Below are 230686 nucleotides of genomic sequence, written 5' to 3'. Positions count from 1 at the left end.
GTAAAATTAAATCCAGTATTTTTTTGATGTTTTGATTCATGAAATAAAAGATTGAACTTGTTTTTAAGGAAGATTAATTATTGAAACTATTACATAGATTAAGCCTATTAGCATTGCAATGATTACAATTGCAACACCAATTATTAATTCCATACCAATACCTTTATTTGCTGTTTCTGGATTATTTGTTTTGGCATTGAACAACTGCTGTGGAACTTCTTTTGTTACTTCTGGTTCTAATTTAGAAATTGCTGATTCATCTTCCACTTGAACTTGCGTTGGCTGCTCAACTGATGCTGTATTTTTTAATGAAAATCGATATGCTTTTTCATCTAACTCAATTTCATAAAAGTGTGTTCCGATGACCTCTCCTATTTGATCAAAAATAGCCTCGGTCATATCATCCTCATTATCTATTTCGCATTGTAGTGGCGCTCCTTCTTCATCTAATATGTCATCGTTAACTTTCATAATGCTTCGAACTAATACATCATTTTCAGTATAGCCGATGTTAAAAGTCATTGATGTTTCGGATAGTGCAAATGTTAGTATGTTAGTTTCTTTATGAGAATAAGGTTCTAAACAATAATCTATGTTAGCGAAAATTAAAGTTCCGTTTTTGGAAAAATACACATCAAAATATCCTTCCTCTTTCCAATTTTCACTGGCTTCTTCAAAAATAATTTCATTTTCAATTTGAAGTTCTACACCTAAAAGCTTTGACAACTCTTCTACATTGTTTTCAAAATTTATATTTATTGCAATACCCGAAATATTATGTCCCATCTATTCTAAAATTAATTCTCTTCTTCTTTTTTTACACCCAATATATCATAAATACCTGCTAGGAACATCCATAACGATAAAAACAGTCCTAACCCGTATAAATCATTTCTACTTCCTTTTGACAAAGTAAGGAGAAAAATCATTAATCCCAGTCCGAAGAGCATTAAAATACCCCCTGAAAGTTTTCTTAAGCCAGATAAATCGGCATTTTTAACAAAAACTTCTTTTAGTGTGATTGCTAAAATTATACCTTCAAAAAACAAGAACAGAGTGTAAAACAACTCTTCTATTTTTAAACCCCCGAGTAATAAAACATATCCGGGAAAGAATATCAAAAAAAAGGTGAAAATGAATTTTGAAGCTAACCAAAACAAATTGGAATCTAAATATATCTTTTTCATTTGTTTATTGAATACATTAAAATTTGAATTGCGAACCTAACCTAACCTTCTTAGATTGTTATTAATATAATAATTTGCATAATATTCTTTTTGCCTTAATTCTTTATTATTTCTAAAATTAATAAAATCTGCAAAGCAATGAGGACATTTGAACGCATTGTAATATTCAAATTTACCATCAATTGTTGTTGGCAATTTACTTTCTATTTCAATTAATAGATTTTCATCAAAATCTTTTTGGGTTTGATGTGGAACTGGACTAAGTTTATTATCATAAGGTACAATTAAGGTTTCCTTTGAATTCGAAGAATAGAAATATTGTACCTCAGCGAAACCAGCGTGAATAAATTCTACGCCAAAACTTTTAGAACATTCATCACAAGTGCACACTAATCGAACGTTTGAAGGAGTAACCAATCCCACATAGTGCAAACCTCTATCAAACATTCCTAATCCTTTTAACTTTTGATTTTCTTCCTCTTTATCCGATAAGAAGAAAGGTTGGAATCGTATTCCTTCTCCATTTTTATCAAATTCACTACTAGAATTAGAAATTATACCGTCAATTTGAACTGAAGAATTAGCATTTATTCTTATGGAACTATGTAAGTATTGACCATTTAAATTAGAATTACTCTTTAATGGTTCAATACTAAATTTACGAATTAATTTGCTGCCTTCATAAATTGAAATTGATGGAATTTCTCCTTCTAATTCGATAATAGGTTCAATTTCAATTTGTCTGTTTCTTAATGAAAAACTGTTATCAATGAAAATAGAATTGCGTTGAACTTTGACCCTCTTATTAATGTAATTAATGTCATTTGTTTTTTGTTGTTGTGTAAAATGCATATTAATTGAAGTAATAGCCTCAATTTGTTCCTCACGTGAAGGATTTTCTGTTTTCAGAATTTTTATTAATGCCGAAGGAAATACATTTTCAGGAAAATCATCTTCTAAAGTAGCTGATGGATTTATTTTTTTTAATTCATTAAAATGATGAAGTGCAAACTCTTTTAATTTTTTACCTTCCTCCGATTGAGCTAAAGCTTTACGTTCGGCTCTTGGAACAGAAAAAAAGCGTTTCATAACTACTAAAATGAAAATAATTATGAAAACTGAAAAGATATAAAATGGATGTATTTCCATATCGTGAACTTATTACTCTTCTTTTGCTGAATTAATGAAGCTATCTAAAACATCTTTCACAGAGGGTAGATTACCAATATTTGCCTCAATACGGTTATGTAAATCAACGAATTTAGCTTCATAATTTAAAACCTTAGCTGCATATTCATAGGGATATATTGAAACAACTGCTCCGTTATTATCGTACTTTAATGTTAAAAAGCGTAAAGGAAATTCGGGTTCGTTATCGCTAAATAATTTAAAACCGTATTTTTTTATTATAAAATCGCTAAATGCATGACTTAAAAACAACGTAGCCTCTTTATCACTTAATTCAAAGGCTCTACAGTATAAACTGAATCCAAAACCTTCGTCAACAACTTGATCTAAATTCTCAGGGTGATTGCTAATCTCTTTATTTAATTTTTCTATTTTATTGTCTATAAAATATCCCTCAATCATCTTTAAACAACCATCTAGAATTCCGTTTTCATCATAAATATTTTCCTCTTGATATCTTTTATTAAAATATTCATCTGTATAAATAGCATCAAATTTTGGAGCATCGTGATTTTTTGCTTTTGTAGTTTCTTGTTTTTCCTGTTTTGAAGAAAAAAGTTTTTTAAAAAAATTCATATCGTTAATTTAATGTTTAATGAGAATATTTGGAAATGGATTTCCGTATGCTTTGTTGTAAAAATAAACCATTCTTTCTTTGTTCTTAAAATTAGGATTTATTCGATACTCATAAAGCAAGATAATAAAAATTAGAGCCAAATCATTCTTAGTGTATAATTCAGTATCTAAAATTTCATTGAAATATTTGATAGTATTACATTTTATTTGAAGTGTTTTAATAAATTGATTTTTTAAAGAAATTGAAGTTCTAATATCCATTTCTTTAGGTAAAAGATTAATTCCAACTATTTGACCAATTTTTAATCTTAAATCTTTTTCCTCCTCTGAATCAGCGTCATATTTTATGAAAAGACCAACTAGAAGCCCCATCATAATTGACAAAATCAAAAACTTAAAAATAGTTTCAATTTCAATAAATTGAGGTATAAATAATAGGACTGATAAAATAAAAACTAAAATACTAGAGTATATCTTAATAATGTGTCCGTTATGAATTCCTATTTCTATACTTTGCATTGAGTTATTATCAATAAAAAAATAGCTATTTAATGGAAACAACGGAATTCCTAAAACAAAAAATTGAGTTCCAATAAATTGATTATTCAACTTCTTGTATGGTTTAATTGTGACTAATCCTAAAATCATCTAATTAACTTTATAAATTCTGTAGAAAAATTGAATTTCAGTACCTTGTCTTAACGACATTTTTTCAACTCTAAAATTTGATTTTTCATAACAATCTATTACCCCTGGAATATCTTCGTTAACTTTTACATATTGATTTTTTCTTAAATAATTATCTAAAAACATTTCCATCCCTTTTCGAGGAAAAAACAAAATATCGGAATCTTTCTTCATTATTAAAGATTCTCTGCTTGAATTGATCCATGAGTTCTTGTTTGAATCGTAATTCCAACCATAAGAGATAGTATTAAGTTTCTCCGAAATTTGCTTTTGATTTTTTTCTAAAAAAGCAGTTAAATCATCAAAAACTATTGCTCTTTCTTCTGTTTTAAAAATAGCCCTTACTTCTTCATCAGAATTCAGAAGCATAAAATTATACGGGTTTACACTTGAGTAAATTAAATTGACTTTTTGCCCTTTGTAATAATTGTTAAACTCATTAGGCATAATTTCAATAGTCTTTTTTATTGTTCTTTTATCTTTATCTTTTGTTATAAACTTAACCGTAATCTCAGCATCATTAGAACGTCTCCCTTTTAAGCTTCTTGACTCATAAAAAGCTCCTGACGTTATTACCCCTACTGTTTCAACTTTAGTTTCTATAAGTGTTTTTTTAGCTCCATTTTCAATACGATTTTGAATTAAAAAGAAAAAAATAAAACTTGGAATAAAAGCTAATGGAACAAAAAAAGAGAAAAAGCCACCAAGATCAAAATCAAGAGTAGCGTTTTCGGAAATATTTTCAGGATACCATGAGTTATAAAAAACGTATGAAAAATAGATAGAAAAACTCAATAAAACTGCACCAAAAATTGATATTAAAGTTACGTTATCAACTATACTAGTTGTAGGTAAATAAAAAAAGAAAAGTATGGATACCAAAACGATTAAACCTACACCGATGTAAAAACAAATTTTATTTCGCTTTTTTAGGGTTTCAACAACATAGTACTTATATTTTCTTGTAGCTTCTTCTCTAATAATAGAAATTTCTGAAGTAGTGAGATTATAAGCTTTTAAAGAATTATCAATACGATAAGAAAGTTCATTTTTTTTGAGCATTTCAAATACTTTTTCAATCAATTTATCATTATCCATAACTAGTGAATTAAAGTAATTTTTATTTATTATAACTGGTAATTTATGTTGTAAAAAAAAAAGCAACTTTTACAGTTACTTTTTTTCAAGTGTTTATTGCTTAACAAACTTACTTAAAACTTCTCCAATTTTTATAAAATATAATCCATTTTGCATACTTGAAACATCAAGAGCTTTATTAATTTCATCTATTTTACCTTTTAAAACAACTCTTCCATTAGCATCAAAAATTTGAAATTCTTTTCCTAAATTTTCAGAATGATTTGATAAATCTAGATGTAATGTATTTTTAACTGGATTTGGATAAATTGTAATTGTATTTTTATCAAAATCATTAGCTGATAAAGTTGCATTATTATATCGAGCTATTGCAATATCATTACCTGTGTAACCTACAGCAATAATTTTATCATCCGATTGAATTGCCATATCAAAAGCCTCATTTGTTGTATTGGTACCAAAAGTAGTTGTTACTTTACCAGAAGTTCCAAATGAAGTATCTACAGTATAATCAGAATTCACTCTAGCCAAGCCAAAAGTTGAGCTACTAACTGAAGCAACACTTGAACCGACCATAACAATCTTGCCTGTGCTATCTACACCCGTGCCATAAATAATATCTTTATTTAGTGTAGCAAAATTAAATGATGCTTTACCTTGAGCAGTAGAACCAGAAGAATTATATAAACCTAAAAAATAATCATACTGCAAATCTGTTAAATAACCACCACCGGCAAATAAAAAACTATCATCTGAATTCAAAATTATTGAAAATGATTTATCATCTCCGTTAAAGCCTCCATTTGTTACAATTAATCCATCCGTTGAAAATGTTGTATCTAAGGAACCATTACTGTTTAATCTACATCCGTAATGATTAGCACTCCAAGATAAACCTTGTTGATTGATCCAACCTACTGCTGAAATTTTACCATTTGATTTTACTGCTAAATCTTCAATTGTATGAAAGTAAGTCCCACTACCAGAACCATTAGGCAAGGTAACAATTCCAGTGGTATTAAAATTAGTATCAAGAACACCATTGCTTGTATATCTTGCAATAACACCTTGAGAATTTGTAGAAGTTGCAGAAGATGTTCCGCCCACAATTAAATTGCCTGTTAAAGCGTGAATTTTAATTACTTTAATTTCATCAGCTCTACCCGAAATAAATTCAGTATAAACTTTTCCTGCAGTTCCAAAAGTTGTATCTAAAGTTCCATTAGATGTAATACGGATAATAGCGGCATTTTTATTACTACCATCATCAGAAAAACCAGCTAAAAGAATATTACCATCTGATAAAAGTGACATAGCATAAGCAACATCATCACTACCACCTTGTAAATCAAATGTAGCAATTCCGTTTGTACCAAATGAAGTATCTAATGTTCCATCCGTATTATATCTAATACAAAAGAAATCTTTTCCTGAAATACTACTATTGGTAGTTCCTGAAACAAGAATTTTTCCATCAGATTGTAAAACAGTAGCATAAGCAATATCAGCACCAGAATTTATTGATGTTGTTACTTTTCCTCCTGTACCAAAAGAAGTATCTAGACTTCCTCCTTGTGAAAATATATTGAGGGTTGAAAATAAAAGGGCAAATGGTAAAATTTTAATCATGATAAATAGTTATTTATTGTTTATAACAAAGTAACCAATATCAAAAATTACTTACAATACGTATAAACACGTAAATTTTAAAAGTAAAACAACGTCTTTTGGAATTCTATTGTAGTATAAAACATCAAGAGATGACCTTATTTTAGGGCGAGGCAATTAGGATCTACTCAATAGAAACCTTATGTTAAGAGGGTCGTTGTAGATTATAGGCCCATCACTATCCAGTTGTTATTAATGATTATTTTAAGCCGAAAGTTTTAGTTTGGTAAACCCCCAGAAATTATATAAATGGCTTTTGTGTACTGTATTTATTCTTTCTTTAAACCAACCGCATCTTTTCTGATTTCTGAAAGCCAAGATTTCTTGAATTTCTTTTTAAGGTGTTTAAAAGTTAGCTTGTTGTATTTTTTTAAATAATCGTTTTTGTAATTACCAATTGAAGAATATTTCACATTATATTTTTGTTCAAATTTTAAATCTTCATCGTTTAAATCATTCGAAGTCAATTCTGAAACAAAAATTACAAAAACATTATTTTTAGCATTCTTTTTAAATTTATATTTTGGATTATTTGCGTTTTCAATGTCTTCTTTAGTGACCATTGTTGTTGCTTCCAACTTTTTAATTCTACGAATATAATATGCTGGATCAAATGATTCATGTATCGGATCAATTTCAAATAATTTCACCTGAATTTCTTGCTTATCTACTTTTATTTTTTGGGATTTCATACCCGTGAAACTAAATACCAAAGTATCATTTAAAGAAACTTCTAAAACATAATTTCCATCTATATCAGTATTACAACCTTTGTTGGTTTTATAAATTCGAACTTCTGCTCCAGGAAGTGGTTCTCCTGTTTTTCCGTCGGTTACTTTTCCATTTACTGTAATTTGTTGACCAAAAGATATAATAGAAAAAAGAAAAAATGATAGTAAAAGAAGTTGTTTCATGTGAAATATGTGTTTACTCGGTTAAAGCTGCATTGTAGGCTTCTATATCATCTATCCAAATTTTTACTGCGTTATTGCTCTCTTTTGCTTGTTCAATTGCTTTTAATGTAACTTTTGAATTCACTGGAGCGCGTTCGGGGAAAAGTTCCTCAATTTTATGAAAACTATTTCTTAAAATTTTTATTCCTAAAATTACTTCTTCTGATGAAATGTATTGTTGTTCAGCTTTACTATATTTCCCAGCAATATAATATTGTGTAGCTCTGTATTGTATTTTTGTAATATACCAATCATAAAAAAAATGCTTCAGTTTTTTGGTTTTGGGATCAAATTTTAAAGCAAAAATTGCTTTTTGATTGACATCTGGAATTTGTCCTCTCAATGAATAATGAGTTTTACTACTTCGAGGTAATACTAATTCTGATTGTTTTAAAATTGCTTTATTCTTTAAGTCGTTCCAAATTGGCTTTATTATTTCGATGGTTACTTCTGTATTGTCGTATTTTATAACTTGTCCTTCAAAAATTATATCAGCAGTTAGTATTGCTCTACTCTGAGAAACAGCCAGAGGTGATTCGCTTTTAACAAAAGACATACTAAAGATAGCAAGTACAATTATTGTTACTTTTTTTATTTTAAATTTTGTATTTGATTTAGTCATCCAAATATTCCTTTCCTTCTTTACTCAACCAACCATTTTTACCATTAGGCAATTCAAAACGAGCAAAGTTTCCTTGAAAATCTTCGAGTTTTTTGTATCTAAATTCTTTATGTAATGGAAAAAGCTTGAATAAATTATTTTTCTTCATCTTATAAAATGGATACTTGAACTCAACAAACTGTAATTCTTGATATTCATTAAAATTATTGAATTCTGAAGATGCGATATTTTTTTTGAAATCTGCATTGTTTGCATAAAAGTTTCCTAAGTAACTCATTCCAAATGTTCCATTATCTCTTTGAAAATAAATTACATTATAACTGAAATCAACCATTTCTGTAATTCTAGTTTTAAAGTTATCAAAATGATAAAATTCTTGATTAGAAGAAATTGTATCTTTTGAATTGTTATTTTCAAAATAGAAATTCTTAATCCCAAATGCATTTGTTAAAGATAAAGTATCTATTTCGGTTGTGTTAGTTTCCAATCCGAAAACATCCATATTTCTTGCTTTCAAAATGAATTTTTCATTTGACTTGGAAATAGCCAATTCATACTTATACTCATGTTGCGGAGCTTCAGGAAGTAAAACTATTGGGTAAGAAAAACCTTTTTTTATTTCTTTACCTGTCCAATCTATCCATTTTAATTTATTCTTTTCAAGAATTTGGATACTTCCTAAATGTCCTTTAGAAGCTTGCACAGGAAACTTGTTTATTTTATTAAATGATAAATTATATAAATCCATTTTATTTTTGTTGAAACACTTAATTATCGAACTTAATACAATTGAATCATATGCTTCTGAAATTAAAATTTCATTATGAATGTTTTTCAACCTAACTTTTTTTGACGGCAATGTATCAACAACAAAAAATTCATCTTCTAAATCATGAAATGCATGTTGCGAAAATTTATAGATTTCTTCATTAGAGATTTTTAATTTTTCAGTTTTAAATTCCTTGCTTTCCGAATCGTATTGATGAATTATTTTATATAATTTATTGGTTGGAATAATAAATATTTCTTCATTATCATAAGTATAAATAATTTTTTTATTCTCAAATTCAATGATAATAAATGGCATGTATTCTTCAATATCAGTATACTTATTTTTGTCCTCATACTTATTTGTAAAATAGGCAAAGAAATTCTTATTTATCAAGTACAATTTATATTCATCGTATTTTTTATCATCATTACTTAAACGATATGTATAGTTGAAACTTATTTTCTGTAAATCATTGAAATGATGATTTTCTTTAATATCCGAATAAGAAACTAAAGATTTTCCTTTACAAAACAATTTCAATGATTCTTCTGAAATAGGTTGGAGTTTTGTTTCAATAGATTTCTTTGACTTATTAAAAAGAACATTCAATTTCATTTCAAAAAATTGATTGTCTTTTTTAATAATTATTCCTTTTCCTGGCACAATAAACTTCAATTCTCCTTCGGTAACTTTATAAGTTTGTTGTCCAAAAGATAAAATAGGAAAAAGAGATAATACTATGTAAAGGAGTTTTATCATTATTGAGGTGTCTCTAAATTTTCAAATAAAGGACTTAACTTCTTGTTCAGTGTTTTTCCTAAAAACCTAATTGTGATTTCATTTGATACTTTTACCCACCAAAATCCCTCAGCATTTCTAAATAAGTAAAAATCAGAACCTGGTGTTTCGTCTAATCCACAACCCAAACGATAACCAGGAAATGAAGCTAAAATTTCTAACTTATAGCTCTTGATGATTCGTGTTCCATTACTATATAAATAATTTTTGTCCATAATAAAACCGTTAAAGTATTTTGTGGTTTCAACATCAATGTAATTTATTACAAGTAATCCTTTTTCTCGGTTGTATTGGTAAACATTGTCTTTGTCTATGTAATAATTATTGTCGAGCTTTCTAAAAGTAACTGGATCTGCACTTGTTTTTTTACCATCATGATAAACAGCATTATTATCTTTGGATAGTTTGTAGTCGTAAAGTGTTCTTAAAATAACTTTGCTATTAAGTTTACCTAAACGCACCATATTATTTGGTATATGTGGTCTGTTTTTGCTAATTTCTATCTGTTCAGGTGTTAAGTTCTCATAAAGTGTTTTGGTACTTTCTTCATACGCCTGATTGTTATAATAAACATACAAGCTACTGCCTTCTGTAATTTGTAAATTTTTGCTACTTACATCATCAGTATATTTAAAGGGAAATTTATCATATACTACTTTATCTAATTCTTTGTCATAACGTCTTGTGTAAACGCCATTTTTGTCATAAACAAAATCTGTAAATCCAAAAGTACCAAAGGTCGCCACGTCAAACTCATTTTTTGATAAAATTTCATTGTAGCGAAATAAGTTTTTTCCGTCTGTGATGTAGGCAGAATTGGTATGGTCCCAAACTTTTAATTTGTTAAAGTCAGCTTTGTTTATGGGTAATGTTTTAATATCGTCACCAAATGAAGAACTATATACGTTGTTTTTATCTTTAGCATAATGTCGAGAAAGCCCTACTAATGTTTTGGTATCTATATTGGAAATTACTTTATTGTGATAAAGAACCTTTGTAGCTGTTTTTTTCAAGGAGTTATTCACATAAAGTAAAGGTTCGGCTTCCAAGAACACAATTTCTCCATCTTTGTACATATAATTTTTATCATAGAACATTCGATTGTCGTTGTATATTAAATCGGCTGTTGCAAGATCAGCACCTTCAATTTTTTTGTCGAAATAATAAATATTGGAGTTGTCTTTAAAATAAATTCCGCTGTAACTTTTTTTCTGTTGGTCAGATAATCTTGTAAATTCACTCGCATTAAGTTTAGGTAAAACAGTTGTGTTTTTGTAAACCGAAGTATTGGTTTTCCACAACAAATCTTTTTCATTTATGCCTAAAAAAGTAAATCCTGTAGTATCTGTAGCAACAAAATTTCCTTGTACATATACTCCATTTTTATCCAAAGCTATTCCATATTGACCATAATACTTTACTATTTCAAAAGAGGAAATATCTGCATAAAGTATTTTTCGGGTATTACAATCCTGATATATTATATAATTTTCGTTTACATAATAAACAGGTTGCTCTAAAAATTTGCATCCACCATTCATTCCACCTGTTGTGCCAATGGTTAAAGCATCATCTTGTGTTGCTTGTAGCGTGTTTTTTTCTTGCGAATGGCAAGATGTTGCAAATAAAAATGTAATTATGTAAATTAAGATTTTCATGAAATTTGGTATTTGTACGATTTTGGATAAAATAGCACACAATGTGTTTATTTGCGAAATTTTACAACTTTTATGCCATATTATTAGATAGATTAGCAAAAGTTACTAAATAAAAACAAAGTAACCTAATTCAATTCATATAACAATACGTATAAACACCTAATATAAAATTATTTACAAGTCATCAAGTGTGATAATACGTTCTTTTAAACCGTAAACTACTACTTCAATAAAATTCAAACAACTGGTTTTATCCATAATGGTTTTTCTATGGGTTTCCACTGTTCTTTTGCTGATGAAAAGATGGTCTGCAATTTGCTGACATGTTAGACCTTTAGCTGACCAAAAAATGATTTCTTTTTCTCTAGGTGAAAGTAAGTCTTTGTTTATTTGTTGGTCATCATTATTTTGTGTCGCTTTCCAAAGCATTGCTTCTTTTACTACATCTGACAAAGAGATATCAAAATAATAATCTTTCTCTATCATACTCAAAACAGCTTCTTTAAAAGAATCCGTTGAAGAATTTTTGGAGAAAAAACCGTTAGCACCCGATTCGAAGATTTGATGTATGGATTCTTTTGTTGTTAATTGAGAAACAGTTAATATTTTAATAACGGGTTTTAGTTGTTTTATTTTTTTACATAACGTAAACCCGTCCATAATTGGCATTTGAATGTCTAATAAAACCAAATCAACCGTATTGTTTTGTAAGTATTGTAAAAGTAAAGTACCATCATTAGTATCAAAAACAACTTCGATTGTTTCTATTTGTTCTAAAACAAAAATTAGACTTTTACGAAATAATTCGTGATCATCAACAAGGGCAATTTTAAACATTTTATTTTCTTTTTAATTGAATGATGTAAGTATTGGATTTATCATCAGATAATTGTTTCATAGTTGCACCAATACTTTTAATTCTCGACATTATATTTTGTAGACCACCACTATGATTGGCTTCAAAAGTAGAGAAGAAATCAAACGGTATACCGTTATCTGTTATTTTGATTTGTAGCTCTTTTGTTTGACTTTCTATCATTAATTGCACCATTGAAACTTGTCCGTGTTTAAACATGTTTTGAATCAATTCTTGAATTAAACGAAATAAGGCATATTTTTCGTGTGAGCTTAACTCAAAATTATCTAGATCGCCCTTTAAATCGAGCTTTGCATCTGAATGTGTTTGTAAAAATTCGAAATAGACTTCCAGTGCTGGTCTCAATCCTTTTTGGTCTAACAAAGGTGGCATTAACTTTTGACTAATTACTCTAACATTTTCTGTTGTTTGTTGTAACGTATTTTGTAGTAATTGTATATGCGCTTTAAACTTTTCATCTAATACCCCAGTTTCTAATCCTGCTAATGTAAATTTCAAAGCATTTAAATCGCCTTGAACGCCGTCATGCAAATCAATAGCAATGCGTTCTCGTTCATTTTTTTCACTTTCAAGAGCTGTTTTTAGCAATAGATTTGCTTCATTTCGCTTCATTTTCATAAAATGATTTTGGTAAAAAAGCACTAAAAACAATAAACCAAAAACTAAAAAAAGCATTATGGCAGTTCCTAAAATAAAGGCAATTTTAATGTCTTTTACTACATCCATTCGAAATTGAAATTAATTGGCTAAAATAGTTGTAAACTGAAGAGTAAAGGTAAGTAATTACACGTAATTATTTTGTCAGTTGTTTTTGAAGCTTCCAAATTCCAACCAATAAAAATGTTTTGTGAACAATGTTAAAAAAAATATTAAACATCCAATAATGGGATATGAACTCTCTCTGATTTACATATATTGTATTGGCCATTAAAAACAAAATAATAGTACCTGTATAGTAAAGTATGAAACCAGAAACAAAATAAAAGTTTGAACTTTGAGTCAATGAAGAATAAGCCTTCTCGGTGATCGTAATCTTAAACCATGTTATAGCATAATAAATGATGATAATTGTGGTTAAAACTCCTAAAAAAGATATAGAGTTTAAAAACCTTTCCCTAGTATGATGCAATACGATGTACAAAAACAAGAAGAGGTATAAAATTGAACTTCCCCATACTATTTTCTTAATTTTCTGTTCTAAAATGTAATAAAAGAAATATTGAATAGTAAAAAAAGCAAGAAAATCATATACATAAAACCAAATGGTTGAACTAATGTAAAGTGTAAAGGTAAAAATGAATTCATACAAACTAGCAATAAAACATAAAATAATAAAAGGTAAGATAGGTTTACTATCTTGAATTATTTTTTTCCTAATCCACCCATAATATAATAAAGGCAATAAGGATTGAAAAAGTGCTATGTAAATTACTATTTGCATTTAAAATTAAATTAATTTAAGGTTTAACTTATAATCTTTAAGAATTGAAATTACACAAGAAAAAAATTAATTTTTTCTTGCCTTCCATATTCCAATAATTAAAACCGTTTTATGAAAAATGTTGAAGAATAAGTTGATTAACCAATAATATTGTAAATGAGAATTATTATTATGATAAATTGAATGCGCCAATAAGAATAAAACAACTACACCTGAATAATAAAACAAGAATCCTGTAACAAAATAAAATGTAGGACTATCAGCTAAAGACACTAAAGTTGTTTCCATAAACACTTTTTTGAACCACTTGATGGAGTATATCAGTTGCAACAAAGTTGTGAATGAAGTTATATACGATAAGTAATTCAAATAGTTTTCTATGGTATGATGTATCACTGCATACGTAAATAATATCAAATACAAACAAGAACTAATCCAAACCAACTTCTTTACTTTTTTATCGAGAACATTATAAAAAAAATATTGAATGGAGAAAAAAGCTAATAAATCATAGGTGTAAAACCACGGAATCGTATTAAAACGTAAAATAGTTGTAAAAATAAATTCGTAAAGACCTGCTATAAAACACAAAACAATGAACGGAAAAATTGGTTTAATTTCTTTATTCAATCTACTTTTTGTAAACCAATACACAAAAAGAGGGATTAATGAATATAGAACTGTTATTGTTATAAGTAATCGCATAAAATCTTTAATTTATAGTTTTCAAATATATTTATAATTATTAGGAATTTTGAATTAAGCATTGTTGATTTGTAAAAAAATACTTCAAGATGTACATGTCTCCGCTATATGCCTTTCTGTTTTATACGGCCTTAATTTTAGGAACAATTCCATTCCTACTCATTTGGAAAAACAACACTAAATTTGATAAAAAAAATCCAATATTCCCTTATGTTGTGGTAGTATTTATTGCCAGTTTTTATGAATATTTTGGAACTTACTTACTGAAAATTAATGCAACCAACTGGTTTATGGTGTACAAAATCTTAGCTATAACCACCTTACAATATTACTTTTATCACATCCTTAATAAAAAATACAAAGCGCTTTTTATAGTTTTTAGTGCCCTTTTTATAGCTACTTTTGTCTACAATCTTCAACATCTTAATGATAAGACCTTTTTAGACATTAGCGCTTATTTAAATGCCATTACGACATGTTTAGTCATTACCTTTTCTATTCTTTGGTTCAAACAATTAGAGAGAAAAACAATACAAAAAGAAAGAAAACAAAATCCTAACGTCTACTTCATAGTAGGCTTACTTTTCATGTATGGTGGTACCATAATTTTATACTTGTACGCTAATAATCTGTATTTAACCAATAAAGAATTGTTTTTCACCTCCTGGATGCTAAACTTTTTGCTAAATATTGTTAACAGAACTTTATTAATCGTTGGTGTTTGGAAAATCATTAAGCACCATAAAAACCAATAATTACGTATTTACACGTATTGACTTCAAGTTGTTTTACAGCTACTTTTACCTTTCAAAATTCAAAAATTTTAAAAATGAAAAAATTATTTTTATTAGTAGCTACTATTTTAAGCATTAGTTTTACTGGATGTTCGAAAGATGACGACAACTCCTCTTCAGCTTCACAACATGAATTAATTTTAGGTAGTTGGAGATTCTCACAAGAAGGATCAATAATAAATGGACAAGAAGTTCTAGATAGTTATGATAATGCTGCACCACAATGTGGCTTTGATTATGTTGAATTTAGAAGCAGTTCAGAAATTAAAGAATATATTTATGATACCGATATTAATTCCAATTGTATGAATTTTTTAAACTCAGGTAATTGGTCTCTTTCAGGAACTAATCAACTAAGTATTACTTTTGATAGTTCCACTACTATTAATGAAATATTAGTCTTAAATCAAACTACATTAAAAGTAAAATATGCAAGTGGAGGTGTCGCTAGAATAATAGTATTTAATAAAATATAAAAATTAGATAATATACACTCATAAATAAAGCCCCAAAAGTAAGTTTACTATTTAGGGCTTTTTTTTATTACAATTTAACTTCAGATTTTTTAACAATCTTAGCTATTCGCTTTCTTAAATCGCCCATTAATTCTTCTAAAGCACTTTCACACATTGGAAGGATTTTTTCTGGTTTTACAACTGGAACTCCTCCAACCATTACACCCGTTTTCTTAGAACGCTCGTTTTCATAGAATGCAAAAACTTTTTCACCTGATTTATTATATAAAGCTACTCTAGTTGTAGCTCTCATTTTTATTGTCATTGTACTTCCAATACCAAAACCCTTTTCAAATGCAAAATTGACATATACAAACATTACTCCGTCTGCTTTATCTGCAAACATTTTTGCCATTGCAACCTCGTTTGCTTGCCCCATAAAACCTTCATATATGTATTTATAATTGCTATGCATTAAATAATTAGCGGCGTCATAATTTTTCACATCAAACTTTGGTGTAAAATTTTGATATTCAGTATTACTTAAAACCTCAGATTCAGGAAGTAACTCAAATGGAAACTCTTTTGAATAGTCATTAAAAAAATTGTCGTGATACGTGTTAAGAATAGGGGTTAGATTAAAATTTGGATCGTCACGCAATTGCAAAATGTCTTGTAATAGAAAGTCAAATCCGGCTCCTAATTCATTAAATTCAACCATTTTATTGGCATAAAATGTAACAACAGCTACTTTTTTCTTCTGTGCAATAGCTGTTGAAAAAGTAAGTACCAATAAACAAATCGTAGTTAGTTTTTTCATTTTTAAAATAGTTTAATATATTTTTCAAATTTACTTTAGATTTTTTGCACTAAACTCAGTATAAATACTTAATTATACAATAGTTCTAAATTAAAATCGAATTATAGTGTCTTTCTTAATTTTTAGAAAAATTAATACAAAATTCATTGAAGATTTGAAAATGATGAAAATGTAACTTCTAGTTTAGATTCTAATTTTAATAATCGATTGCAATAAAATAACCTATCCGTTTTTATTTTATAGGTTTATTAAATTTTAGATTAATCCATTAAAAACGAAACGCTTTTTCCATTAATTGTTGTTCACTTCTTGTGATTCCAATTCTATTCGCCACTTCTTTCCAATTCCTTACCACACTTGTAACTTCATCGATTATGGTGTTCATTTGTGTTTCATTTAATCTGAAATACGCTCCCACACTTTTGGCTAATTCGAAATCCAATTCATTATTATCCATATCGATATTTAATGATAAGCCGTCTTTATCAATGGAAGGGTTTAAATCATACGCTGGAGATAATATCCAACCCTCATCGGTTAATATAAAACCATGATTTCTAAGATGATCATCTGTGTTTGAAATGCTAATATTGAAAATGATTCTCCTCCATAGTTGATGTAGATTCGCTTCAATGTTCACACCATGATTACTTATAAATTCAGCTATTTCTAAGTAACTTGGATGATTGTCTTTTATTGTATCTTCGTTATTTCCTGTCATGGTCATGGCTGAGGCAAAATGGATTCGTTCTCCATTTTCCCTATCAAAACGTTTAGTAAAAAAAGTATGGTAATTTCCCTTAATTTTTTCTATTTTACACGGTGCCATTGTGATTCCTGCTTGAATGGCTAATTCATAAGCTAAATATTCCCAAGCTGCTTTATCTATTGTATCTGACTTTGATGGAAATTTTGCAATCCACAAGTTTTTATCTGTATCTAAGATATTGGCTTTAGGCCTGGCTCCTCCTAATGAAGAACCCGGAGCAATCAATATAGAAAGCCATTTTTTTACCTCATCATTGTCTTTATCGTCTTCTATGCTTTCAGCAGCTACTTGAAGCTCTCTAATTGATGACCAAGGTGGTGTTGGAGTTGTTTTATTGTTGTCTAAAAAATCTCCATTTGGATCCGTTTTAAAACGCAATGCTCCCATCCTACTTGCATCATAAACTCCTAAAAGGAAATCGATATCATAAAGCGTTGGCGTTTTTGTATTATTTTCTCGAGCCCATTGTGCTGCTCTTCGTTTCATAAGTGTTCTTCCCCAAGTATCAGGCATACTATCTAAAAAAATACCAAAATTATCTTTTTGATTTGGGTATTGCGCACCTGAAAACAAACTGATATCTGGATCTAGTAAAAACTTTTGTCCGGTTTTAAGCCATGCGGTATCATATTCAAAACTAAATGCTTTTTTTCCTTTAGCTTGTTGAGCAGACAATACGCCAATTAGTTTCGGTTCTTGCATACCCAACCAATGCGCATATACATAAATATCTGTTTTATTGAGTGCCATTTCTTATTACTTTAAAAGTTCTAGATCTTGCAATCTTCTACCTAGCTCGTCATCAGCTGCTAACTTTAAAAAATCATCTTGAAGCCCCAATACTCGTAATACATTAAAGTAAGCTCCCATTGCCACACTAGGATTTCCCGACTCTATTAAATACAACGTAGAACGAGAAATCGCAGCACGTTCTGCTACTTGCATTGTGGTTAACTTGCGTCGTTTTCGGGCAATTTTGATATTTTCTCCCATTTTTTCCAATACTAAATTGTACTTAGGAAAAATAGTTTGCTTTTTAGTATTCATACAAAATGATTGTTATTCTGTACAAAATTACTATTTTTGTTTGAAATAACAATCATTTTTCCAAGTTATTCGTTATTTATTAGCTTTTTGACTTGCAGAAAAGTAAGTACAAAATATAATTAGTAGTTTCCACTCTATGCTTTTTTATATTTATGACTTCTTTTTTGGAGGTTTTAAGGATGGTGTATGCTTGGCTTGGTGTGTTTTTGTTATCGCGTTGACGTTTGTCTAGTTTGCCTGTTGCCTTTGCGATTCTTTTTGTGTGATGGGTGATTGGTGATTGGGTTGTTGTTTTAAGCTACGCTTAAAATTTGATACCTACTTTGTAGGAGATTCCTATTTTGGCGGAATGACAAGTAAAAAAAAGATGCTGAAACGAGTTCAGCATGACATGGGACTTTTTAGAGTTATTCGAAGAAGATTTTTAGTTTTCTACTGTAGTTGATTTTTGCAAGGTAGTCAATGAATTCTGGGAGTTCGGATAGTGAGAGTAAGCCGTTAATGTTTTGAGGAATTACTTCGCAATTGAAGTCATAGATATGTTTTTTGTATTTGACTTCACCGAGTGTGAATAGTAATAAAAGATAGGCATGTCGCTCAACTTTTTTAATATTCAGCTGCATGATTTTTTCATGGCAATACAGCGTCAAAATTATTTTTTTAGTAGCTGTATTATAATCTTCTAATTTAATAAATGTGTTTTTGATTGTTTCTACCATATTGTAGGGAATTGTTGGCTCTTCCGTGTTAAATGGTGCTATATATACCTGAATTGAAAAGTATTCTAAAATGGGGATTTTCTCTTCCAAAGCTCTCATTTTAGGGAATAGTTTTCTGTAGCCGTGAGCTGTAATAAATACTTTGAGTTTGTTCTCGTTTTGTGGGTGATTTGTGATGAAATGTTCAATTCTTTTTGAGACGTAATTGAGGTTTCTTTCGAGGTGAAAGAGCACTTCTTCTTTGTTGATTTCCAGTTTGCAAGCGTTGTAGATGGCTTGTTCGTTGTCTTGGAACCAGTTCCAGAAGTTTTGGATGGTTTTTATTTGGCGAGGGTTTAATTGTTTGTTCATTTTGTTTCAAGTTTAAGGTTTCAGGTTTTGTTTTAAGCTGCGCTTAAAAGGGAATGCCTACTTCGTAGGAGATACTTCGACAAGCTCAGTATGACAATTCAATTCTTTAGAAATATTGAAAATTATCTTTTATCCCTAGATTCATTGCTGAAGGTGATGAGGTTGAACATTGATCTCATCCTTGAGCGGAGGCGGTTGCCGTAGAGGGCTTCGATTTCGCTTGCGGAAAGGTTTGTGGTGATGTGGGTGATGGATTGATTTTGAACGAAGTCTTCGTAGCGTGAAATAATGATTTCTGCCATTACATTGAGGTCGTTGCCGTAGTGTTTGATGTTTTGTTCGGCTCCTAAGTCGTCGAAACAGTAGCCGGTTAAACGTGATTGCGTGTGTTCTTTTTGGGTGTAATGATGGAGTGATTCGAAGCCGTTTTTTGCGAATTCGAAAGATATTTCTCTACATGTCTTGATTTTGTAGTCGTGTTTGTGGTAAAAAAATGGTCGAATTAACGCCATAATTGACGTTTTCCCGCATCCAATTGGCCCCGACAACAAAATGCCTTTGTTGAGGTCTAAATTGAGCTCTAAAGCCTTTTTTTCGTCTCGAATAGCATAAATTACCAATTTGAGAATGGTTTGATGGTCAACCACTTCAATTTTGAAAGAGCGACCGTAGATGAGTTTACCCTGGTACTCGATGTAGTTTAAGCACCAATTGAAGTTGTAAACTTTGAATCCGTTTTGAATAACGAAAGTGTCTTTGACGGTGTTAAAGTGCTTCTCCATAGTTTTTTTGATTTGTTACGTGGAGGTGGTTTGGATTAAGATTTATTGTTTTGGTTTCTGTTCTAACAGAATTATTCGGTTTGTTTCCAAACTTCTTTGTGTTAAGCATCCAATTTCTTGCTGCTGCTTTCCAATCTTTCATTTTGGTTCTACCACCGACTAACCAGCCGTTGCTTTCGAAATAGTTAAAGAACCGTTGTGCTTCGATTTCGGTGAAGTTTTTTTCGAGGAAGTAGATTTGTGCTTCTTCCAAAGTGGGTTTTGATTTCTCAATTTCAACTTTCTTCTTTTTTTCGCGCAACTTTTTTTCTTCTTTGAGTTCAACTTTTAAATCCTTTTCTTCAACCTCATCAAAAAATGAATTTGTAAAAATTAATTTTTTTTCATTTTTTGAAATTTCTTGCTTAGCTAAGTTTATAATGTTTGTATTGTTTATATTGTTTATATAAGGTACATGTTTAGAGCTTGTTTGATGCTTGTTTAGAGCTTGTTTAGTAACCTGTTCATTAACCTGTTCAATGACTTGGTCATTTTTTGACTTGGTTGTACGCTTTTTTAGCTCTTTTTTTGGAACAGGTTTGGTGTAAAAATCCAAGTTGCAGACTTCCAAAATAGAACCTTTAAATGGGTTGAAAGATGGTTTGTAAATAACGTATTCTCTTTCTGTTAAATCTTTCATGCATTTGTGGTAGGTTGCGGTCGATGCAATTTTGCTGATGCGCATGAGTTCGTCTCGTGAAATGCTGATTGGATTTTGAAAGCGGTTTTGGTTCCATAGTTGGAAAATAGCCATGTAGAGGCTTATGTGGGTTGGGTTGAGGTCGTAATCGGCGCTTACTTTTTCGAAGAAGCCGGTTAGGTGTTTTATGTAATTCATGGTTTTAAAGTTTCAAGTTTCAGGTTGTGGTTTTAAGCTGCGCTTAAAAGTTAAAACCTACTTCGTAGGAGATACTTTGGCAAGCGCAGTATGACAACTTTGTTTGTCCGATTTACAGGTGCAAACTTCACAGGTGCCGTTACAGGTGTTTGTGTTTCCTTCCATATTACTTTTCTAGCATTTTTACGATGTCTTCGTAGTTGTAGTAGATGATACCACCTATACGTTTGTATTTTAGTGTTCCGTTGATGCGGAGGTTTTGCAATGTTCCTGGAGAGATTCTTAGGATTTCACGGACTTCGGCTGATTTGAGCCAAGACTTGGGTAAATCGTCCGATGTGTTTGTTTTTGTGGTGGAGTTTTTGATTTCGTTTAGTAGTAGATTTCCAAAGTTTAGTAAATCTCGTTTCGTTACCATTTGGTGGTTAAGTAATTCAATGTTGTCCGTTTCTGGGAACAGGGTTTTGTGATTGAAGTTCATAATGCTATGTTTTGAAGTTATTTGGTACAAAACAATTGCATTTGAAAAAGAAAAGTTCCCAAGTTGGTACCAACTTGGGAACGATTTTTATACTTTTTGAGTGGAATTCGTTGTTTTTAATTTAAATCATTTTCGATTTTGGTTTCCAGTGCATCTTGCAACTGATTTAAAAATCGCGTTTGATCTGTTTTGCGGTTTTTGATATCGATAAAGCTTCTGGTAATGTTGTCTCCTAAATCGATTTGAAATGCTTTTTCAAAAACGTGGGTAATTTCTTTGATATCGGATTGACCATTATCGAACACTTTAGATTCGTGTAACGCATAAATGAGTTCGATTAAATCGATTTTTTTTGCTGTCCAGTGTAGATTGGAATGGAATTGATTGTTGGTGATTGCACACGATTGGTTTAAATTATCAATTCGGTTTTCGATGTGTAATGCTAATAATTCAAATGCAATTACTTCTGCTAACAAATAGTCATGTGATGTGCATAGTTTAGCATCATGAATTATAACTGAACAATCATTTAAGAACAGGTCTTTATACTTTTTCCTTGTAAAATATAATTCATCAAAATGAGTAGATTGACTTTTAATGTATTTGATGAATTCTCTGTTCCTTCTGTGGAATTGATTTATTGCATCAATTTTTTTTTCAAAGTGTTTTATTTTCTTGTTTTTGTCTAGGGGAAGAGTTGCAACGAGTAAAAGTATTTCTTTATAGAAAATCAGTTTGGCTACTATATTGGGTTTGATTTCTTTAAAGAATTTGATTTCTTCTTGAATGCTTTCGAAGACATGATTTTTTAGCCAGTCGGTTAACTGCTTGAGAACATCTTCAATGAAAATAATAATCTTTTTTGCTTTTTCTATTTCATTAGAATAGGTGTTAAGGATTAAACATAATTCGTTTTCAAAATCTAATAGGGAGTTGTTTTTTATAGCTGTTATCATAAAAAAAATAGATTTTAGTTTGCCAAAATAAACTAAAATCTATTAAATTAAATGTAAATAAAATCTTAAAAATATTACAATATTTATAATATTTTAGTAATTCATTGATTTACTTTGAGTTTGCAAATTAGTATTAAATTTAGCCTTTAAGACCTGCATATCCTCACTGATTTTCTTGTCTAAAATCTTAGCATAATGCTGCGTTGTTTTTAGATTGGTATGTCCTAACATTTTACTTACGGTTTCAATTGGAACTCCATTACTCAATGTTACAGTTGTTGCAAAAGTGTGTCGCGCTATATGGAATGTTAGTTCTTTGTTGATTCCGCAAACAGTTGCAATTTCTTTAAGATAGGCATTCATTTTTTGGTTTGACAATATTGGAAGTATGGTACCTTTATTTTTATTAACAGGATAATCAGAATATTTATCCATGATATATTGGGCGGTTGGTAATAAAGGAATTTTTGAATTTGTATCGGTTTTCTGGCGGTTTTTATTTATCCATTTATCACCATCAATTCCTAAAACAATATTATCCGGTGTTAGTTGTTTCACGTCTATATATGCTAATCCAGTAAAGCAGCTGAAAACAAATATGTCACGAACTAACTCCAATCGTTCTGAAACGAATTCTTTTTCCATCAAACTTTGAATTTCTTGTTCTGTAAGGAATTCACGAATTACTTCTTTGACTTTTGCTTTGTAATTTGCAAATGGGTCCTTTGTCAGCCATCCATTGGCCAAGCAAATGTTTATAATCTTGTGGAAGTTTTTAATATACTTTACAGCTGTATTGTTAGCACACTTTCTTTCTGTACGAAGATAAAATTCATACTCTGTAATAAAAGCATAATCTATTTTCTCAATATCAATATCAGAAACTCTGAATTTCCATTGAAGAAAGTCTTTTGTGTGTTTTAAAGATGTTTCGTAACGTTCTAGTGTTCCTGGAGCGTACTCGCTTCCAACCAACTCTTTAATTTTTCGGTTGTGTTCTGTGAAGATTGAGATTAGTAGACGTTCGCGTTCTTTGATACCGAGTAAACGATTTTTAAATTCATCGATGTTTAATGATACGCCATCTTTTAATAATTCAAATTGGATTTCGTTTATTCGATTTCTTGTAAAATCAAGTAAGTTATTTATTGAACGAGCTTCTTCTGAATTACCCTTCATTTTGCTTAATTCAGTTGACCATTTCGATGGCTCAATAAATTTTTTAGTACTGTACTCAAATCGCTTTCCATCGATTGTTAATCGCACATAAATTGGTAATAATCCATTACCATTGGCTTTGGTTGATTTTGCATAGAAATGCAATGTGACTTTTGAATTCATTTTTGGTAACCTTTAAGTTATTAATTAATTTACTTTAAAGTTTGCCACAAATCAAGATGTTTGAAAATTGAAAAGGTTATTGAACAGCTTACCAATAGTGGATTGGTTGAAATTTGCTGCTACTAATTTTTCAATTTAGCGAGACCCAAAAATCAGTTTTTAATTAGGGTCTCGATGGGGTCTCTTGATTTTTGAAAAAGAATGAATATTTTGAAAGGTAGTAAAAACAAAAAACCTCGAAATTCCTAAGATTTTCGAGGTTTTGATAACTTTTGATAAGCTATTCCGCGGAGAAAGAGGGATTCGAACCCCCGGACCTGTTACAGTCAACAGTTTTCAAGACTGCCGCATTCGACCACTCTGCCATTTCTCCAATAAGTCGTGCACTACTTCCGTATTGCGAGTGCAAATATAGAACGATTTTTTATTTCTGCAAACGTTTTCAAAAGAAAAAAGTAAAAAAAATAAACATTTTTTACATCAACTTTCACAACCATTTGAATGTCAGTAAATAAATATTTTTAATAATCGTAAAAAAAACAATTCGCTTTAATTAATTTTTATTGGAACACCCATAAATCAATCCCTAAACGAGAACAAACAACACTAAACAAAGCCCTTTACAAAGGCCAGTTGTATCTATTTCCATGAACCATTATCAAATAATTACTATGTTACTCTTATTTATTCAATCGATCTTCTACAAATTCAATTTTTGTTTTTCCATGTGGCTCAGGCTTACCATCAGCACCTAAATTTACCATCGTAATGTTATCAATAGAAATAATGGTTTCTCTTGTCATCATATTACGCACCTCACTTTTGAGTATCAAAGACGTGGTTCCAAATTTGACCACATCAATCCCTATTTCTACTATATCGCCCTGTTTAGCCGAATTCATGAAATTGATTTCGCTCATATACTTTGTTACAACTCTAGAATTTTCTAGCTGTACTATCGAATACAAAGCCGCTTCTTCATCTATCCAAGCCAACATCTTGCCTCCAAATAAAGTACCATTGGCATTTAAATCTTCTGGTTTTACCCACTTTCTTGTGTGAAATCGCATAGTTCCTTTTTTTCTTTTAAAGGTAAGAATTTTTGGAGAATTTTGGATATATTTGAATAAATTTAAAAGGAAAGCATCCGTCTAAAATAATAGATTATTTAATTAGTAAAGTTAAAATAGAATTAATAAATGAATTTAACAGGCAATTGGCAAGGCTTTTATGAATATGGAATAGGTTACGATCTACCTTATTTTGGACAACGAGTACAAATTAAAGCTTCAATAACTGATGTAGATGGTTCTTTTACTGGTGAAATGGAAGAAGATGGTTCTGATTTTTCTGTTAAATTAAAAGCTACTATAAAAGGATTTACAGAAGATAGTTTCATTTCTTTTGTAAAACATTATCCTAAATATCCAGTAATTTCTGATGATTATTCTTCAATAATAATTTATGAAAATAAGACATTAGAAATTGAATATGAGGGCATTTTAGATGAAAATTTCAATTCTATTTATGGAAACTGGTACATAATGTCAGAAAGTAATGAAGAAATTGCCTCTCAAGGCATTTGGTTATTAACAAAAATATAAAACAAAATGAAAACAGAAAAAACATTATCCCTTATATTCATTCTCTCACTTATTTTCAAACTGATGCATTGGCCGGGTGCAGGTCCATTGATGATAATATCGCTTTTAGGATTAGCCTTTTGCTACTTTCCTTTTGGTTTTTATTTCTTTAGTGATAAAAATTTTAAAACTCAAAATATTGGAATTTCTATTGTCTTTGGCTGGATGCTTTCCATATCCATAATTGGTATATTATTTAAATTAATGTTTTGGCCTGGGGCTGCTCCTATGCTAATTGTTGGGGCTACCACTTCTTTTATTCTGGCTGGGGTTGCAGTAATTTTATTTGCCAAATCAACAGATCTTCTAAAAAATTACTATAAAAACCTTCTTATTCGTACAGTGGTGTTTTTAGTGTTATCTGTAGGATGTTTAATTTTACCCAATAGTGTAATAATCAATCACTATTACTCTACCCAACCCGAATTAAAAGAGTTGTATTTAAGACAACAAGAAAACCCTCAAGACGAATCCATTCAAAAAGAAATCGAGGAATATCATGCAAAACAATACGAACGTGAAACCGGAAAGCGAAAGAACCAATAATTTATTTTTCTCTTTCCTTCAAAACGTTCACAACATCGTTTAACTGAAACCCTTTCGCTTGCAATAATATCAAATAGTGAAACAATAAATCGGCACTTTCAGACAAGAACAAATTGTTATCATTGTCTTTAGCTTCAATGACTACTTCAACGGCTTCTTCTCCTACTTTTTGTGCTATTTTATTAATTCCTTTTGCAAATAAAGAAGCTACATAACTCTTCTCCGCATCGACATTTTCTTTACGTTTTGCAATGGTGTTCTCTAATTTTGATAAAAACCCAAATTCCTGATTATTAGATTCTTGCCAACACGTATCTAAACCTGTATGACAAGTTGGACCTACTGGTTTTACTTTCACTAATAGTGTATCGTAATCACAATCTTCTTTGATAGAAATCAGTTCTAAGAAATTACCACTCTCCTCACCTTTTGTCCACAATCTATTTTTAGTGCGACTGAAGAAAGTTACTTTATTGGTTGTCAAGGTTTGGTCTAATGCTTCTTGATTCATGTAGCCCAACATTAAGACGTTTTTAGTTTCATTGTCTTGAATGATAGCTGGGATTAGGTTGTCTGGGGTTTTGTTGAAGTTTACTTTCATGATATTTTATTACACAATGTTCCACTAAGTTAAGCACGAAGTTTCACAGAGTTTTGTTATAAGTTTATAATTATTTTTCTATGCTCTATTCAATAGATTTACGGATTATCTAATATATGAATTCACTTTTTTAATCCGTGCAAATCAGTGTAATCTGTGGCAAAAAATTATAATCGAATACTAATTTCTTTTTCTTTTAAAAACTGTTTTAATTCCGGAATTTCGATTTCTTGATAATGAAAAACACTAGCCGCTAAAGCAGCATCCGCTTTCCCATTAATAAAAGTTTCCGCAAAATGCTCTATAGTTCCCGCACCACCAGAAGCGATAATGGGAATGTTTACGATTTCCGATAACTTGGCTAAGGCATCATTAGCAAAACCATATTTAGTGCCATCGTTATTCATGGAAGTGAATAAGATTTCTCCTGCACCACGTAACTCAACTTCTTTTGCCCAATCGAATAAATTCAATTCCGTAGGCACTTTTCCGCCAACCAAATGAACGATCCAATTACCATCAATTTGTTTGGCATCTATAGCAACAACCACGCACTGACTTCCATATTTTGCTGCAATTTCATCAATTAAATCAGGATTTTTAACGGCTGAAGAATTAATAGAAATTTTATCTGCACCATTGCGAAGCAACACATCTACATCAGCAACAGATGAAATACCACCACCAACCGTAAACGGAATATTGACTGCTGCCGCTACCTTTCGAACCAAGTCGATTAAAGTAGCCCTACGTTCTTCCGTAGCCGAAATATCTAAGAAAACAAGTTCGTCAGCACCGGTTTCAGCATATTTTTTTGCCAATTCTACGGGGTCACCTGCATCTTTTAAATCCACAAAATTGACACCTTTAACAGTTCGACCGTTTTTGATGTCTAAACAAGGAATAATTCTTTTTGTAAGCATATTTTTTTGTTTTAAACCTGACAGGTTTCAAAAACCTGTCAGGTTTATTATGTAATTTTCTAATTGTTTTAAGGTAATTCTTCCTTCATAGATGGCTTTTCCAATGATGGTGCCTTCGCAACCTAATTCGGCTAATTTTGGTAATTCATCGAATGTTGAAATGCCTCCAGAGGCAATTAGTTTTAATCTCGCTTCTCGACTTCGCTCGATTTGACCTGCTCGATTTGACAAATCGAAATCTAAAATTCTTTGATACAATTCAAAACTTGGTCCTTCTAGCATACCATCTTTAGAAATATCGGTGCAAATCACGTATTGAATGCCTTCTTGTTGGTAACTTTGAATAAAAGGAATGACTTCTTCTTTCGATTCTTCTAACCAACCTGAAATGGCCACTTTTTCATTCATGGCATCAGCTCCTAAAATGATTTTATCTGCTCCGTATTGTTGCAACCAATTCTTGAAAACTTCGGGTTGTTTGATAGCAATACTTCCACCCGTGATTTGATTCGCGCCACTTTCAAAAGCGATTTTCAAATCGGCATCAGATTTTAAACCGCCACCAAAATCGATTTTTAGACTCGTTTTAGAAGCAATTTGTTCCAATATTTTATAGTTCACAATTCGGTTTGATTTTGCTCCATCTAAATCCACTAAATGCAAATACTGAATTCCATGTGCTTCAAAGGATTTCGCCACTTCAAGCGGATTTTTGTTGTATATTTTCTTTGTTTCATAATCACCTTTGGAAAGTCGGACGCATTTTCCTTCGATGATGTCTATAGCTGGGATTATTCTCATTTTTTTAGGTTTTGGGTAATTGTTAATAGGTTATAGGTTGAGAAAGTTTTTCAAAATTTGTTCTCCGAAAATACCACTCTTTTCTGGGTGGAATTGTACTCCGAAGAAGTTATCACGTTGTAATGCTGTGCTGTATTCTTGTTCATAATTCGTAGTAGCAATGGTGTTTTCTGACAATGACGCATAATAACTGTGCACCAAATACATGAATTCGTTTTCTTTAATTCCATTGAATAATGGCGATTTCAAATTGTAAATCGTATTCCAACCCATTTGTGGGACTTTCACTTCGTTTGAAAACTTCACTACATTAACATCAAAAATTCCTAAACCATTGGTATTGCCTTCTTCCGAATGTTTACACATCAATTGCATGCCCAAACAAATCCCTAAAACCGGTTGTTTTAAAGTTGGAATCAATATATCTAAACCACTATCCACCAACATTTTTATAGCACTACTCGCCTCGCCTACACCTGGGAAAATGACTTTATCCGCAGATTTTATCGTGTTCCAATCATTTGAAACAATTCCCGCAAAACCAAGTCGTTCCAAAGCAAATAAAACGCTTTGTACATTTCCGGCTCCGTAATCTATTATTGCTATTTTCATATTTATATAGTCGCAGTTTTCAGTCGCAGTCGCAGTTCAAAACGAGTTATTTCTGCCAACTGAGACTGTGACTGATTACTTTTTTTATATCATTCCTTTAGTTGAGGGTAATATCATTTTTTCTGTATCTCTTTTCACAGCCACTTTTATGGCTTTTGCTAAGGCTTTAAAAATCGCTTCAATCTTATGGTGTTCGTTTGTGCCTTCTGCTTTGATATTTAAATTCGCTTTTGCTCCATCGGTGAACGATTTGAAGAAGTGAAAAAACATTTCAGTTGGCATTTGACCAATCATTTCGCGTTTGAATTCTGCCTCCCAAACTAGCCAATTTCTTCCACCAAAATCAATTGCTACTTGCGCCAAACAATCGTCCATTGGTAAACAAAAACCGTAACGTTCGATGCCTAATTTATTACCTAACGCTTTGGCAAACACTTCGCCTAAAGCAATTGCGGTGTCTTCGATTGTGTGGTGTTCATCAACTTCTAAATCACCTTTGACTTGAATATCTAAGTCCATTTGTCCATGACGCGCAATTTGGTCCAACATGTGGTCAAAAAAGGAAATTCCAGTGTTGATATTGCTTTTTCCTGTTCCGTCTAAATTTAATGTGATAACAATGTCTGTTTCATTCGTTTTTCTAGAAATAGAAGCTGTTCTTTCATTCAATTTTAGAAATTCATAAATACTTTGCCAATCAGTTGTTTGCAACGCAATTACATTTTGTAATTCTTCTAAAGAAGTTGCGATTTCATTTCCACCTAAGTTCGCTTCGTTTTTAATAAAAATTGCTTTAGAACCTAAGTTTTTTGCCAATTCCACATCGGTAATTCTATCGCCAATTACAAAAGAATTCTCTAAATCATAATCTGAATTATTCAAATACTTGGTTAGCATTCCAGTTCTTGGTTTTCTGGTTGACGCATTTTCTTCTGGAAAACTTTTATCGATAAAAATTTCATTGAATGTTACTCCCTCATTTTCAAATGATTTTAAGATAAAATTTTGGGTTGGCCAAAACGTTTCTTCAGGAAAACTTTCAGTTCCTAAACCATCTTGATTGGTCACCATTGCCAATTCGAAGTCCAATTCTTTGGCTATTTTACTCAAGAATTGAAACACTTTTGGATAGAATTCTAATTTGGTTAAACTGTCCAATTGATAATTTTCTGGCTCTAAAACCAAAGTCCCATCTCTATCTATAAATAATACTCTTTTCGGCATTGTTGAAGGTTTTTAATAATTCAATAATTTGTTCGGTTTCTTCTTTAGTTCCTATACTAATTCGTAAGCAATTTTCGCATAAAGGTTGATTGCTTCTGTTCCGAACCACTACTCCATTTTCTATAAATTGTTGGTATCTAAAATTGGCATCATCTACTTTGATCAAAATAAAATTGGCATCCGAAGGAAATATTTTCTCAACAAATTCACATTTTGAAAGTGATTCAATGAGTTTGTTTTTCTCCACCAATATTTTCTTTACTTGTGTTGGCATGGTACTTTGCAACAATTTTTTAACTGCTGTTTCTTGCGACAAACCATTGATGTTATAAGGTGGCTTGATTTTATTCAAAACTGCAATAATCTCTCTAGAAGCATATAAAATTCCAATTCGTAAACCCGCCATTGCATAGGCTTTTGACAACGTTTGGGTAATAATCAAATTAGGAAAATCTTTTAAAACCGTTAACCAACTCACTTCATTTGAAAAATCGATATAGGCTTCATCAATTACCACCAACCCTTTGAATTGATTCAGAATTTTAATTACCGATGCATCTGTGAAAGAATTTCCTGTTGGATTGTTAGGAGAACACAAAAAGATGATTTTCGTATTGTTATCGACAGCATTAAGAATGGCTTCTACATTTGGTTGAAATTCTTCATTTAACAAAACTTCACGATTTTCAATAGCGTTAATATTGGCTAAAACACCATACATTCCATATGTTGGCGGTAAAGAGATGATATTATCGCGATTCGGTTCACAGAAAGCTCTGAAAATCAAATCTAAAACTTCATCACTGCCATTTCCTAAAAGAATGTTTTCTTTTGAAACATTATTTTTATCTGCAATAATGGCTTTCAGTTCCTTTTGTTGTGGATCTGGATAACGATTCATTCCATTGGAAAACGGATTTTCATTCGCATCCAAATAAATCATGGGTTTTGTAAACTGTTCAAATTCGTCTCGTGCTGAGGAATAGGGACTCAATTTTTTAACGTTTTCTCGGATTAAGTTTTCTAATATCATAATTGTTATTTTAATCGTATTGTAACTGCATTTTTGTGAGCTTGTAAACCTTCAGCTTCCGCCATTGTTTCTATCGCTTTTCCGATGTTTTGAATTCCTTCATTTGATATTTTTTGGAAGGTCATCGCTTTTAAGAAACTATCTAGATTTACACCGCTATAACTCTTTGAATAACCATTTGTTGGCAACGTGTGATTGGTTCCTGAAGCATAATCTCCAGCGCTTTCAGGGGTATAATTTCCAATAAAAATCGAGCCCGCATTTAGAATGCCGTCAACGAAATAATCTTCATTCTTAGAACATACGATAAAATGCTCTGGACCGTATTCGTTAATTAATGATAAAGCCGTTTTTTCGGTTTCAACGAATATTAATTTTGAATTTTGAATGGCAACTTGGGCGATTTCTTGTCTTGGAAGTTCTTTTAATTGCTTGTAGATTTCTTCTTCTACATCATTTAAGATATTTTTATTGGTAGTAACCAAAATTACTTGGCTATCTTTTCCGTGTTCGGCTTGACTTAATAAATCAGAAGCTACAAAACTTGGAATGGCCTTTTCATCTGCATAAACTAATAATTCGCTTGGACCAGCTGGCATATCGATAGCTACGCCGTTTTGTGAAGCAAATTGTTTCGCTATGGTAACAAATTGATTTCCAGGTCCGAAAATTTTATAGACTTGTGGAATGGTTTCTGTTCCGAATGTCATTCCGGCAATCGCTTGAATTCCGCCCACTTTGTAGATTTTAGTTACGCCACACAAATCAGCAGCATATAAAATTGCAGCATTTATTTTCCCATTTTTATCCGATGGCGAACACAATACAATTTCTTGACAACCTGCTAATTTTGCTGGAATAGCTAACATCAAAACTGTGGAAAACAAAGGAGCTGTTCCTCCTGGAATGTATAATCCAACTTTTTGAATTGGACGTTTTTCTTGCCAACACGTAACTCCGACAGTCGTTTCAACTACAATCTTATCCGTTTTTTGAGCAGCGTGAAATTGTTCGATATTTGATTTGGCCAATTGAATGGCTTCTTTTAATTCGGAAGAAACTTCCTTTTTAGCAATTTCAATTTCTTCTGGTGATACTTGAATATTTTCTAAAGTTACACCATCAAAGAAAGAGGCATATTTTGCTATGGCTTTATCTCCTTTTTGTTGTACTTCTTTGAAAATTTGTTTTACCGTTTCTTCTACATCAGAGAATGTTTGGGTGGGTCTTTTGCAAATTTCTGACCAAGTTTCGGGTTGTGGGTTGTATATTTTTTTCATGATCCTATTTTTATTTTTTGAAACACATAGTCACATAGTTTTTATTTTTTTGTCTAAAACTTCAGGCGTTTCACTTTAGATAGTTAACATAGCTATGTGTAAAATGCAATGCTTTTTAAATTCTTAATTATCAAAATTTCTTTGTACCTATGTGTTTAATTCATTTACAATACCATTTTCTCAATTGGGCAAACTAAAATCCCTTCGGCTCCAGCTTCTTTTAATTGGTCGATGACTTCCCAAAATTTATCTTCATCAATTACAGAATGCACACTACTCCAACCTTCTTCTGCTAATGGCATAACCGTTGGACTTTTTAATACAGGAAGAATTTTACTGATTTCTGAGATTTTATCATTGGGAACATTCATCAAAATATATTTCGATTTTCTCGAACGCAAAACCGCTTGAATTCGGAATTGAAGTTTGGATAAAACTTGTTTGGCATCTTCCGAAATTTGAGGAGAAACCGCTAAAACGGCTTCGCTTTTCAGAATGACTTCTACTTCTTTTAAACCGTTTTTAAATAAAGTACTTCCGCTAGAAACGATATCTACAATCGCATCGGAAAGTCCGATGTTTGGGGCAATTTCAACCGAACCTGAGATTTGGTGAATGTCTACAGTAATTCCTTTCGAAGAAAAGTAATCCACCACAGTTTTTGGATAGGAAGTGGCAACGCGTAATCCATTTAAATCTTGAATCGAGTTGTAGTTAAAACTCTTTGGAACCGCTACTGATACTTTGCATTTGGAAAATCCTAGTTTCTCAGCAATTTGAATGTTTTGTCCTTTTTCTACCAATAAATTATCCCCTACGATGGCAATATCTACCACTCCATCAATCAAATATTGTGGAATATCTGAATTTCGTAAATAGTACACTTCTAGAGGAAAATTGGAAGCGGTAACTTTGAGTTGGTCATTACCATTATACACTGAAATTCCGCAATCTTTTAAGATTTGGATACTTTCATCGTGTAACCGACCTGATTTTTGAATCGCAATTTTTAACGTTTTCATTTTAAATTTAATTTGATTTAAAATGAGTACACCAAGAAGATTTTGAAAATGCTAAACAATAAAAAACCCGCCTGATGTACTCAAACGGGTTTCTGATTTATATGATTTAATTACATAGCATCATTACTTCGCTTGAGCGGAGGTATGATGATGATGATGTAATTGATTTAAAAACATAATTTCTGTTATTATTTAACGTTGCAAAGTTAACAACTAATTTTTCGAATAAACAAAATGTTATTGAAATTTTATTTTTTGTTTAGTGGTCATCGTCGTGAGATTCTTGTTCGCTATTTGTCTCCGAAGCATTACCCACATTAGCATTAGCACGAATTTCAGTATGACGAATTTCGCCACCAGAAGTTCCAACAGATTTAGACAAAACTGCAGCGCCAATTGCTAAAACTAAAACAACATAAGAAACAATCGCTGCTTTTGCATGTTTTTTTACATTAGCAACTAAGCCTAAAATTGAAAGAATTCCTAAGGCATAAAGTATTTTCATGAAGGTTTCAGCAATTTCTTCGTGCTCGTGAATGATGTCATGTGATATACCTAATTCTTCAACAATTTCCTCTGCTCCTTCTCCAGTCATCATAGTGGCTTTTGCCATAATCATACAAACTATGAAAATTACATATGCTGTATTTACTAAAATGGTTTGTTTTTTGATGATTCCGTATGCTAAAATTCCAATTCCGAAGAATAATCCGATGATTGGAAAATGGTTAAAAACCATGTGCAAATGTGCTTGATTCATAATTTATAAAGTTTTAATTAGTTAAATCGAAAACTCCTTTTGTTAATAATTTAGAGTTTTCATTAATATTTTTGTTAGGTAAAATCTCAACATATTGTTCTGACTTTTCTCCAATATTGACAAGTGTTTTCTTGAAAATATAGTCACCATTAGTTGCATTTTCTTGTAATAAAAGTACGAAATTTTTGTTCTCTTCTGTAATTAAAGCATCAATAGGAATACCAAAACCTTTTTTAGAGTCGATAATAATATTGGCTTCTACAAACATTCCTGATAATAATTTTGATTTATCAGTAGGATTCAAAACACCAAAAACCGAAATTGTTCTGTCTTTATTTTCAATTGATTTCCCAACCAATTGTACTTTTGATAAAAAGTTATCTTTACTTGCCTCTGGAATAGTAAAATTAATGTCTTGACCCGCTTTTACTTTCAAAATGTCTTTTTCAAAAATGCTCAAGTTTAAATGCAAATAATTAGTATCAACAATTTCCATAATAACATCGGATGGTGACATGAACATTCCCACATTAGCATTTAAAACCGTTACATCTCCTGAAATTGGGGCAACTAACGTAATTACAGATGTAAAATTTCCTTTCTCAACATTAGCTGGATTGATATTTAATAACAGTAATTTTTCGCGAAGCCCTTGATACATTCCTTTTGCTTGACGGTATTCGCTTTCTGCTTTTAAATAATTCTTTTGTGACGTAATTTTCTCGTTGTATAAGGTTTTCTGACGTTCAAATTCTGATTTTAAATAGTTAATTTGTTCCGCCACTTCAACGTAATCTTTTTGAATATCAAGATATTCCGTATTTTCTAATGTTAGTAATACCTGACCTTTAGTTACTTTATCTCCTACTAATAATTTTGTAGTTTTTACATAACCGCCAATAAAAGGAGTGATTTTAGCTTTATACTGAGGCGGTACATCAATTTTTCCAGAAGATTTGATAGTTACATTGAAATCTTGTGAAGCAAGCGTGCCCAACTCCATTTGAGTAGATTGAAACTGTTCCTTAGTTACTGTTATTAATCCATCTTCTTTTTGTGGCTCCTCTACTACTTCGTTTTTACAAGAAGTTATTAAAGCAAATAAGGCGATTAATTTGAATATATTTTTCATTTTTATGGATATTAAAAATTAATGTATTGTAAATCTAATTTTGTTTTATTGTATTGAATAACAGCATCTAAGTATTCTACTTGGATAGTGGTTGCATTCTCCAAACTTAAGATATATTGAAAAAAGTCAATTTCTCCGTGTTTGTAACTATTGTTAGCCACTTTAATGATTTCATCCGATACTTTTTTACCGTATTGGTTATAATAGTCAATTGCTTGTTGAAACTGAATTAACTCATTATTCTTTTGATTGATATACGCCTCAATTTTAGTTTCTTCGTTTTGCTTTTGTTGTTCCCAAGCTTGCGTTTCTAACTTAGCTACTTTCGATTTTGCTATATTTCCATTAAACAATATCGGAATCGATAATCCAACTTGGAAACCATATAAAGATTGAGATAAACCGGTGTTATTCCCTTGAAAATACTCTAAATTAATATCAGGTAACCAATTTTGCTTTTGCAAACTCTCATTAGCTTTATATTTTTTTGTAAATGTTTCTAAATAAGATGTATATAAATCTTTACTTGAATTATTATTCAAAGTGCTTAAAGGTTTAATTTCTGAAGATTTTACATCAACTTTAGTATCGAATTGTACTAATGCTTGTAGCAATTCCAACTGAGCCGCTTTTGCTTTATCAATTTGAGACAACTTGGTTCTAATCTGTCTAAACTTGGCTTCTGCCGTGATTTTTTCTAGATAATTAGTTTCTCCCAATTCAAATCTTCTATTACTAGCTTTAGAGAAATTTTGGTACAAACTATCTAAATATCGATATAATTTTTCTTGATGATTTAAATACACCACCTCATAATACACTTTAGAAATTTCAAGCGTTAGTTTGTTTTTTTGTATTTCAAAACCCGCTTGTTCCTTTTCATATTCCGCCATGTAAACTTTTCTTTGAGCTCCATATACAGTTGGGAAAGAAAAAGTTTGTTGGGCTCCAAAAACTTTTAATGGCAAATTGTTAACTGCTAAATTGTTTTCGTCATAGCTATAATATACATTCGTTTTGTTAAAATCGTAGGCCAATTTGGTAGCTTGTTTTGCTTTATCTACTTGTAGTTGACCTGATTTGATGCTTCTATTATTTTGTAAAGCTCCAGCCACCAAACTATCTAATTCGGTATTGTTTTCTTGACCATAAGATAAAGTAGTACCAAAGAATAGAATGATAATATGTGTTGTTAGTTTAATATTTTTGAATTTTAATTTTTTCTCCTCTTTTTCATCATAAATTTTAAACAAAATAGGAAGAACAATCAAGGTTAATAAAGTGGCTGTAATTAAACCACCAATTACAACTGTTGCTAAAGGTCTTTGTACTTCGGCACCTGCACCAGACGAAATTGCCATTGGTAGAAACCCTAAGGCTGCAGCTGCGGCTGTTAATAAAACAGGTCGAAGTCTATCGGTAGTTCCTTTTAAGATGAGTTCGTTCATATCGGTAAATTTTCCACTATGTTTTAATTCTTTAAAATGTTCGATTAATACAATTCCGTTTAAAACCGCGATACCAAAAAGAGCAATAAATCCTACTCCAGCTGAAATACTAAAAGGTAAATCGCGCAACCAAAGAAATAAAACACCTCCTACTGCAGATAATGGAATGGCTGTATACACCATCATAGCTTCTTTGATAGAACCAAATGCAAAATGCAACATGATGAAAATTAAGAACAAAGCAATAGGAACGGCTATCATTAAACGTGCTTTAGCACTTTCTAAATTTTCAAATTGTCCTCCATAAGTAACTCGATATCCTGGAGGCAAATCGATTTTAGAATTGATGATTTTTTTTACATCGTCAACTACACTTTGTAAATCTCTGTTTCTAACGTTAATTCCCACAACGATTCTTCTGTTGGTATTATCACGAGATATTTTTGCTGGTCCTTCGGTATAGCTGATATTGGCTAATTCACGTAATGGAATTTGTTCGCCATTAGGAGTTGGTACATATAAATTTCGTAAATCTTCAATATCTTTTCTATTCGTTTGATTTAAGCGAATGACCATATCGAAGCGTTTTTCACCTTCAAAAACATTTCCCGCAACTTTACCTGCAAAACCTAAAGCAATAATTTCGTTTAAATCAGCAATGTTTAAACCATAACGAGCAATTTTACTACGGTCGTATTGTACAAACATTTGAGGTAAACCTTCTGTTTTTTCGATGATAATATCAGAAGCGCCTTCAACATTTCGAATGGCTTTTTCAACTTCATGTGCTTTTTTAGCTAAAATATCCAAATCTTCACCAAAAATTTTAATTGCTACATCGGAACGTGAACCTGAAATTAATTCGTTAAAACGCATTTCAATAGGTTGCGTAAATTCAATTTCCATATTAGGAATTTGTTTTTCGATTGCCACTTTAATTTTATCTGCCAATTCGTCTTTAGTATGCGCCGAAACCCATTCCGATTTTGGTTTTAATTTCACAATAACATCACTTTCTTCCATACTCATTGGATCAGTAGGAACTTCAGCAGCACCAATTCTACTCACTACTTGTTCCACTTCTGGGAAATTTTTCAAAATGGTTTTCTCAATTTTTGTAGTGGTTTCAATGGTTTTACTTAATGAAGTACCTGTTTTTAAAACGGGTTGAATTACGAAATCTCCTTCGTCCAACTGCGGAATAAATTCGCCACCCATAGTTGAAAACAAAGCCAACGCGATTACCAAAATAGCTACAGCACCTGAAAGCACTTTTTTAGTGTTTTGCAACGCCCATTTGATAACCGGTAAGTACCATGAATTCAATTTATTGATTAAACGATTTGAGAATGAATTTGGATTTTCCTCTTGCGGTTTTAAAAATAAGGAAGCCGCCACCGGAACATAGGTAAAGCAAAACAACATAGCACCCAATAAAGCAAAACTGAATGTCATTGCCATAGGTTTGAACATTTTACCTTCTACTCCTGAAAGTGATAAAATTGGGATAAATACTATAAGAATAATCAACTGCCCAAAAACAGCAGAGTTCATCATTTTTGAAGCACTCTTATATGTAATTTGATCAATTTCTTCCTGACGATCTTTTTTGCTTAAACCTACCAAATGTGATGATTTGCTAACAATTTGAAAGGCAATAAATTCTACAATAATTACAGCCCCATCAATGATAATTCCAAAATCGATAGCTCCTAAACTCATTAAGTTGGCATCAATTTTAAAGATATTCATAAAAGTAATGGCAAAAAGCAAACATAACGGAATAACAGAGGCCACCACTAATCCTGAACGCCAGTTTCCAAGTAAAACTACCACCACAAAAATTACGATTAAACAACCTAAAATTAGGTTTTCTGCTACTGTAAAAGTTGTTTTTCCTACAAGTTCACTACGTTCAAGGAAACCATTTATGTAAACTCCATCGGGTAAGGATTTTTCAATTTCGGCAATTCTGTGTTTTACATCATCAATAACTTGTTTGGAATTGGCATCTTTTAGCATCATTACTTGCCCTAACACTTTTTCTCCTTCTCCATTTCCAGTGATAGCACCAAAACGATTAGCATGTCCAAATTGAACTTGCGCAACATCTTTGATGTAAATTGGAGTACCAAAATCATTTTTTACCACAATATTTTGGATATCTTCGATGGAATTTACTTTTCCTTCTCCACGAATGAAATAACTTTCATTGGTTTTTTCTATATACGAACCTCCAGCAATACTATTATTTTTCTCTAATGCATTGAAAACATCAGTAGTAGTAATATTCATTGCTTTCAAACTTGAAGGATGCAAAGCAATTTCATATTGTTTTAAATAGCCACCCCAAGTATTAATTTCAACCACACCTTTGATTCCTGACAACTGACGTTTAACAATCCAATCTTGAATAGTTCTTAAATCGGTTACGGTATATTGGTTTTTAAATTCGGGTTTAACTTCTAGAGTATATTGATAAATTTCTCCCAATCCTGTAGTGATGGGACCCATTTCTGGAGTTCCAAATCCTTGAGGAATTTTTTCAGAAGCCGTTTTGATTTTTTCGGCTATTAACTGACGTGGTAAATACGTACCTATCTCGTCTTCAAAAACAATGGTTACTACAGATAATCCAAACTTTGAAATGGAACGTATTTCTTTTACACTTGGCAAGTTGGCCATTTCAATTTCAACAGGATACGTAATATATTGTTCGATATCTTGAGTTGATAAATTTCGAGAAGTAGTAATTACTTGCACCTGATTATTTGTTACATCAGGAACAGCTCCAATTGAAATTTGAAATACGGAGAATAATCCAAATCCAAAAACCCCCAAGGTAAACAATAAAACAATTAGCTTGTTTCTTAAACTAAAAGCAATAATTTTTTCTAACATTTTAGTATTTTATAATAATTAATAAAAAGCATCTGAAACGATACAAACAATTGATTTCAATGGAAATCAATCACATCAAAATGTTAGGAAATCTTAGGAGGTAACCAAATAGCAGCTATACTATTGGATTGAAATGATTCATTATATAAAAACAATTTGGAGTTTGAAACCAACGTTTTTACAGGTGAAATTTGATAATTAAAATGAGAAAACACAAACAAAGAACTACTTGAGGTATCAAATGTTTTGAAAGGTAAATCTTGATGCTCTAAATTGTTCTCTGCATTTTTAGAATAATGTAAAACGAGATAATCAATAAAAGAAATGGATTTTGAAGTACAATCGTTTTTATGATCAATATAGTGTTCTATTAAATTAGGAACTTTTACTAATTGCCCAATCGATGTGTTAGCACACATAAAGATAGAAACTAATATTATGGCAATTATTTTATTCATAATTTATTAAAGTAGTTGATAAAGATAGTAAAAAACTACACTACAAAATTAAGGAATAAAAATAGAAATAATCTTAAGAACTACTTAATGTTGAATGTTGGAAATCTTAAAACAAAGGTTGTTCCTTTTTCGAGTTGGCTGGTTAAATTAATATCTACTTTTAATAAATCGCATAATCTTTTTACAATAGATAAACCTAATCCAGTTCCTTTGATTTGGGTATGATTGGCAACATTTGAACGATAAAAAGAAGTAAATATTTTTTCAATATCTTCAGATGCTATGCCAATACCATTATCTGAAATAGAAAACAGAACCGTTTCATTATCGTTCCAGATTGTAATATTGATTTCGGTTTCATTATTGGAATATTTTATAGCATTTGAAATTAGGTTACTTACAATTATTGAAACTAGATAATTATCTGATTCTATGTAATAATCTTCATTAAATGAAGTAATCACTTTTAATTTTTTACTGTCAATTTTATCAGAAAAACGGGTAAGATTGTCTAAGATTAAAGCATTTAAATAAATGGTTTCTTTTTTAATATTTTGCTTTTGGTTTTCAAATCGAGCTAACAATAATAATTGGTCAACCATATGATTCAAGCGATCAACTTCTGAAATACAAAATTGTATTTTCTCCTCGTATTCTTGCTGATTTCGAGGTTTTCGAATTAATACTTCCATTGTTCCTTTAATAACCGCTAATGGTGTACGTAATTCATGAGAGGCATCAGAAGTAAATTGTTTTTCTCTTTCAATTGCGTTTTCAACTCTATCTAGAAGATTATTTATCGTTTGAGATAATGCAAACAATTCGTCTTTATTATTGGGTAACGGAATTCGTGTTTTTAAATTGTCTTTTGTTATTTTTCCAGATGTTTCAATAATAGTACTTACCGGAATAATACTTCTACCAGCAAAAAAACGGGCAAATAAATAGAGTAAAATTAAGATTAAAGGATACGAAATAAGTAAAATATGCTTCAATATTTGCACAATTTCCAAATCTTCTAAAGACATAGCCACTACAAGATATCCCACAATTTTTTCTTTATTTATAATTGGAGTTTGAATTTGTCTAATTGGGATACCATTTAATTTAGTATCCGTAAAAGTGTTGTTCTTAACATTCTCTAATAAATTAATATTTGAATTTTTAAGATTTGGTGATTTATCAATTAGTAATTTATTCGTATCATAAAACTCAACAAAAACTGGATTTACGCTAAACGAATTGTGTTCTCTTGCACGCCATTGATCCACTTGAATTAAATACGTATCATTAGAATCAGTAGAAACATCATCTAAATGTTTATATAATTCTTCCTGAATTTCTTCATTAATATGCTGATTTACACGATAGTTTACAATTGAAAAAATAGAAATAAAAACAATAGCTATAAGTATTGAACTACTTACAATATAGTTAAACGCAATTCTATTTTTAAATGAAAATGAAAACATACTTAACGCGAAATAGATTCATAATTAGGCTCTATATGAATTAAAACATGACCTAATTCAATTAACTCTTTTCTTAAAGTATCTTTAAGTAAATGAGCAATATCATGGCCTTCTTTAACCGATTTATCACCATCAACCATTACATGTAAATCTACATGGTATTTCATGCCTGCTTTTCTAATAAAACATTTTTCGATGCAAATTACACCAGCAACGGTATTTGAAATCTTTTTAATTTCTTCTTCCAAATCATGATACAAATGTTCGTCCATTATTTCACCTAATGCAGGTCTGAAAATCTTATAACAATTGTATAATATAAAAACTGAGGCTAACAAAGCAGCCCAATCATCTGCTGCTTCATACCCTTTTCCAAAATACAAAGCAATAGAAATTCCAATGAAAGCTGCTACAGACGTAATAGCATCACTTCTATGATGCCAAGCATCGGCTTTTAAAGAACTGCTATTGGTTTCAATACTTTTTCTCATTACGATTTGGAATGAAATCTCTTTCCATAAAATAATTGCACCTAATACAAATAATGTAAAAGGCTTAGGTAAATCATGTGGTGTTTGAATGTTTTGAATACTTTCGTGCGCAATTATTATGGCAGAAGAAATTAAAAAACCTACTACTAAAAACGTAACAAGTGGTTCGGCTCTACCGTGACCATAAGGATGATTTTCATCAGCTGGTTTATTTGAATATTTGATTCCAAAAAGGACTAAAAACGAAGCAAAAATATCAGCTGTAGATTCAATAGCGTCTGCAATCAAAGCATAGGAATTACCTAAATATCCTGTAATACCTTTAATAAGTGCTAATAAAGTATTTCCTATGATACTAAAATAAGTCGCTTTGATGGCTTTTTCTGTATTCGGCATGCTAAATTTCGTTTGCGATGTACCCTACTCCTCTTATGGTTTTAATTAATTCTTGATCTTTAGAAAGGTTGAGTTTTTTTCGAATTGCATTCATAAAAACATCAATAACTCCGGTATCATATTCAAAGTGAATATCCCAAACGTCTTCAATAATATTAGTTCGGGTACAAACCTGACCTTTATTTTTAATTAAATATTCGAGTAGTTCAAATTCTCTTTGTGTCAAAGATACTTCTTTATTGTCAACAAACACTTGAAATTTTGACTTATCAATCGTAATATTTCCCAGCGTTAATATTTTAATTTCATCTTTAGTTCTAAAATGAATTTTAATACGCTCTAATAATTCTTCAAACGAAAAAGGTTTCTTAATGTAATCATTAGCACCTGCCTTCAAGCCTTCAATTGTTTCTTGAACGGTGTCTTTTGCCGTTAAAAAAATGATAGGCAAATTAATTTTTTCTAAACGAATATTTTTACAAACATCTATCCCTTGCATTTTTGGTAACATCCAATCCAAAAGTACTAAATCAACTGATAACTCAATTGCTTTTTTTAACCCTTCTTCACCATTAGCAGCAGTAGAAATGATATATCCTTCTTCCTCTAAACCTTGTTGAAGAAAGTCTACAATTCCTTTTTCATCTTCAATAATAAGTATGTGCATGAATCTTAAATTATTGTTCCACAAATTTGATTCCAAAGGTAATGATATTCGCATTTAACCCATCATTACGGTCATAGTGACTGAATCTGAAATCGATATTTTTTAACCCGAAGTTCCAAATTTTAGCACTCGTAAAAATATCGGTGTAACTAATTCCAAAACCATACTGATTAGCATTAAAAGTAGACAAATCATAATCTGATGTATAATATTGCTCTGTTGAAACGTGCGTTTCAAAAGGGGCAAAATATTTAGCCTTACCTTGTGTATAATATCGATACGAAGGGAAAACAGTAAATTTATCTGACAATTTAACCGGAATTTCTAAGCTAGCGGTATGAGAAGTTACTCCCCAATCATCCCAATAATATCTATAATACGTTCGGAAAGTCACTCTTTCATTTAAATAATAATTCAAACGAGTACCAAAAGGAATTTTAAAACGCGTTCCTGGCAATCTTTCAATATCATCTGCCAATTGATATACACCCGAATTAATAGACGAATTCAAATAATACGGTATATAAGCAGATTGACCAATATAATAATTGGCTTTATCAGCAAAATAGACTCTTTGATAAGGCGTTGACAACATTCCTGTTTGCGAAAGAATATCTAAAAACACAGAAAATTGCATTTTTTTAGTAGCTACTTGAGAAAAACCAAAAGACGCCGCATAAGAATTTCTATTGGTACCATTCCAGTTTGTAAAATCGGAAGGTAAATAAGAAGTTGATGCATTTCCATTTTGGTCATAAACGGTTACACCTGTAAAAAATCCGCTATTTAAAAAGTTAGAACCGTATTTTGCATATTCATGTAACTCTGTTGGGTAAATAGGGCGCCATTGATCTAAATAAGCATTGACTTTGAAAGAAACTTCTGAATTTTTATCATTAAAAAGTTTAGCAATTCCACCTCCAAAACCTATTGAAGTATAATCATATTCATTAGAAAAAGCTACATCAACATTCCAAACTAAATTTCGATCATCACTTGAATGACTATAATTAGCTACCACCGAAGCATAAACATCTGAAGCAGAAGCACCTGAAGAAGCTTGCCATGGTGTACCTGTAGGACCACCAATTACTCTGTCATCATCATCGTCTCCTCTGCCACCAGAAGCACCAGAAGCATTAAATGGATTGATATTACTAGAAGATGCCGAAGTATATGCTGATATTCCAGCATCAATTGTTAATACAGCATCATCATTTAATGGCATAGCCACTACAATGTTTGAAGCCAAATCTGTTAACTTTTCAGAACCAATACCACCCGAAACAGCAGAATGCAAACCATCTTGTTTGTAATAACTCAATAAAAAGTCAACTTCAGTTGATTCTAAAACACGTTTTTTATAGACAACTTCGGTTGAATCTTTCTGTTGCGAAAAACCCAATGTAGTTATTAAAACAAAAACTATTAGACTTATATTTTTCATAAAATTGTATTCAAAATTTAATTTGGTAAACCCATCACCCATCACCCATCACCTATCACCTATCACCCATCACCCATCACCCATCACCTATCACCCATCACCTATCACCCATCACCTATCACCTAATTACATCCACAACCACCACCGGTTTTTCCTCCATTAGCACCAGAAGCTGCTTCACGATACACTTGAAAAGTAGTTTCGTAGCGTTCCGAGCTTCTTGCAGATAGTTTCATATCGGGATCGTTGATATATTGTTTGTCATATTCTTTTACCGAGTTGCAAGATGCCATTCCTAAAATTACTAACCCTGCTAAAATTACTTTTCTCATTATTGATATTTTTTAATGTCTATATTTTTAGAAACATGAATATTTCCTTTGTCGTCTACTATGATGCAACCTATTCCATTTAATTGGTTGATTAAATCCAATCCCACATCAATTCCCAAAACAAAAATACCAGTGGCTAATGCATCTGCTAATTCCGTTTGTTTAGCAAAAACAGATACGCTAATAATACCACTTGCTGGATATCCTGTTCTCGGATCGATAATATGTGAATAACGCTTACCATTGAAGGTTACATATTTTTCATAACTTCCTGAAGTTTCTACCGCACTATCTTCTAAAGGAAAAGTAGCAAATACTTTATTTTTATTCATTGGATTTACAATACCTACTGTCCAAGATTTGCCATCTGGTTGTGTTCCCCAAGTATTTATATCTCCTGAAACATTAACTAAGCCTGATTTACATCCTTTTATTTGAAGTAATGCTTTAATCTTATCTGCGATATAACCTTGTCCTATTCCGCCTAAGCCCAACTTCATTCCCTTGTTCTTAAGAAAAATGGAAGTGTTTTGAGGATTTAAAATAATGTTTTGATATCCTACCTTCTCAACCGATTTTTTAATTGCTTCTGGTGTTGGCATTTCTTTCATGCTTCCATCAAATTTCCAAATTCTATCCATAGAAGCATACGATATATCAAAAGCTCCTGAAGTTAATTTAGAAATCGTAATTGCTCGCTCCACTAAATCATAAACTTCTTTATCTACTTGAACAGGCCCAATACCTGCATTTTGATTTACTTTAGAAATTTGAGAAGTAGGAATCCAATCTGAAATTAAGTTTTCAATACGTTTTACTTCTGCAATAGCCATATCTGTGTACTGATTGCCTAGAATGGAATCAGAAGCTACAACTGTAATTTCAAAAGGACTACCCAACAAACTTTGTTTTTTCTTAAAAACTTGTTGGCCTAAAGAAACAGAACAGCTTAATACGAATATTGAAATTAGTAATTGTCTCATTTTTTCTCTAATGCATGAATCATTTTAATATACTCTTCAGGAGAAACGTTTTTGAAACCCATTTTACCTAAAACTTTACCTGTTTTATCTAATACAACAACTAATGGAAAACTACCTTCTAAATTAAATTTTTCAGCCAGTTTTCTATTGTGTTCTGTTTGTTCTTTTGATAAGGTGTTTGCTTTTTTTCGAGGAAAATCTGCCTTAACTATAATCCAGTTATCTCCTGCTTCTTTTTTAAAAGCATCTGACTGCCAAATATTTTTATCTAACTTAATGCATGGCGCACACCAATCAGAACCTGAAAAAACAATGATAATATTTTTATCTTGTTCTGAGGCTAACTTTTTAGCTTCCTCAAAATTGTAATTCCAATCTTGAGCAAACGAAATTTGAGTAAGGGAAAAAGCAATTAAAAAAAGTAAATTTCTCATTTCATTTAAATTTATACCAAATGTAACGAGAAAATGAGTTGGATGGTATGTAAATAAACCTAAATTAAGCTAATATTAAGTTAGTTATACAATAACTTGGCTTCAGAAATCACATCGATAAGTATCTTATTATCAATTTCTTCAATAGCAAAATAACGCAACGATTTCACCGTATTCCTTTTTTCATCAACTAAAACATGCTGATTGCTTTTCAATTGAAAACCTTTAGCAAAACCAACATCCAAAAACCCTTTTTTGTGATTAGGAGCTAAATAACAAAACGGTTTTTTCTTGTAATAGAAATAAGGAATCCCCCATTTATAAAGGAGTTCACATGCGTCTAATTCATATTCAACAACCGAAATTACATGCAACATCATGGCTTGGAACTTTTCTGGTTGGCGAAGAATATAAGCTTCTGTAGGTTTCATACGACTACTTGTTTTCTCTAATCAATCGGTTACTATATTGAAACAATTTATAGGTCATCCAACCTAAAATTGCAACGACAAATACTATTCCAAACAAATAACCCATTATAAATGAGGTTCCCTCCTTTTTGTATTCGCCAATTTGAAGTAATGTGGAGGATACACTCAATATAATAACAACAAAAAAGAACAAGCTTAGACCTTTTAAAAAATAACCTACTATTTTCATTTGATTTTTTTTTCAAAAATAACTCAAAAAATGTTTGGTCAAGAAATTATTTATCTTTTACTTTGTATTTCAAAGTACTTTAAAATGGAAAACGAGAAATATCTAAATGACATTAGCGAGATAAAAAATTTGATGAACAAATCATCACGTTTTATTTCTTTGAGTGGATTGTCGGGAATTTTAGCTGGCGTTTATGCTTTGATTGGTGCCTATATGGCGTACAAAACCATATACTTTGATACTTCTACCATGGGCGCTTATCGTGATTTAATCATCTCGGAAGAAGCGGTAATTCGATTATTGGTAATTGCTGCTACTGTTTTAATTTTATCCATTTTAACGGGAATCGGATTAAGCATACGAAAAGCAAGAAAAAGTAATGAGAAGGTTTGGAATACGGCTTCAAGAAGATTAGCAATCAATTTCATGATACCATTAGCAACTGGTGGGTTTTTCATTATCTTTTTGATTGAAAAAAACATTTTAGGTCTTATTGCTCCCCTAACCTTAATATTTTATGGCCTAGCATGTGTAAATGCCAGCAAATATACTATTGGTGATGTTCGCTATTTAGGAATAACCATGATTGCTTTAGGTTTATTATCGACATGGTTCTTAGGTTATGGTCTATTATTCTGGGCATTAGGTTTTGGAGGTTGCCATATTTTATACGGAAGTTTAATGTATTTTAAATACGAGAGAAAGTAAATTCAATTTAGAATTCAGAAAACAGAAAATAGAGAAAAGATGTTAAATTAATTTTCAATTAAAAATCTTTATAATCCATAAACCTTAATTTTTAAACAAACTAATGCTCAACATTATCCAAAATATCAACAAAGCCTTTGATCACCGAATTCGTTTGGGTATTATGTCGATATTGATGGTGAATGAAAGTGCTGATTTTAATATGTTGAAAGAGTTATTAGGTGTAACTGATGGTAACTTAGCTTCGCATACTAAAGCTTTGGAAGCTGAAAATTACATTCAAATTGAAAAACAATTTATTGGTAAAAAACCCAATACAAAATACAGCGCTACAAAAGAAGGTCGTGATGCTTTTACGGCCCATATTGAAGCACTTGAAAAATTAATCAAGAAAAGTTAAACCTATTTTTTTATCTATTTACTTTGAAATTCAAAGTACTTTTAAAATTAGAAATGAGAGATTTATTTATAGAAAAAATGTACGAAATGAGTAAGAAACCTTATCAAAAATTATTTAAGAAAGGTAAAGCTTGGGATGTTGAAATCAACCATTTGATACAATTTCCTAACGATAGCTTAGGATTTCATTTGGGATGCTTTTTACTGAAATACAATTTTGAAATCCAACCCCAATTAGAAGATCATGATGTCATTCACGTGTTAACCAACACCGGAATTTCAGTTATTGACGAAATAGGCATGCAATATTATTTGTATGGTAATGGTAAACGAAGTTTGTATTTACTAATGGTGGTTATAACAGGAACACTCTTCTATCCTACTCGATTTTTGTATTTCAAACACCAATATCAAAGAGGAAAACAAGCACATGAATTCTATGGCTTGAATTTTTATAATATGCTTTCAATTCCACTAAATCACATTCAAGAAACTTTTAATATCAAATAACATGAACAAACTCATTAACATCAGTATGACCATTGGAATTTTATTCTTTATTGGAAAAGAAATTATTAAAAACATATTAGTAGCAGGCAAAGAAAAATTAATGTTTTATGGAAAAAGAAACAATTAAACTACCCTATTCAATTCAAATTGCTTTATTATCATTTTTAATTGGCACATTGTTATTTTTAAGCTATTTCATTTTTCCCAATTGGAATAGTCTACTATTTATTGGATTATTTTATGTACTAGTTGCATTTATATTCAACACAATTGTAATAATTAATCTGGTTATCCAATTTTTCTCAGTGTATTCAAATAAAAAGAGTATTACAACACAAGCGGTAATTGTATTTGCAAATATTCCAATTGCGCTTACTTATTATTCTATTATCATCTATTCAGTACTATCAAAATCACCTTTTTAATCTAAAAATTATGGAAACACATTTTCAACAAGAACCAAAAGTACCGTTTTTTCAAACCACAACCGCTAAAATGATCATGGTTGGAATTCTAACTCTAGTTTTAATCATTCCACTCGCTTTAGTACAAGATTTAATTGTGGAAAGAAGCCAACGCCAAAAAGAAGTCATTACCGAAACTACGTCCAAATGGGGAAATTCGGTTTATTTTTATGGCCCCATTTTAAAAGTGCCGTATAAAGATCCTATGTCGGGAGCCAACAATTACGCGTATTTCTTTCCAGAAACTTTGAATAATAAAACTGAAGTTACCATGGTAAAACCTTTGGAACGAAGCATTTACAAATCGAATGTCTTTACCACAAAAATGCAATTTGATGGTAATTATACCAATCCAAATTTTGCTTCAAAAGGTATTCCTGCTGAAAACATATATTGGAATCGTGCTAAAATATTAATTCGTACAACCAATTTAAAAAGTTTGAAAGACGAAGTAAAAATGAAAATTGGAAATCAGAATTTAGCTTTTGAATCGGTTGCGAATAGTGCAAATGATAGCATTGAGAGTTTAGAAACTCATTATTTTGATTACCAAAGTATACATAATGATGCAAAATTCAACTTTACCATTTCGTTCAACGGAAGCAAGCAAGTAAAAATGGTTCCAATTGGAAAAACTACGGATGCTAAAATGACATCAAATTGGAATTCGCCTAATTTTAATGGAAACTTCTCACCTATTTCAAGAGAAATTACCGATAACGGATTTGAAGCAAATTGGAAAATACTGCATTTTAACCGACCATTTGCTCAAAACTACTTTGAAGTATTACCACAATTAAGTAAATATGCTTTTGCAGTTGATTTTATTACACCAGTTGACGAATACCAACAAAGTGAACGCGCTTCTAAATATGGCTTTTTAGTTATTGGATTAACGTTTTTAATTTTCTTTTTGATTCAATCGATAAGTAAAATTAACATTCATATTTTTCAATATTCGATGATTGGAATTGCATTAATTATGTTCTACACATTATTGATTTCCATAACCGAACACAGTTCGTTTTCATTTGCTTATTTAGTAGCAGGAGCATCTGTAATTGCGATGATTTCCCTTTATTCCATATCGATATTGAAAGACAAAAAATTTCCAATGTTTATAGGAGTTTCATTGAGTGTATTGTATACTTTTATTTACGTAATCATTCAATTAGAAGATTATGCGTTATTAGTAGGAAGCATTGGATTATTCTTAATATTAGCTGCCGTAATGTATTTTTCAAGAAAGATTGAATGGAATAAATGATTTAGAATTTAAAAAAATAACTCCGACAACGTATTGAACACTGTCGGAGTTATTTTAATTATAGTTGTTCTATTAATGACTTCCATCAACTTCAATAGCATCAACATCAATATTTTGTTTCTTTAAAATTCCTTTAACTAAGATTGCAAATAAAGTTAAATAAGCAAAACAAACAACCGCTACAATATACGATTGATGAATACCTATAATATCAGATAATTTACCTTGTAATGGAGGTATAATTCCACCACCTAAAATCATCATAACTAAAAATGCTGAACCTTGTGAAGTATATTTACCTAAACCAATAATAGATAAACTAAAAATAGAAGGCCACATAATACTACAAGCCAAACCACCTGATAAAAATGCATAAATAGCAACTGTTCCGGTACTAAATAATCCAATTAACATTGCAGTTATACCAAATGTGCCAAAAATCATTAATGTTCTTGCAGGTTTATCTTTACTTAAAAAGAAAGCAATAATTTGAATAATAACACAAACGATATACCAATATAAAGGTTTCATATCTTTTCCAGTTATAATATTTACTCCTAAAATGATACCAAATGCAATAATAGGAATTAAAAGTAAAGCTAATGTTTTCTTCATACCTTGTAAATTGAAAGCACTAATAGCTCCTGCCCATCTTCCAATCATTAAACTTCCCCAATACATAGAAATATAAGGTGCAATTTCAGAAGATTGTAAACCACCAAATTCATCTAATTTTAACAATTCACCCAAATTACTACCAATAGCTACTTCAACACCAACATAGGTGAAAATAGCTAACATACCTAAAACTAATTGTGGATATTGCATTGCTCCCCAACCTTCTGATTTCTTTTTTGCAGATGTATAAGAAAACATCAAACCAGCAATAACTACTAATAAAGCCCCTGAAAGCCATAACATTCTGTATTTTTCCAAATCAGAAAAATCAGCTTCAGTATAATTTGTAGTATCTAATTGATACGTTTTAAAAATTGGCACAAAACAAACTGCTAAAAGAACAGTCATTACAACTAATGTTCTCAATGCTTTATTTGCTTTTTCCATAGGTTCATTTGCAATTCCACTAGGTACTTTTTTAGAAAACCAAAATAATGCAGCCGCAGCTACAAATAATAAACCCACACCAACATACAATAAAACAACTTTATTAAGTTCAAGAGCTTTTATTTGTTCATCAGAAACAGATGCAGCAGTTCCAAATAATGCCAATCCAACAATGATAGGTCCAATAGTAGTTCCAAAAGAGTTAATTCCTCCTCCAAGATTTACACGACTTGCCCCTGTTTTTGGATCACCTAGTAAAATAGCGAAAGGATTGGCTGCAGTTTGTTGTAATGAAAAACCTAATGCAACTATGAATAATCCAACTAACATTCCTGCATAAATACTTGCTTCTACAGCAATAATCATAGCTCCAGCACCTAAAGCAGAAAATAATAATCCATAAACAATACTTTTCTTATATCCCCATTTCCCAACAATGTCATTACCTGACAAATCACCTAAAGCAAACAATAATAAAGCACCTATATAATAAGCGGTATAAAAAGCAAAATCAACTAATTGAGATTGAAATTGATCTAAAGAAAAATAACTTTTACAAAAAGGAATAAAAATACTGTTTCCAGCTGCGATAAATCCCCAAAAGAAAAACACTGTAATTAGTGTATACAAAGCGGGATAATTCGTCTTCACTTGATTTACTTGCATAATTTAAGTTGGTTTAGTTTGTTGGTTAAAGTTTGAAAAAATCAAATAATAGGGTTAAATATACATTTATTCAACTTGAATTTAAAAACATCTGAATCTTTTTTTTCTACGAAAACGTTTTCGTGTTAACTAATAAAAAAACCCGATGTAAAATCGGGCTTAAATTTATTTGGCTAGAAGAACGTCTTGCTTTTCGTCTACATAATCTTGTAAATACTTAAATCGTTCTGTTAATTGTCCGTTTTCGGTAATTTTTGCTCTTTGTAAAATTCCGTCTTTATCACCATTAAAAAAAGCAGGAATAACGTGTTTCATAAACATTTCGCCAAAACCTTCACTAGCGTCTTTTGGCAATTCACAAGGTAAATTATCAACCGACATTACCATTATTGAAGCAGGATGTGTATAAGGCACTTCTTTATGTTCACTAGGCAAATAGCCAAAGAAAGGCTCTGCAATAGTGGATGCTTTTAGGGTACAAGCAACAGGACCATCTACATCACATGAAATATCGGCCACTACTTGAATTTTATTATCAGCGGCACGAAGCATATCACGAGTTAAAATATCAGGCGAACCATTTCCGTGGAAGTGACCTGCAATAAACATATCGGCAACTTTAGTAAAACGCTCAAAATCTGAAATATATTCTTGAGGATTCTTATAAAAATCTGTATTATTTAAAACCTGACCATCTTTGCGTCTGTTGTAATCTAAAACGTCTATTTGGGTATATACAGGTTCTGTGTATTTTTTATTCAAAAAGTCGTCAACGCTAACTTGTTTGATTTTAAAACCATCCAAAATCTCCTTGGCTCCCATTCCAACTTTTCCATGTCCAGTAAGAACAATTTTAATATTTGGAAGTGTTTGACGTCTTAATCTAGAAATCAATTCATCTTTACCATGCAAAGTTTCAGCTTTAGGCAATGTAAATAAATCGTATTTAATGCCAAAAGCTCTAAATCCATTGTAAGCTCCTACGATTCCAGCATATCTACCAAAACCAATCAATCTTCTGTTTTCAGCATCTACTATAGTTTCATGGTCATACAACTCAATATTCTTAGCCAATATAGCTTGAAGCAATTTGCGATTGTAAGGTTGTTTTTTTATGGTATGTGAAAAGAAAAAGTACTTTTTATTAGGAATTAATGCCTCAATTGGCACTTCTTTTACTCCAAAAAGAACATCACAATCAGACAAATCTGAAGTTACTTCAATTCCTAAATCTGAATATTGTTGGTCTGAAAACACCCTAATATCAGAAGTCTCAACTTTAACTATTGCTTCTGAATGTTCTGATTGTAAGCGTACTAATTCTTCAGGTGTAAAAACAACTCTTCGATCTGGGGGATTTTTTCGTTCTTTAATAATTCCGAATTTCATAGTATTTTTATTGTTGTAACCAAACGTTGTGTTAATGTTACAAATATAACATTTTAAAAGACTTTATACAAACTCTTTTTTAATTGAAAAAATGGTAGTAATTTTGAACCACTTTTTGATACGTAATAAAAGTCTGCACACTGAAAACTGCGACTGAAAACTCAAAAAAGGGGTCGACTGGTTTTGACAGCGAGTGGAATTGATTAGTAAGCACGTCGAGCGTTGTATGTTTAGCTCGTAAATCCAAATGTACGAACTTATAAACGGCGAAAATAATTACGCTTTAGCTGCTTAATCCGAATTATAGTACGATTTGCCTAGTTCCAACAAGGTTGGAAAGCTAGATTCTCCTCAAAAGCCTTGGTTTATGGCGTTTGGTTTAGGGGAACCGTAAAAGTAAACCTAGAGAAGGTAATGCTTTGAATCCTTCTTGACAACTGTAAAGCTAAGTTTAAAGTGGCGGTTTTCAGCCTTGCTTTAAATCGAAAATTCAACAGAAAACTAAGCGTGTAGAAAGCTATTTGATTGCTTGTTTGGACGAGAGTTCGATTCTCTCCGACTCCACTAAAACAAATTCAAAACAGACTAAAAGCCTGTAAATCGTATGATTTACAGGCTTTTTTGTTTTTGGTACTATTCAAATTATCTATTAAATCTCAAACCATTGGTGGTAAAATCGGTTACCCGAAAAAAAGTAAAATTAGGGTAACCGATTTTCTCGCAAAACCAATGATAGCAAGCAGTTCAAAAGATGAACATCTTGACAAATGAGGATTAAATAATTATTTTGAATAACATTAAAGTCACCACAAAATGAAACACAAAATGTCAATACTTTTCTACGTGAAAAGTTCTAAAGCATCAAAAAATGGTTTACTTCCCATTTATCAAAGAATAACAATTAACGGCACTCGTATTGAATTAAGTACCTCAAAGTTTGTAGAAAAAACAAAATGGAATACTGCAGCAGGTAAAATAAAAGGTAATTCTGAAGAAGCTAGACTAATTAATAGTTACCTTGATATTTTAAATGCAAAAGCATATGAAACTGAGAAATGGATGGTAAACAATAACCAGGAAATTAATGCTCAAACCTTCAAAAATAAATTCTTAGGAGTTGAGGAAAGACAACGTAAACTAATGGTTATTTTTGAAGACCATAACAAACGAATGAAAGAACTAGTTGGAAAAGAATTCTCTATTAACACTTATAAGAAGTATGAAACAGCGTTAAGCCACACCAAAGAGTTTTTAAAACATCAATATAACCTTAATGATATTTCAATAAAACAAGTAGATATTGCATTTATCAATGATTTTGATTTCTACTTGAGAAACACAAAAAACTGCAATAACAATTCTACAATAAAATATATTAGAAACTTTGGCAAAATAGTTAAGCAGTGTTATGTAAATGGTTGGATTGAAAAAGACCCTTTCTTAAATTATAAAGGTAAAGTAAAAGAAATTGAAAGAACTTATTTATCAGAAGATGAAATTGAATCTTTGCTTAATAAAGAATTTAAAATAAAACGATTAGAGTTAGTTCGCGATATGTTTATCTTCTCATGTTTCACTGGTCTTGCGTATATTGATGTCTTCAATTTAACAAAATCTAATGTTGTAATTGGTATAGATGGCGAAAAATGGATTTCAACTCACAGACAAAAGACAGAAACAGCTTCAAAAATTCCAATCCTTCCTGTTACACAAATGATTATTGATAAATACGAAAATCATCCACTATGTATTAACGAAAATCGACTTATACCTATTTTATCAAATCAAAAAATGAATGCATATCTCAAAGAACTGGCAGATATTTGTGAAATTGATAAAGAGCTAACTTTTCATATTGCCAGACATACATTCGCTACTACGGTAACACTTACTAATGGAGTTCCAATAGAAAGTGTGAGCAAAATGCTAGGTCACAAAAACTTAAGAACAACTCAACATTACGCTAAAGTTTTAGACAGAAAAGTAAGTGAAGACATGAAAATTTTAAAAGAGAAATTTTCGAACAAATTAAAATTAAAAAGCTCTTAATTCATTCAATAACATTCTAATAAGTTTAGTATTCAATTCTTGAATTGAATACTAAACTATTTGATTCCTTTTAAAAGCTTATATAGTTTTGTTACAGAAAAATAAATCATGTCAGAGCAAAATAAGCAAGAACGAATTAGAAAAATATACCAAATGCTATTTGAAATGGCTTCTGGAAATCTTCAATTTCAAATTGCTAATTTAGATGAAGAAGATGAAATTGATCAAATCGCTCTTAAGCTAAATGAAATTTCAAGTAATATAAAAAATACCTTCCTTAAACTCGGTCATGTAATTCCTCAATTTACATATCAAAACTTAGTACAACATACTTTTATTTTAGATAAAGAATTATACATTTTGAGCTTTTCATCGAGTGTACTAGACACTTTAAAGTTAAGTCAGCAAGAGCTTTCAAAACTTAAATTTTCAAAAATAATTGCAAAACAATCTATTAATGATTGGAAAACAATAGAAAATGAAATTGTTACTAACAACATATTTCATATTACACTTCAATTACACTTATTAGATAAAAACAATCAAATCTACCCCTCCTATTTTACAATTTCATCTTTATTAAACTCTAACAAAATTGTAATTTCTGGAATCACTACAAATATTGAAGATTATACAAATTATAATATTGCTAATAATAATTTAGCATCCTCAAAAAAAATTGATAGTAATACTATAGTTCAAAATGTTTATAATTATATAATGAATCATCTTGAAGAACCTCTACCTTCTGTAAATGAACTAGCAAAAATGTTTGGAACAAACGATTTTAGACTAAAAGCTGAATTTAGAAAGCATTTCAATATTAGTATTTATAAATGTTATACAAATGAACGATTAAAAAGAGCAACTTATCTCATTAAAAGAACGAACATTCCATTGAAAGAAATTGCTTTTATAAGCGGATTCAATGATTACAATAATTTTTCCAAAGCATTCAAAAAAAAGTACAATTATGTGCCTAGTGAATTGCAAAGAAGTCTACATGAAGAAGATTAGCATTTATTAAGCCATACTTTTTCAACTAAACTAAATCCCGATTTAACTACTTACAATTATTTGTTTTTCAAAACTTTACACAACAAAAAAAAGTATTATGGAGAACAAATTAAAAAATATCTTAGTTATCATCATCAGCTACTTGTATGTCTTTTTATTTGTGTATGCTGCAATTAGTAAAATACTAGATTTCGAAACATTTATTGTCCAATTGGGACAATCACCATTGTTAAGTGCCTATGCAAAATGGATTGGAATCCTAGTCCCAACAATTGAAATAGTAATTTCGATTCTACTATTAGTTCCTAGAATTAGATATATTGGACTATTTCTAGCCTTTGGATTAATGATGATGTTTTCCACCTACATAATCATAATTTTAAATTATAGTGATTTTATTCCATGTGCCTGCGGCGGTGTACTCTCGGAAATGGATTGGAACGAACATCTTATTTTTAATTTTACTTTCGTTGCTATTGGTGGAATAGGAATTATTCTCGATACGGATTTAAAATTTTCAATAAAAAAGCAATTCGTTCAATTAATGAGTGTAAGCCTTTTAAGTGCTTTTTCTGTTACGGGATTATATCTTTTATCAGAGAATGAAATGCATAGAAACAATAGCTTCGTAAGAAGATATCCTCATCATCCTGTTGACGATTTAAAAGGAATTCCTCTAAAATACAATTCCTACTATATTGCAGGATTTGACAGAGGAAAAATAATTCTTGGAAATAGTACTGCGCCTTTACATTTGCTAGAAATTGATACAACATTAAAAAGTATCAAGGAGGTAAAAATAACTATTTCTGACAATAAAGATTTTCAGTTCTCCTCTATTCAATTAAAAATAAAATCACCTAACTTTTATCTAGTAGATGGATCAGTCCCAATAATTTATAAAGGCGTTACTTCAAATTGGAATGCCAAAATATTAACTACCAAATCCAGCAATTTTTCTCTTTTAGAACCTATTACGCCTATCGACTTCATAATAAGAGGAAGTCATTCAAAATCGGGTGAACATATATTAGGACAACTTAGTACATCCAAAAATTACAAAATAATTGAAACAAATAATGTATTAGAAAAAAGAATAGACGGCATATTTGATACAGATGGTTTACTACTTTACAATGAACAGCTTAATAAAATTATTTACACTTATTACTATAGAAATCAATTCATCATCACAGATTATCATTTAAACAAAACTAAAACAATTAAAACAATCGATACTGTGAGTCAATCCAATCTTGAATTTGCCTACACAAAGGAAAACACAGAAAAAAAATTAGCAAAGCAACCAAATACAATTAACATATACGCTGCAACATCTGGGAAATACATATTTATCAAATCTGACAGACTTGGAAAGTATGAATCCGAAATCATTGCCAAACAAGCTAGTATTATAGATGTATATGATATTGAAAAAGGAACTTACGAATTCAGTTTTTACTTCTACCACTACAACAATGAAGAAATAAAAACATTTAAAATTTATAATAACCTCCTAATTGGTTTAACCAATAAGCATCTTATTGTTACAAAATTAAAACCAAAATACTTCAAAATAAAATAATAAAAACATACTTGGCCAGTTTCAGGGGAAGATCGAAAACCTGTTAACAGAGTAGATCACAACTATAATTTTATACATTATGAGAACTAAGTTTTTAAAATTCGGTTTGCCAATAGCTGTTTTTGCTTTGGCAATTGTGGGAGCTTTTGCATCGCAAAAAGCAGACAACAAAGTTTTAGCTCCTGAAACAGGTTGGATTAATTATCCAACACCTTGTAATGTTTCAGTTTCTTGTAGAACTGAAATAGGACCTGTGTGCACAATGTTCCACTTAGGACAAGAAAGACAAGCGTATGGAAAAGTAAATCCAAACGATCTTACTTGTTCTAAGGTACTTTACAAAATACCTTAATCATTAATAAAGGTGTCGCAAAAGCGACACCTTTACCTTAACTAACATCAAGTAAAACACCTACTCCATCCAGCTCGCTTTACTTTTACCTTTCAAATAATAATCCAGCCAATCCTTGACTTTATTTGACAAATCTTCTTGATTCTTTTTATCCGCTAATACATGACCTTCATCCGGATATAGTAGTAAAGTACTCTTTTTATCCAAACGCCATAATGCATTATGCAATTTCATTCCATTTTTCCAATCCAATTGTAAATCACCACTACCCGTCCATGTTAGAATGGGAGAAGAAATATGCTGCACATTTTTTAAAGGCGAATTCCTTTCAAATTCATTACTATAAAAAGGTATAGGCATTCGCATTTGATCATGCTCAAAACGCCACATATTAGATTTTCCATGACCATCAATTGTCAAATAATGATCGAGCAAATCAATAAGAGGAGCACCTATAATTGCTGTTTTAAAAAGTTTCGATTTTCCCATAATGTAAGCCGTTTCATATCCCCCAAAAGAATGACCTAGCAATGCTATAGCATCAGAAGCTATAGGATATTGTTGTACAACAGAATTAACAGCAGCACTAACACAATCCAATGCATCATCACCAGGTGAATTTAACCCATAAGCTATATCTGGTAATAATACAAAATAGCCCGAACTTACGTAATTAGAAATAGTAAAACCCCAATCACTTAAAACCGTCGGGTATGAATAATCAAAAACCTCTTTCGATTTTTTCTCATATATGACTACCAACAAAGGATATTTTTTTTCGGCATCATAATTTTCAGGATAAAACAAAGCTCCTTTCAATGGTTTTTCTTTTGAATTGGTATAGGTTACTAATCTTGATTTACCCCATTCAAATGTCTCTTGTTGTGTATTCGATTGATGTATTAATTGTTCACTTCCATCACTATTCACAACAAACAACCTTGGTGGTAAAATGAAATTTTGCTCTAAAAACAAAAAAGATGTAAAATCCTTTGTTGTTGATACTAAATGAAATTTACTCTCTCGTTTAAACAATGTTTTAATAACACCGTTCGGATACAATAAGACAAAACCTTGTGCAAAGGTTTCTTCGTCTACAGTTTGTAATAAAAGTGGACGCTTAAGGTCATGAACTATTGACAAAAACCCAAAAGAATAGTAATTAGGTGAAGCAGGTGAATACGGCTCATAAACGCGATAAATAGTTTTTGTAACTGCACCATTTGTCAAACGCTTCTTGGAAGTACCATTTGGCGCTATAAACCAAACATCATATTGGTCATGTATAATAACTTTAGAACCATCCATTGTCCACGATGTCCTATATGTTGGAGGAAACTGCCCAGCACGATCATAGGTAATTTGATGAACAGGGTAAGATAAATTACATGTTAAACACAAATGTGTTTTTTTATAAATATCATAAATCCACCAAGCTTTGTCTTTAAAATAAGTAATGTATTTTCCCGTAGGTGAAATAAGAACCTGATTTTCTAATGTGGTCTGACGGTCAGATAATAAATCTTTCTCTCCAGTAGCTATATTTTTTACATATAGTGCCACCAACTCATTACTACATTTATAAATGGGTGCCAACTCATCAGGATGGTATACCAAAGCATGTTTTGTATCACCAGTCAATATAGAATTGGGATGTGCAGAATCTTCAACTGAATATACCCTATTCGCTAAGATATCCCATTTGTACCACTTCAACGAACGATAATAAGCATCATTATTACTTTTTGGCGGAATTGTCAAATCTCCCGACTTCCATATTTGAACCTCCTGATTGGATACAGCTGCTAAATTTTCCAGTGGTTGCTGTAAAGTAAACAATACTGCATCACTTTGTTCTGGTAAATACAAATTTATAGTGGTCAAATCATAACCTTTAGGTAGTAAAGTCTCCGAAGCTTCTAAAGTAAATTTATTAACCTTTTTATCGAATCCTGTACTCCAACAAATCGCAACAGGTTTTTTCAAGTCATTAGATAGATTTCGTTCAAATTTAAAAAAAGCCAAGCGAGTTCCTGAAACATCCCAAGTGAGAAAACTATATAAGTAAGAAGAATCCTTTACAACTATTACCTCAGCAAGGGTTGATTTCAATGCAACAACTTTAACGCTTTGTGATGAGCCTTCTTTAGTAACTAGAGCAATGCGTTTGGCATCGGGACTTACTTTATAAGAAACTATATCATGAATGAAAACCGAACTTTGGTTTTTCAAGTTTAATATCCGCAAATTAATAGTCGCTTCTTCTTTTTTAAAAACTAACAAATAAGAACCATCACCCGAATACAAATAATCAACAATCATTTTATCTATAAATAGCTTTCGTTCCTGTTTTAAATCAAACAAGTACAAACTATCCTTTTTATAATAGGAAAACCAATCACTTTTTGATGAAAAAGTAGCCCAATTTGCCTTTGGAAAACAAAACGATTTTTTGAAAGTAGTATTTTTTAAAAAAAGAGTATCGGCTTTTTCATACTCCAACCCATAACTTACCCAACGACCATCTAAACTCATTAAAGTTTGATTAAACTTACTCCACAAACTATAATCCGTTTCTGTTAATTGTTTTTTATGCTGCGAAAATACGGTCGTTATCAACATAAAAAATAATAATATAAAATACCGCATAATAATTATTTTAAAATTCCCCTAACCCACCCCTTTTTACCTTTTACATACCAGCCCCCCTCAATTATCTAAGGTAGCAACTGCATTAATAACCTGGATTCTGTGGTAATAAATTAGAATTTAATAGTAGTTCTGAAGCGGGTAAAGGCCAAAGTAAATCTTTTGCATCCCAACCCGGTTTAACACTCAAAACACTAGATGCAAATCCAGTACGTTTCAAATCAAACCAACGATGTCCTAACTCGGTAAAAAATTCTCTATTTCGCTCTTCCAAAATTGCATTCAATAAAGTTGCTTGACTAACAGCTGTTGTGTTAGGTAGTCCTGCTCTATTTCGTATCACATTCAAATCATCCTGCGCTCCTACTAAATCACCCAATTGCGCTTTAGCTTCGGCACGAATTAAATAAAGCTCCTCTATTCGAAATAAAATTGAGTATTCAACAGAAGATCCTGTATTGCCTTGTTCTTTGTATTTATTAGCATAATACCAACTATTTGCACCATCGGTAACCGTTCCAATCCAATTCGCACGACGCAAATCTCCTGTTTCAAACGATGCAAGTAATGATGAGGTCAACGCAAAAGAAGGTGGCGGACCACTACTAAATATAAATGTTTGTGCTTCTAAAGTGTTGGAACCTGAAAATTGGGGCAATAACTGCCACAAAGTCCCTGCACAATTCTTTAAGAAAACAGAATTCAAATCGGTTTCAATTGTGTAAAGCGAAGTATTATTTAAAACCTCATCTGCATACAAAACTGCTTGTGACCAATTCTCACTGTAAAGTTTTATTCGCGATAACAAAGCGTAAGCTACACTTCTGTTAGGTCTAATTCGCTCAGGTACAAAATAGGATTCTGGTAACAAAGTCACAGCCTGTTGCAAATCAGTAGTCAAAGCAGCATAAACATCCATTACAGCTAATTTTTCTATATTACTATTTACTTGATAATCAGTTGTTATAACATAAGGTATCTCACCATATAAATTAACTAAATAAAAATGCAAATAAGCCCTAATAAAATAGGCCTCTCCTAATAAACGCTCCTTAGAATTCAAACTAATTCCTGTTGAATTAGAAACTCCTTCAATAATAGAATTAGTTGCATAAATCAAATTATAGGTAGCATTCCATGTGAGCGTTACTGTTGAATTAGAAGGAAGTAAATTATTCTGATAAAACTCAAATGCGGGCAAACCTCCTATTCCATAATAATCCAATTCATCAGCATAATTCCCTAGTAAACAACTTAATCCATTAGACGTTCCCGTAACTAACTGCTCACTTCGCAACTTGGTGTAAATGTGAATCAAGGCTGCATCAGCAGTAGCTTCATCTTCAAAAACTATAGGTCCCGTCAATTGATTTGAAGGCAAATCTACAGCTACAAATTCTTCACAACTTTGCGAAGCAAATCCTATAAAAAGGAAACAAATCCAAAAGGATAGTTTATTTTGAATAACTATTTTCATAATTGTTTTTTTTAAAATTAAAAAGTCAATTGCATCCCTAAAGTCAATACACGTAATGTAGGTAACTGACCTCTAGATTGATTTTCAGGGTCTGCTCCGTTAAATCGTGTGAAAGTCAATAAATTCTGTCCTTGAAAGTAAAGTTTACATTTAAAATTTTTCAAAATAGAATTTGGCAATGTATACGAAAAGGATAGATTTTTCAAACGTACATAAGAAGCATCACTATAAGCCGCATCACTTCGTGTATAATAAGAATAAAAAGCATTTACAGCCGCACCATTAAAACCAGCCGTGTAGAGTTGTGTGGGTCCTGTATCGCCTACTTGTTGCCAATGATTCAATACAGAGTTAGGCATATTACTTGAAGACCCTGGTAAAGCAGAAATTGCATTGCTGTTAACCCCAATCTGTTTTACAAACTGAAATAGAAAATCCAGTTCCCAATTTTTATAACGCACATTGTTTTGCAATCCTCCAAAATAATCGGGTGAGGTATCTACAATCTTTTGACGATCTTCTAAATCAGTCAATAATCCATCACCATTAAAATCTGTAAATTCATAAATTCCAGTAGTTGGGTTAACCCCAGCAAATTCATAGACCTTATAAATTCCTAGAGGCTGACCAATAACATATTGATTCGCATATACCGAACCCTCTAAATCGGGAAAAGCTATCAACTCATTCTTAGGTAATGTTAAATTGACAGATGTAGTCCAATTGAAATCTTTCTTTGAAAAATTTACACTTCGAAAAGTCAACTCTAAACCTCTATTTTCGACAGTGGCATCTAAATTAGCTTGCATGGAATTAAAACCTGTTGTACCGGGTAAAGGAATTCCAACTAACTGATTCGAAGAACGATTTTTAAAATAAGCTGCAGTTATAAAAATAGCGTCATTTAAAAATCCAGTTTCTAATGCTACTTCAAATTTTTTATTTACTTCCCAACTAAAATCAGGATTAAACAAACGGTCAGGTACCAAACCTATAACACCATTATAACCAATACCACTTGGTGTGTAGGTATTTAAAAACTGATAATCCCCTATTTGATCACTGCCCGTAGTACCGTAACTAGCTCGTAATTTTCCAAAACTTATAAACGGAAGTTGGTTTTCAAAAAAGTTGGTTTTACTAAACAACCAAGCAGCACCTACAGCTCCAAATGTAGCAAAACGGTTACCAGGTCCAAAACGGCTTGAACCATCTCTACGTCCAGTTAAATTCAAAAAATATTTGTCTTGTAAGCTATAATTCAAACGACCAAACAATGCCATATAACGGTAATTGATTTCGGAATCGTTCATGATTTGAGTAAATGAAGCAGCCGACAAATTGTCTAACAAAGCATTACTCGAAAATCCTGCACCATAAACCGCTAACTGAGTCGCACTTCGCTCTTGAAAAGTACTCCCAAGCAACATACTAACTTTCCCATTACCTAAGGTCTTTTGCCAATGTATTTGGGGTTCTATACTCCAAGAATTCTGTTGAGATTGATTAACCATGGTAGACGAAATAGCACTGGTTAATCCATAAGCGGGATTATAAATAGTCGACGGACTTGTACTAGACTCTGCTACTCGGGTATCACTATAACCAAAAGATGATTTCAATTCTAAATCGTGAAGTATAGCATAAGAAAGGGTACTTCCAACGGTTAAACCTTTAGTAGTTGTTAAATATCTTCCATTCAACAAACTCAAAGGATTATCCCAAGTGCCGTTTTCCCAATTCAAATTCCCATCAGCATCATATAAAGCAGGTGCGTTGGGGGCTAAAGTTGTTGCCAATCGAGTCAAATCGGTACTAAACAAGTTGTTTTTATCCGCAACATAATTACCCGACATATTCATTTGAAACTTTTGGTTATCAGACTGATGGGCAATATTGAAATGAACGGCACTTTTACCATAACTAAAATCACCTGGAAATACCGTGGTCTCATTAAAGTGTGTCCCTCTTACCATAAACTGAGTATTTCCTGTTCCTCCTGAAACACCTAACGAAATATTTCTCGTTAGAGCTGTTACTCCTATCAATTCTTTTTGCCAATCAGTATAACGGTTAGGATCCCAAGTACCATTAATATCATACGCCCAAAACGGATAACTACTTATGCCATCATTAGCAAAGGCTTCTTCACGCATGGCTAAATATTGCGGAGTATTCAATAAATCCAGTCTTCGGCTGATTGTACCAGCCCCAGTATAAGTGTCAATAGTAAATTGTGTCTTGCCTTTTTTTCCTTTCTTAGTGGTAATCAGTACTACTCCATTAGCTCCTCTAGAACCATAAATAGCAGTAGCATCAGCATCTTTTAATACTTCAACGCTTTCAATATCGGAAGGATTAATAGCATTCAAAGGATTTAAAACTCCTCCCATAATAGAACCTGATATAGCAGCATTTCCCAAACTCTCCGATGAAAATGGCATACCATCAACCAAATACAACGGCTGATTGCCTTCGGTTCGAATACTATTCACTCCACGAATTTGTATATTAAATCCACCTCCTGGAACACCCGTAGCCTGCGTAATATTTACCCCAGCCATTCGTCCTTGCAATGTAGCCAAAACATTGGTTACGGGTTGTTGTTCAATAGCTGCAGCTTTTACAGTTACAATACTACCTGTACGCTCCTTGTCTTTTACAGTATAATAACCTGCATTTACAATCACTTCTTTAAGTGTTGTTGTGTCTTCTTGTAGATTAATTTTAATTATAGTCCTGTTGTTAATTGGTACTTCTTGTGTTTGATATCCTAAATAGGAAAACACTAAGACATCACTGGGTTGAGCAGTAATTTGAAAGTTACCACCAATATCGGTTAACGTTCCAGTTGTGGTTCCTTTGATAACAACGGTAACACCCGAAAGCGTACCCACGTTATCGGAAACAGTTCCTTTGACAACCGTATTTTGTGCTTGTAGTATAGCTGTTGAAAAGACAGCTAGTGAGAGAATAAGTTTGGGCAATAGTTGTGATGCCCAATACCTAAAGAATGCATTTTTATTCATACTTTTGTGTTGGTTAAATGAAACATTGGTTTTGTTTGCTTTAGTCCTCTAGCTTGTTTGCCGACGGTTCAGGGGACTTTTTTGTTAGCCACGAAGGCATTGATTATCATGTTTGAATTCATGTAATCATTTGACATACTATTTTGTTTTACATCATAGGCATTTTTTTTAAGGTTTCTAAGTTGAAAAGTGAAACTGCCGTTGCTTAAAATAGTACAGCGCAGGCAGTGCCCTTCCAAACTAATTAAAATGTTAAATGAGTTATTTGCGAAACTTTGTAAAAAAAGCAGTGCTAAGAATGAATGTTGAGAAGTGACTTTTAGGTATAAAAAAAAGGCATGGAACTCAACAAATCCGCTATCAAGGTACTGGTATACCGAACACACGAATAAGTGAGCCCACGCCAGTATTGACGTGAGCATCTGACTTATCATCTCGTGTGTTTAAAAATTACCAGTTTTTGATAACGAGATTCTAAGCGAATGCTTCAATTTTTTTTTTGAAGAATCGCAAATTTATTAAAAATATTAAACAAATATAAGTAAAAAAACTGAATGTGGTTTTATAAACCTACAATATTTTTTCAAAATGTAATGAAATTGCCATTAAAAATGAGTAATGATTGATAAAGATGAATTTTTAATTCTTTTTGGAAAGATTATAGAAAAGCATAGAATTGAACAAAATCTAAGCTACAGACAATTAGCTCAAAGATGCGATATTGATCATAGTAACATTAGCAAGATTGAAAAGGGTGAAATCAATATCACCTTAAATACTATTCTTGAATTATCAAAAGGATTAAAATTACAACCAAACCAGCTATTTGATTTCAAAATTGATTTAGACAAGGAATAATTTTATTTATCTAAGATTCAAAGGTATTATTAAAATACAAAATGTATATAAAAGACTTTTGAAAGTCAAACTCAGCCAAGAACTTTTAATATATGAGATTAATTGATATATCACAATGGCCTTCTGGCGATCAAAGGTTCGTTCCTATTGGGAAGAGAATTAAAAAAGTGGTATTACATCCCGAAACTTATGATTTGTTTTATTTTAAAGAACCAAAAGAAAAATATCCATGGGAATTTTGGAATGAAATTATTGCATATGAAGTTGGAAATAAGTTAGGTTTTAATGTACTAAAATATGAAGTTGCTACTTTAGACGGTATCGGCGGATGTCTTTCAAAATCAATGACGGAGGATTTCACTCAAGAATTAATTCATGGACAACAAGTCCTTTTAAGAATTTATCCAGAGTTTGAAACAAAAAGAGGAACAGACCATACTTTTCAACTAGTTGAGAGTTTCTTTAAGTCATTAAAAAAAGAAGAGGAAAAATTAATTATAAACGATTTTATAAATATGCTTGTTTTTGATTCAGTTATAGGGAATAGGGACAGACATCAACAAAATTGGGCAATTATAAGAGAAATCAAAATACAAATTAGACCAAATAAATATTTCGGGTTAAAAAAAGATACAAACTCACCCATTATTACTAGAACTGTTCGATTTTCTCCACTTTTTGATAATGGCAATTGTTTAGCTTATAATATTATTGAAGAAAATTTAGATAGTTTTATAAATGATGATTATAAATTAGAAAAGTATTTATTTGGAGAGAAAGCTGTATCCCATCTAAAATGGTTTGGTGCTGCAATGCCACATATAGAATTACTAAAACATATAGCAAAAATCTATCCAGATGCAGTAATTAATTCTATAAAAAAAGTTGATGAAAATTTTAACGAAAATATAATTAACGATATTGTTTTAAACATAGATAATGGTATTATCTTTGCAAATGAAAAATACTTCCTTTCACCAAAAAGGAAGGAATTAATAAGTAAATTAATAACAATCAGAACAAAAAAACTTTTACAGGAATTCTTGTAATATGATATTAAAAAAAATCTATTTAAGTTGGAGACCAGGCAAAGGAGATGGTCGATTTTTAGTAGGTGTCTTTTCAAGAGAAAATTCATCAGGGGACGATATTGTATTTAAATATCAATCCGATGAAGTCAAGAAAGCTAGTAACAAAGGATTTTATAACTATCCCGAGTTTCCAGACTTTGACAAAGAATATCGTACCAATCTAAAAACAGCTTTATCTTTGAGATTGATGCCAAAAACTAGAGCGGATCGAAACAATTATTTATCTTTTTGGAACGCTAACATTGAAGGTCTAGATTGGTTTGATGAATTAGGGTTTACACAAGGAGAGTTAGCAACTGACACCTTTGAATTTCTTGCTGAATATCCAAAAAAACACAATGGTGTAGGAGTTAATTTTGTTTCAGACATAGCTGCCCTATCCCATTTAAAATTAGATTCAGATTGCGTAAACATAGGTGATAAATTAAGATTTGAACTTGAGCCAGAAAATCAAGTTGATAAATCAGCGGTAAAGATTTTCAAAAATTCTGAATGTATAGGTTACGTTAAAAGAGGTCATAACTTATTTTTTCATAAAGTCAAAAACGAAGAAATTGACATAAGGGTAACGAATCTTGAAAAAAATGGAAAAATGAAACAAATATATTTTTCAGTAAGAGTAATATAATTTTATTGCAATCAATATTAAAAGATGCCAATTGGCATCTTTTTTTTTATTATACAAAAACAAGAAATACTATATAATTTCGCTTTTGCATAGTAAAATTCCAAAAACGCATACCAAAAAAGAATTGATGTAACTAATTTAGCTTAGTTTTTAAATGAACATGTTATATTGATAATGGAAGTAATTAGTTTAGTTATTACAGGTTTACAGACATTTGTATGAGATTTAAAATATAAGAACGTAGGGATATTTTAAAGTCATGATACGCGGATAGAAAACTATTAAAACAAAGTTGATTTTTTTAACAATACCGATGTTTTAATCATTTAAAATAAAAAATAAAAGTTTTGAAAAATATGAAAAAATGGGATAGTTCAAGAACGTATGCTTTAATCATGTTCATTGGTTTAGTTATTCTTATTTTACAGCTGATTTATATCTATTTTGATATTAAGAGTTGAAATGGGAATCATTTTTTATTTTAATCAAATTAAAAAATGAGTATTTATACGTATTGACAATTTGATTTGAATAATTTAATTTAGTATCTACTTTAAATTTTAAAAAATCCTTAACCATTTAAATCTAAAATACTATGGCACTAAAACCTGGACCTAAAAGAATTGCTACTTCTACAGGACAACCTGATAAAAGACAACGAGATAATAAAAATACACCTGGTAACACTCCTTCTTTAAAACCACCTGTACCTAAAAAGAAATGATTAAATACATAGTAACGAATGTCATAGAATTAAAATAGATGCCATAAAAAAGTTATATATATTTGATGATGTTTAATAGTTAGGCAACATACTAAAAGAGCCTACACACTTTCAAGCACATTTGTTTTTTGCCGACACGCAAAGTCCAAACAAAAAACAAAGAGAGCTTGAATTTTGCCAACACTGACTAAAAATAAAATGTATGAGAACAACACAAAAAAATCAAATATGTGGCCAGTAATACTTGGATCGGGTATAGTTGCTCTTCTTCTCAAAGCACTATTTGAAGACGAAGAAGAATCAAATAGAGAGATAAAGAAACGAATCTTTATCAGTTTTGCTATCGAAGATGAGTAATATAGAGATTTTTTGGTGACACAAGCAAAAAACGAGCGTTCACCCTTCACTTTTGTAGATATGTCAGTTAAACAACCTTGGGACGAGAAAATATGGAAACAAAAGTGCCGCACCAAAATCAAAACTTGTGATGGTATGATAGTACTTTTGAGCAAAAACACTTGGCATTCTAGTGGTACAAGGTGGGAAATAAAATGTGCAAAGGAAGAAGGAATTCCAGTTATTGGTATGCATATAAAAAAGAATGACCAAGGCTCTATCCCACCCGAATTGAAAGGAAAAAAGTTAATTACATGGTCATGGGACAACTTAGCAAACGTGATAAAAAAAATATAAAATGGGAATTTATAGTAGTACATACTTGAAAAACTTGGCAGCTACAAAGCAGAAGTTATTTGAAACTAAAATGTTTAATGCTCGCAACGTACCAATAACAACAAAATTTGATATTTTCTTATCTCATAGTTTTTTAGATAGAGAAGAGGTTAAAGGGTTATATCAAGAATTAACAGATTTTGGATTTTCGGTTTATGTTGATTGGATAGTTGATCCACAACTTGATAGGGCTAATGTTACCAAGGAATCTGCGACTCTTGTTAGAAGCCGAATGAAAAACTCCAAAACACTTCTACTTGCTATTTCAACAAATGCTACATTGTCTAAATGGATACCATGGGAATTAGGTTATGTTGATGGAAATACAAATAAGTGTGCCATAATTCCAGTATCCAAAGATAGCATTCCGCCTAAATCTTTTAAAGGCAGTGAATATCTAGTACTCTACCCGTTTATAAAAAAATTACCACTGAAAGACACTAAGGAAGATAAGTTATGGGTAATCGAAAGTGAATTTTCTTATTCTCAATTCGAGTCTTGGTTAAGTACAGGTATAATTATGGAAAACCGTAACGTAAATATTTTCAATATATGAGAAAAGCACTTGTCGTAGGAATTAACAACTATCCCAATGCGGAATTATATGGTTGTATTAATGATGCAGCCGCTTTCGGGAATACATTAGAAACCAATGGTGATGGCTCACCAAATTTTGATGTCAGACTCCTTACAGATGTTCAGACAAAAGGTGAACTAAAAGGACACATTAAAGATTTATTTTCAGGAGATTGTGAAACAGCATTATTTTATTTTTCAGGTCATGGATTCTTTGATGAAACAGGAGGCGGAATTATTGTAACACCCGATTTCACTGCCAATGACGAAGGAATCTCTATGGATGATATTCTTCACATTGCAAATGAGTCAAAGGCTCAAAATAGAGTAATCATTTTAGACTGTTGTCATTCAGGTTCTTTTGGAAATCCAAAAATAACGGGTGGAAAAAATGCACAGATTGGAGAAGGTGTTTCAATATTAACCGCAAGTAAAGCAGATGAAGCTTCCGTTGAAATCAATGGTCATGGTGTATTCACAAATCTTCTTTTAGATGCAATGCAAGGCGGAGCAGCAGACTTGAGAGGGCACATTACGCCAGGAAGCATTTATTCATACATCGACCAGGCACTTGGGCCTTGGGACCAACGACCAGTTTTTAAAACCAATATCACAAGGTTTACATCATTAAGAACAGTATCGGCACAAGTATCCCCAGAAATTTTAAGGAAATTAAATCAATATTTTTCTTCCCCAGAAGAACGCTTTCCACTTGACCCTTCTTTTGAATTTACAAACGATCCTTCGATAGAACACGAATTTGTTGAGCCATATGCAGACGAGAAAAATGTATCTATTTTCAAAGATTTACAAAAGTTGGCTAGTGTTGGATTAGTTGTTCCAGTTGACGAGCAGCATATGTATTTTGCTGCTATGCATTCGAAAAGTTGCAGATTAACAGCTTTGGGCTACCATTATTGGAGACTTGTAAAAGACAAAAGAATTTAAACATTAAATAAAGGAATTATGGCAGAAAAAAAAGTAATATTCATTGCCTTTGCAATTGAAGACGAAAGACAAAGAGACTTTTTAAAAGGTCAATCATTAAACACCAAATCACCATTTGAGTACATCGACATGTCGGTTAAAGAACCATATGACAAAGACTGGAAGGATAGAGTGAGAACAAGAATAAAGCGCTCAGATGGAGTGATTGTATTGGTAAGTAAGAACTCTTTAAAATCTAGCGGTCAAAAATGGGAAATTCAATGTGCGAGAGAAGAAGGAAAGAAAATTAGAGGAATTTGGGCATACTCAGACGACCGTACGGACTTAGAAGGTGTTTACACGAGAGTTTGGACTTGGGACAATATTAAAGACTTTATTGATTCACTATAATGTCAACCCTTCACAATCATACACGTTACCAAGCCGCACGATCCAACGATCAAACAAAGCTTGGCGAAGAATGTGTCTGTCAAACCTCACGAAAAAAACGAACGAAAAAGAAGCACGATTGCCTAACAGGCATGGATGTTCCACAACTAATAAATATTAAAATTATATTAAAATCCAAAAAATGCGTTTTTCAAAATATTGATAATTAGTTAATTATCAAAAGTTGGTTTCAAGTAGAATAATTAAATTTATTGAAATTGTAGTTGTGCAACAAGCACAAACGTTTGGCTCAATTACGGGTGACGAGATTAATTAAACATTCTACCTCGAATCAACTTTTGCGATGTATTGAGGGTTTTGTACTAATATATCCGCTACAAAACGTTAGTAACAACCTCTAAAAAACTGAAATAAATGATAAATAAATGGACATCTGAATTGAAAAATGCAGTTGAAAAATTACAAATAAATTATTCTCTTGATAATAAAACAATAATTAACGAAGATGATTTAAAATTTGGCATCAGACAAAATCTTCATAATGTTTCAGAAGAAAATGATATGTTGATTAAACCAGAAGTTCCGTGGTATGACGAAAGTTCAGAAAATAAACAAGTTAAATTTTATTTTGATCTAGCAATATTAAAAAAATCAATTTTTAATTTAGAATTCAGAAATGCAACAATGAATAATAAAGGTTATTATTATAATGACATTTCACTAGCCATAATGTTGAAATTTGCAAAGCCTAATTTTAATCTTTCAGAAATAGGTGAAGATTTAGATAAACTTAAATTGTTTTCAATTCAAACTGCTAATGATGCTAAAAAACAGAAACCAGTTCTAGTAATAGGGTGTTCAGACGTTCTAATGTATGATAAAGCTAGCGAAGTTTTAGCAAAAGAATTGAAAAGATTTAGTGATGATTTTTTAAAAAGAGCAGAAATAATTATTTTTTCACCCAATAAAATAGAAATTTTATAAAAATGTTCAAAAATGATAAAAAACTCATTTAAAGAAATTTAAATGTTTTTTTAAGCACATTACAAGTAAACAATGATGTCAACAACAAATAACCTAGATTGGAAAACCTACGAATCAATTACAAAATATATCTATGAAACTTTAGGTAGGCAATCTGGAGTTACAATAAAAGGTTATGGTAGTACTTGCAAAGTCCAAGGGAAATCTGGTTTAAATCATCAAATCGATGTTATTACATCGCATGCAGATGGTAGCAATACTTATGAAACTGCTATAGAATGTAAATTTTGGAAGGAAAAAGTCAACAAGGATGTCGTGATGAAGCTAGCACAGATACTTGAAGATACCGGAATTAGTAAAGGAATTATTGTTTCAAAAAGCGGTTTCACACGTGATGGTATTCAATACGCAAAACATAAAAATATAGGGATAGTTCACCTTCGGGAATATGAAGAGAAAGATTTGCAGGGTAATAGTCATCAAATTGATATTGCAACTCTTGATTTGAACATCAAGATACATAGGACACGGCCAGAAATAACAAGTATTGCCATAGGTGCTAATAGGAAAATTGAAATTAAACACGAATTCGATTATTTCCCTTATATAGTAATGCTTGAGAGTGGAAATCTGATTCCTTTTTATGACTACGTAAATGATTTCAGAAAAGAAATTAATCGTATAAATGACAAAACTAAGCCGTTCATTAAAAAGTATAAAATTACAGGTAGCAAGTTAATTAATAATCAAACCGGAGAAAACCTAGATTTAGATGAAATACTGTTTTCGGGTCAAATTACTGAAAGTGATGATAATCGAAATTTAAAGTATACTATTGTTGATAAAGTGTGGTTATTAATAAAATCTATTTTTGAAGGGCGAACCTTTTCTTTTTCGGAAAATGGTTTGATTATAGAACATAAAAACGTATGAATCAAAAAAGAATCTTTGACACTTTAAAAGGCATATTAATAAAATCCCAAAATTATCAATCAGATGTTGATAGTTTAAGTAAATATTCTTTTTAACGACTCCCCTAACAACATTCCTATTGATAAACTTAAAAAAGAAGCATTTTTTACGAATAAAGTTGATATCAAAATCACTTTTAAATTTTAAAAAACTCAAAGAGATAAAGATGTGCTAAGTTAGTTCAAATAAATTAAAAATAGGTATTTATACGTAATTGTAATTTAAATTATTAAAGCTAAATTAGCTATTAAAATAGCTTTTCCTTAAATTCCTTCTTGCTATAGTAATTTGAAATTCTATTTTTAAAATAAACAAAAGAATAATCAAACTCTAATGAAAATAATTTAATAAACATGAAACTGTTTTAAATAAAAAAAGCGACAACTTATGGATGCCGCTTTGAATGTTTTCACAACGGAATAATCCTTATTGTGAATTGCTTCAAAATTATAATACAATATTACAAAATAATTTTTAATATCCCAATACGGTTTTCCGTAAAATAAATTATTTTATTTTAATTAAGTTTAAAACCAAAATAAATAGAATGAAAAAAATATTAGGTCTAGATTTAGGTACTACATCAATAGGATGGGCTTTTATTAATGAAGCCGAAACAGATAATGAAACATCAAAAATAATAAGTGCTGGAGTTAGAATTGTTCCTCTTACTACTGATGAAGAAGCGGATTTTAAAAAAGGAAATACAATTTCAATAAATGCGAACAGAACTTTAAAGCGTGGCGCTAGAAGAGGCCTACAACGTTTTAAACAAAGACGAAGTGCATTATTGCAAACATTTAGAGAAGTAAATTTTATTTCATCAAATTATGTTTATGCAGAAACAGGCAAGAAATCCACTTTTTCATCTTATCAGTTAAGAGCCAAAGCAGCTGTAGAAGAAGTAACCAAAGAAGAACTGGTTCAAGTCTTGTTAATGCTTAATAAAAAAAGAGGTTATAAAAGTAGTAGAAAAGCAAAAACAGCAGATGAAGGTGATGCTATCGACGGAATGAAAATTGCAAAAGAAATTTTCGAGAACAATCTCACTCCTGGCCAATGGATTTATAATTCTTTACTTAAGGGTAAAAAATTTGTTCCAGATTTTTATCGTTCTGATTTACAAAAAGAACTAGAAAGAATAATTAAATTTCAAAATAAATTTTATCCTGAAATTTGTAATGAAAAGTTATTAAATGAAATTAAAGACAAATCTAGAACAGTCACATCACAATATTTTTCAAAAATTTTAAATATACCTCTAGCTGAAAACAAAGGAACTAGAGATGAAACCAAATTACAACATTATAAATGGAGAAATGAAGCTTTAAACAATAAAGTAGACTTAAACGCTTTAGCCTTTATTATTACCGAAATCAACAATCAAATAAACCAATCTAGTGGATATCTAGGCGCTATTAGTGACCGAAGTAAAGAATTATACTTTAATCAAGAAACGGTTGGTCAGTTTTTATACAAACAACTACAAGATGATGCACATACCAAACTTAAAAACCAAGTGTTTTACCGTCAAGATTATTTAGATGAATTCGAAAAAATTTGGGAAATGCAATCAAAATTTCACCCTGAATTGAATGATAAACTTAAATCAGATATCAGAGATATTACGATTTTCTATCAAAGAAAATTAAAATCACAAAAACACTTAATAAGTAATTGTGAATTTGAAAAAGGTCATAAAGCTATTCCCAAATCTTCTCCTCTATTTCAGGAATTTAGAATTTGGCAAAATTTAAATAATATTGTTATTAAAAACGAGATAACAAAAGAAACTTTTTTATTAGGTGATGAACTAAAACAGCAAATTGCAGATGAGCTTCAGTTTAATGATAATTTAACTGATATTCAATTAATGAATTTTTGTGAACTGAAAAAAGGGAGCCATTCTGTGAATTTTAAAAAAATAGAAGGAAACAGAACGAATACAGCGCTCTATAAAGCTTTTGAAAAAATTATTGAAATAGAAGGTTATGACTTGAATTTTTCTAAAATGAATGCATCTGAAATTAAAAAGAGTACTTCTAAAATTTTTGAAGCTACGGGTATAAATCCTGATATTTTAGAATTTAATTCAACTATTCAAGGAAATAATTTTGACAAACAGCCCTATTATCAATTATGGCATTTACTTTATTCTGCAGAAGAAGATGAAAGCCTAAAAAAAAACTTGATTACCAAATTTGGTTTTAAAGAAAGTCACATACCTTTTCTTTTAAACCTTAGCTTACAAGCTGATTATGGAAGCCTAAGTGCAAAAGCTATCAAAAAAGTCTTACCTCATTTGATGGACGGTCATGTTTATGACAAGGCTTGTACTTTGGTAGGTTATAATCATTCATCATCATTAACAACCGAGAAAAATAACGATAGAATTCTAAAAGACACTCTTGAATTACTGAAGAAAAACAGCCTTAGAAATCCTGTAGTAGAAAAAATTCTAAATCAGATGATTAATGTCATTAATGCCATCATTAAAGACCCTATAATGGGTAAACCCGATGAAATTAGAGTAGAATTGGCTCGTGAGTTGAAAAACAACAACGAACAGCGTAGCGAAATGACAAAAGCTATCAATAAAAGTACAGCTGAACACGACCAGATTAGAAAATTATTACACACTGAATTTGGAATTAATCGCGTCACTAGAAATGACATAATTCGTTATAAACTTTGGAGAGAATGCGATGGTATTTCGATTTATACTGGTAAACCAATAGAACCCTCAAAACTATTTACAAAAGACTATGACATTGAACATATTATTCCAAAATCTCGTTTATTCGATGATAGCTTTTCGAATAAAACGATTTGTGAGCGTCAATTGAACATCGATAAAAGCAATAAAACTGCTTATTCTTTTCTTCAAGAAAAGTTGACTCCGGAAGAATTTGACCAATTCGAAAAAAGAGTAAAAAATTTATTTGGAAAGATTAGCCGAACCAAGCAAAACAAATTATTGATGGCTGATAATGAAATTCCAGAAGGATTTATTGACAGACAATTAAGGGAAACACAATATATTGCAAAGAAAGCCAAAGAAATCCTATTAGAAGTTTCCAGAAATGTAACCGCAACCATTGGTAGTGTTACTGATAGACTTCGTGAAGATTGGGAATTGGTAGATGTGATGAAAGAACTCAATTGGGAGAAATATGAAAAGTTAGGTTTGACCCATATTGAAGAAGGTAAAAACGGAGAACGCTTATATAAAATTAAAGATTGGACAAAACGAAACGACCATCGCCATCACGCTATGGATGCAATAACTGTTGCTTTTACTAAACCCGCTTATATTCAATATTTAAATAACTTGAATGCCCGAGCTAATAACGATAAAAAAGGAAATTCGATTATTGGAATTGAAAACAAATACTTAAAAAGAGATAAAAATAATAAGCTTCGATTCATCGAACCAATGCCAAATCTTAGAGAAGAAGCCAAAAAACAACTCGAAAGTATTTTGATTTCTTATAAAGCCAAGAACAAAGTAGTTACCAAAAACAAAAATGTGACTAAAAAAAGTGGCGGAACGAATCAGAAAATTCAATTGACACCAAGAGGACAATTGCACAAAGAAACAGTTTATGGGAAATTGCAACAATATGCCACCAAAGAAGAAAAGGTAAATGCCAATTTCACTGAAGAAATTATTCAAAAAGTAGCTAAAAAAGAATATCGAGAAGCCCTTTTGAAACGATTGGCAGAAAATGATAATAATCCTAAAAAAGCCTTTACAGGAAAGAATGCTTTAAATAAAACGCCTATTTATATTAGTTTAAAAGACAATATTATAGTTCCTGAAAAGGTAAAAATAGTTTGGTTAGAACCTGATTATACCATTCGAAAAGATATAACACCTGATTTAAAAATTGACAAAGTAATTGATATTGGTTTAAAAATGACACTTCAAAATCGCTTAAATGAATTTAATGGAGATCCCAAAAAAGCATTTGTCAATCTAGACGAAAATCCAATTTGGCAAAACAAAGAAAAAGGTATCGCTATAAAAAGAGTGACAATAAGTGGTGTGAGTAATGCGCAAGCTTTACACACTAAAAAAGACCATTTTGGTAATGAAATTTTAGACGAAAACGAAAATCCAATTCCTGTAGATTTTGTGAGTACAGGTAACAATCATCACGTAGCAATCTACAGAGATGTAAAAGGGAATTTACAAGAAGAGGTAGTTTCATTTTATGATGCTGTAGTTCGAAAGAATCTTGGTTTATCGATAATTAATAAATCTCACGAAAAAGGCTGGGAATTCTTATTTACTATGAAACAAAACGAATATTTTGTTTTCCCTTCGGATAGTTTTAATCCGCAAGAAATGGATTTATTTAATCCCGAAAATTATCATTTGATTAGTCCTAATATGTTTAGAGTTCAGAAGTTAGGCTCAAAAGATTACACCTTTAGACATCATTTGGAAACGCAATTATTAGATGATAATCAATTAAACAATATAGCTTATAAGAGAATAAGAAGTCCAAAAGAATTATCAATGTTATTAAAAATCCGCATCAATCATTTAGGTCAAATTGTTCAACTAGGCGAATATTAGCTATGATAAAAAGAACTCTTTTTTTTGGCAATCCCGCTTATTTGAGTACCAAAAATGAGCAAATTGTAATCTCTTATCCCGACAAGGAACAAGAAACAAAAACCGTCGCTATTGAAGATATTGGAGTAATTGTTTTAGAAAATCAACAAATCACTATTACGAATGGTTTGTTAGAAAAACTGACCAATAATAATGTAGCCTTAATCAATTGTGATCAATATCATTTGCCTATTGGTTTATTGATGCCTTTAAGCGGACATACCGAACAAACAGAGCGTTTTAAAAATCAAATTAATGCTTCTGTTCCGCTGAAAAAGAATTTGTGGCAACAAACTATTAGTTCTAAAATCAGTAACCAAGCTGGACTATTAAAAGAAAAAGGAATTCCCTGCCGTAAAATGGAAATTTGGGCAAAAGAAGTAACATCAGGAGATGCACTCAATCACGAATCGAGAGCAGCGGTTTTTTATTGGCAAAACCTCATCCAGATAGAAAATTTTACCCGAGGACAAAAAGGAATCCCTCCCAATAATTTATTGAATTATGGTTATGCCATTCTTAGGGCGATTACCGCAAGAGCAATTGTTAGTTCCGGAATGTTACCCACTTTAGGCATTTTTCATCGCAACAAATACAATGCGTATTGTTTGGCAGATGACATTATGGAGCCTTATCGTCCTTATGTGGATTTAATTGTTTGTCACATTATGCAAACCGAGGATAATTATGACGAATTAACAATCGAAATCAAAAAACAATTATTAAGCATTGCAACCATAGATGTGTATATAGACGGAAAGAATAGTCCTTTGATGGTTGCGATGAGCAGAACTACACATTCTTTACACGAATGTTTTGAAGGAAAAGCAAGGAAAATTTTATACCCTATTTATGTATGACGAACAATATACCCGTTTAAATCAATATAGGAGTTTGTGGATATTAGTATTTTTTGATTTACCAACCGAAACACGCAAAGAGCGTAAAATTGCCAGTACATTTCGCAAGAACTTATTGGACGATGGCTTTTCTATGTTCCAATTTTCAATTTATATGCGATTTTGTGCTAGTAAAGAAAATGCAGAAGTACATACCAAACGAATAAAAAATAAATTACCCGAACATGGCAAAATTGGCGTAATGCAAATCACCGACAAGCAATTTGGAATGATGGAGCTTTTCTATGGAAAAAAACAAATAGAAACAGATAAACCTTCTCAACAATTGGAATTATTTTAGTCATCAGGATTAAAAAAACTCATAACCACTTAATTACCAACATATAAAACCTACTCTTTTTTAATTTCAAAAAAACTCATAACTACCAACATATCAAACGATTATATCGCGGTATGTTGGGAATTATAAGTAAAAATACAATTTTGAAAGCAATTCACAACAAGATGCATTAGTTGCAAAAGGTGAAGCGGTTGGGAATTATAAGTAAAAATACAATTTTGAAAGCAATTCACAACGCAATTGGAAAAATATACCATGATGTTCAAGTTGGGAATTATAAGTAAAAATACAATTTTGAAAGCAATTCACAACTATCCAATGTCCTTTTTTCGTGTGGTTTCAGTTGGGAATTATAAGTAAAAATACAATTTTGAAAGCAATTCACAACTCAAAGCTTATCGAGTTTCCAAGTCCGCCAGTTGGGAATTATAAGTAAAAATACAATTTTGAAAGCAATTCACAACTATACCATGCAGCGTATCGTAGGTTTTCATGTTGGGAATTATAAGTAAAAATACAATTTTGAAAGCAATTCACAACAGTAAAAGACCATTGCTAAGTGATTTGCGGTTGGGAATTATAAGTAAAAATACAATTTTGAAAGCAATTCACAACACACCCCGCAACTGAATTAAAGCCACATTGTTGGGAATTATAAGTAAAAATACAATTTTGAAAGCAATTCACAACTTAACCGCTGTGTATTGTGATAATCTTTTCGTTGGGAATTATAAGTAAAAATACAATTTTGAAAGCAATTCACAACATACTGCATGTCCTTCGATATGGAAATGGAGTTGGGAATTATAAGTAAAAATACAATTTTGAAAGCAATTCACAACTAATTGATTCAGCTAAAGCAGGTAAAAAAGGTTGGGAATTATAAGTAAAAATACAATTTTGAAAGCAATTCACAACTAAGCGGTGGAACTACTCAAGGCGTAAGAGTTGGGAATTATAAGTAAAAATACAATTTTGAAAGCAATTCACAACTTTTGAGTGGTGTGTTGGTAGTGTTTTGAAGTTGGGAATTATAAGTAAAAATACAATTTTGAAAGCAATTCACAACGAGCGTTTAGCATCGCTGAAAGATAGCGAAGTTGGGAATTATAAGTAAAAATACAATTTTGAAAGCAATTCACAACTAATCAAAAACCAAATACAAATATGAACAGTTGGGAATTATAAGTAAAAATACAATTTTGAAAGCAATTCACAACTTGAAATGGAAGCAGAAGCACGCAAACGAGTTGGGAATTATAAGTAAAAATACAATTTTGAAAGCAATTCACAACTTCTGATATTACTTCCATTCGTAAGAATAAGTTGGGAATTATAAGTAAAAATACAATTTTGAAAGCAATTCACAACAAATACGCATTATACAAATACAATAAATCTGTTGGGAATTATAAGTAAAAATACAATTTTGAAAGCAATTCACAACTAAATAAACTGAATGATGTCGGCATCTTGCGTTGGGAATTATAAGTAAAAATACAATTTTGAAAGCAATTCACAACAAGTTTTAAAGCTTTGTTTTCGGCTTCGGCGTTGGGAATTATAAGTAAAAATACAATTTTGAAAGCAATTCACAACTCTTGTGCTGTTTTACCTTCAACATACAAGTTGGGAATTATAAGTAAAAATACAATTTTGAAAGCAATTCACAACCGTAAAGAAGATATGCCAAAACGTATTACGTTGGGAATTATAAGTAAAAATACAATTTTGAAAGCAATTCACAACTTGATTGGCATCGAGAACACGAACAAAAGTGTTGGGAATTATAAGTAAAAATACAATTTTGAAAGCAATTCACAACTGCATTAGCACCAGCATCTTCTAAAGCTTGTTGGGAATTATAAGTAAAAATACAATTTTGAAAGCAATTCACAACACCACTTAACATAGTTGAGTTATATAGCTGTTGGGAATTATAAGTAAAAATACAATTTTGAAAGCAATTCACAACATGTAAGTAGTTAAATCTAGAATCCCTGTTGTTGGGAATTATAAGTAAAAATACAATTTTGAAAGCAATTCACAACTTGCTGAGGGATTTATGTCGGCATTAGTAGGTTGGGAATTATAAGTAAAAATACAATTTTGAAAGCAATTCACAACTTGTTTAACAGCCATACCTACGAATGCAGCGTTGGGAATTATAAGTAAAAATACAATTTTGAAAGCAATTCACAACTAAACCTAACTTTAAAAAATAATAACAACAGTTGGGAATTATAAGTAAAAATACAATTTTGAAAGCAATTCACAACCAGAAGCCGGTGTTGGTGCAGAACCACCACGTTGGGAATTATAAGTAAAAATACAATTTTGAAAGCAATTCACAACTGACGTAAAATATATAAACGGCGTACCCGAGTTGGGAATTATAAGTAAAAATACAATTTTGAAAGCAATTCACAACTATGGACGTGCCTCTATTAATTTCTACCCTGTTGGGAATTATAAGTAAAAATACAATTTTGAAAGCAATTCACAACAGTATGTATAATAATCCTAATACAAAAGCAGTTGGGAATTATAAGTAAAAATACAATTTTGAAAGCAATTCACAACTAGGTTCTAAAACATTGGTAGTTGATATCAGTTGGGAATTATAAGTAAAAATACAATTTTGAAAGCAATTCACAACATCCGCGCCCTGGAGTCGTTAGGTTTTAAAGTTGGGAATTATAAGTAAAAATACAATTTTGAAAGCAATTCACAACGATATTATAGCAAAACAATATTGGGAAAAAGTTGGGAATTATAAGTAAAAATACAATTTTGAAAGCAATTCACAACAGAAACAAGTCCGAACCCCTCAAAACAAAAGTTGGGAATTATAAGTAAAAATACAATTTTGAAAGCAATTCACAACAAGGGAGTTGTTAGTATTCCTATTTGTGAGTTGGGAATTATAAGTAAAAATACAATTTTGAAAGCAATTCACAACAACTTACACAAGTGGTTCTCCTTTAACAAGTTGGGAATTATAAGTAAAAATACAATTTTGAAAGCAATTCACAACCGTCATTAACTTGTTTTTGAAATACTTTGGTTGGGAATTATAAGTAAAAATACAATTTTGAAAGCAATTCACAACTTTAAATTTGACAATCCTTTTGAAAAATTTGTTGGGAATTATAAGTAAAAATACAATTTTGAAAGCAATTCACAACTACTGATATCGCTTGGTTCTGCGTTTTCGTGTTGGGAATTATAAGTAAAAATACAATTTTGAAAGCAATTCACAACTTGCGTAAAAGTCGTTTTCTTCTCGCTCTTGTTGGGAATTATAAGTAAAAATACAATTTTGAAAGCAATTCACAACTTATTTTGTTTAGTCCTAAAGCGAAAGTAGGTTGGGAATTATAAGTAAAAATACAATTTTGAAAGCAATTCACAACTAAATATTTGCCATTCCTCCTTCTATTTGGGTTGGGAATTATAAGTAAAAATACAATTTTGAAAGCAATTCACAACTACTTACGAGCAGATGCTTGAAGTAATACAGTTGGGAATTATAAGTAAAAATACAATTTTGAAAGCAATTCACAACTGAGCTTACAGGCTTACAGGTAGAAATCCCGTTGGGAATTATAAGTAAAAATACAATTTTGAAAGCAATTCACAACGGAGGAACAGGAAAAGACGAGCTTATAGAGTTGGGAATTATAAGTAAAAATACAATTTTGAAAGCAATTCACAACTATCATTAGTTTTATTAAACTTCAGAGAAAGTTGGGAATTATAAGTAAAAATACAATTTTGAAAGCAATTCACAACGTAAGCGGTCAAACATTTGAGGAGCAATTCGTTGGGAATTATAAGTAAAAATACAATTTTGAAAGCAATTCACAACGGCAGCTTGGTTTATTATTGATGATTCTGAGTTGGGAATTATAAGTAAAAATACAATTTTGAAAGCAATTCACAACCCAATGGACGGAGTAACGCCAAAAACAAAGGTTGGGAATTATAAGTAAAAATACAATTTTGAAAGCAATTCACAACTGTAATTCCTAATTCATCAGCAATTTGTTTGTTGGGAATTATAAGTAAAAATACAATTTTGAAAGCAATTCACAACGATGCACAAGGAAATCCAAAAGCAGGAACAGTTGGGAATTATAAGTAAAAATACAATTTTGAAAGCAATTCACAACCTGGTGGGAAATTGATTACTTGTATCATTGGTTGGGAATTATAAGTAAAAATACAATTTTGAAAGCAATTCACAACGGTTCTTTTGATAATTATATCAAAAACAATGTTGGGAATTATAAGTAAAAATACAATTTTGAAAGCAATTCACAACTCAATTTGGAATAATGGTCGCCAATTAACAGTTGGGAATTATAAGTAAAAATACAATTTTGAAAGCAATTCACAACAAGGCTCGTATAAAACTATTTTTCCTATTGTTGGGAATTATAAGTAAAAATACAATTTTGAAAGCAATTCACAACGCTCGCTTTGTAGCTTCATTCCACTTCCAAGTTGGGAATTATAAGTAAAAATACAATTTTGAAAGCAATTCACAACGACATCCACATCAAAAGCTATCAGTTAACTGTTGGGAATTATAAGTAAAAATACAATTTTGAAAGCAATTCACAACCGTCTAAGAACGTAAAACCATTGTTCCCGAGTTGGGAATTATAAGTAAAAATACAATTTTGAAAGCAATTCACAACACCAATTTGATAATGCCTGAAAGTGGTAAAGTTGGGAATTATAAGTAAAAATACAATTTTGAAAGCAATTCACAACTGGTTTATACTTATGGCATCGTTATACAAAGTTGGGAATTATAAGTAAAAATACAATTTTGAAAGCAATTCACAACTAAACCAGCACTTGCGCTTACATCTGGATAGTTGGGAATTATAAGTAAAAATACAATTTTGAAAGCAATTCACAACGCAGTTGGCTCAACAATGGCACAAAACCAAGTTGGGAATTATAAGTAAAAATACAATTTTGAAAGCAATTCACAACAACATGTTAAACATAAACTTTAACGGCTTGTTGGGAATTATAAGTAAAAATACAATTTTGAAAGCAATTCACAACTCGATAGTCGCCATTCCTACATTTATAGTAGTTGGGAATTATAAGTAAAAATACAATTTTGAAAGCAATTCACAACTGATATTCTATAAATTTTTCCGCAATGGCTGTTGGGAATTATAAGTAAAAATACAATTTTGAAAGCAATTCACAACTTTCTTCTGGATTTGTATTTTGTTGAAGTGTTGGGAATTATAAGTAAAAATACAATTTTGAAAGCAATTCACAACTGTAGATTTACACAACCGATTGAAAAAGCGGTTGGGAATTATAAGTAAAAATACAATTTTGAAAGCAATTCACAACTCTTACTGCGAAATGATTTTTAAGAGTTGGGTTGGGAATTATAAGTAAAAATACAATTTTGAAAGCAATTCACAACCAGTAAGCTGCATTTTTTCTAATGGAGCCGGTTGGGAATTATAAGTAAAAATACAATTTTGAAAGCAATTCACAACTTTTATTTTCAAAGTAATAATCTTTTCCATGTTGGGAATTATAAGTAAAAATACAATTTTGAAAGCAATACATAAAATATTAAATTACGTAAAAACACGTATTGTAATTTATAAGATAACTAATTAAATTTATTTAAAAAAAATTATGGCAGCAGCAACATTTAATGTAAATATCAATGGGTACTACAGAGACTCTAAAAAAAATGGAATTCCAAATTTAGAGGGTGTGTATTTTGTATATACATCAACTTACAACCCGCAACAAAACACAGTAACACTTCACAATTTAATTTATATTGGAGAATCTGATCATGTGAATTTAAGAATTCAAAATCATGAAAAATATGATATTTGGAAAATGTATCTACAACCAGGTCAGGAATTATGTTATTCAGTTGGTCAAGTAGTTAATGATGATAGATTCAGAGTAGAAGCCGCTTATATCTTCAGACACAAACCACCAGTTAATACAGAATATGTAAATGCATTTCCATTTGATCAAACAACTGTAAACTCATTAGGTGAAACTACTTTTATTGATAGACTTTTCACTGTTTTTCGTACTTAAATAGTAGGAATTAAATTAATATTATCTCGTATAATAAGGCAAAACAAACTTAATAAACCAATTAGGTAATTTATCTGTTTTTAACTCCATACTGCCTTTATAAACCTCTGCAATCAATAATTGTTCTTTACCTGAATTATCAAAAAGATAAGCACGATAACAATGTGGAAGTGCTAAATGTAAGTTTTCAAGAGTTCTGTAGTAACGATCAATAATTTTATCTTCAGCAACTTCATGCCCTCCTTTTTCAACACGATTATTTACTCGGGATACATTTACCTCTGGACTATCTATACAAACAAAATACAAATAAGCATTGTAACCTAAAGAAACAACGTGCTTAATTTCGTCAATTTTTGAAGTATGACTCATTACTGTCTCAAAACTGAACGACTTATTCTGAGTTATTAAAAGATGTCTAATAAAAGAAGCTATAAACGCTCCTTCATAACTATGTGTTTCTTTGGAAGCATCTACTATAAAATTTTCTTTAACAAAAACATCGATAACATGACCTTCTTCAGCAGCTTTATTAAATAATGTTTGGGAAGAATCTAAAGTCATAAAAGCATCTAAATCATCTTGGGTAGCGTCTAAGCCAATCTCTTTCAAATCAATTAAACCTGATTCTGCTAATCTTTTTTCTAAAATATCAGCATTAATAAAGAAACCAGTATTGTAATTTTTAGAGAACTCATGAAAAAGTGTACTTTTTCCAGACCCGTTTGGCCCTGCAAAAATGCGTATTTTTTTATTACTTGGCATGTAATACTAAACCTTTCTCTATTTTAAACGGTGTGTCAACTGAAGACTCAATATGGTTTTTAATAGTAGTATTACCATCTGCATCTTCTTCATATACTATACCATCTTTAATATAGGAAACAGACAAACCCAATGCCTTTGAACCACTAAAGGCTCTTTTAGCTGAAACTCGTGCTGCTTTAACTAAAGCCTTGGTTTGAGATACATCTTTTCTAAAAACTATTTTTGACATAATATACAGTTTGAATTTAACTTCATTGACAATACAAATATACTGAAATAGTAACAATAAGTAATAACACCTAAACAATATATTCCTATTGCTAATTTAACGTATTTATTTAAACATTTGTTACAAATTAGATGTTAAATAGCAACAGTTTTGTGGATAATTTTTAAACTATATTTTTTTTAAAACAATTCCAGCTTCGTCACTTCGAGTATTTTGCATTTGTAAAGCCCAGGGCATTACAAATGCAAAATGTATCGAGAACTGTAGAAACGAAAATTAATATTGTATATAAATTTTATAGAATTACACCCAATTAATAACAAACAGCAAATAGTAGTAAAAATACCTATTTAATTACATAGAAAAACGTATTAATTTAGTAAACTAAATTAGTAAATCATGAAATGGTATGAAGTAGCTTTTATAATAATTTTTGTGATAGTTGGAGCTTATCTAAGAGGCAAAATCTATGAACATAAAAACGGATATTATCGTTATAAGAAAAAGAAGTAGTCCAAATTTTAAATTGGTAAAACAGAAAATAGACTCCTAAACGCTATCAAATGTAGAAATAAAAATATCTTTTAGAGAGTAGCTAATAATTAAAAAGGCAATTAAGCTAAATATTTAAATTTCAACCATAAAACACCAAATAAAGCGACAATATAATTCGGGAATTTTAGTATTCAATTCGGGAATTACACACAAAACAACTTCTTTTAATGAATTATCAAACATAGATTTGCGAAACAACCAAATCTAACTAAAATTGAAATGAAAAATTTTTCAAGTAAATTAATATCCGAATTAGAAGAACAAGTAGAAAACATTAAACAAGTAGAAAAAGATCCAGTCAAATATTCTGAGCAAGCTATAAATTGTACCATTATAGCATTAGAAAAATTAAAATCCTTCTTCAAAAATTATCAAATAACAGATAAAAAAGAAGAGATTGAATTCTTCAAAGAAATCAAACCAAAAATTACTAGTAAACTAATTTATTACAATGATATCTATACTATAGAAATCAACAAACCAACAGGAGAAGACAAAAAGCAAATAAAAAATTTCTACAAGAAAGAAATTAGAAAAAGATATAACTTCTTTTCTAAAAATGCAGAAATATATAAGTACTACAGAACAAATAACAATTATTTGGACAAAAAATATTTTACTATCAGAAAGTACGATATTAAACTCACTCTTGAAAGTTATTATTTTCAATCAGACAACAATTTTTCAACGTCTCATGATTACTTATGGGCAAAAATTATAGCCAATGAAAAAATCATTTCTTATTTAAAAGAGAATCTCAACAAAGCGTTGAAAAATAAAACAGATAACATTGTAAATCAAAACATTAAATGGACAGCTAGTAAAGTAGCTTTAGTAGAACTCATTTATGCCCTACACAATGAAAGAGTAATAAACAATGGAGATATTAGTCTAAATGAGCTGGTAAAGGTGGCAGAAACTTTTTTCAACACAGAAATTAAACAACACAATAGAATATTTTTAGAAATAAGAAATCGTAAAACGATTGAAAAAACAAATTTCTTAAAAACAATTCAAGAAAACCTAAACAAAAAAATAATACAATTGGATAAATAATAAGCGGCTCTTCTAAAACTAAATAAACGACTTCAATAGACTATTGCTATCTTTTATCTTAGAAGAACCGCTTACATCTAATTATTCATTAGTTTTAATACCACAAACTAATGAAGCTACTATTCTATCCCCTACACTATTTTCATCACCTAAAAAGGCTCCATAAAGACTTGTTATCAAAGAATCCCAATCAGGGTCAGTATTCTTCTTTGGTCTACGCTTACTTTCATATGTACTATATCGGGCAATTGATGTGGCACTCAAAATAATGGATTTGTCAGATACTGATAAAGTGGATGAAGTAATAATTTCATTTTCAAATTGGATGATATATTCCAATACAGGGGCACTCTCAAGATTCTTTTCAAAAAGCACATTAAAATTTGTAAAGAAATCCTTTGTTTTATCTTGAGCAATGAACGATAAAGAAGATTGTGCTAAAACAGTATCCAAACACAATGTTTTACAACCTAAAAGTTGCTCCAAAGCTATCACATTCGAAAAGGAATAATTTATCCCAGCAAGAGAAGTAAAATTTGAGTTTTTATTAGCTATACTCTCTACATCATATAAAACTTGCTCAAAAGAAAATAAGCTATCAGGTTGTGTAGCATAATAATCTTGATAAAGTTCATAATGCAATTGTCCAACATAATCATAGGGATTATTCTGATTTATTGGTAAATCAAAATACATAGCTTCACCAGTTGTTCTATGAGTTAATAATGAATTGGATGGTGTTTGAGACTTAGATTCTAAATCTGCAGTTTCATCACACGAGTATAAAAGAAATAAAGAAAGAATGCATAAATAAAATGGTTTCATGATTTTGTTTTTTAAGATTGTACTGATTACTTTTTTCATCAGTTCATCTTGCCCGGGTAAGCTGAACTAGGTTGGATTTACAGCTAATAAATCCTTTTGAATTCGAGGCAAAACTATCTCACAAAACCAGCCCCTACAAACCATCATAATTTCAATTCCCGAATTAAACAATGTCAATTCTTGAATTGAACAAACACACAAAATCAAATTTTTCATTCCAACTTTAACTATTGTTTAGTTTTTATATTTTTTTAAACTAAATTTGCTATTAACAGCCTACTAAATTTACTAATCTACAACACCAGCAGATTAAACAATACAACCTATTTAAAATGAAGAAATTAATCGCTATTATAAGTGTAATAACTAACTATGCCTTACTACAAGCAACACCTGTGTTAGATAGTACTCTTATTCATTTAAGTAAAAGCGATTATGAATTTCTCTTAAGAAAAGTGAATGAAAACGAAAAGAATCTTAAGTTTAAAAAGGCATGGCTTTTAAAAGCTAAAAATGAAGAAAATCATGCAGAACAAATAAAGGCTTACCGCCAATTGATGATCAATGAGCCTATTAAAATAAAGAAAATTTATGCCGATTCTATAATAACTGTTGCCCTTAAAACTAAAAATCTAAACACAATTGGAAATGCCTATTTAAATAAAGGTATTGTATTCTATGAAAATAAAGAATTAGTGCAAGCATTAAACTTCTATATTAAAGCAGAAAGCTATTTAGAAAAATCGCAAAATCAATATGATTCAAATAAGGCAAAATATGCTATTGCACAAACTAAGTTTTATTTAGGATTTTATGATGAAGCAATAATTATTTTCAGCGAATTGGAAGCATTTTTTATCGAAGAAAATGACAGAGCATACCTGAATACAATTCATGCACTTGGACTGTGTAACATGAAAATAAGCAATTTTAATAAAGTTACTTACTACAATTCATTGGGTTTAAAGTTATGTCATGATTGGGAAATTCCAGAAATGATAAAATATTTTGAACATTCGGAAGCTATAAATAAATATCATAAAAAAGAATACAATTCTTGCATAGAAAACCTAACAAAAATAATTCCTTTATTAACCAAAGAAAGTGATTTTGACAATATCACCCTAGCAAACTTTTATATAGCAAAATCGCATTGGATGCTTAACAAAAAGAATCAAGCGATTCCCTATTTGTTAGAAGTGGATAAAACTTTTCTTGAGAAAAAATACATGCGTCCAGATGTTAGAGAAAACTACGAACTTTTAATAAAATATTATACAGACAAAGGGGATACAAATAAACAATTGCTATACATAAATAGATTATTGGAAGTTGACAGTATTATCAACCACAATTACAAAAACCTTTCTCAAAAAATTTTTAAAGAATATGATGCTAAAAAGTTAATTAGAGCCAAGACAGAGATAGAAAATAAAATGATTTGGAGAAATAGCGTTGCATATGGTATGGCTACAATTCTCTTAGTTGTTAGTTTCATTGGCATTCGTAAACATAGACGAAAAAGTAAATACTATAAGCAAAAATTTGAAGAAGTCATGAATGCTAGTAATATTGAAAAAACATTTGTATCAAAAACTACAGATAATGACTTTGAAATTAATCCTGAAATTATTGAAACAGCGTTAAAAAATCTTGAAAAATTTGAAAAAACAAAAAAATATCTAGAAAAAGATATGAATTTAAGTAAGATTGCAGCCTATCTAAAAACCAATACCAAATACGCCTCAAAAATAATTTTAAAACACAGAGGTAAAAAGACAATAGATTATATTAATGATTTAAAAATTGATTATGTAATTGAGTTATTAAAAACGGAAAATAAATATCGAAATTATACGAATAAAGCACTAGCAGAAGAAGTTGGCTTTGGTTCAACACAAAATTTCACAAGAGCATTCAAAAACAGAACCGATATTTCTCCTACATACTTTGTCCAAAAAATAAATGAAATGTCCTAATTCTTTTTAGGTATATTTTTATATTTTTTCATCACAACTTGTGAAACAGTTGTGAAATAAAACCAACCATACATTCCACTTTTGCTCCATAACAAAATAAATCAATCGTTATGGTAGTAGAACTTATTACTCGTGAAGACTTAAACGAATTTAGAAGTCTTCTTCTAAATGATTTGAAAGAAATCATTCAATCCAATTCCCAAAAAACAAAACAGTGGCTCAAATCCAATGAGGTCCGCAAACTATTGAATATCTCCCCTGGTACACTTCAAAACCTCCGCATCAACGGTACACTTTCCTACACTAAAATAGGTGGCATCAACTACTATAAATACGATGATATTGTAAAAATGTTAGAAAAGTAACATGGAAGAAAACACAAACACCTGCAACGGCACCTGTGAGGTTTGCACCTGTAAATCTCACACTCAAAGTTGTCATACTGAGCTTGCCAAAGTATCTCCTGACCAACAGGTCAATCCTTGAACAAAGTTCAAGCAATACTAATCACTTTTCACTCTTCACTAATCACTAGTATAATGAACTACATTAAACACCTAACCGGCTTCTTCGAAAAAGTAGCCATAGATAGAACCCTCAATCCTACACACGTTAGCTTATACATAGCCTTATTCCAATTCTGGAATTGCAACCGATTCAAAAACCCCATCAGTATCAATCGCGATGAGGTAATGCGAATAAGCAAAATAAGCTCAAAAGCTACCTATCATAAATGCTTGAAGAATTTGCATAGTTTAGGTTACATAAACTACCAACCATCATATAATCCGTTCAAAGGTAGTCACGTTATTTTATTCAACTTTTCAGAAGATTTGAAACCACTTCCAAAAAGTGAGAGAAAACCAAAAAATGAACCGCTTATTGAACTTGTTTCTGAACAAGTTGTAAACAAGTCGTGTACTAGTAGTGAAACAGGTAGTGAACAAGCAGTAGTACCTTCTATAAACTATATAAACAATACAAACATTTTAAACGAAAAAAACGTTTTAAACTTAGAAGATCAAGCAAAAAATTTTGAAGAAATAAATAATTCATCTGATAAAATTGTCACATCGAGCGAAGTCGACATGTCAAAAGAAGAAAAAAATTCCGTTAAAAAAGAAGAAAAGTTTGAACCTACAATTCAAGAAGTCAAAACCTACTTCCAAGAAAACCACTTTCCAGAACTCGAAGCTCAAAAATTCTTCAACTACTTCAAAAGCGTTGGCTGGCTAGTCGGTGGTAAAACGCCCATGATAGATTGGCAAGCCGCAGCACAAAATTGGATATTAAACGCCCCAAAATTTATTCCAAACGCAGAACAACCAAACAGAACAAAACAACTCAATACAACAACCGATAAAAACTATTCAGAACCATTATAGCCTTTTTGTCATACTGAACTTTTTTCAGTATCTCTAATCCTCTACGAACCTTACTTTGTCACACTGAGCATTTGATATTAAGAGGAGAACTATCAGTGGCAGTCAGGTATTTATAAAACTTTGCGAACCTTGCGATAATCTTTGCGCTCTTTGCGGTTAAATCTATGAAATCTATCTAAAGTGAAGCGTCTTTTACTCAATCCAAAGAAACTATAAATCTATGCTTCTATGTGGTTAAAAAATAAAATATGGAAAACGAAATAAAATCACACTACAACTATTCAGAAGTTATAATATGGCTCGAATCAAAAGGAGTCGAATTATATGGCAATCATTTCAAAATCCTTGAAGCCGATTATCCAATTGTCTTCAAACTCATTGCTTATTTTCTAAAAGACGAGCCAACTTGTTTTCAACATGGAATAAACCTCAACAAAGGCTTATTACTTACTGGACCAATCGGCTGCGGTAAAACCTCATTAATGAATTTAATGAAATACCTCGCTCCTACCGAACAAAAATTCTTTTTAAAACCTTGTAGAGATATAAGTTTTGAATTCATCCAGGACGGTTACCAAATAATACATAAATATAGTAATGGTAATCTAGACCAATCTGGACCAAGAAGCTACTGTTTTGACGATTTAGGAACAGAAAACAATCTAAAATATTTCGGCAACGAATGTAACGTAATGGCTGAGATTCTATTGAGCAGATATGATCTATTCATTTCAAAAAAACTAAAAACACACATCACCACTAACCTATCAGCCTCTGAAATTGAAAAACATTACGGAAACAGAGTTAGAAGTCGACTAAGACAAATGGTAAATCTAATTGCATTCGAAAAATCAGCACAAGACAAACGCTAACGTCAGTTCGAGTGTTTCAATAAAATAGTGATCAGTTATTTTATTGAAATATATCGAGAACATTTAATAGTAAAATCCGTTTAAATCTGCGTTTCGCTTAGGCGAAACCGTTTCATCCGCGTTCTAATAACAAGTAACAAAATGAAAACAATAACCAACTTCTGGAACCACTTCCAAAAAAATAATTTCATATTCCTTTTCATACTTGAAATTACTCACAAAGAAGTACAAATTAATTTTAATAAAGTTACAAGTCTTTTACACGACTACGATAAAAACTTAGATATAATCATCAAAACCAAAGAGAACAAAGGCGAACTAATTATTACTGCAAATGGAAATCAAGAAGCCTATGAAAATGCTTTTGAAATAGTAAGACATGCACCAAAAATCGAACGATGGAAAATCACCGCTTTATTAAAACCTACATTAAATATTGAGAAATATGAATCTGGAAATGACAATCCATTTCGTTTTTTTGGAATGGAATTAAAAATTAGTGAAATGTACTTCACTCCGATTAAATGGAATCATAAAAAAAGAAAAATAACAATCATTATTTGGATAAAAAACTACTTAGCTTACAAAAACATTCCAGAGCTAAAACAATCAATTTACATAATTATAGAACATCTTTTGGGTGAAGATTTAGCAATCAATAATATCCAAAAGTTTAAAATCAAACAAATAGAAACAAATTCAAATCAACTAATCGAACTTTATCACCTGAAAGACTATATGACCTATATTCAAAATTAATATTGCTTAAACTTAGTACTCAAAAATTTTCTTGGATTAGTATTAGCTATTAACTCAAACAAAGATTCTCCAAGATAACCTCTCAAGTTTAAATGCAAATCCTTCTCGGTATCTTTCTGACTTACTACATAATAATCAGAACCAAATAAAACTTTGTGCTTTACTTTTTCATCCTCAAGTATAAACTTTAGCAACGGAAATAAACTTTCATCATGAAGTATAAAGCTGATATCAGCGTAAACATTATCATATTCAACCATTAAATCATAAATGACAGACAACCAACTAGCATTCCACCAAATAGTTCTAGGATTACCGTGATTCAATGTGTTTTTTCTCATATGATAATCTGCAACGCTATCATGAGTAATATTTTTATTGTAATTATTCCAACCATCATTCAAATACTTTTTCCATTCATCTTCCCCTCCAAAATGAGCCAAACAAATTTTTAATTTACTCAAATCTATAGCTTCAGATGGAGAATTACCTAAATAAGTGTTTAACATATCCTTATTTAATAAACAATGATAATTCAATGGATGTGTAAAATTGGTTGTATACTCATACCCTTCTCTTTGAGGTAAAGGAATAGGCTCATAAATACCACCTTTCTTATTGTATTTTAAAATAGGATGATGATTCCATTCCGACTTTTTCTTACCCCTATAAAATACAGTTCCTTCTATACAATGAGTGATGATTGGGATTTCATTTTCTTGAGCAAAGAGATACATTTCGATCAAATCTTTGTCAAATGGATAATAGCCTAATGCTGGATAAAGTTTTATTCCATCAAACTGTTGTGAGTGCAATAAATGCTTTGCATAATTTTCATAATTTTTATGCTTTACATCATTCCGAGTAGCAGCTATTCTTCTCGGGTCCAAAAATAAAAAAGGAAGCAAATTTTCTTGCTTTCGCAACTTCAAACATCGCAATTCTTCTAATTGCTCAAGATAAGGCTTAGCGGGCTTTCCTCCTTCCATAAAATCCATATCCATTGACAATACAACAAAACGAGTATCATAATCATAACTTTTGGAAAGCAAATCAAAAATTTTAGACTGATCTTGATATAATGAATAGCGGCCTAAAGTCAAAAATCTTTTAAATGTTTCTCTTGTCGATTTACTAAATACAACTTCTAACTTGAAAAAATTAACTATAATCTTGAAAAGCCATCCTAAAATAAAAAATAATATTCCGAATAAAAGATGAATAACTATAGTTTTTCTAAAAAACTCTTTAATACCATACTTTATAGACGTTAACCTGTTCCTAAAAACTTTATAATTATAATTGCCTCTAGAAGTAAAATTTTTATAATACCATTTTACTAATCGCATGGTAATAATATGATGCAAACCTAATGGCATCAAACGTTTACCAAATTTATTAGGCACATGGTCTATGGTGAAAATATGGGTATGAGTATTAAATATTTTATACTTTTCCATTTACTTCGCTTTTTTGTATTTGTTTTATTACTTGATTAAGTTCTAAAAAAGTCATATTTTGATTAATGAATTTTAAGACTTTTGCTTTTTTAGTTGGGTTTATCGATATACTAGACTTGTCAATAGAAATTAATATAGAATGATTAAATAAAATTGTATTTAAAGAGTCAAAATCTACAGAATGTAAAATATTCTTTGGCAAAAAATTAATACTTATGTTATCAACGATCCTACCTCCTTTTAAAAAAGTTCTAAAGTATTTTCTTAAAAACCCTACAATATCTTCTCCTCCTGATTGAGCAAGTTTTAAGGCAGCATATAAAGAATTGTCATTTAAAGTTATACAATCATCAAAATTATCTTTTGTAGCAGAACATTTTTTTAAATCAAAATCATTGTGTTGAATATTACTAATTTTACAAGTATTATCGAAAAATGTGGAATCATTAAATTTACAATTTAAAAAACTAGAGAAACTTTCTATAACTGAATTTGAAATATACATGTTGCGAAAGTCAATTTCAATTTTTAAACTAGATGGAATTTCTATTAAGTATAAATTATTTATCGGAATAATTGATTCGCGATTAAATTCTTTATCCGAAAATAGTATTAATATTATATCAGTAATTGTATAATCTTTGCTTTTTATCTCATTTAAGAAAATGATGATATTACTTATTGCTTTTTGCTTTATAAATTCATAGCCGTGATTTGATATTTTCTCATTGTAAACTTTAATTTCATCTATCAAATTTTTAAACTTTGAAAGTATAATATCAAAGCTATAATCTGAATCTTTAATTTTATTTTTAAGTCCTCCAAATAATAAGGAATTATATTTCAATTCTTTAGAAATAACAGTTATAAAGGTGTCTGTTAAATCAAAAGAATCGCTAGAAATTAATTTTGAATAAAGTACATTATTCTTGAAAAAGAGTTTATAAAAATCAAATCTAAAATGATAATTGTTATCTTTCAAATAGAAGAATGGATTATCCCTTAAACTATTTTTTACACGCTCCGAATTCAAATCAATATTTAATTTTTTTAATAAAAAACAAAAATCATCATCATTAAAAACGCCATTCTTTTCAACAGCTATCAATCCTAATAAACGAACATAATCATCTACATCAATAGTAAATCCATGATTTTCTTTTTTTGCAATTTCACGTTTACAAATCTTGTAAATTAAATAATCATTACTATTTTTTTTAACTAGAATATTTGAATCAAAGCATATTTCAATTTCATCATAATCAAAATTATTTTCAACTATGTTGGATATTATTTCTAATAAAAAAGGAGAATAGATAAATTCTTCACCATTTATATCTTCATAAAAATAATCTAACAATTTTATAGAATCATTTACCTTTTTTGCATCATTGTTAAAATACTCTTTAAAATATTTTGTTACTAAATCTCTATTAAATTTTAAAAGATTAAAAATTTTATGTCTCTTTTGAAACTCATTATCTGAAAACAAAAGTTCATTAATATAAATATCTCTGCAATTTATAATTAATTTACCTTTACCAATAGTTTCCTCAAGAATTGTAAAATCAGCTAAAAAATCAGCCAAACTAAAATTAGGCAATGTTGAAATAATTTCGTCAATACCATCAATAATTACTGTAATGTTGCCGAATGCAAAATTGGACTTGAAAGTATTAATATCTAAATCACCTACTTCTGTATTAGATATTTCAAATACAGTCTGTAAATCAAATCGCCAATTATCTACTCTATCCCTTTGCTTAATTTGTTCAATATAGGATTGAGCATCTAAAAAAATAACAATATTATTATCAAAATCATTAATAATAACATCATGAATTTTTTGACAAACTGTAGTTTTTCCATCCCCACCAGGTCCTATTATAAATGCTACTGATGTTTCATCATTTTTTAACCATTCGAATATGTCATCTAATTTTTCAAAATCGTTATCAATCTTAAAATATGGAGAAATAAAAACCTCATTAGTAAGAAATAGATCTTGACGAATATTTTTTAAACTTTCTTCATACAAAAACTCATCTAAAAAATGAACTTCATGTCGATTTTTATATTTATCCTTAATGTATTTTAGTCTCAAATTTGTTGGCTGATTATAATCTTTAGGAACTAAAATGGTTAAGTTTGATGAGTATCCTTTTAAATATTTCTCATCAAATTGCTTTAAAACTTCATTTCTCTTAAAATCATGACTAAAAATTAAAAAATTTATAACAGAATTCTTATACGATAAATTACATATACAAAAATGCTTTTCTTCATCATTGGTAATTGTTCTAAAACTATGTGCAGGAAATAATGATTGAAGAACCTGTTTAATATGTTCAAAATTATATTTAAGCACGGAGATTGGCTTTAAACAATCTTTTATTAAATGTTCAATTTTACCATGATTTAAAATATTTACAGACCTTGGTGTTTTATATTTTCTATTTGAAATTGGATAAATAAAATCACTAAAAAGTAAGGACAAGGGTCTTGCCCCTTTCTCATCAAAGTATTTAAAAATATCGGAATTTGGATTTGAATTATCAATAGTGTCTTTAATGTGTGAGTTGGAAACAATAAGAATAAACTTTTTAAAGTTATCACGAATAATTCTAGAATTAAAAACTAAAATTGAAGAACTATGGTTTGAATTTTCTTTTACAAGCTTATGATATAATTCTTTAGAATCTACAACAATTTTATAACCCAAATCAATTATGATTTGAGAAAGTTTACTTACATTAATAATTTCTTCTTCATGAAAAGAAATTCCAATTAAATCAGAATTATCACTGAAATTGACATCTAGAAAAACAGACTCTAATAACTTATTAATTTCATTTATTTTATATAGATCATTTTCATTTATCAGCAAACGAGAAATATCTTTTACACAAAGAATATCATTATCAAAATCAAGTGTAAATTTACCATCAATAAGTTTATTAATCCGTTCTTTAGATTCATTTCTAATTTTTCCACTATCCTTTAGAATAATAAAAATTAAACGATTATAAGAATCATAGTATTGATTATCATTTATTTTTTTTATTGTGCTCTCTATCTTTTCAAGACTGAATGTAGATGTTACTTGTACCATTATTTTATTCTCAACATCAACTCCATCTATACCAGCAAAATTAGACTTTCGTGAATTCGTATTTGAACAGTTAAAACCGTAAATCAAATTCAATATATCAAGAAAAGTTGATTCTAATAGTATATTTAAACTTAAATTATTGGAAGCATTTTCTAATTCAATTTTGTTTTTTAAAATACCCAAATTAGTACTTAATCTATGATGTAAACTCCTACTATCCATGCTTAATAATTTCTAATTCAACCATTTTATCAAAAAGTATACGAAGACAACTTTGACCATTAGTCTCAGTATCCCAATACAAACGATGCATACGAATACCATCCATTGTAATAAAATTAAAAAAGTGTTGAGATTTGTCTGGAGAGATTTCATAATTCAAATTAATTGGCTTTAATAAAGAATCTCGAATGCCATTCAAAGCCTCTCCTCGTGTAGAATCATTTCTAAAATTAGAAGATAAAGCATCTGAAATCGAATAAATATTTATCCACTTAATTTTCTGTTCCATTATTAAATTTCGATTCTTAAAATAGCTATTGTAATATGAATTAATAAACTCATATGGATTACCTATAGTAACTAAAACATCAGTTAATAATTTCGCGTTTTTAGAAGGCATTGTGCCTAAAGGAAATAAATAATCGGTTGCAATCAAACAACCAAAACTATAACAATGAAAATGAATTTTAGACTCAGGTTCATTTTCAGAAATATATTCAACAAGCAAATCCAAATTACCGGAAATCAACTGACTCTGTATTCCATCATTTAAATATTGGTCAGCACAAGCAAATTCAGTAGCAATTGAGGTGACAATTGTCTTCGATTCCGGAATTACAAGTAAAACAAAAGTAGTCAAAGGTACCGTCCATTTATAAGCTTCTTTAATATAATTTGGTAAGTTTCCTGTAGAACTTTCTATAAAAGCCAATGCTTTTTTAGCCACTTGAAAATCATTTACCATATCAATTGAAGCTGGTATTAAAAAAAGAACCGCTAACGATACTAAAACCAAAATCGAAAATGCATAAAATGTTAGGTAAGGACGGTTATAATGATCATGAACAAAAACACGTTTCAAAAGTTGTGGTAACATTTTGAACACTAACCAAAAAAGTAGTAAATTTTTCAATAAAATATTACGCTTATTGAATCGCTCAGTCAATAATTGATGATATTCAAATTCATAAAAGGTATAAATAACTTCATCACTTTCTTGTCCTTGTTTAACTACTCTAACAACCTTAGAAGTATTCTTACCTGAATAAGTAATAATTTCACTTTTTAAATCATAAGAAGTTCCTCGTTCATTAAATAATAGTTCATTTTTAAAGCGCTCAGCATATTTCAACACGTTTTCTTGATGAAAAGATTGACCTAATCCAGAGATATAAATTCCAATTTTGTTCATAGTTCAATTATCTAAAACTTTAAATATTTTCCACTAACCCATTTATCTTCTAAACCTATCTTAAACCAACCATTATTTTCCTCAAAAACAAAAACAATCTCACCTTTTTGAATACTATATTGCTTCATGAATTTTACATCTGGTCCAGTTCTAACATTCAAAGTAGAAGTACTTACCTCTGCTCTATTTACTTCTTTAGTGTATTTTCCATAAATCCAATGTGATTGAGAAGAAGAAATTTTATACCATCCATCTTGTATTTCATAAACTCTCAAAATGGCTCCCATAGACAAACTTGGACGTTCTTTAACAATTGAGCTAGTAGCATTTGGCATACTACGAACATTCAATTTTGAAGCAGTAACACAAACGAAACGCAAAACAAAACCTAAATCAGTTTTAGTCAGTGTTCCATTTAGTTTTGCAATTACCAGTGGCTTAAAATTTTGCTCAAAATCAACAACTTTATTACCTCCAAAAAAAGCAGTTCCAGGACATGACTTAGTATTTACGCCACCATTTGTTCTTAATCCATTATCCAATCGAAACCAATGATGATATACTATTGAATTAGAATCAACTGGTAAATTAAAACGCTTGCATAAAACTGCAGTAACAATTAAAATACTTTCCTTTTGGGCATCAGTCATTTTATCTCCATTACTATCAAAATTCCCGAAATTCTCAATACAGATGGAATGAGCATTTTGATTAGTGATACAAGCAGGTGATTTTTCTAAACTTCGTCCAGTTAAAATACTCCCATCAGGAAAAATAGTAAAATGTTGTCCAATGTCTTGCCAACCATTCTGAACTGTATGATATTGCTTCATAGCCAATTGACGCTCAAAATGATTAGAACCATTAAAATGAGAATAGTTAGGTATATAAGTATGATGTTGCTGAATTTTTAATATAGTTCTCCCAACTCGAATAGTTGATATCCAATTTTCAAACTCAATTGGAGTTAATTTCATAAAACCATACTTGTTTTCCATAAGTCAAAATTTAAAAAAATAAAAGTAATAGAGTAAATCCTGACTTTCAATACGTGAAAACACGTAATTATTATTCACGTAAAAAAGTTTTAAAAACTGATTGCACTAGGCCTTATAAAAGAGTAATAATACCTATCAAAAGAAGTATAAATACGAATTGAGTATAGACTTTCATACATATAAATTTGGAAAATTAATAACTTAAAAATTAACAATAAATGGACACCGAAATCAAAAGCACACTCTTTCGTTTTGTGAATATGAAAGCACCAGAATTAAATTCTGACCACGAAACAAAACCTAATTTTATAACTCAAAGTTTGGAGAACAAAGGAGTGTTTAACGAAGCCGTTGAAAACTTACCAGAAGGAACTACAAAAATGTCAGCACTACAAAATGAAGCGTTAGATTTTTCTGAAAGTGCATTAGATACTGATGGCTTAAAAAATTTAAACGCAGAATTATATAATTTTTCTGTTTGGTTGGCAAAAAATAAAAACCGTGCGAAAGAAACTGAAATCAGTATTCGTGTAGCAGATATTACTGATAAATCTCTAAATCTCATAATTATTTGGAATAATCTTTTTTATCAAATAATTACACAAAAAGATTTTTATGCAAAAGAAACTGTAATGCAGTTATTGGTTGCATACCACGTTTGTAACTCAGAAAAAGGCACATTCAAACAAAGAGCATTAGCTAAAGTAGTTTTACCTAAAGAGTTATTCATTGAGAATAATAAAAGTGGTGGATTAGAAATAAACGTATTGTCTAAAGGGATTAATTTATCATCAGAAGTAGACTTTTCTACTCCGATTTTAAACAATTTAGAAAAGCAAGCTACATCTCAAGAAAACATTAGGCTTTTAACAAAGCTAAAAATGGAACTTGAAGCATCAGAAAGAGTTTATAGAAAATCCTACGAAGCACAATTCAATAAAGATTATAAAACTTATAAAGCTGAAATAAAACCTATAGTAGACAAATACAATGAAGATGTTGAAGCAGCTAAGAAAGAATGGTGTAGTTTAAGCCCAACTTCAGGTACACTTCCTTATGATTCTTCAGATCCTTGTCAGCAACCTCCTTTAGTCCCTGAGCCTGTAATTCCTGAATTTGAATTTTCATACATTGACGAGCTAGATGATACTTTTATAAGTGAACAATTAAGTGCTGAAAGTTATGAGGTATATCAGAATTTAAATAAAAATCAAACAAATTCTAATAATATAGAATTTAATAATTTAAGTCGAACTGCTTATGTAAGTCCTATAACTTTTGAATCATTTGATTCAGTATACAGTGGTATTAATCAATTAATTGATGCTGAAAATGAAACAATTATAGATAATAGTATAGATAATGGAAACACCGCAGTTGTAATTGGCGGAACAACAATAAGCGTTCCAAATACTACAATTCCTCTTGAGCCTTTTCAATATGAAATAAAAACAAGACTTAGATCATTTTTTATTGATTCTTCTACAAGATACTTACAAATCATGGTAGGAATTCCTGATCCTTCTTGGAAAATTAATGCAGTTCAATACAAAATGACAAAGTTTGATGATACTTTCATTTTAAACTCATCAACTAGTGTCAATCATTTTACAGGTTATGATGCTTTACTTAATTTAAGCATGAATGGAATTACTTCAGATTTAAAAGAATTAGCTATCTCCTTTCAACTTGCTAATGGAAAAGTGGCAACTGTCTTAATTACTAATTTTTCATTAAACTCAGTTTATAAAAATTTCATAACTCTTCCAGAAGAAATTTTAGATCCGGAACTTACTGATGGAAATAACACACCTGGTGGTAATTCAACTGTTATTCCTGAAAACGTATTTGTTCCATCTGGTTTTGGAGTAAAACAAATTGGAATTGCTGACTACAATAAAGTAGAACAAAGTATTCACGGATATGTTGAAGGTGAAGTGGCTCATATTGAGAATGTAATGGCTCGTGAGTTCAAAGAAAAATCTACCCGTAGACTAAGAAGAAGTGAAATCACAGAAACGATATCCTCTGAAACAGAGAAAGAGCAACTTACTGATACTACTTCTGTAGACCGTTTTGAAATGCAAAGTGAAGTAGCCAAGGTAATTGCTAATAGTAAAGATCTTTCTGGAGGAGTCGGAGTTACATATAAACCAACTGAAAAATTAATAATCAATGCAAATGCCAATTTTGCAACACATAATTCAACAGAACAAAGTACACGTCAAGCAGTTACAAATGCTAAAGAAATCACAGAGCGCGCATTAGAAAGAATTGTAACTAAAGTAAAAGAAGAGCGTATTGAAAAAATCATTGAAGAGTTTGAAGAAAATAATTCTCACGGATTTGACAATAGAAAAGGAGATAAACATGTAGTTGGAGTATATCGTTGGGTAGACAAGGTAATGAAAAACCAAATCATTAATTATGGTAAAAGATTAATGTTTGAATTCATGATTCCTGAGCCAGCAAGATTACATAAACTTGCAATGGAAACTCTTGTTAATGAAAAAAAGGCTACTACTTTAACAAAACCAGAAGATCCGAGAACTGCAACATCTAATAAATTAGAAAATTATTCTCAGTTAAATGACATTAATCTAAAATTTTGGTCAGGAAAATATAATGTCGAAATACCTTTAAAGCTTCAAAACAATATTGTTGTTGGAGAAACGATAAATGCAGTTCATGATGGAACTTCTATAGGTAGACACGAAGGAAGTTCAGGTAAAGTTATGATTAAAATTCCTGAAGGCTATGAGTCTACGTCAGGAAAACTTATTTACAATGCATCAAGTGATAATGACAGTGCTGTTTATTCAGGTATGATGGTTTCATTAGGTTATTACAATGATGTTTTTACAGCTACAAGAAGCTTACAAAAAAACACGAATGTTTTTACTTTAGCGGGTTTTAAAAATGAAATTCCACTTTCATATACTATGGCAAATCATTTTCATGGAAATATAAATGCTACGGTATATTGTCAATTGTCTTCTGAAGCGCAAACGAAATGGCAACAAGAAACATTTAACGCAATCATTGAAGCATACGAAGATGCTTTACAAAAGTATAATGAAGCTCTGGCAACAGAACAAACGAATGGAGTTCAAATTTTAGGAACAAATCCTGGATTCTACAGAGAAATTGAAAATACAATTTTACGAAAAAATTGTATTTCATATTTAATCTCAAATAACCCTAACTCAAACCGAACTTTCGGGAATGATTTTTATATTAAAAACAATTCGGATTCAAAATTAAATTTCTCAAATGCAATTATAAAACAAAATGCAGATTTAGACGATTACGCTTCTTTTGTAAAGTTTATGGAACAAGCTTTTGAATGGGATATTATGAGTTATTCTTTTTATCCATTCTACTGGGGAAAAAGAAGTAATTGGGTAGAAATGTATCAATATGACCAAACTCATGACCATATATTTAAAGCATTTATGCAAAGTGGTATGGCAAGAACAATTGTAACGGTAAGACCAGGTTTTGAAGAAGCAGTTCGCTATTACATGCAAACAGGTCAAATTTGGAATGGTGGTGAAGTACCAGTTATTGGAGATGAATTATTCCTATCTATTGTAGATGAACTTCAAAAACCTGAAGGAGAAAAAGTAGGTAAAGCTTGGCCCACAAGAATTCCAACATCAATGACAATTTTACAAGCTCAAAGTATAGGATTAAATGTAACAAAAGCGCTTCCTTCAAATGATGATGATTTGGAGTCTTTTGAAAACCCTAATGAAGTTCCACAATCTTCTCAAATTGACTTTAATAATGCGCAAATTGGCGGCGGTAATTCAAGAACTGCAAGAATTGTTGGTAAAATTAATTGTGATACTATCATTATGTCAAAAATTCAATTGAATAGATTAGATGGTGCTATCCAAGACAGAACTTTTAATGATATGAATGGCGACTGGGAAATAAACAATTTACCTGCAGGGACTTATGAATTAATTATTGATAAGGATGATGAATACGCAAACAATAACTATATAGTTATGGTAGGTTCTAAACAACAAACAATAGAACTAGAAGATGATCAAACTCTTGAAATTGAAATAACATTTGCATTAAATGGATCATTCTAACTAATAAAACCTCCAGAGACATTTTATCTCTGGAGGTTTAATATTAAAAAAATCTCTATGAATAATATTTTAGATTTTTCAGATTATGAAAACAATTTAGATGTGATTAATAATCCACTTGAAAAAATTCAAATAAATAAAAATTCTTTTAATGAAACTGGAGTAAGTCCATTAACAGAAAATAAATGGCAGTATTTAAAAAGAAATTCCCTCGAAATTGAAAAATTATTTTTTAAAAACAATATTGTTACCCAAAAAAATTCTTTAACATTAGTTCAAGAACCAGGATGTAGTTGCAACATTAGCCCTAAAGAAATTACTGTTTACAATCCTAAAAATAATATTGAAGGTTATCAGGCAGGTCAAGATGAATATTTATATAAAATAAAAATTTATACTAGCACAAGAGGCGAAGTAATTAAACAAGCTTACTATGAATGTAAAGTAGCTGATGATGAAGCTCTTTTTTTTATTGAGGACAACACAGGTGATGTTAGTAAAGCGAAAATGTATGCTAAATTTGGTTCAAAAGTTTTAAAAAACAATTTAATAAACATCACTAGCGAAAGAAGCTCAGAGTCATTATTAAAAAAATACACTGGCTTAGATGACAATATTTTAAAAGAACTTATAAAAAATGGTATTTATGAAGAAGAATCTTCAATCATACGAATTTTTGTAACAGGCTTTTACAATTTCATGGCTTACATTGGATTACCAATGAAAGCATTGGGTTGGATTTGTGAAAAGTTAGGAGAAGGTATTATCGAATACTTGTCTTTGCCAGAAAGCGTTTGGAATACAAGTAGTCCAGATTATTTTTTAAAACGAGAAAACATATTAGAAACACTAACAGTTAATCCCAAACTAATATCACAAATAAGAGAATCATTGGTAAATGACCCTAATAAAATAGAAATTAATGATTTAATTCCTGATTTTTTAGTTAACAATATAAATCTTGGATTAACCTCCGTTGAAAATTTAATATACCAATACAATGAATATGTAATAACTACTATAAATAATTTATATGATGAGGTTGAAATAGGTGTCATTGTAGCCAATATACAAAATCAAATTTCTCAAAAAGTTGCATTATTATGTGGTGTTTGGAATGGCTTAATTGATTTCATAGGTGGTTTATTGGTTTTTATTGGACAAATTGCGCAATTACAAAATAACATTGGCTCTAATTTAGAGGATTATTTAGAGCGTTTTGATAGTTTCTGTAAAGTTGTAAGTGATTTAAAAATAGAGGATGTTACTGAAGCATTTAGTAAAGTGTATGATGAAGTCATAAATTATCTAAAAGATGATACTAAAAATGATTATAATCAGGATAAAATAGCTTATTTTACTGGTTTTGTAATAGCTTTTATTGCAACAATGTTTATTCCATTTACTGCTTTTGCCAAGCCTCTAAATGTGATAAACAAGCTTAAAAAAGCAGCTGTTCCTACAGAATTGTTAGAAAAAGTAAGTCAAGCTACAACAAAAACTTCTAACTTTGTTGTAAAAGCAGGCAAAGAAACCTCTGAAACCGCTCTTAAACTTATTGACGATATCATATCATTACTTAAAGAAGGAGCTAAAGCAATCGAAGAATTTCTTCAAAACATTTGGAAAAAAATTGCAGATTGGTTTATTGAAAATAAAAAACTTCTGATGAGTTCTTACGATAAAGCTCTATTAGACAGTTGGCAGGTTTTAGCAAAATATTTTAAAACAGAAAAAATTATTATAGCGGCTAATGGTGTAGAGATTCTTTGTGTAAATTTTAGAAAAGCATTAGTACCGGTAGATAAAATTTTGATGTATGCCCGAGGAAAAGTAAGAGGCGTAGAAGATTTAGCTAAATTGGAAAAAGAATTAGCAGAATTGAGAAATCTACGACAAACAGCAAGAAAAGTTTTTGATAAAAATCCAGCTAATGCTGAGAGATTGAAAGAATTAAATGATGTATTGATTAAGAATGCAAAAAAAGCCATTTCAAGAAAAGAACGTTTTGAAAAAATGAACTTTCCAGATACTGACGCCAATAATAAAAAGTTATTTGAATTGATTTTAGCAGATTTAAACAAAAGCGTTAATAAATTACAACCACACCCAAACAATTTTATTAGATCGGTTTTGAAAACTCAAAAAGGCAAGATTATTTTAGAAACATACTGGGTAAAATTGCCCAATGGTAAATATTACATGTCGACTATAATTGTTAAATAAAAAGTTATGATAAATAAAATTAAAGATTATACAAATGAGGAGTTAATAGATGTTTTTATTAATTTTTGGGATGAAAATGACGCAGTTCATGCATTAAGTGAATTAAGTACCCGAAAACACCCAAGAACAGAAGAATTTTGTAAAGTAGTATTTGAAAGAGGTGAATTTGATGAATTTGATAAAGGTGTTGGTATTTCTATTTACTATTCATATAATGAAAATCGTGCAATAGAATATGCTAAAAATAATTATAAAAATTGGCATATTATCACCCTAGGTAAATTAATTTCTGAATTATGGCAAGATTCGGAGCAAGAAAATTCAGAGAAGAAAAAAGAACTTATTAAACTTGTAAAAGCCCATCTCAAAACCTTGAAAAGATCCGAAATTAAAGAAATACAAGATGATTATGATGCGTTTATGAAAGCGTATAAATGGGTTTAAATTATAGCAGTCAGAAATGACTGCTTTTTATTTACACAAGAAATATCCTTAATCTTTTTCAAATCAAAAACGACGTTTGTTATAGAAAGTGTAAATATATGGAGCGAGACACCCTTTAGATATGAGTAAAAAATTGCAGAGATAATATTAAAAGAAAAATAAAATGGAAAATAAAAAACAATTGTTAGATCAACTAAAAAAAAGAAATGAAGAACTAAATCCTTTAGTTTTTAAATCTTTTAAGACCGAAAAAGAACTCAATAATTACACCAAAAAAAATCAAGAAAAAATTTATGAATATTATGATAATCAAGAAAAAATTGAGATTTTAGAGTGGGAATTAATGACCCCAGAAGAGAAAAAAACCAAACAAGAACTTCTAGAAAAAATGAAACTTAAAAGAGATGGAAAGTTATAAATAACCTTAATAAATAAAATAATTTTAGCGAGTTATAGAACCTTATGATAAAAACTTAGAAAATATTGATGTAAATATTGATAATAATTTAGTTACTATTGAGACCAGCTACCATCGAGTAGAGAATTCTTAAAAGAGGTATATATAAACTATTGTATTGTAAAACAACAATATGAAATTTTAAAACCTGTGAATAAAGAAATTGATACAAAGACTTTAAACAAAATATTTATGATAAAAGAGTTAAAAAATATTTACATAGATTTAGATAATAATTCTATTGTTTCAACTGAAGTTCATGATGTGCTGCAATTTGGTTACAATAGGTCTAAACATTTTGGACCAACTGACACATATTTATCAATAGAATGGAAGTACAACGATCGAAGTATTGCTATTTCGGATAAAAATATAATTCTTAGTTTACCAAACAAAAATTTCAGTTTAATAACGCTATTGATAATGGATAAATCTAAATATCTAGGTGAATACATTAAAATGTTTAATGATAAAGGTGAGCTTTTTAAAACTCTGGATTTTCCAAATTTAAAAATTTTAGAAAAATATCCTAAACTAAATTACAAGCCTTCAATCTCTTTTTCATGGTACAATAATGAAAAAATAGAAAAAATTAAAAATAATTCAAGTATTGAGATTGATATTAATTTAGATATTGAAGTGACTTTTTGGTTTCCTGATTACAGGGAAGAATGCTGCCTTCTTACAGAAAAAGGAAGATTTAGTAAAATCTATTTTACTGTTGATGAAGAAAGATATTTAGACAAAAATAAAAACAATCCAAAATGGTATTAAGAAAATAATTATTATATGAATTGAAATATAAAATTTATAAAACAAAAGACACTATCCTAAAAAATGTATGCATTAAAAATAACTGTACTTAAAATCCATTTATTTTTAACGCATACTTTTTATTTTGTAGTAACTAAATATCACTCAAACTTACAGCATTAGTTTTCAATGCATACAAAATAACACCAATAAAGTTTTTAGATGCTGTTTTTTCCATAATGCGTTTTCTGTGCTTTTCTACAGTTCGAGTACTAATGCATAACTTATCCCCTATTTCTTTACTACTCATTTCTATACAAGCCATTTTAATGATTTCTATCTCTCTAGCGGTTAAAGAAACATGTATAGTCAAGTCCAAGTTATAATGCACTTTTTTCTCCCATAAAATAGCCTCTCTAATTACGGCACCCAATTCAACATCAAAATAATAATCGCGTTCAACTACATTTCGTATGGCACTTTCCAATAGTTCAGGTGATGAATTTTTGGTAAAAAAACCATTAGCCCCACACTCCATTATTTGGTGTATTGCTTCTTTAGAAGTAAGCTGAGAAATAATCAAAATTTTAGCTTCCGGATTAATCAACTTCAAACGTTTACATACTTCATAACCATCCAATATGGGCATTTGAATATCAAGTAACACAACATCAATGACTTCTGTTTCAGCAAACTTTAAAAAAGCCAATCCATCATTAGTATCATGAATAATTTCAATTCCTTCAAATGAAGACAACAATAAGGACAAACTTTTTCTAAAAAGTTGATGATCATCAACTAAAGCTACTTTAATCATATTTCTTTAGGTAAATAAATAACAAAATGGTTACCACTTGCAACTTCACGTTGAACAAGTTTAGCACCTATACTACTCAAACGGGATTGTATGTTTTGCAAACCAGAACCTTTAGATTGAGCATAACTCGATTTAAAATCAAATGAAACCCCATCATCAACTAACTCCAAACTAATACCTTCAACAGTCTCATAAACAAACAACTTACATTCGTTTATGGTTCCGTACTTTAACATATTAGAAGTAAACTCTTGAACTACTCTAAACAATTCATATCCAATAGCAGTATTAACTACAAAATCTTCTAAGTGTTGTTGCAAAGTAAAAATTTTACCTGTTGATTTACTCAAGGTTTCAAAATAATCTTGAACAGCCATTATAAAGCCTCCATTCTCTAATAAAGGAGGCATAAGTTTATACGAAATCAATCGAGTATTTTCAATGGTTTGCTCTAACGCAATTTTGGTCTCTTCTAATAAAAATTGATTCTGACTATCATGAATCTTTCGCGATAACAACAAAAAATAATTACGTATCGCACTCAAATCTCCTTGCACGCTATCATGCAAATCTTTAGCGATACGCTGACGCTCTTGCTTTTCACTTTCTAATGCCGTTTTCAAAAGCAATTCCGTTTCTTTCTGCTTCATCTTAGCAAAATGTCGCTGATAAAACAACACCATTGCCAAAAGCCCAAAAGCTAAAAACAACATTACAAATGTCCCTATCCAAAAAACCGACTTTATTTCACTCGCGCCTTCCATATTCCAACAATTAATAATGTTCGTAGAACTAAGTTTAAAACAACATTTAGCATCCAATAATATTGAAACATTTTATTTTCTCTTTCATTAATTAAATTAGACAATAAAAAGAGAAAAAAATTACCAAAGTAATATAAAATTAATCCAGAAATAAAGTAAAATTGAGGTGAATACAATAAACTTTCATATTCTAAATCTTGAAAAATTTTTCTAAACCATAAAATTGAAAAAATAAAAATATAAATAGTTGTAAAACCATCAAGTAATGAACATGTTATTAATACATCTTTTATTTCAAAAAAAGATAATAAATTAATGAACAAAAAAACAAACAATAATAGACTTAACAAATTAACATTTAATATTGTTTTATATAATAGTGTATTAAAAAAATAGTATATAGTTAAGAACGAAATTACACAATAAACTAAAAACCAATAACTTACATCGAATTTCAATATTAATGTAAATATGAACTCATAAATTGATGATAAAAAAACTAATATAACAAAAGGTATAACATTTCTAATTTTATTATCATTTTTATTAATCAATAAGTATAAAGAAAAAGGAAATAATCCATATAATATGGTTATGGAGAAAATGTATATCATAGAATAAAATTTGAAATAAGCCTAAAGAAGTAGGCCTATTTCAAAAGTAATAATTTTATTTGATTTAAAGACTCTCAATAAAACCAAAAGGAGGACTAGTAAGAATTCTATCATAAATAATTCCATTTTCCAAGATCTCTTTTCCATCAGCATCTAACCCAAGTAATATCAAACTTATTCTTTCATTTTCAACATCATATCCATTATGAATTTTAAGACCAATACAATTTTCTTGATCTAAAATATTTTTCACATTATTAGCCCCAATAAAGGATGAAGTCACCTCTTGAGGAAACTTAGTTTTAAATGCTGTAATTAATACTTTTGCTTCTTCTTGTGTAATAATACTACCTGTGTTTACATCTAGTTTCATAAATAATTTGTTAATGTTATGAAACCAAAAGTATCGGCTGAAAATAGGTATTAAAATACGTGTTTTTACTACTTTTAATTAAGTATTTATACTTAATTATCAATTGAAAACCCATTGGTTAGATTACCTAAAAAAGAATCAGCCATACAAAATCAGTAAAAAATAAGTATTTACACGTACAAAAAATGCGGTAAAACGAACAAGACTGTTTTAATCTACATAGTAGCAAGGAAACAAGCATAGTAATCTAACTCACAAACACTTACGCAATAATACTAATTCTACAGTATTGTCAATTGAATTAAAACATAAACCATCACTAAACTTAATTTATTAAACAGTCGTAAACATAAAACTTTCTTTCTGTCATATCGAGCGATTGCCCATCACAACCTCTTGGAATCGGTATACTTAACACCCTCCCTTTTCCCTTTTCCCTTTTCCCTTTTCCCTTTTCCCTTTTCCCTTTTCCCTTTTCCCTTCCCCCCCTCTCCCTTCTCCCTTAAATTAAGTATTTCCACGTATTTCAAACACAAAGCCTATACCCTATTTTTACATACTAACAATAAACAAAACATTATGGCCACTAAAACCAACCTAAACACTCTTTATTTAGTAAACGATAGTACTAAAAAAGTAAGTCTCGAAATTACTGTGGGAGAAGAAGGGCAAACAGCATTACTAACTGTTCGATTAGGTAGAAAAATCATTCTGGAAAATCATTCTGGAAACTTATCTAATTTAGAAATAGGAAAAAGCAATGAACTCAATGGTAAAGTCCTAAAAATAACAGCCACAATTACAGATACTTCTAGAAAAACAAACGTGACATTTCTAAACATTAAAATGTCTGGAGGAGTTTTAGCTAGAAGCTATCCTTTGTACAAAACAGTTGAAAACGAGGGAGATTCAGCTAATTATTACGCTGTTATTGAATTTTATAAACCTTAAACTAATCAATCATGTACAAAATAATAATTCTACTTGCCATTTTACTTACAAAGACAATTGCTTTTGCTCAAAATAATAACCAAACACCGAATACTGCTCAAGAATATGATTTACTAAAAGCGCCTATTTCTCCTGCATCAAACTTATTAGGATTTGCTCAAAGCGAAATCGATAAACCAACAGACGTGTCTGAATTCATGGTATCTCTTCAATCGGCATCAAATAGCTATACACAACTTCCTTCAAACTATGCCATTGACATTGCACCCTATTGGTTATTAAAAAGTAAAAACTTAGGAGACATTACAACAAGCGGTCTCAGCTCTTCATCTGGTAAAAATGTAATTCCACAATCTTTAGTACTATCATTCGCTATAAAAAATGTGGACTCAACTTCACTTAACTTTAATAAAGACAACACTTATGCCGGTTTCGGATTCAAGTTTTCTATTTATAGAGGAGAATACGACACCGATACCAAAAAAAGTTTGGCAAAAATTAAAAACTTACAAGAAGTCAAACTAAAAGCAATGAATAAAAATCTAGACAACTCGCTAGAAAAATTGGCTGAGGAAATTGCTGACCTAGAAAAAGCGCGAAAAGATGTTTTTAACGGAATCGATTTTAATGACGAATCGGAAGACAACCTCAAACTAATAGAATTGCTGAATAAAAAAGCTGAAAAAATGAATCTAGAAATAGAACAAAAAATGGAAGCTTTATTAAGCACTAGTGAAATGAATAAAGAAATAACAACAATAGATGAGGAAATAAAAAAAGAAGCAAGTAAATTCCAACTTACCAGAACTGGATTCACTTGGGACATTGCCGGTGGAATTAGTGGCGAATTTTACAACAAAAGTTTCGACCAAGGCAAAATATACAATGCTGGAATTTGGACAACAATGGGTTACACTACTGAAAAATCCGGTGCCTTTTTAGGGATAGTAAGGTACTTATACAACCCAGAAAGAATATTTGCTTTAGATAATAGTATTAACGAATTTAATAGTGTTGCCACGTTCGATACTGGATTCCGATATATCCTAGGAGAATCACAAGCAAAACTAAATGCTAGTTTAGAAGCAATCTACAGAAGTTATTTCACAGAAAGTGAAGCTGACAATTCTTGGCGTCTAATGTTTAACATTGATTATGCTATTCTCAAAAATCAAAAATTAACTTTCTCTTTCGGTAAAAACTACGACGGCACAACCACTAAAGATGGTAATCTAGTTGCTGCACTGGGAATAGTTTTTGGTTTTGGAAATAAACGATAAAAGCAACTTTAAAAATAATTAGCTTTTAAACAGTGTAAAAACAAAACTTGGATCCAAAAAATTAAAAGAAGTCTTTTCTTTAATACGGAGTATAAACTACACTCCTAAAAAATTCTTCTTACTTAATGCCTATCAAACAATCATGCTTAAACCTATCTTAATTTTTATGATTATAAATGTGTAACCTTAAAAAACCAAATAAATAATCAAATATGAAAAAAGTAATCACACTATGTCTGTCAATTCTTTTTTTGACAAACTTAAATGCTCAGACTACTACTAGTTCAGAAATGGATGTGGCTCAAAGTTATTTTAGAAACTCAAGTGTTATAACCTACAACGAAGACTACGCAGCTAAAGACTATATAGGGTCTCTTATTTATTACAAACCAGGAGATCAAAAGAATATTCGAATTCTTAAAATAACTAAACCAAATGATAGCACAATAGTAAGGACTGTTATTGATGATATTCTTTACCAAAAGATGCATACTAGAGAAGAAGTTGCAAGCGCAAAGTTTTTGGGAATTTTCAACACAAAAGTTACAAATCAACACTTATTAGAAGTAATTCTGCTAAGAGATTATTCACTTGAAGCTCAATCTTTTCTAACAGATTTGGCTCTTTACGAACAAGTTTTAAAGTTTTCAAAACCGCTAAAAGATGCAGGTTACTTAGTTGAGTTTGTATGGAAGGTTAATGTTAACAAATTGACATCAAGGGTATTTAAAGAAGGTAATGTACAAGTTGGGTTTAATTATCAAGCCGAAGGAAGCGGTAAAATTTATAATAAAACAGAAGACTTCACTAAGAAAAATCTAATTACCATACAAACTATTGATGTGACAATATTTATGAATGAAGCAACAAAATCAATTGAAAGTGTAATGAAAGGAAATAAATCTAATTTAAAATCTGAAAAAGAACTCCTTACGTTAACAAGACCAAAAGACTACATATTAGCAGATAAGATTGTTTTTGAAGAAGTTAAAGATTAAAAAGCTATTGATAACGTGTAGTTATAGCACAACTAGTAAAAATAAAAATTAGATTAAAATTCAAAAACACATTTTGTATAGTGCTGATAATCAATAAATTTTCAAAAGTTGATTTCAAACAGAATAACTAAATTCATTGAAATTGTAGTTTTACAACTAAAACAAGGTTTGTCGTGCAAACTTGGAGATTTAAGCCTTTATTCAGGTTTAGTACAGGCGGACAGTTTTTACTTCGAAACCCACCCGAACGCAAAGCACAAACCGTAAACAATCACCATAAAATAACTGACAAAACAATATATGAGTAAACTAATTGTAAACAGAATTAAGAATTATCTTGACAAAACGTTCAAGGGTAAAATTGACATATCTGATTTAAACCCTAAAATATCAGAAGAAGACAAGGAAAAAAATTTTCTATCTAGAGCATTATCTGCATACTCTTTGACTATTGAAGCTATTGCTGATGTAGAAACCGCCGCCCTGTCAATTACTGACGGTTTTGACGACAATGGAATAGATGCAATTTATTTCGATAGATCTGCAAAAACTCTTTGGTTGGTTCAGTCAAAATTTATAGATAATGGTAAAGGAGGAATTGACAATGGCGATGTAGAAAAATTCACTAAAGGTGTAAAAAAATTAATTGATGCTGACTTTTCTAGATTTAATAAAAAAATAAACGACAGAAAAGATGAAATTCTTGAAGCATTAGACGATGCTACAGTAAAAATTCAAATACTATTCGCATATACTGGAAAACAACTTTCAACTCATAATTGGGATTCTGTAAATGATCTCTTAGAAGAACAAAATGATACTGAAGAAGTTTTGTTTTTTACAGACTTTAATATTGATAAAGTTTACAAAGGCTTAGAAATAGGTGCTGGTGTAGCACCAATAAATGAAGATATTACTATCTCAAATTGGGGTCATATTGAAGAACCTTTTAAATCTTATTATGGACAAATAACAGGAACTGATTTAGGAATCCTATGGGAAAAATACGGAAGAAGGCTTTTTACTGAAAATATTAGAAATTTTTTAGGATCATCAACAGTAAATGATGAAATTATTAAAACAATTAAAACAGAACCTGACAACTTTATTTACTTTAACAACGGGATAACTATTTTGTGTGAAAACATAAAAAAGAAACTTCTTGGTGGTTCTGACAAATCAATTGGTGCTTTTACTTGCAATGGTATTTCTGTTGTTAATGGTGCACAAACTCTTGGTTCTATTGGTTCGCTTCACACAACCAATCCTGACGAATTAGGCAAGGTTAAAGTTACAGTAAAATTTATTTCACTTGAAGATAGTCCGGTGGGCTTTGGTCAGAGAATAACAGTTGCAACAAATACTCAAAACAAAGTAGAGAAAAAAGATTTTGTTTCACTTGATACAGAGCAAGCAAGAATTAAAATTGAACTTAAACTTGAAAACATTGAGTATCACTATAAGCGAACTAATGAAAAAGTTGTTGCAGATGAAAATAATTTCTTATTAGAAGAAGTAGGATTTTGTCTTGCATCTTTATTTGATAATGTTGATTATTCAACTATGGTTAAAAAAGAATCAGGAAAATTGTGGGAGGATGTCACAAAACAACCATATACAGACTTATTTAACCAAAACACTTCTGCACAAAAAATAATTAAGGCATTAAAGATATACAGATATGTTTCAAAAAAAATGGACGAATTGGCTTGGCAAACTGACGGAAGAGAAAGAAGTATATTTCGTTATGGAAATTCATTTGTTACTCATATAATTTGTCAAAAAATTAATAAAAGTATCTGGGCGGACAGTTACCCTAATTTTGATGACTTTTTCAATAGTACCTTGCCTGCACTTACAGATAAATACACAGAACAACTAAAAAATACTATTGAAACTGAATATCCTGACTCAATGATTGTTTATGTTCTTAGAAACTACAATAAATGCAGACACTTAAAAACACTAATGATATAAAGAATATCAAACCGATAATAACGGATACTGAACAATTGTTCAGACATCCAAAATATTCGTCATTTATAACATACTTGTAATAACCTTTTTATAAAAACTTATGGAAATACTAAAAATTCAAATTTTCAAAATTGATATTGATGAAGAAGAAGTTAGCAATATTGATTCAAAAACTTACGGAGAAGAATTAGATAATTATCTTTTAGAGTTATTCGAAACAATAATTTCAGGTAGTAGTGGAAGACAATTTAAATTTGAAAGAAAAACAACTGAGGTTAGAAGTCAAATAACCAATATTAACAATGGTCAAGATTTTAACAATTGTTCTAAAGTAATATCTGAAAGGTTACTTAAAGTTGAAGTAGATGCTCAAAAGAAGATGGATAAACTAAAAGTAACAATTCAAAAAGGTATATTCGTTCAAGCACAAATATCTGAAGATAAAAATAATAAATTCATAATTTGTAAAGCTGATCATAATGAATTCTTAAACGAAGTGGATTTTACTCTTTCAAAAGGTCTGCCAACAAAAAAGAAAGCTTTCAAAGCTTTTGTTTGTGATTTAAATGATGACGATTCTGATTCAGGCATATTAGTTTATGATACGAATCCAAGCGATACTAAATATTGGTGGAAAGAACTTTTAGAATTAGAAATGATAATAACAGATGAAGACAATACTGAAAATGCTTTTGGAGCAATCGACAATGTAATCACAAAAAATATAAAAGAAAAATACCCACAAGATTATACACACATAAGAAATTCAGTAGTTCGATACTTTCGTGCAACTGAACGTTTTGAAATGCAACACTTTTTAGATAATGCAATTGGCAATTATCTACCCGAAAATCATGACTTAGATGTGGATGGCATTAAATCAAAGATTAAAGAATTACCAGCTAAAAAGAGAGCCCCCTTTGATAATCAATTCAATATTATTAAAGAAAAAGTAAAAGCAAAATTCCTTAACAAAATAAAACTAACGCCAGAAATAGATCTAAATATTAAAGGTGATTATGCCGATAACACTATTATTGCCGAAATAAAAGATGGTGAAAAATATATAAGTATAAAATCAGAAGAAGGTTACAAATATTTCAAAAAAAATTAAAAATAAACATCAATGAAATTTTATGACAGATTTCTAAATGCATTTTTCTCTGAAATTTCACCAATTCAAGAAAAGGAATCTTATAAAGTATTTGAAGCAAGTTTTGTTGCAAAAAAGTATAATGAAAAGCCTATCCCTGCAATTATAGAATTAATATCATTTCTACAAAGTAGAGATAACTTACATATTTCAATACAATTTGGTGATAGAGATACAAACGTATTCAAGAGCAGTAATACTTCATCAATCGAGGAATACAAACAATTACTCGATAATGAAGCAAAATTTCTTGAAGATGAAGAAATAAATATTGTTTTAACAATCAATAAAGTCTTTCAAGATTCAAAATGCACAATTTATGATTTAGAAACATTTACTTGTTCATTAAATAAGCTTAATACTTTCGAATTTATCAGTAGTTATTCAAAACTTTTTGAATTATCTAATAATATTAATTTTGAAGTTTTTAATCAAATAAATAGTTTTTATTCAAAAACTATTTCATTTTATTCTTTAAACTCCAATCATGAAAATGATGCTTTTGAAAACCGTAATGAAATAATTGAAAACTTTAAAAGTATTTGTCATTTCAGTCAAAGTGATAAATTAAGACTCATACCAAATGATTTTTATCTAAATAAAGTAGACGAATCATTAGTAAAACTTAATGAAATATTTAAAAAATACTCAACTATTCTTTCTATTATTTATTTATTTGATATTACAAATCTGAACGAAAACAAGTTCGAATATAAAATAAATGGTTATAAAAGTATTAAAGGGATAATAGAGTTAAATCAAATAGATTTTAATAAAATTGAAGAATACTTTGAAATCTATAAATGGGTATATAATGGAGGAAATTTAAATGATAAGATTGGGCTTGCACGAAATATTATATCACTTCATTTTTTAAAAAAAGGAGAATTAGAGATACAAGGAAATCCTTTTCAAGCGATTCAATCTAGTTATAAAGTTTACGAAAAGCAGAATATTAAACAATATATAGAGATTAGAAATAAAATTTCTGATCAATTAATTGATTTTAATAATAGAGCAAATAAAATTATCGAAACATTTGCAAGCGGATTTCAGAAAAGTTCTTTGGCTCTAATTAGTTTTTACATTTCTGCCATAGCAATTAAAGTTCTTGGGAAAGGAGAATTTACAAGTATATTTTCAGTTGACGCATCAATCCTTTCATTATCATTTTTATTAGGATCTTTAATTTATTTTTGGGTTTCTCGATGGGAATTAAAAGAACAACGAAAGAGATTTGTTAGTAGCTATAACAATCTAAAAATTAGATACACAGATTTATTAGATAAAGATGATATAAACCGAATTTTAAATAATGATAAAGAGTTCAATGAGGATGTAGAATTCATTGATAAAAAAAAGAGGATTTATAGCATAATGTGGATTGCAATTGTATCAATTCTTGGATTAACAACAATTTTCCTATTTATTTGTTATAATCTTAATCAAATATTTGAAACCTATTTATTTAGGTTACTATTTGGAAATTCATGTGATTGCAATTAGAAAGTTTATTCTAACAGCCGTGGCTTTTGCAAAATTCAAGTTCTCATTTTTTTAATTAAGCATTGTAAAAACACGTAGTGAATTACGTGTTTTTACCTATTAAATAAAAAAACATTGGTAATTACATTTGAAGTAATAATATAAGTCATTAATTAATACTCAAATTATGTCAACCAGTAACAGTCCACAAACTTTATTCAGATTTGTAAGCCTTAGAAATCCAAATCTTGTAGAAACAAACAGAGACAACTTCAAATTTATTCAACGTCCTGATAAAATGGAAGGGGTTTTCGACCAAGTAACCACTACCCAAAATCAAGCGCGCTACAATGCCCTATTAGAGGCGGCAATTACTTTTGAACCCAATGCAATAAAAAATATTGAGGAATTACAATCTGGTATTTTTAAAAACCTAGCCAAAATAGGAAAATCAATTTCTAAACAAGAAACACTTACAACCGAAGAATTAGAGATTTGTAAAAAAGACTATGATAGCATTAATGCAACTCCCGATAAAATTAAAAACATTTGGGATAACTTCATTTATCAATATATCACACAAAAGGATTTTTATATAAAGGAAGAATTAGCCTATATTTTAAAAGCTTTACATGTTGGTTATGTACAAACGTTGAATGCTACTGTTGAACGTAAAAAAATCAATGGTGGGACAGATTTTGTTACATCTGCATTAAATGCCATAATTATAATTCCTTCAGCAATTTTCAACAAAAATATAGCTAATTCAAATGCCAAATCTACAGCTAATTCTCAAACTATTTCTGAAAAAAATAGTGTTCTTTTAAATTTAAAATCTGACATAATTGAAAAGGAACAAAATAGCATCATAGAAAAAGAAGGTTTAACCCAACTCAAAATTGAATTACAAAATTTAAGAAATAATTACAGTAAAAATTATGAAAAGGCATTAAAAGAAGCGCAAGAAAAGTACAATACAGAATTTGGCGCAACAATACAGGCATATTTCAATCAATTGGAATATATTAATAAATTAGAAGAAGATAAAGCTCCTGAAGAAGAAATTATAAAGGCATATGAAGAATTGGAGAAATATGAAACGCCTAATTTTGAATTTAATTATAAAAAAGAATTAAATTGGGACGACATTATAAAAAATTTAAACAAAGAAAATTTAGCTTATTTTTTAGAATACTTTACCAATGAAAATTACAAAAATGAAATTGACCTTGAGAATGCCAAATTAAGCGTTATTAGTGAAGATGAATTAGATATTGATGGTTTTACATTTACTTTTAAAAATGATAGCTATGATGAAATTTTTAATGAAATAGAAAGTAAAAATTCCACAATTAGTCAAAGAGTATTAAGTGATGCAACGCTAACTCAAGACGAATTCACAAATGTTGGAGGGGTTCTAATCCCAGTTTCTAATAACACAAGTGTTATAAGTACCAATCTACCTCATCTTTCTTATGTTTTAAGAGCTGTTCTTCAAAGATCATGGTTTGTAACGAATCGATATGTTTCATTTCAAGTAAATGTTGAAAATACATCATGGTCTGTTAGTCATGCTGTTGTTACTGCTACAACAAATAGTGGCATTCAAACTCAAACGATAAATAGTATTCAGGTTCTTAATAATAGTATTTCTTTTCCTCAAATATTGCGAAACCTATTCAATACAATAAGTAATTTGAAGTTTCAAATATTTTTTACAAATGGTAGAGAAACAACACTTAATTTACCAACAGATAATAACCAATTTATTCCAGATAGTAAAACTTCATTCACAGCAACAGGAATGTTAATATTAAAACCAATTAGTGTTGGTGAACCTGTAGACACACTACCTAACGAAAATGAGTCTCCTATACTTGGCAAACATTATGGTTTAAAAAGACTCGGTGTTGCTGAATACATGAAAGTAGTACAAACTGTTCATGCTTATGTACCTGGTGAAGTTTCAAATATCGAAAATGTAATGGCGAGTGAGTTAAGACATAAATCAATAAGCGAACTTACTCGTACAGAAGATACTATCACTACGAACAAAACACAAGAAGTTGAGAAAATTTCGGATACTACAAAAGTGAACCGTTCAGAAATGCAAACGGAAGTAGCTAAAGAAATTGACAGACAAACAACTTTCAATGCTCATGCTAATTTTACTTATGACGCTAAAGCATATAGAATGGAAATTGGAACAGCCTTTGCTACAACAAACTCACAGCATATAAGCAACAGGCAAGCCGTTACTAAATCGCAAGAAATTACAGAGAGAGCGCTGGAGAGAGTCCAAACAAAAATTTCTGAGGAAAGAATTAGTAAAATTATTAATGAAGTAAGTTTAACCAATGTTCATGAGTATGATAATCGCGGTAAAGTAACTGAAACTGATAATCCAGACGCAGCAAGACCACAACATATTACAGGTGTTTATAGATGGGTAGATAAAAAAATGAAAAACCAAATCTATAATTATGGTAAACGTACTATGTTTGAGTTCATGATTCCTGAACCTGCAAGATTGCATAGAATTGCTACTGCCATAGCAGGAAATACTTTAGTTGCACCAACAGATCCAAGAAAAGCGGATGCTCTATACAAAATGCCTAATGCTACTTCTGCAACAAAGGAACTTTTAGAATATTGGGCAAATGTTTATGGTGTTAATTTAACAGAAGAGCCAAAAAATAAAGAACAAATATTAAATGCAAATGGTTCTCCAAAAAGTGAAGGCACAGGAGTGTTTTTTGATTCTAATCTAGAGATTTTAGAAAATTATGAGGCTAAATCTGCAATGTTAAATTGGCACTTTACAAAACAAAGAAATCGTTCAGGTTTTTGGGAGGGGAACTATGTATTAACCGCACATTTTAATTTATCTAATTTAAAAGGTCAATTTCTTTATTTTAATACAAAAGACTCTTCAAAAAATGGTAGTACTCCAATTAGTGGTTTAAGTCTGTCAGAGGTCTTTAATTATAAAGTTCATGGAAGAAATATTGGGAGTTTTAATATAGAAATAAAACTACAATGCCAGCCTAAAGCTTCATTTTATCACGCTTGGAAACAAGAAAATTTCAATTTAATTATTGAAGCTTATACAAATGCTTTAAATGCGTACAAAGAAGAGGTAGCAGCAATTGAAGCAGAACAAAAAGCCAAACAAGAAGAACAAAAAGATACAATGGGCAATTTTTACCGTATCATCGAAGGTGATGTTTTAAAACATAACTGTATTGCTTATTTACTTCAAAATTATCTTTCTGGAATTGGTGAAGACTTTGACTATGACAATGAAGGGGTTAAAATGGATGAATTTAAAGTTTATTTAGGTGAAAATCTTGATAAATATACTTCGACTGCTAAGTTTTTAGAGCAAGCCTTTGAGTGGAGTATTAAAGATTATACCTTCTACCCTTACTTTTGGGCAGAAAGAAGCCAATGGCAAGAACTTTATTTAACCGAAAATGTAGATCCTTTATTTAGAAGTTTCTTACAAGCGGGAATGGCACGTGTAATTGTTACTGTTCGACCTGGTTTTGAAGAAGCGGTACAATATTTCTTAGAAACAGGAAAAGTTTGGATGGGTGGAGAAAGTCCAGTAATTGGTGACCCATTATACATGAGTATAGCGGCAGAAATGATAGAGCCAACCGGAATAAAACAAGGTAAATATTGGATTAATAGAATACCTACTACCCTAACCATTTTACAGGCGCATTCTACAGGACTAAATGTTGACCCTAATCAACCTTTACCAATATTCCCAGAAACTGAACCTGAAAATTGTGAAAATCCTGATGAACTTGAAACCACAACATCTTTCACATTACAAGAAGATGCTCGCATTATTGGAACAGGCACAAGCGATACAACTTTGTATCCTAATTAAGTAATTAACAAAAGGTGGTGTAATTCACCACCTTTTTATTTTTTAATATAGATTAAAATGAATTCATGAAAAATCCAGAAATAAGTAAAGTTGATAGGTTAGGATTAAAAACTGAACAAAATAATATTAATTCTGATGATGATATTAATATTATTAACGGTTATTGGAGTTCAGATAAAAATGGTATGCAACCAATCACTAAAGCTAATTTAGATGAGTTAGTTTATTTTAACATCAAAACATCAAGGAAGTTTGAAGGTAAAGAAATTAAACTAAAGCTTTTTGAAGACGATGGTGATTTAAGAAAACCTGATGAAAAATTTCCAGCAATATCAAATGATAAAAAAAATCTAATTAAAAGGGAATATATCAAAACTGTAAAAATTAAAAATCAGAAAGCAACAATAGAAATATCACTATTAAATATATGGGATAGTATCTTAGATAAAGATTTTGGATTTGAAATAGAGTTATATTGGGTTGCTTATCAAAAAGATTTTTTATTTCTAGGTGAACGATTATATAGTACACTAAATGTTAGTAGGTCATTAAGATATATTTATTTAAATACACCAATTGATGGATATAGTCTACCTGAACTATTAACTTCAATGGGTGAAACAATAATTTTTGCAATAGGTGATGCATCAAAAGTAAATGATTTAGTTACTGAAAAACTTGATGATGCACGTTTTTTTATTGGTTGTCGAACACTAAAACAAGGTAATCTGGTTACCAATAGTTTAGATATAATTAAAAGAGAAAAATCTAGATTATATCAATATCATATTTACAATAATGAAGGTACAAATGTAAATATAATTAAAGCTTCAAATTTTGGATTTAAAAATAAATACGTAAATAATGGTAAAGTTGTAACTACAAAAGGAATTAGTCAAATTGATTATTTTACAAATAATGGTGTTCTTAACAATACCTTAAAATTAAGTAAGGAAATTATAAATATTTGGGATTTTACTTCTTTAACTGATATAATGTTTAAAGATGGATTTGGGACAATTCCTAACCCTACTCCAGTAGGTTGGGCTGTAGATATTCTAACTCAGTTTGTTATTATTCCGCATTTTAATGAAATTATATCTGAATTAAAAAAAGCGGCTTTTGTAGACTTTGAAAAAGCAAAACAAAAAGGGTTAAAAGCATGTATTGAATATATTGATAAATCTACACTTATTAGAAAAGATTTTTTAAAAATGAAACACATTGCCGTTTCAACCAAAACATTAAATAAATTATTAAAAGGAGATTTTCTAACTATTGATAATTTAATTAAATTTAGAGATCAAAATTCAATTTCAACTTCTGAATGGATTCATACAATATTTTATAGAGAAGAAAAAGATAATTATAGAGAAGACCCTAGAATAATAATTGAATGTATCTTTATTGCTGATAAATTAACCAAACTTTAAACTATGAAATTTTTCTTAAAAATAGTAATAATCTTATTATCATCAGTTTTGATTAGTTGTAACGGAAGAGTAAAAAATTTTAATACAATTTTAGATGAAGAGGCAGATGACTCGATAATAACTGTAAATGAATTACCAAATAAAGATGTACTGTTAACTTCGCATTTAGATACGGATGCTTTGTTATTATATATTCCTTATGAAATAGAAATTAAGCAACAAAAAAATGAAATAATTTCAGGTATAACATCACATATATACGCTAATGCAGAAGGAGGAACTCCGTCACAAATTCCTATTTTCAACATAAAAACTTTTGAACTTTTACAACCAGATTATTTTGAAGAAAATCCTAATCTAAACAAAGTTATTGAATATAGGCTTCTCAAATTTTATCCTAAAAGAGATACTATTGCAAAATCATTAATAAAAGAGTTGGAAATTATTAAGGCAAATTGCAAAGAAAGCAACAAATATTTTAATGATACAATACGCTATAAGAGTATTAAAGAATTTGAAGCTGAACATCAAAATATCTATAAAGAGACCTATGAACATAAAGAACTTAAAGTAAATTTACTGATAAAAAAAGATACAACTTACAGAGAATTTACAAAAATTTATACTTTTAAATATTAAGCAATTATTCCATTTCGTTAAAAAAGACCTTATAAGCTTAAAAAAAATATAACCTACTAAAGTCAGAACAATTAATTGACAAATTCGAATGATAACATTATCATGGGTAAATTATATCAATTAGAAAAAAGAAATGATGAATTGTATCCTAATTATTTTTGTAGGATTTGAGACCAAAGAAAAATTACATAAACATAGTAAGACCGTTGAAGCTGAGATAGAGTAATATTATGGAAATCTCCCATAAATTAAAATGGGAATTAATGACATCAGAAGAACAAGCACAAAAAATAGAGACGGTTCGGAAAGTAATGACAAAGACAATTAAGAAGAGTCAAAAAAGAGATATTTGATACCATTTAAAACACAATTAAGAAAGAAGGTGGGTTTATTATCTGGTACTAACCATTAAATCAAGAGAGGCTTCTTATATTATTTCTAATTTTTAATTACACCCCCCCCCTACAGAATTTATTTTACTAAACTGGAGAAAATTCATTCTCTCTTATTAATTTTCATTAAACCATGATAATTTTATCTATCTAAAATTACGTATTTATACTTAATTAGAAAAAAATAGAAAAATACTACTTTTGAAATAGTACTACTCTTAGTAGATTTTAGTAAATGCATTTAAAAAATTAACAATGGGATTTCACATCATAAACATAGATAATAATGAACTCGTTCACCAATATGCAAAAAATGACTATGAATTAGCAGTTTTAGATATTAGAGAGGATACTATCATTTACCAAGGTGAATCACATTGGATACCTGAAAAAGTTATAGACTCAAAAAAATATGCAATTTGGGCTAACGATTGGTATAGGGCTGGCATAAAAGCTCAAGAAATCTTCAAAAAACAAGCAAAAAAAAATAATCTAATCTTAGAAGAACTTTTCCAAGACCAAGAAAGTTTTAAATCCTATACAGAAACAGCAAAAAAAGTTCCAATAAAAAGAGGTGACTTCTTAATCCGAAATATTAGAAATTTAGAAATAGACGTAAAGTGCAGAAAATTTTATGAGGCAAATGGTCAATTAGTTTTTAATTTTAAAGTCCAACACTATTACATGCATAAAAATATGATGGATTTTACAAAAACACCAATCATAATTGCGGTATATGAAAACATCGATAACATACCAAATTCCAATAATTTAAGAATGTTTTCAATTGAATGGATTCAAGAAAATAAATTAAATATTCAAAATTTTAAAAATATTGGAAAGTGTTTTCAAATTCCAGTAAAAGAAACTTTTGAAGGTTTTGAATTATTAGAACGCTATAGGTAACCAATTAAAAATAAGTTTACTGTTAAAAGAATAAACATGTAAAATCTAAATTTAACCTTTGCTTTATGTTCTTTCTTCTTATTACAGATATTTATATTTGATAAAGAAATATAAATTCATTTTGTCCCTTTTTTTTACTAAATTTGGGACAACCATTTAACCACTAACACCATGTATTCTATTCATAACCAAATAGAAAAAAAAATTGAATCCTTAAAAAAGGGAAGTATTTTATTCATTTCAGATTTCATAGAATTTGGAACAACTGAAAACATAAAAAAAGTAATGCAAAGACTAGAAAAAAAAGAAGTCATAACTCGATTAGCACACGGTATTTATCTTTATCCAAAAAAAGATAAAGTACTTGGTACGCTATTTCCTTCAACAGAAGAAATAGCTTTAGCTATTGCCAAAAGAGATAAAGCAAGAATTATTTCTACAGGTGTACAAGCATTACAACAATTGGGTTTATCCACACAAGTACCTATGAACGTGGTCTATTTGACCGATGGAGCACCAAGAAAAATTAAAGTAGGTAAAAGAACCATCACATTCAAAAAAACCACTCCTAAAAATCTGACTATTAAAGATAAAAAACTGAACATCGTAATTCAAGCATTAAAAGAGTTAGGCAAAGAAAATGTAGATGAAAATGCGAAACAAAAAATTAAGAAAGTATTGCAACAAATGACGATTGAGAGTATAAAAGAAGATAGTGTTGCAGCACCAACATGGATTAGAAATACAATCCTTGAATTAATAAATAAAGACTAATATGAACGAGTGGCTAAAACTATCCGAAAAGAGACGACTTGAAATACTAAACCAAGTCAATAATCAAACAGGACTTCCTACAGATGCAATTGAAAAAGATTGGTGGGTAACCATTACGTTAAAAGCCATATTTTCATCAAAATTTGCACAACATTTAGTTTTCAAAGGTGGCACATCTCTAAGCAAAGCTTATAACTTAATAGAACGTTTCTCAGAGGATATTGACTTATCAATTGATAGAACAATCTTAGGATTTGAGGGTGAATTATCAAAAACACAAATAAAAAAACTTCGTAAAGCTTCAGGTAATTTTATAGTCGGAGAATTTAAAGAAGAATTGATTTCAGAACTAGAAAAGCTGGGAGTAAATAAAGAAAATTATAATTTAATCTTTGATGATGAAATAGATGATACTAGTGATCCGCATCGTATAGAATTAGAATACAAGTCAATCGTTGAACAAGGAGAATACATTCCGCAAAGAGTTATCATTGAATTAGGAGCAAGAGCTTTACTAGAACCAAACGAACAGAAAACAATTCAATCAATTATTGGTCAGATTTATCCAGAACAAGTTTTTACCATTCAACCATTTGAAGTAATTGTTGTAGTGCCAACTAAAACCTTTTTAGAAAAAATAATGTTGCTGCATGAAGAATTTCTTAAGCCAATTGAAAACATAAGACATTACAGAATGTCAAGACATCTTTACGATATAGAAAAACTAATGGACCACGATTATGGAAAAGAAGCAATAAAAAATAAAGAGCTATTCGAAACACTAGTCCAACACCGAAGTAAATACACACCTATAAGAGGAATTTCTTATGATTTACACACACCACAAACAATAAATTTTATTCCACCAGCAGAAGTAACTGAACTTTGGAAAAAAGACTACCAAGCCATGCAGGAATTTATGATTTATGGAGAAACATTGGAGTTTGAAGAATTGATTGGTAAATTAAAAAATCTAAATGAAATATTTAGAGCTAAATAATTTAAAATAAAAAATAATTTATGATTCAACTAATAAATCCTAATGATATTCATTCAGCAGCTGATACTTGGAATGGATTTATATATCAAGGTAAAGTTGCTTTATATCATGTATTAAAATTAATAAACGAAAAAGATAGTGTTGATGGATTGCATTTACAGCTTGATTCATTAGAAGATTTTGCGATAATACGATATGAAAATAACGAACCCAAACCAATAACGCTACATCAAGTAAAGGCTGTCAAAAGCCATTATTATTCAAGATATAAAGAAGCTTTTGAAAAATTAGAACAAAGGAAAGACAATTTCCCTTGTGATGATGAAGCCTATTTTCATTTAGCAATAGAGAATGAAGAAACTAAAGCAGATATTGAAGCTAAGCATGCAAAGCTTAAAATTTATGAGTATGATGGTAATCCTTATTGTAAAATTGAAGAGTTGCAAGACAAAATAAAAGTTAAAGCTAGCAATTGTTTGAATAAATTAGGATTAATACATTTATCAAATGATAATTACTTGGAAATTTTATGTAATGAACTAGAATCTTTAATAACCAATAATATTGTTTTAATTCATGCCCAAAATCATTCACCAAACGGAGATTCAATAAATAAATCTGCATATTATAGTACAATTTCATTGAATAGATTTAGAGATATTCTTATCGCTGACTTAACAAGTATTCAGCAAGATAAAAACTATTTTATTAAGAAACTTAAGATTGACTTAAACAGATATTACCAAGAATTTTGCCTTGAACACGAGGATGAAATTGATAATGATGCTCAAATTAAACTACATCAATATTTGGTATATTTTAATAGTTTGAATAATCTACAATTTGAGGGATTTCTGCAAAAAATAATGCCTCATAGACATGTAAAATTTTCAACACTTCAAGAATACAAAGATAATTCCCTGCTAATAAATGAAGTGAAAACTGCTTTTTTAAGTATCCTTCATGGGATTAGAAGTCCAGATGAAATAAATAAAATAGGTTGGACAGATAGTCAAAGTAAAAAATATTTTCCTTCAAGTATAATTGTTTCAAATTCATCTGCAAGTAAACAAAATATTTCAATAGATATACTAAACACTGCATTAGATACACTGATTGAAGTGCCTTTTAATTCAGATTATGTAATTACAGAAGGATGTAATGTGTCATCTATTATTGAAGAAGCAAATAAATCAACTAGAATAAACCAATCGGATATTGACATTTTAAATAATTCAACTTCTTCTGAATATGATAAAATTACAAAATGGAAAAAGATTTCATTAATTGATTTAGAACAAGCAAAACAAAAACTAAATGAAAACAATAATTAACAGCATATTTTCTCAATTAGGACTTATTAATACTGAATTGGAAATAGGTTCTTTTTATTCATTTGATGATATTAATAAAAAATCTTATTGGTTAATAATAGAAACAGATAACCTAATTAATGTTATTGAAAATCAGGTGAATTATTTTGAAGAAGCAAAAAAAATAATAAATAATGAATGGTTTGATAAGAATGTAAATTTATTAATCTTACACAGAGTTGAAAATTTTGAAAATTTTCAAAGTTTGGTTTTGGAGATTGAGGAAGACCCATATTTGTTCAAAAAGCAAATTGTTTTATATAATGATTCTGAAGTAGAAAAGTTAAATCAAGCACTAGTGCAGCAACAACAAAATATTAAAGGTTTTATTGAAAATAAAATTTTAGAGGAAGAAGTATTTAAAAAACATAAAGAGAATATCAATAATAACGATTATGAATCACTTCTTTATCGTCTAGTTCATAAAATCCCATTAATAAACCTCAATATTGTCCAAGAAAATGGATTAGATGCTTTAACTGATAATAATAGACAGAAAATTGAAAGTGGTTCATTTGGAAGCCTAAACAATTTAATTGATCAAAACTTTTTCAATAGAGATGTTGAAAATATTGATGAAATGAACGCAGATATTATATATGACATTTTATTACCAACATTGAATTCAGATGAAAATTAAAAAAATAGAAATCCATAATTTTAAAGTTTTTCAAAATATAATTATCGATTTTGAATCTTCAGATTTAATAGTTTTTGATGGTCCTAATGGATTTGGAAAAACATCAATTTATGATGCAATAGAATTATTATTTACGGGTAAAATAAGACGATTTGATGACTTAAAAGGTAGATTAATTGATGGCAGAGAAAGTTTTTCCGAACATCCATTTCTATGCGATTACGCTGTTGGTGATATATCGATAAAAATTGAATTTCTAAAAGATGATTCAACACATATCTTAGAGAGAGCTGCGAATAGAGACGAATTAACAAATTCAGTAGATTTTAGTTTCTATAAACTATACTTTAAAAACGAATTTACATCTGATGAAAAAAGTTTAATTCAAAATGAAGAGGAATATTTAAACCAAATTCTAGGTTCAAATTATAAACAGAATTTTCAGTTTTTAAATTATATTGAACAAGAGGACAGTTTGTTTTTATTAAAAAGCCAAGACAAAAATAGAAAGCAACATATATCTCACTTATTTAATGTTTATGAATTTGAAAATAAAATTAGTAAAATTGATAAGTTAAAAAATAAAATTAGTGGATTATGTAACGGTGACAAAAAAGATGAAATTGACAATTTAAAGGATTCAATAAAAAAAATTGAAGATTTTTTAGCATCAGAATTTAATAATACAGAGTACATAAAATTATTTTCTGATAGAGAAATTAATTGGGATTTAGAAGATTTTAATTATAAGAATATCAGCTATGAAAATCTTTTTAATGAAGACGGAACCATTACCAGATTAAAAAAATTAATTGAAAACAAGGGATTATTTAGAAGTTATATTCGAAATGAAAAGATTAGTAGTATAATTTTAGATACAGAAGGAATTGAAAGCTTCTTACTTTATTATAAATTTCTTCCACAAAGAGAAGCTTTAAGAATTCAAAAAAATGAATACTTAAGCATCAATAAAATTATTGATACTCTAACAGAATTTTCCATTGATAATATTAAAGATGATTCATTTGTATTTGAACTTGAAGACTTTGATTTTATTGAGGAGGTTTTAATTTCAAATTTAAATCAAGGGCATGAATCACTTAAAGTTAAATTCAAAGAGTTAGATGAATTAGAAAGTATTTATTCTAAAATAAAAGAATCTAGAGAAAAATTAGTTGATAATATTAAAAACCTAAAAGAAGCGGAGGATATAGAAACAACTGGTACTTGTTTTTTATGTGGCTATGATTGGGACAATATTGATGATTTATTAGAAAAGATAGAAATTCAATCAGTTAATTTGGAGGGAATTACTTCATCAAAAAGTAGAATTTTTAATGAGGAATTAATTAATTTTAAGGAAGATGTTATACTTCCAATTATAGAAATTTTAAATCAAAAAATCACTGAACTTAAAGTTGATATAATCTTTATAAATAAGTTTTTATCAATTGATGAAACTTTTTTTATTAAAGTAAAAAAGGAACTTGAAAATATTGATTTTGATTTTAAAGATTATTTGAACGAGACATTAAGCAGTGAAAGTGTAATTGATATAGAAAATATTACTCCAATATTAAATTCACTCAAATTAGAAATAGAATTAGATAGTGTTGAAACATATTTTAAAGAGTTTTTTACTCAGTATTTCGATAATAAGTTTGATTTATTGAATTCTATGGAAATAGAAAATTTAATCAAAAAAGAAAATTATTTAAAGTATAAATATTCATTATTACAAAACGAAACTCTAGATAAAAACAAACAAGAGTTACATAACAAAGAAAGTAAATTCAATAATGCGAAAACATTAGAAGATAATTTGAAAAATCTGAATAGCATCTATAAAAAATCTCTAAAAGAATATCAGAAAAAAGTAATAAAAGACATTGAAATTATTTTTCATATATACTCAGGAAGAATTATGCAGGATTTTCAAGGAGGTTTAGGATTATTTATTTATTCTGATAAAGATGGTATAAGATTTCAAACTAATCCATCCAAAACTTTTGATGCAGTTTTCTCTATGAGTTCCGGTCAACTATCAGCATTGATTATTTCTTTTACTCTAGCATTGCATAAAAAGTATTCTCAAAACAAGATTATTTTGATTGATGACCCAGTTCAAACTATGGATGAAATCAATATTGCAGGATTCATAGAATTACTAAGAAATGAATTTTATTCAAATCAATTAATAATTTCAACCCATGAGGATATGGCTTCAGCATATATGAGGTATAAATTCAAAAATTATGGTTTGGCACAAAAAAGGATTAATTTAAAATCTTATTCCGTAAATCACAATGGCTAATTACGATTTTTCAACTTTAAATGATAGAGACTTAGAGGAATTGACAAGAGATTTACTTTCAAAAGTACTGAATGTAAATTTTCAGTCATTCAAACCAGGAAAAGATAAAGGTATTGATTTAAGATATTCAACAGTAAATGATGAAAATGAAATAGTAGTTCAAGTTAAACATTACTTAGGTTCTGGTATCTCAAAATTAAAGTTAGATTTAAGTAATAACGAAACTCAAAAAGTAGTTACTTTAAAACCTAAAAGATATATATTCTGTACTTCATTACCATTATCTCCACAAGACAAGGAAGATATTAAAAACATTTTCAATCCTTATATACACTCTACATCAGATGTTATAGGCAAAGAAGACCTAAATAAATGGTTAGATGATTATCCTGAAATTCAAGAAAGACATTTTAAACTTTGGCTGTCGTCAATTGATATAATTAAAAAAATAGTCAAAAATGGTATCAAAGGAAGATCAGAATTTTATAAAGAAAAAATAATAAAAGAAATTACAGTATATGTCCCAAATAAGACACACAGTGAAGCAGTAAGTGCTCTAAACAAAAATCATTTCATATTAGTTACTGGTGCTCCAGGTATTGGAAAATCAACATTAGCCAATATGCTAACTTATCAATTTTTAGCTGAAGATTTTGAATTAGTATATGTTAGGGAAATTACTGAAGCAGAAGAAGCTTTTTCTCCTGAAAAGAAACAAATATTTTATTTTGATGACTTTTTAGGTGCAATTACTTTGGATTTATATAGTTCAAGGAATGCCGATTCTGCAATTGTGAATTTTATTGAGAGAGTAAGAGATGATAAACATAAAAGATTAATATTAACTTGTCGAACAACAATTTTAAATCAGGCAAAAAATATTTCTGATAAAATTGAAAATTCTAACATTGATATTTCAAATTATGAAGTTAGAATTGAAAACTACACAAATTGGGATAAAGCAAGAATTTTGTATAATCACATATATCTTTCTGATTTATCAGATGAACAAAAGTTAATTTATTTTCAGAATGATTTTCATTGGAAAGTAATTAAGCATCGATACTATAATCCTAGATTAATCCAAGGTATCACTAATAAAAGTAATCTAGTTGATACAGAGTATTCAGAAAAATTTGTTTTAGAAATACTAAATGATCCAAATAAAATATGGGAAAAGCCATTTAATATACAGATTTCAAATGTTTCCAGATTGTTGCTACTTACGATGTACTCATTAAGTGGTGGAATTTATTATGTCACAGATGAAAGACTAAAAGAAGCTTTTAATAGTAGAATAAACCACGAAGTTGTTTATAATAATTATCAAAAAAATGGAAATGAATATAATTTTGCTTTAAAAGAATTAGTAGGTGCTTTCATTATTAGAACTATTGACAAAAATGACACTAGATATAGTTTTTTTAATCCATCAATAGATGACTTTATTTTTACATACTTTCAAAATTCTAATGAAGAATATTTACAACTACTTAAATCATCTGTATACTTCGAGCAATTCAAATATCGAATAGCAACTACAGTAGTTAAAGGTGAAAAAAGAATAAGCTTTTCTAATAAAAATAGCAGAAAAAAATTATACGACACATTTAGCGAAAAGAAAGATTTTCTTAAGGGATTTCATAGTAATGCTAGCCTAAACATTATATCTATTCTTATTAGATTATTTAGCAAAAGTGAAATTGAAGTAGAATTATTAAAGAGAATAAATGATTTAGATATTAGTTATTTAAGTTGGGAAGATAGAGATAATTTAATAGAAATTTTAAAATATATAGCTGAAAACAACCTAATTAAAGAAATCAATAATTTACCAAATTTAATTAAAGCACTTTCTAAAGACATACCATCTCATTATCTTATTAAAACTTTTTCAAATCTAATCAAGTCAAATATATGCTATACTGATTTTATTAGTGAATCAAAAATAAAAAACAACGAATATTATAATGAAATACAGAAAAACATTGATATTTCCTGGGAAAAACTTTCAAATGATTATATGACAGATGCTTATGGGATTGATAACACTTTAGAGATTGATGAATTGGATGATATCTTAAATAAAAGAAAACAAGAAGCTATTCAAATTAATATTGATATTGGATTAGATGCATCTGAAGCAATTATTGAATATGAATTTGATACTTCATCTCAAATTGAATTTAACAAAGAAAAAAGTAAAGATAAAGATGTAAAAATTCAGTCATTTAAAGAAAATACTAGAGATGAAGTTTTAGAAATAAATCGACTATTTAACTCAATTAGTAAAGGTGGAAATTTATTTATGGCTCCTTTTTAATCTTGCAATTTAAAATAATATATTATGCTTGATTTTTATTTTAATGATATAGTGAGTTGGTTAAAGTCTGATAAAAGAATATCAAATTGGACTACTATATATAAACAATGGGAAGATAACAATTCTCGTGAATATTTATATTGTCTTTTATTTCCTGAAAAATTAATTAAAGAATTTATAAAGCATCCGACTTGGAGTTTAAACATTACAAATTTACAACCTAATTATGTTCATTATTCAGAAAATAAGTCTAAGTATTACAGATGGGGAATTGAGTCAAAATATGAACCTCTAGTTTATCAACAATTCTATAACAACATTTATCCCACAAAATATGAATTGATTGAAGAAATTCAGCAGTTTTTCAATTTATATTTTGATAATAAAACTAATACTTATGTTGGTATTGATATAGCTTCCGAGGAGAGTGAAGTAGTTAAAATTATAAAAAAAGGAGATAAAATTGAGTTTAAAATAAGAACACATTTTTTAAGGCAATTTCTTTATGCAAAAAAACTAGTTTTAGGTTTTCAATTGGATTATTTTAGAAAATTAGATAAAACATTAGCAGAACAAAACCTTAATGAAAATATGTTTTTTGATGAGTTTACTCAACATTACAATTTTAGTATCTGCTTTAAAGATTACTGTCTAAAAGATAAAGATTACAGTGATTCTAGATTGTTAGGAAAAGCTATTCTTCGCGGTTATGAAAGTCAAAATATTCAAACAGATTATGATAAATTTAATTCAGAAAAATGTGAGGATTTTATAGTAGATATAAACAAAGATAGTGGAAATTTTATTTATGAAAACTGTAATAAAAGTGAATTTAAAAAATCTGAATATCATTTTTACACACCAGTATTTTTTAAAAGAGAAGTTTTATTAAAATATTACAATAGCCCTAATTTATATGCAATTGATGATGGTTTTATAAACATGAAAGGCTCTTGGAGATTAAGCATAGACAATAACAATTATGACTTTATAGTTGTCTACTTAGGTGATTTGAGAATATTATCTCACTCCGAGCAATTATATTGGAAAAGTTTTAATATTGAACCTCAATCAGAAATAAATAAACGCAGATTTAGTATTGACTTTCTGTCTTCATATTATGATCCTGAAATAGAAGATTTAAAATTTAAAAATGAATTTACAAGTCTAAATAAATTGTGGCTAAAAAAGTTTGGCTTTTACCTTATTTCTGAATTTGATAAGGATGATATTCATTGTTTTAAGACTATTAGACTTCCTCTAAAAAATGAACCTTGTGAATTAGATATTCTAATTTTGAATTTATGTAAGGTTTTAATTGACTATTTAAACATAAAAGAAATAAATAAGCGCTTAAATTCCGAACAAAAAGACCTAAGATCAATAGATAAATTTGAAATATTTCTTAAATTGAACCAATTTGATAACCTCGAAAAAGTTATTTCATTTTATAAAACATTGCAAAAATTAAGATCAACAGGTTCTGCACATCGTAAAAATTCAGATTACAAAAAGGTACTAAACAATTTAGGCTATAAAGATTTCGATGAAAAGGAAATTTTTAAAGCAATATTGAATACAGCTTTAGTCTCATTAAAAATTTTGATTAACAATTTAAAGTAATTTCTACTTTGCTTTTAAATAATAAAAAATGAAAAGTGTATTGCCGTCTAAAGAAATGCCTCACTTGGTTATATTGGGAGCTGGGGCAAGTTTAGCTTCATTTCCAAATGGAGATAAACATGGTAGAAAGCTTCCTCTAATGAACTCGTTAGTAGAAAAACTGGATTTATATAATCACATACCAGATAAATTCGAAGGATTAATTACTGATTTTGAAAAATTATATAGCAATATTTCTAATGATGATTCATTATTATCTGTTAAAAAAATTATTGATAAAAAAGTCTATGAATATTTTTATGAAATGAATATTCCAAATAAGCCAACATTGTATGATTACTTAATTTTATCTCTAAGAAAAAAAGATTTGATTGCTACATTTAATTGGAATCCTTTATTACTTAAAACGATGAGAAGGCATTCTAAAATAGTAAACCTACCAAATGTTGCTTTTCTACATGGAAATGTTGCTGTCGGTGTATGTAAATACTGTAATTTAAAAGGTTATAAATATAATAATATCTGTCATCATTGTAATAGGCCTTATGATGATATGAGATTATTATTTCCAGTTGAAAATAAAAATTATAGTGCTGATAAAACAATTAATGATGAATGGGAAATGTTAAGACATTACTTCGAAATTTCATTATATGTTACAATTTTTGGATATAGTGCACCCAATTCAGATATCGATGCAAAAAAACTAATGCTTGATGCATCTATGAAAAATAGATCTCGTGAATTTTATGAATTAGAAATCATAGACATAAAACCTGAAGAAGAAGTTGAAGAAACGTGGCACGATTTCATACATAGTCACCATTATTCTGTAATAGATAATTTTAAAGAAAGTTATTTGTGGCATCATCCAAGAAGAAGTACAGATGCCTTTTTTGATGCCTATTTAATGAACAGTCCTTGGGATGATAACCCTTTTCCAGAATTTAACGATATATACGAAATGCATCAATGGATTGAACCTCTTATACGTGAAGAAAATAAAAAACTATAACCCACTCCTTCCCATCACTCCAAAAGTTTTTGTATGCCAGTAGTTTATCATTCCAATAGATAAATAGTACAAAGCAACAAAAACTTTTCCCAAAGCTTAGTTACATAATGTGGCATTATAGTGCATAAAGAACTATGTTGCAAATAAAAAAAAATCAGATGCACTATAATAACATTATGTAAAAAAGCCGCTCACCCAACGCGCTTGCCAGTGGCTCCAGGACAACATTTTTTGCAGCTCCCATCGCATCACCCTGCTACAAAAAACACCGTCCTTCGCCACTGTCTTTAACAACGTTCACCATTTCATAGGAATATAATCGGTTACCATCGCTTTTATAAACGTTCACGGTAACTGTTTTTATCAGCTTTGTGTTTAAATAGGTAGTATTTGCATTGCTTTTGTAAGTAATAAAATGGCTTTTAATTTCAGTTAATTTGCCAATGGTAAAAGCCATTTTATTACCCACAAAACCAAAATCCCAGCAAGCGTATCATTTTTTTTTGCTAAAACAATCCCAGTAAATTGCTTTCACGATGGATAGATGCCTCAAGTTTCCAAAAAACTGATTACTAAAAACTGTGCACTGAACACTAATAAAAGGCATCTATCCATCATAATAGCAATAGCAAAACCCTAGTAAGCAAATAAAAATAATACCCTTGCCCGCCCTACTGCCCCATCGCACTCGGTAGTATTTGCATTGTTTTTTGAAAATGCCTCCCATTTCCATTAGACTTTGACTGCAAACTGAAAACTGCGACTGTTAACTGACTAATCAGGCATCCTCAAAAATCAAATCCCACAAAGCATGTGGTTTTCTTTTTTTTAAATTTTCAAAAGTACTTATTGTGAAATCGAGCGTAGTCGAGGTCGCCTTATGTAAAAAAGAAAACCACACCCTTTGAAGACTTACCCATTTCAAAACATAAAAAAAACATTTTTACAAAAAAAAAAAAAAGAAACCAAAGGTTTGTTCCAGGCATTCAAAAAAGCAAGTTCAAGCCTTCGGTTCCGGATAAAATCTCCACCCTCACATTTCCAGCCCGACATTTCACTTTTTACTTATTACTAATGACTCATAAGGGTAGTATTTTACCCGAAAAACTTGCTTTTTTGAAACCCTCCACAAGGCAAAGTGGCTTTCTTTTTTTCCTTTTTCTTTTGCAAAAATGTGTGTGAGGCATCTTGGCTTATTGTTCACATTTCGTGGAACCGAAACTGGAATACGAAGGAAGTTAACGCTTTAAATCCTTGTATTATGCAAAATTACATCATCAAATCTCACAAAGTAGGCACAAGCTACAACAAACCTCATTTCTTTATTTTAAACAAAGGAATGAACAGCGGAAAACCTCAAAATGAAGCATTCACAAACAGCTTTGTAATCATATTTGACAATGAAAAAGATTGTGAAAATATCTTTTGGGTTGCTTATAGTTTATGGAAATCAAAATTTTGGCACCAACATTTAGTAGGTTCTGTAATTTCATTTTTACGACTACCTGATTTTAAAAAAGAATTCTTCTCAAAATCAGCACAATTAATGGAAGAATATGAGGTACATATAAAACATGTGGAAGCTTTAAAATTACTAGCTCAAAAAGAAAAACAATTTCACGAAAATTTAATTTTAATCAATGATTTAAGAAGAGTTATTTCACATAGATATGTCAATAAATAGTTTTTATTCACAACATTTAGTAGCTTTGTAAAAATATATAATTTAATGCAAAATAGTATATTCATAACATATAATCCGGATTCAATAAACGAAAAAAATATTGCTATCGATCTTTTTCGAAAAGGTAGACAAAATGGATACTTTATTTATTTACCGGAAAGAAATTATTTTAATAGACTTTCTCCACAAACTAAAGCAAACATTGATTCTTCAAATTGGTTTGTAATTTTTTCAACCACTAATTTATCTAAAACAGTAACAGAAGAAATAGAATATGCGTTAAAATCAAAAAAAGATAATCAAGTCATTGTAATATATTCTAACCATAATGGGAAAAATATTGATTTTCAAGGTAAAAATCCTATTGAAATGTATATTGATGATTATGATTTAAATAGTCTGGAAAAATTTAAAATTGATTTGTTTGAAAGAATTTCTTCAGATAAAAAGACTCAAAATAAAGAAGGAGTGAGTGGTTTAGAGATTTTACTTGGTGTGGGTGCTGCAATACTGTTGTTGGGTGCTTTAACAAGCAAAAAAGAAAAGTAAAATGGTAGAGGAAATAAATAGAAAAAATCCTGTATTTGAAGCTCTTAAATTAAGTTTAGAAAAAGAACTTAGTGATTTACTTGAGAATAATTCACTTCAAAAAACTTCAAGACGTAATAAAACACTTTACCATTATACAAATTTATCTGGTTTAAAAGCAATAGTTGAAAATCAATGTTTTTTTTCAAGTAATTCTGCATATTTAAATGACAAAAAGGAGTATTATTATGGTATAGAATTATTTAAAAAATGTATTGAAGAAAAGAAACATAAAATTAGTAACCAAGAAGGCTTAAATATAATAAACTCCATTCAAAAAGAATTGGATAATAAATTAATTTCAAATCACTATGTTACTTGTTTTTCATTAGATGGTGATCTATTAAGCCAGTGGAGAGCTTATGCTGATGATGGTAAAGGAATTGCAATCGGACTTGATTTAAAAAAATTAATTGAAGGTTTTCAACCTAAAGCTAATGGAATGTTTATTGAATATAGTCTTGAAAATCAAAAAGAAATAGTAGAAAAAATAATTGATAAGAGTTATGAATTTTATTTATCTAAATTAAGTGTTCTAAATATTCTTAATGAACTAGATTTATATAAAGTAATTGCTCAAGAAATTAATGAAATTATTGATAAATATGTCGGTCAATTTAAACATAGCTCGTTCAGTGAAGAGAAAGAATTTAGGTTTGATTTATCAATTGATAAAGATTACAATGAATCTGATGATATTATTTCATATAGAATTAGTAAAAACAATTTATTAGTTCCTTATCTTGAACTCAAAACAAATTATAAACTTGAAAAAGAATTTAGAGAAAAGAATAATATAGAACTTGATGATTTAGAAAAAAATAAATAATTCAAAATAAAACAGTTACCCATAACTGATATCATAATTGGTCCATCTCTTGATTTTGAACTAAATAAACATTCAATAAAAGATTTTTTAAAAAAGAATGAATATTTAGAGGTTAAAATTTCTCCATCTGATGTCCCATATAGAATATAAAAAAGCCAAGTCGCGAGACTTGGCTTTAATTTTGTTTAACCCACAGGTCACCACAACATAGGCTAAACTTACTTTTTGCGCTTCTTATTTAAGCTTTTAAGTAGTAACGAAATCGTAAAACTGACAACTGCTCCAACACTAGCTAAAATAATAGTTCGTGTAATATCTTCAGATTGAATATTCGGTACAATACTTAAAAACGTTCCTCCTGCAGTTCCTACCAAAGTAGGATTATTTGCTATCATCAATTGTAGTAAGCTGACTTGCAGCTGATAAAACTCCACCAGCAACAGCTGCATAACCACCAATAGTAGTTATAATTGCAGGTAAAGCAATTGGAGCTGCTAAAATAGTTCCTCCTACTGCTGCCAATGCTAACCCAACAGTTCGAAGCACTTTAAAAAACTTTGGTGTGGGAGCTGTAGCTCTATTTATAATTTTTTTCATAATCTATGTTTAAGATTGAATAAATATTTCAACACTTTCATTTTCGTCCAAAGCTTTATAAACAAAGTCTTTAAGTTTAGTAAAAGCCTTTCTCGACATTAAACCTAATCCAGGTCCAGAAAGTTGTGTAACAGGAGCAATACAGCCTTGTAATTCCTTTTTAGCATTATTGGCTGGATGTATTAAAATATACTTTCTTTTGGGAACATCCAACAATTCTAAATGCCACTTATATTTCGCACTGTATCGCTTTCTAATAAAATATTTCCCTTCTGGAACACAGGAAACTTTCGTCTCGTTCATCTTCCACGGCAATTCAATTGTATGACAAATCAATTTACCCTCGCTTTCGAGTTTACCATTCGTTCCATCAGGGAAATAAGTTCTAGTTAAAAATAAAACCATTCTTCTAAATTCTGATTTCAAATTTCTAACTTCAGATTAAACGCCACTATCAACTTTTGCAATCGATAATGGATTAAAAGCACCATTTTTCAATGGATACATTTGACCGTTAATCTCTTGATAGAACTCAACACCTAACGCCAAAAATAAGGGCTTAGTTGAGTTAGCAGTAACTGCATTTACCTGATTAATTGGAACAGTTGCAGTTGCATCCCATGGCAAGATTGCGGTTTCAGAAGTTGCTACCACATACGTTTCAGCCTCAAAATCAACTTCTGCCCCTCCAGAAATAATCTTAAAGTGCGTCGTACCACTTGGAGCTGCAATCATATTCGCAGGAATAAAAGAAGCCAAATCTACTTTTATCTCACCTGCAACACGATCAATTGATGCCACAAACGGAGCAAATAAAGTAGTTCCCAATTTACCACGAATATTGAATTCAAAACCAAATAATAACTCGGCTTCACCATCAATAACATTACGCAAACCACGAACGCTTACTGTATCCGCTTGAATTACTTTCATCATTGCCTGTGTCAATCGACTAACCATTCTACCATCTGCAGAGTTTAAAAGCAATGGTCTAAGAGCAGTTCTTAGCATTTTTCCTGCCTTACCTGCTCTACCAAATTCAGAGCCATTCTCACGCGTTCTCTGAAACGCAGGGTCACTTGCTATTCTACTAGCATCAATTCCTCCTTTCTCACGAGCTAAGTGACCATCCTGCGTCTTATAAAAGGTAATATCCCCGATAGTACCTTTCAATTTAATTATGCCTTTCTGTCTAGCCATAATTTCTAAAGTTTTTGATTAATACTCCTTTTCAAATTTCACTTTCATTTCGATAATCGTTGCAACTAAATCCGGAATGATTTATTCAAAGTTTCATTTATTAAATTCATATTTCAAACACTCTCTTATAGAAAACATACAAAAACATAAATAATCAACTATTTTAATTATACCAATCATTCAAATTTTACTTAAATTTGTCTAATGCTGAAAGTTAGGCAAAGCCTAGTCAAAGGCATAGATAAAGTATTAAAACTAAAAGAAGTGATACCAAGCAGCACCAGGGTATGTATATATCCAAAAGACGTGCAGCGCATCATGGGAAAAGAATACGCTCAAGCAAGATTATATCTATTGAAGATTAAGAAACACTTTAATAAAGAACAACACCAACTAATCTCTATAGAAGAATTTTGCGAGTATACTGGACTTAAATTAGAACACGTAGTGCGTTGCATAGTAGGATAAAATTTAAACAGCTATAAAGACTGCTAAATCACTGAAAAAACTTGTAACTAGTTCAAAAATTAGTGTTGATATTCAAAAAATTATGCTTAAATTTACAGTATACGATTTAAGATAATTTGATTAGTTTAAAAAGGTGGTAAAATCGGTTACCCTAATTTAGTAACCTCTCACACCTCCTTTAAAATATGAAGTTTTGAGAAATGTTGTATTCTCTCCGACTCCACAGAAAACCGATGGTACACTCACTACTATCGGTTTTTTTATTAAAAGAATATATAGTACCGAAAAAACTTGCTATTCTATTCTTTTACAAAGTAAAAACTTTCAAGTCGCAGACTGGCAAGATCAAAAGTGAAACGCTCTGTGCAGCTCTCTCAACTCAATCCATCCCGAAGCTTCGGGAAAAAGAAACTCTGTGCAGCTCGGTGTAAAAAACAATGTACCAATGTGTTTAAAAGAAAAAAGGCCCGCAAACATTACATCTGCAGGCCATCCTATTTGGGTAAATAAGGACTTATTTTTTTACATCAAAACGATCTAAGTTCATTACTTTAGTCCATGCTGCAACGAAGTCGTTCACAAATTTTTGTTGGTTATCGTTTTGCGCATACACTTCCGCAATTGCTCTTAACTCAGAATTAGAACCAAAAATCAAATCCGCACGAGTAGCTGTCCATTTTAATTCGTTGGTTTTCATATCGCGACCTTCAAAAAGTTCCTGATCGTTTGAAGTTGCTTTCCAAGTAGTTCCCATTGCTAATAAATTAACAAAGAATGCATTGTTTAATTTATCTTTTGAAGTGCTAAAAATACCGTGTTTAGAACCATCGTAGTTAGCATTCAAAGCTCTCATTCCTCCTACTAAAACCGTCATTTCTGGAGCAGTTAATGTTAATAACTGGGCTTTATCCACTAATAATTCTTCTGTAGAAACTGTGTATTTTGTTTTTAAATAGTTACGGAAACCATCAGCCTGTGGCTCTAATACTGCAAACGATTTAACATCAGTTTGTTCTTGAGAAGCATCCATTCTACCTGGTATAAAAGGAACATTAACGGTATAACCTGCATTTTTAGCTGCTTGTTCTACTCCTGTATTTCCAGCCAATACAATTAAATCTGCCAAAGACACTTTTTTATCTTTCGATTTTGCATTAAAATCTGACTGAATTTTCTCTAACGCTGATAATACACGATTTAATTGTACAGGATTGTTTACTTCCCAACTTCTTTGTGGCTCTAAACGAATTCTCGCTCCATTGGCACCTCCTCTTCTATCAGAACCTCTATAAGTAGAAGCTGAAGCCCAAGCCACCGCAACCATATCTTGAATACTTAATCCTGATGATAAGATTTGTGCTTGTAATCCTTTGATATCTTTTTCGTTTACCAATTTATGATTCACCGCTGGAATAGGATCTTGCCAAATTAAATCTTCTTTTGGAGCTTCTGGTCCTAAATAAGTAGTTTTAGGTCCCATATCGCGGTGTGTTAACTTAAACCATGCTTTAGCAAATGCTTCTTCAAATTCTTTAGGATTGTCATAGAAACGTTTTGATATTTTAGCATATTCAGGGTCAAAACGAAATGATAAATCGGTTGTCAACATTGTTGGTAAATGTTTTTTATTGGAATCAAATGCATCTGGAATAATAGCTTTACCATTTTTAGCTACCCATTGATGTGCTCCAGCTGGACTTTTTGTTAATTCCCATTCATTATCATACAAAATTTTGAAAAATCCATAATTCCATTTTGTAGGATTTCCTGTCCAAGTAACTTCCAAACCAGAAGTAATGGCATCAGCACCTTTACCTGATTTATATGTACTCTTCCAACCTAAACCTTGTTCTTCAATACCTGCTGCTTCTGGATCTGGACCAACATTATGAGCAGGGCCAGCACCATGTGTTTTACCAAAAGTGTGACCACCTGCATTTAAAGCAGTAGTTTCTTCATCATTCATCCCCATTCTAGCAAACGTTTCACGAATATCTTTTGCCGCCAAAACAGGATCAGGATTTCCGTTAGGTCCTTCCGGATTTACATAAATTAATCCCATTTGAACAGCCGCTAATGGATTCTCTAATTTTCTTCCTTCTGAGTAGCGTTGATCATCTAACCATTTGGTTTCTGGTCCCCAATACACATGCGATTCTGGTTCCCAAACATCTTCTCTACCTCCAGCAAATCCAAAGGTTTTAAAGCCCATGTCTTCTAACGCCACATTACCTGTTAAAATCATTAAATCGGCCCATGAAATCTTGTTTCCATATTTTTGTTTGATAGGCCATAACAAACGACGAGCTTTATCTAAGTTACCATTATCAGGCCAACTGTTTTGAGGCGCAAAACGTTGTTGTCCTGCACGAGTTCCTCCTCTACCATCTCCTGTTCTGTACGTTCCTGCACTGTGCCATGCCATACGAATAAACAATCCTCCATAGTGTCCAAAGTCAGCTGGCCACCATTCTTGAGATTGCGTCATTAAAGCACGTAAGTCTTTCTTTAAAGCTTCATAATCTAACGATTGGAATTCTTTTGCATAGTCAAATTTTGCTCCCATAGGATCTGACTTCTCAGAATTCTGACGCAATACATTCAAATTCAATTGATTTGGCCACCATTGTTTGTTTCTATCTACTGTTGTGGTTCCTAAAGCCGCTGGTGTAGTCTTAACAGCACTATTGTTGTTCACTTCCGTAGCATGAGGTCCACCATGAGGATTTTCTTTAAAAACACTCATTGTTTTGCCTGTAACCGGACAAATTGCCGTTTCTTGCGCTATTGCAAATAACCCAAGAAATAAACTGGTTGTTAGTAAAACATTTTTCATATTAACGATTTTTTGATTTTAATTTTTTCAAATTTCGAATAATATTCAATCGGTTTTTGAGGCTGTAGAATGTTATTTTTTATTCAATTATAGATTTTATTGATTGTTGTTATTTATAAACGATAAGAATAAACTATTAAAAAACTCCATTAATTATAAAACTAATGGAGTTGAGTATAGAAAAAATAAACTTATTTATAAACTATAATTTAGATTGAAACTCCATCGATAATTAGCTTCTACATTACCACCCGTTAAATTTTGAGTTATGGGTAACATAAAACTAGCTCCTAAAGACCATTTTTCTTTTCCAATTTCAAAACCCAATTTACTCATGAAAATATCACCTGAAGTATTTCTAACTTTTTGTCCTAACTGATAATTACTCTCATAAACCTCTCCTGCAAATCCAACCTGCGGAACAACTGTAAATGAAGCACTTTCAAACAAATAAAAAAAAGTTCCTGCATAATTGAATTGGTTACCAAACTGATAGTTTTTATCGTTTTCAGTTTTAATAACATAGTTCAATAAGGCATTCAGACCCAATTGTTTTCTTCGGATTACATATTCCGTTGCTATTAAATAATCCCAACTTCCAGTTCCTACTTGATAACTTGGATTTACACTCCCATTATTCGTTTCATCAAATTTACCCACAGGAATTTTAACGCCCGCACCCGCTTGTAAAGAATGAATAAATAGGGTACTGTCTTTATGCGTTTGATAAATTTGATATAATCCTATAACCGTAATATCACCTAACCCATTTATATTCTGATTGCCAGTATTGGTTTCTCGATTATGAAAATGATAGGGAATTTGTGCAGAAATTTGAACTCGTTTCACAACTGGAATTCGTGCCCAAACTTGTATAGTATTAAAATTTTCATCGTACCAAGAAGAATTAGAATACAATCCATCAGTACTTTGATACGATTGATTGAAATAACGAATTCCAATAAAGTTAGTAGTTAACATAGAAGCAAATCCCATACTACCGCCACTTGCCGAACAGCCACAAGCATCACACTCTTCGAAAAGGCTTGTTGAAAATTGAGGTAAATTTGAAAATGAGTCATTTGTTAAACTGTCTTTTTCTGTTGCATAGCCAAAACAAAGAGTGATGACTAAAAAGCATGTAACTATATTTTTCATGTTAAAATTCGGCAAATCTTGGGTTGGTTAAAAAATCGGTATCCGTAAGCGTTTTTAAAAAAGCTATTAACTTTGTCTTTTCTGCAGCAGTTAATGGAATGCCTAAAGTTCCCGAATTGTTTAAAGTAGGATCTAAATTTTGTGTGTTAGCAACTCCTGATGCATAATGATTTAAAACCGCTTCCAATGTGTAGAACCTACCATCGTGCATGTAAGGAGCTGTTTTTTCAATATTTCGCAAACTAGGAACTTTGAATTTGAATTTATCATGTTCTAACTCGGTAAGGCGATAGCGACCTACATCTTGTATTGAAGGATTTATTGGCAATCCATTATTTCGAAATGAATTATCAGTAAATAAATCGGTGGCATGACAGGAAGCACATTTTTGATTGAAAATTTGGTAGCCCTCAAGTTCGTCAGAGGATAAAATTCCTCCCGGTTCACTTCTTCGGTATTTATCAAATCTAGAATTGGATGAGGTTAACATCGTCATGAATTGTGCCAATGCTTTTAACATATTTTCTGAATTGATTTCGCCATCTTCAAAAGCTTGTTTGTATAATCTTTTGTATTCCGAATCGTTTTTCATCATGGCAATAATATTGATAATATTACCGTTCATTTCTAATTCATTTGAAATAGGTGCCATGGATAACAATTCGATATGATCAGCTGCACCATCCCAGAAAAATTGGGTTTGATACGCCATGTTTTGAATTGGAGGTGCATTTCGAGTACCAATTCCATCCCCAACACCATGACTAAACGTGTGTCCGTGATGGGTAAATGCATCTTCTTGAATGTGACAAAAGCCACAAGCCACTACTCCATCTGAAGCCAAGCGACCATCGTAAAATATTTTTTTTCCTAATTCAAATCCTTTTTCGGTTATAGGATTGTTAGCCATATTATAAGCTAGCGGTGGAAAATTAGATGGAACTTGGTAATTAATTGGAATATTTTGATATTCATCGGAATCATCTGATGAGCAACTGATGAAAATACCCATTGCCAACAGAATTAAATATTTTGTTTTCATATGTTCAAATTTTATTTATAAGCTGTAACATATGGTATCGCTTTTCTTTATTTAAGGTGTTGCTTTCGCAAACTTTTTATGAATGGCGATTTCATACTACTATTTTTTAGCCCAGATGGAAATGAAAAGCCCGCAAAGGAAAAACAAATTGATTTTGTTGCTAAAAAAGAGCGACCTAAGAAGCTTCTTTTTTTGCTTACAAAATTTTTGTTTTTCCTGTGGACTTGAAATGTACAGCTGGATTAGCTTCTAATGAAATTAATCGTTGTGAACGTGGTGTACTTCAAACATAGTAGGAACATTATTTGCAGAAATGTTTTGCACTTTTGTTCCACCCATTACATCTACTGCTTCTTCAAAATTAATAACAGTTGTACCATCGATAATTTTCTTTAAGTCAGCCATAATGTGAACTTGTGGTGTAATGTTAGTTCTTACCAATGCGTTATCTGGTAAATCTAAAGTAATTTCTGCATAATTATAAACATCACCTGTTTTACCTGTATGTACTCTAAAATTAGCATCAGTTCTTGAAACGGTTGTTGTAGTTCCTTCAAACTTTACAAATTTGTAACCTGCAGCCCAAGACCATGTCATTCCTAAAGCCTGAGCATCAGTCCACATAGTTCCTTGACCGTTAGCACCTGCGTTAAATTGATCTTGGTCAACTCCAATTCCGAATGTAATTTTGTTATAATTTCCAGCTGGAATGTTTGGTAAGTTTAATAAGGTGCTTTCTGCATTAGCCTCGTTTACAAAGAAATAGCTTTCGCTTTTTGGCACAGTATAAGTAGAACCGTCTGTTTTAGTTAAAACAATATTACTTACGATATAAATAGCATTGGTTGCTTTTATTTTTTCACCGTTACTATTTGTGTATTCTGTACTAAAAGCAAAATCAGCATCTCCATATACGTTATCGAATTCTAATTTTAAGTTTCCTTCTCCTGTAATTTCGTTATTATCATCATTAGAACAAGAAGTTAAGGCAATAGCAGCAACCATTGCAAGGGCAATATTTTTAAATTGTAATTTCATTTATTTGATATTTTTAGTTTAAATTTTATAATAGGAATGGTGTAGATATAGCATTTGCTATCCCATTCTTTTTTGGACATAAAAATCCTATTGAATCTTACATAAGAAACAATAATTAAAATAAATTAAACTAAAATTGAAGGAGGATGAAAGATGGACTGTATTGCAGTTAGAGCATACAAATTCTGATAATCAGAATTAATTTTGTTTGTTGTGAAAACAATACCATTGAAAGAAGTTAGCGATTTAAAATCTTCGTAAAACAAAACTTCGATTTCTTGTTTTACATTTTGCTTTTTATCGGAAGAAGTGTTTTTGTCAGCTTCAGCCGATTTAGCAAGCTCTTTCTTTAAATGACATTTACCATTACATTTAAGTTCAGGCTTTTCTTTGTTTTCACAAAGTTCTTTTACAATATAGTCATAATTAACAATATATTCCAAAAAAGGAATTGCTGGCCTAGCCAACATAAAAATACTGATAAATACTACTATTTTTTTCACCGTGCGAATTTACAAAAAAGTGAAGAAAATGTACTACAATCAGTATTTTTTTAACTAACTAAATTAATAAAGATAACAAAGGTTCTTTTTCGTTTAAATATTGAAATTGGAATCCTTTATCATGCATTTTATTTTTAACTGATGATATGTCAGCTTCATTTTTTACTTCTAATCCCACCACTACCGGACCAACATCTCTATTGTTCTTTTTAATAAATTGAAAATAGGTAATATCGTCAGACTCGTTTAAGATATCGTTTACAAATTCTTTTAACGCTCCTGGTCGCTGTGGAAATTGAATCATGAAATAATGTTTTAATCCTTCATAGATTAAAGAACGTTCTTTTATTTCTTCGGTACGTTCAATATCATTATTACTACCACTTACGATACAAACTACTGTTTTTCCTTTTATCTCATCCGCTATAAAATCTAAAGCGGCAATGGATAAAGCTCCAGCAGGTTCTACAACCATAGCTTCTTCATTATACAATTGTAAAATAGTAGAACACACTTTACCTTCAGGTACTAAAACCATATTATCTAAAGTGTTTTTGCAAACGGCAAATGTTTCTTTTCCAACTTTTTTAACTGCTGCACCATCAACAAATTTATCAATTGAAGTTAAGGCTATTGGTTCATTTTGATTTAAAGCAAATTGCATTGAAGGTGCTCCTTCAGGTTCAATTCCAAAGATTTTGGTTGCTGGACTCAATTTTTTAAAAACTGTTGAAACTCCTGCGGCTAAACCACCACCACCAACAGGTAGTAATAAATAATCAATTGTAGGAACTTGCTCTGATAAAATTTCTAAACCAACGGTTCCTTGACCTGCAATTACTTCTAAATCATCGAATGGATGAATAAACTCCAATTGATTTTCAGTAGCAAATTGTTTTGCAGCATGAAAAGCATCATCAAAAGTATCACCAGTTAAAACAATTTCCACAAACGATTTTCCAAACAATTGCACTTGTTTTATCTTTTGCTTGGGTGTTGTTTTAGGCATATAAATCTTACCCTGAATTTGTAATACCTGACACGAATAAGCTACTCCTTGGGCATGATTTCCTGCACTAGCACAAACAATTCCGTTGTTTTTTTGTGTAGTGTTCAAATGGCTAATTTTATTATAAGCTCCCCTTATTTTGTAGGAACGTACTTGTTGTAAATCTTCACGTTTTAAATAAATATTAGCCTGATACTTATCTGATAAATTCATACTGAATTGAAGTGGTGTTTTAACCACCACTCCATTCAAGTTTTCTTCCGCTTGGACTATTTTGTCAAATAGTGTCATTAGTTTAATCTTGGTCTTAATTTTCTAACTGCTGCACCCGCTTGCCATAATTCTGATTCACGGATTTCTTTAAGTTCTAATTCTAATTTTTGACGATAATCGGATTTACTTCCTTCTGAAATCACACGGTTTGCCTCTCTTCCAGAAGCTACTTCTTCGTATAAATTTTCAAAAACAGGTGTAGTGGCATCTCTAAATTTTCCTTTCCAATCTAACGCACCGCGTTGTGCTGTTACCGATGTATTGGCAAACATCCAATCCATACCATTTTCTGCAACTAAAGGCATTAAACTTTGGGTTAATTCTTCTACTGTTTCATTAAAAGCTTCTGATGGCGAATGTCCGTTTTTACGAAGTACGTTGTATTGTGCTTCAAATAATCCGGCTAATGCACCCATTAAAATTCCTCTTTCTCCAGTTAAATCAGAATACACTTCTTTTTTAAAATCCGTTTCAAATAAATAACCCGAACCAACTCCAATTCCTAATGCAATTGCTTTATCTTTTGCTCTTCCTGTTGCATCTTGGTAAACTGCAATACTTGAATTAATTCCTTCACCTTTTAAAAACAAACGACGTAATGAAGTTCCTGAACCTTTTGGTGCTACTAATATTACATCAACATCTGATGGAGGCACAATTCCTGTTTTCTCATTGAAGGTAATTCCAAAACCATGAGAAAAATATAATGTTTTCCCTGCTGTTAAATATTTTTTTACACTATTCCATGCTTCTATTTGACCTGCATCTGAAAGTAAATATTGTATTATAGTAGCGTTATCACAAGCTTCATCAATATCAAATAAAGTTTCTCCTTCTACCCAACCATCTGCTAACGCTTTATCCCAGCTTTTGCCTCCTTTTCGTTGTCCGACAATTACATTAAATCCGTTATCTCTCAAATTTAATGATTGTCCTGGTCCTTGTACCCCGTATCCAATTACAGCAATTACTTCATGCTTTAATGTTTCTTTTGCTTTTTCTAATGGGAATTCGTCTCTTGTTATTACAGTTTCGTTAACTCCTCCAAAATTTATTGTTGCCATTTTTTTCTTTTTTTATTGATTTTACATTTGAAATACTTGATCTTTTTTATCTAAAAATTCGTTATTAATCGTTTGCAAAGCAGGATTTTTTTGTTCCATTTCCACTACTTGTTTATGAATTCCTTCACTTGCATTGATAATAGCTATTCGAGAGCTTCTTACAAATTCTATTAAACCAAATTTGTCTAATTTTTTTAGTAGATTATTAATTTCTTCGCCTTGTCCTGTTGTTTCAAAAACAGTATAATCATTTCGAATAACTACTGCTTTTGCTCCATATTCTCTTAGCAATCGCTCAACTTTTACTTCATTAATAATTACCGATGTAGGAACTTTATACAAAGCCATTTGTTGCCAAACAATTTCATCATTCGTATTGCAATACACTTTGAAAACATCTACAATTTTTTCAATTTGTTTAACTAAATTTTTAACAACTGCTTCAGCTTCAATTACTACTATAGTGAATCGGTAAATATTAGGCACTTCACTTGGTGATGTATTAAAACTCTCTAAACTTATTTTTCGTCTTGAAAACATGATGGCGATTTTGTTTATTAAACCCACATGATTTTCGGTATATATGGTTAAGGTGAATTCTTTTTTCATCTTCTTACATTTTTATATCTTCTTTACACAAAACAATTTCCGAAACGCCTTTTCCTTGCGGTACCATTGGGAATACATTGTCTTCCATTCGAACAGCTACTTCTAACAAATAAGATTCAGGATGATGTAACATTTCCTCTAGTGCTGATTTCAATTCTTCTCTGATTGTTACTTTATTTCCTTTTATACCATATCCTTTTGCAACTTGAACGAAATCAGGACTTTGAATATCTGTAAAAGAATAGCGTTTTTCATGAAATAATTCTTGCCATTGACGCACCATTCCAAGAAAACTATTGTTCAAAATCAAAATCTTTACATTCGGTTTGAATTGCATGATAGTTCCTAACTCTTGAATATTCATCTGAGCACCACCATCACCCATGACAGCAATTACCGTTCGTTCTGGCGCTCCATATTTGGCACCAATTGCTGCAGGTAAAGCAAATCCCATAGTTCCTAAACCACCACTGGTAATGTTACTTCTAGTTTTGCTTTGATGCGAATAGCGGCACGTTACCATTTGGTGTTGCCCTACATCGGTTACCATTACAGCTTCACCATTAGTTAACTCATTGATCAATTGAATAACTTCTCCCATGGTTAATTCACCTTCTTTTGGAAATAACTCAGGCGCAATAAGTTTTTCTGTTTCAACTGCTATCGCTTGGTGAAACTTAGAAATCCATTCTTGATGTGTTTTTTGATTTACTCTTTCAGTCAACAAAGGCAAGGTTTCTTTACAATTCCCCCAAACTGGAACATCTACCAAAACATTTTTATCAATTTCGGCTGGGTCAATATCCAAATGAATGATTTGGGCTTGTTTTGCATATTTATCCAATCGGCCTGTAACTCGGTCATCAAAGCGCATTCCGATTGCAATTAACACATCACATTCATTGGTAAATAAGTTGGGTGCATAATTTCCGTGCATCCCTAACATACCTACTGCTAAAGGATGATTAGTAGGAATAGCGCTCATTCCCATTATGGTCCAAGCGGAAGGGATTCCTGCTTTCTCAATGAATTCTATAAATTCTTGTTCGGCATTCCCTAATATCACACCTTGACCAAATATTACAAATGGCTTTTTAGCTTGATTGATAAGTTCAGCTGCTTGCTCTATATAGGAAATTCGGATATCTGGTTGGGGTTTATAACTTCTAATAAACTCACATTTTTCATACCCGTTATAATCGAATAATTGCAATTGTGCATTTTTGGTAATATCTATTAAAACAGGACCAGGTCTTCCACTTTTAGCAATGTAAAATGCTTTTGCTAAAACAGCAGGAATTTCAGAAGCATCCGTAATTTGATAGTTCCATTTGGTTACTGGTGAAGTAATGTTTACAATATCCGTTTCTTGGAAAGCATCAGTTCCTAACAAATGCGCAAAAACTTGTCCTGTTATACATACCAATGGTGTAGAATCAATCATCGCATCCGCTAAACCCGTAACTAAATTAGTTGCACCCGGACCACTTGTTGCAAAAACAACTCCGGTTGCACCACTTACTCTTGCTAAACCTTGAGCTGCATGAATTGCCCCTTGTTCATGACGAACTAAAATATGATTGATATCTTTCTTATAGTCAAATAATGCATCATAAATAGGCATAATGGCTCCTCCGGGATAACCAAAAACAGTTTTAACATTCTCGGCTAATAAGGCTTCTATAACTGCCACACTTCCAGAAACTTGTTTTAAAGTTTCCTTACTTTCTATTTGATTTAATTCTACAATTTTCATTTTTTTAATATTCATCTGTTATGCAACCATTTGATGCATCGGTTACTAATTTTGCATACTTCAATAAGACACCATTAGTAACTCTTAATTTGGGCTGTACCCATTTTTTTCTTCTATATTGCAATTCCTCATCACTAACATGCAAATGAATTGTGTTTTCTATTGCATCAATTTCTATTACATCGTCATCTTCAACTAATGCAATGGTGCCACCATCATAGGCTTCTGGTGAAATATGACCTACAACAAAACCATGAGTACCACCGCTAAAACGTCCATCCGTAATTAATGCGACACTTTTCCCCAAACCTGCCCCGATTAATGCGGATGTTGGTTTTAGCATTTCTGGCATACCAGGTCCCCCCTTCGGACCTACATATCGTATAACTACGACATCGCCAGCATTTATTTTTTTATCTTCTATACCTTTAATCAGTTCTTTCTCGCCATCAAACACTCTTGCTCTCCCCATAAAAAATTCGCCTTCTTTACCCGTTATTTTAGCAACAGAACCTTTAGGAGCGAGATTTCCATACAAAATTTGAAGATGTCCAGTTGGCTTAATAGGACTTTCAATTGGTTTTATAATATTTTGACTTTCAAAATCGATATCTGGAACACCTTCAAGATTTTCTCGAAGTGTTTTAGAGGTAACCGTTAAACAATCGCCATGCAACATTCCTTTACTCAATAAATATTTTAAAACCATTGGGACTCCTCCTTTTTCGTGAAGGTTTTGCATCAAATAATTTCCTCCAGGTTTGAAATCGGCAATCAATGGTGTTTTATTACTGATGCGTTGAAAATCGTCTTGAGTAATGGTTACTCCAACACTTCTTGCCATTGCAATCATGTGTAAAACGGCGTTGGTACTTCCTCCTAGGGCAATTAAAACCGTCAGTGCATTTTCAAAAGCTTCAAAAGTCATGATGTCTTTAGGACAAATATTTTTTTCCAAAAGTTGCTTCATATAAAATGAAACGGATTCACACTCTTCAATCTTCTCATTACTTATAGCAGGATTAGAACTTGAATAGGGTAAACTCATTCCTAAAGCTTCTATTGCAATAGCCATGGTATTTGCTGTGTACATTCCACCACAAGCTCCTGCACCTGGACAAGCGTTTTTAATGATGTTTTTATATTCGTCTTCCGAAATTTTTCCTGCAATTTTTTCTCCTAATGCTTCAAAAGCAGAAACAATATTTAAATCTTTTCCTTGGTATTTTCCTGGAGCTATTGTTCCGCCGTATACCATTATAGACGGACGATTTAATCTTCCCATAGCGATGATACTTCCTGGCATGTTTTTATCGCAACCAGGTATTGCTACAACTCCATCATAATAATGTCCTGAAACAACACTTTCAATACTATCGGCAATAATTTCTCTACTTACTAAGGAATAGCGCATTCCATCGGTACCGTTTGTAATACCATCACTAATTCCAATGGTATTGAAAATTAAACCCACCATTTCATTTTTATTGACTTCCTTTTTAATCAAAGAAGCCAAATGATTTAGGTGCATATTACAGGTGTTTCCATCATATCCCATTGAAGCAATTCCGATAAAGGGCTGACTCAATTCTTTTTCTGACAATCCTATTCCATACAACATCGCTTGTGCTGCGGGTTGCGTTGGATCTTGAGTGATTGTTTTACTATGTCTATTTAATTCCATTACAAGTACACGTTTTGATATTCATTATGAGCAACTCTTCTTTTGTATTTTTTCTGAATTACAGCTCCTATTGAATCTTCCCAATCTAGAGGGAATTTATATTCATTCACTGATTCAATTCCGATAACCTCTGCTGCAGTTCCACAGAAGAAAGCGCTATCTGCTGTAAAAATTTCATCAGGTGTGAAATATTTTTCTTCAATCTCGTAACCTAATTCTTTTCCAATTTCTAAAACAGTTTGACGTGTAATTCCTGCAAGAATATTTCCTAATGGTGCTGTGAATAATTTTCCATCTTTTTCAATGAAGAAGTTGGCACCTGGACCTTCAGCAACATAACCATTCATATCGGTCAATAAGGCTTCATCGTAACCTTTTGATTTTGCTTCTGTTGTAGCTAAAATGCTGTTGGTATAGTGTCCCACTACTTTAGCTTCTACAAAACATGATTTTGGATTTGGACGTTGGAAAGAAGAAAGCATCACTCGTAATAACTTATCCCCTAAGTATTTACCCCATTCCCAAGCCATTATTACTACATGAACTTCATTTGTTGGAGTTAATGACATATTATCTCCTAAATACACTAATGGACGTATGTACGCATCTTTTAATCCGTTTAATTCCAATAGTTTATAGGTAATTAATTCTAATTCTTTTACTGAATATTGTAAATTAATATGCATTACTTCAGCCGAATAATGCAATCTTTCATAATGCTCTTTTGCCTTGAAAATTCGGACACCATCTGGAGTATCATAGGCTCTAATACCTTCAAATACGCCATTACCATAATGCATTGTTTGGTTATAAATACTAACTGGGGCCTCTTTAACTTTTACAAATTGCCCGTTTAAAAAAATGGTGGTGTTTTCGTTGTAATACATAATTTAAAAATTTAAAATAAAAAAAGCCTTTCCTTATGTTATTAGAGGAAAGGCAAATAAAAAATAAACCAATCCGTCTAATAACTACGAATAATTTTAATTATAATAATTTGATTTTGAATATTTTGCATATTATTAACTACATTTAACTATTAATACTAATAATCCAATTGAAATAATGGTATTAATTACTATCAATAATATATTACACATATTTAAATTGTTTTTCTTCATATTATCTTATCAATGAAAAATGAGCTTTAAATTGTTTAGCAACACCATTTTCTGTGTAATCTAATGTAAACCAATAGTCCGTAGATGGTAATTCTTCTTGGTTATAAGTACCATCCCAACCTTGACTTGCAACTGTTGTACTCAATTGTTTTAATAGTTTTCCATATCGATCAAAAATGTACAATTTAGCATCCGCTTGATTTAAACCAATGATATTCCATGTGTCATTGATTCCATCTCCATTTGGTGTAAAATATGTTGGGTAATCAATTATCAATACTGTTTGTGTCATATACGTACAGCCTTCGGTATCTATAACCGTTACTGTATGTTCCCCTGCACTTACTCCTGTAAACACATTTGATGATTGAAATGAACCTTCATCTAATGCATACATTATACTTCCTGAACCATCTGGTACTGTAACTGTAATAGTAGCATTATCACTAAAATACTCACTTTGAACTATTGCCATTGATGTTGCTGGAGTTGTAGCCGTAACTGTTGCTGTAGCGGTTGATAACATTGGATCTGATGAACATCCTGTTGACCAATTCGTTGCTATTACACTGTAAGTTCCTGCTTCATCAACTACCAATGTTGCATTGGTTGCTCCTGGTATAATATTTCCATTTGTATCAAACCACTCAAAATCATAATCCACATCATTCAAACCTGTATTCAATGTATATGTCTGATATACTTCTCCTGATGCCGTAATACAAATATTACCATCTGATAATACTGGTCGTGGTGAAGGGTTTACATTAACTCTATAATCTGTATATCCTCCTTGACAATCTCCTAAACTCGATCTCACACGGTAAATAACATATCCTTGAGTATTTGTAGTAGCAGTTAAAATATCATTTATCGTAACTGGTGCTACTCCTGTTCCTGGTGTTGCTCCAGATACATTAACTACTGTTAATACTTCCCATGTTAACTCTGTACCTGCAATAAGTGGCGAAACATCTACTATTAAATCTGTTCCCTCTTCACTACAAATGGTTTTTACTGGTGACGGAATTGGTAATCCTGGATTTGGATTAACCGTTACAACAGCACTTGAAAGTGTATTTCCTGTACATCCATTTCGAACCGAACTTACTTCAAAATAAATAGTTCCTGCTACTAATGGGTTACTAGTAACCACTTGTATATCAAAACTTGTAGTTGTTGAAGTTGCCGCAATTGTTCCTGAAGTAGTCCCGCCTACTATATTTACTCCACTTGTTATAGCTGTCCATGTGTAAGTTATTCCACTAATGTTCCCTACAACATCTACATGAATATTTGATCCTGAACAAACCGCAGTATCCGATACGCTTACACTCTCAATTACCGGATTTGGATTAACTGTTATTTCTATTGTTCTTGGCGTACCATCACATCCATTTGCATTTGGAATTATAGTCATAGTTATAGTTCCTATAGTTTCTGGATTGTTCAATGTCGCAATCTGATTAATATCAGCTTCTGTTCCACTTGTTACATATGAACCTGTTATATTCGATACTGTTGCACTCCAAGTATATGTTGTAATACCAGGAAAATTACTACTTAAAACTATGTCTGTACTACTTCCATCACAAATATTTGAACTGAATGCTATATTCGTTATACTAGGTGTACTAATATCTTGATTAACAAAAGAAGGAGATGATACAGAAGTACAAAATCCATTTGAAGCTGTTACTGTATAACTTGTTCCAAATGTCATACCTGAAATCAATCCTCCTGCGCCAACTGTTGGTCCAACTGGTGTGAATGTATAGGTATTCGATGCGCTATAATTTGATATCGTTGAACTTCCTGCTGCTGAACATGTAGCTGCTACTGAAGTAATCGTTGGTACAGCTGGTGTTGGTAACTGAGCTGCATTACTAAAACTAGCTGATGCCGCTGAAGTACATCCTCCATTGGTTGCTGTAACTGTATAACTTGTTCCAACTGTCATGCCTGAAATCAATCCTCCTGCTCCAACTGTTGGTCCTGATGGTGAGAAAGTATACGTATTCGATGCATTATAATTTGATATCGTTGAACTTCCTGCTGCTGAACATGTTGCTGCTACTGAAGTAATTGTTGGTAAAGCTGGTGTTGGTAACTGAGCTGCATTGCTAAAACTAGCTGATGCCGCTGAAGTACATCCTCCATTGGTTGCTGTTACTGTATAACTTGTTCCAACGGTCATACCTGAAATCAATCCTCCAGCGCCAACTGTTGGTCCAACTGGTGTGAAAGTATATGTATTCGATGCGCTATAATTTGATATCGTTGAACTTCCTGCTGCTGAACATGTAGCTGCTACTGAAGTAATCGTTGGTACAGCTGGTGTTGGTAACTGAGCTGCATTACTAAAACTAGCTGATGCCGCTGAAGTACATCCTCCATTGGTTGCTGTAACTGTATAACTTGTTCCAACTGTCATGCCTGAAATCAATCCTCCTGCTCCAACTGTTGGTCCTGATGGTGAGAAAGTATACGTATTCGATGCATTATAATTTGATATCGTTGAACTTCCTGCTGCTGAACATGTTGCTGCTACTGAAGTAATTGTTGGTAAAGCTGGTGTTGGTAACTGAGCTGCATTGCTAAAACTAGCTGATGCCGCTGAAGTACATCCTCCATTGGTTGCTGTTACTGTATAACTTGTTCCAACGGTCATACCTGAAATCAATCCTCCAGCGCCAACTGTTGGTCCAACTGGTGTGAAAGTATATGTATTCGATGCGCTATAATTTGATATCGTTGAACTTCCTGCTGCTGAACATGTAGCCGCTACTGATGTAATTGTTGGTACAGCTGGTGTTGGTAACTGAGCTGCATTACTAAAACTAGCTGATGCCGCTGAAGTACATCCTCCATTGGTTGCTGTTACTGTATAACTTGTTCCAACTGTCATACCTGAAACTAATCCTCCTGCTCCAACTGTTGGTCCTGATGGTGAGAAAGTATACGTATTCGATGCATTATAATTTGATATCGTTGAACTTCCTGCTGCTGAACATGTAGCCGCTACTGAAGTAATCGTTGGTACAACTGGTGTTGGTAACTGAGCTGCATTACTAAAACTAGCTGATGCCGCTGAAGTACATCCACCATTGGTTGCTGTTACTGTATAACTTGTTCCAACTGTCATACCTGAAATCAATCCTCCTGCTCCAACTGTTGGTCCAACTGGTGTGAACGTATACGTATTAGATGCACTATAATTTGATATTGTTGAACTTCCTGCTGTTGAACATGTAGCCGCTACTGAAGTAATCGTTGGTACAACTGGTGTTGGTAACTGAGCTGCATTACTAAAACTAGCTGATACTGTTGAAGTACATCCTCCATTGCTTGCGGTTACCGTATAACTTGTTCCGACTGTCATACCTGAAATCAATCCTCCAGCTCCAACTGTTGGTCCAACTGGTGAAAACGTATAGGTATTCGATGCGTTGTAATTTGATATCGTTGAGCTTCCTGCTGCTGAACATGTAGCAGCTACTGAAGTAATTGTTGGTACAGCTGGTGTTGGTAATTGTGATGCATTACTAAAACTAGCTGATGCTGCTGTAGTACATCCTCCATCGGTTGCTGTTACTGTATAACTTGTTCCAACGGTCATACCTGAAATCAATCCTCCTGCTCCAACTGTTGGTCCAACTGGTGTGAACGTGTATGTATTCGATGCATTGTAATTTGAAATCGTTGAACTTCCTGATGCAGAACAATCTGCTGCTACTGAAGTAATTGTTGGTACAGCTGGTGTTGGTAATTGTGCTGCATTACTAAAACTAGCTGATGCTGCTGAAGTACATCCTCCATCGGTTGCTGTTACTGTATAACTTGTTCCAACGGTCATACCTGAAATCAATCCTCCTGCTCCAACTGTTGGTCCAACTGGTGAAAACGTATAGGTATTCGATGCGCTATAATTTGATATCGTTGAACTTCCTGCTGTTGAACATGTAGCTGCTACTGAAGTAATTGTTGGTACCGCTGGTGTTGGTAATTGTGCTGCATTACTAAAACTAGCTGATACTGCTGAAGTACATCCTCCATTGGTTGCTGTTACTGTATAACTTGTTCCAACTGTCATGCCTGAAATCAATCCTCCTGCGCCAACTGTTGGTCCAACTGGTGAAAACGTATAGGTATTCGATGTACTATAATTTGATATCGTTGAACTTCCTGCTGCTGAACATGTAGCCGCTACTGAAGTAATCGTTGGTACAGCTGGGGTTGGTAACTGAGCTGCATTACTAAAACTAGCTGATGCCGCTGAAGTACATCCTCCATTGGTTGCTGTTACTGTATAACTTGTTCCAACTGTCATACCTGAAATCAATCCTCCTGCTCCAACTGTTGGTCCAACTGGTGTGAAGGTGTATGTATTCGATGCGCTATAATTTGATATCGTTGAACTTCCTGCTGCTGAACATGTAGCAGCTACTGAAGTAATCGTTGGTACAACTGGTGTTGGTAATTGTGCTGCATTATTAAAACTAGCTGATGCTGCTGAAGTACATCCTCCATTGGTTGCTGTTACTGTATAACTTGTTCCAAATGTCATTCCAGAAATTAAACCTCCTGCTCCAACTGTTGGTCCAACTGGTGAAAATGTGTATGTATTCGATGCATTGTAATTTGAAATCGTTGAACTTCCTGCTACTGAACAACTAGCCGCTACTGATGTAATTGTTGGTACAGCTGGTGTTGGTAAAATTGTAAAACATTCTTGAACAGTCGTTCCACAAGAAGCTGTAGTAATTACATCAGCTGTAATAACTATTTCGTCTATTGAGATAGGTGGATCAATACTAGAACTAGCATCATTTTGCCATCTAACTCTAAATCTAAGATCTGCTTGGTTATCCCAAAGAGGATCAGTTCTAAAATCAGATAACCATGTAGTTTGTCTTCTTAATTTTGCTCCTGCTTGAACCCAAGTCGTTCCTCCATTAATACTATATTCAATACTACCGAAATCATCAGCACCATTTGCATTAGTTTCACCTTGAGCTAACCAATAAAAATTAAAAACTATATTCGTTTTTCCAACTGTATTAAAAACTGTATTTATGGTTGCTTTTTGATCTGATACTTGACCGTCAAAATTTGCATTATTTGGGATGAAATTCACTGAACCTGCACCACAAGTTGCACCTGTAGTAGTAGTGGCTTTAATATGAAGATAATTACTATTAGGTCCAGAAGTAACACCTACAGGTTGATTAGGAACAGCAGGTACAGTAAATGTTCCTAGACCTGTTACACAACTTCCACCTAAGTAATCATTGTTTAATACAAAAATATTTGGACCTCCTGAATTATTTATTGTCCAATTCCCTAATCCAGATTCAAAAGTTTCAGTAAATAATGTCTGAGTTACAACGCCACCTAATGAATTTGGAGAAGTTACATCAACACAATAAGTACCTGCAGGTAAACCTGTTAATGAAGTATTTGTTGTTAATGGGGTTTGAAAACCAGCTGGAAAAGTATATCCAGAAGGTCCACTTACCCAATTGAAAGTTGTACCAGTTGGAAGCACTGAAGATAAATTAATTGAACCAGGTTCACAATTAACTAAAGTTGTAGTATATGTTGCTGGAGTACCTGCAGAAATGGATACATCAACTTGTGTTCTTGCACTTTCACAACCACCAACTGTTTGAGAAACCCAGTAAGAAGTTCCTGCAGTTAAAACTGGTGTCGTAAATGGATTACCTGTAAATATTGAACTTCCTCCAGATGCAGAAGAATACCAATTAACAGTTCCAGTTACAGCAGAAGCTGTCAATGTAGCAGTTTGTCCAGAACAAATTGAAACATTTGTAACTGTAGGTGCATTTGGTCCAGATACCGTTACTACCATTGATCTTGTTAAAGTACAATGATTTGGTGCAGGTAAACCGTTATCCCAAGTATAAGTAATTGTATGAGTACCAACACCTGCTAATTGTGGATTAAAAACTCCGATTCCTCTATCATCTGTATAATCATCACCTCCAGAACCTGCTGGAGCTGGATCAAAACCATTTGAAACACCAGGACCTGAATAACTTCCAGTTCCTTGAAATAATAATAGACCTGTTTTTAGTGATTCAGCACCTGCAGTAATAATCCAGGTACCTGTTGCTAATACAGCTCCTGAAATGTTATCTGTAATTGTATAACTATAATTTCCACTTGTTAAATTTGTTTTATCTAACGAATAATAAGCTCCTGTTGGTCTTAAAAAATAATTGTTTGTAACACCTCCAGCAGGAACAGTTAATGTTTCTACTAATACATTAGCCGAGTTATATCTATAAATAACTAAATTGTTTAAATTACCAACATTAGCAGTTATACTAATATTTACAGAATTGTAAGGTAAACCAGAATCAAAAGTGGTTGAAAATGAATCAGGACCTAAAAAAACTGAAGCATCAGAACATGCAAATGCTGTTTTTGTTATAGGATTTAATAATAAATCATCTGAATACATTTGTATTTGATAATCTTGACAAGGAACAGGTGCTGGGACAACATTGTAATACCCCAAACCTTGAATATCAACCGAAGTACATAATGCAGTATTGGTAACACTCATTGTAAAACAAAGGACATAATTTCCTGCAGCTAAACCATCCCATTCTGGATTAAATCCACTAGCAACAGATGAAGCATTAGTTCTATTTGGAAGTATTGGAGCTCCACATGAAGTACTGGTTAATTGATATGTAATTATTTCTTCTGTAACATTTCCACATCCTCCTGGACTTGAAGAAGTTAATTGTTTAAATCCTAAAATAGTTGAACCCGCTACTACAGTTACAGGAACACAAATAGTAATTGTTTCTCCAGGTACTAACGGAGCATTACCTAATTGATCTCCAGCAACTCCAAGTGCCGTAGAAATATTAGTTTGACCAAGTGCCGCAGTTGTTTCAGTTATTGAAATTACAGGACAACTTGCTGTGGCACAATTTCCACATGATGAAGATAATATTTCAACTGTAGCTGTAGCTGTACCACAAGAAGTAGGAACTGAAACAGTATAAGTTCCTGGCGTACTTGTACTAGGTGTAATCTGGCCGGTAGTTGTGTTTAATGTTAAACCAGCTGGAGAAGCTGAATAAGTCCCAGAAACTGGTCCGTTAGTAACAGTTACATTACTTGGGCCAGCATTAGGTAAAAAAGGCGTACCCGAATATGCTATTGTAGTTGCAGTACTTCCGTTTACCGTTACAAGTATATCTTGACTACAAGATGAAGTTCCATCTGAAATAGTTGCTCTATACGTTCTTGATGAAGTTGGAGAAACAGCTACATTAACTGAAGTATTAGTAGAAGTTGCAACTACAGTATTTGTTAATAAATCTGTAATTGTTATTGTACTAGAAACATTTTTTATAATTTTTACATTGTCTATACCCCAACTATCTTGAGTTGCAGATGTAGATTGGTGTTGATACCATCTGAATTTTGTATTAGCAGTCATTGCTGCTGCTGGGATTGGAACAGTTGTGGTATTCCAATTATATACATAAGTTCCACAACCAATATTAGCAGCAGAAGGGAAATTACTTTCAACACTTGGAAATAATAATTTCATGTTTACCCATGATACTCCATTATTTGTAGAATATTGAATATAAACCCCTTCTTTATCATCCATTGCTTCACAACCATTTCCACCATTATCATCAGAAGCTTCTCTAAAATCAAAACTCAACACTCCTCCATTAGATACATCAAATGAATTTGATTCTAATACTCTAGGTGCTGCAACATTTTGCATCCAAGCAAAAATTGAATTATCTGTATTTTGTGTATTATAACCATAATTAGGTTGACAACTTAATACATTAACAAATGCAACACCTCCTGGAGTTGCACTCCAACCAGCTCCCAAAGAACTTGAGTTAAAATCATTATTTATTAAAGCTGAACCAATTGTTCCTGTTGCAGTTAATGTTGTGGAACCACCCAAACAAATTGTAGATGGATTTGCAGAAATAGAAATGGTACATCCAGATGTTGGCTTTGCATAAGTTATAACATTCCCTACCCATCCGGTAGATTGAGAACTACTAGAATTTGTAAACTTAAATGTCAAGGCTCCCGTTGCATTATTAGCACAAAAAATACCTGGTTTTAATTCAGCTTGAACAACCCCTCCAAGTGCAGGTTGACCTGTATTGTATGGCGCTCCACCTGCATTATATGCTGTTCCATAATTCCCTTTTAAAGTACCTATATTAGTTGCCGAAACTGTAGTTCCATCATATATATCTAAAGACTCGTATGAACTAAAAGATGTAAAATCGACACATACACTTTGACCTGCTGGTGGCATTAATGTAATTGTATACGTCGTATTTCCGTCGTTACCTGCAGCACCACCTGCATCATAAAAAACTTCACCACCCGTTACATTTACCGTACCTCCTTGACTGATTAATATATTTTGCGTCCATCCTGAAATTCCTATCATCAATGTAACTAAATACAAGATATTCTTTACTCTTTTTATTGCGATTGAATTCATTTATTTATTGAGTTTTTAGATGAGTCTTAATCTATTTTGATTTCAAATTTATAAATCCATACAGATAAAAAATATCAAAAAATAGTTGTTTTTTGTATCTCAGATTAAAAATATTAATACATGAATTATTGATTTTATTACATAAATTATAAGAATATAATGTATTTCAGTAATTATTTTAAATTATATTCATCAAAAATGATTTTTAAAACAATAATATACAGATATTCTATATTTAATTTATCATTTTTTTATAATTCCAACAGATTTTCAAACAAAAAGAAAAAGCACTACTTAAAAATAAGTAATGCCTTTTCAAACTAAAAATCAACTATAAACTATCTTTATTTCTTCACAATTAAGAATTCACTTCTTCTGTTTTGTGCGTGTTCTTCTTCAGTACATGATTTGCAAGCTACTTTAGGTTCGCTTTCTCCAAATCCTTGTCCTGATATTCTTTCTTTTGAAATTCCTTTGCTTATTAAGTACTGAACTGTTGCTTTTGCTCTTCTGTCAGATAACTTCATATTGTAACTGTCGCTACCTCTATTATCTGTGTGCGATTTAGCAAAAATAACCATCTCTGGATGCTCGTTCATAACCACAACTAATTTGTTAAGCTCTTCTGCTCCTTGTGCGGTAATATTGCTCTTATTAAACTCAAAATAGATGGGTTGTAAGATTACTTCTGTTTCTGTAATTACTGGCATAATTGGATTCAATAACGCCTCTACTACAACTTGCTCGTTTTCTGCTTTCTTAACATCAAACACACCACTTTCATATCCTGATTTAGATACTTGAGCACTGTATGCTGTGTTACACATTACTCCCGTAATTGTTTCTCCGTTTGATGCCGATGTTTGATTTGAAATTGTTTTTTGTTTTTCATCAACTAACATCACCATAGCTCCTTCGATAACATTTCCTGTCTTTGCATCTTTTACTCTTACCAATGCTTGTACATTACAAACTGGATCTGCTTTGTAGATGTTATCTACTCCTTCTCTGTTACTTGAGAAGAATCCTACTTTCTTTGTTGTATTGTAAGTGAAAGCAAAATCGTCTTTTGATGTATTTACTGGTTCACCAACATTCATGGCTTCTGTACCTTTATTTAAATCAATCTTAAATACATCCAATCCTCCAAATCCTGTTTTTCCGTTTGATGAGAAAAACAAAATATTGTCATCTGTAATGAATGGAAAACTCTCGTTTGCCTCTGTGTTTACTTTAGCTCCTAAGTTTTCTGGTGTTCCGTATTCATCTCCATTTACCGATACTTTCCAAATATCTTCTCCTCCAAATCCGCCTGGCATATTTGATGAGAAGTATAATGTTTTTCCATCTTTACTTATACTCGGATTTCTTACATCATACTCTTTATTGTTAAATGGAAGTGGTTTTGCATTTACCCACTTATCTCCTTCTTTTGTAGCTTTATAAAGATATATTTTACCAAATTTTGCATTCTTTGCTTTATCTTTTGTAAACTCTTTTTCATTAAAACTCTCACTACCATAATACATTGTAGTTCCATCGCTTGATATACTCACTGGTCCATCATGCCATTTGGTATTGATGTTATCCACTGCTACAGCATCGCTAATAGTACCATTTGCATTATAAGTAGCTTTATAGATGTCTAAATAAGGCTCTTCGTTCCATCCACTGGTTTTTCTTGATGTGTTTCTTGAACTTGAAAAATACACATTGTTGTCATTTGTAAGTACGGCTCCAAAATCAGTCTTATCACTACTTACATCTGATTTTGCTACATCATACAACTTAGTTTGTCCTTGTAACTCTGGAAGGTAGTTTGGATTGCTTTTAAATGCTTTTGCTCTTTGATCATTTGGAGCTAACTGTGCAAATTGTTGCATTTGTTTGTCGGCTTCTTTAAAATTCCCTTCTGCTTTTAGCATTTGAGCATATTTGTAATACGTCTCAGCATCTTGCTTTTGCTCCACTACTTTTGCGTACCACTTTACCGCTTCTTTGGTATTAAATACATTATAGTAACTCTCTGCTAATTGCTTGTAAACGTAACTATCTGCTTTATTACCTTCGGCTAATTTTAAATATTCTTTTGCCGCATCAACATACTCGTATCTATCAAATAACTTATCGGCTGCCTTTGTGTATTGGTTTTGTGCACTAATAATTCCACTAGCCATCACAAAACTTAATGTTATATATAAATTTCTCATTGTGTCCTTGGTGTTTTAGGTTAGAAGAATCTTGGTGAACTCGATACTTTCTTTGGGAAGTTCAAATCAAATAACAAGATAAGCTCATGTGATGATGGGGTAGTTACCTTTAAATCAGAAACAATATGATCATACGCATAGCCTATTCGAATTGATGGTGTAACCGCATAATTTAACATAGCACCAAAACTATCTTCTAAACGATAAGTTCCTCCTACTTCAAACTTCTGGTTGAATAAAAAGTTAGCCGATAAATCTAATGATGTTGGTGCGCCAAAGGCCGATTTCATCATGAAAAATGGCTTGAACTTTACGGTTTCATTAATATCAAAAACATATCCCCCTGTTAAAAAATAATGTGATACCTCTGATCCAAACTCTAACTCATCTCCAGTGCGCTGGATATCTAAATGTTTTGACTTTAACATATTAGGAACCGATAATCCTAAATAATACTTATTGGTATAATAGAAAAATCCTGATCCTAAATTAAAATAGGTATTGCTGATATCTTCACTAAATGCAGGGTCTGTTGGTTGCGGCAAAGTATAATTAATATCGCTATACAAACCTACATTATGAAAGGTTAATCCCATTTTTAATCCAAATGCTAACTTATGATCTCCTCCTAAATTTAATGTATATGAAAAATCCCCATACACATTGTTCTCCTCTACCGGACCTATCTTGTCAGAAATAAAACTTAATCCCAATCCAACATTCTTACCAACTGCAGTGTGCCCAAAAAACGTACCAGTCGTTGGAGCATCCTCTATCTCAACCCATTGTTTTCTATATAACAATCCCATAGATAAATTCTCCTTACTACCAGCATACGCAGGATTCATTACACTCATATTATACATGTATTGCGTATAATGTGGATCTTGTTGTGCAAAAGCAATTATACCTACAAATAAAATAACAAACTGAATAATTCTTTCTTTCATCTTTATTGCTTTTTAATTTACTCTATTTAAATAAACCCATCCAGTTTTCACAGTTCCATTTGAAAATGTAAGAACATAATAATAAGTTGCTGTTGGTAATTCATCTCCTGAATTTGTTCTTCCTTCCCACTCATTTGTATAATTATCCTTTGTATAAACCTCTACACCATAACGATTAAAGATTTGAGCTTTTTGAATATTTAAATTGGAAAGATCCCATGAGTCATTATCTCCATCATTATTTGGAGAGATACCTTTTGGAATAGAACAAAAAGAATTGTTTATTGTTACATATTCATTTGTCATACATCCGTTTAAAGTTACTTGCACTTCATAAGTATCTGAATTATCAATAACTATAATTGGTGATGAACCAATTAAATTTCCATTACCATCAAACCATTGATAAGTTGCATTAATCGTTTCAGAAGCTATTAATTCATAATCTAAACCATTACAACCATGGGTAATTGATACAGATGGTGATTCTAATTGCGCATCATTACTAAAACTAGCTGATGCCGCTGAAGTACATCCTCCATTGGTTGCTGTTACTGTATAACTTGTTCCAAATGTCATACCTGAAATCAATCCTCCTGCGCCAACCGTTGGTCCAACTGGTGTGAACGTGTATGTATTCGATGCATTGTAATTTGAAATCGTTGAACTTCCTGATGCAGAACAATCTGCTGCTACTGAAGTAATTGTTGGTACAGCTGGTGTTGGTAATTGTGCTGCATTACTAAAACTAGCTGATGCTGCTGAAGTACATCCTCCATTAATTGCTGTTACTGTATAACTTGTTCCAACGGTCATACCTGAAATCAATCCTCCTGCGCCAACTGTTGGTCCAACTGGTGAAAACGTATAGGTATTCGATGCATTGTAATTTGAAATCGTTGAACTACCTGCTGCTGAACAATCTGCTGCTACTGAAGTAATTGTTGGTACAGCTGGTGTTGGTAATTGTGCTTCATTACTAAAACTAGCTGATGCTGCTGAAGTACATCCTCCATCGGTTGCTGTTACTGTATAACTTGTTCCAACTGTCATACCTGAAATCAATCCTCCTGCGCCAACTGTTGGTCCAACTGGTGAAAACGTGTATGTATTCGATGCATTGTAATTTGAAATCGTTGAACTTCCAGCTGCTGAACATGTAGCCGCTACTGAAGTAATCGTTGGTACAACTGGTGTTGGTAACTGAGCTGCATTACTAAAACTAGCTGATGCTGCTGAAGTACATCCTCCATTGGTTGCTGTTACTGTATAACTTGTTCCAACTGTCATACCTGAAATCAATCCTCCTGCTCCAACTGTTGGTCCAACTGGTGTGAACGTGTATGTATTAGATGCAATATAATTTAATATCGTTGAACTTCCTGCTGATGAACAATCCGCTGGAGTTGTTGTAATTGTAGGAACTGTAGGTGTTGGTAATTGCGCATCATTACTAAAACTAGCTGATGCTAATGAAGTACATCCTCCATTGGTTGCTGTTACTGTATAACTTGTTCCAAATGTCATTCCAGAAATTAAACCTCCTGCTCCAACTGTTGGTCCAACTGGTGAAAATGTGTATGTATTCGATGCATTGTAATTTGAAATCGTTGAACTTCCTGCTGATGAACATGTAGCCGCTAATGAAGTAATCGTTGGCTCATCAGGTGTTGACAATTGTGGTGCATTACTAAAACTAGCTGATGCTGTTGAAATACACCCACCTAATGAAGCAGTAACAGTATAAATTGTTCCAAATGTCATTCCTGAAATCAATCCTCCTGCGCCAACTGTTGGTCCTACAGGTGAGAATGTATACGTATTTGATGCGTTGTAATTTGAAATTGTTGAACTTCCTGATGCAGAACAAGTAGCTGCAACTGAAGTAATCGTTGGTACAGCTGGTGTTGGTAATTGTGCAGCAATACTGAAACTAGCTGATTGAGGTGTCAAACAAATACCATTATCGGCGGTAACTGTATAACTTGTTCCAACGGTCATTCCTGAAATAACTCCTCCTGCTCCAACTGTTGGTCCAACTGGTGTGAACGTATAAATATTTGAAGCACTATAATTAGTGATTGTAGATACTCCAGCAGATGAACATGTTGGTGCCGTTGTTGAAATAGTTGGCGTTGTTGGTGGTAATTGGGGGTCGATACTAAAAGTAGCTGATGCTGCAGATGTACATCCACTTAATGAAGCAGTTACAGTATAAATTGTTCCAACGGTCATACCTGAAACAACTCCACCAGCTCCAACTGTTGGTCCAACTGGTGAGAAAGTATAGGTATTCGAAGCATTGTAATTTGTAATTGTTGATACTCCTGCTGATGAACAATCCGCTGGAGTTGTTGTAATTGTAGGAACTGCAGGTGTCGGTAATTGTGCCGCATTGCTAAAACTAGCTGATTGAGGGGTCAAACAAATACCATTATCAGCTGTAACTGTATAACTTGTTCCAACGGTCATTCCTGAAATTAATCCTCCTGCTCCAACTGTTGGCCCAACTGGTGTGAACGTATAAATATTTGAAGCACTATAATTAGTGATTGTAGATACTCCAGCAGATGAACATGTTGGTGCCGTTGTTGAAATAGTTGGCGTTGTTGGTGGTAATTGGGGGTCGATACTAAAAGTAGCTGATGCTGCAGATGTACATCCACTTAATGAAGCAGTTACAGTATAAATTGTTCCAACGGTCATACCTGAAACAACTCCTCCAGCTCCAACTGTTGGTCCAACTGGTGAGAAAGTATAAGTATTCGAAGTATTGTAATTTGTAATTGTTGATACTCCTGCTGATGAACAATCCGCTGGGGTTGTTGTAATTGCAGGAACTGCAGGTGTCGGTAATTGTGCCGCAATGCTGAAACTAGCTGATTGAGGGGTCAAACAAATACCATTATCAGCTGTAACTGTATAACTTGTTCCAACGGTCATTCCTGAAATAATTCCTCCTGCTCCAACTGTTGGCCCAACTGGTGTGAACGTATAAATATTTGAAGCACTATAATTAGTGATTGTTGACACTCCAGCAGATGAACATGTTGGTGCTGTTGTTGAAATAGTTGGCGTTGTTGGAGGTAATTGTGGGTCGATACTAAAAGTAGCTGATGCTGCAGATGTACATCCACTTAATGAAGCAGTTACAGTATAAATTGTTCCAACGGTCATGCCAGAAACAACTCCACCAGCTCCAACTGTTGGTCCAACTGGTGAGAAAGTATAGGTATTTGATGCGTTGTAATTTGTGATTGTTGATACTCCTGCTGATGAACAATCCGCTGGGGTTGTTGTAATTGTAGGAACTGCAGGAGATAAATTCACATTTATTGTAACTTCAGAAAAACATGATAAATCAGATGCAGTCCATCTTAAAACATTTGCCCCAGGAGCAAGTCCGTTAACAATAGTATTTGGGTCTGTATTTGATACAAATGTACCTGAACCAGATATTACACTCCATGTACCAGTTGCTGGAGAAACAGCAGCTAAAGTAGTTGAAGTTACATCACATAACGATTGATTAGCACCTGCATCACAAGAAAATTCAGTAGTAAAACTTCCCGCTTCTAAATAAACAACACTATCATAGGTAGCATCTCCTACATCAGTAATAATTAATTTGATATGGTAGGTTTGACCTGGAGTTAAGCCTGTTTGAGTAGCAGTAAGAATTCTTGTATTACCATTTAATTGTGTTCCATCAATAGTACCTAAAAATTCAGGAGTAGGTGTATTTTGAACCCAAGAAGCATTAGCTGCTAAACAGTTTGATGCACTAGGAGCTCCTCCACTAGAACCAACAACTCCAGAATTAACCGAGTTGATAGAAACTTCAGATCCATTTCCTAATCGAGCAATATTTCTGGCATCATTAGAAAAGCCTTGACCACCTGAAATCCCTGGACCACTGATTAAAAATCCAAATTTATCATTATAATTTGAACATTGATAATTAATTGATCCAGAATTATCACTATATTCCTCAGATCCGAAAACATATCTAAATGAAACCGAATTTTCTACAGGTATAAAATCAAATTCTAAAATTGCACCGTTGAAATAATTACTTGCCCCTGCTAAAACATCTAAATCTTGAATTATTGGAGGTGCTGGCGTTCCTGTTTGTCTCAATTCTCCTGGCGTGCCTGAAGTATATGCTGTAGCCATTTGAGTTGCTCTAGGATTTGAACCTAAAGCAAGGGGAATTGTTGACGTATTTCCAGTAGACAACACAATACCATTGGAAAATCCTAATTGGGCTAATGTTGTAGTAGCTGTAGAAAAATAACCAACTTGATATCGATTTGAACTATTATAAACACCCCTAAATTGAACATTTGAGATTATAGTTCCACTTGTAGAAGGAACTAATACACCATCAACCAATTGCGTTGGAGTGTATAATGTATTATTAATTGTAATTTGAGCAAAAGATTCTGTCCCACCCAAAAAAAACACATACAATACAAAAACAATTCTGAAAAATATTTTCATCTTTAGATAATTAATTTAAAATTTTAATTGACTTTTTTACACCGTTTTCACATACCACATTTAGAATATATACTCCATTTGATAGCGTTAAATTTTGTTGAAAAAATTTAGATGATGTATTAATATTATTAAAAAACACCATTTTACCTGAAACATCAAACAATTCAATTTTTTCAATATTAATATTACTTTCAACACCTAATAATCCATTATTAAAATAAGAAATTACCGTAGTTTCATCAGAGATAATTTCATTATTTTCTTGAGATTTTAGCTTATAAACAATTTCAAATCTATTTTGAGTTTCGTCGTTATAAAAGAAATAATCAGACTCTGTTAAATCATGATAAAAATTTAATTTTTTATCGTGTAAATAAATTTTTTGATTAACAAAAACTCCTTCCGATTTATTTAAACTAATGGTTAACATAGTTGTCGGATTAAGGACAGAATAACCAATTTCAACCTTATCAGAATCATCAAACTCACTTCTTCCTTGTATGATTAGTTTTTTATTTAATAAAATTGAATAAAATTTAATTCTTGATACTGAGTTAATTGGACCATCGTATGCTTCATCAAAACCATTTGTAGCTCCTTTTATATAACCAATTAATAAGTCATTGTATTTACCATTTGCATCCGTTAATCTCAACCAAAATCTATCTTTTTGTTCCAATTCTCCTCTGTAAAATTGATTATTACTAGGAATATCTTTTGTTCTTTGAGAATTAGTAAATAAAACTGTTCCATTTACTTTAGGTCTAACCATAAAACCTTGAGCAGAAGCAATATATCCATTTGGTAATAACCCATTAGGGGATTGAGTGGATGCCATTGGGACACCAACACCACCCGTTAGATTAAAAGATGCATAGTCGGCTTGTTGATAAAGACCACTACCTGGATAAGGAGTGTTTGAAGACCACAAATAAACAGTACCATAAATTTTATCTTTATTATCATTATAAAAGTTTTCAAATTTTATAGCACCTGGATATGGGTTACCTAATAAAGTATAATTTTTGAATGCGTGATGTTCATCATCGTAATATTTAATTGTTGCATTATAATCGCCATTATTTGAAGTTCCAGAATAATTTAATGTGATATTTGTTGGTATAATTCCGGCAGATGTTTTTACTCTTGTTATAAAACCAGTTCCAACAGCTGGCTCGCTGTATAAACTTCTCCATCCTTCATAACTAAAATTAACACCATTAACACAAAAATCAGGATCCCAATAATATTTAATATCAAACTTTGAATTAAATACTGGCAAAATAGCATTACTCACTGGTTTTGACCAATAAACATAATCCCATCTTATTTTATTCCCTGTATTTTTTGAAAAATTAATAACAGGCGTTACAATAGGTTCTTCATTTAAATCTAAAGGATGATTAACTTGAACTAAATTTGCTTTAGAGCTTACGTTAATTGTACCATTATTAAAAATTGAATTTACTACATACACATATGTTCCATCTACATCATCAACAATATCAAGAGTTACTCCAGTTTTTACCGTCATTTGACAAGCATTGATGTTTCCATGTGTTTGAGTATTATAATTAGCATTCAATATTACATGCTGAAAAATTGTAGGAGTTCCTTTAGACCAAGTACTTCCATCCCAAATATTTTCAGTTACACACGCAATAGTAGCTGTTGCGGTTCCACAAACACCATCAAATCTATCAATACAACGAGTAACAGGCAAAGTAGTCGGTAAACTAGATGATGATTCCGTATAATTACCAAACATTTCTGGTTGATCAATTGCTATTCCATTTGGACTTGTAACAATATTACCATTTGCACTAATTCCAGAAGGAGTAATTAAGCCTTCAAATTTAATTTCTGAAGCTGAAAGATTATTATTATACAAATTCACTTTTGCCCCAGCAAACACATCAAAAAAAGTATTATTTCTGAATGTTATATTATATATCGCTGATAATGCTTTTCTAAAATAGATATCATCACCATCATCGTTTGTACTATTTCCAGAAAACGAACAAGTCGTAAAATTGATATTTATATTTGGAGAATTTAAATTAGTTATACATACTGCTCCACCATCAGAGGAAGCTCCAATTGAAGTATTTCCATTAAAGCTACAGTTTGAAAAATTAATAGTTGAAGTTGAAGAATTTACACTAGGTCTAATGAATACCGCTCCTCCACCTTCATTTGATACAGCTATAGTTGCTCTGTTATTATTAAAACAAGAACCTGAAACATTTACAGTTGCATTAGATCCAGTTACTGCTAATGCACCTCCACTACTAGCTTCATTATCATCAAAAGTTGTATTAATAATTGAAACATTAGAATTATTACCAGCTACTAAAACTCCTCCTCCATAAAGAGCTGAAATAATATTGTTATTAATACTACAATTGTCTATAACTACAGTAGCATCTTCAATTTTAAAAGCACCTCCATAATTAGCAGCTCCAACTCTATTACATGGGCTTCCAGAATTTTTAAATGTTACACTAGTAGAAGCACCCGTTACCCAAACCGCACCTTGACCAGCACTTCCAACATTTGCATAAATATTAACACGATTAAATTCTATTCCTGTACCGGCTGTTATAGAAATAGCAATACCATCACTTGCTAAATTATATTCAGTAATAGTTAATTTTGAAATTTTTACATTATTAGCAGAAATAACTCCCCATCTATTTACACCTGAAATTCTCTTAAAGACAGTCATTTCTTCACCAACACCAATAATTTCTAAACTTTTATTGATATTTAGTCCTACTTCATTATAATTTCCGTAATCTATATATATTCTATCACCATTAGAAGCTACTGTCATAGCTGCAGCTAAGGTTGCCTTTGGAGTTGCTGGTGATAAACCGTCATTAGCATTATTACCCGCCGCTGTAGTGTATATATCAGCTGATGTAAATGCATCGTTAACATAATAATCGGTTGCATATACATTTATTGCAGTAACAAAGAAAAAAATTATAAAAAAAGACGTTTGTAGAGAGAGTAATTTTAATTTCATAATTTCACAATTAGTTAACTATTTATTAATCAACAGTTCAAAAGTAAATAAAAAAAAACAAGATTTAATTTAAAAAATGTGTATTTTTGGACTTTAGAATCTAATATTATGGTAATAGAAGAATGCAAAAGAATCATAGAATCAATGTCTATGAATGAAAAAAGGTATTTCAAAATATTTATAAATAAAAATATTTTTGGAAGTCAGAATAAATACTTACTACTTTTTGATATTATTAACAGCAATAGTACTATTAATGAAGATACGCTAAAAAAATACGTAAAAGAACAAGATTATTCTGATAAAAACATATCATATGATATCAATTATTTAAACAAAATAATTTTACGTTCTTTAAATGAGTTTCATTATGATAAAACTATTAGTCTAAAACTTCAAAATCATATTAAATCTGTTGAAATTTTATTTTACAAAGGATTGTATGATGAGTGCCTAAAAATTATTCGAAAAGCCAAAAAATTGAGTTTAAAAAATGAGAATGAAATTTTAATTCTTGAACTTCTCAATTGGGAGAAAAAGTGCATGGGGTATTCAAAAGGATTCTATGGCGCTATGTCTGTTAATGAAAAAATTGATACCTATTTTAATCACATTAAAGAAAATAGAGAAATTACCGATTTGTATTATCATAGTTATTTTTTAAAAAACAATGTAGGAAAAATGAATTATGAAAAAATCATACAAGATTTTGATCGTATCATTGGTAATCCTATTTTCAAAAAAAATGGTTTTGAATTACATTCTGTTCAATCAAAAATATTTTATTTTCTTACGATTGCGAATTATTTTAATGTTGTCAACAATAAAGAAAAAGAAACAATTAATTTAGAAAAAACCATTGAAGTTTTTGACCAAAACCCTTTTTATAAAGAAGAAAATCCTTTAGATTACATTTCAGTGTATACAAGAATTATTGATATTTATAAGAAAAGTGATGACACAACCTTTCATAACAAAATTGATGCGCTAAGAAAATTTGAAAACATACTAGATTTTCAAAAAAGTGTAGCAAAGGAGCGCATATTTTTTCATACACATCACTCAGAATTAGAATTTTTAATTTATAACAATAATTTTGAAGAAGCTACTAAGATAAAAACTCTAGTTATTAAGAATTTAAAAGAAAACAAATACAATATTGAACCTTATTACTATATAGGATTATACTATCAATTTGCATGTATTCAGCTTATAAATGGACATTTTTCTCAATGCTTAAAATATGTAAATTTAATTTTAAATGAGTTTAAATTAGAAGAACGTCCAAAATCATTTATTAAGACAGAAATATTAAATTTAATTATTCATTTTGAATTAAAAAATTACAAACTTGTTTTACATAATTATAATGCTTTCAATAAAAGATACAAAAAAGTATTCAAATTAAATTATATTGAAAAAAAATTAATTCAATTAATTATACAAATTTCTGAAAGTCCATATTCAAAAAATAGTTCTATTGAATTCAAAAATATGTTAAGAAAAATTGAGAAAAAAGAAGGTTTGGAAGAAAACATTTCAAATAAAATTTACTTGAAATATATTCAACAAAAAGCATCTTAAATATTACTTAAAAATTTAAGAATATATTTTATTTAGTAAAAAATAATCAGCAATTACTAATGCTGCCATAGCTTCAACAATAGGAACAGCTCTAGGAACAACACATGGATCATGACGCCCTTTTCCTTGCTGTTCTATTATTTCATTAGTATTAGTTAACACTTCTTGTTTTTGTAACAAGGTTGCTACAGGCTTAAATGCCACTCTAAAATAAATATCCATTCCGTTTGAAATTCCTCCTTGAATTCCTCCCGAAAGATTTGTTCTTGTAGTACCATTTTCGTTATACAAATCATTATGTTCACTTCCTTTCATTCGTGCACCACAAAATCCACTTCCAAATTCAAAACCTTTTACCGCATTTATAGACAGCATTGCTTTACCTAACTCAGCATGTAATTTATCAAAAACGGGTTCGCCTAAACCTATTGGAACATTTTGAATTACACATGTTATTGTTCCTCCAATTGTGTCACCTTGTTTTTTTATTGTTTTGATAAGGTTTTCCATTTTTTCTGCTGTAGCCTCATCAGGACATCGAACAGCATTACTTTCAATTTTTGCGAAATCCAAATGTTGATAAGGTTTCTCTAAAAACAAATCACCAACCGAAGACACATAGGCATTTATTTTAATGTTAGAAATTATCTGTTTTGCAATTGCACCACCTACTACTCTACTAGCAGTTTCACGCGCTGAACTTCTTCCTCCACCTCTATAATCTCTAATGCCATATTTTTGTTCATAAACATAATCAGCATGGCTTGGACGAAATGTATCTTTTATATGAGAATAATCATCTGACTTTTGATTGGTGTTAGGAATAATAAAACTAATAGGAGTACCCGTTGTTTTTCCTTCAAAAATACCTGATAGAAACTGCACTTCATCATCTTCTTTTCTTTGCGTAACTATTGAAGACTGTCCAGGCTTTCTTCGACTCAATTCTTTCTGAATTCTTTCAAAATCCAAAACAATTCCAGAAGGACAACCATCAATTATTCCTCCTAATGCTTCACCATGAGATTCTCCAAAAGTGGTTAATTTTAATAATTTTCCAAAGGTGTTTCCAGCCATATTAGCTAATATGTATTTAAATTATGTTATATAAACAAATTTAGCACTTTATTCATTATTACACATTAGTTTCAATAAATTAAATATTTAATAATTTCTTTTTTTATATTAGCAAATCATTTATAACATAAAATAATGAAAATTTCAAACTCCTACTTTGCAATTTTAGTTGCATTTTTACTTTTTTCTTGCTCAAATGACAATGAAAGTACCGGAAATACCAGTAATTTTTCAACACCTTTAACTTTAGGAAGCTACTGGACATATGATGTTGTTTCACAAGGAAATACTACAAGAGATTCGCTTTTTATTGATAGTGAAACTACAATTAATAACTCAACCTATAAAATTTTTAAAACTAGAGATGATGTTGCAACTGGATTTTACTCTTCTGCTTTAAGAAACAATAAAGTTAGAGAGGCAAACGGAAAGCTTCTTTTAACTGGTGATTTAGCAATTGCAGCTAATCAAACTTTTCCTTTTACTATTGATTTATCATTAGATGATTTTGTGATTTTTGACAAAAATGCCTCTAACAATCAAACGTTAAATGCTACTCCAAAAACGGGAACTATTAACGAAACTATCAATGGTTATCCTTTAGCCATTAATTATTCTCTTCAAACTTATGGAGGCGAAACATTGGCTTCGTTTACTTCTCCAGATGGAACTGTTTACACCGATGTAAAATCTACTAAAATAAAACTGAATCTTAATATTACTACCGAAATTACTGTATTAGGATCATCTCAAACTATCACAGCATTAGCTCCTCAAGATGTATTAGTTGCTACAATGTATTTATCTGATGGTATTGGAGTTGTTCATACGCATACTGTTACATCATATAGCGTAAATAGTTTAATTGCTACAGAACTATCTATACAAGAAACAGATACCCAATTTCAAGATGAATATTTAGATCTTTATGAAATTAATTAATGAAGTTAAACAAAATCGATTAATAAAATCTAGCACAATTATTGTAGTAAATAGCTATATTTGTAAAAACATATTATATGAAGAAATTAATTTTATCTGCTTTTATGCTATTAGGTTTAGCATTTAGCGCTCAGGCACAAGACATTTCAAAAAATGCATTAGGTTTACGTTTAGGAGACAACGATGGTTTTGGTGGTGAAATTTCATATCAAAGAGGATTAGGTTCTAATAATCGTTTAGAAGTTGATTTAGGATGGAGAAACAGTAAAGATGTTGATGCTTTTAAAATCGTAGGTTTATACCAATGGGTATGGAACATTGATGGTGGTTTTAATTGGTATGCTGGTGTTGGTGGAGGTGTTGGTAGCTGGAGCTTTAATGCAAACGGAGAAAAAGCAAGTGGAAGTTTTATTCTAGGAGCTGGAGATATTGGAATTGAGTACAATTTTTCTGAAATTCCTTTACAGTTATCTCTAGATTTTAGACCAGAAATTTATTTTGGTGGAGATTATGCTGATTTCAGAGATGGATTTGGTCCAGATATTGCTCTAGGAATTCGTTATAAATTCAATTAATAATTGATACTATAAAAATTAAATCGCCTTAATGAAATTTCATTAAGGCGATTTTTTTATTCTACAATTGTAGTTTTAGATTTTGGAATTAAAGCAATACAATATGGCGCTGTTATAACCGTGGTGGCATATTCACCTTTTTTAGGTCCTGTTTCTTTTTTCTTAACCACTACTGTTTGATTATCATTAGTAATTGAAGCTATACTTATTTGGTAACCTCCATAGTTTTTTTGACCTTGAAACAATACAATTACATTATGTTGCTTAAAATCTACCTGTAAGAAATTAGCATATTGTGACTCATCTAATTTTAACGAATCTATAAATTGAATATAGGATTCATTATCTACAATAATTAAATGACCCGGTTGCTCAGTTCCTCCAAATTCACTATTAAAAATGATTGAATAAGAAGTATCCGTTACTTCTTTTTTTACACTACAAGAAATAAATAAAAGTAGGAATGGTAAAAATTTAATCATTATTTTGAATTTAATGCTTTAAAATAAATCTCTTCATAAAGAGGTAAAATAGTATGAATATCAAAAAGTTTAGCTGTTGCCAGAGCATTTTCTTTAAATTGAGATAATTGATTTTCATCTTTTAATAGTGAAATAGCATCGCTACTCATTTTAGTTACATCTCCAACATTGCTTAAATATCCCGAAAAACCATCTTTATTAACTTCAGGTAAACCACCAGAATTACTGGAAATTACTGGAACTCCACAAGCCATTGCTTCTAGAGCTGCTAAACCAAAACTTTCTGTTTCAGATGGCAATAAAAATAAATCTGAAAAACACAAAATTTTATCAATTTCATTACTATTTCCAAAGAAAATCACTTTGTTTTGAATACCTAACTGTTCACACAAAAGTTCAGCTCCTTCTTTTTCTGGTCCTTCACCAACCATCATTAATTTTGAGGGTACTTCTTTTTGAACTTCATTAAAGATTCGTACAACATCTTCTATTCGTTTTACTTTTCTAAAGTTTGAAATATGCGTAATTATTTTCTCCTCTTCATTTGCCATTAAAGAACGATGACACGGAATATTTTCTTTTAATTTTTCTTTGTTGAGCTCAATGAAATTTGGAATAACTTCAATTTCTTTTTTTATATCAAACAATCGATAGGTGTCTTCTTTTAAACTTTGAGAAACACTAGTAACAATATCTGATTTATTAATACTGAAACTCACTGCTGGTTTGTAAAATGGATGATTTCCCACTAAAGTAATATCGGTACCATGGAGTGTAGTTACCATTGGAATATGAATGCCTTCATCTGCCAACATTTGCTTAGCCATATAGCCTGCATAAGCATGAGGAATAGCATAATGAACGTGTAAAACATCTATTTTATACAATTTCACCATATCAACTAACTTACTAGAAAGGGCTAACTCATAAGGCTGATAATGAAATAATGGATATTCAGGAACGTGAACTTCATGGTAATGTACATTCGGATTTAACAATGCCAAACGCACAGGTTGACTGTATGTAATGAAGTGGATATCATGTCCTCTTTTGGCTAATTCCAAACCTAATTCTGTAGCCACTACTCCACTTCCACCAAATGTAGGATAACAAACAATAGCGATTTTCATTTCTATAAATTTTGAAATAAAATTACCATTTCTAATATTGGTAACTCTAAAACATACGTTAAATTATTTTTTAAAAGCTGCTTCGTAAGTAGCTATCCAATCTGCAACAGTAACTTTTTTTACTAATTCCCCAATTAATTCAAACGGAATATTCTCTGGTTTTTTGATGCGCAAACAACTTTTACCAATATCTAATTTTTGTTTTGAATGTTTTGGGTATTCAGTTACAAACCAATCATACAATTCAGGATTGGCATAAATTCCCATGTGATAGAAATTAATACTATTTTTTTGACTTGCAAAAGACATAAATGGCAAAGGCAACTCAGGAGTACAATGATAACCTGCTGGATAGATTGAATGCGGTACAAAATACCCAATCATTCCATATCCAATTCCTTCTTGAAAACCTTCTGGAAGATTTTCTAAAATAATATGACGTAGTTTTTGTAATGCTTCTCTTCTATCTTCAGGAGCTTCATTGATGTATTGTTCTACTGTTACTGCTTTTGATGTCATGTTAATACGTTTATAGTCTAAATTTACAAAAATTACTCAACAATCGCTTCGTAAATAACTTTTTGAATATTTTCTCTAATATTTTCCTTCGATAATTTATTTGAAGCGTTAGAATCAGGAAAAGTTCTATTGGATAAGAAAACATAAACAATTTCTTTTTCTGGGTCGGCCCAAGTCATCGTTCCCGTAAATCCTGTATGTCCGAAACTTGTTAAAGAAACACAACCACATGTAGGCCCTTCATTTCCTAATTGGGGTTTATCAAACCCAACTCCTCTTCTATTTCCATCTTTACAGAAATAACATGTATTAAAAGTATTTATTGTGTTTTCTGAAATATACGTTTTGCCACCATAAGTTCCTTTTTGAAGATACATTTGCATCATTTTAGCAACATCCAAAGCATTAGCAAATAATCCCGCATGCCCCGATATACCACCTTGCATAGCGGCTGCCATATCATGAACATGTCCTTGAATTAATTGATGTCTAAAATAGGTATCGTTCTCTGTTGGAACGATATGATTAATATTTATTTTTCTCAACGGATTATACATAATTGAATTAGCTCCTAAAGGGGCAAAAAAGTTAGTATGAGCTAATTCATCTAGTGTTTTTTTATTGTGAAATTCTAAATATTCTTTGAATAAAATAAAAGAGAAATCGCTGTATTTATACTGTTTTTTGGGTAATAAATCACTGTCTATAATTGTTTTTACAATAGTGTCATTGTAATCTTTAATTAAAAATAATTTATTGGCAACTGGAGTTGGAAATTCTTCAGAAAATTCACTTCTGTAAAAATGTGTACTTGGTCGGTTTAAACTATCTAAAGTGGCTTTGTAAAATGGAATCCAAGGTTGAAAACGTGCTTGATGTGTAAGCATATCTAAAATTGTAGCATTAGCTTTGTTTGAATTTTTAGCTATAGGCAACATGTTTTTTAACTTCGTTTCTAAAGTCAAATGCCCTTGATCAAATTCTTTCATTACGTTTGGTAATGTAGCAATAATTTTCGTCAAGGATGCAATATCATACACATCAGTATTACTTACCTTTTGATTGGATTCATAGGTGTGATTTCCGAATGACTTTTGGTAAATTACTTTTCCTTTTCGAGCTACAACTACCTGAATACCAGGTGTCATTTTTCTTGAAATAGCATAATTAGCAATTGAATCAATTTTTGTTAATACTTTAGAATTCATTCCCACATTTTCAGGAATTGTAAATCCTAAACGTTTGATTTCTAAAGTTTCAATTCCTTCATTAACTTTAAATTCGTCATCAATTGAAACAGGTAATTTTCCTTTTGCTCCCATAGAACCAAAGATAATTTGAGGTGCAATAGTTTGAGCAATTGGATTGTTTTGGTAAGCCACAATAATTGTTTCGATATCTTCAAAGTTCTTTAAATTAGTTAAAGAATATGGTTTGGTAAAGCAGGTTAAAATCACATCATTTTGCTTCGAAATTTGGTTAATCCACAACATTTCTTTAAAACTAAAATTATGATTTTTCCAGGCTCCATCTGCTTTGTGATACCCTATAATTACTTTTGTATAATCTTGCAATTGGACTAAAACCGAATCTAAATTTTTATTCGTTATTTCGCTTATTGATGCATAATTTCTTAAATGGGTCAAAAAAGTATCAGATGCATCATTTCCTAATTTGATGTAAGCTATTTTCTCTTTTTCAATATCTCGTACCGGAACTAATTTATCGTGATTTTTAATTACAGTTACTGCATTTTCATATAATTTATAATTTAATGCATCATATTCAACAGCATTTAAATCTTGGTATAAATTATCTAAATTAATTGGTTGATATTGATTAAGATTTGCTTTGTATTTATAAGATAATATCTTTTTTACCGAATACATTAAACGTTCTTCGGTAATTGTCCCCTTATCATAAGCTTCTTTGAATTTTTTTACTGCAACTGGAACATTTTCAGCAAAAAGTAGCACATCATTTCCGGCCAAAAAGGCTTCTAAATCTATATCACCCGGTTTTTTAAAATTACTAGCGCCTTTCATATTCAAGGCATCGGTAAAAATTAACCCTTCAAATTGAAGTTGTTTTTTCAAAATATCCGTAACAACTGGATAGGAAATGGATGTTGGATAATTTGCTCTAGGTTCTAAACTTGGCACATTCAAATGAGCCACCATAATACTAGTTAATCCGTTTTTAATCAATTCTTTATACGGATATAACTCTACCTCGTTTATTCGATTTTTGTCGAAATTTACTACTGGTAATGTATGATGTGAATCCGTTGAAGTATCACCATGACCTGGAAAATGCTTTGCTGTTGCATAAACTCCTTCGTCTTGTAAGCCTTTCATTAATGCTAAGGCTCTTTCAGTTACATTTTCTTTTGTTTCACCAAAAGAACGATTTCCAATAATTGGATTTTTTGGATTGGTATTGATATCCACAACAGGGGCAAAATTAAAATGAATTCCCATTCGTTTTGATTGCTTACCCATTTGATTTCCTGTTTTTTCAATCAACTTCATGTCTTGAATAGCACCAAGAGTCATGTTCCAAGGATAACGATAAGTAGAATCTAATCGCATGCTTAAACCCCATTCGGCATCAATTCCAATAAACAAAGGCACTTTAGCTTTTGCTTGATAACGATTGGTTAACTTCGCTTGACGAACTGGTCCGCCTTGAAAGAAGATTAATCCTCCTATTTTGTAATCTTCAACTAGTTTATCTATTGATTTATTATGCGCTTCGTCTTTATTTGAATAAGCAGCAACCATGAACAATTGTCCCACTTTTTCCTCAAAAGAAAATTGGTTGTACACACTATCTACCCAAACTTGTTGTTCTAGTTTAGACGATTTAAATTGATGGGTATTATTTTGAGAAAAGGCTATGTTTAATGCTGCTATTCCGCATAATAGCAAGTATAAATATCGCATAAATAAAACTTTGAATTTAAGGGTTTAAATTTAGGCTAAATAATTTTGAGATAAAATTAAATAACCCATTTTTAAGTATTATTTATGAGAAATTTATCAACTAAAAAATTGATACGATTATTGAAATAAATCGATATGACGATCGTGATACCCTAGAAGATATAAAACACCATCTAAACCAATGCTCGAAATTGAACTTTGCGCATTATCTTTAACTTTTGGTTTGGCATGAAACGCAATTCCTAAACCTGCTAAATTTAACATTGGTAAATCGTTAGCACCGTCACCAACAGCGATTGTTTGGTTAATGTGAATACCTTCTTTTTGAGCAATTTCTTTTAAATATTCGGCTTTTTTATTACCATCTACAATATCGCCTACATAACCTCCAGTTAGAACTCCATCTTTAATTTCTAGTTCATTTGCATAAACATAATCAATACCAAGTTCATTTTGTAAATATTTACCAAAGTAAGTAAATCCACCCGATAAAATTGCGGTTTTGAATCCGTATGATTTTAAAGTATCTATTAAACGTCTAGCTCCTTTGGTTATTGGTAAATTAATTGCAACTTCTTTTAAAACTTCTTCTTTTAAGCCTTTTAAAAGCAACATACGTTGTTTGAAACTCTCTTGGAAATCAATTTCACCTTGCATGGCTGATTCGGTGATTGCTTTTACTTGTTTTCCAACTCCAGCTAGTTCAGCTAATTCATCAATAACTTCGGTTTGAATAAGTGTTGAGTCCATATCAAAGCAAACCAAACGTCTGTTTCTTCTAAAAATATTATCTTCTTGAAAGGCAATATCTAAATCTAATTCACTTGAAATTTGCATGAATTTAGAAGTGAATTCAGATTTATCTTGAATAGCACCTCTAATAGATAATTGAATACAAGCTCTCGGATAATCGTCTTCCTTTACAAGAGAAGTTCTTCCAGTTAGACGTTTAATTGCATCAATATTCAAATTCTTTTCAGATATAACTTTTGTAACTTGAGAAATGTGCTCAGCGGTTAATTTATCTCCTAAAAGTGTAACAATGTAGCGATCTTTACCTTGTAAATTTACCCAGTTTTCATAATCCTCTAATGCTACAGGTGTAAACTTAGCTTTAATACCTAATTCATACGATTTAAATAATAAATCTTTAAGAACAGCAGCAGACTTTTTACCCGATTTTATTTGAAATAATATCCCTAAAGACAACGTATTATGAATATTTGCTTGACCAATATCTAAAATTTTAGCATCATATTCAGCTAAAACTGCGGTTAAAGATGAAGTTAATCCGGGTTTATCTTGACCCGAAATATTCAACAAAAAAATCTCGCTATCCATGAAAGTTAATGTAAGAAGTATTAAAAAAATCGATTATGCCAACTTTCACTTGCAGGAACTTCCCAAAAATCGTTTAACTCACCTAACGTATTCAATAAATTATTAAATACAATCGTGTTTTCCGAAACGGCTTTTTCTTTTGCCATTTTTTTAAATTCGATAAGTGGTTTAAAAGCAACGTGTTCTCCTACTTTAAATGTAACATTCATTTTGTCTAATAAATCTACATTATATTTTTGTTCTAAACTTTGTATGAATTGAACTGAAGCATCTATTGAACAACCTGTTGCTGCTTGCACATTTTGATTTACTGCAATGATTATAAAACGATTGTATCGTGTTATAAATGAAGCTTCAAGACTTTGACCGTGTGAAGACCAATTATCCAAGAAAATCTTTAATTCCGTTTCAATTTCTTGAATTTCTTCATCAGAAAACTTTCTATTAGATTGATAAATCCAAATTTTTGATTCTTCTGGTAAGGTCTCAAATGGTACAAACATGATTATTTTTTTATAATATCAGTAACTATTTTATACGTAACAAATTTGCCTAATTTAGCATCAAACAACTCCATTTCATAATATGAAACTTCAACAGCATCAGCTACTTTTAATACTTTATCTGTTAATAAGAATGAATTTTCAAAACTACTTAAAAGGATAAATTGATTATTCTTTCCTGAATCTTCTTTAATTGAAAACGTTAAGAATTGATCAAAATGAAGTTCTGAAAGTTTTCCTGAAACAAATAAATCAGGTTCTGTTGTATCTTCATCAGATGAACTATCATCACCTAACATAAATTTAAAAGCACTCGGACATTTTAATGCCATTTTTTTTCCTACATCATATCCTAACTCTTCCATTTTAGCTTCATTAGTAATGATATCTTTACCGTAGTATTTTTCTACGTCCTTTTCATACGAACTGATGGCTTCTAAAAGACAAATTCCAATAGTTAATTCGAAATTTTCTTTAGTAATTTCTTGTTTTCCAACACACTCACATGCTTTATCACCTAATTTTTCTGCTAACTGATCTTTTGTTAATTTTTGAGCAAGAGTTACGTTTCCAACTAGGATTAATAGTAATAAGAATTTTTTCATTTTATAAATTTTGAGCGTTAGCAATTATTTCAGCGATATCGAGTACTTTAACTTCGTTTTCTTTGTGTGCAAATTTTACACCATCTGTCATCATTGTATTACAATAAGGACAACCTGTTGCAATAATATTTGGAGTTGTTTCAAGTGCGTCTTGAGTTCTTAAAACATTAATTTCCATATTTCCTTTTTCAGGTTCTTTAAACATTTGAGCACCACCAGCTCCACAACATAAAGCAGAACTTTTACTACGTTTCATCTCAACAATTTGAGCATTGGTTTGTGATAGAATTTCTCTAGGCGCCTGATATTCATTATTAGCTCTACCTAAATAACATGGATCATGAAATGTAATACGACTACCTTTATACGTTTCTTTATTAAAGCTGATACGCCCTTCTTTTAAAAGCTGTTGAATAAATTGTGTGTGATGAATAACTTCATAATTTCCACCTAAACTAGGGTATTCATTCTTTAAACAGTTAAAAGAATGTGGATCACAAGTAACAATTTTTTTTACTTCGTATGCATTTAGCAATTCAATATTCATCAAAGCTTGCATTTGAAATAAAAATTCATTCCCAGCTCTTTTTGCTACATCACCTGTACAACTTTCTTCGGTACCTAGAACTGCAAAATTTACATTTGCTTTATTTAATATTTTAACAAAAGCTCTGGTTATTTTTTTTGCTCTGTCATCGAAACTACCAGCAGAACCTACCCAAAATAAAATCTCAGGTTGTTTTCCTTCAGCCATCATTTCGGCCATTGTTGGCACTATTAAATTTTCTGACATCATGTTTTATATTTTTAAATCAAAATTAGACGTGATTTCACTACATCTAATTTTTTATTCATTAACCCAATTTAAACGATCCATTTGATTGTATTGCCAAGGAGCACCATTGTTTTCAATATTACTCATCATATTGTTTAATTCCATTGGTGCAGCACTTTGTTCCATTACTAAATAACGACGCATTTCGATAATAATAGATAATGGACTAATGTTTATTGGACACTCTTCCACACAAGCATTACAAGTAGTACAAGCCCATAATTCTTCTGGAGTGATGTAATCATTCAATAATGATTTACCATCATCAACAAAAACACCTTTATTTAAATCGATATTTCTTCCTACTTCCTCTAAACGATCACGAGTATCCATCATAATCTTACGAGGCGATAATTTTTTACCTGTTTGGTTTGCCGGACATGATGAAGTACAACGACCACATTCTGTACAACTGTATGCATTTAATAATTGTACCCAATTTAAATCTTGAACATCAGAAGCACCAAATTTTGCTGGAACAGCATCAGGATTGGCTGGAGCCGCAAAAGGGTCAGCATTAGGATCCATCATTAATTTTACTTCTTTTGTAACACTTTCTAAGTTATTTAATTTCCCTTTTGCGTTTAAATCAGCATAAAATGTATTAGGGAATGCAAGTAAAATATGTAAATGTTTTGAATAATATAAATAATTTAAGAAAACTAAGATTCCGGCAATGTGTAACCACCAAGCAGTTCTTTCAATTATTACTACCAAACCTTCACTCATACCATTGAACATTGGAGCAATGAATTGAGAAATAGGAAAACTACCCGCTTGATTATAATGTCCTATTCCTAAGTTTTGCAAATGGAAATCAGCCGCATTCATAACTAAGAACAACGTCATTAATACCATTTCAAAATATAAAATATAGTTGGCATCATTTTTAGGTTGTCCTTTTAAATCTGAGCTTGTAAATCGAGCTAATTTGGTAACATTTCTTCTTATCCAAAAAACTACAACGGCTACTAAAACCAAGAAGGCAAGAATTTCAAACGAACCAATTAATACGTCATAAAATCCGCCCATGAATGATAATACTCGGTGTGTTCCAAAAAGTCCGTCAATTATGATTTCAATAACTTCAATATTGATGATTACGAAACCAACATATACTACAATATGTAAAAATCCAGCAATAGGACGTTTTACCATTTTAGATTGCCCTAAAGCAACCATCGTCATGTTTTTCCATCTTGCAGATGGATTATCACTACGATCTACATCCTGACCTAGTTTAATATTACGAATTAGTTTTTTAACATTGATTGCAAAATAACCAATACCTGCTGCTAAAAGCAATGCGAAGAAAATATTATCTAAAAATTGCATCGTATAAAATTTACTTTTTAATTGTATCGTTTACGGGAGCTACATAAGGTTTGTTTTTCTTTCCAAAAAGAGAAACATTAACATAGCGTGTTGGATTTAATCTTAAATCTTGTAACAACAATTCTAATTCTTTTGAAGTCTTATTGAAATTATTGTACATAGCATCGTCTTTAAACAATTTGCCCATGGTTCCGTTTCCTTTTTCAATTTCGGCCATGATTTTATCAACACTAGCTAATGTTTTTTCTAAGTTTTTAACTGTTTGACCTAAATTAGCTTGGGCTAAAGAATCAGAAATCTTAGAAAAATTTGCAGACGTTTTGTCTAAGTTAGCCATTGTTGAATTGATTTTTGATTTATTATCAGCAAGCATTTCATTAACATTTTTTGAAACCTCACTAAATTCTGAAAGTGTTTTATTCAATTCAGCTATACTATTTTTTAGATTTTGTTTTGTTTTTTCATCTAATATCTCATTAATGTTTGTGAACAAAACATCAGCATTATCTAATAACTTTTGCACTTTAAATTGAAGTGGCTCTAATTGTTGTGCTAAAGCATCAGTTATTCCTAATTTACTACTTGCTTTTAAATAATCACCTGATTTGATATATTCTTTATCTTGAAAATTTGGTTTAATAGCAATTTGTCTTCCCCCCACTAAACCTGAATCATAAATTTCGGCAATACTTGATTTCGCAATAGGAAAATCCGTCGTAATTTGCATTTCAACTAATAATTTTCCATTAGGTTGAATAGTAATAGAATTTACTTTTCCAATAGCCAATCCGTTTAATGTTACAGGAGCAGAATCTACAAGACCTGCAACGTTGTCATATTCTACATAAACTCGAGTACTACTATCAAATAAGTCTTTTCCTTTTAAAAAATTATATCCCCAAATGAAAAGTAAAATGGAAGTAATTACGAGGATAGCGGTTTTGATTTCTTTTGTTAGTTTCAAAGCGTTATAATTTTTAACAAAAATAAACTTTTATTTTATTTTATTGCATCAGTTATGCTTATTTTTATTCCGTCTTTATAAGCAACTATGAATGCTGATGTATATCCTTTTTCTTTTGCTTCTTCTAATTTTTGCTTAGCAATTTTGTAATCATTTTCAGCTGCATAAAAGTATTTATAAAGCTTTCCAGATTTTTCAACTGAAATTGGACTTAATCCTTTAAAATTAGATGGTACTGTTGCCAATTCTTTAGAACTCGCAGAAATTTGAATTTTGAAAACAATTCCTTTGTCATTTGATTTTGCTGGAATATTTTTTTCAATTGTAGGTTCTGGTTTTTCCTCAACTACTTTTATTTCCTCCTTAACACTATTACTATTAGTAGGGTTAAAAAATTCATTTTTATAATCTAAAATGGCACCTGCAATAGCTTCAGCCAATTTGTTTTGTCCTTGCTCAGAATTTAAGAATTCACCTTCTTCTTTATTGGAAACAAAACCCATTTCTATTAAAACACGAGGCATTGTAATTTGGCGTAAAACTAAAAATCCAGCTTGTTTTACACCTCTATTTTTATTACTTGTTTTTTTGGTAAAAAATTCTTGAACTCTACCTGCTAATTCAATACTTTGATCAAGATATTCTTCTTGAAGTATAGAAATTCCAATAACTGATTCAGGAGAATTAGGATCAAATCCATCATATTTAATCTTATAATCGGTTTCTAAAGTAACTACCTCATTTTCGCTTTTAGCAACTTCTAAATTTGAAGCATTACGAGTTATCCCCATAACATAAGTTTCATTACCTGAGGCTGCTTGATTCTTATTTGCATTACAATGCATAGAAACAAAAATGCTTCCTTTTGATTTATTAGCAATTGTAGCTCTTTGTTGTAATTCTATGAATACATCTGATTTTCGCGTATAAACCACTTCTATTTGTGGATCTTTTTCTAGGATAGCACCAACCTTTAGCACAGTCTGCAAGGCAATATTCTTTTCAATATTACCATGATAAACCGCGCCATAATCTTTACCTCCATGACCAGCATCAAGGACTACTTTAAACTTTTGTGTTTGCCCGAATCCCCATGTAAAAAAAAGGGCACAAAATCCTAATAAAGATTTTTTAAACATCTGAATCATAATTAGTTTGTGAATTTAACAATAAATGCCGAAGTAAATCCTTTATTTTTTGCCTCTTCTAATTTTAATTTACAAGTATCATAATCAGATTCTTTACCGTAATAATACTTATATATTTTCTTCTCTCTTTTGTAAGTTATAGGTTTTAATCCTTTAAAATTAGAAGATTTTGTAGCAACTTTTTTACTTAGAGCACAAATTTGAACTTTATAAAGAACTTTTTCCGTAGGTTTATCATCTTTATCGTTCTTATTTGATGATGATGTTGAATCAAAAGTTACGTCTTTATCTGCATCAGTACTATTTTGTTGTTCAATTACATCACTAGCACTGTGAAATTTATTCTTGTATGAAATGATAGCATTTGAAATCGACTGTGCCATTTCGTCTTTCCCTTTATCAGAATTTAGATATAGACCTTCTTCTGGATGTGAAACAAAACCCAATTCAATTAATACTCCTGGCATTACCGTTGCATCTAAAACCCAAATAGGTTGCTGCTTTACACCTCTTGAATAACGTTTGTTTTCGGTAATAAAATTATTTTCAATGTTAGAAGCTAATTCAATACTTTGATTTAAAAATTCTTCTTGCAAGATTTTTAATCCCATTAATGTTGCTGGGTTATTAGGATCAAATCCTTTGTATTTTTCATTATAATCTTCCTCTAAGAAAATTACACCATTCTCCTTTTTTGATATATCTAAATTAGTATCAGTTCGAGACATTCCCATTACAAAAGTTTCAGTTCCTTTAGCTTGAGAACTTTTCACTCCATTGCAATGAACCGAAATGAACAAATTAGCTTTTGCTTTATTTGCGATATTAGCTCTTTCTCTTAATTCTACAAAAACATCTGATTTTCGGGTATAAACAACCGTTATGTCTTTATTTTTTTCTAAAATCTTGCCTAATTTTAAAACAACATCAAGAGCAATATCTTTTTCTTTAATATTTCCTCTAATTGTCCCAGGGTCTTTACCTCCATGACCCGCATCTAAAACCACTTTAAATTTTGTTGAATTTTGAGATAAAACAAAAGATGAAGACAATATAAGTAGTAAAAAAAGGAGTTTTTTTGTAACTATTTTTTGAATCATAATTAATAACCTTTGTATTTATAAGTTATAATTTTATTAAAACATTATTTTTGCAAAAAAATATATGTAAGTTTGACACTTCAAAAAGTGAGCCAATTTTTTACAAAAATACTATTAAAAGCATTGCATACAAAGTTATTTCATATCGTTTTTTCATTAATTTTTCTACTATTAGGAACAAACGCTATTTTCTCACAAGAAACCCCTATTCCAAACACGGTTACCCTAACAAAATCGGACATTAAAAAAGTTAAAGACTCTACTGCTGTTGATTCATCAAAAAAGAAAAAACCTTTTTTAGATGGTGTGGTTAACATGAAAGCAAAGGAATATGAAAAATTAGATCAAAAGAAAAAAACGGTTACTCTTCATGACGAAGCTGAAATATATTATACTGATTTTGAACTAAAAGCTGGAAGAATTGTTTTAGATTATGAGAAAAACTTAGTTTACGCAGGTAGATTAAAAGACTCAGCAGGGAATTATATTCAGCGACCGATGTTTAAACAAGGGGATAATGTGGTAGAACCCGATTCTATTATTTTCCATACCAAATCAGAGCGCGCTAAAGTTTGGAATTCAAGAACACAACAAGGTGAGATGCATATAAAATCCGAAATTTCTAAAAAAGAAAACGATTCGGTTTATTTTATGAAGAATGCTCGATTGACTACTTCTACTAATATTGAAGATCCTGAATACTATTTTTTAGTTAAAAGAGTAAAATTTGTTCCTAAGAAAAAGGTAGTAATTAACTCTACCCAAATGTATATTGCTGATGTCCCTACTCCTATTTGGTTGCCTTTTGGATATTTCCCAATGACAGAAACCAGTACTTCAGGATTTATTATGCCAACACCAGGACAAAATAACCAACAAGGTTATTTTTTACAAAACGGTGGGTATTATTTTGCATTAAGCGATCATTATGATTTAGCTATACTAGGAGATTATTACACCAATGGAAGTTATGGATTACGGGCTGAAACCAGTTATGCAAAACGCTATAAATTTAATGGTCGTGCTAATGTACGATTTGAAAATAACATCCAAAGTGAGAAAGGCTTTCCAGATTATTTAAAATCCAGACAATATAACATCCAATGGTCGCATAACCAAGATGCTAAAGCTTCACCTAATTCGAGATTTTCTGCTTCTGTGAATTTAGGAAGTAGTCAGTATTTTAGACAATCTGTTAATTTAAACAACATTGGTTCGTCTATAAACAACAATTTGAGTTCTTCTGTTTCGTATTCAAAAACATTTCAAACAGTACCTCAGGTAAACATGTCGTTATCAGCTACCCATTCACAAAATACAAATACCCAGCAAATAGATATGACATTACCTACATTTCAAGCAAGTGTAGATCGTATTTTTCCATTTTCTCCGGGTGATGGAATTAAAAAAGGAATCATAAGAAACATAAGTTTACAATATAATATTCGAGGTGAAAACAGAATTAGAACAACCGATTCTTTATTTTTTAAACCTCAAATGTTTAGAGATGCTAGAACAGGATTTCAACACTCTATTCCAATTAGTACCAACTTTAAAATATTCAAGTATTTTAGTGTAACTGCAAGTGCTAATTATAATGAAGTTTGGACATTAAATACTATTGACAAATATTACAGTACAACTGAAAACAAAGTAGTTACGGTTGAACAAAAAGGGTTTGATGCCTTTAGAACCTACAACTTTAACGTAGGAATTGGAACTACAATCTATGGAACATTTAATTTTGGAGAAGATAAAAAAATTGAAGCCATAAGACATGTTGTTCGACCAAATATTTCTTATGGATATACTCCTAGTTTTGATCAATATTTTGAACGTTATGCTTTAGATGCTACCGGAATTAATTTTGGTAATTACACAAGGTTTGACAATGGAATTTTTGGTGCTCCATCCAATAGCATTTCAAATGCAATGAATATTTCGGTTAGTAATACTTTTGAAGCTAAAGTAAAGGACAAAGAAAGTAAAAAAGGAGAAACTAAAAAAGTAATGTTGTTGAACAACTTAAACTTTTCTACTCGTTATGATTTTAATGCTGATTCATTAAAATTAAAGGAAATCTCGGTTAGTGGTGGAACACAATTGTTCAAACAAAAAATGAACATTAATTTTGCTGCAATATTAGATCCTTATGCAATAGATAATACGGGAAGAAGAATTGAAAAATTAAATATTGACAATGGAGGAAGCTTATTGCGCTTACCACGAGCAAATATTACATTAAATTATAGTTTTTCAAATTCAAGTTTTGGTGATAAGAGTAAAACTTCTGATCAAAATGTTCAAAATGGAGGACGAGGAGACGATTTATTTGGTGTAGGAGCTGATTTAAGTGATAATCGTCAGAGTTTATTTGGTAAAGATAAAGACGGCGAAAAAGAAGATACGAATTCGGAATGGTACAATACCAAACTTCCATGGGATTTACGAATTGCTTATTCCTTAAATTATAATAATACCAACAGACAAGATGAAATTGCCTCACACTCTTTAATGGCTTCTGGAAATATTGAATTAGCTCCAAGATGGAAAGTTGGATTTTCATCAGGTTATGATTTTGTACAAAAAGGAGTTACGTTTACCCAATTACGATTTGAGCGCGATTTAGAGAGTTGGAGAATGAGTTTTAACTGGGTACCCTTTGGAACCAATACGTATTGGGGCTTCTTCATAGGAATTTCGTCATCTATATTAAGCGATATTAAATATGACAAGCGTCAATTACCAGATCGTGTTTTTAGACAATAAACAAACCACAACAATATGAAAAAAATAATATTTACTGAAAAAGCTCCGGCACCAATTGGTCCTTATAACCAAGCCATTTTAGTTGGGAACACCTTATACACATCAGGGCAAATTGCTTTGGATCCTGCTACTATGGAATTGGTTTTAAATGATATTGAAACAGAAACCAAACAAGTAATGGAAAACTTAAAAGCGGTTTTAGCTGCCGCTGATATGACGTTTGAAAACGTAATTAAAACTACAATTTTCATTATGAATATGGGCGATTTCACTAGAATAAATGCCGTTTACGGAAGTTATTTTGATGAAGCAACAGCTCCAGCCAGAGAAACAGTACAAGTTGCCTGTTTACCAAAAAATGTAAACATTGAAATTTCAATGATAGCGGTAAAATAATAACTATTTATTAATATTTATATAATCCTCCAATTTATACTTGTGAGGATTTTTTTTTTAATTTAGCTTCAATGAACACATTTTATAAAACATTAGTTTTTCTTTTATTTGTTAACGCTACAATAAATGCTCAATTTAAAGAAAACAACGCACTATATACTTCAGGTGAACTAAATTTAGGTAATTATATTGGGGTTGATATTAATTTAAACTATATCTATAAAGAAAATTATAGTTTTAAAATTGGTTATACAGGAAATATACGAAAACCAAAATCACAACCCGAAGATTATTCTTCTGGTTTAACCGGTGTTTTACTTTTTGGATCGGCAAATCCTTATGATCAATTAGAGAATTATCAAATTGGAGTTGGGAAAATATATAAACTTAACCCAAGTGGAACTATTAGAGCTAATCTTTCTTTAGGAATAGGATATACAATTATTAGTGAACCAGAAAATTGGGTAAGAATTAATAATGGATTTTTAGCTGAAAATTACACATGGAATTACAAAAAATATTCAACAATTAGTGTGATAATTAATCCAAAAATAGAGTTCCCTTTTTCACGATTATATGGATTAACCATTTCTCCACTAATACAATTAAACAAAGACAGAACTTACATAGGAATTGGTATTGGTCAAATGATAGGATTATTACGTAAAAGAAAATAATTTCAAAATGATATTTTTTAATATCACATTAATCATACACCCTCTAATCCTAATAACAATAATTGCGCTGTAGCTTCATTAGTAGCTAATGGCACATTATGAACGTCACAAATACGAATTAGCATATTAATATCCGCTTCGTGAGGGTGACTGGAATTTGGATCTTTGAAAAACAACACCATTTTGGTTTTTCCTTCTGCTACTCGTGCTGCAATTTGGGCATCACCTCCTAAAGGACCAGAAAGCATTTTCTTAACTTTAAAACCAGCTACTTCTGCCCTTCCGCCGGTGGTTCCAGTGGCGATAATTTTTATATTTTCTTTAGATAAAATGGCTTTGTTCTTATTTAAGAATTGCACCATATCTGCTTTTTTACCGTCATGTGCTATAATGGCTATTTCCATGAATTCAATGATTTTACACAAATATAAAAAGAAAAAATCTCAAACCTTGAGAACTGATTTGAGATTTTACAATTTTAATACTATTTGATTTATTTGTTTAAAATGTGATAGGCAATTAATCCATCAATAGGTCTTCGCAATACATTTCCAACTTTAATATCGTATTTATTTAGAATTTCTGTAAGTTCATCTTTTAAATAAAAAGCAATTGAACCAATGAAATGTACTGGAACTTCTCTACAATTTTCAAATTGCATGATATAGTTTTTAGTAAATTTCTTTAATTCCTTTTTAATTATTTTTTTACAATAAGGATGATCTTTATGCTTGATAATGAATTTAGCAAAAGTAGCCAAATAGGCATTCGGATTAGCTTCTTTGTATAGATTATGTTTGATATAATCAGCATCTACATTGTACTCTTCTTCAAACTCCTTTGCTAGTTCAGCTGGCATAGAATTAAAATAATAGCCACGAATTAAATGTCTTCCAAATCGATTTCCTGAACCATCATCCATGGCAATGTAGCCTAATGATTGGACTTTTTGATGAAGTACTTTGCTATCAAAATAACTGCAATTTGAACCTGTTCCTAAAATACAAACAATTGCCGATTCATCTTTTGGAGTAGTCGCATAAACCGCAGCATAAGTATCTTCATGAACTACTACTTTTGCATGAACAAAATATTCTTCGAAAATTTCGCTAAGATGATTTTTCATTCTATCTGTTCCGCATCCAGCTCCGTAAAAAAACAAATGAGTTGCTTTTAGTTTATTGTGAGAAATATCAAATTTTTCTTCTAGGCGATGAATGATTTGGTCTTTTTCTAAAACTTCTGGATTTAATCCTAATGTTTGAGTGGTAAATAAAACTTTACCATTATCATCAATAGCAATCCAATCGGCTTTAGTAGATCCGCTGTCAACTAATAATTTCATAATGTTTGAGTATAAAAAAAAGAATACAGATAAAAGACGAAAATAGTAAATAAATCTATATTCAAATGTCTGTTATCTATATTCTTTACAAAGGATTATAAGTTTGCAATATGTACTGACAAATCAATTAATTTGCTAGAATAACCATATTCATTATCGTACCAAGAAACAAGTTTAAAGAAAGTAGAATTTAATCCAATTCCTGCTTTTGCATCAACAATTGATGTTCTAGAATCTGAAACAAAATCTTGAGAAACTACATCATCTTCTGTAAATCCTAAAATACCTTTCATTGAAGTTTCAGAAGCATTTTTAAGTACTTTCATGATTTCTTCGTAAGAAGTTTCTTTTTCTAATTTTACCGTTAAATCTACTACAGAAACATCAACTGTAGGAACACGGAACGACATACCAGTAAGTTTACCGTTTAATTCAGGAATTACTTTTCCTACCGCTTTAGCTGCTCCAGTAGATGATGGTATAATGTTTACACTTGCAGCACGACCACCTCTCCAGTCTTTTCTTGATGGACCATCGGCAACCATTTGAGTTGCAGTTGAAGCATGAACCGTAGTCATTAATCCTTCCACAATTCCAAAATTATCGTGTATTACTTTAGCTAATGGCGCTAAACAGTTTGTTGTACAAGAAGCATTAGAAACAATAGTATCAGTAGCTTTAACTTCGTTATGATTTACTCCCATTACAAACATTGGAGCATCAGCAGATGGAGCAGAAATTACTACTTTCTTAGCACCACCATCAATATGAGCTTGAGCAGTTTCTAATGTAGTGAAAATACCTGTACATTCAGCTACAACATCAACATCTACACTTTTGTCATCCCATTTAATTAATTTAGGATCTCTTTCTGCTGTAACTCTAATAAACTTGTCATTAACATATAATTGTCCATCTTTAACTTCTACTTTTCCATTAAAACGACCATGTACTGAATCGTATTTTAATAAGTAAGCCAAATGATCTACATCTAATAAATCATTGATGGCAACTACTTCAATATTATCTCTGTTGAATGTTTCTCTAAATACAATTCTTCCAATTCTTCCGAATCCGTTAATTCCTAATTTTACTTTTGACATTTTAATTTATTTTTGATTTTTTATTTTACTATTATGACGATACAATATCTGATACTTTAACAAGTTCCATATCAATTTCACTTTGACCTTTTATGGCTTGTTCCAATGGTGTTAAGGTAATTTTATCTTGATTAAGCCCTACCATATAATTTGATTTTCCTTCTAAAAGACTTTCAACAGCTTTAACTCCTAAACGAGAAGCTAACACTCTATCAAAACATGAAGGAGAACCACCACGTTGCATATGACCTAAAACAGAAACACGCACATCGTATTCAGGCATATTTTCTTCGATAAAATCTTTTAATTCGAATACATTTTTACCAATTTTATCACCTTCAGATACTACTACAATACTTGATGTTTTACCAGAACCTTTACTTCTTTTTAAAGATTCTAAAAGGCGATCTAATCCAAAATCTTCTTCTGGAATTAATATTTCCTCAGCACCAGCACCAATTCCAGCATTTAAAGCAATGTGTCCGGCATCACGCCCCATAACTTCAACAAAGAATAAACGATTGTGCGAATTTGCAGTATCTCTAATTTTATCTATAGCATCAATTACAGTGTTTAATGCGGTGTCGTAACCTAATGTATGGCTTGTACCATAGATATCATTATCAATAGTTCCTGGGATTCCTATTACTGAAAAACCAAATTCTTCATTAAAGATTTCGGCACCCGTAAAACTACCATCACCTCCAATAACCACAAAAGAATCTATTCCGGCAGCAACCAAATTATCATAAGCTTTTTTTCGACCTTCTTTTGTTCTAAATTCAGCAGAACGAGCCGATTTTAATATAGTTCCTCCTTTATTGATGATATTTTTTACATCGCGTGGTCCCATTTCTTTGAAGTCGCCTTCAATCATTCCTTGGTACCCTCTGTAAATACCAACACATTCAACATTATAATAAGCACAAGCTCTAACTACAGCTCTAATAGCAGCATTCATTCCAGGAGCGTCTCCTCCTGATGTTAAAACACCAACTTTTTTAATTTTATTAGTCATAATTATGGTTTGTTTATGTAAAGTTATAAAACGAAATAATAAAAAGTAAGCTTTTTTGCGAACTATTTAACAATAGCTGCAAATTCAAACGTTTTCGTTAATAACTTTTTGATTTTTATAAAAAAAATTTAAGAATTAATCGATTTCAGGAACTTTTAATGGTTCCTCTTTTGGAGTTTCTTGTGTTTTAGATTTACGTTGGTTTATGAAATCTATAAACTCAGGTGGGAATTCAGAATCAGGAAGTTCATCTTGTGATTTTGATGTTCCTTTTTGCTTTTTATTTTTACTGAATATTTTCTGCAACATTTCTTTAAATGTATTGAATTCTACGTTATAGGTAATTCCTAAACCTTGTGTATATCCAATACCTTCTCCTACATAATTAATATCATTTTCTCTATTAAATACGTGAGCGTTTAGTGTTCCATCCTCATTTATCTGAATCAATACTTCTAAATTTCCAACAATTACAGTTTCAGTAACCCCACCAACTGGTACATTAGCTTTACCATTAATTGTAATTCTATCGTTTACTCTTGTACTTAGTGTAACTCCTACTCTATCTGAGATTTCAGTTAATCTATTTCCTTGAGAATAATCTAATTGAAATTGCAAATTACTATCCGCATCAGTGAATAAACCATTTATAATTGAACTTGCCCCTTCAATTAAAGAACCATAAGCAGCATTTCCTGTAGATTCTGCAGTAACAAATGAACCCGTTGCTAGTAATGCAAAAGCTTGCGTTTGACGTGAATCTTTATCTTGAAGTTTATAATCTAATTCACTTCGTAAAACAGAACTTACAGTTGGAAAATCAATATTAAAGTCAGGCTGAGGATTGCTTAAATTACCATTTAATAATATGGAAACATTAGTATCTACTTTTCTATTAAAAGAAGCACTTTCTACTAAAACAGCAGGGTTTGCAAAAGTTTTATAAGTGGCTTTTAAATCAAGAACAGCATCCATAGGTTCACCATCCCAACGAATAGTTCCTCCTTTTTCAACATCAAATTTCTTATCGATAATTCCACCATATTTAAAATTGTATTGTCCTTCTTGAACAATAAAATCACCAAACATTTCAAATTTACCGAGAGTATTTATGTTCATCTGCATAGATCCTACACCTTTACCTTTCATAGCATGACCCGTTTCTCTATTCAAAATAATTTCGATATCTGCATCGGTATCAATATCAAAATTAAAATCGAGTTCTATACCTTCGTATCTACTTTCTTTGGCAATATTTTCAATTAAGGATTTTTGATATTCCTCTGTTGTCATAAAATTGATAAATGTATTATCTCCAATTTCTTCATCATCATTAACCGGAATTTTAATTGAAGTTCCTTTTTCAGATTCTCCAGCTACTTTGATAACTAAAGCATTGATTTCACCCGTAATACTCGCTTTACCTTTCATAAAGGCAGTTCCGTAATAATAAGTATCATCTGAATCTTTTGTATCTAATGCTAGAATATTATCTGATATTAAATGTAAATCTAAGTCCCAATCGCCTAGATTTTTATGTTTAATTGTTCCGTCAATAACCCCTTTAGTATTGAATTTAGTATCAGTTACTTCAATTTTTCGCAAACTAAATTGATGCTCCGTCAAATCTACTATTGCATTTTTTTCAAAAGCATAATCTACATTTAGATATGGAACTCGCATTCCTGCATCGTTTAAATATAAACGACCATCAATCTCAGGTGAGGTAAATGAACCTCCTATAGTAGTTCTACCCGTTGCATTCCCTCTTACATCAGACAGAACTGATCCTAATAACGAACCAAATGGTGCTAAATTAAACTTGTCAAAACCTGCTTCTAAATCTAATTTAGATTGATCTCCAACAAAATTTACATTACCATCAACAAAAAAATGTTCTTTTCCATCTTGTTTTAAACTGGAATTGACTTTAAATTGATTAAAATTTTCATTTCCTTCAATATCAAATTCTAAATCACCTAGTAAAAACTGATTGATTTTTAAACTATCAATTGTCAAATGAGAAATAGGATCGTATTTATTATCTTCTTGCTTATAGCTAATTTTTCCATTTATTTTACCACCAAAAGTCAAACTATCTAATGTAGGTGTCACCTTATTCAAATCAACATCATTAAAAGACAGGTTTAAGTCTTTGTAAGTGGAATCGCGAAAAGTACCATAGAAATCAATCTTTTGGTCGTTATGTGATAAGGTTAATTTTTGGAAATCAAAATCTTTAAACTTTTTATCAAAAACAATTTTGTTATCTTCTGTTTCTAACTCATTAATGAACCACAAATAATCTTTAAATTTAATTTCTGATTTTTTAAAACCAACAACAGATTGCTTATTTTCATCAATCGTATGATACAAGTTTAAATCATAGGTATCTTGACTCTTAGGACCTCCTTTAAATTCTGAGCGTACATATAAAGTATCATTTAATGTAAGATTAATTAAATTAAAATCGGCAATTTTATATGTGCTATTTTTAATAGAATCCACTGTAATATAAGCATTATATAACGGATTTTTATTATCAATATCGATGCTTACATTTTCAATTGTATTGTTATAAACAATAATGTTAGGCGATGTAAAATCAAAAATAAATTTCCCCTCATCTCCATTAATTCTCCCTTTTGCTTTAGTATTTTCAGAAATTTTAACATCAGGAATAAATACTTCTACTATTTTATCATAAATTGATAAATCGAAATTAATAAACTGGCCTTTTTCTAATTGATTTGGAGAATAATTAGCATACAAACTTCCCAAGGCATTTTCTACCATTTTTTGCACTTGATTTACTTTGTACTTCCCAACGATTTCACCTGTAATAATATCGGGCGAATTAATCTCAATTGTTCTAATTTGTTCTTCATCAAATGAAGACGTTATTTGAAAATCCTCAAAGAAGTAGGAATCTTTACTATTTTGATAAGAAACATTATTAATTTTTAAAATTCCGGCTAAATCATCAATTGAATTTCCATCCGCTTTAAAGTCAATGGTTCCTTTAAGAATTGAAATCGAATCCGATTTGTAGAAATTTAAAATATGTAAATCAGCATAATCAATTTGGGCTTTAAAATCATATTTTTTAGCTTTCAAACTTAAGTCAATTGTACCATCAAAATCCATTTTTAAATTAGGATCATTACTGTTAAAATACCCTTTATAGTAAGGCATTTTCATACTACCATCAACTGTAATATTTTGGTAATTATAACCATTATAATAAAACGCATCAATTTTTCCTTTGATAGCCGTATTCAATAATTTTTGAGTAAATCCTTTTCCATCTACGTCTAAATCTAATGTAGCTTTTCCAATATCATTCTTACTTAAAAGAGCACCCAAATCAAAAGCATCTAACTTAATATTACCTTGATAGGAAGCATTATCGATGTTATTGATGTTTTGCATGGCTAAATTCCCTTCTAAATATCCTAATTGAGATAACATTGACACATCGGTATTGATGAATTTTTGAGTTAACTCAATAGCACCTGCAATATTTACATTCCCTAATTTTGCTAAAACTGACGGTAAATTATTCCCTAAAATTCGAGGTAAAATAGATTTTAAATCTTCGTAATTGGATGTAATTCGATCAAAGTTTCCATTCATATAAAACTCTTGATTTCCTTTACCAAAAAGATTTTTAAAATTGGCTGTTCCAATAATTTCCGACTGATTTTTATCTACTAGCTTTAAATTATAAGTTGTAAAATTATTTAAAGTACCTATCAAATGCGTATCTACATAGAAAACATTATTCTTTCCGAACTCATTATAAAAATAATTCAAATCATTAGACGCAATAGAAGCTTTATCAAACTGAACATCAAAAATAACTTTGTTATTAAAATCTGAAAAATCTTTTCTGTTGTACTTCAACTCTACTCTACCTTTCATTTCAGATAAAGGAGTTTTCATTTCCAATTGCTCTAGCAGAATATTTTTCTTTGTATACAAAAAATCAGCAGTGATGTTCTCTACAAACAAACCTCTGTGATCTTTGAAGGATAACTTGTCAATAAAAGTAGTTACGTTAGCTCCTTTGATAAAAAAATCTTCAATTTTACCATTCAGTTGGGTAAAATCGAGCATTTTTGGCGTTTGAAGATTGTAATCTATGTACTGAAAGCGACTATTAAAAACAGTCATTTTATTGGCTTTCATTCTAAACTTTCCTGACGAAGGGGTTCCGTCATCAAAAGCATCAATGAATTTATCTAAATTGGTGTAGTCTTCATTTTTATAATTAACGATTCTAACATCCAAACCATGTAACACCACATCTTTTAAATAGGGATGACCCGGATCGTAAATTTTCTTGAAACTTAAAATTGAAGTATTTAGTTTTTTGATATAAAACAACGTATCTTGATGATGATCCAAGACTAAAACATCTCCTAATTTTACGCTTCCAAATGGGGTAATCGCAACTTTACCTATTGTAATATTAGTTCCGTAAGATTTATTAATACTATTAGTTGCATATTTTCCTAATGAAGTTTGAACACAAGGTATAGACAAAAGAATTCCCAATAACAATAACAGCAATAAAATTGCTAATAAGGAACGAAATAGTATTTTTTTAAATTTTTTGATACGTTCTTTTGTTTTAAATTTGCTACTTAATATTAATGATTGCTGTACAATACAACAAAAATAAGGAAATTTGTAAGATAATTACAATATACTTATTCCAAATTTCGTGCCTAAAATGTCAGAAAGAAAAATATATACGCTTGCTATCGAAAGTTCCTGTGATGATACTTCCGCAGCCGTGCTTTGTAACGATGTTGTTTTATCCAATATTGTAGCGCGACAAGCGATTCATGAAGAATATGGTGGTGTGGTTCCTGAATTGGCTTCGAGAGCGCACCAACAGAACATTGTTCCAGTAGTAGATGTTGCTATTAAAAAGGCTGGAATAACTAAAAACGACTTAAATTGTATCGCTTTCACACAAGGACCTGGATTAATGGGTTCGCTTTTAGTGGGAGGTTCGTTTGCAAAATCTATGAGTATGGCTTTACATATTCCGTTAATTGCAGTAAACCATATGAAAGCTCATATTTTGGCTCATTTTATTGATGAAGAAGGATTTGATAAACCAACGTTTCCTTTTTTAGCATTGACAATATCAGGTGGTCATACTCAAATTGTGAAAGTGAATAGCTTTTTTGATTTGGAAATTATTGGAGAAACAACAGATGATGCTGTAGGCGAAGCATTTGATAAATCAGCCAAGATATTAGGACTTCCTTATCCTGGTGGCCCTTTAATTGATAAATTTGCTCAAGAAGGTAATCCGAAAGCGTTTCCGTTTACCAAACCAAAAGTAGATGGACTAAATTTTAGCTTTAGTGGTTTGAAAACCCAAATTTTATATTTTATTCAAAAAAATGTAGCGCTAAATCCGAATTTCATTGAAGAAAACAAAGCCGATATCTGTGCTTCTATTCAATATACCATTATCAATATTTTAATGGATAAATTAAAATTAGCGGTTGCAGAAACAGGTATTAATCAGATTGCTATTGGTGGTGGTGTTTCGGCAAATTCAGGAATTAGAACCACATTAAAAGAAGCCGAAAAAAAATACGGATGGAAATCGTATATTCCTAAATTTGAATACACTACTGATAATGCTGCTATGATTGGAATTGTGGGATATTATAATTATTTAGAAGAAAATTTCTGCAACGCAGAAGTAACTTCAAAAGCACGAATTGAATTTTAATCTTATGCAACTATTCTATAACTCAAATATAAAACAAGGTGATACTTCTTTCTTTTTTGATAAAGACGAAAGCAAACACATTGTAAAAGTTTTACGTAAAAAAGAAAGCGATAAAATTTTCATTACTAATGGATTAGGCTATCTATTTGAATCTGAAATTGTATTAGCTTCAGAGAAAAAATGCGAAGTAAAAATCATAAAGGAAACCTTTCAGGAATCGGATAAGTTTTATACACATATAGCAGTTGCTCCTACTAAAATGAATGATCGTTTGGAATGGTTTTTAGAAAAAGCAACTGAAATTGGTATCCACGAAATCACGCCAATCATTTGTGATCATTCAGAAAGAAAAGTTTATAAAATTGATCGAGCAGAGAAGATTATTCAAGCTGCCATGAAACAATCGCTTCATTATTATATTCCAAAAATCAATGAACCGATTTCGTTCTCCCAATTCGTAAAATCGAATTTTGAGGGACAAAAATTCATCGCACATTGCGAAGAAACGGATAAAAAATCATTCAAAATGGAAGCCAAAAAAGACGAAAAAATCACCATTCTAATTGGTCCAGAAGGCGATTTTTCTACAAAAGAAATCAATTTGGCTACAGAAAATCATTTTATTCCTGTAACTTTGGGAAATACAAGATTGCGAACCGAAACCGCTGCTTTAGTTGCTTGTCATACAATTGCTTTGATAAATGAATAGATTTTTAATCCTCATAGCATTTATTTGGAATTTGGGTTTTACCCAAGAAATTGCAGTCGCTAAATATTCTGGTGGTGGCGATTGGTATGCCAATCCTACTTCTCTACCCAATTTGGCTAAATTTTGCAATCAAAACATCAATACTAAAATCAATACTAAAATTGCAACGGTTGATGTTGGGAGTACTGAAATTTTCTCCTATCCCTACATTCATATGACCGGACACGGAAATGTTGTTTTTAGCCCAAATGATGTGATTAATCTTCGTAATTATCTTATGTCGGGCGGTTTTTTACATATTGATGATAATTATGGGATGAATGAATACATTCGAAAAGAAATCAAGAAAATATTTCCTGACAATCCGTTAATAGAAATTCCATCAAATCACATATTATTCAAAGAACCTTTTAATTTTCCTGGTGGTTTACCAAAGATTCACGAGCATGATAATCAAAAACCACAAGCTTTTGGAATTTTTATTGAAGGTAGAATTGTGCTTTTATACACGTATGAAACCGACTTAGGAGATGGTTGGGAAGACACAGAAGTACACAATAATCCACAAAGTGTTAGAGAAAAAGCTTTGAGAATGGGAGCTAATATTGTAAATTACGCTTTTAAAAATTAAAAATGACTTCAAAAGAACTTTCATACGGAATCGTTAGGGCTGTTGGGATTATAGCTGCCATTCTATTGTTGCTCTTCTTCTTATATAAAATTTCAACCGTAATTGTTTATGGCGTTGTTTCGATTGTGGTAACCCTTTTGTTGTATCCTTTTGTCTTATTTTTAAGGAGAAAATTAAAGTTTAGAAATACACTAGCCGTTATTACAACACTGTTTTTAGTCATACTTTTCATTTCTGGAATCATTTTACTTTTCATTCCTTTAATTTTGGCTCAAGGCGAAAATTTATCGCTTTTAGATATTAATTCACTTGAAAATAATTACAATCAATTATTGAATGATATTAGCTTATATCTGAACTCACATAATATTGATTTACAACAAATTGCTAAAAGTTCGAATCTTACTTCCTTTTCAAATTTTGAATTTATTCCTAATTTTTTAAATAATATGGTAAGTACAATTGGAAATATTGGAATGGGATTGGCTTCAGTATTATTTATTTCTTTTTTTCTTCTCAAAGAAAGAACTTCATTTGTAACAATATTTAAAAATATAATACCTGAAAATCAAAAAGATAAAGCCATTAATTCGATTAAAAAAATTAACGAAATGCTTTCCAAATATTTCTTAGGATTGCTACTTCAATTATTTATTATATTGATTTTATACTTTATTGTTTTTCTTATTTTTGGAGTTGAAAACGCTTTGATTATTGCCCTATTATGTGCCGTTTTCAATATTGTTCCTTATGTGGGGCCAATTATTGCTACTATTGTTGCTAGCGTCTTAATAATGATTAGTAGCATTGGCACTGGAGCCGATTTTGCATCTGAAACTTTACCCACTACCCTTTATGTTTTAATAGGGATGTTTGTAGTGCAATTGATTGACAACAATATTAGTTCGCCAATGATTTTTTCAAAAAGTACTAATTCCCATCCTTTAGAAATCTTTTTAGTGATACTAATTGCAGGGATTTTATTTGGGATTACAGGAATGATTATCGCTGTTCCATTTTATACCTCTTTGAAAGTAATTGGAAAAGAATTTTTACCCGATAATCGAATCATTAAAGCCCTTACCAAAAACTTATAGTTTTGAATTTAGAATCGCTTTTACAACCTGAAATACAAGATTTTATCAATAAAAATCTGAATGAAGATAGCACAAAATTAGCTTTAAAGAAAAATCCATTTCCCGAAGTAAATTATTCAGTTCTAATCAATCAAATTATAGCTAAAAAGAAAGCAAAAGATAAACTTCCTACTTGGTTTTTATCAGAAAATATTATTTATCCTGAAAAAATATCAATCGAACAAACGTCTTCAGAAATTACAGCTAACTATAAAGCCTCATTGGTTTCGGGTGAAAAATTAATAGATTGTACTGGCGGATTTGGGATTGACGATTACTATTTTTCGAAACATTTTAAATCGGTTATTCATTGTGAATTAAATCCTGATTTATCTCAAATCGTTAACCATAATTTTAAAAATTTAAAAGCAACAAACATAGAATGTTATCAAGGAGATAGTACCGAAATTTTAAATCAATTGAATCAAAAATTTGATTGCATTTACATCGACCCTTCCAGAAGAAATGATGCTAAAGGCAAAGTCTTCATGTTAGCCGATTGTTTGCCCAATGTTGTTGCTTTACAAGATTTCTATTTTCAATTTACAGATATAATTTTAATTAAAACAGCTCCCATATTAGACCTTCATGCTGGATTATTAGAACTTAAAAACGTTTCCGAAATTCACATTGTAGCAGTTGAAAACGAAGTGAAAGAGTTGCTTTGGAAAATTGTTAAAAATTTCAATGAGTCGCCCGAAATTTTTGCGATTAATCTTGAAAAAGAAAAGCAAACGATTACGAAAATTGAAAGTACAAAATCCTATTTTGTTTCTTATAGTTTACCCAAAAAATATTTATACGAGCCCAATGCTTCTCTAATGAAATCGGGTGGATTTGAAGCAGTTTCCGAATTATTTGCTATTGGGAAATTACACCAACATTCGCATTTATATACTTCAGATGAACTTATTGATTTTCCTGGAAGAAAATTTCAAATTGATTTGATTGTTCCGTTTCAAAAAAAAGAAATAACGCAACATCTTCAAGGAAAAAAAATGAATGTTTCTACACGAAATTTCCCTATAAAACCAGAAGACTTAAAGAAAAAATATAAAATTTTAGACGGTGGAACCATTTTTGCGTTTTTCACTACGAATTTAAAAAATGAAAAAATAGTAGTACTTTGCACCAAAATATAAACCAAATGAAACATCTTTTAACGCTATTCTTATTATTTACATTAACAATCAATGCACAAAAGAAAGATTGTATCTATGATGTTGAAGAAAAAACAGATACTACTTCATTACGAGTTTTACCTAATGTACTTATTCATGAAAAAATATTTGGAAACACAAATGAGTATTTATTCTTTGGATTACTAAACAATAATGGTGTACCAATGTTGAGCATTCAACAATTGCAAAAAAGTAAAGATTTTATAAAAACCAGTTGTATTGCTAAAAATTCTAAAATTATTTTACAATTGGCAAATGGCAAAATTTTATCTCTAATTAGCGCTAATGATGAAACGTGTAGTGAATTAATGTACGATTCTGCGGAGCAAAATAACATTCGAATTCTAACGGGTTATTTTTATTTTACCAAAACCAATTATGATGAACTAAAAAACAGTCCCACAATGCTAATGCGAGTTCAATTTGCGAGTGAAACCAAAGATTACGTATTAAAAAGCGAATTAACTTCCGAAACTTTAAAAACAACTTCTAAACCTGATAGTTATTTCATAGATTATTTAAAATGTGTAGAGTAATTTTTTATATAATGTCATGAAAATTATTGTCTTATTTATCTTAAGTTGTACTTCAAACTTACTAGTATCGCAAGAAAGCAGTTTAAAAACACCTGCCGAAATAACTTTAGAGTTCATTAAAGATTATAAAAAATGGAATGATTTTGCTTATAATTTAAGCAACAATGATAAAAATAGTGATGAAATAATTGAGTTAGAATATAAAAAAATAATTACAAAATACTGTCAAGCAAATAAAATCTATCAAGGAATTTCTTATGGAAGCCATTCCAACCATTGTCCTGAAAAAGAATCTATTAGCAAAGTGCACATTAAAAAAAATAGCGCAATTATTAAAACAAAATTTGTTGACCCAAGTAACAGTTTTCGAAATGCAAATTATGAATATCACTTTGTAAAAATCGAAAACAATTGGTTTTTAGAGGAAGTATTTCTTGTTGATAAAGAGGGAAAGTATGAAGGTTTATAGCTATTTAGATTTACTTTTTTATTAATCTATCAAGTTTCTTTTTACTTTCAGAAAATAAACAAACTATAAAATCTATTTTTTCATTTGTAAATGATACCCATGAATCATCTTCAATTTTAACTTCGAAATCAGCCCATTTTGATTTACTTGAAATTAATTCATCAAAAATAGTTTTATTACAGTATATCCAACCACTATAATTTTCCTTACTAAATCCGCTAAAGTCGATATACTGATTTATTTTTCCATATTTTTTGTCAAAATCATTTGTTATTTTTTGACAACTTTTTAAAGAATCATTTTTTGTTTTAATATCAATGTAAGCCTTTCCTTCAAAATGTATCCAATTATTTAATTTCTTTAGAGGATAATAAACTCCCTTAGTTGAGTTTATTTTATTATCCATTTTTCTTGCCTCTTCTATAGAATTTGTTGAAAAACACTTTTTAAAAATAGGTTTTTCAACATGTAAATTTTTGAAAGGATTTCCTTCAAAAATACAAGTTTTGCCTATACCATTTGCAAATACAAATCCACAACTAATATTAATATACATCGTTCCTATTATAGAATCTTTATCAATTAAATAAATACTATAGTCATAACCACACTCCATTAATTCATCTGTTTCTTCAGTTACAATCCAGTTATTCTGTAATTCAATTAATTCTTTTTTATCTGAAATCACAAAATCTTTAAATGTATGAGAAATTTGATTAATTGTATCGTAAGCTCTTTCATGAGTAAAGACTAGTTTATATTCATTTTTTAAAAAATCAATATCACTTAAGACTTTTACTTGTGAAAAAGATAAAAATGGAAAAAATAGTAAGATTAGAAGTATTCTTTTCATAATAAATATATAGTTATATTCATTTTTAAATATATTTATTTTATTAATAACAAAAAACTTAGAAAAGTAGTAAAAACAAAAAAGCCTTGCAAGTGCAAGGCTTTTTGTGATCTCGTCAGGATTCGAACCTGAGACCTACTGCTTAGAAGGCAGTTGCTCTATCCAGCTGAGCTACGAGACCTGAAATCTTATGGTCGGGGTGGCAGGATTCGAACCTGCGACCTCCTGCTCCCAAAGCAGGCGCGATAACCGGGCTACGCTACACCCCGAAAACAAAAAAGCGGAGAGACAGGGACTCGAACCCTGGCGACGGTTACCCGTCGACAGATTAGCAATCTGCTCCGTTACCACTCCGGCACCTCTCCTATTATTGTATAAGAACTTATCTTTTTTGCGGTTGCAAATGTATACTTTCATTCTTAATTATACAACAATTTCTAGAGTTTTTTTTAAATATATTTTTAGCTTTTTTCAAAAAACACTTACAATCAACACTATAGGATTTTAATATATACACAATCAAATTATTGAAATCAAAATAAAATTGGATTTCTAATAAGAATAACCATTATAATATTACCAAAATTCGAATAAAAATAGTAAATTCGCAATTCAAATAAATAACCTTATCTATCATGAACAAAAAAGTAGTTATCGTTTCTGCCGTAAGAACTCCAATTGGAAGTTTCATGGGAGCTTTATCTAGTGTACCTGCTACTAAGTTAGGTGCTGCTGCCATCAAAGGCGCTTTAAATAAAATCAATTTAGACCCTAAATTAGTTGACGAAGTATTAATGGGGAATGTAGTGCAAGCTGGAAACGGACAAGCTCCTGCTCGTCAAGCCGCTTTATTTGCAGGCTTATCAGACAGTGTTCCTTGTACCACTATTAATAAAGTTTGTGCTAGTGGTATGAAAGCTGTTATGCAAGGTGCTCAAGCTATCATGGCTGGTGATGTTGAAATTGTAGTTGCTGGAGGTATGGAAAACATGAGTTTGATTCCTCATTACGTTCACTTAAGAAATGGTGTTAAATTCGGACCAACATCTTTAGTTGATGGTATGCAAAAAGATGGTTTAACAGATGCTTACGACAATAATGCAATGGGTGTTTGTGCCGATTTATGTGCATCTGAATATAATATTACAAGAGAAGATCAAGATAACTTCGCTATTCAATCATATGAGCGTTCTGCTGCTGCTTGGGAAGCTGGGAAATTCGATGCAGAAATTGTTCCAGTTGAAGTTCCTCAAAGAAGAGGTGATGCTATCGTAGTTTCTAAAGACGAAGAATTCACGAATGTAAAATTAGATAAAATTCCATCATTAGCTCCTGTTTTCACAAAAGAAGGAACGGTTACAGCTGCAAATGCTTCAACTATTAATGACGGTGCCGCGGCTTTAGTATTAATGAGCGAAGAAAAAGCACAATCTTTAGGATTAAAACCTTTAGCTTACATAAAATCATACGCTGATGCAGCACAAGAACCTAAATGGTTTACAACTGCACCTGCAAAAGCATTACCGAAAGCATTAGACAAAGCTGGAATTTCAATTTCTGATGTTGATTTCTTTGAATTTAACGAAGCTTTCTCTGTAGTTGGTTTAGCTAACGCAAAAATCTTAGGATTAGATAATAATAAAGTAAATGTTAACGGTGGTGCAGTTTCTTTAGGTCATCCACTTGGATGTTCTGGAGCAAGAATTATTGTTACTTTAATCAATGTTTTAAATCAAAACAATGCTAAAATTGGTGCAGCTGCTATTTGTAATGGTGGTGGAGGTGCTTCAGCAATTGTGATTGAAAGAGCATAATTTATAACTTTTATTAATGATGAATTTTGAATTTTAATTACATTTGTAATTGAATTCTTAATTCATCATTTTTTATTTGAACCAACTCTATGTTTGGAATTTGTAATTTAGCCATTATACCCGTACGAGCAGAAGCCAGTGATAAAAGCGAACAAGTGACGCAATTACTTTTTGGTGAACATTTTAAAATTATTGAAATAACCGCTAAATGGATTCAAGTGGAAATTGCTTATGATAATTATACAGGATGGATTGACACTAAACAATATCAACCTATAACAGAAGAGCAATATTCAATTTTAAACGCAACTCCTGTTGTATTAAATGCAGATTTAGTTGAATATATTACATCTCCAAACAATCAATTAACTTCAATTACTTTGGGTGCATCTTTATCCTTTTTAGATATTGAAGAAATAAACACCAATAAATATAGTTTTGAAGGAATTAAAGTTTGTGGTCAAAAAGCAAAATCAGAATTGATTAAGACTGCCTTTATGTATTTGAATGCTCCCTATTTATGGGGAGGAAAAACACCTTTTGGTATTGATTGTTCTGGTTTTACCCAAATGGTTTATAAATTAAACGGATATCTACTTTTGAGAGATGCTTCTGAACAAGCTACTCAAGGTGAAGCACTCAGTTTTATTGAAGAAAGTGAACCTGGAGATTTGGCTTTTTTTGATAATGAAGAAGGTAATATTATTCATGTTGGAATTATGATGGAAAACAATTACATCATTCATGCATCTGGAAAAGTACGAATAGACCGTTTAGATCATTTAGGGATTTATAATGCCGAAACAAATAGACACACTCACAAGTTAAGAGTTATCAAAAAAATCATATAAAAAAAGTCCCGATTAAATCGGGACTCTTTTTTAGTTAATGGTTTTTGCTTTTTCAGCTTGACCAGTTATCTCGTATGCCATTTTTAATATGGTTTTCAAACTTTCATTACTTGAATCTAATGAATATGCCTTTTCAAAATCAGGAATAGCTTTAGCAAACATATCTTTTCTTTTTGCTACAAGTTCATCATATTTTTTTGGATTATCTCTAGAACCATTAATTTCATTTACAATTTTTTCTTCATCAGCTAACAAAGCATATCCTGAGTTATAATATAATTGAAATTCTCCTGTTTTTAATTCTGGATCATTTGGAGCTAATTTTCTAGCTTCTGCATATGTAACTTTTGCTTTTTCTACATCTTTATTTTGAGCATATAACATTGCTAACATTTTTATAGCATCTGCTTTTTTTGTAGCATTTTTTACATCTCTAGGTTTTTCATGAGAGCCAAGTGAAATATATTGTGATCTATGTTCTTTAGAATCAAACTCTTCTTCACTTCCACTTGCTTTATTTACAGCATAATAAGTAACCCCATTATTCAAATAATCACTTGTTGTATATTCTTCAAATAATTTTTGTGCCAAAACGTAATCTTCTGCTTGAATTGATAAAATACAAGCATTTTTTAATGCCTTACCTTCTTGCTTTGGATCTAAAGTATATAAAGAATAAAATAATGCCGAAGCTTCTTTAAATTTTGAAGTACTATTTAAATTCATTGCCATAGCTGAAATTCTATTTTTTAATTCAGCTTTTTCGTCAATTAACTCATCTGTATAGATATTTTTTTCTGATTTTTTTTTAATTTCAATGGTTTCATTAATTAATTCACTATTTGATTTATTATAATAATTCTGAGGTACTATAATATCGTTATTAAATATATCTAACGAAACAGGGTGTCCATAATCAATTGGTTTTTTAAATTCATAATCATTATTTTGTACATCCTTATAAATATCTACATTTAGATGGTCTGGGGCACCAATTGTATTTTGATTAACAGATTCTCTTTCAGAAACTTTAATTTTTTTTAAATTTTCATTGTTTTTTTTTAATTTTTCAATAAACTCTGTAGCCTGTAAAGTTCCGCATCTATAACCTTCTCTATAATCAATATCATAAACACCATTTGAAATTGCTCTATTGCATTTTTTTGGGTCGCCATAATTTTCATATTCACCAAAGCCTTGACTGTAACAAGTTTCTTTAAAACCTTTTCTAAATCCAATATCAAAGGCTGTTCCTTGTGAATAAAACTTTAAGCTAATAAGAAAAATGAGAATGATTAGTTTTAATTTTGTAGAATTCATAATAAAAATTTAATTATTATTTTTTAGTTTATTATACAGTTTTAAGACTTTTTGAAAAAATCATTTTTGTTGTTAATATAGTATGATTTACAGCCTCTTTTTTTAATTTCCGCCTCCCAAGCTTCCCTTATTACATCAACATTATTATACCAATCATTCATTCCATCTTCCCAAGCAGACCATATATCTTTATCTATTCTCCCCTTCTTATACCAATAATATTCTTCAGCACAAAGATTAAAGAAGTCATTTAATTTGCTTTCAAGTTTTGGATTTTTTTCTAAATCTTTAAGATTTTTACATTCTTTTGAAATTTTATTTAAACTATGATTGATTTTATCATACCTTTCATTGAATTCCTTGAAAAGTTCTTTTGATAATCTATCATGTTCCATTCTCGAGGAATTTTTGTTATAACTTTGAGAAATCTGAGCAACAACAAGACCTATTAACAAAGTAGCTCCTGCATTTATTAAACTTGCAATTATTTCAGTATTATAATGGCACATTTTTTTAATCTAAAAGGTGATTGTATTATCTATTAATTATTTTATGACGAGAAGGATGCTAAAAGTTAACGATAGAGTTGCGCTTAAAATTTATTTTTTCATTATTCAATAATATATTTGAGTTGTTCTCTAAAAAAGTCTAAATTAAATTGGGACTCTTTATTTAGTTAATAGTTTTTGCTTTTTCAGCTAGACCATTTATCTCATAAGCAGATTTTAAAATATTTTTTGTATTAACATCTAATGGGTTAATTGAATAAGCTTTCTCAAATTCAGGAATAGCTTTTAAAAACATTTCTTTTCTTTTTTGCATTAACTCATTAAATTTATTAACATTATTTCTAGAATTATTTATTTCTTCTATAAGTTTTCCTTCATCAGCTATTAAACTAAGCCCTAAATTATAATATAATTGAAACTCATCTTTTTTTACTTCTTCATCATTTGGAGCTAATTTTCTTGCTTCCGCATAAGTAATTTTTGCTTTTTCAGTTTCTAAATTATTAACATACAACAATGCTAACAATTTTAAAGCAGCTACCTTAAGAGTTACATTTTTTACATCTTTTGGTTTTTCATGAGAACCTAGTGAAATATATTGTGATCTATGTTCTTTAGAATCAAACTCTTCTTCGCTTCCACTTGCTTTATTTACAGCATAATAAGTAACTCCATTATTCAAATAGTCACTTGTTGTATATTCTTCATATAATTTTTGTGCTAAAACAAAATCTTCTGCTTGAATTGATAAAATACAAGCATTTTTTAATGCTTTACCTTCTTGCTTTGGATCAAAAGTATATAACGAATAAAATAATACCGAAGCTTCTTTAAATTTTGAAGTACTATTCAAATTCATTGCCAAAGCTGAAATTCCTTTTTTAAATTCAGCTTTTTCTTCAATTAACTCGTCAGTATAGATTTTTTTACCTGATTTTTTTTCAAATTCGATAGTTTCATTAATAACTTCACCATACGATTTAATAAAATCGGGTTTATACAAACTCATTTGATCTTGCATTGTCGCTTTTGAACCTTTAGATGCTAAAACCACTGTAGGATACATTACTTTGTAAAACTTAGCATATACTTTATCAGATTCTTCAACTGCTAAAGTTTCTAAGGCATCACTAGCTGATTTGTATTCCTGTAAATCTTTTTCAGAAATGGTACTTTTACTGTAAATTTTCTTTAATGTTTTAAGCTCATCTTTTTGAGCAAATGCAGCAACCGATAACAATAGAGTTGCGCTTAAAATTAATTTTTTCATTGTTCAATAATATAGGTTACATAAAAGCCCAAAAAATATTTGGGCCTTATAATTTATTCTTGAGAATCGTTATTTTCAGTTTCAATATCTGTGCCATTTTCAACATCACCTTCAAACTCTTCATTTTCAGACTCGTCTTCACGTAATACTTTAGTAACAGCAGCAATTGAATCACTTCCTTTAATGTTAATCAATCGTACACCTTGAGTAGCTCTACCCATCACACGTAAATCAGAAATCTTCATTCTAATGGTCAATCCTGATTTATTGATGATCATTAAATCATCTTCATCGGTAACATCATTAATTGAAATCAACTGACCTGTTTTATCTGTAATGTTAAGGGTTTTAACTCCTTTTCCACCACGATTTGTGATTCGGTACACATCTTCTCCATCTTCGTCAACTAATTTGGTACGTTTTCCGTAACCGTTTTCTGTAACAACAAGGATTTGAGAATCGTTTACATGATCTTTATCGATAGAAACCAATCCAATAACTTCATCTTTATCATCGGCTAAAGTAATCCCTCTAACTCCAGATGCTGTTCTTCCCATTGGACGTGTTTTCTCTTCTTCAAAACGAACCAATTTACCCGATTTCACAGCAAGTAAAACCTGACTGTTTCCAGTGGTTAATTTTGCACCGATTAATTCATCATCTTCTTTAATTGTGATGGCATTAATTCCGTTTTGACGCGGACGAGAATATTGCTCAAGCGGCGTTTTCTTAACTTGACCTTGTTTTGTAGCCATAATTACAAAATGACTATTAATGTAATCTTGGTCTTTTAAGTCTTGAGTACAAATAAACGCTTTTACTTTATCGTCTTGTTCAATATTGATTAAATTTTGAATAGCACGTCCTTTACTTGCTTTTGTTCCTTCTGGAATTTCGTATACACGCATCCAGAAACATTTTCCTTTTTGTGTAAAGAACATTAAATATTGATGATTCGTTGCGACAAATAAATGCTCTAGGAAATCTTGATCTCTAGTAGCCGAACCTTTTTGTCCAACTCCTCCTCTATTTTGAGTTTTGTATTCTGATAAAGAAGTACGTTTGATATATCCCGCATGAGAAATAGTAACCACTACACTTTCATCTGCAATTAAATCCTCAATACTTACATCTCCTCCAGCATATTCAATCTGAGAACGACGTTCGTCTCCGTATTTATCTTTAACTTCGTTTAATTCATCTTTAATTACTTGCATTCTCATTTCTTTGCTTGCTAATAATTCTTTCAAATAAGCAATCAATTTCATGATTTCTTCGTATTCTGCACGTAATTTATCTTGTTCAAGACCTGTTAATTGTCTCAATCGCATTTCTACAATAGCACGAGCTTGAATTTCAGACAAATTAAACCTTTCGATTAATTTAGCTCTCGCTTCATCGCCATCTTTAGATGAACGGATTAATGCAATTACTTCATCAATATTATCAGAAGCAATAATTAAACCTTCTAAAATATGCGCTCTTTCTTCTGCTTTTCTTAAATCAAATTGCGCTCTTCTTACGACTACATCGTGACGGTGTTCAACAAAATAATGAATTAAGTCTTTTAAATTCAACATTTGTGGACGACCTTTTACTAATGCAATATTATTTACACTAAAAGAAGATTGCAATTGTGTATACTTATAAAGTGTATTTAAAACTACGTTAGGAACAGCATCACGTTTTAATTCATAAACAATACGCATACCATTTCTATCCGATTCGTCACGAATGTTAGAAATACCTTCAATTTTCTTCTCGTTTACTAAATCAGCCGTTTTTTTGATCATTTCGGCTTTATTTACTTGGTAAGGGATTTCAGTAACAATGATAGCTTCTCTACCATTTACTTCTTCAAAACCTACTTTAGCACGAATTACAATTCGACCTCTACCGGTTTTAAAAGCCTCTCTTACTCCTTCATAACCATAAATAATACCACCTGTTGGGAAATCTGGAGCTTTTACATGCGTAATTAATTCATCAATTTCGATATCATTATTATCAATGTAAGCTAAGGTTCCATCAATAACTTCTGTTAAGTTATGAGGCGCCATATTGGTAGCCATACCTACTGCAATACCAGAAGCTCCGTTAATTAATAAATTAGGAATACGGGTCGGCATTACTGTTGGTTCTTGTAACGTATCGTCAAAGTTCAATTGAAAATCAACTGTTTCTTTTTCGATATCAGCCAACATATCTTCCGATATTTTCTTCATTCTTGCTTCTGTATAACGCATAGCCGCCGGACTATCGCCATCTACAGAACCAAAGTTACCTTGACCATCAACCATTAAGTAACGTAAACTCCATTCTTGAGCCATACGTACCATTGCATCGTATACTGAACTATCTCCGTGAGGGTGATATTTACCTAAAACTTCTCCAACAATTCTTGCCGACTTTTTGTGGGCTCTGTTCGAAAGAACTCCTAATTCATACATTCCGTATAAAACTCTACGGTGTACAGGCTTTAAACCATCTCTAACATCAGGAAGTGCTCTTGACACAATAACTGACATCGAATAATCGATGTAAGCTGATTTCATTTCATCCTCAATGTTAATAGGAATTAACTTTTCTCCTTCTGACATAAGTATTTATATTAAAATTATATATTAGTACTAAAACGTGCCAATATACGGATTTTTGAAATTTTAGCACAAATTTAAACATACTTATTTACACTATTTATTAACAATTTTGTTTACAAATTGGTTATAATTTAAAAGACATTTTCTTTCATTTTTAGATTTTTTTTTGTCATTTAGCGCAACAGTACTTTGTTGAGGCATGATTTTTGAAAAATGTTATATAATTTGTACTTTTACTTGTAATAAATATTATGGACGATAATTTTTCACCAAGAGTTAGAGATGTAATTACTTTCAGTAAAGAAGAAGCCCTAAGATTAGGACACGACTTTATTGGAACAGAACATTTAATGCTTGGAATTTTAAGAGATGGCAATGGAAAAGCTATAAATATTTTAAATAATTTAGGAGTAGATTTATCGCATTTAAGAAAAAAAGTTGAAATTCTTAGCCCAGCCAATCCTAATGGAATTGTAAATCTAGAGAAACAAAACCTACACCTTACAAGACAAGCCGAAAGAGCTTTAAAAACAACTTTTTTAGAAGCAAAACTTTTTAATAATTCAGAAATAAGTACAGCTCATCTCCTACTTTGTATTTTAAGAAATGAGAACGACCCTACCACTAAATTATTAAATAAAATTAAAATTGATTATGAATCCGTTAAAGAACAATATACAGCCATGATGACAAACGAAGACGATTACTTAGAAAACTTACCTAAAGCAGAGTCGTTTAATGACGATTCAGGACAAGATGACAGTCTAAAAGATAGCGGATTTAGCAATACGCCACCTTCTGGTAACAAAACCAATAAAAAATCTAAAACACCTGTTTTGGATAACTTTGGGCGCGATTTAACTGAAATGGCTGAAGAAGGAAAACTAGACCCTGTTGTAGGACGCGAAAAAGAAATTGAGCGTGTTTCTCAAATCTTAAGTCGTAGAAAGAAAAACAACCCTCTTTTAATTGGAGAGCCTGGAGTTGGAAAATCAGCAATTGCTGAAGGTTTAGCATTACGAATTATCAAGAAAAAAGTATCTCGTAATTTATTCAATAAACGTGTTGTTACACTTGATTTAGCAAGTTTAGTTGCCGGAACAAAATACCGCGGACAATTCGAAGAACGAATGAAAGCGGTAATGAATGAATTAGAGAAAAATGATGATATCATCTTATTCATTGACGAAATTCACACTATTGTTGGTGCGGGAGGAGCAACCGGTTCCTTGGATGCTTCTAATATGTTTAAACCTGCTTTAGCAAGAGGCGAAATTCAATGTGTTGGAGCAACAACTTTAGATGAATACCGCCAATATATCGAAAAAGATGGTGCATTAGAAAGACGTTTTCAAAAGGTAATTGTAGAGCCAACATCGGTTGAAGAAACGATTATGATTTTGAACAACATCAAGCCGAAATACGAAGACCATCATAATGTAATTTACACTCCAGAAGCTATTGAAGCTTGTGTTAAATTAACAAATAGATACATGACTGACCGTTTTCTTCCAGACAAAGCAATTGATGCTTTAGACGAAGCTGGTTCACGTGTTCATATTATAAACATTGATGTTCCAAAGCAAATTTTGGAATTAGAAAAGAAATTAGAAGAAGTTCGCGAGCTTAAAAATACCGTTGTTAAAAAACAGAAATACGAAGAAGCTGCAAAACTACGCGATGATGAAAAACGCATTGAAAAAGATTTAGCAATAGCTCAAGAACAGTGGGAAGAAGATTCTAAAAACAATAAAGTAACCGTTACAGAAGACAATGTAGCTGATGTAGTTTCTATGATGACAGGAATTCCTGTAAATCGTATTGCCCAAACTGAAAGTAATAAATTAGCTCACTTGCCTGAATTAATTAAAGGTAAGGTAATTGGACAAGATGAAGCAGTTCAAAAAATTGCAAAATCTATTCAAAGAAATCGTGCTGGTTTAAAAGATCCAAACAAACCAATTGGTTCGTTTATTTTCTTAGGTCAAACCGGTGTTGGAAAAACGCAATTGGCAAAGGTTATCGCAAAAGAATTATTCGATTCTGAAGACGCATTAGTCCGTATCGATATGAGTGAATACATGGAAAAATTTGCGATTTCAAGATTAGTTGGTGCCCCTCCAGGATACGTTGGATACGAAGAAGGTGGTCAATTAACTGAAAAAGTAAGAAGAAAACCATATTGTGTAGTGCTTTTAGACGAAATCGAAAAAGCGCATCCAGACGTTTTCAACATGATGCTTCAAGTTTTAGATGACGGACATTTAACAGATAGTTTAGGTCGTAAAATCGATTTTAGAAATACGATTATTATCATGACTTCAAACGTTGGCGCACGTCAATTGAAAGATTTTGGTACAGGAGTTGGATTCGGAACCGCAGCTAAACAAGCACAAACCGAAGAACATTCTAAAGGAATCATTGAAAATGCATTGAAAAAAGCGTTTGCTCCAGAATTCTTAAATCGTATTGATGATGTTATTGTATTCAATGCATTAGAAAAACACGATATCGATAAAATCATTGATATCGAAATGGATAAATTGTATGCTCGAGTGAAAGACTTAGGCTACACTCTTATTCTTTCTGAAAAAGCAAAAGATTTTATAGCTGATAAAGGTTTTGACAAACAATTTGGAGCACGTCCTTTAAAAAGAGCGATACAAAAATATGTGGAAGACGCTCTTGCTGAGGAAATCATCACACACAAAATTCATGAGGGCGACCAAATTTATATGGATTTAGATGAAAGCTCACAAGAACTTAAAATTGAAATCAAAAAATTAGAAGAACCAAGCTCATAAGCTTGGTTTTTTTTATTTAGTGAATTTAGAATTATATTAAAAAAAATATTACATTAGTTCTAAATTTCAATAATTCTATGCAAGACAAAGTTATCGTAGGTAGCGAAGAATGGTGTTCCTTCCCTACTTTAGGAATTCCAACTATTAAAGCACGTGTTGATTCAGGTGCCAAAACATCGGCATTACACGCTATTAATATTGTTACATTTGAAAAAGACAGTGAAAGTTGGGTAAAGTTCGATATTAACCCAATTCAAAATAATGCTAAAGCAGTAATTCATTGTGAAGCTCCTTTGGTTGATAAAAGAGTCGTGAAAAGTTCTAGCGGCTTCAGAGAACAACGTTATGTAATCAAAACCAAACTAGAAATTGGCGGAAAAACTTGGGAAATCGAAGTTACTTTAACCAACCGAGATTCGATGGGTTTCCGAATGTTATTAGGGCGTGAAGCTATGTCGGGTCGTGTTTTGGTAGATCCTGAAAAACGTTATTTATTGGGACAACCTACCACAGAAAAACTTAAAGAATATTACTATTCGGCTAACGAAAATAAAAAAGGATTAAAAATTGGTTTATTAGCAAGTAATCCAGAATTATATAGCAACAAACGTATTTTAGAAGCAGGCGAATTAAGAGGTCATGAAATGCATTTCTTAAACTTGAAATACTGCTACATGAAATTAGATGCTACAAAACCCGAAATCCATTATCGTGGTGGAAAAGTATTAAACGATTTTGATGCCGTAATTCCAAGAATTCGTCCTAGTATGACGTATTATGGTTGTGCTTTAACAAGACAGTTTGAAGCTTTAAAGGTATTTGCATTAAATAATTCGGCAGCAATAAGTCAATCACGAGATAAATTATTTTCTTTACAATTATTGTTGAATAATGGCGTTGATATACCTACAACAGGTTTTGCCAATTCTCCTTTGGATACTGACGATTTAATTAAAATGGTAGGTGGTTCGCCATTGATTGTAAAATTATTAGAAGGAACACAAGGGAAAGGTGTCGTTTTGGCAGAAACAAAAAAAGCGGCCGAATCCGTTATTAATGCTTTCAAGAGTTTAAATGCTAATATTTTAGTTCAGGAATTTATTAAAGAAGCCAATGGTAAAGATTTGAGACTCTTCGTAGTTGATGGAAAAGTTGTTGCTGCGATGCAACGTGAAGCCGCACCAGGAGAATTTAGAGCCAACATTCACATGGGGGGAACGGCTTCGGTAGTAAAAATTACTTCAGAAGAAAAGAAAATTGCAATAAAAGCAGCAAAAGCAATGAATTTAAAAGTGGCTGGTGTTGATATTATTCGATCTTCAAAAGGTCCATTATTGTTGGAAGTTAATTCTTCTCCAGGTTTAGAAGGAATTGAAGGAGCTACTCAAAAAGATATTGCAGGTGAAATGATTAAGGCAATTGAAAAAAACTTTAAATGGAAATAATAAAATAGTATGAAAAATCAATTTAAAATACCTTTGGTTTTATTTCTTATAGGGATGATAATCTCTGTAGTTGGAGCTTTGTTCAAATTAATGCATTGGCCGGGAGCAAACATCATTTTAATTATGGGTATGCTGATTGAAGCCGGTGCTATTTTATCTTTAATTATCACGATAGTTAAGAAAAAATAAGATGAATAAAAACCGATTAGAAGCTTTTAGTGATGGTGTTTTAGCCATTATTATCACCATAATGGTTTTGGAATTTAAAGTTCCAAATGATACTACATTTGAATCGGTTATTAAATTATCGCATAAGTTTTTAAGTTATATCTTAAGTTTTATATATGTGGGAATTTATTGGAACAACCACCACCATTTAATTCATTCATTAAAAACTGTAAACGGAAAAATTCTTTGGGCTAACTTGCATTTGCTGTTTTGGTTATCCTTAATTCCGTTTGCAACAGCTTGGATAGGTGAACATCATTTTGCTCCATTCCCAATGATGCTTTATGGTATTGTACTGTTAATGAATGCAATTGCTTATTATATTTTACAGCGATTGATTTTAATAGATCATGGAAAAGACTCAACACTTTCTAAAGCAATAGGAAATGATTTTAAAGGTAAAATATCTTTAGTTTTATATGTGTTAGCTGTTTTGTTAACTAAATATTCGGTTGAAATTTCTGGAGCGATTTACATTTTAGTGGCTTTGATTTGGCTTATACCTGATAAACGAATTGAACGAACTTTTTACGAAAATAAATAATTATGCACATCATCAGCAAAATACTTATTGTCGCCATTGGACTACTCCACTTGTATTTTCTATGGCTAGAAATGTTTGCTTGGACAACTAGTGCCAAAAAAGTATTCCGAACCATTCCAGAAGATTTATTTGAAAAAACAAAAACATTAGCCGCTAATCAAGGTTTGTATAACGGATTTTTATCGGCCGGATTACTTTGGTCTTTGGCTATTTCAGATGAAAATTGGAGCCAAAATATTGCTCTTTTTTTTCTTTGTTGTATTAGTGTTGCTGGAATTTTTGGAGCCTATTCTGCTTCTAAGAAAATATTTTATGTACAAGCGTTACCAGCCATTATTGCGATTATTAGCATTTTATTTTTATAAAAAAAGCTCAAGAAATCTTGAGCTTTTTAATAATATAGTTTTAATTAGTGTTCCATTTCAATTTGAAAACTATTCAAAAACGAAACTGATTTTTCAATATCATAATGTAAAATTCGATCTTCTGATACAAACGAAACTTCTTCTCTGTACGATTTTACAAAACTTTCAATAAATTCACTTGATTTCAAAGGTCTTCTGAATTCTAAAGCTTGAGAACCGTTTAACAATTCGATAGCTAAAATACGTTCTACATTCTCAACAATTCGTAAGGTTTTAGTTGCAGCATTAGCTCCCATGCTCACGTGATCTTCTTGTCCGTTTGACGAAACAATACTATCAATACTTGATGGTGTTGCTAATTGCTTATTTTGACTAGCTATACTCGCTGCTGTGTATTGTGGAATCATGAAACCTGAATTCAAGCCTGGATCGTTTACCAAAAACGCTGGTAAATTTCTCAATCCCGAAATCAATTGATACGTTCTTCTTTCCGATATACTTCCTAATTCTGACAAGGCTATTCCTAAGAAATCTAACGCTAAAGCTAAAGGTTGCCCGTGGAAATTTCCTCCTGAAATAATCAAATCTTCTCCTACGAAAATATTTGGATTGTCAGTAACCGAATTGATTTCGGTACGGAATACTTTCTTCACATAATCAATCGTATCTTTCGAAGCGCCATGTACTTGTGGAATACATCTAAACGAATATGGATCTTGCACATGGACTTTTGGTTGCGCAATAATTTCACTATCATCTAACAAATCACGCATTCTTTCCGCAGTTTGAACTTGACCTTTATGTGGACGAACTAAGTGAATTAAATCTGTAAAAGGTTCGATTCTTCCATCAAATCCTTCTAATGAAACTGCTCCGATTACATCTGCTAAATACGAAATTTTCTCTGCTTTAATCAAGCAATAAACACCGTAAGCACTCATGAATTGCGTTCCGTTCAATAATGCTAAACCTTCTTTCGATTGTAAAACGATTGGTTCCCAACCAAATTTCGCCAGTACTTTTGAAGCTGGTTGTCTAAAACCATCTAAATACACTTCGCCTTCTCCTAATAACGGTAAAGATAAATGCGCTAACGGAGCTAAATCTCCAGAAGCTCCCAACGAACCTTGAGTGTAAATTACTGGGAAAATATCATTGTTATAAAAATCAATTAATCGTTGCACCGTCACCAACTGAACACCTGAATGCCCGTAGCTTAACGATTGGATTTTCAATAACAACATGATTTTTACAATTTCATGGGGAACTTCTTCCCCGGTTCCGCAAGCGTGCGATTTTACTAAATTCTCTTGAAGTTTAGATAAATTCTCATTCGAAATCTTCACATTACACAACGAACCAAAACCCGTGTTAATTCCGTAAATTGGTGTTGAATTCGATTGCATTTTATCATCTAAATATTTTCTGCATTTTTCAATATTTACAATCGCTTCTTCAGATAATGCCAACTGTTTTCCTTGAAAAACAATCTCGTTAATCATGTCGATAGACAATAAATCTGAACTTATATAATGTGTAGTTTCCATTGGGTTAATTTTAAAAGTCCAAAATTCTGTAAACAATTATTAAAATGCAAGATTTATCAGCATTATTAACAAAAAATAAATAGTTCTCAAATTTTAAGGCAAATCTGGGTGCATTTTTAAGAATTTTCAATAAATTAGCGCATTCAAAAAATACAACATCAAATCATGAAAAATACAGCGTTAACGTACATTCACGAAAGTTTAGGAGCTAAAATGGTTCCGTTTGCAGGATACAATATGCCGGTACAATATGAAGGAGTAAATGTAGAACACGAAACCGTTAGAAATGGCGTTGGTGTTTTTGACGTTTCTCACATGGGAGAATTTTTCTTAAAAGGAGAAAATGCGTTGGCCTTAATTCAGAAAGTAACTTCAAATGATGCTTCTAAATTAGTAGATGGAAAAGCACAATATTCTTGTTTACCAAATAACGAAGGCGGAATTGTTGATGATTTAATCGTTTATAAAATTGCTGACAATCATTACATGTTAGTTGTGAATGCTTCAAACATTGAAAAAGATTGGAATTGGATTTCTTCACACAATGATTTAGGTGTAGACATGCAAAATTTATCTGACGAGTATTCATTATTAGCAATTCAAGGACCAAAAGCTGCTGAAGCTATGCAATCTTTAACCTCAATTGATTTATCAAATATGGGCTATTATACGTTCCAAATTGGTGATTTTGCAGGAAAAAGCGATGTAATTGTTTCGGCTACTGGTTATACTGGTTCTGGAGGATTTGAAGTGTATTTTAAAAACGAAGACGCAGAGTACATTTGGAACAAAGTTTTTGAAGCAGGAGCAGCATTCGGAATCAAACCTATCGGATTAGCAGCACGTGATACATTACGTTTAGAAATGGGATTCTGTTTATACGGAAACGACATTAACGATACTACTTCTCCGTTAGAAGCAGGCTTAGGATGGATTACCAAATTCGACAAAGAATTCACAAATTCTGAAAACTTGAAAAAACAAAAAGAAGCAGGTGTTGCTCGTAAATTAGTTGGTTTTGAAATGGTAGAAAGAGGAATTCCTCGTCACGATTACGAAATTGCTGATGCTGATGGTAATGTAGTTGGAATCGTAACTTCTGGAACACAATCACCTTCTATGGGAATTGCTATTGGAATGGGTTATGTTCCAACGGCTTTAGCTACACCAGATTCAGAAATTTACATTAGAATTAGAAATAAAGATATTAAAGCAAAAGTGGTTAAAATGCCATTTTACAAGAAATAATCAAAAACAATTTGTCAAGTCGAGCGAAGTCGAGACTTTTAAAACATATAAGTCATATAAGTTTCAAGTTGATTTAGATTGCGAATATAAGTTCATAAAAGATTTTTAGTTTATCGCTTTGCGAACTTTACGTAAAACCTTGCGAACTTTGCGTTTAAATTTGAAATTATTATTTTTGCAACCTGAAACTTGAAACTTTAAACCAAAAAAGAAATGGGAAGAGCGTTTGAATTTAGAAAAGCCCGTAAAATGAAACGTTGGTCAGCAATGGCAAAAACGTTTACAAGAATTGGAAAAGATATCGTAATTGCCGTTAAAGAAGGAGGACCAAATCCAGAGTCAAATGCGCGATTGAGAGCGGTAATCCAAAATGCGAAGGCAGCTAATATGCCAAAAGAAAACGTAGAACGCGCTATTAAAAAAGCATCGGATAAAGATACAGCTAACTATAAAGAAGTATTATTTGAAGGCTATGCACCTCATGGAATTGCTATTTTAATTGAAACCGCTACCGATAACAACAACAGAACCGTTGCTAACATTAGAAGTTACTTTAACAAATGTAATGGAACTTTAGGAACTCAAGGTTCGGTTGAATTTATGTTTGATCATACCTGTAATTTTAGAATTCCAGCAGAAGGACAAGATGTGGAAGAATTAGAATTAGAAATGATTGATTTTGGTGTAGAAGAAATCTTTGCTGACGAAGACGGAATAGTTATGTACGCTCCTTTTGAAAGCTTTGGTGCTATCCAAAAAGAATTAGAATCTCGTGGTTTAGAAATCTTATCTTCTGGATTTGAAAGAATACCACAAGTGACCAAAGAACTAACAGCAGACCAAGTTGCTGATGTTGAAAAACTATTAGAAAAAATTGAAGAAGACGATGATGTAATGAACGTATATCATACGATGCAAGAAAGCGCTGAGTAAACCTTTTCAACCTTATATACGTAATCCTCGCAAGAAATTGTGAGGATTTTTTTATATATTAGCTTAATAGAAGAAAAGACTAAAAAATTGAAACAAAAAAATAAAATATTATATGCAATTACAATAATTTTCTTCCTAATAGTAAACACATCTTACTATTGGAAAAGCAATCTTGGCTTTATATCATTGCCTATTTCTCTAATATTATTTTTAGTTTATTTAGGACTATGTATTATTACTATTCGTTATATATTTTTAGCTTTTAAAGAAAGATCTAAAAACAAAAAGCAAATGTTTTCTATTGGACTACTTTTAATAGTTTTAATATTGACTTTTATTAAACCATTTGGAATAATTGACTTTGAAAAATTTGAAAGTAAAAATATATTAATTGCAGAAAGAGAAGGAGTTGCTGGTTGTTCGATGACTTTAAAACTAAAAGAAAATAAAAAAATTTCAGCTAAAAGTGTTTGTTTTGGAATGACTGAAACTATTGGTAAGTATGAAATTAAAAACGATACAATTTATTTTTATGACATTAAACTTGGAAGAAACGATAAGGAGTTTTACAAATTTGCAGTTTTAAAACCTTCAAAAAAGTTTAATAATAGTAAGTCTTTTACATTGTTATGTTTTAAAAATAAGAATGATACAATTGGACACGGTCTAAAAGTTAAACATAATGGATTAAAGTAAAAACCACTTAAGACCTGATAGAGCGGAATCACATTAGCGTGCCCACAAAACAAAAAAATCCTGAGCTCTCACTCAGGATTTTCTATATCTAAAATCAATTACTTGATAATTTCAATTTTTAAAGCTTCTTCTTGGTTTACAGAATCAAAGAAACCTTGTTCGTTCATCCAATCATCACTAAATACTTTACTCATGTATCTTGAACCATGATCAGGGAAAATAATAACAACTTTACTGTTGGCATCAAATTCACCTTCCTCTGCATATTGTTTCACGGCTTGAAAAGCAGCTCCAGAAGTATATCCTACGAATAAACCTTCTTTTTTAGCTAATTCTCTTGCTGTGTGTGCACTTTCTTCATCGGAAACCTTGATAAATTTATCAATCACATCAAAATCGGTAGCCGTTGGAATTAAGTTTTTACCTAAACCTTCAATACGGTATGGATAAATTTCAGCGTTATCAAACTCTTTAGTCTCGTGGTATTTTTTTAAAACCGAACCAAAAGCATCAACTCCTAAAATTTTAATATTTGGATTTTGCTCTTTTAAGAAACGTGCAGTTCCCGAAATAGTTCCTCCAGTTCCACTACACGCCACTAAGTGTGTAATTTGACCGTTTGTTTGTTCCCAAATTTCTGGTCCTGTAGAATTGTAATGAGCATC

The 230686-nt window shown here is 30.8% G+C and carries 189 protein-coding genes, 4 tRNA genes, 1 other RNA gene and 1 CRISPR repeat array (1 of these 195 only partly in view); of the genes, 85 read left to right on the top strand and 109 right to left on the bottom strand.

The features are described from left to right. Positions 1-63: 63 nt before the first annotated feature. The 14 genes from LOS86_RS07225 to LOS86_RS07160 form a co-directional block, all read right to left on the bottom strand. Complete coding sequence (locus tag LOS86_RS07225) at positions 64-786, bottom strand: hypothetical protein (RefSeq protein WP_231841429.1); 723 nt, start codon at positions 784-786, stop codon at positions 64-66. Positions 787-797: 11 nt separating this feature from the next. Beyond that, positions 798-1187, bottom strand: a complete 390-nt coding sequence (locus LOS86_RS07220) for a hypothetical protein (protein ID WP_231841427.1) — start codon at positions 1185-1187, stop codon at positions 798-800. A gap of 36 nt (positions 1188-1223) precedes the next feature. Next, positions 1224-2276: a hypothetical protein gene (locus LOS86_RS07215; protein ID WP_231841425.1), complete on the bottom strand. Its 1053-nt coding sequence runs from the start codon at positions 2274-2276 to the stop codon at positions 1224-1226. A 72-nt stretch (positions 2277-2348) separates the two neighbouring features. Further along, on the bottom strand, positions 2349-2951 hold the full coding sequence (locus LOS86_RS07210; RefSeq protein ID WP_231841423.1) for a hypothetical protein: 603 nt from the start codon (positions 2949-2951) through the stop codon (positions 2349-2351). 9 nt (positions 2952-2960) lie between these two features. Further along, positions 2961-3599, bottom strand: a complete 639-nt coding sequence (locus tag LOS86_RS07205) for a hypothetical protein (RefSeq protein ID WP_231841421.1) — start codon at positions 3597-3599, stop codon at positions 2961-2963. Then, on the bottom strand, positions 3600-4736 hold the full coding sequence (locus LOS86_RS07200; RefSeq protein WP_231841420.1) for an MFS transporter: 1137 nt from the start codon (positions 4734-4736) through the stop codon (positions 3600-3602). It lies immediately after the preceding gene. Between the two features lie 93 nt (positions 4737-4829). Beyond that, on the bottom strand, positions 4830-6365 hold the full coding sequence (locus LOS86_RS07195; RefSeq protein WP_231841419.1) for a T9SS type A sorting domain-containing protein: 1536 nt from the start codon (positions 6363-6365) through the stop codon (positions 4830-4832). A 308-nt stretch (positions 6366-6673) separates the two neighbouring features. Next, complete coding sequence (locus LOS86_RS07190; RefSeq protein WP_231841418.1) at positions 6674-7318, bottom strand: FEKKY domain-containing protein; 645 nt, start codon at positions 7316-7318, stop codon at positions 6674-6676. A gap of 13 nt (positions 7319-7331) precedes the next feature. Next, complete coding sequence (locus LOS86_RS07185) at positions 7332-7913, bottom strand: hypothetical protein (RefSeq protein WP_231841417.1); 582 nt, start codon at positions 7911-7913, stop codon at positions 7332-7334. Between the two features lie 58 nt (positions 7914-7971). Beyond that, the gene (locus LOS86_RS07180) at positions 7972-9510 is read right to left on the bottom strand and encodes a hypothetical protein (RefSeq protein WP_231841416.1); all 1539 of its coding nucleotides are present in this window, start codon (positions 9508-9510) and stop codon (positions 7972-7974) included. Continuing rightward, positions 9510-11207, bottom strand: coding sequence for a DKNYY domain-containing protein (locus tag LOS86_RS07175; protein WP_231841415.1), 1698 nt, complete (start codon positions 11205-11207; stop codon positions 9510-9512). The genes LOS86_RS07180 and LOS86_RS07175 overlap by 1 nt, the downstream gene beginning before the upstream one ends. A 174-nt stretch (positions 11208-11381) precedes the next feature. Beyond that, entirely contained in the window at positions 11382-12044 is a 663-nt protein-coding gene (locus tag LOS86_RS07170) for a response regulator transcription factor (protein ID WP_231841414.1), read from the bottom strand. Between the two features lies 1 nt (position 12045). Beyond that, positions 12046-12810, bottom strand: coding sequence for a sensor histidine kinase (locus LOS86_RS07165; RefSeq protein WP_231841413.1), 765 nt, complete (start codon positions 12808-12810; stop codon positions 12046-12048). 781 nt (positions 12811-13591) lie between these two features. After that, complete coding sequence (locus LOS86_RS07160) at positions 13592-14230, bottom strand: hypothetical protein (RefSeq protein ID WP_231841412.1); 639 nt, start codon at positions 14228-14230, stop codon at positions 13592-13594. Positions 14231-14319: 89 nt separating this feature from the next. Between LOS86_RS07160 and LOS86_RS07155 the strand changes: the two genes are divergently transcribed. Both LOS86_RS07155 and LOS86_RS07150 read left to right on the top strand, forming a co-directional pair. After that, positions 14320-14985 (top strand): hypothetical protein, encoded by a 666-nt coding sequence (locus tag LOS86_RS07155; protein WP_231841410.1) that lies wholly within the window; start codon positions 14320-14322, stop codon positions 14983-14985. 74 nt (positions 14986-15059) lie between these two features. After that, the gene (locus tag LOS86_RS07150) at positions 15060-15500 is read left to right on the top strand and encodes a lipocalin family protein (RefSeq protein ID WP_231841408.1); all 441 of its coding nucleotides are present in this window, start codon (positions 15060-15062) and stop codon (positions 15498-15500) included. A gap of 67 nt (positions 15501-15567) precedes the next feature. Here LOS86_RS07150 and LOS86_RS07145 read toward each other — a convergent pair whose 3' ends face one another. The 11 genes from LOS86_RS07145 to LOS86_RS07095 all read right to left on the bottom strand — a co-directional run bounded on the left by LOS86_RS07145 (position 15568) and on the right by LOS86_RS07095 (position 24692). Continuing rightward, positions 15568-16299, bottom strand: coding sequence for a hypothetical protein (locus tag LOS86_RS07145; RefSeq protein ID WP_231841406.1), 732 nt, complete (start codon positions 16297-16299; stop codon positions 15568-15570). A gap of 268 nt (positions 16300-16567) precedes the next feature. After that, positions 16568-17818, bottom strand: coding sequence for a type II toxin-antitoxin system HipA family toxin (locus tag LOS86_RS07140; protein WP_231841404.1), 1251 nt, complete (start codon positions 17816-17818; stop codon positions 16568-16570). Between the two features lie 6 nt (positions 17819-17824). Then, positions 17825-18115 carry a helix-turn-helix domain-containing protein gene (locus LOS86_RS07135; protein WP_231841402.1) on the bottom strand — a complete coding sequence of 97 codons (291 nt, stop codon included), beginning with the start codon at positions 18113-18115 and terminating at the stop codon, positions 17825-17827. Between the two features lie 407 nt (positions 18116-18522). Next, a complete protein-coding gene (locus LOS86_RS07130) occupies positions 18523-19185 on the bottom strand; it encodes a hypothetical protein (RefSeq protein WP_231841400.1) in 663 nt (220 codons plus the stop codon). A gap of 122 nt (positions 19186-19307) precedes the next feature. Beyond that, entirely contained in the window at positions 19308-19967 is a 660-nt protein-coding gene (locus LOS86_RS07125; protein WP_231841399.1) for an ATPase, read from the bottom strand. Next, positions 19951-20844 carry a transcriptional regulator gene (locus tag LOS86_RS07120; protein WP_231841397.1) on the bottom strand — a complete coding sequence of 298 codons (894 nt, stop codon included), beginning with the start codon at positions 20842-20844 and terminating at the stop codon, positions 19951-19953. Before LOS86_RS07120 ends, LOS86_RS07125 begins: the two co-directional genes overlap by 17 nt. 166 nt (positions 20845-21010) lie before the next feature. Next, a complete protein-coding gene (locus tag LOS86_RS07115) occupies positions 21011-21325 on the bottom strand; it encodes a helix-turn-helix domain-containing protein (RefSeq protein WP_231841396.1) in 315 nt (104 codons plus the stop codon). Positions 21326-21441: 116 nt separating this feature from the next. After that, entirely contained in the window at positions 21442-22281 is an 840-nt protein-coding gene (locus LOS86_RS07110; RefSeq protein ID WP_231841395.1) for an RteC domain-containing protein, read from the bottom strand. Positions 22282-22374: 93 nt separating this feature from the next. Further along, entirely contained in the window at positions 22375-23622 is a 1248-nt protein-coding gene (locus LOS86_RS07105) for a site-specific integrase (RefSeq protein ID WP_231841394.1), read from the bottom strand. Between the two features lie 288 nt (positions 23623-23910). Then, a tRNA-Ser gene (locus LOS86_RS07100) sits at positions 23911-23995 on the bottom strand. Between the two features lie 307 nt (positions 23996-24302). Further along, the gene (locus LOS86_RS07095) at positions 24303-24692 is read right to left on the bottom strand and encodes an acyl-CoA thioesterase (RefSeq protein WP_231841393.1); all 390 of its coding nucleotides are present in this window, start codon (positions 24690-24692) and stop codon (positions 24303-24305) included. 129 nt (positions 24693-24821) lie between these two features. Between LOS86_RS07095 and LOS86_RS07090 the strand changes: the two genes are divergently transcribed. Continuing rightward, complete coding sequence (locus LOS86_RS07090; protein WP_231841392.1) at positions 24822-25226, top strand: hypothetical protein; 405 nt, start codon at positions 24822-24824, stop codon at positions 25224-25226. Positions 25227-25232: 6 nt separating this feature from the next. Continuing rightward, positions 25233-25811 (top strand): hypothetical protein, encoded by a 579-nt coding sequence (locus LOS86_RS07085; RefSeq protein WP_231841391.1) that lies wholly within the window; start codon positions 25233-25235, stop codon positions 25809-25811. Position 25812: 1 nt separating this feature from the next. Here the strand turns inward: LOS86_RS07085 and hisIE are convergent, their stop codons facing one another. The 21 genes from hisIE to LOS86_RS06980 form a co-directional block, all read right to left on the bottom strand. Then, on the bottom strand, positions 25813-26412 hold the full coding sequence (gene hisIE / locus LOS86_RS07080; RefSeq protein WP_231841390.1) for a bifunctional phosphoribosyl-AMP cyclohydrolase/phosphoribosyl-ATP diphosphatase HisIE: 600 nt from the start codon (positions 26410-26412) through the stop codon (positions 25813-25815). Positions 26413-26579: 167 nt separating this feature from the next. Beyond that, positions 26580-27335: an imidazole glycerol phosphate synthase subunit HisF gene (hisF, locus tag LOS86_RS07075; RefSeq protein ID WP_231841389.1), complete on the bottom strand. Its 756-nt coding sequence runs from the start codon at positions 27333-27335 to the stop codon at positions 26580-26582. 27 nt (positions 27336-27362) lie between these two features. Continuing rightward, on the bottom strand, positions 27363-28136 hold the full coding sequence (hisA, locus tag LOS86_RS07070; protein WP_231841388.1) for a 1-(5-phosphoribosyl)-5-[(5-phosphoribosylamino)methylideneamino]imidazole-4-carboxamide isomerase: 774 nt from the start codon (positions 28134-28136) through the stop codon (positions 27363-27365). A gap of 30 nt (positions 28137-28166) precedes the next feature. Further along, on the bottom strand, positions 28167-28748 hold the full coding sequence (gene hisH / locus LOS86_RS07065) for an imidazole glycerol phosphate synthase subunit HisH (RefSeq protein ID WP_231841387.1): 582 nt from the start codon (positions 28746-28748) through the stop codon (positions 28167-28169). 84 nt (positions 28749-28832) lie between these two features. Then, positions 28833-29972 carry a bifunctional histidinol-phosphatase/imidazoleglycerol-phosphate dehydratase HisB gene (hisB, locus tag LOS86_RS07060; protein WP_231841386.1) on the bottom strand — a complete coding sequence of 380 codons (1140 nt, stop codon included), beginning with the start codon at positions 29970-29972 and terminating at the stop codon, positions 28833-28835. Continuing rightward, positions 29944-31005, bottom strand: a complete 1062-nt coding sequence (gene hisC, locus LOS86_RS07055; protein WP_231841385.1) for a histidinol-phosphate transaminase — start codon at positions 31003-31005, stop codon at positions 29944-29946. The genes hisB and hisC overlap by 29 nt, the downstream gene beginning before the upstream one ends. A 5-nt stretch (positions 31006-31010) precedes the next feature. Continuing rightward, positions 31011-32285, bottom strand: coding sequence for a histidinol dehydrogenase (hisD, locus tag LOS86_RS07050; protein ID WP_231841383.1), 1275 nt, complete (start codon positions 32283-32285; stop codon positions 31011-31013). A 164-nt stretch (positions 32286-32449) separates the two neighbouring features. After that, a complete protein-coding gene (gene hisG, locus LOS86_RS07045; RefSeq protein ID WP_231841381.1) occupies positions 32450-33307 on the bottom strand; it encodes an ATP phosphoribosyltransferase in 858 nt (285 codons plus the stop codon). A 259-nt stretch (positions 33308-33566) separates the two neighbouring features. Continuing rightward, positions 33567-34067 (bottom strand): hypothetical protein, encoded by a 501-nt coding sequence (locus LOS86_RS07040; RefSeq protein ID WP_231841379.1) that lies wholly within the window; start codon positions 34065-34067, stop codon positions 33567-33569. A 13-nt stretch (positions 34068-34080) separates the two neighbouring features. Next, positions 34081-35199: an efflux RND transporter periplasmic adaptor subunit gene (locus LOS86_RS07035; protein WP_231841378.1), complete on the bottom strand. Its 1119-nt coding sequence runs from the start codon at positions 35197-35199 to the stop codon at positions 34081-34083. An 11-nt stretch (positions 35200-35210) separates the two neighbouring features. Beyond that, on the bottom strand, positions 35211-39548 hold the full coding sequence (locus LOS86_RS07030) for a CusA/CzcA family heavy metal efflux RND transporter (protein WP_231841377.1): 4338 nt from the start codon (positions 39546-39548) through the stop codon (positions 35211-35213). Between the two features lie 83 nt (positions 39549-39631). Continuing rightward, positions 39632-40006 carry a hypothetical protein gene (locus LOS86_RS07025; RefSeq protein ID WP_231841375.1) on the bottom strand — a complete coding sequence of 125 codons (375 nt, stop codon included), beginning with the start codon at positions 40004-40006 and terminating at the stop codon, positions 39632-39634. An 80-nt stretch (positions 40007-40086) separates the two neighbouring features. Next, on the bottom strand, positions 40087-41478 hold the full coding sequence (locus LOS86_RS07020) for a sensor histidine kinase (protein ID WP_231841374.1): 1392 nt from the start codon (positions 41476-41478) through the stop codon (positions 40087-40089). A gap of 2 nt (positions 41479-41480) precedes the next feature. After that, a complete protein-coding gene (locus tag LOS86_RS07015; protein ID WP_231841372.1) occupies positions 41481-42365 on the bottom strand; it encodes a cation diffusion facilitator family transporter in 885 nt (294 codons plus the stop codon). Position 42366: 1 nt separating this feature from the next. Beyond that, entirely contained in the window at positions 42367-43032 is a 666-nt protein-coding gene (locus tag LOS86_RS07010) for a response regulator transcription factor (RefSeq protein ID WP_231841371.1), read from the bottom strand. Between the two features lie 10 nt (positions 43033-43042). After that, positions 43043-44479: a DUF3570 domain-containing protein gene (locus tag LOS86_RS07005; RefSeq protein ID WP_231841369.1), complete on the bottom strand. Its 1437-nt coding sequence runs from the start codon at positions 44477-44479 to the stop codon at positions 43043-43045. Between the two features lie 122 nt (positions 44480-44601). Further along, positions 44602-44811 carry a DUF4266 domain-containing protein gene (locus tag LOS86_RS07000; protein ID WP_231841367.1) on the bottom strand — a complete coding sequence of 70 codons (210 nt, stop codon included), beginning with the start codon at positions 44809-44811 and terminating at the stop codon, positions 44602-44604. Next, complete coding sequence (locus tag LOS86_RS06995; protein ID WP_231841366.1) at positions 44811-45794, bottom strand: FAD:protein FMN transferase; 984 nt, start codon at positions 45792-45794, stop codon at positions 44811-44813. Before LOS86_RS06995 ends, LOS86_RS07000 begins: the two co-directional genes overlap by 1 nt. Continuing rightward, on the bottom strand, positions 45791-46228 hold the full coding sequence (locus LOS86_RS06990; RefSeq protein ID WP_231841365.1) for a thioredoxin family protein: 438 nt from the start codon (positions 46226-46228) through the stop codon (positions 45791-45793). The genes LOS86_RS06995 and LOS86_RS06990 overlap by 4 nt, the downstream gene beginning before the upstream one ends. Before the next feature lie 80 nt (positions 46229-46308). Further along, positions 46309-46659, bottom strand: a complete 351-nt coding sequence (locus LOS86_RS06985) for a DUF1801 domain-containing protein (RefSeq protein ID WP_231841364.1) — start codon at positions 46657-46659, stop codon at positions 46309-46311. Between the two features lie 4 nt (positions 46660-46663). Continuing rightward, complete coding sequence (locus LOS86_RS06980; RefSeq protein ID WP_231841363.1) at positions 46664-46888, bottom strand: hypothetical protein; 225 nt, start codon at positions 46886-46888, stop codon at positions 46664-46666. Positions 46889-46972: 84 nt separating this feature from the next. On the opposite strand from LOS86_RS06980, the gene LOS86_RS06975 reads away from it, so the two are divergent. From LOS86_RS06975 to creD, 5 genes are all read left to right on the top strand, one after another. Continuing rightward, a complete protein-coding gene (locus LOS86_RS06975) occupies positions 46973-47596 on the top strand; it encodes a hypothetical protein (protein WP_231841362.1) in 624 nt (207 codons plus the stop codon). A 103-nt stretch (positions 47597-47699) separates the two neighbouring features. After that, positions 47700-47996, top strand: a complete 297-nt coding sequence (locus LOS86_RS06970) for a winged helix-turn-helix domain-containing protein (RefSeq protein WP_026726800.1) — start codon at positions 47700-47702, stop codon at positions 47994-47996. A gap of 53 nt (positions 47997-48049) precedes the next feature. After that, the gene (locus LOS86_RS06965) at positions 48050-48505 is read left to right on the top strand and encodes a hypothetical protein (RefSeq protein ID WP_231843895.1); all 456 of its coding nucleotides are present in this window, start codon (positions 48050-48052) and stop codon (positions 48503-48505) included. A 1-nt stretch (position 48506) separates the two neighbouring features. Beyond that, a complete protein-coding gene (locus LOS86_RS13660; protein ID WP_255674424.1) occupies positions 48507-48632 on the top strand; it encodes a hypothetical protein in 126 nt (41 codons plus the stop codon). A 308-nt stretch (positions 48633-48940) separates the two neighbouring features. Further along, positions 48941-50236 (top strand): cell envelope integrity protein CreD, encoded by a 1296-nt coding sequence (creD, locus tag LOS86_RS06960; RefSeq protein ID WP_231843894.1) that lies wholly within the window; start codon positions 48941-48943, stop codon positions 50234-50236. A 72-nt stretch (positions 50237-50308) separates the two neighbouring features. Here the strand turns inward: creD and LOS86_RS06955 are convergent, their stop codons facing one another. Continuing rightward, positions 50309-51967 carry an MFS transporter gene (locus LOS86_RS06955; protein WP_231843893.1) on the bottom strand — a complete coding sequence of 553 codons (1659 nt, stop codon included), beginning with the start codon at positions 51965-51967 and terminating at the stop codon, positions 50309-50311. A 165-nt stretch (positions 51968-52132) separates the two neighbouring features. Continuing rightward, positions 52133-53356 (bottom strand): NAD(P)-dependent oxidoreductase, encoded by a 1224-nt coding sequence (locus tag LOS86_RS06950; RefSeq protein ID WP_231843892.1) that lies wholly within the window; start codon positions 53354-53356, stop codon positions 52133-52135. 169 nt (positions 53357-53525) lie between these two features. Between LOS86_RS06950 and ssrA the strand changes: the two genes are divergently transcribed. From ssrA to LOS86_RS06925, 5 genes are all read left to right on the top strand, one after another. Continuing rightward, positions 53526-53923: a transfer-messenger RNA gene (gene ssrA, locus LOS86_RS06945) on the top strand. 246 nt (positions 53924-54169) lie between these two features. Continuing rightward, positions 54170-55405, top strand: a complete 1236-nt coding sequence (locus LOS86_RS06940; protein WP_231843891.1) for a site-specific integrase — start codon at positions 54170-54172, stop codon at positions 55403-55405. Positions 55406-55513: 108 nt separating this feature from the next. Then, positions 55514-56422, top strand: a complete 909-nt coding sequence (locus LOS86_RS06935; RefSeq protein ID WP_231843890.1) for a helix-turn-helix domain-containing protein — start codon at positions 55514-55516, stop codon at positions 56420-56422. A gap of 97 nt (positions 56423-56519) precedes the next feature. Next, positions 56520-58007: a MauE/DoxX family redox-associated membrane protein gene (locus LOS86_RS06930; RefSeq protein ID WP_231843889.1), complete on the top strand. Its 1488-nt coding sequence runs from the start codon at positions 56520-56522 to the stop codon at positions 58005-58007. Between the two features lie 79 nt (positions 58008-58086). Next, entirely contained in the window at positions 58087-58359 is a 273-nt protein-coding gene (locus tag LOS86_RS06925) for a DUF6520 family protein (RefSeq protein WP_231843888.1), read from the top strand. A 60-nt stretch (positions 58360-58419) separates the two neighbouring features. On the opposite strand, the gene LOS86_RS06920 is transcribed toward LOS86_RS06925, so the two are convergent. The 3 genes from LOS86_RS06920 to LOS86_RS06910 all read right to left on the bottom strand — a co-directional run bounded on the left by LOS86_RS06920 (position 58420) and on the right by LOS86_RS06910 (position 65514). After that, positions 58420-61008, bottom strand: a complete 2589-nt coding sequence (locus tag LOS86_RS06920; RefSeq protein WP_231843887.1) for a S9 family peptidase — start codon at positions 61006-61008, stop codon at positions 58420-58422. Between the two features lie 85 nt (positions 61009-61093). After that, entirely contained in the window at positions 61094-62485 is a 1392-nt protein-coding gene (locus tag LOS86_RS06915; protein ID WP_231843886.1) for a RagB/SusD family nutrient uptake outer membrane protein, read from the bottom strand. Between the two features lie 17 nt (positions 62486-62502). Next, positions 62503-65514, bottom strand: a complete 3012-nt coding sequence (locus LOS86_RS06910) for a SusC/RagA family TonB-linked outer membrane protein (RefSeq protein ID WP_231843885.1) — start codon at positions 65512-65514, stop codon at positions 62503-62505. 618 nt (positions 65515-66132) lie between these two features. On the opposite strand from LOS86_RS06910, the gene LOS86_RS06905 reads away from it, so the two are divergent. The 15 genes from LOS86_RS06905 (at position 66133) to LOS86_RS06840 (ending at position 85349) form a co-directional block, all read left to right on the top strand. Continuing rightward, positions 66133-66372, top strand: a complete 240-nt coding sequence (locus LOS86_RS06905; protein WP_231843884.1) for a helix-turn-helix domain-containing protein — start codon at positions 66133-66135, stop codon at positions 66370-66372. 92 nt (positions 66373-66464) lie between these two features. Beyond that, positions 66465-67421 carry a HipA domain-containing protein gene (locus tag LOS86_RS06900; protein WP_231843883.1) on the top strand — a complete coding sequence of 319 codons (957 nt, stop codon included), beginning with the start codon at positions 66465-66467 and terminating at the stop codon, positions 67419-67421. A gap of 1 nt (position 67422) precedes the next feature. Then, complete coding sequence (locus LOS86_RS06895) at positions 67423-68091, top strand: HIRAN domain-containing protein (RefSeq protein ID WP_231843882.1); 669 nt, start codon at positions 67423-67425, stop codon at positions 68089-68091. 595 nt (positions 68092-68686) lie between these two features. Beyond that, complete coding sequence (locus LOS86_RS13655) at positions 68687-68815, top strand: hypothetical protein (protein ID WP_255674417.1); 129 nt, start codon at positions 68687-68689, stop codon at positions 68813-68815. Between the two features lie 174 nt (positions 68816-68989). Next, entirely contained in the window at positions 68990-69172 is a 183-nt protein-coding gene (locus LOS86_RS06890; RefSeq protein ID WP_231843881.1) for a hypothetical protein, read from the top strand. Positions 69173-69232: 60 nt separating this feature from the next. Then, complete coding sequence (locus LOS86_RS06885) at positions 69233-69508, top strand: TIR domain-containing protein (protein WP_231843880.1); 276 nt, start codon at positions 69233-69235, stop codon at positions 69506-69508. 1 nt (position 69509) lies between these two features. Further along, positions 69510-70103 carry a TIR domain-containing protein gene (locus tag LOS86_RS06880; protein ID WP_231843879.1) on the top strand — a complete coding sequence of 198 codons (594 nt, stop codon included), beginning with the start codon at positions 69510-69512 and terminating at the stop codon, positions 70101-70103. Continuing rightward, complete coding sequence (locus LOS86_RS06875; RefSeq protein WP_231843878.1) at positions 70100-71071, top strand: caspase family protein; 972 nt, start codon at positions 70100-70102, stop codon at positions 71069-71071. The genes LOS86_RS06880 and LOS86_RS06875 overlap by 4 nt, the downstream gene beginning before the upstream one ends. A gap of 18 nt (positions 71072-71089) precedes the next feature. Beyond that, a complete protein-coding gene (locus LOS86_RS06870) occupies positions 71090-71461 on the top strand; it encodes a TIR domain-containing protein (RefSeq protein WP_231843877.1) in 372 nt (123 codons plus the stop codon). 414 nt (positions 71462-71875) lie between these two features. Next, on the top strand, positions 71876-72445 hold the full coding sequence (locus tag LOS86_RS06865; RefSeq protein WP_231843876.1) for a hypothetical protein: 570 nt from the start codon (positions 71876-71878) through the stop codon (positions 72443-72445). Positions 72446-72517: 72 nt separating this feature from the next. Further along, the gene (locus LOS86_RS06860; RefSeq protein WP_231843875.1) at positions 72518-73378 is read left to right on the top strand and encodes a restriction endonuclease; all 861 of its coding nucleotides are present in this window, start codon (positions 72518-72520) and stop codon (positions 73376-73378) included. A 586-nt stretch (positions 73379-73964) separates the two neighbouring features. Then, positions 73965-78002, top strand: a complete 4038-nt coding sequence (gene cas9, locus LOS86_RS06855) for a type II CRISPR RNA-guided endonuclease Cas9 (RefSeq protein WP_231843874.1) — start codon at positions 73965-73967, stop codon at positions 78000-78002. Between the two features lie 2 nt (positions 78003-78004). Further along, positions 78005-78901, top strand: coding sequence for a type II CRISPR-associated endonuclease Cas1 (cas1, locus tag LOS86_RS06850; protein ID WP_231843873.1), 897 nt, complete (start codon positions 78005-78007; stop codon positions 78899-78901). Further along, a complete protein-coding gene (cas2, locus tag LOS86_RS06845; RefSeq protein ID WP_231843872.1) occupies positions 78894-79241 on the top strand; it encodes a CRISPR-associated endonuclease Cas2 in 348 nt (115 codons plus the stop codon). Before cas1 ends, cas2 begins: the two co-directional genes overlap by 8 nt. Before the next feature lie 115 nt (positions 79242-79356). Beyond that, positions 79357-84857: direct repeats of the CRISPR family, unit length 46 nt; unit sequence GTTGGGAATTATAAGTAAAAATACAATTTTGAAAGCAATTCACAAC. A 69-nt stretch (positions 84858-84926) separates the two neighbouring features. Next, positions 84927-85349, top strand: a complete 423-nt coding sequence (locus tag LOS86_RS06840) for a GIY-YIG nuclease family protein (protein ID WP_231843871.1) — start codon at positions 84927-84929, stop codon at positions 85347-85349. Between the two features lie 21 nt (positions 85350-85370). On the opposite strand, the gene LOS86_RS06835 is transcribed toward LOS86_RS06840, so the two are convergent. Both LOS86_RS06835 and LOS86_RS06830 read right to left on the bottom strand, forming a co-directional pair. Continuing rightward, complete coding sequence (locus LOS86_RS06835; RefSeq protein WP_231843870.1) at positions 85371-86114, bottom strand: ATPase; 744 nt, start codon at positions 86112-86114, stop codon at positions 85371-85373. Further along, the gene (locus LOS86_RS06830; protein WP_231843869.1) at positions 86104-86346 is read right to left on the bottom strand and encodes a hypothetical protein; all 243 of its coding nucleotides are present in this window, start codon (positions 86344-86346) and stop codon (positions 86104-86106) included. Before LOS86_RS06830 ends, LOS86_RS06835 begins: the two co-directional genes overlap by 11 nt. A gap of 774 nt (positions 86347-87120) precedes the next feature. On the opposite strand from LOS86_RS06830, the gene LOS86_RS06825 reads away from it, so the two are divergent. Next, positions 87121-87957, top strand: coding sequence for an RteC domain-containing protein (locus tag LOS86_RS06825; protein WP_231843868.1), 837 nt, complete (start codon positions 87121-87123; stop codon positions 87955-87957). Positions 87958-88038: 81 nt separating this feature from the next. On the opposite strand, the gene LOS86_RS06820 is transcribed toward LOS86_RS06825, so the two are convergent. Next, complete coding sequence (locus tag LOS86_RS06820) at positions 88039-88782, bottom strand: hypothetical protein (protein WP_231843867.1); 744 nt, start codon at positions 88780-88782, stop codon at positions 88039-88041. A gap of 332 nt (positions 88783-89114) precedes the next feature. On the opposite strand from LOS86_RS06820, the gene LOS86_RS06815 reads away from it, so the two are divergent. The 5 genes from LOS86_RS06815 (at position 89115) to LOS86_RS06795 (ending at position 93777) form a co-directional block, all read left to right on the top strand. Next, positions 89115-90761 (top strand): helix-turn-helix domain-containing protein, encoded by a 1647-nt coding sequence (locus tag LOS86_RS06815; protein ID WP_231843866.1) that lies wholly within the window; start codon positions 89115-89117, stop codon positions 90759-90761. Between the two features lie 110 nt (positions 90762-90871). After that, positions 90872-91126, top strand: a complete 255-nt coding sequence (locus tag LOS86_RS06810; protein WP_231843865.1) for a helix-turn-helix domain-containing protein — start codon at positions 90872-90874, stop codon at positions 91124-91126. Between the two features lie 174 nt (positions 91127-91300). Then, a complete protein-coding gene (locus tag LOS86_RS06805; protein ID WP_231843864.1) occupies positions 91301-92146 on the top strand; it encodes a transcriptional regulator in 846 nt (281 codons plus the stop codon). Between the two features lie 248 nt (positions 92147-92394). After that, positions 92395-93018, top strand: a complete 624-nt coding sequence (locus LOS86_RS06800) for a P-loop NTPase family protein (RefSeq protein ID WP_231843863.1) — start codon at positions 92395-92397, stop codon at positions 93016-93018. A 141-nt stretch (positions 93019-93159) separates the two neighbouring features. Next, the gene (locus LOS86_RS06795; RefSeq protein WP_231843862.1) at positions 93160-93777 is read left to right on the top strand and encodes a hypothetical protein; all 618 of its coding nucleotides are present in this window, start codon (positions 93160-93162) and stop codon (positions 93775-93777) included. On the opposite strand, the gene LOS86_RS06790 is transcribed toward LOS86_RS06795, so the two are convergent. Genes LOS86_RS06790 through LOS86_RS06775 form a run of 4 tightly spaced genes read right to left on the bottom strand, consistent with a single transcriptional unit; the run spans position 93774 to position 100761 of the window. Next, positions 93774-95237 carry an amidohydrolase family protein gene (locus tag LOS86_RS06790; protein WP_231843861.1) on the bottom strand — a complete coding sequence of 488 codons (1464 nt, stop codon included), beginning with the start codon at positions 95235-95237 and terminating at the stop codon, positions 93774-93776. The two genes, LOS86_RS06795 and LOS86_RS06790, sit on opposite strands and share 4 nt — an antisense overlap. Beyond that, the gene (locus LOS86_RS06785) at positions 95224-98571 is read right to left on the bottom strand and encodes an SMEK domain-containing protein (protein WP_231843860.1); all 3348 of its coding nucleotides are present in this window, start codon (positions 98569-98571) and stop codon (positions 95224-95226) included. Before LOS86_RS06785 ends, LOS86_RS06790 begins: the two co-directional genes overlap by 14 nt. Further along, positions 98564-99763 carry a hypothetical protein gene (locus LOS86_RS06780; RefSeq protein WP_231843859.1) on the bottom strand — a complete coding sequence of 400 codons (1200 nt, stop codon included), beginning with the start codon at positions 99761-99763 and terminating at the stop codon, positions 98564-98566. The genes LOS86_RS06785 and LOS86_RS06780 overlap by 8 nt, the downstream gene beginning before the upstream one ends. Before the next feature lie 11 nt (positions 99764-99774). After that, positions 99775-100761 (bottom strand): SH3 domain-containing protein, encoded by a 987-nt coding sequence (locus LOS86_RS06775; RefSeq protein WP_231843858.1) that lies wholly within the window; start codon positions 100759-100761, stop codon positions 99775-99777. A gap of 218 nt (positions 100762-100979) precedes the next feature. Here LOS86_RS06775 and LOS86_RS06770 point away from each other — a divergent pair, with 218 nt between their 5' ends. The 5 genes from LOS86_RS06770 to LOS86_RS06750 all read left to right on the top strand — a co-directional run bounded on the left by LOS86_RS06770 (position 100980) and on the right by LOS86_RS06750 (position 108768). Next, a complete protein-coding gene (locus tag LOS86_RS06770) occupies positions 100980-104867 on the top strand; it encodes a hypothetical protein (RefSeq protein WP_231843857.1) in 3888 nt (1295 codons plus the stop codon). A 57-nt stretch (positions 104868-104924) separates the two neighbouring features. Continuing rightward, a complete protein-coding gene (locus LOS86_RS06765) occupies positions 104925-107093 on the top strand; it encodes a hypothetical protein (protein ID WP_231843856.1) in 2169 nt (722 codons plus the stop codon). A gap of 6 nt (positions 107094-107099) precedes the next feature. Then, entirely contained in the window at positions 107100-107537 is a 438-nt protein-coding gene (locus LOS86_RS06760) for a hypothetical protein (protein WP_231843855.1), read from the top strand. A 163-nt stretch (positions 107538-107700) separates the two neighbouring features. Continuing rightward, positions 107701-107955: a hypothetical protein gene (locus tag LOS86_RS06755; protein WP_231843854.1), complete on the top strand. Its 255-nt coding sequence runs from the start codon at positions 107701-107703 to the stop codon at positions 107953-107955. 231 nt (positions 107956-108186) lie between these two features. Then, on the top strand, positions 108187-108768 hold the full coding sequence (locus LOS86_RS06750; protein ID WP_231843853.1) for a hypothetical protein: 582 nt from the start codon (positions 108187-108189) through the stop codon (positions 108766-108768). Positions 108769-108901: 133 nt separating this feature from the next. On the opposite strand, the gene LOS86_RS06745 is transcribed toward LOS86_RS06750, so the two are convergent. From LOS86_RS06745 to LOS86_RS06735, 3 genes are all read right to left on the bottom strand, one after another. Further along, positions 108902-109564 carry a response regulator transcription factor gene (locus tag LOS86_RS06745; RefSeq protein ID WP_231843852.1) on the bottom strand — a complete coding sequence of 221 codons (663 nt, stop codon included), beginning with the start codon at positions 109562-109564 and terminating at the stop codon, positions 108902-108904. After that, positions 109561-110328, bottom strand: a complete 768-nt coding sequence (locus LOS86_RS06740; RefSeq protein ID WP_231843851.1) for a sensor histidine kinase — start codon at positions 110326-110328, stop codon at positions 109561-109563. Before LOS86_RS06740 ends, LOS86_RS06745 begins: the two co-directional genes overlap by 4 nt. Before the next feature lie 678 nt (positions 110329-111006). Then, complete coding sequence (locus tag LOS86_RS06735; protein WP_231843850.1) at positions 111007-111315, bottom strand: hypothetical protein; 309 nt, start codon at positions 111313-111315, stop codon at positions 111007-111009. Positions 111316-111894: 579 nt separating this feature from the next. Here LOS86_RS06735 and LOS86_RS06730 point away from each other — a divergent pair. The 21 genes from LOS86_RS06730 to LOS86_RS06630 all read left to right on the top strand — a co-directional run bounded on the left by LOS86_RS06730 (position 111895) and on the right by LOS86_RS06630 (position 140593). Continuing rightward, complete coding sequence (locus LOS86_RS06730; protein ID WP_231843849.1) at positions 111895-112266, top strand: hypothetical protein; 372 nt, start codon at positions 111895-111897, stop codon at positions 112264-112266. Between the two features lie 11 nt (positions 112267-112277). After that, a complete protein-coding gene (locus LOS86_RS06725; protein WP_231843848.1) occupies positions 112278-113546 on the top strand; it encodes a hypothetical protein in 1269 nt (422 codons plus the stop codon). A gap of 212 nt (positions 113547-113758) precedes the next feature. Beyond that, entirely contained in the window at positions 113759-114544 is a 786-nt protein-coding gene (locus LOS86_RS06720) for a hypothetical protein (RefSeq protein ID WP_231843847.1), read from the top strand. A gap of 300 nt (positions 114545-114844) precedes the next feature. After that, positions 114845-116521 (top strand): AIPR family protein, encoded by a 1677-nt coding sequence (locus tag LOS86_RS06715; RefSeq protein ID WP_231843846.1) that lies wholly within the window; start codon positions 114845-114847, stop codon positions 116519-116521. Between the two features lie 100 nt (positions 116522-116621). Continuing rightward, entirely contained in the window at positions 116622-117635 is a 1014-nt protein-coding gene (locus LOS86_RS06710) for a hypothetical protein (protein WP_231843845.1), read from the top strand. Positions 117636-117647: 12 nt separating this feature from the next. Further along, on the top strand, positions 117648-119180 hold the full coding sequence (locus tag LOS86_RS06705; protein WP_231843844.1) for a hypothetical protein: 1533 nt from the start codon (positions 117648-117650) through the stop codon (positions 119178-119180). A 166-nt stretch (positions 119181-119346) separates the two neighbouring features. After that, the gene (locus LOS86_RS06700; protein WP_231843843.1) at positions 119347-123060 is read left to right on the top strand and encodes a nucleotide exchange factor GrpE; all 3714 of its coding nucleotides are present in this window, start codon (positions 119347-119349) and stop codon (positions 123058-123060) included. 65 nt (positions 123061-123125) lie between these two features. Then, the gene (locus LOS86_RS06695) at positions 123126-124493 is read left to right on the top strand and encodes a hypothetical protein (RefSeq protein WP_231843842.1); all 1368 of its coding nucleotides are present in this window, start codon (positions 123126-123128) and stop codon (positions 124491-124493) included. 3 nt (positions 124494-124496) lie between these two features. Then, a complete protein-coding gene (locus tag LOS86_RS06690) occupies positions 124497-125132 on the top strand; it encodes a hypothetical protein (protein ID WP_231843841.1) in 636 nt (211 codons plus the stop codon). Between the two features lie 647 nt (positions 125133-125779). Beyond that, a complete protein-coding gene (locus LOS86_RS06685; protein ID WP_231843840.1) occupies positions 125780-126430 on the top strand; it encodes a hypothetical protein in 651 nt (216 codons plus the stop codon). A 171-nt stretch (positions 126431-126601) separates the two neighbouring features. Beyond that, positions 126602-127204: a DUF6088 family protein gene (locus LOS86_RS06680; protein WP_231843839.1), complete on the top strand. Its 603-nt coding sequence runs from the start codon at positions 126602-126604 to the stop codon at positions 127202-127204. Position 127205: 1 nt separating this feature from the next. Further along, on the top strand, positions 127206-128204 hold the full coding sequence (locus LOS86_RS06675) for a nucleotidyl transferase AbiEii/AbiGii toxin family protein (RefSeq protein ID WP_231843838.1): 999 nt from the start codon (positions 127206-127208) through the stop codon (positions 128202-128204). A gap of 20 nt (positions 128205-128224) precedes the next feature. After that, on the top strand, positions 128225-129538 hold the full coding sequence (locus tag LOS86_RS06670; protein WP_231843837.1) for an ABC-three component system protein: 1314 nt from the start codon (positions 128225-128227) through the stop codon (positions 129536-129538). Continuing rightward, positions 129522-130217: an ABC-three component system middle component 1 gene (locus LOS86_RS06665; RefSeq protein WP_231843836.1), complete on the top strand. Its 696-nt coding sequence runs from the start codon at positions 129522-129524 to the stop codon at positions 130215-130217. Before LOS86_RS06670 ends, LOS86_RS06665 begins: the two co-directional genes overlap by 17 nt. Then, on the top strand, positions 130207-132531 hold the full coding sequence (locus LOS86_RS06660) for an AAA family ATPase (protein WP_231843835.1): 2325 nt from the start codon (positions 130207-130209) through the stop codon (positions 132529-132531). Before LOS86_RS06665 ends, LOS86_RS06660 begins: the two co-directional genes overlap by 11 nt. Beyond that, complete coding sequence (locus tag LOS86_RS06655; protein ID WP_231843834.1) at positions 132524-134854, top strand: nSTAND3 domain-containing NTPase; 2331 nt, start codon at positions 132524-132526, stop codon at positions 134852-134854. The genes LOS86_RS06660 and LOS86_RS06655 overlap by 8 nt, the downstream gene beginning before the upstream one ends. Positions 134855-134878: 24 nt before the next feature. Then, a complete protein-coding gene (locus LOS86_RS06650) occupies positions 134879-136477 on the top strand; it encodes a hypothetical protein (protein ID WP_231843833.1) in 1599 nt (532 codons plus the stop codon). Positions 136478-136532: 55 nt separating this feature from the next. After that, complete coding sequence (locus LOS86_RS06645) at positions 136533-137492, top strand: hypothetical protein (RefSeq protein WP_231843832.1); 960 nt, start codon at positions 136533-136535, stop codon at positions 137490-137492. Positions 137493-138753: 1261 nt separating this feature from the next. Then, positions 138754-139176, top strand: a complete 423-nt coding sequence (locus LOS86_RS06640) for a DUF6943 family protein (protein ID WP_231843831.1) — start codon at positions 138754-138756, stop codon at positions 139174-139176. Between the two features lie 45 nt (positions 139177-139221). Beyond that, the gene (locus LOS86_RS06635; RefSeq protein WP_231843830.1) at positions 139222-139725 is read left to right on the top strand and encodes a hypothetical protein; all 504 of its coding nucleotides are present in this window, start codon (positions 139222-139224) and stop codon (positions 139723-139725) included. Position 139726: 1 nt separating this feature from the next. Continuing rightward, positions 139727-140593: a DUF2971 domain-containing protein gene (locus LOS86_RS06630; RefSeq protein WP_231843829.1), complete on the top strand. Its 867-nt coding sequence runs from the start codon at positions 139727-139729 to the stop codon at positions 140591-140593. Positions 140594-140811: 218 nt separating this feature from the next. On the opposite strand, the gene LOS86_RS06625 is transcribed toward LOS86_RS06630, so the two are convergent. The 4 genes from LOS86_RS06625 to LOS86_RS06610 are packed head-to-tail and all read right to left on the bottom strand — an operon-like array spanning position 140812 to position 142390. Then, positions 140812-140988, bottom strand: a complete 177-nt coding sequence (locus LOS86_RS06625) for a hypothetical protein (RefSeq protein WP_231843828.1) — start codon at positions 140986-140988, stop codon at positions 140812-140814. Beyond that, complete coding sequence (locus tag LOS86_RS06620; RefSeq protein WP_231843827.1) at positions 140975-141190, bottom strand: hypothetical protein; 216 nt, start codon at positions 141188-141190, stop codon at positions 140975-140977. Before LOS86_RS06620 ends, LOS86_RS06625 begins: the two co-directional genes overlap by 14 nt. Positions 141191-141199: 9 nt before the next feature. Continuing rightward, complete coding sequence (locus LOS86_RS06615) at positions 141200-141595, bottom strand: DUF5675 family protein (protein WP_231843921.1); 396 nt, start codon at positions 141593-141595, stop codon at positions 141200-141202. A gap of 36 nt (positions 141596-141631) precedes the next feature. Beyond that, positions 141632-142390, bottom strand: a complete 759-nt coding sequence (locus tag LOS86_RS06610) for a hypothetical protein (RefSeq protein WP_231843826.1) — start codon at positions 142388-142390, stop codon at positions 141632-141634. Between the two features lie 204 nt (positions 142391-142594). Between LOS86_RS06610 and LOS86_RS06605 the strand changes: the two genes are divergently transcribed. Next, on the top strand, positions 142595-142858 hold the full coding sequence (locus tag LOS86_RS06605) for a hypothetical protein (RefSeq protein WP_309508790.1): 264 nt from the start codon (positions 142595-142597) through the stop codon (positions 142856-142858). Positions 142859-143372: 514 nt separating this feature from the next. Here LOS86_RS06605 and katG read toward each other — a convergent pair. The 16 genes from katG to LOS86_RS06525 all read right to left on the bottom strand — a co-directional run bounded on the left by katG (position 143373) and on the right by LOS86_RS06525 (position 176178). Next, positions 143373-145694 (bottom strand): catalase/peroxidase HPI, encoded by a 2322-nt coding sequence (gene katG / locus LOS86_RS06600; protein WP_231843825.1) that lies wholly within the window; start codon positions 145692-145694, stop codon positions 143373-143375. Between the two features lie 195 nt (positions 145695-145889). Continuing rightward, on the bottom strand, positions 145890-146852 hold the full coding sequence (locus LOS86_RS06595; protein ID WP_231843824.1) for a transporter family protein: 963 nt from the start codon (positions 146850-146852) through the stop codon (positions 145890-145892). Position 146853: 1 nt separating this feature from the next. Next, complete coding sequence (locus tag LOS86_RS06590; RefSeq protein ID WP_231843823.1) at positions 146854-147894, bottom strand: cytochrome-c peroxidase; 1041 nt, start codon at positions 147892-147894, stop codon at positions 146854-146856. Positions 147895-148152: 258 nt separating this feature from the next. Then, positions 148153-148932: an MbnP family protein gene (locus tag LOS86_RS06585; RefSeq protein WP_231843822.1), complete on the bottom strand. Its 780-nt coding sequence runs from the start codon at positions 148930-148932 to the stop codon at positions 148153-148155. A gap of 125 nt (positions 148933-149057) precedes the next feature. Next, positions 149058-149435, bottom strand: coding sequence for a hypothetical protein (locus LOS86_RS06580; protein ID WP_231843821.1), 378 nt, complete (start codon positions 149433-149435; stop codon positions 149058-149060). Between the two features lie 58 nt (positions 149436-149493). Further along, positions 149494-150735: a threonine ammonia-lyase IlvA gene (gene ilvA / locus LOS86_RS06575; RefSeq protein WP_231843820.1), complete on the bottom strand. Its 1242-nt coding sequence runs from the start codon at positions 150733-150735 to the stop codon at positions 149494-149496. Continuing rightward, complete coding sequence (gene ilvC, locus LOS86_RS06570; RefSeq protein WP_231843819.1) at positions 150735-151781, bottom strand: ketol-acid reductoisomerase; 1047 nt, start codon at positions 151779-151781, stop codon at positions 150735-150737. Before ilvC ends, ilvA begins: the two co-directional genes overlap by 1 nt. Positions 151782-151802: 21 nt before the next feature. Beyond that, on the bottom strand, positions 151803-152390 hold the full coding sequence (gene ilvN / locus LOS86_RS06565) for an acetolactate synthase small subunit (protein WP_231843818.1): 588 nt from the start codon (positions 152388-152390) through the stop codon (positions 151803-151805). 4 nt (positions 152391-152394) lie between these two features. Then, complete coding sequence (gene ilvB, locus LOS86_RS06560) at positions 152395-154146, bottom strand: biosynthetic-type acetolactate synthase large subunit (protein ID WP_231843817.1); 1752 nt, start codon at positions 154144-154146, stop codon at positions 152395-152397. A gap of 4 nt (positions 154147-154150) precedes the next feature. Next, positions 154151-155830 (bottom strand): dihydroxy-acid dehydratase, encoded by a 1680-nt coding sequence (ilvD, locus tag LOS86_RS06555; RefSeq protein ID WP_231843816.1) that lies wholly within the window; start codon positions 155828-155830, stop codon positions 154151-154153. Continuing rightward, a complete protein-coding gene (locus LOS86_RS06550) occupies positions 155830-156717 on the bottom strand; it encodes a branched-chain amino acid transaminase (RefSeq protein ID WP_231843815.1) in 888 nt (295 codons plus the stop codon). Before LOS86_RS06550 ends, ilvD begins: the two co-directional genes overlap by 1 nt. Positions 156718-156952: 235 nt before the next feature. Further along, a complete protein-coding gene (locus tag LOS86_RS06545) occupies positions 156953-165484 on the bottom strand; it encodes a T9SS type B sorting domain-containing protein (RefSeq protein WP_231843814.1) in 8532 nt (2843 codons plus the stop codon). A 344-nt stretch (positions 165485-165828) separates the two neighbouring features. After that, positions 165829-167694, bottom strand: coding sequence for an OmpA family protein (locus LOS86_RS06540; RefSeq protein WP_231843813.1), 1866 nt, complete (start codon positions 167692-167694; stop codon positions 165829-165831). 20 nt (positions 167695-167714) lie between these two features. Next, positions 167715-168644: a PorP/SprF family type IX secretion system membrane protein gene (locus LOS86_RS06535; protein ID WP_231843812.1), complete on the bottom strand. Its 930-nt coding sequence runs from the start codon at positions 168642-168644 to the stop codon at positions 167715-167717. A gap of 12 nt (positions 168645-168656) precedes the next feature. Then, positions 168657-173147 carry a choice-of-anchor L domain-containing protein gene (locus LOS86_RS06530; protein ID WP_231843811.1) on the bottom strand — a complete coding sequence of 1497 codons (4491 nt, stop codon included), beginning with the start codon at positions 173145-173147 and terminating at the stop codon, positions 168657-168659. A 10-nt stretch (positions 173148-173157) separates the two neighbouring features. Then, positions 173158-176178 carry a RemA C-terminal-like gliding motility protein gene (locus LOS86_RS06525; RefSeq protein WP_231843810.1) on the bottom strand — a complete coding sequence of 1007 codons (3021 nt, stop codon included), beginning with the start codon at positions 176176-176178 and terminating at the stop codon, positions 173158-173160. A 108-nt stretch (positions 176179-176286) separates the two neighbouring features. Here LOS86_RS06525 and LOS86_RS06520 point away from each other — a divergent pair, with 108 nt between their 5' ends. Then, positions 176287-177762, top strand: coding sequence for a hypothetical protein (locus tag LOS86_RS06520; RefSeq protein ID WP_231843809.1), 1476 nt, complete (start codon positions 176287-176289; stop codon positions 177760-177762). 15 nt (positions 177763-177777) lie between these two features. On the opposite strand, the gene aroC is transcribed toward LOS86_RS06520, so the two are convergent. Continuing rightward, the gene (gene aroC / locus LOS86_RS06515) at positions 177778-178839 is read right to left on the bottom strand and encodes a chorismate synthase (protein ID WP_231843808.1); all 1062 of its coding nucleotides are present in this window, start codon (positions 178837-178839) and stop codon (positions 177778-177780) included. A gap of 135 nt (positions 178840-178974) precedes the next feature. Here aroC and LOS86_RS06510 point away from each other — a divergent pair, with 135 nt between their 5' ends. Together LOS86_RS06510 and LOS86_RS06505 are read left to right on the top strand one after the other, a co-directional pair. Further along, the gene (locus LOS86_RS06510; RefSeq protein WP_231843807.1) at positions 178975-179781 is read left to right on the top strand and encodes a hypothetical protein; all 807 of its coding nucleotides are present in this window, start codon (positions 178975-178977) and stop codon (positions 179779-179781) included. Between the two features lie 77 nt (positions 179782-179858). Next, positions 179859-180356 (top strand): hypothetical protein, encoded by a 498-nt coding sequence (locus tag LOS86_RS06505; RefSeq protein ID WP_231843806.1) that lies wholly within the window; start codon positions 179859-179861, stop codon positions 180354-180356. A gap of 56 nt (positions 180357-180412) precedes the next feature. On the opposite strand, the gene LOS86_RS06500 is transcribed toward LOS86_RS06505, so the two are convergent. The 12 genes from LOS86_RS06500 to LOS86_RS06445 form a co-directional block, all read right to left on the bottom strand. Then, positions 180413-180838, bottom strand: a complete 426-nt coding sequence (locus LOS86_RS06500) for a protease complex subunit PrcB family protein (RefSeq protein WP_231843805.1) — start codon at positions 180836-180838, stop codon at positions 180413-180415. Beyond that, on the bottom strand, positions 180838-181968 hold the full coding sequence (bshA, locus tag LOS86_RS06495; RefSeq protein ID WP_231843804.1) for an N-acetyl-alpha-D-glucosaminyl L-malate synthase BshA: 1131 nt from the start codon (positions 181966-181968) through the stop codon (positions 180838-180840). The genes LOS86_RS06500 and bshA overlap by 1 nt, the downstream gene beginning before the upstream one ends. Before the next feature lie 63 nt (positions 181969-182031). Continuing rightward, complete coding sequence (locus LOS86_RS06490) at positions 182032-182487, bottom strand: DUF1801 domain-containing protein (protein WP_231843803.1); 456 nt, start codon at positions 182485-182487, stop codon at positions 182032-182034. 32 nt (positions 182488-182519) lie between these two features. Further along, positions 182520-185432: a serine hydrolase domain-containing protein gene (locus LOS86_RS06485; RefSeq protein WP_231843802.1), complete on the bottom strand. Its 2913-nt coding sequence runs from the start codon at positions 185430-185432 to the stop codon at positions 182520-182522. 117 nt (positions 185433-185549) lie between these two features. Then, positions 185550-186773 carry a phosphoserine phosphatase SerB gene (gene serB, locus LOS86_RS06480; protein ID WP_231843801.1) on the bottom strand — a complete coding sequence of 408 codons (1224 nt, stop codon included), beginning with the start codon at positions 186771-186773 and terminating at the stop codon, positions 185550-185552. A gap of 20 nt (positions 186774-186793) precedes the next feature. Then, complete coding sequence (locus LOS86_RS06475; protein ID WP_231843800.1) at positions 186794-187276, bottom strand: ABC transporter ATPase; 483 nt, start codon at positions 187274-187276, stop codon at positions 186794-186796. Between the two features lie 2 nt (positions 187277-187278). Then, positions 187279-187881 carry a hypothetical protein gene (locus tag LOS86_RS06470; RefSeq protein WP_231843799.1) on the bottom strand — a complete coding sequence of 201 codons (603 nt, stop codon included), beginning with the start codon at positions 187879-187881 and terminating at the stop codon, positions 187279-187281. 1 nt (position 187882) lies between these two features. Further along, positions 187883-188674 carry a (Fe-S)-binding protein gene (locus LOS86_RS06465; RefSeq protein WP_231843919.1) on the bottom strand — a complete coding sequence of 264 codons (792 nt, stop codon included), beginning with the start codon at positions 188672-188674 and terminating at the stop codon, positions 187883-187885. Between the two features lie 54 nt (positions 188675-188728). Further along, the gene (locus LOS86_RS06460; protein WP_231843798.1) at positions 188729-190051 is read right to left on the bottom strand and encodes a 4Fe-4S dicluster domain-containing protein; all 1323 of its coding nucleotides are present in this window, start codon (positions 190049-190051) and stop codon (positions 188729-188731) included. A gap of 10 nt (positions 190052-190061) precedes the next feature. Continuing rightward, on the bottom strand, positions 190062-191015 hold the full coding sequence (locus LOS86_RS06455) for an MlaD family protein (protein WP_231843797.1): 954 nt from the start codon (positions 191013-191015) through the stop codon (positions 190062-190064). A 35-nt stretch (positions 191016-191050) separates the two neighbouring features. After that, on the bottom strand, positions 191051-192154 hold the full coding sequence (locus tag LOS86_RS06450; RefSeq protein ID WP_231843796.1) for an N-acetylmuramoyl-L-alanine amidase family protein: 1104 nt from the start codon (positions 192152-192154) through the stop codon (positions 191051-191053). A gap of 11 nt (positions 192155-192165) precedes the next feature. Beyond that, positions 192166-193263, bottom strand: coding sequence for an N-acetylmuramoyl-L-alanine amidase family protein (locus LOS86_RS06445; RefSeq protein WP_231843795.1), 1098 nt, complete (start codon positions 193261-193263; stop codon positions 192166-192168). Between the two features lie 72 nt (positions 193264-193335). Between LOS86_RS06445 and LOS86_RS06440 the strand changes: the two genes are divergently transcribed. The 3 genes from LOS86_RS06440 to LOS86_RS06430 all read left to right on the top strand — a co-directional run bounded on the left by LOS86_RS06440 (position 193336) and on the right by LOS86_RS06430 (position 197105). Continuing rightward, positions 193336-196032 (top strand): putative LPS assembly protein LptD, encoded by a 2697-nt coding sequence (locus LOS86_RS06440; protein ID WP_231843794.1) that lies wholly within the window; start codon positions 193336-193338, stop codon positions 196030-196032. A gap of 15 nt (positions 196033-196047) precedes the next feature. Continuing rightward, positions 196048-196428, top strand: a complete 381-nt coding sequence (locus LOS86_RS06435; protein WP_231843793.1) for a RidA family protein — start codon at positions 196048-196050, stop codon at positions 196426-196428. Between the two features lie 71 nt (positions 196429-196499). Continuing rightward, positions 196500-197105, top strand: coding sequence for a hypothetical protein (locus LOS86_RS06430; protein WP_231843792.1), 606 nt, complete (start codon positions 196500-196502; stop codon positions 197103-197105). A gap of 32 nt (positions 197106-197137) precedes the next feature. Here the strand turns inward: LOS86_RS06430 and LOS86_RS06425 are convergent, their stop codons facing one another. The 5 genes from LOS86_RS06425 to LOS86_RS06405 form a co-directional block, all read right to left on the bottom strand. Then, entirely contained in the window at positions 197138-197509 is a 372-nt protein-coding gene (locus LOS86_RS06425) for a methylglyoxal synthase (protein WP_231843791.1), read from the bottom strand. 89 nt (positions 197510-197598) lie between these two features. After that, positions 197599-198450, bottom strand: a complete 852-nt coding sequence (locus LOS86_RS06420; RefSeq protein ID WP_231843790.1) for a BadF/BadG/BcrA/BcrD ATPase family protein — start codon at positions 198448-198450, stop codon at positions 197599-197601. A 95-nt stretch (positions 198451-198545) separates the two neighbouring features. Next, positions 198546-199553: a type I glyceraldehyde-3-phosphate dehydrogenase gene (gap, locus tag LOS86_RS06415; protein WP_231843789.1), complete on the bottom strand. Its 1008-nt coding sequence runs from the start codon at positions 199551-199553 to the stop codon at positions 198546-198548. Positions 199554-199584: 31 nt separating this feature from the next. After that, the gene (pfkA, locus tag LOS86_RS06410) at positions 199585-200571 is read right to left on the bottom strand and encodes a 6-phosphofructokinase (protein WP_231843788.1); all 987 of its coding nucleotides are present in this window, start codon (positions 200569-200571) and stop codon (positions 199585-199587) included. Between the two features lie 135 nt (positions 200572-200706). Next, positions 200707-205146 (bottom strand): translocation/assembly module TamB domain-containing protein, encoded by a 4440-nt coding sequence (locus tag LOS86_RS06405; RefSeq protein WP_231843787.1) that lies wholly within the window; start codon positions 205144-205146, stop codon positions 200707-200709. 163 nt (positions 205147-205309) lie between these two features. Between LOS86_RS06405 and tsaD the strand changes: the two genes are divergently transcribed. The 7 genes from tsaD to LOS86_RS06370 are packed head-to-tail and all read left to right on the top strand — an operon-like array spanning position 205310 to position 210994. Further along, complete coding sequence (tsaD, locus tag LOS86_RS06400; RefSeq protein WP_231843786.1) at positions 205310-206332, top strand: tRNA (adenosine(37)-N6)-threonylcarbamoyltransferase complex transferase subunit TsaD; 1023 nt, start codon at positions 205310-205312, stop codon at positions 206330-206332. 4 nt (positions 206333-206336) lie between these two features. After that, on the top strand, positions 206337-207041 hold the full coding sequence (locus LOS86_RS06395) for a 16S rRNA (uracil(1498)-N(3))-methyltransferase (RefSeq protein ID WP_231843785.1): 705 nt from the start codon (positions 206337-206339) through the stop codon (positions 207039-207041). Then, a complete protein-coding gene (locus LOS86_RS06390; RefSeq protein WP_231843784.1) occupies positions 207034-207672 on the top strand; it encodes a DUF4159 domain-containing protein in 639 nt (212 codons plus the stop codon). Before LOS86_RS06395 ends, LOS86_RS06390 begins: the two co-directional genes overlap by 8 nt. A gap of 2 nt (positions 207673-207674) precedes the next feature. After that, entirely contained in the window at positions 207675-208769 is a 1095-nt protein-coding gene (locus LOS86_RS06385; RefSeq protein WP_231843783.1) for an AI-2E family transporter, read from the top strand. Positions 208770-208771: 2 nt separating this feature from the next. Next, complete coding sequence (locus LOS86_RS06380) at positions 208772-209950, top strand: THUMP-like domain-containing protein (protein WP_231843782.1); 1179 nt, start codon at positions 208772-208774, stop codon at positions 209948-209950. A 5-nt stretch (positions 209951-209955) separates the two neighbouring features. After that, positions 209956-210525, top strand: coding sequence for a hypothetical protein (locus tag LOS86_RS06375; protein ID WP_231843781.1), 570 nt, complete (start codon positions 209956-209958; stop codon positions 210523-210525). Between the two features lie 16 nt (positions 210526-210541). After that, positions 210542-210994 carry an NTF2 fold immunity protein gene (locus tag LOS86_RS06370; protein ID WP_231843780.1) on the top strand — a complete coding sequence of 151 codons (453 nt, stop codon included), beginning with the start codon at positions 210542-210544 and terminating at the stop codon, positions 210992-210994. Positions 210995-211004: 10 nt separating this feature from the next. On the opposite strand, the gene LOS86_RS06365 is transcribed toward LOS86_RS06370, so the two are convergent. From LOS86_RS06365 to LOS86_RS06350, 4 genes are all read right to left on the bottom strand, one after another. Beyond that, positions 211005-211847, bottom strand: coding sequence for a hypothetical protein (locus tag LOS86_RS06365; RefSeq protein WP_231843779.1), 843 nt, complete (start codon positions 211845-211847; stop codon positions 211005-211007). Positions 211848-211954: 107 nt separating this feature from the next. Next, positions 211955-212028: transfer RNA gene (locus LOS86_RS06360), tRNA-Arg, on the bottom strand. Between the two features lie 10 nt (positions 212029-212038). Further along, a tRNA-Pro gene (locus LOS86_RS06355) sits at positions 212039-212116 on the bottom strand. A gap of 12 nt (positions 212117-212128) precedes the next feature. Beyond that, positions 212129-212212, bottom strand: a tRNA-Ser gene (locus tag LOS86_RS06350). 270 nt (positions 212213-212482) lie between these two features. Here LOS86_RS06350 and LOS86_RS06345 point away from each other — a divergent pair. Together LOS86_RS06345 and LOS86_RS06340 are read left to right on the top strand one after the other, a co-directional pair. Next, the gene (locus LOS86_RS06345) at positions 212483-213661 is read left to right on the top strand and encodes an acetyl-CoA C-acyltransferase (RefSeq protein ID WP_231843778.1); all 1179 of its coding nucleotides are present in this window, start codon (positions 212483-212485) and stop codon (positions 213659-213661) included. Positions 213662-213750: 89 nt separating this feature from the next. After that, positions 213751-214512, top strand: coding sequence for a C40 family peptidase (locus tag LOS86_RS06340; protein ID WP_231843777.1), 762 nt, complete (start codon positions 213751-213753; stop codon positions 214510-214512). 30 nt (positions 214513-214542) lie between these two features. Here the strand turns inward: LOS86_RS06340 and LOS86_RS06335 are convergent, their stop codons facing one another. The 4 genes from LOS86_RS06335 to gyrA all read right to left on the bottom strand — a co-directional run bounded on the left by LOS86_RS06335 (position 214543) and on the right by gyrA (position 220211). Next, positions 214543-215832, bottom strand: a complete 1290-nt coding sequence (locus LOS86_RS06335; protein WP_231843776.1) for a tetratricopeptide repeat protein — start codon at positions 215830-215832, stop codon at positions 214543-214545. Positions 215833-215873: 41 nt separating this feature from the next. After that, on the bottom strand, positions 215874-216341 hold the full coding sequence (locus LOS86_RS06330) for a hypothetical protein (protein ID WP_231843775.1): 468 nt from the start codon (positions 216339-216341) through the stop codon (positions 215874-215876). 163 nt (positions 216342-216504) lie between these two features. Further along, positions 216505-217611, bottom strand: coding sequence for a hypothetical protein (locus LOS86_RS06325; protein WP_231843774.1), 1107 nt, complete (start codon positions 217609-217611; stop codon positions 216505-216507). Positions 217612-217664: 53 nt separating this feature from the next. After that, the gene (gene gyrA, locus LOS86_RS06320) at positions 217665-220211 is read right to left on the bottom strand and encodes a DNA gyrase subunit A (protein WP_231843773.1); all 2547 of its coding nucleotides are present in this window, start codon (positions 220209-220211) and stop codon (positions 217665-217667) included. Between the two features lie 251 nt (positions 220212-220462). On the opposite strand from gyrA, the gene LOS86_RS06315 reads away from it, so the two are divergent. The 5 genes from LOS86_RS06315 to LOS86_RS06295 all read left to right on the top strand — a co-directional run bounded on the left by LOS86_RS06315 (position 220463) and on the right by LOS86_RS06295 (position 225597). Further along, positions 220463-223015, top strand: coding sequence for an ATP-dependent Clp protease ATP-binding subunit (locus LOS86_RS06315; protein ID WP_231843772.1), 2553 nt, complete (start codon positions 220463-220465; stop codon positions 223013-223015). Between the two features lie 77 nt (positions 223016-223092). After that, positions 223093-224460, top strand: coding sequence for a 30S ribosomal protein S6--L-glutamate ligase (rimK, locus tag LOS86_RS06310; RefSeq protein WP_231843771.1), 1368 nt, complete (start codon positions 223093-223095; stop codon positions 224458-224460). A gap of 9 nt (positions 224461-224469) precedes the next feature. Next, the gene (locus tag LOS86_RS06305; protein WP_231843770.1) at positions 224470-224649 is read left to right on the top strand and encodes a GldL-related protein; all 180 of its coding nucleotides are present in this window, start codon (positions 224470-224472) and stop codon (positions 224647-224649) included. Between the two features lies 1 nt (position 224650). Next, positions 224651-225232, top strand: a complete 582-nt coding sequence (locus tag LOS86_RS06300) for a TMEM175 family protein (protein WP_231843769.1) — start codon at positions 224651-224653, stop codon at positions 225230-225232. Between the two features lie 2 nt (positions 225233-225234). Next, on the top strand, positions 225235-225597 hold the full coding sequence (locus tag LOS86_RS06295; protein WP_231843768.1) for a DUF1304 domain-containing protein: 363 nt from the start codon (positions 225235-225237) through the stop codon (positions 225595-225597). Positions 225598-225641: 44 nt separating this feature from the next. Here the strand turns inward: LOS86_RS06295 and hutH are convergent, their stop codons facing one another. Then, positions 225642-227144: a histidine ammonia-lyase gene (gene hutH, locus LOS86_RS06290; RefSeq protein ID WP_231843767.1), complete on the bottom strand. Its 1503-nt coding sequence runs from the start codon at positions 227142-227144 to the stop codon at positions 225642-225644. Between the two features lie 165 nt (positions 227145-227309). Here hutH and gcvT point away from each other — a divergent pair, with 165 nt between their 5' ends. The 3 genes from gcvT (at position 227310) to LOS86_RS06275 (ending at position 230021) form a co-directional block, all read left to right on the top strand. After that, positions 227310-228392 carry a glycine cleavage system aminomethyltransferase GcvT gene (gene gcvT / locus LOS86_RS06285; protein WP_231843766.1) on the top strand — a complete coding sequence of 361 codons (1083 nt, stop codon included), beginning with the start codon at positions 227310-227312 and terminating at the stop codon, positions 228390-228392. 213 nt (positions 228393-228605) lie between these two features. Next, the gene (locus LOS86_RS06280) at positions 228606-229325 is read left to right on the top strand and encodes a YebC/PmpR family DNA-binding transcriptional regulator (protein ID WP_231843765.1); all 720 of its coding nucleotides are present in this window, start codon (positions 228606-228608) and stop codon (positions 229323-229325) included. An 87-nt stretch (positions 229326-229412) separates the two neighbouring features. Then, the gene (locus LOS86_RS06275) at positions 229413-230021 is read left to right on the top strand and encodes a hypothetical protein (RefSeq protein ID WP_231843764.1); all 609 of its coding nucleotides are present in this window, start codon (positions 229413-229415) and stop codon (positions 230019-230021) included. A 98-nt stretch (positions 230022-230119) separates the two neighbouring features. Here the strand turns inward: LOS86_RS06275 and capA are convergent, their stop codons facing one another. Beyond that, positions 230120-230686: the 3' portion of a cysteate synthase gene (gene capA / locus LOS86_RS06270; RefSeq protein ID WP_231843763.1), read on the bottom strand. The gene runs 474 nt beyond the window's last position; 567 of the gene's 1041 nt are visible here — the last part of the coding sequence; the start codon falls outside the window, past its right edge; the stop codon is at positions 230120-230122.

Source organism: Flavobacterium cyclinae, assembly GCF_021172145.1.
In the GTDB taxonomy this organism is placed as follows: domain Bacteria; phylum Bacteroidota; class Bacteroidia; order Flavobacteriales; family Flavobacteriaceae; genus Flavobacterium; species Flavobacterium cyclinae.
The sequence above is the reverse complement of the archived record's forward strand: the minus strand, read 5'-3'. Positions and strand labels throughout refer to the sequence as shown.

Bases quoted from the DNA above. Each gene is read 5' to 3' on its own strand.
- LOS86_RS06635 (WP_231843830.1), top strand. From the start codon at position 139,222: ATGCAAAATAGTATATTCATAACATATAATCCGGATTCAATAAACGAA.
- LOS86_RS06775 (WP_231843858.1), bottom strand. From the start codon at position 100,761: ATGGAAAACAAGTATGGTTTTATGAAATTAACTCCAATTGAGTTTGAA.
- LOS86_RS06730 (WP_231843849.1), top strand. From the start codon at position 111,895: ATGGCCACTAAAACCAACCTAAACACTCTTTATTTAGTAAACGATAGT.
- LOS86_RS06280 (WP_231843765.1), top strand. From the start codon at position 228,606: ATGGGAAGAGCGTTTGAATTTAGAAAAGCCCGTAAAATGAAACGTTGG.
- LOS86_RS07125 (WP_231841399.1), bottom strand. From the start codon at position 19,967: ATGGAGAAGCACTTTAACACCGTCAAAGACACTTTCGTTATTCAAAAC.
- LOS86_RS13655 (WP_255674417.1), top strand. From the start codon at position 68,687: ATGGCACTAAAACCTGGACCTAAAAGAATTGCTACTTCTACAGGACAA.
- LOS86_RS06865 (WP_231843876.1), top strand. From the start codon at position 71,876: ATGATAAATAAATGGACATCTGAATTGAAAAATGCAGTTGAAAAATTA.
- LOS86_RS06755 (WP_231843854.1), top strand. From the start codon at position 107,701: ATGGAAAATAAAAAACAATTGTTAGATCAACTAAAAAAAAGAAATGAA.
- LOS86_RS06965 (WP_231843895.1), top strand. From the start codon at position 48,050: ATGAGAGATTTATTTATAGAAAAAATGTACGAAATGAGTAAGAAACCT.
- LOS86_RS07030 (WP_231841377.1), bottom strand. From the start codon at position 39,548: ATGTTAGAAAAAATTATTGCTTTTAGTTTAAGAAACAAGCTAATTGTT.
- LOS86_RS06905 (WP_231843884.1), top strand. From the start codon at position 66,133: ATGATTGATAAAGATGAATTTTTAATTCTTTTTGGAAAGATTATAGAA.
- LOS86_RS06615 (WP_231843921.1), bottom strand. From the start codon at position 141,595: ATGGTTTTATTTTTAACTAGAACTTATTTCCCTGATGGAACGAATGGT.
- LOS86_RS06950 (WP_231843892.1), bottom strand. From the start codon at position 53,356: ATGAAATTCGGAATTATTAAAGAACGAAAAAATCCCCCAGATCGAAGA.
- LOS86_RS06625 (WP_231843828.1), bottom strand. From the start codon at position 140,988: ATGATAGCAAATAATCCTACTTTGGTAGGAACTGCAGGAGGAACGTTT.
- LOS86_RS06765 (WP_231843856.1), top strand. From the start codon at position 104,925: ATGAATAATATTTTAGATTTTTCAGATTATGAAAACAATTTAGATGTG.
- LOS86_RS06620 (WP_231843827.1), bottom strand. From the start codon at position 141,190: ATGAAAAAAATTATAAATAGAGCTACAGCTCCCACACCAAAGTTTTTT.
- LOS86_RS06610 (WP_231843826.1), bottom strand. From the start codon at position 142,390: ATGGCTAGACAGAAAGGCATAATTAAATTGAAAGGTACTATCGGGGAT.
- LOS86_RS06585 (WP_231843822.1), bottom strand. From the start codon at position 148,932: ATGAAATTACAATTTAAAAATATTGCCCTTGCAATGGTTGCTGCTATT.
- LOS86_RS06970 (WP_026726800.1), top strand. From the start codon at position 47,700: ATGCTCAACATTATCCAAAATATCAACAAAGCCTTTGATCACCGAATT.
- LOS86_RS06805 (WP_231843864.1), top strand. From the start codon at position 91,301: ATGAACTACATTAAACACCTAACCGGCTTCTTCGAAAAAGTAGCCATA.
- LOS86_RS06895 (WP_231843882.1), top strand. From the start codon at position 67,423: ATGATATTAAAAAAAATCTATTTAAGTTGGAGACCAGGCAAAGGAGAT.
- tsaD (WP_231843786.1), top strand. From the start codon at position 205,310: ATGTCAGAAAGAAAAATATATACGCTTGCTATCGAAAGTTCCTGTGAT.
- LOS86_RS07085 (WP_231841391.1), top strand. From the start codon at position 25,233: ATGAAAACAGAAAAAACATTATCCCTTATATTCATTCTCTCACTTATT.
- LOS86_RS06295 (WP_231843768.1), top strand. From the start codon at position 225,235: ATGCACATCATCAGCAAAATACTTATTGTCGCCATTGGACTACTCCAC.
- LOS86_RS06675 (WP_231843838.1), top strand. From the start codon at position 127,206: ATGAACGAGTGGCTAAAACTATCCGAAAAGAGACGACTTGAAATACTA.
- LOS86_RS07145 (WP_231841406.1), bottom strand. From the start codon at position 16,299: ATGAAAAAACTAACTACGATTTGTTTATTGGTACTTACTTTTTCAACA.
- ilvB (WP_231843817.1), bottom strand. From the start codon at position 154,146: ATGAAAATTGTAGAATTAAATCAAATAGAAAGTAAGGAAACTTTAAAA.
- LOS86_RS06860 (WP_231843875.1), top strand. From the start codon at position 72,518: ATGATGTCAACAACAAATAACCTAGATTGGAAAACCTACGAATCAATT.
- cas9 (WP_231843874.1), top strand. From the start codon at position 73,965: ATGAAAAAAATATTAGGTCTAGATTTAGGTACTACATCAATAGGATGG.
- LOS86_RS06550 (WP_231843815.1), bottom strand. From the start codon at position 156,717: ATGTATTACAACGAAAACACCACCATTTTTTTAAACGGGCAATTTGTA.
- LOS86_RS06305 (WP_231843770.1), top strand. From the start codon at position 224,470: ATGAAAAATCAATTTAAAATACCTTTGGTTTTATTTCTTATAGGGATG.
- LOS86_RS07000 (WP_231841367.1), bottom strand. From the start codon at position 44,811: ATGAGAAAAGTAATTTTAGCAGGGTTAGTAATTTTAGGAATGGCATCT.
- LOS86_RS07200 (WP_231841420.1), bottom strand. From the start codon at position 4,736: ATGGATAATGATAAATTGATTGAAAAAGTATTTGAAATGCTCAAAAAA.
- LOS86_RS06545 (WP_231843814.1), bottom strand. From the start codon at position 165,484: ATGAATTCAATCGCAATAAAAAGAGTAAAGAATATCTTGTATTTAGTT.
- LOS86_RS06370 (WP_231843780.1), top strand. From the start codon at position 210,542: ATGAAAATTATTGTCTTATTTATCTTAAGTTGTACTTCAAACTTACTA.
- LOS86_RS06915 (WP_231843886.1), bottom strand. From the start codon at position 62,485: ATGAAAATAGTTATTCAAAATAAACTATCCTTTTGGATTTGTTTCCTT.
- LOS86_RS06540 (WP_231843813.1), bottom strand. From the start codon at position 167,694: ATGAGAAATTTATATATAACATTAAGTTTTGTGATGGCTAGTGGAATT.
- LOS86_RS06590 (WP_231843823.1), bottom strand. From the start codon at position 147,894: ATGAAAACAAAATATTTAATTCTGTTGGCAATGGGTATTTTCATCAGT.
- LOS86_RS06995 (WP_231841366.1), bottom strand. From the start codon at position 45,794: ATGAGACAATTACTAATTTCAATATTCGTATTAAGCTGTTCTGTTTCT.
- LOS86_RS06470 (WP_231843799.1), bottom strand. From the start codon at position 187,881: ATGAAAAAATTCTTATTACTATTAATCCTAGTTGGAAACGTAACTCTT.
- LOS86_RS07175 (WP_231841415.1), bottom strand. From the start codon at position 11,207: ATGAAAATCTTAATTTACATAATTACATTTTTATTTGCAACATCTTGC.
- LOS86_RS06985 (WP_231841364.1), bottom strand. From the start codon at position 46,659: ATGAAACCTACAGAAGCTTATATTCTTCGCCAACCAGAAAAGTTCCAA.
- gyrA (WP_231843773.1), bottom strand. From the start codon at position 220,211: ATGTCAGAAGGAGAAAAGTTAATTCCTATTAACATTGAGGATGAAATG.
- LOS86_RS07225 (WP_231841429.1), bottom strand. From the start codon at position 786: ATGGGACATAATATTTCGGGTATTGCAATAAATATAAATTTTGAAAAC.
- ilvC (WP_231843819.1), bottom strand. From the start codon at position 151,781: ATGGCAACAATAAATTTTGGAGGAGTTAACGAAACTGTAATAACAAGA.
- bshA (WP_231843804.1), bottom strand. From the start codon at position 181,968: ATGAAAATCGCTATTGTTTGTTATCCTACATTTGGTGGAAGTGGAGTA.
- LOS86_RS06630 (WP_231843829.1), top strand. From the start codon at position 139,727: ATGGTAGAGGAAATAAATAGAAAAAATCCTGTATTTGAAGCTCTTAAA.
- LOS86_RS06715 (WP_231843846.1), top strand. From the start codon at position 114,845: ATGAGTAAACTAATTGTAAACAGAATTAAGAATTATCTTGACAAAACG.
- LOS86_RS07170 (WP_231841414.1), bottom strand. From the start codon at position 12,044: ATGTTTAAAATTGCCCTTGTTGATGATCACGAATTATTTCGTAAAAGT.
- LOS86_RS06830 (WP_231843869.1), bottom strand. From the start codon at position 86,346: ATGTCAAAAATAGTTTTTAGAAAAGATGTATCTCAAACCAAGGCTTTA.
- LOS86_RS07035 (WP_231841378.1), bottom strand. From the start codon at position 35,199: ATGAAAAATATATTCAAATTAATCGCCTTATTTGCTTTAATAACTTCT.
- hisA (WP_231841388.1), bottom strand. From the start codon at position 28,136: ATGAGAATAATCCCAGCTATAGACATCATCGAAGGAAAATGCGTCCGA.
- LOS86_RS06770 (WP_231843857.1), top strand. From the start codon at position 100,980: ATGGACACCGAAATCAAAAGCACACTCTTTCGTTTTGTGAATATGAAA.
- LOS86_RS07005 (WP_231841369.1), bottom strand. From the start codon at position 44,479: ATGAAAAATATAAGTCTAATAGTTTTTGTTTTAATAACTACATTGGGT.
- LOS86_RS06815 (WP_231843866.1), top strand. From the start codon at position 89,115: ATGAAGAAATTAATCGCTATTATAAGTGTAATAACTAACTATGCCTTA.
- LOS86_RS06785 (WP_231843860.1), bottom strand. From the start codon at position 98,571: ATGGATAGTAGGAGTTTACATCATAGATTAAGTACTAATTTGGGTATT.
- LOS86_RS07105 (WP_231841394.1), bottom strand. From the start codon at position 23,622: ATGAATTCAAAAGTCACATTGCATTTCTATGCAAAATCAACCAAAGCC.
- LOS86_RS06870 (WP_231843877.1), top strand. From the start codon at position 71,090: ATGGCAGAAAAAAAAGTAATATTCATTGCCTTTGCAATTGAAGACGAA.
- LOS86_RS07195 (WP_231841419.1), bottom strand. From the start codon at position 6,365: ATGATTAAAATTTTACCATTTGCCCTTTTATTTTCAACCCTCAATATA.
- hisH (WP_231841387.1), bottom strand. From the start codon at position 28,748: ATGAAAATAGCAATAATAGATTACGGAGCCGGAAATGTACAAAGCGTT.
- LOS86_RS06820 (WP_231843867.1), bottom strand. From the start codon at position 88,782: ATGAAACCATTTTATTTATGCATTCTTTCTTTATTTCTTTTATACTCG.
- LOS86_RS06840 (WP_231843871.1), top strand. From the start codon at position 84,927: ATGGCAGCAGCAACATTTAATGTAAATATCAATGGGTACTACAGAGAC.
- LOS86_RS06740 (WP_231843851.1), bottom strand. From the start codon at position 110,328: ATGGAAGGCGCGAGTGAAATAAAGTCGGTTTTTTGGATAGGGACATTT.
- LOS86_RS06485 (WP_231843802.1), bottom strand. From the start codon at position 185,432: ATGCGATATTTATACTTGCTATTATGCGGAATAGCAGCATTAAACATA.
- LOS86_RS06700 (WP_231843843.1), top strand. From the start codon at position 119,347: ATGTCAACCAGTAACAGTCCACAAACTTTATTCAGATTTGTAAGCCTT.
- rimK (WP_231843771.1), top strand. From the start codon at position 223,093: ATGCAAGACAAAGTTATCGTAGGTAGCGAAGAATGGTGTTCCTTCCCT.
- cas2 (WP_231843872.1), top strand. From the start codon at position 78,894: ATGTATGACGAACAATATACCCGTTTAAATCAATATAGGAGTTTGTGG.
- LOS86_RS06725 (WP_231843848.1), top strand. From the start codon at position 112,278: ATGTACAAAATAATAATTCTACTTGCCATTTTACTTACAAAGACAATT.
- LOS86_RS06660 (WP_231843835.1), top strand. From the start codon at position 130,207: ATGAAAATTAAAAAAATAGAAATCCATAATTTTAAAGTTTTTCAAAAT.
- LOS86_RS06445 (WP_231843795.1), bottom strand. From the start codon at position 193,263: ATGATTCAAAAAATAGTTACAAAAAAACTCCTTTTTTTACTACTTATA.
- LOS86_RS06460 (WP_231843798.1), bottom strand. From the start codon at position 190,051: ATGCAATTTTTAGATAATATTTTCTTCGCATTGCTTTTAGCAGCAGGT.
- LOS86_RS07015 (WP_231841372.1), bottom strand. From the start codon at position 42,365: ATGCCGAATACAGAAAAAGCCATCAAAGCGACTTATTTTAGTATCATA.
- LOS86_RS06670 (WP_231843837.1), top strand. From the start codon at position 128,225: ATGATTCAACTAATAAATCCTAATGATATTCATTCAGCAGCTGATACT.
- ilvD (WP_231843816.1), bottom strand. From the start codon at position 155,830: ATGGAATTAAATAGACATAGTAAAACAATCACTCAAGATCCAACGCAA.
- LOS86_RS07095 (WP_231841393.1), bottom strand. From the start codon at position 24,692: ATGCGATTTCACACAAGAAAGTGGGTAAAACCAGAAGATTTAAATGCC.
- LOS86_RS07010 (WP_231841371.1), bottom strand. From the start codon at position 43,032: ATGCACATACTTATTATTGAAGATGAAAAAGGAATTGTAGACTTTCTT.
- LOS86_RS06425 (WP_231843791.1), bottom strand. From the start codon at position 197,509: ATGGAAATAGCCATTATAGCACATGACGGTAAAAAAGCAGATATGGTG.
- LOS86_RS07180 (WP_231841416.1), bottom strand. From the start codon at position 9,510: ATGATAAAACTCCTTTACATAGTATTATCTCTTTTTCCTATTTTATCT.
- LOS86_RS06395 (WP_231843785.1), top strand. From the start codon at position 206,337: ATGCAACTATTCTATAACTCAAATATAAAACAAGGTGATACTTCTTTC.
- LOS86_RS06955 (WP_231843893.1), bottom strand. From the start codon at position 51,967: ATGCAAGTAAATCAAGTGAAGACGAATTATCCCGCTTTGTATACACTA.
- LOS86_RS07135 (WP_231841402.1), bottom strand. From the start codon at position 18,115: ATGAATACTAAAAAGCAAACTATTTTTCCTAAGTACAATTTAGTATTG.
- aroC (WP_231843808.1), bottom strand. From the start codon at position 178,839: ATGGCTGGAAACACCTTTGGAAAATTATTAAAATTAACCACTTTTGGA.
- LOS86_RS06655 (WP_231843834.1), top strand. From the start codon at position 132,524: ATGGCTAATTACGATTTTTCAACTTTAAATGATAGAGACTTAGAGGAA.
- LOS86_RS07040 (WP_231841379.1), bottom strand. From the start codon at position 34,067: ATGAATCAAGCACATTTGCACATGGTTTTTAACCATTTTCCAATCATC.
- LOS86_RS06335 (WP_231843776.1), bottom strand. From the start codon at position 215,832: ATGAATTCTACAAAATTAAAACTAATCATTCTCATTTTTCTTATTAGC.
- LOS86_RS07165 (WP_231841413.1), bottom strand. From the start codon at position 12,810: ATGGATGTAGTAAAAGACATTAAAATTGCCTTTATTTTAGGAACTGCC.
- LOS86_RS06390 (WP_231843784.1), top strand. From the start codon at position 207,034: ATGAATAGATTTTTAATCCTCATAGCATTTATTTGGAATTTGGGTTTT.
- LOS86_RS06510 (WP_231843807.1), top strand. From the start codon at position 178,975: ATGAAAATTTCAAACTCCTACTTTGCAATTTTAGTTGCATTTTTACTT.
- LOS86_RS06930 (WP_231843889.1), top strand. From the start codon at position 56,520: ATGGAGAACAAATTAAAAAATATCTTAGTTATCATCATCAGCTACTTG.
- LOS86_RS06525 (WP_231843810.1), bottom strand. From the start codon at position 176,178: ATGAAATTAAAATTACTCTCTCTACAAACGTCTTTTTTTATAATTTTT.
- LOS86_RS07155 (WP_231841410.1), top strand. From the start codon at position 14,320: ATGTACATGTCTCCGCTATATGCCTTTCTGTTTTATACGGCCTTAATT.
- LOS86_RS06665 (WP_231843836.1), top strand. From the start codon at position 129,522: ATGAAAACAATAATTAACAGCATATTTTCTCAATTAGGACTTATTAAT.
- LOS86_RS06450 (WP_231843796.1), bottom strand. From the start codon at position 192,154: ATGTTTAAAAAATCTTTATTAGGATTTTGTGCCCTTTTTTTTACATGG.
- LOS86_RS06720 (WP_231843847.1), top strand. From the start codon at position 113,759: ATGAAAAAAGTAATCACACTATGTCTGTCAATTCTTTTTTTGACAAAC.
- LOS86_RS07185 (WP_231841417.1), bottom strand. From the start codon at position 7,913: ATGTCTTTTGTTAAAAGCGAATCACCTCTGGCTGTTTCTCAGAGTAGA.
- LOS86_RS06690 (WP_231843841.1), top strand. From the start codon at position 124,497: ATGAAATTTTTCTTAAAAATAGTAATAATCTTATTATCATCAGTTTTG.
- hisD (WP_231841383.1), bottom strand. From the start codon at position 32,285: ATGAAAAAAATATACAACCCACAACCCGAAACTTGGTCAGAAATTTGC.
- LOS86_RS06300 (WP_231843769.1), top strand. From the start codon at position 224,651: ATGAATAAAAACCGATTAGAAGCTTTTAGTGATGGTGTTTTAGCCATT.
- LOS86_RS06330 (WP_231843775.1), bottom strand. From the start codon at position 216,341: ATGTGCCATTATAATACTGAAATAATTGCAAGTTTAATAAATGCAGGA.
- LOS86_RS07205 (WP_231841421.1), bottom strand. From the start codon at position 3,599: ATGATTTTAGGATTAGTCACAATTAAACCATACAAGAAGTTGAATAAT.
- LOS86_RS06910 (WP_231843885.1), bottom strand. From the start codon at position 65,514: ATGAATAAAAATGCATTCTTTAGGTATTGGGCATCACAACTATTGCCC.
- LOS86_RS06535 (WP_231843812.1), bottom strand. From the start codon at position 168,644: ATGAAAGAAAGAATTATTCAGTTTGTTATTTTATTTGTAGGTATAATT.
- LOS86_RS06825 (WP_231843868.1), top strand. From the start codon at position 87,121: ATGAAAAATTTTTCAAGTAAATTAATATCCGAATTAGAAGAACAAGTA.
- LOS86_RS07215 (WP_231841425.1), bottom strand. From the start codon at position 2,276: ATGAAACGCTTTTTTTCTGTTCCAAGAGCCGAACGTAAAGCTTTAGCT.
- LOS86_RS06800 (WP_231843863.1), top strand. From the start codon at position 92,395: ATGGAAAACGAAATAAAATCACACTACAACTATTCAGAAGTTATAATA.
- LOS86_RS06735 (WP_231843850.1), bottom strand. From the start codon at position 111,315: ATGAAACTAGATGTAAACACAGGTAGTATTATTACACAAGAAGAAGCA.
- LOS86_RS06645 (WP_231843832.1), top strand. From the start codon at position 136,533: ATGCCTCACTTGGTTATATTGGGAGCTGGGGCAAGTTTAGCTTCATTT.
- LOS86_RS07090 (WP_231841392.1), top strand. From the start codon at position 24,822: ATGAATTTAACAGGCAATTGGCAAGGCTTTTATGAATATGGAATAGGT.
- LOS86_RS06780 (WP_231843859.1), bottom strand. From the start codon at position 99,763: ATGAACAAAATTGGAATTTATATCTCTGGATTAGGTCAATCTTTTCAT.
- serB (WP_231843801.1), bottom strand. From the start codon at position 186,773: ATGGATAGCGAGATTTTTTTGTTGAATATTTCGGGTCAAGATAAACCC.
- hisC (WP_231841385.1), bottom strand. From the start codon at position 31,005: ATGATATTAGAAAACTTAATCCGAGAAAACGTTAAAAAATTGAGTCCC.
- LOS86_RS06900 (WP_231843883.1), top strand. From the start codon at position 66,465: ATGAGATTAATTGATATATCACAATGGCCTTCTGGCGATCAAAGGTTC.
- LOS86_RS06705 (WP_231843844.1), top strand. From the start codon at position 117,648: ATGAAATTTTATGACAGATTTCTAAATGCATTTTTCTCTGAAATTTCA.
- LOS86_RS06795 (WP_231843862.1), top strand. From the start codon at position 93,160: ATGAAAACAATAACCAACTTCTGGAACCACTTCCAAAAAAATAATTTC.
- LOS86_RS06345 (WP_231843778.1), top strand. From the start codon at position 212,483: ATGAACAAAAAAGTAGTTATCGTTTCTGCCGTAAGAACTCCAATTGGA.
- LOS86_RS06365 (WP_231843779.1), bottom strand. From the start codon at position 211,847: ATGAAAAGAATACTTCTAATCTTACTATTTTTTCCATTTTTATCTTTT.
- LOS86_RS06920 (WP_231843887.1), bottom strand. From the start codon at position 61,008: ATGCGGTATTTTATATTATTATTTTTTATGTTGATAACGACCGTATTT.
- LOS86_RS06520 (WP_231843809.1), top strand. From the start codon at position 176,287: ATGGTAATAGAAGAATGCAAAAGAATCATAGAATCAATGTCTATGAAT.
- LOS86_RS07020 (WP_231841374.1), bottom strand. From the start codon at position 41,478: ATGTTTTCATTTTCATTTAAAAATAGAATTGCGTTTAACTATATTGTA.
- LOS86_RS06760 (WP_231843855.1), top strand. From the start codon at position 107,100: ATGATAAATAAAATTAAAGATTATACAAATGAGGAGTTAATAGATGTT.
- LOS86_RS06385 (WP_231843783.1), top strand. From the start codon at position 207,675: ATGACTTCAAAAGAACTTTCATACGGAATCGTTAGGGCTGTTGGGATT.
- LOS86_RS07150 (WP_231841408.1), top strand. From the start codon at position 15,060: ATGAAAAAATTATTTTTATTAGTAGCTACTATTTTAAGCATTAGTTTT.
- LOS86_RS06885 (WP_231843880.1), top strand. From the start codon at position 69,233: ATGTCAGTTAAACAACCTTGGGACGAGAAAATATGGAAACAAAAGTGC.
- LOS86_RS06835 (WP_231843870.1), bottom strand. From the start codon at position 86,114: ATGCCAAGTAATAAAAAAATACGCATTTTTGCAGGGCCAAACGGGTCT.
- hisG (WP_231841381.1), bottom strand. From the start codon at position 33,307: ATGAAAACGTTAAAAATTGCGATTCAAAAATCAGGTCGGTTACACGAT.
- LOS86_RS06875 (WP_231843878.1), top strand. From the start codon at position 70,100: ATGAGAAAAGCACTTGTCGTAGGAATTAACAACTATCCCAATGCGGAA.
- LOS86_RS06505 (WP_231843806.1), top strand. From the start codon at position 179,859: ATGAAGAAATTAATTTTATCTGCTTTTATGCTATTAGGTTTAGCATTT.
- gcvT (WP_231843766.1), top strand. From the start codon at position 227,310: ATGAAAAATACAGCGTTAACGTACATTCACGAAAGTTTAGGAGCTAAA.
- LOS86_RS06650 (WP_231843833.1), top strand. From the start codon at position 134,879: ATGCTTGATTTTTATTTTAATGATATAGTGAGTTGGTTAAAGTCTGAT.
- ilvA (WP_231843820.1), bottom strand. From the start codon at position 150,735: ATGACACTATTTGACAAAATAGTCCAAGCGGAAGAAAACTTGAATGGA.
- LOS86_RS06685 (WP_231843840.1), top strand. From the start codon at position 125,780: ATGGGATTTCACATCATAAACATAGATAATAATGAACTCGTTCACCAA.
- LOS86_RS06465 (WP_231843919.1), bottom strand. From the start codon at position 188,674: ATGTCAGAAAATTTAATAGTGCCAACAATGGCCGAAATGATGGCTGAA.
- LOS86_RS13660 (WP_255674424.1), top strand. From the start codon at position 48,507: ATGAACAAACTCATTAACATCAGTATGACCATTGGAATTTTATTCTTT.
- LOS86_RS06420 (WP_231843790.1), bottom strand. From the start codon at position 198,450: ATGAAATTATTAGTTGACAGCGGATCTACTAAAGCCGATTGGATTGCT.
- LOS86_RS06430 (WP_231843792.1), top strand. From the start codon at position 196,500: ATGAACACATTTTATAAAACATTAGTTTTTCTTTTATTTGTTAACGCT.
- LOS86_RS06710 (WP_231843845.1), top strand. From the start codon at position 116,622: ATGGAAATACTAAAAATTCAAATTTTCAAAATTGATATTGATGAAGAA.
- LOS86_RS07130 (WP_231841400.1), bottom strand. From the start codon at position 19,185: ATGAACAAACAATTAAACCCTCGCCAAATAAAAACCATCCAAAACTTC.
- LOS86_RS06325 (WP_231843774.1), bottom strand. From the start codon at position 217,611: ATGAAAAAATTAATTTTAAGCGCAACTCTATTGTTATCGGTTGCTGCA.
- LOS86_RS07110 (WP_231841395.1), bottom strand. From the start codon at position 22,281: ATGATAACAGCTATAAAAAACAACTCCCTATTAGATTTTGAAAACGAA.
- LOS86_RS07140 (WP_231841404.1), bottom strand. From the start codon at position 17,818: ATGGCACTCAATAAAACAGATATTTATGTATATGCGCATTGGTTGGGT.
- LOS86_RS06375 (WP_231843781.1), top strand. From the start codon at position 209,956: ATGAAACATCTTTTAACGCTATTCTTATTATTTACATTAACAATCAAT.
- LOS86_RS06990 (WP_231841365.1), bottom strand. From the start codon at position 46,228: ATGAGAAATTTACTTTTTTTAATTGCTTTTTCCCTTACTCAAATTTCG.
- LOS86_RS06745 (WP_231843852.1), bottom strand. From the start codon at position 109,564: ATGATTAAAGTAGCTTTAGTTGATGATCATCAACTTTTTAGAAAAAGT.
- creD (WP_231843894.1), top strand. From the start codon at position 48,941: ATGGAAACACATTTTCAACAAGAACCAAAAGTACCGTTTTTTCAAACC.
- katG (WP_231843825.1), bottom strand. From the start codon at position 145,694: ATGAAAAATGTTTTACTAACAACCAGTTTATTTCTTGGGTTATTTGCA.
- LOS86_RS06315 (WP_231843772.1), top strand. From the start codon at position 220,463: ATGGACGATAATTTTTCACCAAGAGTTAGAGATGTAATTACTTTCAGT.
- LOS86_RS06475 (WP_231843800.1), bottom strand. From the start codon at position 187,276: ATGTTTGTACCATTTGAGACCTTACCAGAAGAATCAAAAATTTGGATT.
- LOS86_RS06940 (WP_231843891.1), top strand. From the start codon at position 54,170: ATGAAACACAAAATGTCAATACTTTTCTACGTGAAAAGTTCTAAAGCA.
- LOS86_RS07220 (WP_231841427.1), bottom strand. From the start codon at position 1,187: ATGAAAAAGATATATTTAGATTCCAATTTGTTTTGGTTAGCTTCAAAA.
- LOS86_RS07190 (WP_231841418.1), bottom strand. From the start codon at position 7,318: ATGAAACAACTTCTTTTACTATCATTTTTTCTTTTTTCTATTATATCT.
- pfkA (WP_231843788.1), bottom strand. From the start codon at position 200,571: ATGACTAATAAAATTAAAAAAGTTGGTGTTTTAACATCAGGAGGAGAC.
- LOS86_RS07120 (WP_231841397.1), bottom strand. From the start codon at position 20,844: ATGAATTACATAAAACACCTAACCGGCTTCTTCGAAAAAGTAAGCGCC.
- ilvN (WP_231843818.1), bottom strand. From the start codon at position 152,390: ATGAAAAAAGAATTCACCTTAACCATATATACCGAAAATCATGTGGGT.
- LOS86_RS06530 (WP_231843811.1), bottom strand. From the start codon at position 173,147: ATGAAAATATTTTTCAGAATTGTTTTTGTATTGTATGTGTTTTTTTTG.
- gap (WP_231843789.1), bottom strand. From the start codon at position 199,553: ATGTCAAAAGTAAAATTAGGAATTAACGGATTCGGAAGAATTGGAAGA.
- LOS86_RS06680 (WP_231843839.1), top strand. From the start codon at position 126,602: ATGTATTCTATTCATAACCAAATAGAAAAAAAAATTGAATCCTTAAAA.
- LOS86_RS06640 (WP_231843831.1), top strand. From the start codon at position 138,754: ATGCAAAATTACATCATCAAATCTCACAAAGTAGGCACAAGCTACAAC.
- LOS86_RS06790 (WP_231843861.1), bottom strand. From the start codon at position 95,237: ATGGAAAAGTATAAAATATTTAATACTCATACCCATATTTTCACCATA.
- LOS86_RS06880 (WP_231843879.1), top strand. From the start codon at position 69,510: ATGGGAATTTATAGTAGTACATACTTGAAAAACTTGGCAGCTACAAAG.
- LOS86_RS06500 (WP_231843805.1), bottom strand. From the start codon at position 180,838: ATGATTAAATTTTTACCATTCCTACTTTTATTTATTTCTTGTAGTGTA.
- LOS86_RS07210 (WP_231841423.1), bottom strand. From the start codon at position 2,951: ATGAATTTTTTTAAAAAACTTTTTTCTTCAAAACAGGAAAAACAAGAA.
- LOS86_RS06935 (WP_231843890.1), top strand. From the start codon at position 55,514: ATGTCAGAGCAAAATAAGCAAGAACGAATTAGAAAAATATACCAAATG.
- LOS86_RS06750 (WP_231843853.1), top strand. From the start codon at position 108,187: ATGATAAAAGAGTTAAAAAATATTTACATAGATTTAGATAATAATTCT.
- LOS86_RS06925 (WP_231843888.1), top strand. From the start codon at position 58,087: ATGAGAACTAAGTTTTTAAAATTCGGTTTGCCAATAGCTGTTTTTGCT.
- LOS86_RS06975 (WP_231841362.1), top strand. From the start codon at position 46,973: ATGGAAAACGAGAAATATCTAAATGACATTAGCGAGATAAAAAATTTG.
- hisB (WP_231841386.1), bottom strand. From the start codon at position 29,972: ATGCCGAAAAGAGTATTATTTATAGATAGAGATGGGACTTTGGTTTTA.
- LOS86_RS06810 (WP_231843865.1), top strand. From the start codon at position 90,872: ATGGTAGTAGAACTTATTACTCGTGAAGACTTAAACGAATTTAGAAGT.
- LOS86_RS07160 (WP_231841412.1), bottom strand. From the start codon at position 14,230: ATGCGATTACTTATAACAATAACAGTTCTATATTCATTAATCCCTCTT.
- hisIE (WP_231841390.1), bottom strand. From the start codon at position 26,412: ATGAAAGTAAACTTCAACAAAACCCCAGACAACCTAATCCCAGCTATC.
- hisF (WP_231841389.1), bottom strand. From the start codon at position 27,335: ATGCTTACAAAAAGAATTATTCCTTGTTTAGACATCAAAAACGGTCGA.
- LOS86_RS07025 (WP_231841375.1), bottom strand. From the start codon at position 40,006: ATGAATAAAATAATTGCCATAATATTAGTTTCTATCTTTATGTGTGCT.
- cas1 (WP_231843873.1), top strand. From the start codon at position 78,005: ATGATAAAAAGAACTCTTTTTTTTGGCAATCCCGCTTATTTGAGTACC.
- LOS86_RS06605 (WP_309508790.1), top strand. From the start codon at position 142,595: ATGCTGAAAGTTAGGCAAAGCCTAGTCAAAGGCATAGATAAAGTATTA.
- LOS86_RS06695 (WP_231843842.1), top strand. From the start codon at position 123,126: ATGAAAAATCCAGAAATAAGTAAAGTTGATAGGTTAGGATTAAAAACT.
- LOS86_RS07115 (WP_231841396.1), bottom strand. From the start codon at position 21,325: ATGAACTTCAATCACAAAACCCTGTTCCCAGAAACGGACAACATTGAA.
- LOS86_RS06595 (WP_231843824.1), bottom strand. From the start codon at position 146,852: ATGAAAAATATAGTTACATGCTTTTTAGTCATCACTCTTTGTTTTGGC.
- LOS86_RS06435 (WP_231843793.1), top strand. From the start codon at position 196,048: ATGAAAAAAATAATATTTACTGAAAAAGCTCCGGCACCAATTGGTCCT.
- LOS86_RS06980 (WP_231841363.1), bottom strand. From the start codon at position 46,888: ATGAAAATAGTAGGTTATTTTTTAAAAGGTCTAAGCTTGTTCTTTTTT.
- LOS86_RS06340 (WP_231843777.1), top strand. From the start codon at position 213,751: ATGTTTGGAATTTGTAATTTAGCCATTATACCCGTACGAGCAGAAGCC.
- LOS86_RS06490 (WP_231843803.1), bottom strand. From the start codon at position 182,487: ATGACATCAAAAGCAGTAACAGTAGAACAATACATCAATGAAGCTCCT.
- hutH (WP_231843767.1), bottom strand. From the start codon at position 227,144: ATGGAAACTACACATTATATAAGTTCAGATTTATTGTCTATCGACATG.